Annotated in this window: 162 protein-coding genes and 1 rRNA gene; 73 read left to right on the plus strand and 90 right to left on the minus strand. The window is 57.3% G+C overall.

Annotated features, from left to right (window positions below; all coding sequences use genetic code 11):
* The 9 genes from BMW97_RS19955 to fkpA form a co-directional block, all read right to left on the minus strand.
* Positions 1 to 388: GTP-binding protein (locus BMW97_RS19955; protein ID WP_004167392.1), on the minus strand; the 388-nt coding region annotated here is incomplete at its 3' end.
* A gap of 69 nt (positions 389 to 457) precedes the next feature.
* Positions 458 to 2,572 (minus strand): elongation factor G, encoded by a 2,115-nt coding sequence (gene fusA / locus BMW97_RS19960; protein ID WP_008503004.1) that lies wholly within the window; start codon positions 2,570 to 2,572, stop codon positions 458 to 460.
* A 96-nt stretch (positions 2,573 to 2,668) separates the two neighbouring features.
* Complete coding sequence (rpsG, locus tag BMW97_RS19965) at positions 2,669 to 3,139, minus strand: 30S ribosomal protein S7 (protein ID WP_004106370.1); 471 nt, start codon at positions 3,137 to 3,139, stop codon at positions 2,669 to 2,671.
* A gap of 96 nt (positions 3,140 to 3,235) precedes the next feature.
* A complete protein-coding gene (rpsL, locus tag BMW97_RS19970) occupies positions 3,236 to 3,610 on the minus strand; it encodes a 30S ribosomal protein S12 (protein WP_000246815.1) in 375 nt (124 codons plus the stop codon).
* Positions 3,611 to 3,734: 124 nt separating this feature from the next.
* Positions 3,735 to 4,022, minus strand: a complete 288-nt coding sequence (gene tusB, locus BMW97_RS19975; RefSeq protein WP_045909310.1) for a sulfurtransferase complex subunit TusB — start codon at positions 4,020 to 4,022, stop codon at positions 3,735 to 3,737.
* 7 nt (positions 4,023 to 4,029) lie between these two features.
* The gene (tusC, locus tag BMW97_RS19980; RefSeq protein ID WP_045909311.1) at positions 4,030 to 4,389 is read right to left on the minus strand and encodes a sulfurtransferase complex subunit TusC; all 360 of its coding nucleotides are present in this window, start codon (positions 4,387 to 4,389) and stop codon (positions 4,030 to 4,032) included.
* Positions 4,389 to 4,775 carry a sulfurtransferase complex subunit TusD gene (gene tusD, locus BMW97_RS19985; RefSeq protein ID WP_023294706.1) on the minus strand — a complete coding sequence of 129 codons (387 nt, stop codon included), beginning with the start codon at positions 4,773 to 4,775 and terminating at the stop codon, positions 4,389 to 4,391. The genes tusC and tusD overlap by 1 nt, the downstream gene beginning before the upstream one ends.
* Positions 4,775 to 5,497 (minus strand): helix-turn-helix transcriptional regulator, encoded by a 723-nt coding sequence (locus BMW97_RS19990; protein WP_045330517.1) that lies wholly within the window; start codon positions 5,495 to 5,497, stop codon positions 4,775 to 4,777. Before BMW97_RS19990 ends, tusD begins: the two co-directional genes overlap by 1 nt.
* A 166-nt stretch (positions 5,498 to 5,663) precedes the next feature.
* Positions 5,664 to 6,482, minus strand: a complete 819-nt coding sequence (gene fkpA / locus BMW97_RS19995; protein WP_008503008.1) for an FKBP-type peptidyl-prolyl cis-trans isomerase — start codon at positions 6,480 to 6,482, stop codon at positions 5,664 to 5,666.
* 238 nt (positions 6,483 to 6,720) lie between these two features.
* Here fkpA and BMW97_RS20000 point away from each other — a divergent pair, with 238 nt between their 5' ends.
* Positions 6,721 to 6,939, plus strand: a complete 219-nt coding sequence (locus BMW97_RS20000; protein ID WP_008503009.1) for a protein SlyX — start codon at positions 6,721 to 6,723, stop codon at positions 6,937 to 6,939.
* Positions 6,940 to 6,990: 51 nt separating this feature from the next.
* Here BMW97_RS20000 and slyD read toward each other — a convergent pair whose 3' ends face one another.
* The 4 genes from slyD to kefG form a co-directional block, all read right to left on the minus strand.
* Entirely contained in the window at positions 6,991 to 7,581 is a 591-nt protein-coding gene (slyD, locus tag BMW97_RS20005; protein WP_008503010.1) for a peptidylprolyl isomerase, read from the minus strand.
* 94 nt (positions 7,582 to 7,675) lie between these two features.
* On the minus strand, positions 7,676 to 7,876 hold the full coding sequence (locus BMW97_RS20010) for a YheV family putative zinc ribbon protein (protein WP_010436300.1): 201 nt from the start codon (positions 7,874 to 7,876) through the stop codon (positions 7,676 to 7,678).
* A gap of 13 nt (positions 7,877 to 7,889) precedes the next feature.
* Entirely contained in the window at positions 7,890 to 9,695 is a 1,806-nt protein-coding gene (kefB, locus tag BMW97_RS20015) for a glutathione-regulated potassium-efflux system protein KefB (RefSeq protein ID WP_045909312.1), read from the minus strand.
* On the minus strand, positions 9,695 to 10,249 hold the full coding sequence (gene kefG, locus BMW97_RS20020) for a glutathione-regulated potassium-efflux system ancillary protein KefG (protein WP_021242220.1): 555 nt from the start codon (positions 10,247 to 10,249) through the stop codon (positions 9,695 to 9,697). Before kefG ends, kefB begins: the two co-directional genes overlap by 1 nt.
* A 135-nt stretch (positions 10,250 to 10,384) precedes the next feature.
* Here kefG and BMW97_RS20030 point away from each other — a divergent pair, with 135 nt between their 5' ends.
* Both BMW97_RS20030 and BMW97_RS20035 read left to right on the plus strand, forming a co-directional pair.
* Complete coding sequence (locus BMW97_RS20030; protein WP_045909313.1) at positions 10,385 to 12,289, plus strand: ABC transporter ATP-binding protein; 1,905 nt, start codon at positions 10,385 to 10,387, stop codon at positions 12,287 to 12,289.
* Positions 12,290 to 12,304: 15 nt separating this feature from the next.
* Positions 12,305 to 13,237, plus strand: coding sequence for a LysR family transcriptional regulator (locus BMW97_RS20035; RefSeq protein WP_045909314.1), 933 nt, complete (start codon positions 12,305 to 12,307; stop codon positions 13,235 to 13,237).
* 93 nt (positions 13,238 to 13,330) lie between these two features.
* Here the strand turns inward: BMW97_RS20035 and mdcH are convergent, their stop codons facing one another.
* The 8 genes from mdcH to mdcA all read right to left on the minus strand — a co-directional run bounded on the left by mdcH (position 13,331) and on the right by mdcA (position 20,376).
* On the minus strand, positions 13,331 to 14,227 hold the full coding sequence (mdcH, locus tag BMW97_RS20040) for a malonate decarboxylase subunit epsilon (RefSeq protein ID WP_045909315.1): 897 nt from the start codon (positions 14,225 to 14,227) through the stop codon (positions 13,331 to 13,333).
* Positions 14,227 to 14,844 carry a malonate decarboxylase holo-ACP synthase gene (locus BMW97_RS20045; protein WP_045909316.1) on the minus strand — a complete coding sequence of 206 codons (618 nt, stop codon included), beginning with the start codon at positions 14,842 to 14,844 and terminating at the stop codon, positions 14,227 to 14,229. Before BMW97_RS20045 ends, mdcH begins: the two co-directional genes overlap by 1 nt.
* 2 nt (positions 14,845 to 14,846) lie before the next feature.
* Positions 14,847 to 15,806 carry an AEC family transporter gene (locus BMW97_RS20050; RefSeq protein WP_045909317.1) on the minus strand — a complete coding sequence of 320 codons (960 nt, stop codon included), beginning with the start codon at positions 15,804 to 15,806 and terminating at the stop codon, positions 14,847 to 14,849.
* A 122-nt stretch (positions 15,807 to 15,928) separates the two neighbouring features.
* Positions 15,929 to 16,729, minus strand: coding sequence for a biotin-independent malonate decarboxylase subunit gamma (mdcE, locus tag BMW97_RS20055; RefSeq protein ID WP_045909318.1), 801 nt, complete (start codon positions 16,727 to 16,729; stop codon positions 15,929 to 15,931).
* Complete coding sequence (locus BMW97_RS20060; RefSeq protein ID WP_045909319.1) at positions 16,729 to 17,562, minus strand: biotin-independent malonate decarboxylase subunit beta; 834 nt, start codon at positions 17,560 to 17,562, stop codon at positions 16,729 to 16,731. The genes mdcE and BMW97_RS20060 overlap by 1 nt, the downstream gene beginning before the upstream one ends.
* Positions 17,555 to 17,854, minus strand: a complete 300-nt coding sequence (gene mdcC, locus BMW97_RS20065) for a malonate decarboxylase acyl carrier protein (RefSeq protein ID WP_023294711.1) — start codon at positions 17,852 to 17,854, stop codon at positions 17,555 to 17,557. Before mdcC ends, BMW97_RS20060 begins: the two co-directional genes overlap by 8 nt.
* A gap of 9 nt (positions 17,855 to 17,863) precedes the next feature.
* Positions 17,864 to 18,721, minus strand: a complete 858-nt coding sequence (locus tag BMW97_RS20070) for a triphosphoribosyl-dephospho-CoA synthase (RefSeq protein WP_045909320.1) — start codon at positions 18,719 to 18,721, stop codon at positions 17,864 to 17,866.
* On the minus strand, positions 18,721 to 20,376 hold the full coding sequence (gene mdcA, locus BMW97_RS20075) for a malonate decarboxylase subunit alpha (RefSeq protein ID WP_021242210.1): 1,656 nt from the start codon (positions 20,374 to 20,376) through the stop codon (positions 18,721 to 18,723). Before mdcA ends, BMW97_RS20070 begins: the two co-directional genes overlap by 1 nt.
* Positions 20,377 to 20,604: 228 nt before the next feature.
* Between mdcA and BMW97_RS20080 the strand changes: the two genes are divergently transcribed.
* From BMW97_RS20080 to BMW97_RS20090, 3 genes are read left to right on the plus strand one after another with little or no spacing between them, the layout of a single operon-like run.
* A complete protein-coding gene (locus tag BMW97_RS20080; protein WP_045909321.1) occupies positions 20,605 to 21,627 on the plus strand; it encodes a hydrolase in 1,023 nt (340 codons plus the stop codon).
* Positions 21,624 to 21,842: a YheU family protein gene (locus BMW97_RS20085; protein WP_008503016.1), complete on the plus strand. Its 219-nt coding sequence runs from the start codon at positions 21,624 to 21,626 to the stop codon at positions 21,840 to 21,842. Before BMW97_RS20080 ends, BMW97_RS20085 begins: the two co-directional genes overlap by 4 nt.
* Positions 21,843 to 21,872: 30 nt before the next feature.
* Positions 21,873 to 22,742 (plus strand): phosphoribulokinase, encoded by an 870-nt coding sequence (locus tag BMW97_RS20090; protein ID WP_008503017.1) that lies wholly within the window; start codon positions 21,873 to 21,875, stop codon positions 22,740 to 22,742.
* A gap of 95 nt (positions 22,743 to 22,837) precedes the next feature.
* On the opposite strand, the gene BMW97_RS20095 is transcribed toward BMW97_RS20090, so the two are convergent.
* A complete protein-coding gene (locus BMW97_RS20095) occupies positions 22,838 to 23,242 on the minus strand; it encodes an OsmC family protein (RefSeq protein WP_014885509.1) in 405 nt (134 codons plus the stop codon).
* A 311-nt stretch (positions 23,243 to 23,553) separates the two neighbouring features.
* Between BMW97_RS20095 and crp the strand changes: the two genes are divergently transcribed.
* Both crp and BMW97_RS20105 read left to right on the plus strand, forming a co-directional pair.
* The gene (gene crp, locus BMW97_RS20100) at positions 23,554 to 24,186 is read left to right on the plus strand and encodes a cAMP-activated global transcriptional regulator CRP (protein ID WP_000242758.1); all 633 of its coding nucleotides are present in this window, start codon (positions 23,554 to 23,556) and stop codon (positions 24,184 to 24,186) included.
* A 57-nt stretch (positions 24,187 to 24,243) separates the two neighbouring features.
* Complete coding sequence (locus BMW97_RS20105) at positions 24,244 to 26,331, plus strand: YccS/YhfK family putative transporter (protein WP_045909322.1); 2,088 nt, start codon at positions 24,244 to 24,246, stop codon at positions 26,329 to 26,331.
* Here the strand turns inward: BMW97_RS20105 and BMW97_RS20110 are convergent.
* The 4 genes from BMW97_RS20110 to ppiA all read right to left on the minus strand — a co-directional run bounded on the left by BMW97_RS20110 (position 26,328) and on the right by ppiA (position 29,495).
* Positions 26,328 to 27,551 (minus strand): bifunctional acetylornithine/succinyldiaminopimelate transaminase, encoded by a 1,224-nt coding sequence (locus BMW97_RS20110; RefSeq protein WP_175481450.1) that lies wholly within the window; start codon positions 27,549 to 27,551, stop codon positions 26,328 to 26,330. The genes BMW97_RS20105 and BMW97_RS20110 overlap by 4 nt on opposite strands.
* A gap of 86 nt (positions 27,552 to 27,637) precedes the next feature.
* On the minus strand, positions 27,638 to 28,201 hold the full coding sequence (pabA, locus tag BMW97_RS20115) for an aminodeoxychorismate synthase component 2 (RefSeq protein ID WP_045909324.1): 564 nt from the start codon (positions 28,199 to 28,201) through the stop codon (positions 27,638 to 27,640).
* 30 nt (positions 28,202 to 28,231) lie between these two features.
* Positions 28,232 to 28,816: a putative adenosine monophosphate-protein transferase Fic gene (locus BMW97_RS20120; RefSeq protein WP_045909325.1), complete on the minus strand. Its 585-nt coding sequence runs from the start codon at positions 28,814 to 28,816 to the stop codon at positions 28,232 to 28,234.
* A gap of 106 nt (positions 28,817 to 28,922) precedes the next feature.
* On the minus strand, positions 28,923 to 29,495 hold the full coding sequence (gene ppiA, locus BMW97_RS20125; protein WP_014885514.1) for a peptidylprolyl isomerase A: 573 nt from the start codon (positions 29,493 to 29,495) through the stop codon (positions 28,923 to 28,925).
* Between the two features lie 278 nt (positions 29,496 to 29,773).
* Here ppiA and tsgA point away from each other — a divergent pair, with 278 nt between their 5' ends.
* Positions 29,774 to 30,958, plus strand: coding sequence for an MFS transporter TsgA (tsgA, locus tag BMW97_RS20130; RefSeq protein ID WP_045909326.1), 1,185 nt, complete (start codon positions 29,774 to 29,776; stop codon positions 30,956 to 30,958).
* Positions 30,959 to 30,976: 18 nt separating this feature from the next.
* On the opposite strand, the gene BMW97_RS20135 is transcribed toward tsgA, so the two are convergent.
* Positions 30,977 to 32,278, minus strand: a complete 1,302-nt coding sequence (locus BMW97_RS20135) for a cytosine deaminase (RefSeq protein ID WP_045909348.1) — start codon at positions 32,276 to 32,278, stop codon at positions 30,977 to 30,979.
* Positions 32,279 to 32,517: 239 nt separating this feature from the next.
* On the opposite strand from BMW97_RS20135, the gene nirB reads away from it, so the two are divergent.
* The 4 genes from nirB to BMW97_RS20155 all read left to right on the plus strand — a co-directional run bounded on the left by nirB (position 32,518) and on the right by BMW97_RS20155 (position 37,200).
* Positions 32,518 to 35,061, plus strand: coding sequence for a nitrite reductase large subunit NirB (gene nirB, locus BMW97_RS20140; RefSeq protein ID WP_045909327.1), 2,544 nt, complete (start codon positions 32,518 to 32,520; stop codon positions 35,059 to 35,061).
* The gene (nirD, locus tag BMW97_RS20145) at positions 35,058 to 35,384 is read left to right on the plus strand and encodes a nitrite reductase small subunit NirD (protein WP_045909328.1); all 327 of its coding nucleotides are present in this window, start codon (positions 35,058 to 35,060) and stop codon (positions 35,382 to 35,384) included. The genes nirB and nirD overlap by 4 nt, the downstream gene beginning before the upstream one ends.
* Positions 35,385 to 35,518: 134 nt before the next feature.
* Positions 35,519 to 36,892: a siroheme synthase CysG gene (cysG, locus tag BMW97_RS20150; RefSeq protein WP_008503028.1), complete on the plus strand. Its 1,374-nt coding sequence runs from the start codon at positions 35,519 to 35,521 to the stop codon at positions 36,890 to 36,892.
* 137 nt (positions 36,893 to 37,029) lie between these two features.
* Positions 37,030 to 37,200 carry a YhfL family protein gene (locus BMW97_RS20155; protein WP_008503029.1) on the plus strand — a complete coding sequence of 57 codons (171 nt, stop codon included), beginning with the start codon at positions 37,030 to 37,032 and terminating at the stop codon, positions 37,198 to 37,200.
* Between the two features lie 143 nt (positions 37,201 to 37,343).
* Here the strand turns inward: BMW97_RS20155 and trpS are convergent, their stop codons facing one another.
* The 12 genes from trpS to pilM all read right to left on the minus strand — a co-directional run bounded on the left by trpS (position 37,344) and on the right by pilM (position 47,312).
* Positions 37,344 to 38,348 carry a tryptophan--tRNA ligase gene (gene trpS, locus BMW97_RS20160; RefSeq protein WP_090393104.1) on the minus strand — a complete coding sequence of 335 codons (1,005 nt, stop codon included), beginning with the start codon at positions 38,346 to 38,348 and terminating at the stop codon, positions 37,344 to 37,346.
* Positions 38,341 to 39,102: a phosphoglycolate phosphatase gene (gph, locus tag BMW97_RS20165; protein ID WP_045909330.1), complete on the minus strand. Its 762-nt coding sequence runs from the start codon at positions 39,100 to 39,102 to the stop codon at positions 38,341 to 38,343. The genes trpS and gph overlap by 8 nt, the downstream gene beginning before the upstream one ends.
* On the minus strand, positions 39,095 to 39,772 hold the full coding sequence (gene rpe / locus BMW97_RS20170) for a ribulose-phosphate 3-epimerase (RefSeq protein ID WP_008503032.1): 678 nt from the start codon (positions 39,770 to 39,772) through the stop codon (positions 39,095 to 39,097). The genes gph and rpe overlap by 8 nt, the downstream gene beginning before the upstream one ends.
* A gap of 41 nt (positions 39,773 to 39,813) precedes the next feature.
* Positions 39,814 to 40,626 carry an adenine-specific DNA-methyltransferase gene (gene dam / locus BMW97_RS20175; protein WP_045909331.1) on the minus strand — a complete coding sequence of 271 codons (813 nt, stop codon included), beginning with the start codon at positions 40,624 to 40,626 and terminating at the stop codon, positions 39,814 to 39,816.
* Between the two features lie 67 nt (positions 40,627 to 40,693).
* Positions 40,694 to 41,995, minus strand: coding sequence for a cell division protein DamX (gene damX, locus BMW97_RS20180; protein WP_045909332.1), 1,302 nt, complete (start codon positions 41,993 to 41,995; stop codon positions 40,694 to 40,696).
* Between the two features lie 92 nt (positions 41,996 to 42,087).
* Positions 42,088 to 43,176 carry a 3-dehydroquinate synthase gene (gene aroB / locus BMW97_RS20185; protein ID WP_024907920.1) on the minus strand — a complete coding sequence of 363 codons (1,089 nt, stop codon included), beginning with the start codon at positions 43,174 to 43,176 and terminating at the stop codon, positions 42,088 to 42,090.
* Between the two features lie 57 nt (positions 43,177 to 43,233).
* Positions 43,234 to 43,755 carry a shikimate kinase AroK gene (gene aroK, locus BMW97_RS20190; RefSeq protein ID WP_003861630.1) on the minus strand — a complete coding sequence of 174 codons (522 nt, stop codon included), beginning with the start codon at positions 43,753 to 43,755 and terminating at the stop codon, positions 43,234 to 43,236.
* Between the two features lie 286 nt (positions 43,756 to 44,041).
* Positions 44,042 to 45,280 (minus strand): DNA uptake porin HofQ, encoded by a 1,239-nt coding sequence (hofQ, locus tag BMW97_RS20200; RefSeq protein WP_045909333.1) that lies wholly within the window; start codon positions 45,278 to 45,280, stop codon positions 44,042 to 44,044.
* Complete coding sequence (locus BMW97_RS20205) at positions 45,192 to 45,596, minus strand: HofP DNA utilization family protein (RefSeq protein WP_045909334.1); 405 nt, start codon at positions 45,594 to 45,596, stop codon at positions 45,192 to 45,194. The genes hofQ and BMW97_RS20205 overlap by 89 nt, the downstream gene beginning before the upstream one ends.
* A complete protein-coding gene (locus BMW97_RS20210) occupies positions 45,586 to 46,041 on the minus strand; it encodes a HofO family protein (protein WP_045909335.1) in 456 nt (151 codons plus the stop codon). The genes BMW97_RS20205 and BMW97_RS20210 overlap by 11 nt, the downstream gene beginning before the upstream one ends.
* 3 nt (positions 46,042 to 46,044) lie before the next feature.
* On the minus strand, positions 46,045 to 46,539 hold the full coding sequence (locus BMW97_RS20215; protein WP_045909336.1) for a PilN domain-containing protein: 495 nt from the start codon (positions 46,537 to 46,539) through the stop codon (positions 46,045 to 46,047).
* Positions 46,536 to 47,312 (minus strand): pilus assembly protein PilM, encoded by a 777-nt coding sequence (pilM, locus tag BMW97_RS20220; protein ID WP_045909337.1) that lies wholly within the window; start codon positions 47,310 to 47,312, stop codon positions 46,536 to 46,538. The genes BMW97_RS20215 and pilM overlap by 4 nt, the downstream gene beginning before the upstream one ends.
* A gap of 120 nt (positions 47,313 to 47,432) precedes the next feature.
* On the opposite strand from pilM, the gene mrcA reads away from it, so the two are divergent.
* Positions 47,433 to 49,985 carry a peptidoglycan glycosyltransferase/peptidoglycan DD-transpeptidase MrcA gene (mrcA, locus tag BMW97_RS20225; protein ID WP_045909338.1) on the plus strand — a complete coding sequence of 851 codons (2,553 nt, stop codon included), beginning with the start codon at positions 47,433 to 47,435 and terminating at the stop codon, positions 49,983 to 49,985.
* Between the two features lie 80 nt (positions 49,986 to 50,065).
* On the opposite strand, the gene nudE is transcribed toward mrcA, so the two are convergent.
* Entirely contained in the window at positions 50,066 to 50,626 is a 561-nt protein-coding gene (nudE, locus tag BMW97_RS20230) for an ADP compounds hydrolase NudE (protein ID WP_008503041.1), read from the minus strand.
* Positions 50,627 to 50,950: 324 nt separating this feature from the next.
* Here nudE and BMW97_RS20240 point away from each other — a divergent pair, with 324 nt between their 5' ends.
* From BMW97_RS20240 to pckA, 5 genes are all read left to right on the plus strand, one after another.
* Positions 50,951 to 53,086, plus strand: a complete 2,136-nt coding sequence (locus tag BMW97_RS20240; protein WP_045909339.1) for an intracellular growth attenuator family protein — start codon at positions 50,951 to 50,953, stop codon at positions 53,084 to 53,086.
* Between the two features lie 66 nt (positions 53,087 to 53,152).
* Entirely contained in the window at positions 53,153 to 53,836 is a 684-nt protein-coding gene (gene yrfG / locus BMW97_RS20245; RefSeq protein WP_045909340.1) for a GMP/IMP nucleotidase, read from the plus strand.
* Positions 53,833 to 54,234, plus strand: coding sequence for a ribosome-associated heat shock protein Hsp15 (hslR, locus tag BMW97_RS20250; protein ID WP_090393106.1), 402 nt, complete (start codon positions 53,833 to 53,835; stop codon positions 54,232 to 54,234). The genes yrfG and hslR overlap by 4 nt, the downstream gene beginning before the upstream one ends.
* A gap of 24 nt (positions 54,235 to 54,258) precedes the next feature.
* Positions 54,259 to 55,137: an Hsp33 family molecular chaperone HslO gene (gene hslO, locus BMW97_RS20255; RefSeq protein ID WP_023309492.1), complete on the plus strand. Its 879-nt coding sequence runs from the start codon at positions 54,259 to 54,261 to the stop codon at positions 55,135 to 55,137.
* Between the two features lie 360 nt (positions 55,138 to 55,497).
* Positions 55,498 to 57,117: a phosphoenolpyruvate carboxykinase (ATP) gene (gene pckA, locus BMW97_RS20260; protein WP_045909342.1), complete on the plus strand. Its 1,620-nt coding sequence runs from the start codon at positions 55,498 to 55,500 to the stop codon at positions 57,115 to 57,117.
* A 66-nt stretch (positions 57,118 to 57,183) separates the two neighbouring features.
* Here pckA and envZ read toward each other — a convergent pair whose 3' ends face one another.
* The gene (gene envZ / locus BMW97_RS20265; protein WP_008503047.1) at positions 57,184 to 58,530 is read right to left on the minus strand and encodes a two-component system sensor histidine kinase EnvZ; all 1,347 of its coding nucleotides are present in this window, start codon (positions 58,528 to 58,530) and stop codon (positions 57,184 to 57,186) included.
* Complete coding sequence (ompR, locus tag BMW97_RS20270; RefSeq protein WP_001157751.1) at positions 58,527 to 59,246, minus strand: osmolarity response regulator transcription factor OmpR; 720 nt, start codon at positions 59,244 to 59,246, stop codon at positions 58,527 to 58,529. The genes envZ and ompR overlap by 4 nt, the downstream gene beginning before the upstream one ends.
* Positions 59,247 to 59,474: 228 nt before the next feature.
* Here ompR and greB point away from each other — a divergent pair, with 228 nt between their 5' ends.
* From greB to feoC, 5 genes are all read left to right on the plus strand, one after another.
* Positions 59,475 to 59,948 (plus strand): transcription elongation factor GreB, encoded by a 474-nt coding sequence (gene greB / locus BMW97_RS20275; protein ID WP_008503048.1) that lies wholly within the window; start codon positions 59,475 to 59,477, stop codon positions 59,946 to 59,948.
* An 88-nt stretch (positions 59,949 to 60,036) separates the two neighbouring features.
* Positions 60,037 to 62,367: a Tex family protein gene (locus BMW97_RS20280; protein WP_045909343.1), complete on the plus strand. Its 2,331-nt coding sequence runs from the start codon at positions 60,037 to 60,039 to the stop codon at positions 62,365 to 62,367.
* 319 nt (positions 62,368 to 62,686) lie between these two features.
* Complete coding sequence (gene feoA, locus BMW97_RS20285; protein WP_008503050.1) at positions 62,687 to 62,914, plus strand: ferrous iron transporter A; 228 nt, start codon at positions 62,687 to 62,689, stop codon at positions 62,912 to 62,914.
* A gap of 30 nt (positions 62,915 to 62,944) precedes the next feature.
* Positions 62,945 to 65,263, plus strand: a complete 2,319-nt coding sequence (gene feoB / locus BMW97_RS20290; protein WP_045909344.1) for a Fe(2+) transporter permease subunit FeoB — start codon at positions 62,945 to 62,947, stop codon at positions 65,261 to 65,263.
* 12 nt (positions 65,264 to 65,275) lie between these two features.
* Positions 65,276 to 65,515, plus strand: coding sequence for a [Fe-S]-dependent transcriptional repressor FeoC (feoC, locus tag BMW97_RS20295; protein WP_045909345.1), 240 nt, complete (start codon positions 65,276 to 65,278; stop codon positions 65,513 to 65,515).
* On the opposite strand, the gene bioH is transcribed toward feoC, so the two are convergent.
* Entirely contained in the window at positions 65,487 to 66,269 is a 783-nt protein-coding gene (bioH, locus tag BMW97_RS20300; protein WP_045909346.1) for a pimeloyl-ACP methyl ester esterase BioH, read from the minus strand. The genes feoC and bioH overlap by 29 nt on opposite strands.
* Before the next feature lie 36 nt (positions 66,270 to 66,305).
* On the opposite strand from bioH, the gene gntX reads away from it, so the two are divergent.
* The 3 genes from gntX to gntT all read left to right on the plus strand — a co-directional run bounded on the left by gntX (position 66,306) and on the right by gntT (position 69,260).
* Positions 66,306 to 66,989 (plus strand): DNA utilization protein GntX, encoded by a 684-nt coding sequence (gene gntX / locus BMW97_RS20305; protein WP_045909347.1) that lies wholly within the window; start codon positions 66,306 to 66,308, stop codon positions 66,987 to 66,989.
* Between the two features lie 61 nt (positions 66,990 to 67,050).
* Positions 67,051 to 67,626, plus strand: coding sequence for a Fe-S biogenesis protein NfuA (gene nfuA / locus BMW97_RS20310; protein ID WP_008503055.1), 576 nt, complete (start codon positions 67,051 to 67,053; stop codon positions 67,624 to 67,626).
* Positions 67,627 to 67,943: 317 nt separating this feature from the next.
* Positions 67,944 to 69,260 (plus strand): gluconate transporter, encoded by a 1,317-nt coding sequence (gntT, locus tag BMW97_RS20315; protein WP_024907902.1) that lies wholly within the window; start codon positions 67,944 to 67,946, stop codon positions 69,258 to 69,260.
* Between the two features lie 87 nt (positions 69,261 to 69,347).
* Here gntT and malQ read toward each other — a convergent pair whose 3' ends face one another.
* The gene (malQ, locus tag BMW97_RS20320; protein WP_045909013.1) at positions 69,348 to 71,426 is read right to left on the minus strand and encodes a 4-alpha-glucanotransferase; all 2,079 of its coding nucleotides are present in this window, start codon (positions 71,424 to 71,426) and stop codon (positions 69,348 to 69,350) included.
* A 9-nt stretch (positions 71,427 to 71,435) separates the two neighbouring features.
* Positions 71,436 to 73,829, minus strand: coding sequence for a maltodextrin phosphorylase (malP, locus tag BMW97_RS20325; RefSeq protein ID WP_045909014.1), 2,394 nt, complete (start codon positions 73,827 to 73,829; stop codon positions 71,436 to 71,438).
* A gap of 585 nt (positions 73,830 to 74,414) precedes the next feature.
* On the opposite strand from malP, the gene malT reads away from it, so the two are divergent.
* A complete protein-coding gene (gene malT / locus BMW97_RS20330; protein ID WP_045909015.1) occupies positions 74,415 to 77,120 on the plus strand; it encodes an HTH-type transcriptional regulator MalT in 2,706 nt (901 codons plus the stop codon).
* An 81-nt stretch (positions 77,121 to 77,201) separates the two neighbouring features.
* Here the strand turns inward: malT and BMW97_RS20335 are convergent, their stop codons facing one another.
* Genes BMW97_RS20335 through glpE form a run of 3 tightly spaced genes read right to left on the minus strand, consistent with a single transcriptional unit; the run spans position 77,202 to position 79,187 of the window.
* Positions 77,202 to 77,960 carry a DeoR/GlpR family transcriptional regulator gene (locus BMW97_RS20335; protein WP_008503060.1) on the minus strand — a complete coding sequence of 253 codons (759 nt, stop codon included), beginning with the start codon at positions 77,958 to 77,960 and terminating at the stop codon, positions 77,202 to 77,204.
* 16 nt (positions 77,961 to 77,976) lie between these two features.
* A complete protein-coding gene (gene glpG, locus BMW97_RS20340) occupies positions 77,977 to 78,807 on the minus strand; it encodes a rhomboid family intramembrane serine protease GlpG (protein ID WP_032648308.1) in 831 nt (276 codons plus the stop codon).
* Between the two features lie 47 nt (positions 78,808 to 78,854).
* A complete protein-coding gene (glpE, locus tag BMW97_RS20345; protein WP_008503062.1) occupies positions 78,855 to 79,187 on the minus strand; it encodes a thiosulfate sulfurtransferase GlpE in 333 nt (110 codons plus the stop codon).
* Between the two features lie 188 nt (positions 79,188 to 79,375).
* Between glpE and glpD the strand changes: the two genes are divergently transcribed.
* Positions 79,376 to 80,884, plus strand: coding sequence for a glycerol-3-phosphate dehydrogenase (gene glpD, locus BMW97_RS20355; protein WP_045909016.1), 1,509 nt, complete (start codon positions 79,376 to 79,378; stop codon positions 80,882 to 80,884).
* Between the two features lie 88 nt (positions 80,885 to 80,972).
* Here the strand turns inward: glpD and glgP are convergent, their stop codons facing one another.
* The 6 genes from glgP to asd all read right to left on the minus strand — a co-directional run bounded on the left by glgP (position 80,973) and on the right by asd (position 91,694).
* Complete coding sequence (gene glgP / locus BMW97_RS20360; protein WP_045909017.1) at positions 80,973 to 83,420, minus strand: glycogen phosphorylase; 2,448 nt, start codon at positions 83,418 to 83,420, stop codon at positions 80,973 to 80,975.
* Between the two features lie 18 nt (positions 83,421 to 83,438).
* Positions 83,439 to 84,872, minus strand: a complete 1,434-nt coding sequence (gene glgA, locus BMW97_RS20365; protein WP_008503065.1) for a glycogen synthase GlgA — start codon at positions 84,870 to 84,872, stop codon at positions 83,439 to 83,441.
* Positions 84,872 to 86,167: a glucose-1-phosphate adenylyltransferase gene (glgC, locus tag BMW97_RS20370; protein ID WP_008503066.1), complete on the minus strand. Its 1,296-nt coding sequence runs from the start codon at positions 86,165 to 86,167 to the stop codon at positions 84,872 to 84,874. Before glgC ends, glgA begins: the two co-directional genes overlap by 1 nt.
* Positions 86,168 to 86,184: 17 nt before the next feature.
* Complete coding sequence (glgX, locus tag BMW97_RS20375; RefSeq protein ID WP_045909018.1) at positions 86,185 to 88,158, minus strand: glycogen debranching protein GlgX; 1,974 nt, start codon at positions 88,156 to 88,158, stop codon at positions 86,185 to 86,187.
* Complete coding sequence (gene glgB, locus BMW97_RS20380; RefSeq protein ID WP_045416955.1) at positions 88,155 to 90,341, minus strand: 1,4-alpha-glucan branching enzyme; 2,187 nt, start codon at positions 90,339 to 90,341, stop codon at positions 88,155 to 88,157. The genes glgX and glgB overlap by 4 nt, the downstream gene beginning before the upstream one ends.
* Before the next feature lie 249 nt (positions 90,342 to 90,590).
* Positions 90,591 to 91,694 carry an aspartate-semialdehyde dehydrogenase gene (asd, locus tag BMW97_RS20385; protein WP_045909019.1) on the minus strand — a complete coding sequence of 368 codons (1,104 nt, stop codon included), beginning with the start codon at positions 91,692 to 91,694 and terminating at the stop codon, positions 90,591 to 90,593.
* 177 nt (positions 91,695 to 91,871) lie between these two features.
* Between asd and yhgN the strand changes: the two genes are divergently transcribed.
* Positions 91,872 to 92,465, plus strand: a complete 594-nt coding sequence (gene yhgN, locus BMW97_RS20390) for an NAAT family transporter YhgN (protein WP_003861574.1) — start codon at positions 91,872 to 91,874, stop codon at positions 92,463 to 92,465.
* A 485-nt stretch (positions 92,466 to 92,950) separates the two neighbouring features.
* Here the strand turns inward: yhgN and tusA are convergent, their stop codons facing one another.
* Positions 92,951 to 93,193, minus strand: a complete 243-nt coding sequence (tusA, locus tag BMW97_RS20395; RefSeq protein WP_008503071.1) for a sulfurtransferase TusA — start codon at positions 93,191 to 93,193, stop codon at positions 92,951 to 92,953.
* A 167-nt stretch (positions 93,194 to 93,360) separates the two neighbouring features.
* On the opposite strand from tusA, the gene BMW97_RS20400 reads away from it, so the two are divergent.
* Together BMW97_RS20400 and BMW97_RS20405 are read left to right on the plus strand one after the other, a co-directional pair.
* Positions 93,361 to 94,026 carry a 7-cyano-7-deazaguanine/7-aminomethyl-7-deazaguanine transporter gene (locus BMW97_RS20400; RefSeq protein ID WP_008503072.1) on the plus strand — a complete coding sequence of 222 codons (666 nt, stop codon included), beginning with the start codon at positions 93,361 to 93,363 and terminating at the stop codon, positions 94,024 to 94,026.
* Positions 94,027 to 94,098: 72 nt separating this feature from the next.
* Positions 94,099 to 94,656: a DcrB family lipoprotein gene (locus BMW97_RS20405; RefSeq protein ID WP_008503073.1), complete on the plus strand. Its 558-nt coding sequence runs from the start codon at positions 94,099 to 94,101 to the stop codon at positions 94,654 to 94,656.
* A gap of 4 nt (positions 94,657 to 94,660) precedes the next feature.
* Here BMW97_RS20405 and BMW97_RS20410 read toward each other — a convergent pair whose 3' ends face one another.
* Positions 94,661 to 95,878 carry an MFS transporter gene (locus BMW97_RS20410; RefSeq protein ID WP_045909020.1) on the minus strand — a complete coding sequence of 406 codons (1,218 nt, stop codon included), beginning with the start codon at positions 95,876 to 95,878 and terminating at the stop codon, positions 94,661 to 94,663.
* Between the two features lie 145 nt (positions 95,879 to 96,023).
* Between BMW97_RS20410 and BMW97_RS20415 the strand changes: the two genes are divergently transcribed.
* The 20 genes from BMW97_RS20415 (at position 96,024) to acpT (ending at position 113,118) form a co-directional block, all read left to right on the plus strand.
* Positions 96,024 to 97,073: an AI-2E family transporter gene (locus tag BMW97_RS20415; protein ID WP_045909021.1), complete on the plus strand. Its 1,050-nt coding sequence runs from the start codon at positions 96,024 to 96,026 to the stop codon at positions 97,071 to 97,073.
* Positions 97,074 to 97,409: 336 nt separating this feature from the next.
* Positions 97,410 to 97,799: a lipoprotein gene (locus BMW97_RS20420; RefSeq protein WP_045909022.1), complete on the plus strand. Its 390-nt coding sequence runs from the start codon at positions 97,410 to 97,412 to the stop codon at positions 97,797 to 97,799.
* Between the two features lie 69 nt (positions 97,800 to 97,868).
* Positions 97,869 to 98,933 (plus strand): class I SAM-dependent methyltransferase, encoded by a 1,065-nt coding sequence (locus tag BMW97_RS20425; protein WP_045909023.1) that lies wholly within the window; start codon positions 97,869 to 97,871, stop codon positions 98,931 to 98,933.
* A 67-nt stretch (positions 98,934 to 99,000) separates the two neighbouring features.
* Positions 99,001 to 99,723 (plus strand): beta-ketoacyl synthase chain length factor, encoded by a 723-nt coding sequence (locus tag BMW97_RS20430; RefSeq protein ID WP_045909024.1) that lies wholly within the window; start codon positions 99,001 to 99,003, stop codon positions 99,721 to 99,723.
* Positions 99,720 to 100,535, plus strand: coding sequence for a lysophospholipid acyltransferase family protein (locus tag BMW97_RS20435; RefSeq protein ID WP_045909025.1), 816 nt, complete (start codon positions 99,720 to 99,722; stop codon positions 100,533 to 100,535). Before BMW97_RS20430 ends, BMW97_RS20435 begins: the two co-directional genes overlap by 4 nt.
* Positions 100,516 to 100,773, plus strand: a complete 258-nt coding sequence (locus BMW97_RS20440) for a phosphopantetheine-binding protein (protein WP_008503081.1) — start codon at positions 100,516 to 100,518, stop codon at positions 100,771 to 100,773. Before BMW97_RS20435 ends, BMW97_RS20440 begins: the two co-directional genes overlap by 20 nt.
* A 12-nt stretch (positions 100,774 to 100,785) precedes the next feature.
* Positions 100,786 to 101,037, plus strand: coding sequence for an acyl carrier protein (locus tag BMW97_RS20445; RefSeq protein WP_045909026.1), 252 nt, complete (start codon positions 100,786 to 100,788; stop codon positions 101,035 to 101,037).
* Positions 101,038 to 101,043: 6 nt separating this feature from the next.
* Positions 101,044 to 101,631 (plus strand): COG4648 family protein, encoded by a 588-nt coding sequence (locus BMW97_RS20450; RefSeq protein WP_045909027.1) that lies wholly within the window; start codon positions 101,044 to 101,046, stop codon positions 101,629 to 101,631.
* Positions 101,624 to 102,985: a class I adenylate-forming enzyme family protein gene (locus BMW97_RS20455; RefSeq protein WP_045909028.1), complete on the plus strand. Its 1,362-nt coding sequence runs from the start codon at positions 101,624 to 101,626 to the stop codon at positions 102,983 to 102,985. The genes BMW97_RS20450 and BMW97_RS20455 overlap by 8 nt, the downstream gene beginning before the upstream one ends.
* Positions 102,972 to 103,325, plus strand: a complete 354-nt coding sequence (locus BMW97_RS20460) for an ApeI family dehydratase (protein ID WP_008503085.1) — start codon at positions 102,972 to 102,974, stop codon at positions 103,323 to 103,325. The genes BMW97_RS20455 and BMW97_RS20460 overlap by 14 nt, the downstream gene beginning before the upstream one ends.
* Entirely contained in the window at positions 103,316 to 105,007 is a 1,692-nt protein-coding gene (locus BMW97_RS20465) for a glycosyltransferase family 2 protein (protein ID WP_045909029.1), read from the plus strand. The genes BMW97_RS20460 and BMW97_RS20465 overlap by 10 nt, the downstream gene beginning before the upstream one ends.
* A gap of 3 nt (positions 105,008 to 105,010) precedes the next feature.
* Positions 105,011 to 105,433 carry an acyl-CoA thioesterase gene (locus BMW97_RS20470; RefSeq protein ID WP_045909030.1) on the plus strand — a complete coding sequence of 141 codons (423 nt, stop codon included), beginning with the start codon at positions 105,011 to 105,013 and terminating at the stop codon, positions 105,431 to 105,433.
* Entirely contained in the window at positions 105,430 to 106,035 is a 606-nt protein-coding gene (locus BMW97_RS20475) for a LolA family protein (protein ID WP_008503088.1), read from the plus strand. Before BMW97_RS20470 ends, BMW97_RS20475 begins: the two co-directional genes overlap by 4 nt.
* The gene (locus tag BMW97_RS20480) at positions 106,004 to 108,328 is read left to right on the plus strand and encodes an MMPL family transporter (RefSeq protein ID WP_045909031.1); all 2,325 of its coding nucleotides are present in this window, start codon (positions 106,004 to 106,006) and stop codon (positions 108,326 to 108,328) included. Before BMW97_RS20475 ends, BMW97_RS20480 begins: the two co-directional genes overlap by 32 nt.
* Entirely contained in the window at positions 108,325 to 108,903 is a 579-nt protein-coding gene (locus BMW97_RS20485) for a DUF3261 domain-containing protein (RefSeq protein WP_045909032.1), read from the plus strand. The genes BMW97_RS20480 and BMW97_RS20485 overlap by 4 nt, the downstream gene beginning before the upstream one ends.
* 1 nt (position 108,904) lies before the next feature.
* Entirely contained in the window at positions 108,905 to 110,074 is a 1,170-nt protein-coding gene (locus tag BMW97_RS20490; RefSeq protein ID WP_045909033.1) for a beta-ketoacyl-[acyl-carrier-protein] synthase family protein, read from the plus strand.
* Complete coding sequence (locus tag BMW97_RS20495) at positions 110,071 to 110,544, plus strand: hotdog family protein (RefSeq protein WP_008503092.1); 474 nt, start codon at positions 110,071 to 110,073, stop codon at positions 110,542 to 110,544. Before BMW97_RS20490 ends, BMW97_RS20495 begins: the two co-directional genes overlap by 4 nt.
* Positions 110,541 to 111,272, plus strand: a complete 732-nt coding sequence (locus BMW97_RS20500; protein WP_008503093.1) for a 3-ketoacyl-ACP reductase FabG2 — start codon at positions 110,541 to 110,543, stop codon at positions 111,270 to 111,272. Before BMW97_RS20495 ends, BMW97_RS20500 begins: the two co-directional genes overlap by 4 nt.
* Positions 111,269 to 112,498, plus strand: a complete 1,230-nt coding sequence (locus BMW97_RS20505) for a beta-ketoacyl-ACP synthase (RefSeq protein ID WP_045909034.1) — start codon at positions 111,269 to 111,271, stop codon at positions 112,496 to 112,498. The genes BMW97_RS20500 and BMW97_RS20505 overlap by 4 nt, the downstream gene beginning before the upstream one ends.
* Positions 112,499 to 112,500: 2 nt before the next feature.
* Positions 112,501 to 113,118 carry a 4'-phosphopantetheinyl transferase AcpT gene (gene acpT, locus BMW97_RS20510; protein WP_045909035.1) on the plus strand — a complete coding sequence of 206 codons (618 nt, stop codon included), beginning with the start codon at positions 112,501 to 112,503 and terminating at the stop codon, positions 113,116 to 113,118.
* Here the strand turns inward: acpT and arnF are convergent.
* The 8 genes from arnF to BMW97_RS20550 all read right to left on the minus strand — a co-directional run bounded on the left by arnF (position 113,066) and on the right by BMW97_RS20550 (position 121,271).
* Positions 113,066 to 113,455 (minus strand): 4-amino-4-deoxy-L-arabinose-phosphoundecaprenol flippase subunit ArnF, encoded by a 390-nt coding sequence (gene arnF / locus BMW97_RS20515; protein WP_090393109.1) that lies wholly within the window; start codon positions 113,453 to 113,455, stop codon positions 113,066 to 113,068. The two genes, acpT and arnF, sit on opposite strands and share 53 nt — an antisense overlap.
* Positions 113,452 to 113,787, minus strand: a complete 336-nt coding sequence (gene arnE / locus BMW97_RS20520) for a 4-amino-4-deoxy-L-arabinose-phosphoundecaprenol flippase subunit ArnE (protein WP_045909037.1) — start codon at positions 113,785 to 113,787, stop codon at positions 113,452 to 113,454. The genes arnF and arnE overlap by 4 nt, the downstream gene beginning before the upstream one ends.
* On the minus strand, positions 113,787 to 115,442 hold the full coding sequence (arnT, locus tag BMW97_RS20525; protein WP_045909038.1) for a lipid IV(A) 4-amino-4-deoxy-L-arabinosyltransferase: 1,656 nt from the start codon (positions 115,440 to 115,442) through the stop codon (positions 113,787 to 113,789). The genes arnE and arnT overlap by 1 nt, the downstream gene beginning before the upstream one ends.
* Entirely contained in the window at positions 115,439 to 116,341 is a 903-nt protein-coding gene (gene arnD, locus BMW97_RS20530) for a 4-deoxy-4-formamido-L-arabinose-phosphoundecaprenol deformylase (protein ID WP_045909039.1), read from the minus strand. The genes arnT and arnD overlap by 4 nt, the downstream gene beginning before the upstream one ends.
* The gene (gene arnA / locus BMW97_RS20535) at positions 116,338 to 118,320 is read right to left on the minus strand and encodes a bifunctional UDP-4-amino-4-deoxy-L-arabinose formyltransferase/UDP-glucuronic acid oxidase ArnA (RefSeq protein ID WP_045909040.1); all 1,983 of its coding nucleotides are present in this window, start codon (positions 118,318 to 118,320) and stop codon (positions 116,338 to 116,340) included. The genes arnD and arnA overlap by 4 nt, the downstream gene beginning before the upstream one ends.
* A complete protein-coding gene (gene arnC, locus BMW97_RS20540) occupies positions 118,317 to 119,300 on the minus strand; it encodes an undecaprenyl-phosphate 4-deoxy-4-formamido-L-arabinose transferase (RefSeq protein ID WP_045909041.1) in 984 nt (327 codons plus the stop codon). Before arnC ends, arnA begins: the two co-directional genes overlap by 4 nt.
* Before the next feature lies 1 nt (position 119,301).
* A complete protein-coding gene (arnB, locus tag BMW97_RS20545) occupies positions 119,302 to 120,441 on the minus strand; it encodes a UDP-4-amino-4-deoxy-L-arabinose aminotransferase (RefSeq protein ID WP_045909042.1) in 1,140 nt (379 codons plus the stop codon).
* Positions 120,442 to 120,767: 326 nt separating this feature from the next.
* Complete coding sequence (locus BMW97_RS20550) at positions 120,768 to 121,271, minus strand: phenolic acid decarboxylase (RefSeq protein WP_008503103.1); 504 nt, start codon at positions 121,269 to 121,271, stop codon at positions 120,768 to 120,770.
* 99 nt (positions 121,272 to 121,370) lie between these two features.
* Here BMW97_RS20550 and BMW97_RS20555 point away from each other — a divergent pair, with 99 nt between their 5' ends.
* Both BMW97_RS20555 and BMW97_RS20560 read left to right on the plus strand, forming a co-directional pair.
* Positions 121,371 to 122,252 carry a LysR family transcriptional regulator gene (locus BMW97_RS20555; protein WP_045909043.1) on the plus strand — a complete coding sequence of 294 codons (882 nt, stop codon included), beginning with the start codon at positions 121,371 to 121,373 and terminating at the stop codon, positions 122,250 to 122,252.
* Positions 122,253 to 122,284: 32 nt separating this feature from the next.
* Positions 122,285 to 123,079 carry an SDR family NAD(P)-dependent oxidoreductase gene (locus tag BMW97_RS20560; RefSeq protein ID WP_039267173.1) on the plus strand — a complete coding sequence of 265 codons (795 nt, stop codon included), beginning with the start codon at positions 122,285 to 122,287 and terminating at the stop codon, positions 123,077 to 123,079.
* Between the two features lie 5 nt (positions 123,080 to 123,084).
* On the opposite strand, the gene BMW97_RS20565 is transcribed toward BMW97_RS20560, so the two are convergent.
* Positions 123,085 to 123,531 carry an NlpC/P60 family protein gene (locus BMW97_RS20565; protein ID WP_175481451.1) on the minus strand — a complete coding sequence of 149 codons (447 nt, stop codon included), beginning with the start codon at positions 123,529 to 123,531 and terminating at the stop codon, positions 123,085 to 123,087.
* A gap of 321 nt (positions 123,532 to 123,852) precedes the next feature.
* On the opposite strand from BMW97_RS20565, the gene BMW97_RS20570 reads away from it, so the two are divergent.
* On the plus strand, positions 123,853 to 124,515 hold the full coding sequence (locus BMW97_RS20570; protein WP_074180434.1) for an HAD family hydrolase: 663 nt from the start codon (positions 123,853 to 123,855) through the stop codon (positions 124,513 to 124,515).
* Positions 124,516 to 124,610: 95 nt separating this feature from the next.
* Here BMW97_RS20570 and BMW97_RS20575 read toward each other — a convergent pair whose 3' ends face one another.
* Both BMW97_RS20575 and BMW97_RS20580 read right to left on the minus strand, forming a co-directional pair.
* The gene (locus BMW97_RS20575; RefSeq protein WP_023616134.1) at positions 124,611 to 125,636 is read right to left on the minus strand and encodes a TerC/Alx family metal homeostasis membrane protein; all 1,026 of its coding nucleotides are present in this window, start codon (positions 125,634 to 125,636) and stop codon (positions 124,611 to 124,613) included.
* A gap of 167 nt (positions 125,637 to 125,803) precedes the next feature.
* On the minus strand, positions 125,804 to 126,202 hold the full coding sequence (locus tag BMW97_RS20580; protein ID WP_024908850.1) for a potassium channel family protein: 399 nt from the start codon (positions 126,200 to 126,202) through the stop codon (positions 125,804 to 125,806).
* A 315-nt stretch (positions 126,203 to 126,517) separates the two neighbouring features.
* Between BMW97_RS20580 and BMW97_RS20585 the strand changes: the two genes are divergently transcribed.
* Positions 126,518 to 127,855, plus strand: a complete 1,338-nt coding sequence (locus tag BMW97_RS20585) for an MFS transporter (RefSeq protein WP_045909045.1) — start codon at positions 126,518 to 126,520, stop codon at positions 127,853 to 127,855.
* Positions 127,856 to 127,889: 34 nt separating this feature from the next.
* Here the strand turns inward: BMW97_RS20585 and BMW97_RS20590 are convergent, their stop codons facing one another.
* On the minus strand, positions 127,890 to 128,627 hold the full coding sequence (locus BMW97_RS20590; protein ID WP_025910224.1) for an IclR family transcriptional regulator: 738 nt from the start codon (positions 128,625 to 128,627) through the stop codon (positions 127,890 to 127,892).
* Between the two features lie 169 nt (positions 128,628 to 128,796).
* Between BMW97_RS20590 and BMW97_RS20595 the strand changes: the two genes are divergently transcribed.
* Positions 128,797 to 129,489 carry an RraA family protein gene (locus tag BMW97_RS20595; RefSeq protein WP_090393111.1) on the plus strand — a complete coding sequence of 231 codons (693 nt, stop codon included), beginning with the start codon at positions 128,797 to 128,799 and terminating at the stop codon, positions 129,487 to 129,489.
* Positions 129,489 to 130,427 carry an NAD(P)-dependent oxidoreductase gene (locus tag BMW97_RS20600; protein ID WP_045909047.1) on the plus strand — a complete coding sequence of 313 codons (939 nt, stop codon included), beginning with the start codon at positions 129,489 to 129,491 and terminating at the stop codon, positions 130,425 to 130,427. The genes BMW97_RS20595 and BMW97_RS20600 overlap by 1 nt, the downstream gene beginning before the upstream one ends.
* A 32-nt stretch (positions 130,428 to 130,459) precedes the next feature.
* On the opposite strand, the gene BMW97_RS20605 is transcribed toward BMW97_RS20600, so the two are convergent.
* Entirely contained in the window at positions 130,460 to 131,656 is a 1,197-nt protein-coding gene (locus BMW97_RS20605) for a BaiN/RdsA family NAD(P)/FAD-dependent oxidoreductase (protein WP_045909077.1), read from the minus strand.
* A gap of 228 nt (positions 131,657 to 131,884) precedes the next feature.
* Here BMW97_RS20605 and pitA point away from each other — a divergent pair, with 228 nt between their 5' ends.
* Positions 131,885 to 133,384 (plus strand): inorganic phosphate transporter PitA, encoded by a 1,500-nt coding sequence (gene pitA, locus BMW97_RS20610; RefSeq protein ID WP_008503116.1) that lies wholly within the window; start codon positions 131,885 to 131,887, stop codon positions 133,382 to 133,384.
* Positions 133,385 to 133,438: 54 nt separating this feature from the next.
* Here pitA and uspB read toward each other — a convergent pair whose 3' ends face one another.
* Positions 133,439 to 133,774 carry a universal stress protein UspB gene (uspB, locus tag BMW97_RS20615; RefSeq protein WP_003861224.1) on the minus strand — a complete coding sequence of 112 codons (336 nt, stop codon included), beginning with the start codon at positions 133,772 to 133,774 and terminating at the stop codon, positions 133,439 to 133,441.
* Between the two features lie 283 nt (positions 133,775 to 134,057).
* Here uspB and uspA point away from each other — a divergent pair, with 283 nt between their 5' ends.
* Positions 134,058 to 134,495: a universal stress protein UspA gene (gene uspA / locus BMW97_RS20620; RefSeq protein ID WP_003861223.1), complete on the plus strand. Its 438-nt coding sequence runs from the start codon at positions 134,058 to 134,060 to the stop codon at positions 134,493 to 134,495.
* 92 nt (positions 134,496 to 134,587) lie between these two features.
* On the opposite strand, the gene rsmJ is transcribed toward uspA, so the two are convergent.
* Both rsmJ and prlC read right to left on the minus strand, forming a co-directional pair.
* Positions 134,588 to 135,340, minus strand: coding sequence for a 16S rRNA (guanine(1516)-N(2))-methyltransferase RsmJ (rsmJ, locus tag BMW97_RS20625; RefSeq protein ID WP_045909048.1), 753 nt, complete (start codon positions 135,338 to 135,340; stop codon positions 134,588 to 134,590).
* 7 nt (positions 135,341 to 135,347) lie between these two features.
* Positions 135,348 to 137,390 (minus strand): oligopeptidase A, encoded by a 2,043-nt coding sequence (prlC, locus tag BMW97_RS20630; RefSeq protein ID WP_045909049.1) that lies wholly within the window; start codon positions 137,388 to 137,390, stop codon positions 135,348 to 135,350.
* A 207-nt stretch (positions 137,391 to 137,597) separates the two neighbouring features.
* On the opposite strand from prlC, the gene BMW97_RS20635 reads away from it, so the two are divergent.
* From BMW97_RS20635 to BMW97_RS20650, 4 genes are all read left to right on the plus strand, one after another.
* Positions 137,598 to 138,440 carry a 23S rRNA (adenine(2030)-N(6))-methyltransferase RlmJ gene (locus BMW97_RS20635; protein WP_008503119.1) on the plus strand — a complete coding sequence of 281 codons (843 nt, stop codon included), beginning with the start codon at positions 137,598 to 137,600 and terminating at the stop codon, positions 138,438 to 138,440.
* Positions 138,441 to 138,511: 71 nt separating this feature from the next.
* Positions 138,512 to 139,864, plus strand: a complete 1,353-nt coding sequence (gorA, locus tag BMW97_RS20640; protein ID WP_045909050.1) for a glutathione-disulfide reductase — start codon at positions 138,512 to 138,514, stop codon at positions 139,862 to 139,864.
* 135 nt (positions 139,865 to 139,999) lie between these two features.
* Positions 140,000 to 141,181, plus strand: a complete 1,182-nt coding sequence (locus tag BMW97_RS20645) for a glycoside hydrolase family 5 protein (RefSeq protein ID WP_082087747.1) — start codon at positions 140,000 to 140,002, stop codon at positions 141,179 to 141,181.
* 199 nt (positions 141,182 to 141,380) lie between these two features.
* Positions 141,381 to 143,030 carry an alpha,alpha-trehalase gene (locus tag BMW97_RS20650; protein ID WP_024908843.1) on the plus strand — a complete coding sequence of 550 codons (1,650 nt, stop codon included), beginning with the start codon at positions 141,381 to 141,383 and terminating at the stop codon, positions 143,028 to 143,030.
* A 59-nt stretch (positions 143,031 to 143,089) separates the two neighbouring features.
* Here BMW97_RS20650 and BMW97_RS20655 read toward each other — a convergent pair whose 3' ends face one another.
* A complete protein-coding gene (locus tag BMW97_RS20655) occupies positions 143,090 to 144,679 on the minus strand; it encodes an STY4199 family HEPN domain-containing protein (RefSeq protein ID WP_045909052.1) in 1,590 nt (529 codons plus the stop codon).
* Positions 144,680 to 144,827: 148 nt separating this feature from the next.
* Here BMW97_RS20655 and BMW97_RS20660 point away from each other — a divergent pair, with 148 nt between their 5' ends.
* Both BMW97_RS20660 and BMW97_RS20665 read left to right on the plus strand, forming a co-directional pair.
* On the plus strand, positions 144,828 to 145,292 hold the full coding sequence (locus BMW97_RS20660; RefSeq protein ID WP_090393113.1) for a GNAT family N-acetyltransferase: 465 nt from the start codon (positions 144,828 to 144,830) through the stop codon (positions 145,290 to 145,292).
* A 71-nt stretch (positions 145,293 to 145,363) separates the two neighbouring features.
* On the plus strand, positions 145,364 to 145,702 hold the full coding sequence (locus BMW97_RS20665; RefSeq protein ID WP_045909054.1) for a lysozyme: 339 nt from the start codon (positions 145,364 to 145,366) through the stop codon (positions 145,700 to 145,702).
* On the opposite strand, the gene BMW97_RS20670 is transcribed toward BMW97_RS20665, so the two are convergent.
* Complete coding sequence (locus tag BMW97_RS20670) at positions 145,681 to 146,283, minus strand: response regulator transcription factor (RefSeq protein WP_045909055.1); 603 nt, start codon at positions 146,281 to 146,283, stop codon at positions 145,681 to 145,683. The two genes, BMW97_RS20665 and BMW97_RS20670, sit on opposite strands and share 22 nt — an antisense overlap.
* A 154-nt stretch (positions 146,284 to 146,437) precedes the next feature.
* Positions 146,438 to 147,196, minus strand: coding sequence for an SDR family NAD(P)-dependent oxidoreductase (locus BMW97_RS20675; RefSeq protein WP_045909056.1), 759 nt, complete (start codon positions 147,194 to 147,196; stop codon positions 146,438 to 146,440).
* A gap of 119 nt (positions 147,197 to 147,315) precedes the next feature.
* Between BMW97_RS20675 and BMW97_RS20680 the strand changes: the two genes are divergently transcribed.
* From BMW97_RS20680 to BMW97_RS20690, 3 genes are all read left to right on the plus strand, one after another.
* Positions 147,316 to 148,215: a LysR family transcriptional regulator gene (locus BMW97_RS20680; RefSeq protein ID WP_045909057.1), complete on the plus strand. Its 900-nt coding sequence runs from the start codon at positions 147,316 to 147,318 to the stop codon at positions 148,213 to 148,215.
* A 50-nt stretch (positions 148,216 to 148,265) separates the two neighbouring features.
* Positions 148,266 to 149,291 (plus strand): inner membrane protein YhjD, encoded by a 1,026-nt coding sequence (yhjD, locus tag BMW97_RS20685; RefSeq protein WP_045909058.1) that lies wholly within the window; start codon positions 148,266 to 148,268, stop codon positions 149,289 to 149,291.
* A gap of 260 nt (positions 149,292 to 149,551) precedes the next feature.
* Entirely contained in the window at positions 149,552 to 150,874 is a 1,323-nt protein-coding gene (locus BMW97_RS20690; protein ID WP_023617091.1) for an MFS transporter, read from the plus strand.
* A 92-nt stretch (positions 150,875 to 150,966) separates the two neighbouring features.
* On the opposite strand, the gene BMW97_RS20695 is transcribed toward BMW97_RS20690, so the two are convergent.
* Both BMW97_RS20695 and pdeH read right to left on the minus strand, forming a co-directional pair.
* Positions 150,967 to 153,009, minus strand: coding sequence for an AsmA family protein (locus BMW97_RS20695; protein ID WP_045909059.1), 2,043 nt, complete (start codon positions 153,007 to 153,009; stop codon positions 150,967 to 150,969).
* Positions 153,010 to 153,074: 65 nt separating this feature from the next.
* On the minus strand, positions 153,075 to 153,848 hold the full coding sequence (pdeH, locus tag BMW97_RS20700) for a cyclic-guanylate-specific phosphodiesterase (RefSeq protein ID WP_045909060.1): 774 nt from the start codon (positions 153,846 to 153,848) through the stop codon (positions 153,075 to 153,077).
* Positions 153,849 to 154,077: 229 nt separating this feature from the next.
* On the opposite strand from pdeH, the gene BMW97_RS20705 reads away from it, so the two are divergent.
* On the plus strand, positions 154,078 to 155,007 hold the full coding sequence (locus BMW97_RS20705; RefSeq protein WP_045909061.1) for a 2-dehydro-3-deoxygluconokinase: 930 nt from the start codon (positions 154,078 to 154,080) through the stop codon (positions 155,005 to 155,007).
* A gap of 46 nt (positions 155,008 to 155,053) precedes the next feature.
* Here BMW97_RS20705 and BMW97_RS20710 read toward each other — a convergent pair whose 3' ends face one another.
* The 9 genes from BMW97_RS20710 to bcsR form a co-directional block, all read right to left on the minus strand.
* Entirely contained in the window at positions 155,054 to 156,547 is a 1,494-nt protein-coding gene (locus BMW97_RS20710) for a M16 family metallopeptidase (RefSeq protein WP_045909062.1), read from the minus strand.
* Positions 156,548 to 156,774: 227 nt separating this feature from the next.
* Positions 156,775 to 158,061 (minus strand): dicarboxylate/amino acid:cation symporter, encoded by a 1,287-nt coding sequence (locus tag BMW97_RS20715; protein ID WP_045909063.1) that lies wholly within the window; start codon positions 158,059 to 158,061, stop codon positions 156,775 to 156,777.
* A 159-nt stretch (positions 158,062 to 158,220) separates the two neighbouring features.
* On the minus strand, positions 158,221 to 160,227 hold the full coding sequence (hmsP, locus tag BMW97_RS20720) for a biofilm formation regulator HmsP (protein WP_045909064.1): 2,007 nt from the start codon (positions 160,225 to 160,227) through the stop codon (positions 158,221 to 158,223).
* Positions 160,228 to 160,346: 119 nt separating this feature from the next.
* Complete coding sequence (bcsC, locus tag BMW97_RS20725) at positions 160,347 to 163,829, minus strand: cellulose synthase complex outer membrane protein BcsC (RefSeq protein ID WP_090393115.1); 3,483 nt, start codon at positions 163,827 to 163,829, stop codon at positions 160,347 to 160,349.
* On the minus strand, positions 163,811 to 164,917 hold the full coding sequence (gene bcsZ / locus BMW97_RS20730) for a cellulose synthase complex periplasmic endoglucanase BcsZ (RefSeq protein WP_045909066.1): 1,107 nt from the start codon (positions 164,915 to 164,917) through the stop codon (positions 163,811 to 163,813). Before bcsZ ends, bcsC begins: the two co-directional genes overlap by 19 nt.
* 6 nt (positions 164,918 to 164,923) lie before the next feature.
* Positions 164,924 to 167,344: a cellulose biosynthesis cyclic di-GMP-binding regulatory protein BcsB gene (gene bcsB, locus BMW97_RS20735; RefSeq protein ID WP_045909067.1), complete on the minus strand. Its 2,421-nt coding sequence runs from the start codon at positions 167,342 to 167,344 to the stop codon at positions 164,924 to 164,926.
* Positions 167,345 to 167,354: 10 nt separating this feature from the next.
* Positions 167,355 to 169,970 (minus strand): UDP-forming cellulose synthase catalytic subunit, encoded by a 2,616-nt coding sequence (bcsA, locus tag BMW97_RS20740; RefSeq protein WP_045909068.1) that lies wholly within the window; start codon positions 169,968 to 169,970, stop codon positions 167,355 to 167,357.
* Entirely contained in the window at positions 169,967 to 170,719 is a 753-nt protein-coding gene (gene bcsQ, locus BMW97_RS20745; protein WP_045909069.1) for a cellulose biosynthesis protein BcsQ, read from the minus strand. The genes bcsA and bcsQ overlap by 4 nt, the downstream gene beginning before the upstream one ends.
* 11 nt (positions 170,720 to 170,730) lie before the next feature.
* The gene (gene bcsR / locus BMW97_RS20750) at positions 170,731 to 170,919 is read right to left on the minus strand and encodes a cellulose biosynthesis protein BcsR (protein WP_008503237.1); all 189 of its coding nucleotides are present in this window, start codon (positions 170,917 to 170,919) and stop codon (positions 170,731 to 170,733) included.
* A gap of 175 nt (positions 170,920 to 171,094) precedes the next feature.
* On the opposite strand from bcsR, the gene bcsE reads away from it, so the two are divergent.
* From bcsE to bcsG, 3 genes are read left to right on the plus strand one after another with little or no spacing between them, the layout of a single operon-like run.
* A complete protein-coding gene (gene bcsE / locus BMW97_RS20755) occupies positions 171,095 to 172,657 on the plus strand; it encodes a cellulose biosynthesis c-di-GMP-binding protein BcsE (protein WP_045909070.1) in 1,563 nt (520 codons plus the stop codon).
* A complete protein-coding gene (gene bcsF / locus BMW97_RS20760; RefSeq protein ID WP_045909071.1) occupies positions 172,654 to 172,848 on the plus strand; it encodes a cellulose biosynthesis protein BcsF in 195 nt (64 codons plus the stop codon). Before bcsE ends, bcsF begins: the two co-directional genes overlap by 4 nt.
* Positions 172,841 to 174,520, plus strand: a complete 1,680-nt coding sequence (bcsG, locus tag BMW97_RS20765) for a cellulose biosynthesis protein BcsG (protein WP_045909072.1) — start codon at positions 172,841 to 172,843, stop codon at positions 174,518 to 174,520. Before bcsF ends, bcsG begins: the two co-directional genes overlap by 8 nt.
* A 60-nt stretch (positions 174,521 to 174,580) precedes the next feature.
* Here bcsG and BMW97_RS20770 read toward each other — a convergent pair whose 3' ends face one another.
* The 4 genes from BMW97_RS20770 to rrf all read right to left on the minus strand — a co-directional run bounded on the left by BMW97_RS20770 (position 174,581) and on the right by rrf (position 177,818).
* The gene (locus BMW97_RS20770) at positions 174,581 to 175,573 is read right to left on the minus strand and encodes a family 8 glycosyl hydrolase (RefSeq protein WP_045909073.1); all 993 of its coding nucleotides are present in this window, start codon (positions 175,571 to 175,573) and stop codon (positions 174,581 to 174,583) included.
* Between the two features lie 16 nt (positions 175,574 to 175,589).
* Positions 175,590 to 176,552: a bifunctional biotin--[acetyl-CoA-carboxylase] ligase/biotin operon repressor BirA gene (gene birA / locus BMW97_RS20775; protein ID WP_045909074.1), complete on the minus strand. Its 963-nt coding sequence runs from the start codon at positions 176,550 to 176,552 to the stop codon at positions 175,590 to 175,592.
* Positions 176,549 to 177,577 (minus strand): UDP-N-acetylmuramate dehydrogenase, encoded by a 1,029-nt coding sequence (gene murB / locus BMW97_RS20780; protein ID WP_045909075.1) that lies wholly within the window; start codon positions 177,575 to 177,577, stop codon positions 176,549 to 176,551. The genes birA and murB overlap by 4 nt, the downstream gene beginning before the upstream one ends.
* 125 nt (positions 177,578 to 177,702) lie before the next feature.
* Positions 177,703 to 177,818, minus strand: a 5S ribosomal RNA gene (rrf, locus tag BMW97_RS20785).
* Positions 177,819 to 177,829 lie beyond the last annotated feature (11 nt).

Here is a 177,829-nt window from a genome sequence, read left to right on the forward strand (position 1 = left end):
AAGGAACGCCTACCTGACGACCCAGCAGGATGTGCTCACGAGTCTGAGGCATTGGGCCGTCAGTCGCAGCAACAACCAGGATCGCGCCGTCCATCTGCGCAGCACCGGTGATCATGTTTTTAACATAGTCGGCGTGGCCTGGGCAGTCTACGTGTGCGTAGTGGCGAGTCGGGGTGTCATACTCAACGTGAGAAGTGTTGATGGTGATACCACGAGCTTTTTCTTCTGGTGCGTTATCGATCTGGTCGAATGCACGAGCAGAACCACCGTAGGTTTTAGCCAGAACGGTAGTGATTGCAGCAGTCAGGGTAGTTTTACCATGGTCAACGTGGCCGATAGTACCAACGTTGACGTGCGGTTTTGTACGTTCAAATTTTTCTTTAGACACGGCTATATTCCTTACTATAGTGCTCTCCCCTGTGGAGAGAGCACGGGACTTAGGTTTTAATCCTGTGGATTACTTACCACGGGCTTCAATAACGGCCTGAGCAACGTTGTTAGGCGCATCATCATACTTCAGGAATTCCATGGTGTATGATGCACGACCTTTGGTCAGAGAACGCAGCTGAGTTGCATATCCGAACATTTCAGACAGCGGAACTTCAGCGTGGATCTTAACGCCAGTTACTTCGGATTCCTGACCACGCAGCATACCGCGACGACGGCTCAAGTCACCGATAACGTCACCGGTGTTCTCTTCAGGAGTTTCTACTTCAACCTTCATGATTGGCTCAAGCAGAACTGGTTTTGCTTTCTTAAAGCCTTCTTTAAAGGCAATAGACGCAGCCAGTTTAAACGCCAGTTCAGAGGAGTCAACGTCGTGGTAAGAACCGAAGTGCAGACGAACACCCATGTCAACAACCGGATAGCCAGCCAGAGGGCCCGCTTTCAGCTGTTCCTGAATGCCTTTATCAACGGCTGGGATGTATTCGCCAGGAATTACACCACCTTTGATGTCGTTGATGAACTCGTAACCTTTCGGGTTAGAGCCCGGCTCCAGTGGGTACATGTCGATCACAACGTGACCGTACTGACCGCGACCACCAGACTGCTTAGCGTGTTTACCTTCAATGTCGGTAACTTTCGCGCGAATCGCTTCGCGGTAAGCAACCTGAGGTTTACCCACGTTCGCTTCAACGTTGAATTCACGCTTCATACGGTCAACGATGATGTCCAGGTGCAGTTCACCCATACCAGCGATGATGGTCTGGTTAGATTCTTCATCAGTCCATACGCGGAATGATGGGTCTTCTTTCGCCAGACGGCCCAGAGCCAGACCCATTTTTTCCTGGTCAGCTTTGGTTTTTGGTTCAACTGCGATGGAGATTACCGGCTCTGGGAATTCCATACGCTCCAGAATGATCGGGTGATCCGGGTCACACAGGGTGTCACCAGTGGTCACGTCTTTCAGACCGATAGCTGCAGCGATGTCGCCCGCACGAACTTCTTTGATCTCTTCACGTTTGTTAGCGTGCATCTGTACGATACGGCCAAAACGCTCACGCGCCGCTTTCACGGAGTTCAGGATGGTGTCACCGGAGTTAACCACACCAGAGTAAACGCGGAAGAAGGTCAGGTTACCCACGAATGGGTCGGTAGCAATTTTGAACGCCAGTGCAGAGAATGGCTCTTCGTCGCTTGCGTGACGCTCAGCCGGGGTATCTTTACCGTCGTCCAGGATGCCGTTGATCGCAGGAACGTCAACTGGGGATGGCAGGTAGTCAACTACCGCATCCAGCATCGCCTGAACACCTTTGTTCTTGAACGCAGAACCACAGGTTACCAGGATGATTTCGTTGTTCAGAACGCGCTGACGCAGAGCTTTTTTGATCTCTTCTTCAGTCAGTTCTTCACCACCCAGGTATTTCTCCATCAGCTCTTCAGAAGCTTCAGCAGCGGATTCGATCAGGTTCTGGTGCCATTCGTCAGCCAGGTCCTGCATTGCAGCTGGGATATCTTCGTATTCGAAGGTAACGCCCTGGTCTGCATCGTTCCAGTTGATGGCTTTCATTTTCACTAGGTCGATAACGCCGGTGAAGCCTTCTTCAGCACCAATTGCCAGCTGCAGCGGAACAGGGTTCGCGCCCAGACGGGTTTTGATCTGACCAACAACTTTCAGGAAGTTAGCACCCATACGGTCCATTTTGTTAACGAACGCGATGCGTGGAACTTTATATTTGTTCGCCTGACGCCATACGGTTTCAGACTGTGGCTGAACACCACCAACTGCGCAATAAACCATTACCGCGCCGTCAAGAACACGCATGGAACGTTCTACTTCGATGGTGAAGTCAACGTGCCCTGGGGTGTCGATGATGTTTACGCGATGCGGTTCGTACTGCTTAGCCATACCTGACCAGAATGCAGTAGTCGCTGCGGAGGTGATAGTGATACCACGCTCCTGCTCCTGTTCCATCCAGTCCATGGTGGCTGCGCCGTCATGAACTTCACCGATTTTGTGGTTTACACCGGTGTAGAACAGAATACGTTCGGTAGTAGTGGTTTTACCGGCGTCGATGTGCGCACTGATACCGATGTTACGGTAGCGTGCGATGGGTGTTGTACGAGCCATTTGATTCCTCGTTTATATCTTTAGGCGTTCAGTTAAGTTACCCAGAGCGGGCGGCTTCTCTGAAGCGCCCGCCTGGTGACTAAGACTCCGAAGGGATTACCAACGGTAGTGTGCGAACGCCTTGTTGGCTTCTGCCATACGGTGAACGTCTTCACGTTTCTTAACTGCAGTACCTTTGTTGTCTGCAGCATCAGAAAGTTCGTTCGCCAGACGCAGAGCCATGGATTTATCACCGCGTTTACGAGCAGCTTCAACGATCCAACGCATTGCCAGGGCATTACGACGAACCGGACGAACTTCAACTGGAACCTGATAAGTAGAACCACCAACGCGGCGGGACTTAACTTCTACAGTTGGGCGAACGTTGTCGAGAGCGACTTCGAAAGCTTCCAGTTCATTTTTACCAGAACGCTGAGCCAGGGTCTCAAGCGCGCTGTATACGATTGCTTCTGCAGTAGATTTTTTACCATCTACCATCAGGATATTGACAAATTTTGCCAGCAGTTCTGATCCGAATTTCGGATCTGGAAGAATTTTACGCTGACCAATGACGCGACGACGTGGCATGGGAATACTCCGTTGTTAATTCAGGATTGTCCAAAACTCAAAGAGTTTAGTGTGACATTAAGATAAATCAGTTTGGCCTTACTTAACGGAGAACCATTAAGCCTTAGGACGCTTCACGCCGTACTTGGAGCGAGCCTGCTTACGGTCTTTAACACCTGAGCAGTCCAGCGCACCACGAACGGTGTGGTAACGAACACCCGGAAGGTCTTTAACACGACCGCCACGGATCAGGATCACGGAGTGCTCCTGCAGGTTGTGACCTTCACCACCGATGTAGGAAGTCACTTCGAAACCGTTAGTCAAACGCACACGGCATACTTTACGCAGTGCGGAGTTTGGTTTTTTAGGAGTGGTGGTATATACACGAGTACATACACCACGTTTCTGCGGGCAGGCTTCCAGCGCAGGCACGTTGCTTTTCGCAACTTTGCGTGCACGTGGTTTGCGTACCAGCTGGTTAACTGTTGCCATTAAATAGCTCCTGGTTTTAGCTTTTGCTTCGTAAACACGTAATAAAACGACCTCATACAATATGAGGACGCGAAATTTTAGGGCTACGTCGAAAAGGTGTCAAGAAATATACAGCGATCTCAAATCACCAGTTCATTTGACTGGCGTGCGTCACAGTAAGATTGACGAAATCAGTATAGCCAACCACGTCAATTTTGGCTGAAATTTGACCAGAAAGACCCCGCGCATCCAGATCGTCTTTCAGCGCAGAGACTGTTATGGGGGCATTCGTGAGAATTTCAACGAAACGACTGCCTTCAAGTGCGGCAAGCACGCCGTCCTGAATCAGCAGCAGATCATCACCGTCGCGCAGCATACTCAGTAACGCGTCGATGTCACATTGCCATGGTGAATGGCTCAGAGTATGGAGCATGGCAGCCTCAGAAAGTCAGAACGGTGTCGTAGTGGGAAAGGTGTTCGCGCAATGCCGCAGAAGACACGACGGTCACATCCAGCACGAAAGGCGTCTTATCATCCAAACCGCGAGCGGCCAGCGAATCGGCGCAGACATACAGGGTTTCAATGTCGTACAGCGGCAGCACTTTGAAGGTCGCGATGTAATCCCGCGCCAGAATGGCCTGTGGCTGCTGATCCGCCAGAAGCTGAAACACCCCGTCCCCCAAAAAGAAGACGCCAATATCTTCGGTCAGCGCGGACGTCGCAAGTAACGCATCCAGCCCTTCTCGGCCTGAAGCGCTACCGTGCGGCGCAGACGTAAAAACAAATGCCACGCGCTTCATCAGAATTGCACCACTCTGTCGCAGGTTAACGCCGCCTGTGCCAGCGCGCCCAGGCCACTTAACGAAAAACCGGGCTGCAGGTTAGAACCCGATAGACCAAGACGCGCGGCTTCGGTTGCATCTGTCACGCCGCGGCGCAGTGCCGCCGCGACGCAGATATGCAGTTCTACGCCCTGCTTTTCGTTTAGTGCCTGCCAGCCGCGCACCACGTCAAACTCATCGCTCGCCGGTGACGTAAACTGGTTCGCGTTATACACCCCTTCCCGATAGAAGAAGACGCTCGCCAGCTCATGTCCGGCTGCCAGCAGCGCATGCGCAAACTGCAGCGCGCTGCTGGCCTGCTGAGTCCCGTACGCCGGGCCTGTCACCATTAACGCAAAACGCATTACTTGTCTTGTCCCAGAAAATCACCGCTTTTGAACTGGCGAATATAGAGATAGACCGTGTGCTTGGAGATGTTCAGACGATCGGCCACCTGGTTGATGGCGTCTTTAATATCAAAAATCCCTTTTTCATAGAGATTGAGCACGATCTGACGATTCTTGGCGTTGTTTGAGACGTTGCGGTCGGCATTCACCTCTTCAATGGTGAACTCCAGCGTCTGCGTCACAAGATCTTCGACGGAAGAGGCAAAGTTAACAGAAGAGCCAACATCCGGTGTTTCGGGTGGAACAAAGGTGCTCATGATCTGCGAGAATGGCACATCAAGGTTCATGTTGATGCACAGCAGCCCAATCACGCGATGCTCGCGGTTTCGAATCGCGATGGTTTCAGATTTCATCAGCACGCCGCTTTTGGCGCGGGTGAAATAGCATTTGGAGACGCTGCTGTCCGCGCCGGTCATGTCATGCAACATACGCAATGCAAGGTCGGTAATTGGCGAACCAATTTTACGGCCAGTATGCTCACCATTCGCAATGCGGATGGCGGAACACTTCAGATCTTGCAGGGAGTGCAATACGATTTCGCAGTGGGAGCCAATGAGCATCGCTAACCCGTCCACTACCGCTTCATAGGATTTTAGAATATCGAAGTCGGTCTGATCGAAAGGACGTTGATCCAGTAAATCAAGTTCACTGGTTTCGTTGGTTAAAAGCGACCTGGACATGAAAAAAACACTCCTTTTCAGGAGCCTGTCGTTAGGTTTTCAGGGCAGGCTCATTATCTACACGGACAACTAAATTAATACAGCGTGCCTAACGCTTTCCAGTGTTAATTATATCTGCCCCACAATAAAAAACCGCCGCCTTAAAGGCGGCGGTTTTTTTTCAGCATTACTTCTTAGCGGCAGCGGCTTTATCGTCAGCCGGTGCGTCTGCCTTGGCATCCGCTTTCGGTGCCGGTTTGATGTCTAGCAGCTCTACGTCAAAGACCAGGGTAGAGTTGGCAGGGATACCTGGAACGCCGGTTTTGCCATAGGCCAGATCCGGTGGGATTACCATCTTGATCTTGCCGCCTTTCTTGATGTTTTTCAGGCCTTCAGTCCAGCCCGGGATCACACCATCCAGACGGAAGGAGAGTGGCTCGCCACGGGTGTAAGAGTTATCAAACTCTTTACCGTCGATCAGCGTACCTTTGTAGTTCACGACAACGGTGTCGCTGTCTTTAGGCGCATCGCCGGTGCCTTCTTTCTCAACTTTGTACACCAGGCCAGTCGAAGAGGTTTTCACACCCTTCTCTTTAGCAAAGGCATCGCGGTAGGCTTTGCCTTTCGCTTCGTTGTCTTTAGCGTCCGCGTCCATCTTGGTCTGCGCGGCGCCCTTCACACGCGCTTCGAACGCCTGCAGAGTCTGTTCAATTTCCTGGTCAGACAGCTTGCTCTTATCGGCAAATGCGTCCTGAACGCCCGCGATCAGCTGAGCTTTATCCAGTTTGATGCCCAGTTTCTCTTGTTCTTTCAGAGAGTTTTCCATGTAACGACCCAGAGATGCGCCCAGTGCGTAGGCGGATTTCTGGTCGTCATTTTTGAACGCCGCTTTGCTGTCTGCAGTGGCAGCAGGCTTCGCAGCAGTATCAGCAGCGAATGACAGCGGCGCGTTCAGCGCAACAGCCATCGTCGTCGCCAGCAGCGTTACTTTAAACAGTGATTTCATCCATATCTCCAGGGCCTGGGGACTCTCACCCCAGCGTTAAACGTAAATGAGTGACGTACTATAAAACGTTGCAGAAGAAATCTACAGACAGACACGTCCAATTCTCGCCACTTTTCAGACTATTTTTGTTTAAATAAGTTTCTTGCCAGAGGGATGCGAACTGTACTTAAGGATAAACTCAGTTAAACTGCGCCGCCGCTGGGCCATTATGGCGAATCTGAAATAAACGAGGTGAATGATGAAGGATACAACGATAGAAGCGAGAATGGCTGAGTTGGAAAGCCGCCTGGCTTTTCAGGACATCACCATCGAAGAGCTAAACCAGACCGTGACCGCACATGAGCTCGAAATGGCGAAACTGCGGGATCATATGCGCCTGCTGACGGAAAAGCTGAAGGCTACGCAGCCGTCGAACATTGCCTCTCAGTCGGAAGAGACGCCACCTCCTCATTATTGAGGCGTAAAAAAAGCGGGATTATCCCGCTTTTTTATTTTCCGCATGACGGAATTAGTGGCAGCCGCAGCCGCCGTTACCGCAACCACCTTTACCGTGGCCGTGGTCATGACCATGGTCGTGGCCGTGACCACCGCAGCAGCCATCGTGGCCGTGATCGTGGTCATGGTCGTGACCGTGCGCACCGTGAACGTGGCCATGAGCCAGCTCTTCTTCGGTCGCTTCACGGATCGCAACAACTTCTACGTTGAACTTCAGGTTCTGGCCAGCCAGCATGTGGTTGCCGTCAACCACGACGTGGTCATCTTCCACTTCGGTGATTTCAACTGGAACCGGGCCCTGGTCGGTTTCTGCCAGGAAGCGCATGCCAACCTGCAGTTCGTCAACGCCCATGAACACGTCTTTAGGAACGCGCTGAACCAGGTTGTCGTCATACTGACCGTAAGCGTCGTTCGCGCCTACAGCAACGTCAAATTTGTCGCCAACTTCATGACCTTCCAGCGCGTTTTCCAGGCCGGAAATCAGGGAACCGTGACCATGCAGGTAGTCAAGCGGCGCACTCACCGGAGACTCATCAACCAACACACCGTCTTCTGTACGTACCTGATAGGCCAGGCTGACCACCAGGTCTTTTGCTACTTTCATGATATCTCCTGAGCGTGGGAAAATTGCTGGCGCAGATTGTAGCGGAAATCTGCACCTGTGTACCCTTTAGCTTAAAAAAACTCAGGGCATATCGCTAGTCCGGATGAAAAATCCCGATAACTTGCTCTTCTTTGCGAACGTGATCGCGGGCCTCTTTGTCGGCCTCACGCATCTGGTGACCGCACTTAACACACTCAACAACATCAATATTATTTTCCCGCCACATCGCCAGGGTATCTTGCGCCTGGCAGGTCGGGCATTTTGCACCCGCGATAAAGCGTTTACGTACAGCCATCTTTCGTTACCCTTTATTCAAATTCATCCCAGCCATCGAGCTGGCGTCGTTCCTGCTGCATCTCGCGCTGGAAGATCTCCTCCAGCTCGCGACGCGCTTCCCGCACGCGGGAGATCTGCGCCGTATCGGTATGTACCGGCATCAGCTCGCGCAGCATCCGCATATCCAGCCGGCGGAAGTGCATCTGGGCACGCTGCGCCTGATGCGGATGCATGCCAAGCGAGATCAGCGCCTTGCGCCCTAGCTCCAGCGCACTGGAGAACGTCTCACGGGAGAAGTGTTTCACACCCGCCTGCAATAATTCGTGAGCTTCAACACGTCCCCGCGCACGCGCCAGAATATGCAGATGCGGGAAATGCTGCTGGCAGAGATCCACCAGCTTCATCGTGTCTTCCGGGTCGTTACAGGTAATGACGATGGACTCTGCCGCCTCTGCCCCCGCCGAGCGCAGTAGCTCGAGCTGGGTCGCATCGCCGTAGTAAACCTTGTAGCCGTATTTGCGCATCAGGTTCACCGCGCTGATATCCCGCTCCAGCACCGTAATGCGCATTTTGTTCGCCATCAGCAAACGCCCGATCACCTGTCCAAAGCGGCCAAAGCCCACCACGATCACCTGGGGCTTATCATCCTCCACCCACGGCGCTTCGTCTTCATCGTCTGTCGGGTTCAGGCGGCGCGACAGCAGTTTATCCACTAGCTTCATCAACAGCGGCGTGGTCATCATTGACAGCGTGACCGTCACCAGCAAAAGCGCCATCTGATCGTCTTTAAACAGCTTCTGGGACGAGGCGGTAGAGAACAGCACAAACGCGAACTCGCCTCCCTGGCTTAACACGCTGGCAAACTGCATGCGTTCCGAACTGCGCAAGCCGTAAATGCGCGCCATGACGTACAGCACCAGCGTTTTCACCGCCACCAGGATGGCCACGCTCACCACAACCCACAGCAGATGGGTATAAAGCACGCCAAGGTTGAGCGCCATCCCCACCGAAATAAAGAACAGGCCTAACAGCAGCCCTTTAAAGGGATCGATGGCAATTTCCAGCTCGTGCCGGTATTCACTTTCCGCCAGCAGCACCCCGGCGATAAAGGTCCCGAGCGCCATCGACAGCCCCAGCGCGTCCATAAACAATGCCGACCCCAGCACCAGCAGCAGCGTCGCGGCGGTAAACACCTCGCGCACGCCGGACGCGGCAATAAAGCGGAACACCGGACGTAACAGGAAACGTCCGCCAATCAGCATCCCCGCGAAGGCCAGCACCTTCATCGCGATTTTAGCCCAGTCGAAGTGGTCGTCGCCGGAGCCCGCCAGCAGCGGCACCAGCGCCAGCGCCGGGATGACCGCCAAATCCTGGAACAGCAGCACCGAAAAACCCAGCTGACCGGCTTCGTTGCGGTTCATCCCCTTGTCGCGCATCAGCTGCAGGGCCATCGCTGTCGACGACATCGCAAGGCCTATCCCGCCGATCACCGCCGCCTGCCAGGAGAAATTCGTCAGCATTAACAGGCCACCCAGAATCGCGGCGCTGAACACCACCTGCGCGGCACCCACGCCAAAGATGGAGCGTCGAAGCTGCCACAATTTAGAAGGGTTGAGCTCAAGGCCGATGATGAACATCAGGAACACCACGCCCAGTTCGGAGAAGTGAAGAATTTCATCTACATCGCTGATGAATCCCAGTCCCCAGGGGCCAATCGCGATCCCCGCCAGCAGATACCCCAGTACTGCACCGATACCAATACGCGCAGCAAGCGGCACCGCGACGACGGCCGCAAATAAAAACAGCACCCCGGCGAGGAGCAAATTCGATCCTTCCATTAACGACCTCCTGCCGGAATCGGTGACGCCAGCCATTCACCATAGGCTCTGGCGTGGCTGGCCAGTTCTTTCGGATCCTGACGTCGGGCCCAGTAGACAATGATCGGGCTCATCCAGTGCATACGGCACATTGCCGCCGTCAGCTCGAAAGGCCGCAGAATGTCGCTCATCGGATAGCGGTTCAGCCCGTCGTGGCGGTAAGCGCTTTCGGGTTCACCGGTCGTAATCACGCTACGCCAGTACTTTCCCGCCAGCTGGTTGCCCCCTACCCCGCTGGAGAAGCCCCGGCTCAGCACGCGGTCCAGCCACTCTTTGAGCAGCGCCGGACAGCTGTAGGTATAAAGCGGATGCTGGAACACAATCACGTCATGCTGACGCAGCAGTTCCTGCTCGTAAGGAATATCAATAAAGAAATCAGGATAGTGCGCGTAGAGATCGTGCACCGTCACGTTACTGAGCTGTGTGGCCGGCTTAAGCAGCACCCGGTTTGCCACCGAGTCCTGAGATTCCGGATGGGCATACAGCAGCAGCACTTTTGCTGTCTGAGACATCATTCCCCTCCCGGTCTTGTTTCTGTTTTTGTGTATCGTTGTTGTTTTGGGCTACCATGGCGGCCCGGTGCGGAAAATGGCCCACACCTTACATTATCATAATGACAAATTAACATAGTCGGAACATACGGCGCTTCTATGATTGTTTTCTCCTCGTTACAAATTCGTCGCGGCGTGCGCGTCCTGCTGGATAACGCCACTGCTACCATCAACCCAGGCCAAAAAGTGGGTCTGGTCGGCAAAAACGGCTGTGGTAAATCCACGCTGCTGGCGTTGCTGAAAAACGAGATTAGCGCGGATGGCGGTAACTTCACCTTCCCGGGGAACTGGCAGCTCGCCTGGGTGAACCAGGAGACGCCAGCCCTGAGCGAACCGGCACTCGACTATGTTATCGACGGCGACCGGGAATACCGCAAGCTCGAGTCGGAACTTAACGCCGCTAACGAGCGCAACGACGGCCACGCCATCGCCACCGTTCACGGCAAGCTGGACGCCATTGACGCGTGGACCATTCGCTCCCGCGCCTCCAGCCTGCTTCACGGCCTGGGCTTCAGCAATGAACAGCTGGGACGCCCGGTCAGCGACTTCTCCGGTGGCTGGCGCATGCGCCTCAACCTGGCGCAGGCGCTGATCTGCCGCTCTGACCTGCTGCTGCTCGATGAACCGACTAACCACCTCGATCTCGATGCGGTTATTTGGCTGGAGAAGTGGCTCAAGAGCTATCAGGGCACTCTGATTCTGATCTCCCACGACCGAGACTTCCTCGACCCGGTGGTGGATAAAATCATTCATATCGAACAGCAAACGATGTTCGAGTACACCGGCAACTACAGCTCCTTCGAGCGCCAGCGCGCGACGCGTCTTGCCCAGCAGCAGTCCATGTACGAAAGCCAGCAGCAGCGCGTGGCGCACCTGCAGAGCTTTGTGGATCGCTTCAAGGCCAAAGCGTCAAAAGCAAAGCAGGCCCAGAGCCGCATCAAGATGCTGGAGCGCATGGAGATGATCGCCCCGGCGCACGTCGACAATCCGTTCCACTTCAGCTTCCGCGCCCCGGAAAGCCTGCCAAATCCGCTGCTGAAAATGGAAAAAGTCAGTGCTGGCTATGCCGACCGCATTATTCTCAACTCCATCAAGCTCAACCTGGTGCCGGGTTCACGTATTGGTTTGCTGGGACGCAACGGTGCCGGTAAATCGACGCTGATCAAACTGCTGGCGGGCGAGCTTAACCCGGTCAAGGGTGAAATCGGCCTGGCGAAAGGCATCAAGCTGGGTTACTTCGCCCAGCATCAGCTGGAATTTTTACGCGCGGATGAATCCCCGATTCAGCATCTCGCGCGTCTGGCACCGCAGGAGATGGAGCAGAAGCTGCGCGACTACCTCGGCGGCTTCGGCTTCCAGGGCGATAAGGTCACCGAAAACACCGAGCGTTTCTCGGGCGGCGAAAAAGCCCGTCTGGTGCTGGCGCTGATCGTCTGGCAGCGCCCGAACCTGCTGCTGCTCGATGAACCGACCAACCACCTGGATCTCGATATGCGTCAGGCGCTGACCGAAGCGCTGATTGAGTTCGAAGGCGCACTGGTGGTGGTTTCGCACGACCGTCACCTGATCCGCTCCACCACGGACGATCTCTACTTAGTGCACGATGGCAAAGTTGAACCGTTCGACGGCGATCTGGAAGACTACCAGCAGTGGCTGACGGACGTGCAGAAGCAGGAGAACCAGCCGGAGGAGTCGGCGAAAGACAACGCCAACAGCGCGCAGGCACGTAAAGACCAGAAGCGCCGTGAAGCGGAGCTGCGCACCCAGACTCAGCCGCTGCGTAAAGAGATTGCCCGTCTCGAAAAAGAGATGGAAAAGCTCAACGCCACGCTTGCTACCGTTGAAGAGAAGCTCGGCGACAGCGGTCTGTATGACCAGAGCCGTAAAGCCGAACTGACGGACTGCCTGCAAACCCAGGCGAAGACCAAATCCAGCCTCGAAGAGTGCGAGATGGCGTGGCTGGACGCGCAGGAACAGCTGGAAGCGATGCTGCAGGCTGACTGATCCACCGGGAGGGCTATGAGTTTCGATAACACGAGCGAGATTACATTCCGCAAGCTCAGCATCTTCATGACTTTTATGGAGAAGGGGAATATCGCGCGTACCGCCGAAACTCTGGGCCTGAGCGGCGTCAGCGTTCACCGTGCGCTGCACACGCTGGAAGAGAACGTGCGCTGCCCGCTCTTTACCCACAAGGGGCGTAACCTGATTGCTCTCCCTTCCGCCTGGACCTTGCTGGAATATTGTCAGGAAGTGATGCAGGTGATGGAGCGCGGGCTGGAAGCGTCGCGCAAAATTGCCGGGATCGGCCAGGGGCGGCTGCGCGTGGGCACGCTCTACTCGCTCACCCTGGAAACCGTGCCGCGCCTGATCATGGGCATGAAGCTACGCCGTCCGGATCTGGAAATGGATCTGACGATGGGCTCCAACGAAACCCTGCTGCACATGCTGGATGAAGGCTCGCTGGACGCCATTCTTATCTCCATTTCCGAGAGCGATATCGACCGTAACAGCCTCGAAGTGCTCCCCCTGTTCCACGACGATATTTTCCTTGCCGCACCGGCCTCCGCGACGCTCAATACCCGCGGCCCGGCCGATTTGCGCGACTATAAAGATCGGAAATTTGTCTCTCTTGCGGAAGGGTTCGCCACCTATGCAGGCTTCCAGGAGGCGTTTCATATCGCCGGGTTCGAGCCGGAGATTGTTACCCGTGTGAATGACATTTTCTCCATGCTCAGTCTGGTGCAGGCGGGAGTGGGCTTTACGCTGATGCCGGGCAGGATGAAAAAGGTCTATGAGAATTCCGTGCAGCTCCTGAAGCTTGCCGAGCCATACCAGATGCAACAGCTGATCGCCATCGTCTTTGCCCGCAACCGCGAGCAGGATCCAAGCCTGCGGGCGCTGGCCGCCGAAGGGCGGATGTATGCCCGCAGTTTGCAGGACGGAGCCTGAGGTCGTGCCGGGTGACGACGCGTCGCGTCTTACCCGGCCTACGTTCGTGCAGTTGTAGGCCCGGTAAGGCGCAGCCGCCACCGGGCTAAACCATCACGCACGGAGTCGCTTCGCCAGATGTACCGCCACGTCCACCCCGCTGCGCTCCAGTGAAATCGTCTCTCCTTCCCACGGCGCCTGACGCGTCAGGCAGGTCAGTACGCCGCCGGGGGGCATCTCGATCGCCAGCCGGGCTTCGCGTTCATTCGCTGAAATCATCGCCTCCTGCCAGCGCACCGTACGCGCCATGTTCATCGCCAGATCGTCGGCGATCTTTTCCGGCTGCCACAACACGCGCCCGGTGCTGCCGCTCAGGTAGGCGCAGCGTGGGCGTGAAAGCGTGACCGATTCAAACGCCGTTGCCAGCTTTTGCGCGGGTGCTGTCAGCAGTTCGCAGTGCGACGGCACGCTGACCGCCAGCCGTTTGGCCTTGCTCGCCCCTTTCGCCAGCGCGCGCGACGCCGCCTCCGCCATTCCTTCATCGGCTCCGGCAATCACGATCTGCGTTTCGGCATTCAGGTTGGCAATGTAGGTCCCGGTGCCCTGGATAAGGTCTTCCACCTGTGGCAGGGTGAGCCCCATAATTGCCGTCAGGCCGTAGCCGTGCGGATACGCCTGCTCCATCAGATCGCCACGCAGCGCCACCAGCTTCAGCGCATCCGTGAAGTCCAGCGCGCCTGCGATGACCGCCGCCGGATAAGCGCCGATGGACAGCCCGCTGACGATATCCGGCGTCACGCCGCGCCGTTCCAGCTCGCGCGCCCAGGCCACGCCTGCAATTAGCAGGCAAAGCTGAACCGCGCGGGTGTGGGTTAACGCGTCTGCGCTATCCAGCGTATCCACTTCGGCGCCAAGCACCTCACGCGCCTGAGCCAGTTCCGTTCCCGGCAGGTTTTGCAGCATGCCTTCATGCTGCGTGCCCTGCCCCGGAAAGGTAAACACTATTTTCATCACTCCTCCCTGCGCCACGGATCCGCCACCAGGCGCGGTCCACGGCGGGTTTTAAGCAGCGTTTTGCCGTCGCGCAGCCACTCCGCCAGCGCGAAACCGCCCTCGGGCGTATCTACCTGCGTATCGGCACGACACAGCGCGCGGCTTAGCCGGGACTGCCACGTCGTCAGGGCTTCCGGTGAGATTGGCAGTGGAGCGCGGATAAGCAGATCGAGATCGCTGTCGGCATGGATCACCGGGATACCGGTCGCCAGCGCGTAGCCGGTACTGCCGGTAATGCCCCATGTCCACGGCCACGCCTGCTGAGAAAGCTGAAGCGCCACCTGAACGGGTGGCTGAGTCACAAAGGGCGAGCGCAGCAGTTCGGCCGCAACGCTCAGGTCTTCCGGTGAAACCACGCGTAACACGTTTTCGGGCTTCACCCATCCGGCCGCCCGCTGGTCGCGACGTAAACCGCGTACGCCAACGGGGATCCGGCCTTCGCTATCCACATCACGCCGCACCACCACCGGCAGGCCGGTATGCCAGGCGGCCTCCACCCAGGATTCAGTGATGCCTTCCAGCGCATCGCGGGCAGTAAGCCAGATAAGGTCGTGCGGGCGTAATGGGGTAGTCATGGTTACATTCCTGAAGTCAGCGTGATAAACAGCGGCAGCGACAGGATACACAGGACGGAGCTTAACAGCAGCACGGCTTCTGCATCTGGCGACTGCACGCCAAAGCGGTTACCGAACACGACGCCGAAGAAGCCCGCAGACAGCGCAATCATCAGGATAGCGGTGATCGCCACGGAGCCGTGCAGACCAAAAATCAAGACGATACCCCAGGCAATGGCTGGCTGAATCAGCAGCTTAGCGATCGTGGAGGTGATTACCATGGTATTAATCTGCAGCTTACGGGCAGAAAGGATCACCCCGGTCAGGAACAGCGCCGCAGCGGTCGCGGACAGTCCCAGCGGTTTGATCGCCGCCAGCACCAGCTCCGGCATTTTGATGCCGATGGCAGACAAAATCACGCCCAGCAGCGGGCCCATCACGATCGGTTTTTTAATGGAACGCCACATCAGCACCGGCAGCATCGAGAGCGTTGAGCCGGAGCTATTGCCTTCAGCGCGCGCTTTTTCACGCTCCAGAATGAGCAGGCAGAACGGGGTCATCAGCACCGAACCGCAGGCGATGGAGACCGCGACGGAGAGCGACGTAGAGGAACCTTCACCCAGCACGCTGCCCAGAATCGGCAGACCCAGCGCTGCATAGTTGGGCAACGCGACGGTGAGCGTCAGCACGGCCGCATCCTGTGGCGATTTCTTAAAGACGCCGGTGGCAAGGAAGTAGATGACCGCATAGGTGATCCACATCGCCAGCGTCAGCACCAGGATCAGCGGCGACTGGGCAACGATACCGGTCCACGGGGTTTGCACGGTGGCGCTGAACAGCGCGGCAGGGAGTGCAAAATCCATTACGAAGATATTAAGCAGGGAAACATTTTTGTTATCGACCATCTTTGCCTTGCCGGCCCAGAATCCCAGCAGCATGATGACGAAAATCGGTGCAAGAGCATGAACAATTACGTAAGTCATAAATCACCTGTAGTAAAAAAGTTTTAGCACTGGCGCGATGATTATTATTTTCAGGATGCAGGTTCCCGCGTGGGCGCTGTCACGCGCCCACGGGTTGATGCATCTGGCAGGTCTCTTTTTACTTACCAGCTGGCTCGCATACGTTCGCGTACGAGCGCCGAGCTGCGGCGATTGTCAGCACCCAGACGGTTTTTCAACGTGGTGTCCTGACGAGCGTCACTGATGGCCTGTTGCAGGGTGGATTTCACCAGCGTCAGATCGTTATCGGAGGGGGCATCCGGGTTGCTGATATCCAGCAGGTTAGAGAGCAGCCCCAGCGTGGCGTAGTTGCTGATGTCGTACGCCATGGGCGGAATGGTCGCCGCCAGTTTTTCCAGCGCCTCGACGGTACGCAGCGTGATGCGCGCCGCAGACTCTTTGCCCATCGCGTGGATCAGCACGCCTTTGTCGTTAAAGGCGATCAGGCGGTTGGCCTGGTAGCCGTGCGCCAGAAACGCGCCGGACATCGCCTTGCCGACGATAAGCCCAATCACCGGGTGACCGGCCAGGCGGGCATTCGCATAGGCTGCTGCCGCACCGGCCAGCGCCTGATGAATACCAAACGCCTCTTCGCGTCGGCCATAGGCCTGGCTTGGGACGTCGATCACCGCCACAATCGGGCGCTTCACGGCTTTATCGGCATCAGCCGCTACGGTTTCGCTGACCACTTTCGCCAGGGTCCAGCCTTCCAGCAGCCCCACTTCTCCTTTCGCCGCGCGCGGGAAGTGGTTGTTGGCATCCGGCACCACGGCGACAAAGCGCACCGTTTCACCGTTCAGCTCGCCGTCTGCCGCCTGCACGGACGGGCATAGCCCCTCGATACGTTTGGCGTTCGGGGCGAGGATGTCCAGCCAGCGTTCGCCACGGCTCATTGCGTTACTCATCATTTCACCTCCCGGGCAAAAAGCGCGTTAATCTGTTCGGCATCAGCCTGTTTGCGGGTGTCGAAATTCGTCAGACGGTTCAGGTAATCGTCGTAGTTATCGGTGCGATGTTTCGCGGGAACGCCTTTAGCAATCGCGTCGTTCATCGCCTGTTTCACCGCGTTGATACCGTCGCCGACGAGCGCATCCACCAGACCGCTTTGATAGCGCACTTCACCGCCGGTCATGCTCCAGATAAACGGACGATCGCGGGAGTCGTACTCCTCAATGCCCGCCTCCTGCTCGATAACCTGCGGGCCGTTGAGGCCAAGACGTGCTTCGCGGGTCACGATCAGGTAGCTGCAGAGCGCCGCCGCGATGGACATCCCGCCGAAGCAGCCCACGGTTCCGGCCACAATGCCAATAACCGGCGTGAAGCGACGCAGGTCCACAATCGCCGCGTGAATATCGGCAATCGCCGCCAGGCCGAGGTTCGCCTCCTGCAGACGCACGCCGCCGGTTTCGAGACACAGCACCGCCTGAGTCGGAATGCCGTTGCGGTTATCTTCTGCCGCCAGCTCCAGCGCCGCCGCCATTTTGGCACCGGACACTTCGCCCATGCTGCCGCCCTGGAACGCGCCTTCAATCGCCACGACGACGGCAGGCTTGCCGTTGATGGTGCCCTTCGCCACCACCATGCCGTCGTCCGCCTGCGGCACAATGCCCTGTGGCCCAAGCCACGGAGAGATAATGCCTTCAAACGGATCCAGCAGTTCGCGGTAGCTGCCCTCGTCGAGCAGGGCCTGCGCGCGCTGGCGCGCTTTCAGTTCGATAAAGCTGCTGTCATCACGCATGGCTCACCCCCTCAAAAACCTGTTCGATGCGAATGCGCGCCACGCCCGGCGTCGCGCCGAAGTCGTGGATGGTCAGCTTCCCTGCGGGCAGGCTGCTGACGGTTTGCAGACGGTTGAACAGCGCCTCCCAGCGCCCCCGGCTGTTGTCCACGGAGGTGGTGATATCAATGGTTAACGTCTGGCCCGGTTCGGCGGTGAAAAGCACCTCCATATCCCCGGAACCGACTACCCCTGCCAGCGCCCTGCCGCTTAACGTGCGGCTGGCTGGCACGGTCAATGTGATTTTTTCCATAACATCCTCTTAATGCTTTGAATTTGGCGTTTCGACGCGGTCGAGAAACAGCGTGGCGGCAAGCAGGTCGGCAGCGCCGCCCGGTGAGGCGTTGAGCGCCAGCATCTGACGATCTAACCTCGCCAGCGCCTGCTGGCCCGCAGGCGTTGCGCTGCCGCCGGCATTCAGCACCGCACGGGCGCCGTCCTGCATGGCATCAAGCCCTTCCATTCCGGCACGTGACAGCACGCAGGTGTCGGTGAGTGAGGTCATGATGGCCATCAGCGCGTCGAGCCTGGCGTGCGTTTCACTGCTACCGTTGAGGCGGCTCAGGCGAAGCTGCGGCAGCGCGCGCTGCATAACGTGCGGAAACGCCTGCTGCGCTTCTTCACGCGCGCCCGGCACGCGGTAACGGTGCGTGGCGCGCAGGCCTTTACTGAACACCTTCGGCGCCGCGTCGTCCGGCAGTCTCGCCAGCTGTGCGGCGGTGCGGGCGACGTCTTGCGCCCTGGCATCACCGCCGAGCATCGCCACCGCGCTGACCAGCAGCCCCAGCGCCCAAATCGCGCCGCGATGGGTGTTTACGCCACCGGTTGCGACCATCATCTGCTGCTCGCCTTCGCGACCGAGTCGCCCGACGGTTTGCCGAAGTGCGATATCTGCCGGGCGCTGCCAGCTTTGCAGCGCCAGCGCCTGAAACGTGGAGGTCAGGCTGTGCGCGGAGCGCTCCATCAGCGCAAGGGATAAATCGTGGTGCGCGCCGTTCCCCCGACTGTCCACCAGACCGGGTTTCGGGCTTAAACGTGCTTCGTCAATCAGACACTGCGTGGCGGTTCGCGCCAGCCATTCGGCACCGCCTTCAACCTGAATCTGGGGGAGAAGTTTCATTACCAGCTCCGGAATTTCGCAGGTGGGTTATAGAGACCGCCGGACCATTCCACGAGATCAGACACGCTGCCTGCCGCCAGCAGAGAGCGGGTGGCATCAGTGCGGCGGATCCCCATATCTTCCGGATAGAGCACCTTGCCGCTCTGACGCAGCTCCGCCACGCGTTTGGCATCCACGCCCAGACCGATGTCGGTGATCCCCGCGACGGCGGCGACCATGGCGCGACGCTCTTCCAGATCTTTCGCCCGATAGAGGTAGGCAATCCCCTCTTCCGTCAGCACGTGGGTGACGTCATCGCCGTAGATCATCACCGGCGCCAGCGGCATACCGGAGGCTTTCGCCACGTCAACGGCATCGAGTTTTTCCACGAAGGTCGGCTTCACGCCCGCCTGGAAGGTTTCCACCATCTGCACGACGAGTTTTTTGCCGCGCTGCATTGGGTCAGGTTCGGTGATCATGTTCAGCCAGGCTGGCGTGGCGTGGCGACGACCGTGCGGGTCGTGACCCATGTTTGGCGCACCGCCGAAGCCGGACAGACGACCACGGGTCACGGTTGAGGAGTTGGCGTAGCCGTCCACCTGCAGGGTTGAGCCGATAAACATATCCACCGCGTACTGACCTGCCAGCTGGCAGAACGCGCGGTTGGAGCGCATGGAGCCGTCGGCACCGGTAAAGAAGACGTCCGGACGCGCGCGGATGTACTCTTCCATCCCCAGCTCGCCGCCGAAGCAGTGCACGCTCTCGACCCAGCCGCTTTCAATGGCCGGGATCAGCGTTGGATGCGGGTTCAGCGTCCAGTGTTTACAGATTTTGCCTTTGAGCCCGAGCTGTTCACCGTAGGTAGGCAGCAGCAGCTCGATCGCCGCGGTGTTAAAGCCGATCCCGTGGTTCAGGGACTGCACCTGGTGTTCCGCATAAATACCCTTGATGGCCATCATCGCCATCAGGATGTGTTCCTGTTTAATCAGGCGCGGGTCGCGGGTAAACAGCGGTTCGATAAAGAACGGCTTATCGGCCACCACCACGAAGTCAATCCACGAGCCCGGAATGTCCACGCGCGGCAGGTCACACTCGTCATCCACCAGCTCGTTCACCTGCGCGATGACGATGCCGTCATGGAACGCGGCGGCTTCCACCAGCGCCGGGGTATCTTCGGTGCTCGCCCCGGTATAGAGGTTGCCTTTGCGGTCGGCTTTAAAGCCGGCAATCAGCGCCACGTTGGGCGACAGGTCGACGTAGAGACGGGAGTAGAGTTCGATATAGGTGTGAATCGCGCCGATTTCGAGCTGACCATCCTCCAGCAGCTGGGAGATGCGCAGGCTCTGCGTCCCGGAGAAGGAGAAATCCAGCTTGCGGGCGATGCCTTTCTCAAAGATATCCAGATGTTCGCTGCGGCCAACGCTCGGCATGATCATATGCAGGTCGTGGACGATCTGCGGGTTCACTTCGGCCAGCGAGCGGGAAAGGAAATCGGCCTGCTTCTGGTTGTTACCTTCCAGCACGACCTTGTCGCCTGGCGCGATCAGTTTTTCCAGCATGGCGACGAGATCGCCGGTTGGCAGTACCTTGCCCTGCACCGGTACGGAGGCCAGACGACGCGCTTTTTCGCTGCGTCGCGTGTTCCATTGCCGGGTGGGTGTTTGCCCAGATAACATTATTAACCTCCTGATTCAGCTAATCATTTTGATTTGCTTAACGTTGAGTAAAGTGTGCGCTCTGGTGAGAAAGGCATCAATTAAGCGTAGAGCTGAATCATTAGCCTGAGAGTAATAATCAAGGTAAATATTTGTGATCGGGATCAGTTCATGTTTCGGAAAACCAGGCTAAACGGGGTACAATTCGGAAAGTATCGTTAATTTCTGACAAGAATCAGCATCGCGCTTATGACCCAAATCATTCCATCAGGCTTCGAGATTGCAGCCGAAGACAGCACTGAGTTCGTGCCTATGCGCGGCGTCGCCAATCGCCATTTGCAGACCATGCTGCCGCGACTGATCCGCCGCAAGGTGCAATTCACCCCACACTGGCAGCGGCTAGACCTGCCAGACGGTGACTTTCTGGATCTCGCCTGGAGCGAAGCGCCGGATCAGGCTCGCCATAAGCCGCGGCTGGTGGTTTTTCACGGTCTGGAAGGCAGCCTTCACAGCCCGTATGCGCACGGGTTAATTGAGGCGGCCAAAGCGCGCGGCTGGCTCGGCGTGGTGATGCATTTTCGCGGGTGCAGCGGCGAACCGAATCGTCAGAAACGCATCTATCACTCGGGTGAAACCGAAGACGGCACGTGGTTTTTACACTGGCTGCGGGACAACTTCGGCACCGTGCCCACCGCGGCCGTAGGCTACTCGCTGGGCGGCAATATGCTGGCCTGCCTGCTGGCTAAAGAGGGGGAAAGCGTCCCGCTGGATGCCGCCGTCATCGTCTCCGCCCCGTTCATGCTGGAGCAGTGCAGCTACCACATGGATAAAGGCTTTTCCCGCGTCTATCAGCGCTACCTGCTCAACCTGCTGAAGGCCAACGCGGCGCGTAAGCTGAAGGCCTACCCGGACACCCTCCCGGTCAGCCTGCGCCAGCTGAAAAAGGTACGCCGCATTCGCGAATTCGACGATCTGATCACCGCGAAAATTCACGGCTTCGCCGATGCGATTGACTATTATCGTCAGTGCAGCGCCATGCCGTTGCTCAGCAAGATCACGCAGCCGACGCTGATCATTCATGCCAAAGATGACCCGTTTATGGATCATCACTCGATTCCCGCTCAGGAATTCCTGCCCGACAACGTTCACTATCAGTTGACCGAGCACGGCGGCCACGTCGGGTTTATTGGCGGCACGCTGCGCCGCCCGAAAATGTGGCTTGAGACGCGTATTCCTGACTGGCTAACCCCTTATCTGGACGGTGCAACATGATTATTCCCTGGCAGGATCTGGCTCCCGAAACGCTCGATAATCTGATTGAAAGCTTTGTATTACGCGAAGGCACCGATTATGGTGAACAGGAACGCTCGCTTGAGCAAAAGGTCAACGATGTAAAGCGCCAGCTGAAAAGCGGCGACGTGGTGCTGGTGTGGTCAGAACTGCATGAGACGGTCAATATCATGCCCCGCAACGCGTTTCACGGCTGATCTTCCACCCTTTTCAGTCAGGGAGTTGCTATGTCTGCCAGACATCCGGTTATTGCCGTTACGGGGTCAAGTGGTGCGGGAACCACCACCACCAGCCTCGCATTTCGCAAGATTTTCGCCCAGCTGAATCTCCGTGCGGCGGAGGTCGAAGGCGACAGCTTTCACCGCTACACGCGTCCGGAGATGGACATGGCCATCCGTAAGGCGCGCGATCTGGGAAAACATATCAGCTACTTCGGTCCGGAAGCCAATGACTTCGGCCTGCTGGAACAAACCTTTATTGAGTACGGTCAGAGCGGCAAAGGGCAGTCCCGCAAGTATCTGCATACCTATGATGAAGCCGTTCCCTGGAATCAGGTGCCGGGTACCTTTACCCCCTGGCAGCCCCTGCCGGAACCCACCGACGTGCTGTTTTACGAAGGATTACACGGCGGCGTGGTCACGCCGCAACACGACGTAGCGCGCCACGTGGACCTGCTGGTTGGCGTGGTGCCTATCGTTAACCTGGAGTGGATCCAGAAGCTGACGCGTGACATGAGCGAACGCGGCCATTCGCGAGAGGCGGTGATGGACTCGGTGGTGCGCTCCATGGAAGATTACATCAACTTCCTGACGCCGCAGTTCTCCCGCACCCATATTAACTTCCAGCGCGTGCCGACGGTGGACACCTCCAACCCGTTCGCGGCCAAAAGTATCCCATCCCTGGATGAAAGCTTTGTGGTGATCCATTTCCGCAATCTCGAAGGCATTGATTACCCCTGGCTGCTGGCGATGCTGCAGGGCTCGTTTATTTCTCACATGAATACATTGGTCGTGCCGGGCGGAAAAATGGGGCTGGCGATGGAGCTCATCATGACGCCGCTGGTGGAGCGGTTGATGGAAGGAAAGCAGATTGCGTGACGTCTGTTGCCGGATGACGCTTCGCTTATCCGGCCTACGTTCGTGCAGTTGTAGCTTTTGTAGGGCGGGTTAGCGAAGCGCCACCCGCCAAAAGATTAAGCCTCGATCACTTCATACGAATGGGTGATTTTTACCGCTTTCTCCAGCATTAACGCCACAGAACAGTACTTCTCGGCAGACAGGTCCACCGCACGTGAAACCGCCGCGTCTTTCAGCGCCTTACCGGTAACCACAAAGTGCAGATTAATGTGGGTGAACAGGCGTGGCGCCTCTTCGCGACGTTCTGACGTGAGTTTCACCTCACAATCCGTCACGTCATGACGACCTTTCTGCAGAATCGACACCACGTCAATGGCGCTGCATCCCCCTGCCGCCATCAGCACCATTTCCATTGGGCTGGGCGCTTTATCGCCGGAGTTACCGTCCATCAAAATCTGGTGCCCTGACGCGGATTCGCCCAGGAACGTTAAACCTTCAACCCACTTCACGCGCGCTTGCATATTCTTAAACTCCAACGTTGCATTTTTGGTGACAGATTACGCGTGCGTTACATTTCTCGCAATGGAAGGCGACCTGCATCATGCTGAAGCGAGACACCAGGAGACACGCGGCGAAAGCTATGCTAAAACACTCAGGATGCTACAGTAATACATTGACGTTACACATGTATGCAGAGGACATCAAACTTTACTGGCTGCGAAACGTTACGGTAGCCGACTTCCCAGGGTATGGGTAAGAATTCGATTGCAACCCCAGAGTCCGGATGCATCTGATGACTCTGGTGACAGCTTATAACAGAGGATAACAGCGCATGGTGCTTGGCAAACCGCAAACAGACCCGACTCTCGAATGGTTCTTGTCTCATTGCCACATTCATAAGTACCCATCGAAGAGCACGCTGATTCACCAGGGTGAAAAAGCGGAAACGTTGTATTACATCGTTAAAGGCTCGGTGGCAGTGCTGATCAAAGATGAAGAAGGGAAAGAGATGATCCTTTCTTATCTGAACCAGGGCGATTTCATCGGTGAACTGGGCCTGTTTGAAGAGGGCCAGGAACGTAGCGCCTGGGTTCGTGCAAAGACAGCATGTGAAGTGGCTGAAATTTCTTACAAGAAGTTCCGTCAGCTGATTCAGGTTAACCCTGACATCCTGATGCGTCTTTCTTCCCAGATGGCGCGCCGCCTGCAGGTCACCTCAGAGAAAGTGGGCAACCTCGCCTTCCTGGACGTGACGGGCCGCATCGCACAAACTCTGCTGAACCTGGCGAAACAGCCGGACGCCATGACCCACCCGGACGGCATGCAAATTAAAATTACCCGTCAGGAAATTGGTCAGATCGTTGGTTGCTCCCGTGAAACAGTGGGCCGTATCCTGAAAATGCTGGAAGATCAAAACCTGATTTCCGCCCACGGTAAAACCATCGTGGTCTACGGAACGCGTTAATTCCGCTCAAACGGCGTGCCATCGCAAGGTGTCACGCCGTTTTTGTCTCTACTCCCCATGTGGCGCAGGCTGATCTATCACCCGGAAGTTAACTACGCACTGCGACAAACGCTGGTGTTGTGTCTACCCGTGGCCATAGGCCTGATCCTCGGACATCTTCAGCAAGGCCTGCTGTTTTCCCTCGTGCCCGCCTGCTGCAACATCGCCGGTCTGGACACGCCGCATAAGCGCTTTTTCAAACGCCTGATTATTGGTGGCTGCCTGTTTGCCGGCTGTAGCCTCGCTGTTCAGCTGTTACTGGCTCGTGATATCCCGCTGCCGCTGATCCTAACCGTGCTGGCGATGACGCTCGGCGTCACGGCGGAAATCAGTTCGCTGCACGCCCGCCTGCTTCCAGCGTCGCTGATTGCGGCCATCTTCACGCTAAGCCTCGCCGGGAATATGCCGGTGTGGGAGCCGCTGCTGATCTACGCCCTGGGGACACTGTGGTACGGGCTGTTCAACTGGTTCTGGTTCTGGCTGTGGCGGGAACAGCCGCTGCGCGAATCCCTGAGCCTGCTCTATGTGCAGTTGGCGGAATACTGCGAAGCCAAATACACCCTGCTCACCCAGCATACCGATCCGGAAAAAGCCTTACCGCCGCTGCTGACGCGCCAGCAGAAGGTGGTGGATCTGATAAGCCAGTGCTATCAGCAGCTGCATATGCTCGCCGCCAACAAGAACCACGAGTACAAACGGCTGCTGCGCACCTTCCAGGTCGGGCTGGACCTGCAGGAGCATATCTCCGTGAGCCTGCACCATCCGCAGGAGGTGCAAAAGCTGGTCGAGCGCAGCCACGCCGAAGCGGTGATCCGCTGGAACGCGCAGACCGTCTCGGCACGTCTGCGGGTGCTGGCAGACGATATTCTTTACCACCGCTACCCCACGCGATTTAACATGGAAAAACAGCTCGGCGCGCTGGAGAAAATCGCCCGTCAGCATCCGGATAACCCGGTCGGCCAGTTTGCCGCCTGGCACTTCAGCCGCATCGCCCGCGTGCTGCGCACCCAGCGCCCGCTTTATCCGCGCGATCTGATGGCGGATAAGCAAAAACGGCTGCCGCTATTGCCCGCGCTCAGGAGCTATCTGTCGCTTAAATCGTCCGCCCTGCGCAACGCCGCACGAATTAGCGTGATGCTCAGTACCGCCAGCCTGATGGGCATGGCGCTGCATCTGCCGAAACCCTACTGGATCTTAATGACCGTGCTGTTTGTCACCCAGAACGGCTACGGCGCCACGCGGGTGCGTATTCTGCATCGCGCGGGCGGCACCATGGCCGGGCTGATCATTGCGGGCGTGACGCTGCACTTCCACGTGCCGGAAGGCTACACCCTGGCAGGGATGCTGGCGATCACGCTGGTGAGTTACCTGATTATCCGCAAAAACTACGGCTGGGCGATGGTGGGCTTCACGGTGACGGCGGTATACACCCTGCAGCTACTCACGCTCAATGGCGAACAGTTTATTGTCGCCAGGCTGATCGATACCCTGATCGGCTGCCTGATTGCCTTCGGCGGTATGGTCTGGCTCTGGCCGCAGTGGCAAAGCGGACTGCTCAGGCAGAACGCCCACGACGCGCTGGAAGCCGACCAGCAGGCCATTCGCCTGATCCTCAGCGACGACCCGCAGCCCTCCCCGCTGGCGTATCAGCGCATGAAGGTCAACCAGGCGCACAACGCCCTGTTTAACTCGCTCAATCAGGCGATGCAGGAGCCGGGCTTTAACTCGCACTATCTGGCCGATATGAAGCTCTGGGTGACGCACAGCCAGTTTATCGTCGAGCACATTAACGCCATGACCACGCTGGCGCGCGAGCACACGATGCTCACGCCGGATCTGGCGCAGCGCTATTTGCAGTCGTGTGAAATTGCGTTGCAGCGGTGTCAGCAGCGTCTGGAGTATGACTCGCCGGGTGAGTCGGGGGATTCAAATATTCTGGAAGCGCCGGAAACGCTGACCCACGGCCCAATGAGCACCCTGGAACAGCATTTACAGCGCGTGCTGGGGCATCTGAACACCATGCACACCATTTCGTCGGTGGCATGGCGTCAGCGTCCGCATCATGGGGTTTGGTTAACGCGCGTGCTGAAACGAACGCCGTACTAATTCTGCTGGGCGATCTTCGCAACCGCCGCGGCAAAGCGGGTTAATCCGTCTTCAATATCCTTATCTTCCACCACCAGCGACGGCGCAAAGCGCATGACGTCCGGCCCGGCGTTGAGCACCATCACCCCTTCGCGAGCGGCGGCGTGCAGGAAATCACGCGCGCGGCCCTTGTACTGCGGCTTCAGCTCAGCGCCAATCAGCAGCCCCATCCCACGGATCTCGCTGAACACGTCGTACTGCTCATCAATCTTTTTCAGGTGTTTCACAAACAGCTCGCGCTTCGCGCTAACGCCGTTCAACACCTCTGGCGTGTTGATGATATCGAACGCGGCACCCGCCACGGCGCTCGCCAGCGGGTTACCGCCGTAGGTTGAGCCGTGAGAACCGACGTGGAACGCGGAGGCGATCTCCTGCGTCGTCAAGACCGCACTTACCGGGAATCCACCGCCGAGCGCTTTCGCGCTGGTCAGAATATCCGGCGTCACACCGTAGTGCATATAGGCAAACAGGTCCCCGGTACGTCCCATTCCGCACTGCACTTCATCAAAGACCAGCAGCGCCTGATGTTCGTCGCACAGCGCACGCAGCCCTTTCAGGAATTCCGGGGTTGCCGCGGTCACGCCACCTTCTCCCTGAATAGGTTCCACCACCACCGCGCAGGTGTGGTCGTCCATCACCGCTTTTACCGCGTGCAGATCGTTAAACGGCACGTGGACGATGTCGGCCGGCTTCGGGCCAAACCCGTCGGAATACTTCGGCTGGCCGCCAACGGAGACGGTAAAGAAGGAGCGCCCGTGGAAAGCGTTATGGAAGGCGATGATTTTGGTTTTATACGGGCTGTGGCGCGTAGTCGCGTAGTAGCGCGCCAGCTTAAAGGCGGTTTCGTTAGCTTCTGTGCCGGAGTTCATAAACAGCACGCGCTCGGCAAAGGTCGCCTCAATGATCTTGCGGCCCAGGCGCAGCGCCGGTTCGTTGGTAAAGACGTTGCTGGTGTGCCACAGGGTTTCGCCCTGGGTTTTCAGCGCCTCCACCAGCGCGGTATGGCAATGACCCAGCGCCGTGACCGCAATTCCGCCCGCGAAATCCACATACTCTTTACCCTGCTGATCCCAGACGCGGCTGCCTTTCCCCTTCACCGGGATAAACTCAGCCGGTGCATAAATCGGCAGGATCACTTCATCAAATGTTGCGCGGGTAATTGCTGGTTGTTCAGTTGCCATGTCATGCCCATCCATTTTATGTCACATTGATTGTGAAAATATAATCACAAAATATGCATAAAAAATCACAGCAAGGCAACAGATATTCAGCGATGGAGGAAATTTGCCAGCAGCGCGTGCCCCTGCTCGCTGAGGATACTTTCCGGATGGAACTGCACGCCTTCGAGATCCCATTCGCGGTGGCGAATCCCCATGATCTCCTGCGTATCGCTCCAGGCGGTCACCTCAAAGCCGTCAGGCAGCGTCGGCGGGTCAATCACCAGCGAGTGGTAGCGCGTCACGGTTAACGGATTATTGAGCCCCGTGAACACCCCGGTGCCCGCGTGCGTAACCGGCGAGGTTTTACCGTGCATCACTTTGGCGGCCCGCACGATGGTAGCACCAAACGCCTGGGCAATCGCCTGATGACCCAGGCAGACGCCCAGGATCGGCAGCCTGCCGGCATAGTGCTGGATAACCTCCAGCGAAATACCCGATTCCGACGGCGTGCAGGGGCCGGGTGAAATCACGATTTTCTGCGGAGCCAGCGTCTCGATATCGGCGAGCTCGATCTCGTCGTTGCGACGAACAACCACCTCTGCACCCAGTTCGCAAAAATACTGGTAAAGGTTCCAGGTGAAGGAATCGTAGTTATCAATCAGCAGAATCATGGCGGCTCCCGAAAAAAATGCCGCCCTATTCTACTCAGATTCCCGCGCTTCGCTCACTACTTTGGCAAAGATAGCGTTTAGCGCGGTTAAATCCCCCGTTGCGCCGCTGCGGTTAGCGGTCACCCACTGCTCAGGATCGATATCGCGCCAGTCCAGCGCGTAACCCGCGTGAAGCGCCAGCTGCTCGAAGAACACCCGTTGGGCAATGCCATTGCCGCGCATAAACGGGTGCAGCATGTTGATTTCGCAGTAATAGTGGCTAACCCGGTCAACAAACGCCGCTTTCTCAAGGCCCACAAGATACTTTTCGCTTTCCAGCGCCGCCATCAGTTCATTCCCCATCTTCTCGATGTATTCGAAATGGCAGAAGGGAATATCCCCCTTGAAAATATCGTCGGTACGGAACTCCCCTGCCCGCTTCATCTCTCTGCGGTAGAGATGGCGGTGAATAAGGCACAGATGGGGTAACCCGGGCGCGGAAGGCCCAAGCTCCAGGGTCTCAATGTCGGACTCCGATGGACCATTACCTTTCTCAAGGAGACAACTGGCCTGAAAGTTGACGCTACGCTGCTGCTCCCAGAGACGGGATTTTTGCTTGTCGGTGAGTTTTTTCACTTAACGCCTCCCTGAATAGTCCGTTTGCCACAAGTATAAGCAGCAAAACGCGCTTTCGCAGGGAGGGCGACATCACGCGGGCAGGAGAAGCCCGCGTTCAGAAGAATTACGGCAGAACTTTTGCGGAGAGGATCACGACAGGTTTTGACGGCACATTCTGGTACGGACCGACGTCGTGAGTAGGCACCTGAGAAATCTTGTCGGCGACGTCCATCCCTTTCACAATTTTACCGAAAACGGCATAGCCGAAGTCGCGCTGACCGTGGTCGAGGAAGGCGTTATCCGCCACGTTGAGGAAGAACTGGCTGGTCGCGCTGTCTTTGTCCGCGGTACGCGCCATAGAGATCGTGCCGCGCTTGTTCAGCAGGCCGTTGTCCGCTTCGTTTTTGATTGGCGGGTTCGGCTGTTTCTGCTGCATCTGCTCGTTGAAGCCGCCGCCCTGAATCATGAAGCCCGGGATCACGCGGTGGAAGGTGGTGTTGTTGTAGAAGCCGCTATTCACATAGTCGAGGAAGTTTTTCACAGAAACCGGAGCTTTCTGGCTATTCAGTTCCAGCTCAATATTCCCGGCGGAGGTGGTCAGCAGAACGTGAGGGTCCCCTTTTGCTGCCAGCGCAGCAGGGGAAACGGCAGAAAGAGCAAACACAGCTGCGACAGCCGCCAGTGTTGATTTGAGCATGAGAATTCCTTAACAAAGCGCAGTATAAAAAGCGAATGGCTTGATTCTAAAGAGCAGTATGAACGGAGACCAGCCTTTTACCTAATTTTACGAAATTGAAACAGTTGTAACCACGCAAACGATTGGTTTTATCGCCTTTTTATGTGATCACGATCACATAAAAACTTGCAATGAACTTCTAATTTCTCTTAAAAGATATGAATAGATCACTTTAATGTCTAAAATCTGCCCGCTCTCAGCGCCCGATGGGCGCTTTTCTTTTTCTGAACAGGCAAGACATGACTAACAGCAATCGCATCAAGCTCACATGGATCAGCTTCTTCTCCTACGCCCTGACCGGCGCGTTGGTGATCGTCACCGGGATGGTGATGGGGAATATCGCAGACTACTTCCAGCTGCCCGTTTCCAGCATGAGTAACACCTTCACCTTCCTCAACGCGGGGATCCTGATCTCTATCTTCCTGAATGCCTGGCTGATGGAAATCGTGCCGCTGAAAACCCAGCTTCGCTTCGGCTTTGTGCTGATGGTCGCCGCCGTGGCGGGGCTGATGCTGAGCCACAGCATCGCCCTGTTCTCTGCCGCCATGTTCGTGCTCGGCCTGGTTAGCGGGATCACCATGTCGATCGGTACGTTCCTGATTACCCATATGTATGAAGGCCGCCAGCGCGGCGCGCGCCTGCTGTTTACCGACTCCTTCTTCAGCATGGCCGGCATGATCTTCCCGATGGTCGCGGCCGTTCTACTGGCCCGCAGCATTGAATGGTACTGGGTCTATGCCTGCATTGGTCTCGTCTACGTGGCGATCTTTATTCTGACCTTCGGCTGCGAGTTCCCGGTACTGGGCAAGAAAGCGCAAACCACGGCAGAGCCTGTGGCGAAAGAGAAATGGGGTATCGGCGTGCTGTTCCTCTCCATCGCCGCCCTGTGCTACATCCTGGGCCAGCTGGGCTTTATCTCCTGGGTACCGGAATACGCCAAAGGTCTGGGCATGAGCCTGAACGATGCGGGTAAACTGGTGAGCGATTTCTGGATGTCTTACATGTTCGGCATGTGGGCGTTTAGCTTCATCCTGCGCTTCTTTGACCTGCAGCGCATTCTGACCGTGCTGGCAGGTCTGGCGACCGTGCTGATGTATCTGTTCATCAACGGTTCCCCGGAACATATGCCGTGGTTCATTTTGACCCTGGGCTTCTTCTCCAGCGCGATCTACACCTCGATCATCACCCTGGGCTCTCTGCAGACCAAAGTGGCCTCGCCGAAGCTGGTTAACTTCGTTCTGACCTGCGGCACCATCGGCACCATGCTGACCTTCGTGGTGACGGGCCCGATCGTTGCCCACAGCGGCCCGCTGGCCGCGCTGCACACCGCGAACGGTCTGTACGCCGTGGTGTTCATCATGTGCTTCATCCTGGGCTTTGTGACCCGCCACCGCCAGCACAACGCGGTAGCGGCATCGCACTAAACCCTGCGCCCCTTTGCATTATGCAGAGGGGCTGTTTCTGGCGAAACTGACCTCTTCTCCTCCGGTATCCATTTGGATCCAGGTCTGCGCCAGCTGCGTGGTGGCGATAATCCGCCCCTGACGAATCGACCAGCGCACCGGCACCTGACAGCGCACCGCTTCAAACCCGCTCTCCGCAGGCAAAATAATCAGATTTGCCGGATTTCCCGTTTCAATACCGTAATCGCTCAGGCCGAAGGTACGGGCGCTGTTATGGGTGATCAGGTTCAGGCCATTGTCGATTTGCGGATAGCCCATCATCTGGCAGACGTGTAGCCCCATATGCAGCACCTGCAGCATATTGCCGGTGCCGAGCGGGTACCACGGGTCGAAGACATCGTCGTGACCAAAGCAGACGTTAATGCCCGCCTCCTGCAGTTCTTTCACGCGGGTGATACCGCGACGCTTCGGATAGTCATCAAAGCGCCCCTGCAGGTGGATATTGACCAGCGGGTTCGCGACGAAGTTAATCCCCGACATCTTCAGCAGACGGAAGAGCCGCGACGTGTAAGCGCCGTTGTACGAGTGCATGGCGGTGGTGTGGCTGGCCGTCACGCGCGAGCCGATGCCAGCCTCATACGCCAGCGCGGCCACCGTCTCGACAAACCGCGACTGTTCGTCGTCAATTTCATCGCAGTGGATATCCAGCGGTCGGTCATACTTCTTCGCCAGTTCAAAAGCGATGTGCAGCGACTGGACGCCATATTCCCGGGTAAATTCGAAGTGCGGGATCGCCCCCACCACGTCGGCCCCCAGTTTTAACGCCTCTTCCAGCAGCGCCGCGCCGTTCGGGTAAGAGAGAATACCTTCCTGCGGAAACGCGACGATTTGCAGCGTTACCCACGGCGCCACCTCCTGTTTCACCTCCAGCATCGCCTTCAGGGCGGTGAGCGTCGGGTCAGAGACATCCACATGGGTACGAACAAACTGGATGCCGTTAGCGATTTGCCACTTCAGCGTTTTCCAGGCGCGTGCTTTCACATCCTCATGGCTGAGCAGCGCCTTGCGCTCCGCCCAGCGTTCAATGCCTTCGAACAGCGTGCCGGACTGGTTCCAGTTCGGCTCCCCCGCCGTCTGGGTGGTATCAAGATGAATATGCGGCTCGATGAACGGTGGGAGAGCGAGACCACCGCGCGCGTTCAGTACCTCATAACTTTCGGCGTGGGTATCGTCCATGGGGGTGATATCACCAAATCGCCCGTTCTCGATGGCAAGTTGCCACAGCCCATCCCGACCCAGTAAACGCACATTCTGAACAAGCCATAACGGTGATGTAGACATACCTTTCCCCTCATAAACGCAGCTGATATTCAGGCGTATCGATTTTTGCAAAACCGCCCCTGAGTTGTACACAAATTCAACGAACACGAAAAGCCTGCGATTTCCGCCACTTATAAAAATCCTGACAAATCAGTCATATACCACCTAAGGAGTAGGCGAAGACGTATTTGATTTGCATCAATAAGCGCCCCTGCTGAATCGTTAAGGTAGGCAATAATAGAAAAGAAATCGAGGCAATAATGAGCAAAGTCAGACTCGCTATCATCGGTAACGGTATGGTCGGCCACCGCTTTATTGAGGATCTTCTCGATAAGGCCGATGCTGAGCAGTTCGATATTACCGTGTTCTGTGAAGAACCCCGCAAGGCATACGATCGTGTGCACTTGTCTTCCTACTTCTCCCATCATACCGCCGAAGAGCTCTCTCTGGTGCGCGAAGGTTTCTACGAGAAGCATGGCGTAAAAGTGCTGGTGGGCGAACGCGCTATCACCATCAACCGTCAGGAAAAAGTGATCCACTCCAGTGCTGGCCGTACGGTTTTTTACGACAAGCTGATCATGGCGACAGGCTCGTACCCGTGGATCCCGCCAATTAAAGGCTCGGAAACACAGGATTGCTTCGTTTACCGTACCATTGAAGATCTCAACGCCATTGAATCCTGTGCGCGTCGAAGCAAACGTGGTGCGGTTGTCGGCGGCGGCCTGCTGGGTCTGGAAGCAGCAGGCGCGCTGAAAAACCTCGGCGTGGAAACCCACGTCATTGAATTTGCCCCGATGCTGATGGCCGAACAGCTCGACCACATGGGTGGTGACCAGCTGCGTCGTAAAATCGAAAGCATGGGCGTGAAGGTTCACACCAGCAAGAACACCAAAGAGATCGTTCAGGAAGGGACTGAAGCGCGCAAAACCATGCGCTTTGCCGACGGCAGCGAGCTGGAGGTGGACTTCATCGTCTTCTCCACCGGCATCCGCCCGCGCGACAAGCTGGCAACCCAGTGCGGCCTGGCCGTCGCGCAGCGCGGCGGGATCATGATTAACGACACCTGCCAGACCTCCGATCCGGATATCTACGCCATCGGCGAATGCGCCAGCTGGAACAACCGCGTATACGGCCTGGTGGCGCCGGGCTACAAAATGGCGCAGGTCGCCGTGGATCATATCCTCGGTAACGAAAACGCCTTCACCGGCGCAGACATGAGCGCCAAGCTGAAGCTGCTGGGCGTGGATGTAGGCGGTATTGGCGATGCGCACGGCCGCACCCCGAATTCCCGCAGCTACGTCTATCTGGACGAAAGCAAAGAGGTCTACAAACGACTCATCGTCAGCCAGGACAACAAAACCCTGCTCGGCGCGGTGCTGGTGGGCGACACCAGCGACTTCGGTAACCTGCTCCAGCTGGTGCTCAACGCCATCGAGCTGCCGGAAAACCCGGACGCGCTGATCCTCCCGGCGCACGCCTCCAGCGGCAAGCCGTCCATCGGCGTGGATAAACTGCCGGACAGCGCGCAGATTTGCTCCTGCTTCGACGTGACCAAAGGCATGCTGATCTCCGCGATCAACAAAGGGTGCCACACCGTTGCGGCGCTGAAAGCGGAAACCAAAGCCGGTACTGGCTGCGGCGGCTGTATTCCGCTGGTCACTCAGGTGCTGAACGCCGAACTGGCGAAACAGGGCATCGAAGTGAACAACAACCTGTGCGAGCACTTCGCGTATTCTCGCCAGGAGCTGTACCACCTGATCCGCGTGGAAGGCATCAAATCCTTCGACGAACTGCTGGCGAAGCACGGCCAGGGCTACGGCTGTGAAGTGTGTAAACCGACCGTCGGCTCCCTGCTGGCCTCCTGCTGGAACGAGTACGTGCTCAAGCCCGAGCATACGCCGCTGCAGGACACCAACGACAACTTCCTGGCCAACATCCAGAAAGACGGCACCTACTCCGTGATTCCACGCTCGGCGGGTGGTGAAATTACGCCGGAAGGGCTGGTCGCGGTGGGCCGTATCGCACGTGAATTTAACCTCTACACCAAAATTACCGGCTCCCAGCGTATCGGCCTGTTTGGCGCGCAGAAGGACGACCTGCCGGAAATCTGGCGTCAGCTGATTGAAGCGGGCTTCGAAACCGGCCACGCGTACGCTAAAGCGCTGCGCATGGCGAAAACCTGCGTGGGCAGCACCTGGTGTCGCTACGGCGTCGGCGACAGCGTGGGCTTCGGCGTTGAGCTGGAAAACCGCTACAAAGGCATCCGTACCCCGCACAAAATGAAGTTTGGCGTCTCCGGCTGTACCCGCGAATGTGCGGAAGCGCAGGGTAAAGACGTGGGTATTATTGCCACCGAGAAAGGCTGGAACCTGTATGTATGCGGCAACGGCGGGATGAAACCGCGCCATGCGGACCTGCTGGCGGCGGATCTCGATCGTGACACGCTGATTCAGTATCTCGACCGCTTCATGATGTTCTACATCCGTACCGCCGATAAGCTGACCCGTACCGCCTCCTGGCTCGATAACCTCGAAGGCGGCATCGATTACCTGAAATCGGTCGTTATCGACGACAAGCTGGGCCTGAACGAACATCTGGAAGCGGAAATGGCACGCCTGCGCGAGGCGGTGATCTGCGAGTGGACGGAAACCGTCAACACCCCGGCGGCGCAGACGCGCTTCAAACACTTTATCAACAGCACCCAGCGCGACCCGAACGTACAGGTTGTGCCGGAGCGCGAACAGCATCGTCCGGCGACGCCGTATGAACGTATTCCGGTCACGCTGGTGGAGGAAAACGCATGAGCCAGTGGGTAAACATCTGCAATATTAACGACATTCTCCCCGCCACCGGCGTCTGTGCGCTGCTGGGCAGCGAGCAGGTGGCGATTTTCCGCCCTCGCCACGATGAACAGGTTTTTGCCATCAGCAATATCGACCCGTTCTTTGAGGCCAGCGTGCTCTCCCGCGGCCTGATTGCCGAGCACCAGGGTGAACTGTGGGTCGCCAGCCCGTTGAAAAAGCAGCGTTTCCGCTTAACCGACGGACTCTGCATGGAAGATGAAAGCTTCTCGGTCAAACACTACGACGTCCGCGTGAAGGACGGCGAGGTGCAGCTGAAAGCGTAACCCCTCGCCTTTTCAACAGGAAAGGCTTATGACCCCTTATGGGTAACGGCAGGAAAAACCGTATGTTCTGTACGATTCCTGCTGTTATCCTGACGTCAATTCTTCCCCCGCCATGAATGCTGTGAGGTAACGTCGTGGATCACCTGCCGATTTTTTGTCAATTACGCAACCGCGACTGCCTGCTCGTGGGCGGCGGCGACGTGGCCGAGCGCAAAGCGCGCCTGCTATTAGAGGCTGGCGCCCGCCTGACCGTGAATGCCCTGTCCTTCGCCCCCCAGTTTGAGGTTTGGGCTCAGGAAGGGATGCTCACACTGGAACAGGGCGCGTTTAATGAATCCCTGCTGGATACCTGCTGGCTGACCATTGCCGCGACGGATGACGATGAAGTGAACCAGCGCGTGAGCGACGCCTGCGAAGCGCGCCGTATCTTCTGCAACGTGGTGGATGCGCCGAAAGAGGCCAGCTTTATCATGCCGTCGATTATCGACCGCTCGCCGCTGATGATTGCGGTCTCGTCCGGGGGACGTTCGCCGGTTCTCGCGCGTCTGCTGCGGGAAAAACTGGAAGCCCTGTTGCCCCAGCATCTTGGCCAGATTGCGCATTATGCCGGGCAGCTGCGTTCACGCGTGAAGCAAACCTTCGCGACCGTGGGCGAGCGCCGTCGCTTCTGGGAAAAATTCTTTGTGAACGACAGGCTGGCGCAGTCGCTGGCGAATCAGGACACCAAAGCCGTTGAAGAGACGACCGAACAGCTGCTGAGCGAACCGCTGGACCATCGCGGCGAAGTGGTGCTGGTGGGCGCAGGCCCCGGTGATGCGGGTTTGCTGACGCTGAAAGGGCTACAGCAGATCCAGCAGGCCGATATTGTGGTGTACGACCGTCTGGTGTCCGATGACATCATGAATCTGGTCCGTCGCGATGCCGACCGCGTCTTCGTGGGCAAACGGGCGGGCTACCACTGCGTGCCCCAGGAGGAAATCAACCAGATCCTGTTGCGCGAAGCGCAGAAAGGTAAACGCGTGGTGCGCCTTAAGGGCGGCGATCCGTTTATCTTTGGTCGCGGCGGCGAGGAGCTGGAAACCCTGTGCGACGCGGGCATTCCGTTCTCTGTCGTGCCCGGCATTACGGCGGCATCCGGCTGTTCAGCGTACTCTGGCATTCCGCTGACCCACCGGGATTACGCCCAGAGCGTGCGTCTGGTGACGGGCCACCTGAAGACCGGCAGCGAGCTGGACTGGCATAACCTGGCCGCTGAAAAGCAGACGCTGGTGTTCTACATGGGGCTCAATCAGGCCGCCACGATTCAGGCGAAGCTGCTGGAGCACGGTATGAATGCGGATATGCCCGTCGCGCTGGTCGAAAACGGCACCGCCATTACGCAGCGCGTGGTGGATGGCGTGCTGACGCAGTTAGGCGAGCTGGCGCAGCAGGTTGAAAGCCCGGCGCTGATCGTGGTAGGTCGCGTGGTTGAACTGCGCGACAGGCTGAACTGGTTCTCGAATCACTAACGCATATTCTCCCTTCCTGGAGTAGTCCTTAAGCGGACTACTCCCCTCTTACGCCTACCGATAACATACCGCCCGCATAGTGGAACTTTTCCATTTATTCCCTCGTATTACATCCATTTTTTAGACAAGGAATGCATATGTTCAAACTGGCAAAAGCCGCCGTTCTGGTTGGCCTGTTATCGACGCTGACGGCCTGCACCGGTCACGTACAGAACACCAAAAATAACTGCAGCTACGATTATCTGCTGCACCCGGCGATCTCCATTTCGAAAATCATCGGTGGTTGCGGCCCAGCAGCGCAGCAGTAAGCGTTTTACAGGCGTAAAAAAACCGGGATGTCCCGGTTTTTTAGTTTTGGAGAGTGTGTTTTTTGTCGGGTGGCGGCTTTGCCTTACCCGACCTACACGATCCTGTAGGCCGGGTAAGCGTTAGCGCCACCCGGCAAGCAGACTCAAGGCTTCGCAACAAACCCAATCGCGTTGTACACCGCTTTCAGGGTTTCGGACGCGCGCGCTCTGGCTTTTTCCGCGCCCTCTTTCATCACTTTCTGCAGGAAAGCTTCGTCGTTACGGTAGCGGTGATAACGCTCCTGCAGCTCGGTCAGCATGCCGGAAACGGCATCTGCCACTTCGCCTTTCAGGTGGCCGTACATCTTGCCTTCGAAGTGTTTTTCCAGCTCAGGGATGCTCTGACCGGTGACGCCGGAGAGGATATCCAGCAGGTTGGAGACGCCCGCTTTGTTCTGCACGTCGTAGCGCACAACAGGCGGCTCGTCGGAATCGGTCACCGCACGCTTGAGTTTTTTCACCACCGATTTCGGATCTTCCAGCAGGCCGATAACGTTGTTACGGTTATCGTCAGACTTGGACATCTTCTTGGTCGGCTCCAGCAGCGACATCACGCGCGCGCCGGACTTCGGAATGAAAGGCTCAGGCACTTTAAACACATCGCCGTAGATCGCGTTAAAGCGCTGGGCGATATCGCGGCTCAGCTCCAGGTGCTGCTTCTGGTCTTCACCCACCGGGACCTGGTTAGTCTGGTACAGCAGAATGTCCGCCGCCATCAGCACCGGATAGTCAAACAGACCGGCGTTAATGTTTTCAGAGTAGCGCGCGGATTTATCCTTGAACTGTGTCATGCGGCTCAGCTCGCCGAAATAGGTGTAGCAGTTCAGCGCCCAGCCCAGCTGCGCGTGCTCCGGCACGTGAGACTGAACGAAGATGGTGCTCTTCTCTGGATCAATACCGCAGGCCAGGTACAGCGCCAGGGTGTCCAGCGTGGCTTTGCGCAGCTTCTCAGGATCCTGACGCGCGGTAATCGCATGGAGATCGACGATGCAGTAAATGCAATGGTAGTCATCCTGCATGCTGACCCACTGACGTAACGCACCCATGTAGTTACCAATGGTCAATTCACCTGAAGGCTGTGCGCCACTAAAAACGATGGGCTTAGTCATTATTCAATTCCTGATGTTCACTGTGCGAAAGCCCGAGTGCGGGCAACAAATCTTTGAAGTGGTCGAAAACGACGTCCGGCTCACTCAGCGTGATGGCTTCACCGTAGTTGTAGCCATAGGTTAACCCCACGGAAGGACACCCGGCCGCGCGGGCAGCCAGAATATCATTGCGTGAATCGCCGACAAAGAGCAGCTCCGCAGGCGTTAAGGATAATTTTCCTGCCACCAGCAGCAGCGGTTCCGGATGAGGCTTTTTGTTTTGCACATCGTCGCCGCCCACAATCACGGAGAAAAACTTCGCGATATCGAGCGCGTCGAGCAGCGGTGCGACAAACGGCGTGGGTTTGTTGGTCACCAGACCCAGCGGGATGCCCTTCGCGTGCAGCGCACTCAGCGTTTCCTGAACGTCCGGGAACAGGAAGCTGCCCTCCTCGACGGTCTCTTCATAGAAACGATCGAACAGTTTGCGCAGAATACGCAGCTGCTCTTCCTGCGGGATGTCCGCGTGATCGACGCTCGGTTTCCCCTGGGCGGAACGCTGTGACGCACGCTCCTGACGCGCCCACGTCAACGCGCGCTCCATCAGAACATCGGCGCCGTTGCCAATCCACGTGACGACACGCTCTTCACCCGCAACGGGGAGTTCAAGTGCATACAGCGCCTGGTCAACGGCGCTCGTTAAGCCCGGCGCGCTGTCAACCAGCGTGCCGTCGAGGTCGAATGCCACACCCCGAATAGCCTGTAATTTATCCATGACTTACCTTCGCCAGCTCGCGGCGCATTTCATCGATGACTTTTTTGTAATCCGGTTGGTCGAAAATGGCTGAACCTGCAACGAACATATCCGCGCCTGCCGCCGCAATTTCACCAATGTTATTCACTTTCACGCCGCCGTCCACTTCCAGACGAATATCGTAGCCTGACTCGTCAATACGACGGCGGACTTCACGCAGCTTATCCAGCGTGTGAGGGATGAATGACTGGCCGCCAAAGCCCGGGTTAACAGACATCAGCAGGATCACGTCCAGCTTGTCCATGACATAGTCGAGATAGCTCAGCGGCGTGGCCGGGTTAAACACCAGACCCGCTTTACAGCCATTCTCTTTGATCAGCTGCAGCGTGCGATCCACATGTTCAGAGGCTTCCGGATGGAAGGTGATGATGCTGGCACCCGCCGCGGCGAAGTCAGGCACGATGCGGTCAACCGGTTTCACCATCAGGTGAACGTCGATCGGGGCGGTAATGCCATAGTTACGCAGCGCCTTGAGCACCATTGGACCGATGGTCAGGTTTGGAACGTAGTGGTTATCCATCACGTCGAAATGGACGACATCCGCGCCAGCCGCCAGTGCGTTGGCAGTGTCTTCACCCAGGCGGGCAAAATCGGCCGACAGAATTGAGGGAGCAATCAAAAACTGTTTCATCCGCTTCTCCTTGAAATGTGTTTACCGGCGGGCAAAACGGCTCAGGGGCGATAAAGAGCCAGGAGTTCGTCCACCTTTTTACGTGTGCCGCCGTTGCTGCTAATGCTACGCCGCACCTTAACCTGAAAATGCTTCGCGGCTTTGTACCATTCGCGCGTATCAGGCGTGTCGTGATTCGAAATTAACACCGGAATTCTTTTGCTGACCAGCTTTTCCGCCATCTCCGCCAGGCGCGCCTGCTCGGCAGGGCTGAAGCTGTTAGTGTGATAGGCGGTGAAGTTCGCCGTCGCAGACAGCGGCGCGTATGGCGGGTCGCAGTAAACCACTGAATTTACGCCAGCCAGCTCCATACACTCTTCATAGGAGAGGCAATGGAACTCCGCGTTCTGTGCTTTTTCGGCAAAGTGATACAGCTCATCCTGTGGGAAATACGGGCGCTTATAGCGGCCAAACGGCACGTTAAATTCCCCACGAAGATTATACCGGCACAGGCCGTTGTAACCATGCCGGTTGAGATAGAGGAACAGCAGGGCTCTGCGGAACGGATCCTGGCTCTGGTTAAACTCCGCGCGGAACTGGTAGTAAACGTCCGGGTTGTTGTTCTCGGGCGTAAACAGTTTGCGCGCCTCGGCGACATACTCATCGGTACGCAGCTTAACGATGTTATAGAGGCTGATAAGGTCGCTGTTGATATCCGCCAGGATATAACGAGAAAAATCGGTGTTGAGGAACACCGATCCCGCACCCACGAAAGGTTCGATAAGGCACTCGCCTTTAGGCAGGTGCTTTTTAATATCATCGAGCAGGGGGTATTTCCCCCCTGCCCATTTCAGAAAAGCGCGATTTTTTTTCATGCTGACTAACTGATTACACCTTCTCCGGCTGTGGAGAAAGCTCCGACAGCATCCTGCGCTTTAAACATTACTTCAGATCGGCCTGAACCTGATGAATCGGCTTCGCCCATGGGTTCTTCGCCTGAACGTCAGCTGGCAGCGCCGCTACGGCACGTTTTGCTTCATCTTTGGACGAATAAACACCGCTCACCAGCACATACCACGGCTGACCGTTACGGGTCGTCTGATAAACAACGTAGTTTTTCAGATTTGATTTCTTCGCCCAACTGTTGAGGTTGTCATAGTTGGACGAACTGCTCAGCTGCAGCGTGTAGTTGCTGGATGGCGCAGATTTCAGCGATCCAACGTTGCCTGCCGTTTTACCTGCCGCGCTGCTGGAGGCTGTTGCCGTCGCTGCTGGCGCCGCTGTGGCAGCCGGTGCTGTGGTGGTCGCCGTGGCTTTCGGCGCAGTCTGCGTGACGGGCGCTTTAGCAGGCTCGCTCACCGCAGCCGTTTCAGTGTGTTTCGGCTGCGCCGGAACAGCTTTCACTTCAGGCGCCTTCACCACTGCCTGAGGTTTGGTTTCACGCTTAGGCTCAATCACCGCCTGCTTACGTTCAGGACGTGTCGCAGTCTGAGTCTGGCGCGGCTTGGTTTCCGTCGCAGCCGTTTGCGGCTGAGCGTTACCACCGCGAATCGGGGCAACGGTTGCAGGTTCAGTTGGCAGCGTAGAGTTAACCACGACGTTATCAACCTGCTGCTGGTTCTGCGGCTGCGTCAGCGCATTGTTCAGGTCTCCCTGAACTTCCACACGCTGCTGACCTTCAGGCGCAGCAGGTGCCTGACCCTGAGCAGGGGTTGAAGAAACAGGCGGCAGAGAAACATCCTGCGGCGCTGTGGTGTTCCCTGCGGTCTGCTCAGCAGAAGTGGCACCCGGCGCTGGCTGTGCACCATTCGCCTGGTCGGACGCATCGTTACCGGAAAGGTTGATGCTCTTCTCAGCGGAAGCCGTTTGCTCGGTTGTGTTCGTTGACGGTGCTTTAAGCGCGGAGCCAATGCCGACAATCAGCAGCACAAGCACCAGAACGCCAAGGCCCATCATAATATACTGGCGGGAAGCCGGTTTTGGCGCAGCGGCTTTTTTACGTTTACGCGGGCGACGCTCTACAGGCTGTTCGTCCATTGAATCTTCTTCGGACTCATAATCCTCTTCTGCTCGCTCTTCGTGCGCGTTGCGGCTGCGCGAAGGACGACGATCGTCTGCATCCAGATCAACATCGTCAAAGTTGATCTGCGGCTCGTTATCACGTTCTGAAGATTGACGAGAACGACCAGTACGACGATCGCTGGGATCGGGTTTCAGCTCGTCTTCTGGTTTGAATTCATCCATTTAACACCCCACTCAAAGGCTTATGCCAACGACTTTGCATTTCACCTGAAGCTAAACGACCACCTGCGACAGTGGCCTGACCTTTCTAGTTGTTACGCCTGCTGACAGTCAGCGATAGCGCCAAGAACGACATCGTGCGGCACTCCGCCGCGTACTTCACTCTTCCCTATTGCAAGCGGGAGTACAAGACGCATCTCACCTGCCAATACTTTTTTATCGCGCATCATGTGGGGTAAATACGCTTGCGCCGACATCTCCTGCGGCCCGGTCACCGGCAAACCAGCACGCTCAAGCAGCGCAATGATACGTGCCGTCTCTTCCGGTTTGAACTGTCCGAGACGTTCAGAGGTGCGGGCAGCCATCACCATGCCGGCCGCGACGGCTTCACCGTGCAGCCAGTTGCCGTAGCCCATTTCGGCTTCAATCGCGTGACCAAACGTATGCCCAAGATTCAGTAAAGCACGTAAGCCCGTTTCACGCTCGTCTGCGGCAACAACTTCTGCTTTCAGCTCACAGCAACGACGAATGCAGTATGCCAGTTTAGCCTCATCGAGGCCCAGCAACGCATCCATATTCTCTTCAAGCCAGCTAAAGAACTCACCGTCCAGAATAATGCCGTATTTGATCACTTCCGCCAGACCCGAAGCCAGTTCGCGCTTCGGCAGCGTTTTCAGACAGTCGAGATCCACCACCACCGACGCGGGCTGGTAGAACGCGCCAATCATGTTTTTACCGAGCGGATGGTTCACTGCCGTTTTGCCACCGACAGAGGAGTCGACCTGGGACAGCAACGTGGTTGGAATTTGAATAAAACGGACGCCACGCTGATAGCTTGCGGCCGCAAAGCCGGTCAGATCGCCCACAACACCGCCGCCCAGGGCAAGCAGTGTTGTATCGCGACCATGCGGTTTTTGCAGCAATGCGGTAAAGACGGTATCCAGTACCGTCAGGCTTTTATACTGCTCGCCATCGGGGAGAATCACACTGTCGACTTTTACGCCCGCCTGCTCAAGCAGGTGGCGCACACGGTCGAGATAAAGCGGAGCCAGCGTCTCATTGGTGACCAGCATCGCCTGATCACCCGCTTTCAGTGGTAAAAAGGAAGCTGGGTCGTTAAACAAACCAGCCGCGATGGTGATAGGGTAACTACGTTCCCCGAGAGTAACTGTAATCCTCTCCATGACGCGACATCCACCTTTAATGCTTTTACCCGCAGGCGAGTGTATATAAAGCCAGAATCAGTTGCTTTCCAGCATATGAATAATCTGGTTTGCAACCACTTTAGCGCTCTGGTCGTCAGTACGAATGGTCACATCAGCAATCTCTTCATACAGCGGATTGCGTTCATCGGCCAACGCTTCCAGAACTTCGCGTGGTGGCGTTTCAACCTGCAGCAGCGGGCGCTTTTTATCGCGCTGCGTACGTGCCAGCTGTTTCTCAATGGTCGTCTCAAGATAGACCACTACGCCACGGGCGGAGAGACGGTTGCGGGTTTCGCGAGATTTCACAGAGCCGCCGCCTGTTGCCAGAACGATGCCCTGTTTTTCCGTGAGTTCGTTGATCACTTTTTCTTCTCGGTCACGGAAACCTTCTTCGCCTTCTACGTCGAAAACCCAGCCCACATCAGCTCCGGTTCGTTTCTCAATCTCTTGATCAGAATCGTAAAATTCCATATTGAGTTGTTGAGCTAACTGACGCCCAATAGTGCTTTTGCCGGCACCCATAGGCCCAACCAGAAAGATATTGCGTTTCTCTGCCATTTTATCGGTACTACTAAGACTATTCGTTAATGGTAATCCCCGCTTCGCAGACACCCGGCGTAGCAGGACATGAACTGAAACCTCATATGCAATAGAGCGAGAGTCAGACTAAAAATTATCTCAATACTCCGGCTTGTTTGGCAACTGATTAAATCACCGCGCCGGGCGCATAAGGTAATAAGACGTAAGTCCAACTCAAATCGGTACTCCTTGTATGCTAATTCATGCCCCACGTCAAACATCTGCAACAAACTGAATGCAAAATCATTGCGGGGATCGTTACCCGTCAGCGAATACCGACCAGACGTGGTGTAATAAACACCACTAATTCACGCCGTTCGTTGTCTTTCCCGTCATGACGAAAAAGCGACCCAATCCAGGGGATGCTTCCCAGACCGGGTACGCTGTCACTGCCGGTTTTGTTCTTCTGGGAAAAAATTCCGCCCAACGCCAGCGTTTCTCCACTTTTTACCTCCACCTGGGTTTCTATCTCCTGCTTGTCGATAGCCAGCGTTTCGCCATCGGCCTGCTGCAGAACCTGTCCCGGCATATTTTCGCTGATGTGTAGTTTCAGGCGCACGCGTCCCCCCGGTAAGACCACCGGTGTGACCTCCATTCCGAGTACCGCCTCTTTAAACTCAACGGAGGTGGCGCCGCTTTCCCCGCTTGAGACCTGATACGGAATCTCGCTGCCCTGCTTGATACTGGCCGGTTGCCCGTGCGAGGCCAGCAGCCGCGGGCTGGCGATGATATCGACCTGCTGTTTTTGCTCCAGCGCTGAGAGCTCCAGATCCAGCAGCCGACCATTGATCCTCCCGATATTAAAACCCACGTGGCTGGCGGCGCTGGCGACGGAAAGATCGCTGCCCAGCGTCGTGAGCTGTCCAACCTTGCCCGCGTCGGTCGCGTCGGCGAGATTCCACTTCACCCCCAGCTCACGCAGGCTTTTTTCGTTAATGGTCACAATATGCGCCGCCAGCTCGACCTGCTCGATGGGAATATCCATCTGGGCGGCCCAGCGCTGCAGCGTTTCCACCACCGTCTGGTTATCGCGGATCAGCAGACGGTTGGTACGCGTGTCGACAGACAAACTCCCCTTTGGGCTCAGGAGTTTTTCCGCGGCTTTTTGCAACTCCCCGGCGTCGGCATAGGAAAAGGGAATGCCCTGCGTGACCAGCGGGGCATCAAGCTGTCGACGCGCCTGTTCCTGCTCTGAACGCTCCCGCTGCTCACGCTGCCAGGCCGCGGTATGCACATAAAAAATGCCGCCTTCCTCGCGCAAGACGAGTCCGGCACTGGTGACAACCGTCCGTAACGCCTGCCGCCAGGGGACACGCGTCAGGTTTAGCGAAAGCGTGCCGCTGACATCAGGCGATACCACCAGATTACGGTTCTCCTGTGCGACCAGGGCCTGTAACACCTGAACCACAGGAACGTCATCCACCACCAGCGTGACCGGTTTTGGCTCGGCGGCCCACAGGGGATGGCTGAACGCCAGCAGCCACAGCATTATCCGTAAATTCATTTTTGTCCGTTCCTTCTCGTTGCCACGTCCATTTTCCCGGGTCACAGGTGTCACCCACATCAACTGCCAGCTCCGCTGCATTGATGGCTGTTATCCTCCAGCCTGCCGGGAAGCGCTCATGCGTTTTCAGCCGGTACCAGCGCTTTTGCCCATCCTGTAAAATGCCGATAGTCTCCTGCCCTTCCACCATGCCGCGAAAGTGCCACTGCGCCAGCTCGCCAATGGCGCAAGGATCGTCCGGGGGACGAAACGGATCGCGCATACCGGTTAATAGCAGCACTGAGCAAACCAGCAAAAATCGCGCGCTATTCCGCATGTTCCAGCTCCAGCCGCAGGCGTAACGCCGAACCTTGTGGCGAAATCGTGAAAGCCGCGATCTGCACATCCTGCTGTGCCAGCCGGGAAAAAAGTTCCGGAATGGCCTGCCACTCCGCATCCAGCGCCAGCTCCCCTCCATTTTGCAGCGGCTTCCAGTGAACCAGCGTCGTCTCATCGCCCTGAAAATCGAGGGGGGAGAACGGCGTCAGCGCCCGTGCTTTTACAGCGTCCGGACGAAACGGCACCTTTCTGACGGCAGGCCATAACGCCGCGTTCGTCCTCACATCTTCAATCAGCTGGCGTTGTTGTTCAGCACACTGCTTGTCTACCGGTCTGAGCAACGACCCCCACGCGACCAGTCCTGCAAGGAGACTCCCCAGGCACCAGCAGAGTACCCGATGCCGGGAACGGCTTTCGCACCAGCGTTCTACCAGGGTATTCACGCCTTACTCCTCGCTTTTGAGATGCAGCGTAAACAGCCAGTGCCCCCGGCTATCCTGTCGAAGCTCGCCCGCCGTCCCGGACGTAAAGCCCGCGAGTTGTCCCAGCCCATCGCGCAGGGCAGAGAGGGCCGGCAGGGTGAGGGCATAACCGGTCAATATCAGCGCAGGCGGCTGATAGCGCAGCTCTGTCAGCCAGACCTGTGCCGGAATGGCGCTGGAAAGGGATTCCAGCACCGGTTGCCATGCGCGTCGTTGCAGGGTCTGCACGGGCATTTGCGCCTGTGCGGTCAGTCTTTGTCGGGCGACAAGCGCGTGCTGCACGGACTGCATTCCCGTCAGATCCGTTTGCAGCGCGCGCAGCCTCACGAGCTGGTTCATCCGCAGACAGAAAAAGACCACGAACAGCAACAGCACTGTGCCGACACACATTGCGCCCCAGAAACGCAGGCATCGCGTACGCCGCTGCTGTCGCCAGGGCAGAAAGTTCAGGATGCTCATTCGGGCACCTCGCTCATGGCCAACGCCAGCGCGACGGTATAATCAGCGCCACATTCCGGCAGCGGAGCCTGGCAGCGTGCCAGGATTTCCCACGGATCACGTCGGCGATCAAACAGCGCGATATCATTCGGCCCCAGGGCCAGCAGCGCCGCCAGTTCGGCCACGTTTTCTGCTTCAGTAGTTAAGCGGCGTCCCCACTGGTGGCGCATCGCCCAGAGCCACTGCCGATCGTCCCGCCAGGCGACGCACTGCGCCGGTGCCAGCGCAGGAAGAAGATTCGTCAGCGCGCTGGCATCCGGGGTAATGGTCACCAGCCGCAAACGCAGCGTTTTCGCCAGCGCCAGAAGGGTGTCGACCTCGTTGTTTTGTGCGGCCGTCACGTGAAAGGTATTGCTGAAAGTATCCTGCGCGTAATCGAAACAGAGCGTATCGGCAGACATCTCCAGTTCACGGGCGAGCGCGGCGCCAAGCCATGAGAGCTGATCGCTGTCGCGCAGCGCAACGGTTGGACGGGGAAGTGACCGCTGCAGGGTGCGTGCTGCCGGGAAAGAGAGGAACACCCGATGGGCGTGCGGCAGCGTTTTTCGCCAGTCGCGTAACGCATCAACCAGCTGTTCTGGCTGACAAATTTTGCCGTCACGAATGATGTCTTTGGCCAGCGGGATTGCCCACCAGCGCCGCAGGCGCCAGCAGGACTTCTCCCGGGCCAGCGCCACGATCAGCACCCTATCCTGTTGAATATGAACGCCCGTTTGCCATGTTTTGAAGGCCATGCTTCACGATCTCCTTATCGCCCGTCGCCCTGACGGCTATATCAATGAATCAGGCTTGCCTTTATACTACCGCGCGATTGTTTAGAAACTGCCCAAGTGAAACCAAATGGGAAATCTCCGGTGAAGTTCGTAAAGTATTTATTCATCCTTGCAGTCTGTTGCATTCTGCTGGGAGCAGGCTCGATTTACGGTTTGTACAAATATATTGAGCCACAGCTACCTGATGTCGCCACGCTTCGCGATGTGCGTCTCCAGATCCCGATGCAGGTCTATAGCGCCGATGGCGAGCTCATGGCGCAGTATGGCGAGAAGCGTCGTATTCCGTTGACCTTAAACCAAATCCCCCCGGTGATGGTGAAAGCCTTTATCGCCACGGAGGACAGCCGTTTTTACGAGCACCACGGTGTCGATCCGGTGGGGATTTTCCGTGCCGCGAGCATTGCGCTGTTCTCAGGTCACGCCTCTCAGGGGGCGAGCACCATTACGCAGCAGCTGGCGCGTAACTTCTTCCTCAGCCCTGAAAAGACGCTGACCCGTAAGATCAAAGAGGTGTTCCTTGCGATCCGTATTGAGCAGCTGCTGAGCAAAGACGAGATCCTTGAGCTGTACCTCAACAAAATCTACCTGGGCTACCGTGCCTATGGCGTGGGGGCGGCCGCGCAGGTGTACTTCGGTAAGCCTGTTGAGCAACTCACGTTAAGCGAAATGGCCACCATCGCCGGTTTGCCAAAAGCGCCGTCCACGTTTAACCCGCTCTACTCGCTCGACCGCGCCACTGCCCGTCGTAACGTCGTCCTGTCACGTATGCTGAGCGAAGGCTATATCAGCCAGAGCGAGTATGACCAGGCGCGCAACGACGTCATTGACGCTAACTACCACGCCCCGGAGATCGCCTTCTCAGCGCCTTACCTGACCGAAATGGTTCGCCAGGAGATGGTGAATCGCTATGGCGACAAGGCCTATGAAGATGGCTATCGCGTGTACACCACCGTCACCCGTAAAGTGCAGCAGGCGGCGCAGGAAGCGGTACGCAACAATGTGATGGACTACGATATGCGTCACGGCTATCGCGGCCCGTCAAACGTGCTCTGGAAGGTGGGCGAAAGCGCGTGGGACAGCAAAAAAATCACCAGTACGCTGAGAGCGCTGCCTACCTACGGTCCGCTCCTTCCTGCGGTGGTGACGCAGGCCGATCCTCAGGAAGCCGTTGCAACGCTCGCGGACGGTACGTCCGTCTCCCTGCGCATGGACGGTATCCGTTGGGCGCGTCCGTACCGTTCGGATACCCTGCAGGGCGCCACGCCGCGTAAAGTGACCGATGCGGTACAGACCGGGCAGCAAATCTGGGTGCGCAAGGTCGGCGAATCCTGGTGGCTGGCGCAGGTGCCGGACGTCAACTCGGCCCTGGTTTCTATCAATCCGCAGAACGGCGCTGTACTGGCCCTGGTCGGCGGGTTCGATTTCAACCAGAGCAAATTTAACCGCGCCACCCAGGCGCTGCGTCAGGTCGGTTCCAATATCAAACCGTTCCTCTACACGGCCGCGATGGATAAGGGGCTGACCCTCGCCAGCATCCTCAACGACGTGCCAATCTCCCGCTGGGATGCGGGTGCGGGTTCCGACTGGCAGCCGAAGAACTCCCCTGCGGAGTATGCCGGCCCGATTCGCCTTCGTCAGGGTCTGGGACAGTCGAAAAACGTGGTGATGGTGCGTGCCATGCGCGCGATGGGCGTCGACTATGCCGCAGAGTATCTGCAGCGCTTCGGTTTCCCGGCGCAGAACATCGTTCGCACCGAGTCGCTGGCGTTAGGCTCAGCCTCCTTTACGCCGCTTCAGGTCGCGCGCGGATACTCGGTGATGGCCAACGGCGGCTTCCTGATTGACCCGTACTTCATCAGCAAGATCGAGAACGATCAGGGCGGCGTGCTGTTCGAGGCGAAGCCGAAAATTGCCTGTCCTGACTGCGATATTCCGGTCATTTATGGCAATACGCCGAAATCCGAGGTGCTTGAGAATAAGGACATGGAAGACCCTGCCGTGTCGCAGGAGCAGCAGAACGGCGTGGTGCCGCAGCCGCAGCTCGAGCAGGCGAACCAGGCGCTGGTCGCGCAGACCGGCGCGCAGGAGTACGCCCCGCATGTGATCAACACGCCGCTGTCGTTCCTGATCAAGAGCGCGCTGAACACCAATATCTTCGGTGAGCCAGGCTGGCAGGGTACCGGCTGGCGCGCAGGGCGCGATCTGCAGCGCCATGATATCGGCGGTAAAACGGGGACAACCAACAGCTCGAAAGACGCGTGGTTCTCCGGTTACGGTCCCGGCGTAGTGACCTCGGTCTGGATCGGCTTCGACGATCACCGCCGCGATTTAGGACGTACCACGGCATCCGGCGCGATTAAAGATCAGATTTCCGGCTACGAAGGCGGCGCGAAGAGCGCGCAACCGGCCTGGGACGCCTACATGAAGTCCGTTCTTGAAGGCGTGCCGGAGCAGCCGCTGACGCCACCGCCGGGCGTGGTGACGGTCAATATCGACCGCAGCACGGGCCAGCTCGCCAACGGTGGTAACAGTCGCGAAGAGTATTTCATTGAGGGCACGCAGCCAACCACACAGGCGGTGCATGAGGTGGGTACAGAGATTATCGATAACGGCGAAACGCACGAGCTGTTCTAAAAACAAAAATGCCCGGTAAAAACCGGGCAAAGCATCGTAGGCCGGCTAAGGCGAAGCCGCCACCCGGCTTTTTTTATGGCCTACAGTCGCCCCTGCCCCTTCAACCACTCCCGCACCAGGAACAGTGCGCTCACATTGCGAGCCTCATTAAAGTCAGGGTCTTCCAGCAGATCCATCAGGTGCGCCAGCGGCCAGCGAACCTGCGGCAGCGGCTCCGGCTCATCCCCTTCCAGCGATTCAGGATAGAGATCTTCCGCCACCACAATATTCATTTTGCTGGAAAAATAGGACGGCGCCATGCTCAGTTTTTTCAGGAATGAAAGCTCATTCGCCCCGAAGCCCACCTCTTCTTTCAGCTCGCGGTTGGCCGCTTCAAAGACGGTTTCACCCGGGTCAATAAGCCCTTTCGAGAACCCAAGCTCGTAAGATTCCGTTCCCACCGCGTATTCGCGGATCAAAATCAGATGATCGTCGACAATCGGCACAATCATCACCGCTTCGCGCGACGAGGGGCGCATACGTTCATAAACGCGACGCACACCGTTGCTGAACTCCAGATCCACACTTTCGACATTAAACAGGCGCGATTTGGCGACAGTTTCAACATTCAGAATGGTGGGTTTTTGTAGTGGTTTGCTCATCTTGATGGGTCTTAGCAGTGAGAACTGGGGTTATTGTGCGATACGCCGCACGGTTTCGGCAATGTCAATTGTTCTTTATTTACATTTATGCAACGTATTTGGGATCAATCCTCAATTCAAAACAAATGTCAAGAGGTTGAAATGTTTCCAGGAATTTGCTGATATCGCGCCATAACAGGCTTTGCTATCATCACCGGTCACTGGGATGCGCTTCAGAATGCTCAAGTTCGACTCCATACTTGCCGATAGCCAACCACAGACACTCATTCAATGTAAAGGTGCTACTGACTACACCTGTAAGAAGATAAGTAAGATGGGGAAAGCATGAGCACCATTTTGATTGTTCTCGCTGCTATGCTGGCCGGCGCATTGGTTGCAGGGTGGTTGTACAGGCGTCGCGTACAGCGACGTTATCGTCTGCCCTTTTTAAATGCATTTGCAGGCGCGACCACGCGTAAACTCACGCAAGAAGAGCGCGATGCAGTTGAAAACTATCTGGAAATCCTGAACCGTTCTCAGCTCACGCCTGGGCCAACGGGAGCCACCACTGCGCCCGTCGCGCTAAAGCTTAATGCGCAAAGTGACACCGTGCTCTGCGTGACGCGTTCCATCACGCGCTACGGCATTACCACTGATGACCCCAACAAATGGCGCTATTACCTGGATTCCGTCGAAGTGCATCTGCCTCCGTCATGGGAGCAATACATTAATGACGAAAACAGCGTTGAGCTGATTCACACCGATTCGTTGCCTCTGGTTATCTCGCTTAACGGCCACACGCTGAATGAATATCTTCAGGAAGCCCCACGTTTTGCGCTGGAACGCGCCAGTTCAACGCAGGCCTCCATTCGTGGCGAAGAGACAGAGCAGATCGAACTGCTGAACATTCGCCAGGAAACCCATGAAGAGTACGCCCTGAGCCGACCGGACGGTATTCGTGAAGCTCTGCTGATCGTCGCCGCTTTCCTGCTCTTTTTTATCTGCCTGCTGACGCCGGATGTGTTTGTCCCCTGGCTGGCGGGCGGTGCGGTGCTGCTGCTGGCGGGCGGACTGTGGGGGCTCTTTGCTCCACCGGCCAAAACCTCGTTGCGCGAGATCCACTGCCTGCGTGGTACGCCAAAGCGCTGGGGTCTGTTCGGTGAAAACGATCAGGAACACCTCAACAATATCTCGCTCGGAATTATTGACCTGATCTACCCGCGCCACTGGCAGCCGTGGATTGCGCAGGACCTGGGCCAGAAAACCGATATTGATATCTACCTTGACCGCCACGTTGTGCGTCAGGGGCGCTTCTTATCCCTGCATGATGAAGTGAAAAATTTCCCGCTTCAGCACTGGCTTCGCAGCACAGTCATTGCCGGAGGCGCGGCGCTGGTCTTAGTCATGCTGCTGCTCTTTGTGCCGCTGGATATGCCCATCAAATTTACCCTGTCGTGGATCAAAGGGGCGCAAACCATTGAAGCGACCAGCGTCAACAAGCTGGATGAAGCCGGTGTCCGCGTGGGGGACACGCTGCGCCTGAAGGGAACCGGGATGTGTAATATTCACACGCCGGGGGCGTGGAACACGCGCCAGAACTCACCGTTCATGCCGTTTGATTGCTCGCAAATTATCTGGAACGACGCACCGCCGCTGCCGCTGCCGGAATCCGAAGTGGTGAATAAAGCCACGGCCCTTACCCAGACGGTTAACCGCCAGCTGCATCCGAAACCGGACGATGATTCGCGCGTCAGCCCCGCGCTGCGCTCGGCCATTCAAAAGTCAGGCATGGTTCTGCTGGATGATTTTGGTGACATCGTTCTGAAAACGCAGGATCTCTGTTCTTCGCAGGATGAGTGCATACGTCTTAAAAATGCCCTGGTAAACCTGGGGAACAGTAAAGACTGGGACTCGCTGGTGAAACGCGCCGAAGCGGGACGGCTGGATGGCGTCAACGTGCTGCTGCGTCCGGTGAGCGCTGAATCGCTGGATAACCTGGTCGCCACTTCCACGTCGCCGTTCATGATGCGCGAGACCACCCGAGCGGCTCAGGCGCTGAACAGCCCGGCACCGGGCGGGTTTGTGATTGTTAGCGATGAGGGCAGCGACCTGGTCGATCAGCCTTATCCGCAGGTTGCGCTTTACGACTACCCGGCGCAGGAGCAGTGGAGCCAATTCCAGCGCCTGGCGCAGATGCTGATGCAAACGCCGTTCAGTGCCGAAGGGATCGTCACAAGCCTCTACACCGACGCCAACGGCACTCGCCATATCGGCCTGCACCGTATGCCGGATAGCGCAGGGCTATGGCGTTACATCGGCACCTCTCTGCTGATGACCGCAATGCTGATCGCCATTTTCTGGAACGGCTTTATGGCCCTGCGCCGCTACCAGCGCTCGCGCACCCGGCTTGCCGAGATCCAGCAATATTACGAAAACTGCCTCAATCCTAAGCTGATCCCCTCCTCTGAGAGCCTGATCTGATAACGTCGTTGCGCGGCAAGATGTGCTACCCTGTCGCGCACGTTTCTTCTGGCTGGAGTTCCCCTTATGCATCTTGATATCGCCTGGCAGGAGGTTGATACCGTTCTGCTGGATATGGACGGCACGCTGCTCGATCTCGCCTTTGATAACTATTTCTGGCAAACGCTGGTTCCAGAAACCTATGGCGAGCAGCAGGGGATCTCCCCGGCAGAAGCGCAGGCATTCATTCGTTCGCAATATAGTGCCGTGCAACATACGCTAAACTGGTACTGTCTTGACTACTGGAGCGAGCGCCTCGGTCTGGATATTTGTGCCATGACCACCGCCCAGGGTCCACGCGCCGTGCTGCGCGAGGATACGGTTCCGTTCCTGGACGCGCTGAAAGCAAGCGGCAAGCGCCGCATTTTGCTGACCAACGCGCATCCCCATAACCTGGCCGTGAAGCTGGAGCATACGGGTCTGGGATCACACCTTGATTTATTACTTTCCACCCACACATTTGGTTATCCGAAAGAGGATCAGCGGTTGTGGCATGCGGTGAAGGAAGAGACGGGTTTGCAGCCGGAACGCACGCTGTTCATTGATGACAGCGAACCCATTCTGGATTCCGCGGCTAAGTTTGGCATTCGCTATTGTCTGGGCGTCACCAATCCTGACTCTGGCCTGGCTGAAAAAAGCTATCTGCGCCATCCGGGACTGAACGACTATCGCCAGATGATCCCCTCACTGACCGTGAAGGAGAGGCCATGAAAGAAAAACCCTCTGACGGGGTAAGACTGGATAAATGGCTGTGGGCGGCGCGTTTTTATAAGACGCGCGCCCTTGCCCGCGAGATGATTGACGGCGGAAAAGTGCATTACAACGGCCAGCGCAGCAAACCAAGCAAGCTGGTTGAGCTGAATGCCACCTTAACGCTGCGTCAGGGCAACGATGAACGTACGGTAGTGATTAAAGCCATTACCGAACAACGACGGCCGGCAGCCGAAGCCGTACTGCTTTATGCAGAGACGGCGGAAAGCATAGAAAAGCGCGAGAAGACCGCGCTGGCGCGCAAAATGAATGCGCTGACCATGCCCCACCCGGACCGGCGACCGGACAAAAAAGAGCGCCGCGATCTGATGAAATTTAAACACGGTGAGACCGAGTAACCCTCACCTGCACGAGAGACTATTATGGCCCAACACGACCAATTACACCGCTATCTGTTTGAACAATTCGCCGTGCGCGGCGAGCTGGTCACCGTATCCGAAACCTGGAAACAGATCCTGGAAAACCACAACTACCCGCTGCCGGTGAAGACCCTGTTGGGCGAACTGCTGGTTGCCACCAGCCTGCTGACGGCGACGCTGAAATTTGCCGGTGATATCACCGTGCAGCTGCAGGGTGACGGCCCGATGACGCTGGCGGTCATCAACGGCAATAACCAGCAGCAGATGCGCGGCGTGGCGCGCGTTCAGGGCGACGTGCCTGAGAATGCTGACCTCAAAACGCTGGTGGGTAATGGCTACCTGGTGATCACCATCTCCCCAGAGGAAGGTGAGCGCTATCAGGGCGTGGTGGGTCTGGAGGGCGATACCCTCGCAGCCTGCCTGGAGGATTACTTCATGCGTTCTGAACAGTTGCCGACTCGCCTGTTCATCCGCACCGGTGAAGTAGACGGCCAGCCTGCTGCTGGCGGGATGCTGCTGCAGGTTCTGCCTGCGCAGGACGCGCAGACCAATGATTTTGAGCACCTGGCGACGCTGACCGAAACCATCAAAGCGGAAGAGCTGTTCAATCTGTCGGCGACCGACGTGTTGTGGCGTCTGTACCACGAAGAAGAAGTGACCGTTTACGACCCGCAGTCTGTGGAGTTTAAGTGCACCTGCTCCCGCGAGCGCTGCGCTGGCGCACTGAAAACCCTCCCGGATGAAGAGATCGACAGCATCATGGCGGAAGACGGCGAAATTGATATGCACTGTGACTACTGCGGTACGCACTATGTGTTCAATTCGATGGATATCGCTGAGATCCGCAATAACGCCTCCCCGGCGGATCCGCAGGTTCACTAAACCTCTCTTCCCCTCACCTTAACCTTCTCCCCAAAGGGGAGAGGGCTGGGCTGAGGGGCAAAAAACTCCACCCAAGCTGAATCGTTTTCCCAATGTAACTCTTACGTAATTTTCTTACGTGTATGCGATTACATTCACATTCTCTCCGATAAAATCACCAGCCTTTAACCTTTTCGGAACATTTTCCCCAACCAAAAAGCGATTCCTGCGATAATCCGCCTGCGCTGTGACTGGAGTCGCAGCGTTTTCCGTTAGTAAGGGTTTTGTCCAGATGCGTGAATCTATGAGCCCCGTCGCGGTAAACAACCTCAGAAAAACCCTACAATTTCAGGCAGTACATATTGGCTAAGGAGCAGTGATATGCGTGTTACTGGTTTAACCCCGCAAGATCTCAAGGCTTATGGTATTCACGACGTCCAGGAAGTCGTCTACAACCCCGACTACGATACGCTGTATCAGGAAGAGCTCAATCCAGCACTGGAAGGATACGAGCGCGGTGTGTTGACGAATCTTGGTGCTATCGCCGTCGATACCGGTATCTTTACCGGTCGTTCGCCGAAAGATAAGTATATCGTCCGAGACGAAACCACCCGCGATACGCTGTGGTGGGCTGACAAGGGCAAAGGGAAGAACGACAACAAACCGCTCTCTCCGGAAACCTGGCAGCACCTGAAAGGGCTCGTCACCCATCAACTTTCCGGCAAGCGTTTGTTTATTGTCGACGCTTTCTGCGGCGCTAACGCCGACACCCGTCTCTCCGTACGTTTTATCACCGAAGTGGCCTGGCAGGCGCATTTCGTGAAAAACATGTTTATTCGTCCAACCGACGAAGAGCTGCAGGACTTCACCCCTGATTTCATCGTGATGAACGGCGCGAAATGCACCAACCCACAGTGGAAAGAGCAGGGTCTGAACTCCGAAAACTTTGTTGCCTTCAACCTGACCGAGCGTATCCAGCTGATCGGTGGTACCTGGTACGGCGGCGAAATGAAGAAAGGGATGTTCTCGGTCATGAACTACCTGCTGCCGCTGCGGGGCATCGCCTCCATGCACTGCTCGGCTAACGTCGGTGAAAAAGGCGACGTGGCGGTCTTCTTCGGCCTTTCCGGCACCGGGAAAACCACCCTGTCTACCGATCCAAAACGTCGTCTGATTGGTGATGACGAACACGGCTGGGATGACGACGGCGTATTCAACTTTGAAGGTGGCTGCTACGCGAAGACCATTCGCCTGTCTGAAGAGGCCGAGCCGGATATCTTCCACGCGATCCGTCGCGATGCGCTGCTGGAAAACGTCACCGTGCGTGCCGACGGCTCCATCGACTTCGACGATGCGTCGAAAACGGAAAACACCCGCGTCTCTTATCCGATCTACCACATCGACAATATCGTGAAGCCGGTGTCAAAAGCGGGTCATGCCACGAAGGTTATTTTCCTGACGGCGGATGCTTTCGGCGTGCTGCCTCCGGTGTCTCGCCTGACGGCCGGCCAGACGCAGTATCACTTCCTCTCCGGTTTCACCGCCAAGCTGGCGGGTACCGAGCGCGGCGTGACGGAGCCAACCCCAACCTTCTCCGCCTGCTTCGGCGCAGCCTTCCTGTCGCTGCACCCGACGCAGTATGCTGAAGTGCTGGTGAAACGCATGCAGGCATCCGGCGCGCAGGCATACCTGGTGAACACCGGCTGGAACGGCACCGGCAAACGTATCTCCATCAAAGATACCCGCGCCATTATCGACGCCATTCTGGATGGTTCTCTGGACGACGCCGAAACCTTCACGCTGCCGATGTTTGACCTGGCGATCCCAACGTCGCTGCCGGGTGTGGATACGCATATCCTCGACCCGCGCAATACGTACGGTTCGCCGGAGCAGTGGCGTGAGAAAGCGGAATCGCTGGCGAAGCTGTTTATCGAGAACTTCGAGAAGTATACCGATACCCCGGCGGGTGCTGCGCTGGTGAGTGCGGGTCCAAAACTGTAGTCCATGTCGGGTGGCGGCTTCGCCTTACCCGACCTGCAAAAAAGGGTGGCTCGTGCCACCCTTTTTTCAACTCTCTTTCACCTGCCCTCGCGTCACCGGAACCGGCAACCAGGCGCGAATGCTCAACCCACCCCGCTCGCTGGTACCAATCTCCAGCAACCCGTTATGGTTATCCACAATACGCTGCACAATCGCCAGGCCTAAGCCCGTACCGCTGGTGCTGCGCGCGCTGTCGCCGCGCACAAACGGCTGGAACAGATGCTTACGCTGCTCGGGCTTGATGCCCGGACCGTCGTCTTCCACCTGGAACCAGGCGCGGTTGAGCTCAGACCCGCTGCTGACCTTAATCCAGCCGTTGCCGTAGCGCGCCGCGTTAACCACCATGTTGGCCACCGCGCGCTTAATGGAGAGCGGGTGCATGCGTACCTGGATCTCGCCCGCCTGAAGGTCGGTATCAATTTCACGCTCGTAGCCGCTTTCCGCCGCCACCACTTCGCCCAGCACCGCGTTCAGATCCGCCATCTCCATCGGCATCTCCTGACCGGTGCGCAGGTAGTCGATGAACTGCTCGATGATGGCGTTGCACTCTTCGATATCCTTGTTGATGGACTCGGCGAGATAACCGTCCTCTTCTCCCATCATCTCCGTCGCCAGACGGATACGCGTCAGGGGGGTGCGCAGGTCATGGCTCACGCCCGCCATTAGCAGCGTACGGTCATCCGCCAGCTGCTTCACGCCTGCCGCCATATGGTTAAACGCACGCGTCACCGAGCGGACTTCCGAGGCGCCATACTCGCGCAGCGGAGGAGGAATAATGCCTTTACCGACCTGCAGCGCCGCGTGCTCCAGGTCGACCAGCGGTCGGTTCTGTATACGGATAAACAGCCAGGCCCCGCCTATCGCCAGCAGCATAATCGCCAGGGTATAGCGGAACAGCGGCGAGAAATCGCCCTGATGGATTTCGGTCAGCGGGACGCGCACCCAGATGTTGGGTGACAGCCAGGTTTTCAGCCAGACGACGGGCGAGCTTTTGTTGACCTCAACGCGCACTTCCGTCGGGCCGCCCAGCTGTTGCGCCATCTGCTGGCTGAGGAATTCATAGTGCTGCGCCCAGCGCAGGCCCGCGTCTTCCGCCGCTTCATTCGAGTAGAGCGAGATGCCCAGTTCACGGTAGATTTCACGACGAAACGCCGGGGGAACGACGAGCTGCGTGCCGTCCTCCAGCTGCAGCTTATCGGTCATCAGCATACGCACTTCGTAGGCCAGGACCTTATTGAACTGCTGAAGGCTCGGCAGGATCGCAAAGTTCAACACCACCAGGTAGGTCGTCACCAGGCTGACGAACAGCAGGGTGACGATCAGTAACAGGGTGCGGGCAAACGAGCTTCGCGGCGAGAAGCGCATTCGCCTCATGCTTTAGAGCCGTCCGGGACGAACACGTAGCCCAGACCCCATACGGTCTGAATATAACGAGGATGCGCCGGATCTTCTTCCACCATGCGGCGCAGGCGGGAGATCTGCACGTCGATAGAGCGTTCCATAGCGGAGTATTCGCGACCGCGCGCCAGGTTCATCAGCTTGTCACGAGAAAGCGGTTCACGCGGGTGGCTGACCAGCGCTTTCAGGACCGCAAACTCGCCGCTGGTGAGCGGCATTGGCTCGTCTTCACGGAACATTTCGCGCGTGCCGAGGTTCAGCTTGAACTTGCCGAAGGCAATAACGGCTTCTTCCTGCGACGGCGCGCCCGGCAGTTCGTTCGCCTGACGACGCAGCACGGCGCGAATGCGCGCCAGCAGTTCACGCGGGTTAAACGGTTTTGGAATATAGTCGTCGGCGCCGATTTCGAGGCCCACGATACGGTCAACTTCTTCGCCCTTCGCCGTCACCATGATGATCGGCATCGGGTTGCTCTGGCTGCGCAGACGGCGGCAGATAGAAAGCCCATCTTCGCCAGGCAGCATCAGGTCGAGAACCATCAGATGGAAAGATTCACGGGTCAGCAGACGGTCCATCTGCTCAGCGTTCGCGACGCTACGAACCTGGAAGCCCTGCTCGGTCAGATAACGTTCCAGCAGCGCACGCAGGCGCATGTCGTCATCCACGACCAGAATTTTGTAGTTTTCTTGCATTGTGTGTACTCCCAAAGGTTCGGATAGTCTTTGTAACAGCGTATTCTAAAAAAGTGCACGTATTCGACCAGTTAATTCTGGTATAAATTCTAGTCGAAATTGTTACAAAGCATATTTAACAGCAGCTTATCTGTTCATTTCATCACATAAATCATTATTAATCCTGTCTGTTACACTGTGTGGTACGTATTGTGCGCAAAACAGAGAACCGGCAGCAAAGGCAGCACCATGAAAACGCCCCTGATCACCCGCGAAGGGTACGAGAAACTCAAAAAAGAGATGGATTTCCTCTGGCGCGAAGAGCGTCCTGAGGTAACCAAAAAGGTGACCTGGGCCGCGAGCCTGGGCGATCGCAGCGAAAACGCTGACTACCAATACAACAAGAAGCGGCTGCGCGAAATTGACCGCCGGGTACGCTATCTGACGAAATGCCTCGAAAATCTAAAAATTGTCGATTACTCCCCGCAGCAGGAGGGCAAAGTGTTCTTCGGCGCGTGGGTGGAGATTGAAAACGACGACGGTGACACCCTGCGCTTTCGCATTGTCGGCTACGATGAAATTTTTGGTCGTAAGGATTACATCTCCATCGACTCGCCGATGGCCCGCGCGCTGCTGAAAAAGGAAGTGGGCGATCTGGCCGTCGTGCAGACCCCAGCCGGTGAAGCCAGCTGGTACGTTAATGAGATCGTCTACGTAAAATAGTCCGAGAGCGCCCTCCCCGGCTGGCATTTTGCCGTGTCAGCCCGTATAACTATCCCCTGATTTTTTCGACTCAACAGATGATAAAGCCATGATGAAAGATTCGCTCTGCCGCATTATTGCGGGTGAACTTCAGGCCAGAGCCGAACAGGTAGAAGCTGCCGTTCGCCTGCTTGATGAAGGGAACACCGTGCCGTTTATTGCACGCTATCGTAAGGAAGTCACCGGCGGTCTGGATGACACGCAGCTGCGTAACCTGGAAACCCGTCTCGGTTATCTGCGCGAACTGGAAGAACGTCGTCAGGCGATCCTCAAATCCATCGGCGAACAGGGCAAGCTGACCAGCGAACTGGAAAGCGCCATCAATGGCACCCTGAGCAAAACCGAACTCGAAGACCTCTATCTGCCGTACAAGCCGAAGCGCCGCACGCGCGGACAGATAGCGATTGAAGCGGGTCTTGAGCCGCTGGCCGACCTGCTGTGGAACGAACCGTCCCACGATCCGGATACCGAAGCGGCGAAATTTATCGACGCCGACAAAGGCGTAGCGGACACCAAGGCCGCCCTCGACGGCGCGCGCTATATTCTGATGGAGCGCTTCGCCGAAGACGCTGCCCTGCTCGCCAAAGTGCGTGATTACCTGTGGAAGAACGCCCACATCGTCTCTACCGTCGTCGCGGGTAAAGAGGAAGAAGGCGCGAAATTCCGCGACTACTTCGATCACCACGAACCGATTTCCACCACCCCTTCTCACCGCGCGCTGGCAATGTTCCGCGGCCGCAACGAAGGCATGCTGCAACTCTCCCTGAACGCCGACCCGCAGTTTGACGAGCCGCCGAAAGAGAGCCACTGCGAGCAGATCATCATCGACCATCTCGGCCTGCGCCTGAACAACGCCCCGGCTGACAGCTGGCGTAAAGGCGTGGTGAGCTGGACCTGGCGCATCAAGGTGCTGATGCACCTCGAAACCGAGCTGATGGGCACCGTGCGCGAACGTGCTGAAGATGAAGCGATTAACGTCTTCGCCCGCAACCTGCACGACCTGCTGATGGCCGCCCCTGCTGGCCTGCGCGCGACCATGGGTCTCGATCCGGGTCTGCGTACCGGTGTAAAAGTCGCTGTCGTTGACGGCACCGGCAAGCTGGTCGCCACCGACACCATCTATCCGCACACCGGCCAGGCAGCGAAAGCGGCCGTCGTGGTAGCGGCGTTGTGCGAAAAATACAACGTCGAGCTGGTCGCCATCGGCAACGGTACGGCGTCCCGCGAAACCGAGCGTTTCTATCTCGACGTGCAGAAGCAGTTCCCGAAAGTGACGGCACAGAAAGTGATCGTCAGCGAGGCCGGGGCATCCGTCTACTCCGCGTCCGAGCTGGCGGCACAGGAGTTCCCGGACCTGGATGTTTCCCTGCGCGGCGCGGTCTCGATCGCTCGCCGTCTGCAGGATCCGCTGGCGGAACTGGTGAAGATCGATCCGAAATCGATCGGCGTGGGCCAGTATCAGCACGATGTGAGCCAGACTCAGCTGGCGCGCAAGCTGGATGCGGTCGTGGAAGACTGCGTAAACGCCGTTGGCGTTGACCTGAATACCGCCTCCGTTCCTCTGCTGACCCGCGTGGCGGGCTTAACCCGCATGATGGCGCAGAACATCGTCGCCTGGCGCGACGAGAACGGCCAGTTCCAGAACCGTCAGCAGCTGCTGAAGGTAAGCCGTCTGGGGCCAAAAGCATTTGAGCAGTGCGCGGGCTTCCTGCGCATCAACCACGGCGATAACCCGCTTGATGCCTCCACCGTTCACCCGGAAGCGTATCCGGTGGTGGAACGCATCCTGGCCGCTACTCAGCAGGCGCTGAAAGATCTCATGGGCGACAGCAGCGCCCTGCGCAACCTGAAAGCCGTCGATTTCACCGACGACAAATTTGGTGTGCCAACCGTTACCGACATTATCAAAGAGCTGGAAAAACCGGGCCGCGATCCGCGTCCTGAGTTCAAAACCGCGACCTTTGCTGACGGTATCGAGACCATGAACGACCTGCTGCCAGGCATGGTCCTGGAAGGTGCGGTGACTAACGTCACCAACTTTGGCGCGTTCGTGGATATCGGCGTGCATCAGGATGGCCTGGTCCATATCTCATCCCTTGCCGACAAGTTCGTTGAAGACCCGCACACCGTGGTCAAAGCGGGCGACATCGTGAAGGTCAAAGTGCTGGAAGTGGACCTGCAGCGCAAGCGTATCGCCCTGACCATGCGTCTGGACGAGCAGCCGGGTGACACCAACGCGCGCCGCGGCGGCAACGGTGGGGGCCGCGAGCAGCAGCGTCCGGCCGCGAAAGCGGCAAAACCGCGCGGGCGGGATGCCCAGCCTGCGGGCAACAGCGCGATGATGGATGCGCTGGCGGCCGCGATGGGTAAGAAACGCTAAGGTCATAAATGCCCGGTGGCGCTGCGCTTACCGGGCCTACGGTTTTGTAGGCCGGGCAAACGCAGTGCCGCCCGGCAAGCAGGCCGCAGGGAATTAAAATAAATAGTGTGTAGCCATATTTAAACCGCGAATTATCACCCCGTTAACAAATACTCCGCTTTTCGTTTTCCCGGCATTTCAGCAAATATTGAGCAAGGTCAAAAAGGCCGTAAATTAATATCGCAAACAACATTCCGTCACAGTTTTAATATTGCTGATAAAAACTATTCTCATTATCATCGCATAGTAGATAATTTAACCTTTCGTGGAATCAGGCGTTATGCAATTCACTCCAGACAGTGCATGGAAGATTACCGGTTTTACCCGCGAAATTAGCCCGGCCTATCGGCAGAAGCTGCTGTCGCTGGGCATGCTGCCCGGCTCGTCATTCCAGGTCGTACGCGTGGCGCCGTTAGGCGATCCGGTTCATATCGAAACCCGACGCGTGAATCTGGTCCTGCGTAAAAAAGACCTCGCGTTAATAGAAGTCGAAGCCTTATCCCGATAACAAGCCAGCGGTTTCAGTGAGTCTAAAAAAATGAAAAAGTTAACTATTGGCTTAATTGGCAATCCTAATTCCGGCAAGACCACGCTTTTTAATCAGCTGACCGGGGCTCGCCAGCGCGTGGGCAACTGGGCGGGCGTGACGGTTGAACGTAAAGAGGGCCAGTTCACGACGACAGACAACCAAGTGACGCTGGTTGACCTTCCCGGCACCTACTCCTTAACCACTATTTCGTCGCAAACCTCGCTCGATGAGCAAATCGCCTGTCACTATATTCTTGGCGGCGACGCGGATCTGCTTATCAATGTGGTCGACGCCTCAAACCTCGAGCGTAACCTTTATCTGACGCTGCAGCTGCTGGAGCTGGGTATCCCCTGCATCGTGGCGCTCAACATGCTCGATATCGCAGAGAAACAAAAGCTGCGCATCGACGTCGATGCCCTCTCCGCGCGCCTGGGGTGCCCGGTCGTTCCGCTGGTCTCGACGCGCGCGCGCGGTATTGATGCGCTGAAGCTGGCCATTGACCGTCACGCGGGAAATCGCGACGTTGAGCTGGTGCATTACGCGCAGCCTCTCCTGCGTGAAGCCAACGTGCTGGCGCAGGAGATGGATAACGCTATGCCTGCGAAACAGCGTCTGTGGCTTGGCCTGCAGATGCTGGAAGGGGATATCTACAGCCGCGCTTATGCCGGTCATGCGGCCGATAAGCTGGACGTGACGGTGGCCCGTCTTAGCGACGAGCTGGACGACCCGGCGCTGCACATCGCCGATGCCCGTTACCAGGCCATCGCCTCGATCTGCGACGTGGTCAGTAACGCGCTGACGGCGGAACCCAGCCGCTTTACGGCGGCAGTGGATAAGATTGTGCTTAACCGCTTCCTCGGTTTGCCCATCTTCCTGCTGGTGATGTACGTGATGTTCCTGCTTGCCATTAACATCGGTGGCGCACTGCAGCCGATTTTTGACGCCGGTTCCGTCGCGATCTTCGTCCACGGGATCCAGTGGGTGGGTTACACCCTGCACTTCCCGGAATGGCTCACCATCTTCCTCGCGCAGGGGATCGGCGGCGGTATCAATACCGTTCTGCCGCTGGTGCCGCAGATCGGCATGATGTACCTGTTCCTCTCGTTCCTGGAAGATTCCGGCTACATGGCGCGCGCGGCGTTCGTGATGGATCGTCTGATGCAGGCGCTGGGCCTGCCGGGTAAATCCTTCGTCCCGCTGATCGTCGGCTTCGGCTGTAACGTGCCGTCGGTGATGGGCGCACGCACGCTGGATGCACCGCGTGAACGTCTGATGACCATTATGATGGCGCCGTTTATGTCCTGCGGTGCCCGACTGGCGATATTTGCGGTCTTTGCGGCAGCCTTCTTTGGCCAGCAGGGTGCGCTGGCGGTCTTCTCGCTGTATGTCCTGGGCATCGTGATGGCGATCCTGACCGGTCTAATGCTCAAGCACACCATCATGCGCGGTGAGGCGTCACCGTTCGTGATGGAGCTGCCGGTGTACCACGTCCCCCATCTGAAAAGCCTGGCGATCCAGACCTGGCAGCGTCTGAAAGGCTTCGTCCTGCGCGCCGGTAAGGTGATTGTCATCGTCAGCGTTTTCCTGAGCGCCCTGAACAGCTTCACCCTGAGTGGACAGGCAGCGGATAACATTAACGACTCTGCCCTCGCCTCCGTCAGCCGCGTCATCACGCCGGTCTTCAAACCGATTGGCGTGCATGAGGATAACTGGCAGGCAACCGTCGGGCTGTTTACCGGCGCGATGGCAAAAGAGGTGGTTGTCGGTACCCTGAATACGCTCTACACCGCCGAGAACATTCAGGAGCAGGAATTTAACCCGGCTGAGTTTCATCTCGGTGATGAGCTGCTCGGTGCCGTAGAGGAAACCTGGCAGAGCCTGAAGGACACCTTCAGCCTGAGCGTGCTGGCGAACCCGATTGAGGCCAGCAAAGGCGACGGCGAAATGGCGACGGGTGCCATGGGCGTGATGGGCGAGAAATTTGGCAGCGCGTCCGCGGCCTACAGCTATCTCATCTTCGTTCTGCTCTATATTCCGTGCATCTCCGTGATGGGGGCGATTGCCCGCGAGTCCAGCCGCGGCTGGATGGGTTTCTCCATCCTGTGGGGGTTAAACATTGCCTACTCGCTGGCGACGCTGTTTTATCAAACCGTTAACTTCAGCCAGCATCCGCGCTACAGCCTGGTCTGCATTCTTGCGGTTGTGCTGTTCAACGTGGTCGTTCTCGGTCTGCTGCGGCGGGCACGCAGCCGCGTCGACATCGACCTGCTGGCAAACCGTAAAACCGCCGCAACCTGCTGCAACAGCCCGGCGGGCGACTGTCACTAAGGAGCACACATCATGGCATCGTTGATTCAGGTTCGTGATCTGCTGGCGCTGCAGGGGCGAATGGAGGCGAAACAGCTGAGCCTCAGCCTGCATACGCCGCAGCCGATGATCGATGCCATGCTGGAGAGACTGGAAGCCATGGGGAAAGCTGTGCGGATTCAGGAAGAGCCGGACGGTTGTCTGTCCGGCAGCTGTAAACATTGCCCGGAAGGAAAAGCCTGCCTCACGGAGTGGTGGTCACTTCGCGAATAAAGCCGGTCAGCGCCGAACAAAACTCGTCAGGATGTGAGATAAACGGCGCGTGTGCCGCTTTAGCGACCACCATTGATTGGCTTTTCGGCCACAGGTCATCAAGCAGCGGAGCCACTTTGCGCGGCACCAGGCCGTCAAGGTAGCCGTAGATACGCAGGTGCGGAAGCGCCAGCGACGCCAGCGGTTCACGCAGATCGATCGTCTTGAGTATCTCAAGCCCCCCGTTAAGCACCTCAACGTCAGGCATCGGCAGCGACAGCACGGTCTGCTTCAGCGTACGGGCATCCTTACGGGCGGTTTCAGTTCCCATCGTCTGCAGGGCGAGGAACCGCTCTACGGTCCGCTGGAAATCTTCGCTCAACTGCTGCTGGAAGCCCGCCAGCACCTCGGGTTTTATCCCCGGCCACGCGTCCTGCGCGCTAAAACAGGGCGACGACGCCACCGTCACCAGCGCTTTTACCCGGTCAGGCCGCGACAGCGCAATCTGGCTTGCCACCAGCCCGCCCAGGCTCCAGCCCAGCCAGACAGCGTTTTGCGGCGCAGCGTCCAGAACCTGCTGCGCCATCTCATCAAGCGACATCGCGCCAAAGCCGCGGCTGCGGCCATAACCCGGCAAATCCACCAGATGCAGCGTAAATTGCGAGGCAAGTTCCTCGCTTACGCAACGCCACACTTCAGAATTCAGTCCCCATCCGTGCAGCAGCACAAGATGGCAATTTCCTGTCCCTACGGTCTGCCACCACAGCGTCTTCATCAGTTACTGTTCTCTTTTTTCACATGGAGGTTGCACATGCTAACAGTACCTGGGTTGTGCTGGCTATGCAGAATGCCGCTGGCACTCAGCGGGTGGGGCATCTGCTCCGTCTGCACGCGATCGCTGCAATGGCGTATCGGGACCTGTCCACAATGCGGTTTACCGGCTACCAATCCCTCTTTGCCCTGCGGCCGCTGCCTGAAAAAATCCCCCCCGTGGAGTGCGCTGGTGGCAGTGGATGATTATGTTCCGCCGCTGAGCAGGCTGATACACGCGCTGAAGTTTTCCGGCCAGAGTACGCTGGCTCAGCCCCTTGCCCGACTGCTACTGCTGGCGGTTTTGCAGGCGCGGCGCCACCGCGCATTGCCGAAAATCGACAGGGTGGTAAATGTCCCCCTGTACCGACGTCGGCACTGGCGGCGGGGCTATAACCAGAGTGACCTGATCTGCCGTCCCCTCGCCCGGTGGCTTGGCTGTCTGTATGATGCCCGCGCGCTGACACGTATTCATGCCACCGCCATCCAGCATCAGCTCAGCGCCCGGCTTCGCAAAAGAAACCTCAAAAATGCCTTTCGCCTTGAATTGCCGGTCGACGGTCTCCATATCGCGATTGTGGATGATGTCGTCACCACAGGCAGTACCGTTGCTGAACTTTCCCGACTGCTTTTGCAAAGCGGCGCCGCGTCGGTTCAGGTATGGTGTCTGTGCCGTACCTTGTAGCCCTTCTTCAATGGGCGTATGATTATACCCAGGTAATTTAGTCAACTATTAGGCCAAAGCTATGATCCGTATTTCCGATTCTGCACAAGCGCACTTTGCCAAACTGCTGGCAAATCAGGAAGAAGGGACGCAGATCCGCGTGTTTGTGATTAATCCAGGCACTCCGAATGCAGAATGTGGTGTTTCTTATTGTCCTCCGGACGCTGTGGAAGCCACCGACACTGCCCTTAAATTTGAACAGCTCACCGCCTATGTTGATGAGCTGAGCGCACCGTATCTTGAAGATGCGGAGATTGACTTCGTCACCGATCAGCTGGGTTCTCAGCTGACCCTGAAAGCGCCGAACGCGAAAATGCGTAAAGTGTCTGACGATGCCCCGCTGATGGAGCGCGTTGAGTATCTGCTGCAATCCCAGATCAACCCACAGCTGGCTGGCCACGGCGGCCGTGTTTCCCTGATGGAAATCACCGACGAAGGTTTTGCCATTCTGCAGTTTGGCGGCGGTTGTAACGGCTGTTCAATGGTCGATGTCACCCTGAAAGAAGGGATCGAGAAGCAGCTGCTGAACGAGTTCCCGGAACTGAAAGGCGTGCGTGACCTGACCGAACACCAGCGCGGCGAGCACTCCTACTACTGATTCAGTGCCCGTCTGTATTGCCCGGTGGCGCTGCGCTTACCGGGCCTACAAAACCCTGCTCCCCCCTCTTCGTTCCCCTCTATATGTTGACCTGCGTCTCATAATTCACATTTTGCCTTCCAGGGTGATTCTCAATCACGCCATGTTACCCGTATCATTCTCATGGGCACTAAACACACTCATAACAGCCGACTAAACTTAATCGTTTAAAAGGCATCAGTATTAGTGCCGTTACTTCTCTGTTCCCAGTTGGGACAATCGGAATTTGTCGTTGAAACAATGACGTTACCCATAACAATTCAAAGGCCAGGTAAATCATGCCATTAGTCATCGTTGCTATCGGTGTTGTGTTATTACTGCTCTTGATGATCCGCTTCAAAATGAACGGATTTATCGCTCTGGTTCTGGTGGCACTTGCAGTCGGTCTGATGCAGGGGATGCCGCTGGTGAAAGTTATCAGCTCGATTAAAGCCGGTGTCGGCGGCACGCTCGGCAGCCTGGCGTTGATCATGGGCTTCGGCGCCATGCTCGGTAAAATGCTGGCGGACTGCGGTGGCGCCCAGCGTATTGCCACCACGCTTATCGACAAATTTGGTAAGAAGAACATTCAGTGGGCAGTGGTGTTAACCGGCTTTACCGTCGGTTTCGCGCTGTTCTATGAAGTGGGCTTCGTATTGATGCTGCCGCTGGTGTTCACCATTGCGGCTGCCGCGAGCATCCCGCTGCTGTATGTCGGTGTGCCTATGGCCGCGGCGCTGTCCGTGACCCACGGCTTCCTGCCGCCGCACCCGGGTCCAACCGCTATCGCCACCATCTTCCACGCGGATATGGGTAAAACCCTGCTGTTCGGTACGATTCTGGCGATCCCGACGGTGATTCTGGCAGGTCCGGTTTATGCCCGCTTCCTGAAAGGGATTGATAAGCCTATCCCGGAAGGTCTGTACAGCGCTAAAACCTTCACCGAAGAAGAGATGCCTGGCTTTGGCGTCAGCGTCTGGACCTCTCTGGTACCGGTGATCCTGATGGCGATGCGCGCCGTGGCAGAGATGATCCTGCCGAAAGGTCATGCGTTCCTGTCCGTGGCGGAATTCCTGGGTGATCCGGTGATGGCAACGCTGATTGCCGTGCTGATCGCGATGTTCACCTTCGGTCTGAACCGTGGCCGCTCCATGGATCAGATCAACGACACGCTGACCTCTTCCATCAAAATCATTGCCATGATGCTCCTGATCATCGGCGGTGGCGGTGCGTTCAAACAGGTTCTGGTCGACAGCGGCGTGGACAAATACATCGCCGCGATGATGCATGAAACCAACGTGTCGCCGCTCCTGATGGCCTGGTCTATTGCCGCGGTTCTGCGTATTGCGCTGGGCTCTGCGACCGTTGCGGCGATCACCGCCGGCGGCATCGTTGCGCCGTTGATTGCCACCACGGGCGTGAGCCCTGAGCTGATGGTTATCGCCGTCGGTTCCGGTAGCGTGATTTTCTCTCACGTTAACGACCCGGGCTTCTGGCTGTTCAAGGAGTACTTCAACCTGACGATCGGTGAAACCATCAAGTCCTGGTCCGCGCTGGAAACCATTATTTCGGTGTGCGGTCTGGTCGGGGTGCTGCTGTTGAATATGGTGGTCTGATGCCCTAAGTCGGGTGGCGGCTACGCCTTACCCGACCTACATGAGCACTACCGGATAATAAAAAACCCGCCACTGGCGGGTTTTTTATTACTTCTTCCCGGCAGCTTTTCGCCGCTTATCCAAATCCTTAATCAGCCTGTTCACCCCGTCATCGGCAAACATCGCCTCAAGCGTGGTGGACAGCTTGCGACGCCAGTTCTTGTACTGATAGCTGGTGCCCGGGATGTTCACCGGCTCCGCCATATCAATCCAGTCTTCCGGCTGCAGCCCCAGCAGGGCGCTATTGCTGTCGGCAATGTAACGCTGCAAACCACGGTTGAGCGTGGAGGTCATGGACATCAGCGACGCCTTATGCCCGGCACGTTTTGGCAGACAGCCCTGCTTGTGCAGCGCATCCAGCAGCCCCTGTTTGGAGAGTTCGCGATCCTGATACAGGCCGCGTAACACCTCTTCATCAGGATACAGGCCCAGCGTTTTGCCAAGGGTCAGATCGCCGCTTTCCCAATAGCCACGAAGCGTAGGAAGGTCATGCGTCGTCGCGACTGCCATTGACTGTTCAGGGTACGCTTGCGGCGCGCGGAAGGTTTTCTCATGGTCGTTTTCAAAATAGAGCACTTTATAGGAGTAGACGCCGCTGTCGCGGAGTTTGCTGACAATTTCCACCGGCACGGTACCGAGATCTTCACCGATCACCATGCACTGATGACGCTTGCTTTCCAGAGCCAGGATCGACAGCAGATCGTCAACCGGATACTGCACGTACGCCCCGTGATCCGCCGTTTCACCGTACGGGATCCACCACAGGCGCAGCACGGACATCACGTGGTCGATACGCAACGCGCCGCAGTTCTGCATGTTCGCGCGCAGCAGGTCGATGAACGGCTCGTAGGCGCGCGCCGCCATGACGTGCGGATCCATCGGCGGTAATCCCCAGTTCTGGCCCAGCGGGCCCAGGATATCCGGTGGTGCCCCCACGGAGGCCTTCAGGCAGTACAGCTCACGGTCGCACCAGGTTTCCGCGCCGCCTTCCGCCACGCCCACGGCCAGGTCACGGTAAAGGCCAATCGGCATTTTATAGCCCTGGCTCACCTGCCAGCAGGCGGCAAACTGGCTGTACGCCAGCCACTGCAGCCACAGGTAGAAGTCCACTTCATCGGCATATTTTTTACAGAACGCTTTCACTTCCGGCGTGTCGACGGTTTGATACGCTTCAGGCCAGACCGGCCAGCCCCAGCGCATTTCGTCCTCTTTTACCTGATACGCATGCAGCGCATCGAACGCCGCCTGCCAGTACAGGCTCTCGCCCTCCTGCGTCACGAACTGGCGGAACGCCGCCATCTGCTCGTCATCGCGCTGCGAAAAGCCTTTCCACGCCAGGCGCAGCGCGGCCATTTTCAACGCCGTGACGGTGGAGTAATCCACCCAGTCGGCTTCGCGCGCCTGCTTCAGCGCCTGCTGCGTGGTGCTGAGTTTCCACCAGGCCTGCGCCTCCTGGCTGTTTTTGAAATCATCTAAGGCGTTAACGTCGATATAAATCACGTTCAGCCAGCGACGGGACGACGGGCTGTACGGGCTGGCGCTCTCCGGGTTGGCCGGGTAGAGGGCGTGGATCGGGTTGAGGCCGATAAACGCGCCGCCGCGCTCGCCCACGGATACCAGCATGTTCTTCAGATCGCCAAAATCACCGATACCCCAGTTGCTGTCGGAGCGCAGCGTGTAGAGCTGCACGCAGGCGCCCCACAGCTTTTTGCCTTCAAGCAGCGCCTGCGGCTCGTAGCAGCGTTTTGGCGCGACGATCACCCGGCAGTGGAAACGCCGATCGTCCTGGGTGAGCGTCAGAGTGTGATAGCCCTCCGGCAGCTTCGCCGGAAGGTTGAGCGTTTTGCCGCCGGTGGCGTGGCCTTTGTGCTGATGCCCCTCTTCGGTCGTGAGCAGCCAGCTAAACTCGCCACGTCCCTCCACCGCGAGCGGCATCTTTTTGCCTGCAGTGAATACCTTCACGTTCGGCACCGGCGCAGCCGACGCTTTCGCGTCGGTTTTGTGCATAGCGTCCAGCAAACGTCTTTTGGTGTCGGCGCCAATAGACTGTGGTTTGCCGTGAGCATTAATGTAACTGAGGCTAATTCCCGCCGCCTGCGCGGCACTGTCCAGACGTTTACTCTCCATCGCGCTTCCTTAGCGTTTTGCCTGCCAGATACGGGCCTGATAATCACGGATTGAGCGGTCAGAGCTGAACATACCGCAGCGCGCGGTGTTCAGGATGCACGCGCGGGTCCACGCTTCCTGGTCGCGATACAGCACATCGACCTGTTTTTGCGCGTCGACATAGGCCGTGAAGTCCGCCATCACCAGATACGGGTCACCGCCGTGTTTGTCCATGCTGTGCAGCATCTGGTCAAACGCGTGCTTGTCGCCGTCGCTGTATTTGCCGCTCTCCAGCTCTTTCAGCACCGCATCGAGCACTTTGTCTTTCTTACGCCATTTCACCGGGTCGTAGCCTTTGGCCTTGATGGCTTTCACCTCTTCCACGGTGTGGCCGAAGATAAAGATATTCTCTTCGCCCACCTTCTCGGCGATTTCGACGTTGGCCCCGTCGAGCGTGCCGACGGTCAGCGCGCCGTTCAGCGCCAGCTTCATGTTGCCGGTACCGGAGGCTTCTTTCCCTGCGGTTGAGATCTGCTCGGAGATATCTGCCGCCGGGATCAGCATTTCAGCCGCCGAGACGCAGTAATCCGGCAGGAACACCACCTTCAGCTTGTCGCCCACTTTCGGATCGCTGTTGATCGCCGCCGCCACTTTATTGATGGCGAGGATGATGTTTTTCGCCAGATAGTAGCCCGGGGCCGCTTTCGCACCGAACAGGAACACGCGCGGGACGCGATCGGCCTGCGGGTTCTCGCGGATCTCTTTGTACAGCGCCAGAATGTGCAGCAGGTTCAGGTGCTGGCGTTTGTACTCGTGCAGACGTTTGATCTGAATATCGAAAATCGCATTCGGGTTGATCTCAATCCCGGTACGCACTTTCACGAACTCCGCCAGGCGAACCTTGTTCTCCAGCTTGATCGCCCGGTACTGCTCGCGGAATTTCGCGTCGTCAGCGTATTTTTCCAGGTTGATGAGCTGGTCCAGATCGTTGGCCCACTCTTTCTTCAGGGTCTTGTCCAGCAGGCCCGCCAGCAGCGGGTTGCACTGCTTGATCCAGCGACGCGGCGTGATGCCGTTGGTCACGTTGTGGAATTTGGTTGGCCACAGCTGGTGGTATTCCGGGAAGAGGTCTTTGACCACCAGATCCGAGTGCAGCGCCGCCACGCCGTTCACCGCAAAGCCGCTCACCACGCACATATTCGCCATGCGCACCTGCTTATCGTGAACCACCGCCAGCTTCGCCCAGACCGCCTTGTTGCCCGGCCAGGTTTTATCCACGAGCTTTTTAAACTGGTCGTTAATTTTGTTGATGATCTGCATGTGGCGCGGCAGCAGCGTTTTCACCAGCTTCTCATCCCAGCACTCCAGCGCTTCTGGCATCAGCGTGTGGTTGGTGTAGGCAAAGGTACGGCTGGTAATGGCCCAGGCGTCGTCCCAGCTCAGCTGATGCTCGTCAATCAGCACGCGCAGCAGTTCCGGGATGGCAATGGTCGGGTGCGTGTCGTTAAGCTGAATCACTTCGAAGTCCGGCAGCTGCGCCAGCTTGCGGCCCGCCAGGTGATGGCGACGCAGAATGTCCGCCACGGAGCAGGCGCACTGGAAGTACTGCTGCATCAGGCGCAGCTTTTTACCGGCCAGGTGGTTGTCGTTCGGGTAGAGAACTTTGGTCAGCTTCTCGGCGTCGATGCCCTGCTGCTCGGCCCGCAAGAAATCGCCGTCGTTGAATTTAGTCAGATTAAACGGGTGGGCGTGCTTCGCCTGCCACAGACGCAGCGGCTGCGCCACGCCGTTACGGTAGCCAAGCACCGGCAGATCCCAGGCTTCGCCGGTGATGGTGAACGCTGGTTCCCAGAGACCTTGTTTCGTCACTTTCCCGCCAATGCCAACCTGCACGTCAAGCTGCGCGTTATGGCGGAACCACGGATAGGTATTGCGATGCCAGTCGTCCGGCGCTTCCATCTGGTGGCCGTCAGCAAACGACTGACGGAACAGGCCGTACTGGTAGTTCAGGCCGTAGCCAATCGCCGACTGGCCGACGGTCGCCATGGAGTCAAGGAAGCAGGCCGCCAGGCGTCCCAGGCCGCCGTTGCCCAGCGCCGGGTCAATCTCTTCTTCCAGCAGGTCGGTCAGGTTAATGTCGTGTTCTTTAAGGACGTCACCGACCTCCTGATACCAACCGAGGTTCAACAGGTTGTTGCCCGTCAGACGGCCAATCAGGAATTCCATTGAAATGTAGTTTACATGGCGCTGGCCTTTTACCGGTTTTGCCAGGGGTTGAGCATCCAGCTGCTCTGCGAGCGCACCGCTCACTGCCTGCCACCACTGGTGAGGCGTCATCTCGTTTGCAGCATGAAGGCCAAAACGCTGCCACTGACGCGTCAGGGCAGCCTGGAATTGAGCTTTGTTGAAGGTAGGCTGTGACATAGGGGATCGGCATCCTTTAGAAAGAAAACACAAGTTGGCGCTAGTGTGCCTGGCTCATTTCCCCTCTTCCTCCTCCCGAGGGGGATTAGACAGGGAGGAGTAGCGGGGATGAGCAGAAAAATGTGATCAAGGCCACTCTCAGAGCATAGTTCGAGTGTGTCCGGAAGATAAAAAAGTAACCGAGGAGAATGTCAAAGAAATGAAATGCGGTTTCGGGTGAAATTAAACCCCGCCGAAATAATTACTTACGTAGAATAATATTTCGGCAATCGGGAAATCGCTAAGGAGATTATTAATCTCCCTTAACTTTACCAGAAGTATATTAAATTCGACGTCACTATCCCTTTCTGAAACCAGTTTCAGCGCAGCCGTAGCACAGCCATACAAGCCAGCATTGACGGGGCATCAAAGACCTTTTCAGAAAGTTCCCTCCTCTGCCTGAATGTTTTGTGACAGAGTGCAAATTCACAGCCACCAAATCCAGACATAACTTGCAATAGTTAACTTATTGGCCGACCTTATAACCATTAATTACGAAGCGCAAAAAAAATAAAATCTCTCGTTCCCCACAGTGAAGTGAAACCTATGTTGATTCCGTCTAAATTAAGTCGCCCGGTTCGTCTTGACCACACAGTGGTCCGCGAGCGTCTGTTGGCTAAACTTTCCGGCGCGCATAATTTCCGACTGGCGCTGGTTACGAGCCCTGCAGGTTATGGAAAAACAACGCTCATTTCGCAATGGGCCGCAGGTAAGAGCGATCTTGGCTGGTACTCTCTTGATGAGGGCGATAACCAGCAGGAGCGCTTTGCCAGCTATCTGATTGCCGCGATACAGCAAGCCACCCATGGACACTGCGTTGCCAGTGAGGTGATGGTGCAAAAGCGCCAGTACGCCAGCCTGTCCTCCCTTTTCTCTCAGCTGTTTATCGAACTGGCTGAATGGCATCGCCCGCTTTACGTGGTGATTGATGATTACCATCTCATCACTAACCCGGTGATTCATGAATCAATGCGTTTCTTCCTGCGCCATCAGCCGGAAAACCTGACGTTAGTGGTGCTGTCACGCAACCTGCCGCAGTTGGGTATTGCCAACCTGCGCGTACGCGATCAGCTTCTGGAAGTGGGTAGCCAGCAGTTGGCCTTTACCCACCAGGAAGCAAAACAGTTCTTTGACTGCCGCCTGACCTCACCCATTGAGGCCGCTGAAAGCAGCCGCCTGTGTGATGACGTCGCGGGCTGGGCCACGGCGCTGCAGCTCATCGCCCTCTCTGCCCGGCAAAACAACAGTCCAGCGCATCAGTCAGCGCGGCGTCTGGCCGGCATCAACGCCAGCCACCTCTCTGATTACCTGGTGGACGAGGTGCTGAACAGTGTCGATCCCTCGACGCGTAATTTCCTGCTGAAAAGCTCGCTGCTGCGCTCCATGAACGATGCCCTCATCGTGCGGGTGACGGGCTGTGAAAACGGTCAGCTGCAGCTCGAAGAAATTGAACGTCAGGGCCTTTTCCTGACGCGCATGGACGATCCCGGCGAGTGGTTTAGCTATCATCCGCTGTTTGGTAGCTTCCTGCGCCAGCGCTGTCAGTGGGAACTGGCGGTTGAACTGCCGGAGATCCACCGCGCCGCTGCCGAAAGCTGGATGGCACAGGGCTTCCCGAGCGAGGCCATCCACCACGCGCTCGCTGCCGGGGATGCCAGCATGCTGCGCGATATCCTCCTCAATCATGCGTGGGGCCTGTTTAACCACAGCGAGCTGACGCTGCTGGAAGAGTCCCTCAAAGCCCTGCCGTGGGAAAGCCTGCTGGAGAATCCGCGTCTGGTGCTGCTGCAGGCCTGGCTGATGCAGAGCCAGCATCGCTACAGCGAAGTGAACACCCTGCTGGCGCGTGCCGAGCAGGAGATGGAAAGCGAGATGGATACCACCCTGCACGGCGAGTTCAACGCGCTGCGCGCTCAGGTGGCCATTAACGATGGCGACCCGGACGAAGCGGAACGGCTGGCGATGGTCGCGCTGGATGAACTGCCGCTGGCCAACTTCTACAGCCGCATCGTGGCGACCTCCGTGCACGGCGAAGTGCTGCACTGCAAGGGCGACCTCACGCGTTCGCTTTCACTGATGCAGCAAACCGAACAGATGGCGCGTCGTCATGATGTCTGGCACTACGCGCTGTGGAGCCTGATCCAGCAGAGCGAGATTTTATTCGCGCAGGGGTTCCTGCAGGCTGCCTGGGAAAACCAGGAAAAAGCGTTCCAGCTGATTCGTGAACAACACCTGGAACAGCTGCCGATGCACGAGTTCCTGTTGCGTATTCGCGCTCAGCTGCTGTGGGCATGGTCGCGTCTGGATGAAGCAGAAAGCTGCGCCCGCCAGGGTGTGGATGTTCTTTCCAGTTTCCAGCCTCAGCAGCAGCTGCAGTGTCTGGCGCTGCTGGTGCAGTGCTCGCTGGCGCGCGGCGATCTCGATAACGCCCGCAACCATCTTAACCGCCTGGAAAACCTGCTCGGCAACGGTCAGTATCATAGCGACTGGGTGTCAAACGCCGATAAGGTCCGGGTGATTTACTGGCAGATGACCGGCGATAAAAAATCCGCCGCCAACTGGCTGCGTCAGACGCCAAAACCGGAATTTGCCAACAACCACTTCCTGCAGAGCCAGTGGCGCAACATTGCCCGCGCGCAGATCCTGCTCGGTGAATTAGAGCCCGCTGAGATTGTACTGGAAGAGCTGAACGAGAACGCGCGCAGCCTGCGCCTGATGAGCGATCTGAACCGCAACCTGCTGCTGCAGAACCAGCTCTACTGGCAGGCGGGTCGTAAAAACGATGCCCAGCGCGTGCTGCTGGAGGCGCTGCAGCTGGCAAACCGCACCGGGTTTATCAGCCACTTTGTGATTGAAGGTGAAGTGATGGCCCAGCAGCTGCGTCAGCTTATTCAGCTCAACACGCTGCCGGAGCTGGATCAACATCGCGCCCAGCGCATTCTGCGCGAGATTAACCAGCATCATCGGCACAAGTTCGCGCATTTTGATGAGAACTTCGTTGAACGTCTGCTGAACCACCCGGAAGTGCCGGAGCTTATCCGCACCAGCCCGCTCACCCAGCGCGAATGGCAGGTTCTGGGGCTGATCTATTCAGGTTACAGCAATGAGCAGATTGCCGGTGAGCTGGCGGTGGCGGCGACCACCATCAAAACGCATATCCGCAACCTGTACCAGAAGCTGGGCGTGGCGCATCGTCAGGATGCGGTACAGCATGCACAGCAGCTGTTGAAGATGATGGGGTACGGAGTGTAATTCATTGCCCGGCGGCGCTACGCTTGCACGGGCCTACGGGTGTTGTAGGTCGGGTAAGCACAGCGCCACCCGACACAACCGTTAGCACAATTCCAGCTGCAAATTATTATCTTTAATCACCTGCATCACGCCCGCTGGCGGCATCACGTCGGTATAGACCGCATCCACCATGCTGATGCTGCCCATGTTCACCATCGCGTTACGGCCAAACTTCGAATGATCCACCACCAGCATCACGTGGCGCGAGTTTTCAATGATCGCGCGCTTGGTGCGTACCTCGTGGTAATCAAACTCCAGCAGCGAGCCGTCGCTGTCGATGCCGCTGATCCCCAGAATGCCGAAGTCGAGGCGGAACTGGGAGATAAAATCGAGGGTGGCTTCGCCGATAATTCCGCCGTCGCGGCTGCGCAGCTCCCCGCCCGCGAGGATGATGCGGAAGTCGTCTTTCTGCATCAGGGTGTTAGCCACGTTCAGGTTGTTGGTGACCACGCGCAGGTTCTCATGATCCAGCAGCGCATGGGCGACCGCTTCCGGCGTGGTGCCGATATCAATAAACAGCGTCGCCCCGTTTGGGATCTGGCTGGCGACCTTGCGGGCAATACGCTCTTTCTCCGCCGTCTGCGTGGCTTTACGGTCGTGCCAGGAGGTGTTAACCGAGCTGGACGGCAGCGCCGCGCCACCGTGGTGGCGAAGAATACGGTTCTGATCGGCCAGGTCATTCAGGTCACGACGGATGGTTTGTGGGCTGACGGCAAACTGCTCCACCAGCTCTTCGGTGCTGACGTATCCCTGTTTTTTTACCAGTTCGATAATGGCGTCATGACGTTGTGTTTGTTTCATCAATTATCCCTGAGAATTATGTTCGTTTTCGCGCATGGAGCGTGTCGGCAAAGGCCATCGCCAGCCCCACGGCCAGCCCGGCGACGTGCGCACCGTTGGCGATAGACATACCAAACAGATCAAACCATCCGGCAATTAGCCATATTAACGCAAAGGTTATTAATCCGCGTTGCAGATAGATGCCACTTTCCGGGTCGCGCTCCCCGCGAAGCCAGACGTAGCCCATCAGGGCATACACGACACCCGACAGCCCGCCGAACCACGGCCCGCTGAACTTGTGCTGCACGTAGCCGCTTAACAGGGCGCTGATGAGGGTGATAACGATCAGCTTGCCGCTGCCCAGACGCTTTTCAACGGCACCGCCGAGATACCACCACCAGAGTAGGTTAAAGAGGATATGCATCACCGAGAAGTGCATCAGCGCGTGGCTAAAGTAGCGCCAGACGTCAAACTCAAGAGACGGGTCATAGGGCCACGCCAGGGCAATCATTACGCTCTGGTCGCCGACCACGTTCATGATAATGAAGACAATGATGCAGGCCGCCATCAGCAGCAGCGTAAACGGGCCCGCGCGCTCGCGAATGGTGGCGAGGAAGGGAAAGCGGCTGTAGTGCAATCCGCTGCCGGTCTGGCCGGATTGCCAGCTGGCCGCGAGATAGCGCGGGTCGCCAGGGTTCTCAAGAAAACGCGCCAGCTCCTCGTTTACCCGCCCGGCCTGGCTCTCATCGGCCAGCCAGACGTCGGTCTGCGTATGTTGCTGAATAGTCAGAATAACGCCCTGCGTCGCCATATAGTCGACAAACGCCTGGGCGACGCGCGGGTTGGTAAAAGAGGTGATCATCAACATGGGCAGCGGTCGCTTATTTCCACACAAAAGGGGACAGTATAGCGGGATCAGCGCTCAAAAGCGTATTCCACTTCCGCCGGGAAATGACGATGCCAGGCATCGAAACCGCCGTCGACGCTGTAAACCGCGTCGTAACCCTGCTGAAGCAGGTACTGCGCCGCGCCTTTGCTGCTGTTGCCGTGATAGCACATGACCATCACTGGCGTGTCGAAGTCGTTATCGCGCATAAACGCGCCCAGCGTGTCGTTGGTGAGATGGAACGCGCCCGGCGTATGACCCATCGCAAAACTCTGCGGATCGCGGATGTCCACCAGCACCGCTTTTCCCTGGTGCATCTTCTGGTGGGCTTCTTCTACGTTAATACATTCAAACTGATCCATGGTGTTCTCTTTACAGTGGTCAACGACAAGATTTTACCCCGTAGTGTACGTCCTGGCGGCGGGTAAACGCCATTATGTTATCCATATCACTCTAAATTGTTTTTTTGATGTTACCAAAAGCGCGTTCCTTTGCTATTATGAGCGATATCGAACATTTCTGAGCTTTAACGAAAGTGCATGAGGGTGTTATGGAAACCAAAGATCTGATTGTGATAGGCGGTGGCATCAACGGTGCCGGTATTGCGGTCGATGCCGCAGGACGCGGTTTATCCGTACTGATGCTGGAAGCTAACGATCTCGCCTGCGCGACGTCGTCCGCCAGCTCCAAACTGATTCACGGTGGCCTGCGCTACCTGGAACACTACGAATTCCGCCTGGTCAGTGAAGCGCTGGCCGAACGTGAAGTGCTGCTGAAAATGGCCCCGCATCTGGCGATTCCGATGCGCTTCCGCCTGCCCCATCGCCCGCATCTGCGTCCGGCGTGGATGATCCGAATTGGCCTGTTTATGTACGATCATCTGGGTAAACGCACCAGCCTCCCGGGTTCGAAAGGTTTGCGTTTTGGCTCAGAATCGGTCCTTAAGCCTGAAATCGTGCGCGGATTCGAATATTCCGACTGCTGGGTGGACGATGCCCGCCTGGTGCTGGCGAACGCGCAGATGGTTGAGAAGAAAGGCGGCGAGGTGAAAACCCGCACTCGCGCGACTTCTGCCCGCCGTGAAAACGGACTGTGGATTGTCGAGGCGGAAGATATCGATACCGGCGAGAAATTCAGCTGGAAAGCGCGCGGCCTGGTGAACGCCACCGGCCCGTGGGTGAAACAGTTCTTTGACGAGGGCATGCATCTGCCTTCCCCGTACGGCATCCGCCTGATCAAAGGCAGCCACATTGTGGTGCCGCGCGTGCATACCCAGAAGCAGGCGTACATTCTGCAGAACGAAGACAAGCGCATCGTGTTTGTGATCCCGTGGATGGACGAATTCTCGATCATCGGCACCACCGACGTGGAGTACAAAGGCGATCCGAAGAACGTTGAGATCGACGAGAGCGAAGTGAACTACCTGCTTAAAGTGTATAACGCGCACTTTAAGAAACAGCTGTCGCGCGACGACGTGGTCTGGACTTACTCCGGCGTGCGTCCGCTGTGCGATGACGAATCTGATTCACCGCAGGCCATCACCCGCGACTATACGCTCGATATTCACGACGTTGACGGTCAGGCGCCGCTGCTGTCCGTGTTTGGCGGCAAGCTCACCACCTACCGCAAGCTGGCCGAGCACGCGCTGGAAAAACTGGCGCCGTACTACAAAGGCATTGGCCCGGCATGGACCAAGGGCGCGGTACTGCCCGGCGGTGATATCGGCGATAACCGCGATGATTACGCCGCGAAGCTGCGCCGTCGCTTCCCGTTCATCACCGAAGGGATGGCGCGCCACTATGCCCGCACCTACGGCAGCAATACCGAGCTGTTCCTGGGCGATGCGAAGGACATTACGGATCTGGGCGAACATTTCGGCCACGAGCTGTACGAAGCCGAGCTGCGTTATCTGGTTGAGCACGAGTGGGTGCGTCGTCTGGACGATGCTATCTGGCGCCGTACCAAAGAAGGGATGTGGCTCAACGCCGAACAGCAGTCTCGCGTGGCGCAGTGGTTACTGCAACATGCGGGAAAGCGTGAGCTGTCGCTGGCGTCCTGATGTGAAAAAATGCCCGGTGGCGCTACGCTTACCGGGCCTACGGGATCAACCAGGCCGGGTAAGGCGAAGCCGCCACCCGGCTTTGTTTTTACAACCTCACCGGATCAATATGCCAGATCGTCTCGGCATACTCCTTGATGGTCCTGTCTGACGAGAAATAGCCCATATTGGCGATGTTGTACATCGCGGCGCTGGTCCATTTCTCCGGCTGGCGATACAGCTCGTCCACCTTGTCCTGACAGTCCACGTAGCTGCGGTAATCCGCCAGCACCTGGTAGTGATCGCCAAAGTTAATCAGCGAATCCACCAGATCGCGGTAGCGGCTCGGTTCATCAGGGCTAAACACGCCGGTCGCGATCTGCGTCAGCACCTGACGCAACTCTTCATCCTCTTCGTAATATTGACGGGGCGAGTAGCCTTTCCTGCGCAGCGCCTCTACCTCTTCCGTCGTATTACCGAAGATAAAGATATTCTCTTCGCCCACGTGCTCCTGCATCTCGACGTTCGCCCCGTCCAGCGTGCCGATGGTCAGCGCGCCGTTGAGGGCAAACTTCATGTTACTGGTGCCGGATGCCTCCGTCCCCGCCGTGGAAATCTGTTCAGAGAGATCCGCCGCCGGGATGATCAGCTGCGCCAGGCTGACGCTGTAGTTCGGAATGAACACCACCTTCAGCTTGTCGCCAATATCCGGATCCTGGTTAACCACCTTCGCCACGTCGTTGATGAGATGAATAATGTGCTTCGCCATGTAATAGGCCGACGCCGCCTTACCGGCGAAGATCTTCACGCGCGGCACCCATTCGGCCGTCGGATCGGCCTTGATGCGGTTGTAATGGGTGATCACGTGCAGCACGTTCATCAGCTGACGCTTGTATTCATGGATGCGTTTGATCTGAACGTCGAACAGCGCTTTCGGGTTTGCCACCACGTTGAGGTGCATCGCCAGCCAGACCGCCAGACGTTTTTTGTTCAGCAGCTTGGCTTCGCGCACGGCTTTGTTCACCGTCGGGAAATCAATATGCTGTTCCAGCTCGCTCAACTGGCTCAAATCGGTACGCCAGGTGCGGCCAATATTCTCGTCAAGTACCTCAGAGAGCGGCTGGTTGGCCAGCGCCAGCCAGCGGCGCGGGGTGACGCCGTTGGTCACGTTGCAGAACCGCGTCGGGAAGATCTTCGCGAAGTCCGCAAACAGCGACTGCACCATCAGGTTCGAGTGGAGCTCGGACACGCCGTTGACCTTGTGGCTGATGACAACCGCCAGCCAGGCCATGCGCACGCGGCGACCGTTCGACTCATCAATAATGGACGCGCGGCTCAGCAGGCCGGTATCGTTCGGATACTGCTCCTGCAGCGTCTTGAGGAAGTAGTCGTTAATCTCAAAGATAATCTGCAGATGGCGCGGCAGGATTTTGCCGAGCATGTCCACCGGCCACGTCTCCAGCGCTTCGCTCATCAGCGTGTGGTTGGTGTATGAGAACACCTGGCAGGTCACCTCAAAGGCGTCATCCCAGCTGAACTTATGCTCGTCGATCAGCAGGCGCATCAGTTCCGGAATAGAGAGCACCGGGTGGGTGTCATTAAGGTGGATCGCGGTTTTCTCCGCCAGGTTGGCGTAGGTTTTGTGCAGCTGATGGTGGCGGCTAAGGATGTCCTGAATGGTCGCCGAAACGAGGAAGTACTCCTGACGCAGGCGCAGCTCGCGGCCCGAGTAGGTCGAGTCATCCGGGTACAGCACGCGGGACACGTTCTCGGAGTGGTTTTTATCTTCCACCGCCGCAAAGTAGTCACCCTGGTTAAATTTACCGAGGTTAATTTCGCTACTGGCCTGGGCGCTCCACAGGCGCAGCGTGTTGGTGGCGTCAGTGTCGTAGCCGGGGATAATCTGGTCGTAGGCCACGGCCAGGATCTCTTCCGTTTCTACCCAGCGGGATTTTTTCCCTTCCTGCTGAATACGTCCGCCAAAGCGCACCTTGTAGCGCGTGTTGTGGCGCTTAAACTCCCACGGGTTGCCGTACTCCAGCCAGTAGTCCGGGGACTCTTTCTGACGCCCGTCGACGATGTTCTGCTTGAACATGCCGTAATCGTAGCGAATACCGTAGCCGCGGCCCGGCAGCGCCAGCGTCGCCAGGGAGTCGAGGAAGCAGGCGGCGAGACGTCCCAGACCGCCGTTACCGAGGCCCGGGTCGTTCTCTTCGTCGATCAGTTCTTCTAAATCTAACCCCATCTCTTCCAGTGCGGTTTTGACGTCGTCATAAATACCGAGCGACAACAGCGCATTGGACAGCGTGCGGCCAATCAAAAATTCCATCGACAGGTAGTAAACCTGACGCGTCTCCTGCGAGAGCTGGGCGCGGTTTGAGCGCAGCCAGCGTTCAACTAAGCGGTCACGCACGGCAAACAGGGTGGCGTTCAGCCACTCGTGCTTGTTGGCAATAACCGGATCTTTCCCGATGGTGAACATCAGCTTGTAGGCGATGGAGTGCTTTAACGCCTCAACGCTGAGCGTGGGTGAAGAGTAGCTAAATGGAGCGTTCATATCAGTAACTTCGCCTCGTTACATCAAGCGTTGATAGAGATCGCGGTATGACTGCGCCGCGACATGCCAGCTAAAGTCCATGGACATCGCCTGACGTTGTACGTAACGCCACAGTGATGGACGGGACCACAAGACGAAAGCACGCCGAATCGCCCGAAGCAGCGACCAGGCATTACTGTCCTCAAAGACAAATCCGCTGGCGATACCGTCCGCCAGGTTTTCCAGAGAGCTGTCGGATACGGTATCCGCCAGTCCGCCCGTGCGGCGTACCAGCGGCAGGGTGCCGTATTTCAGGCCGTACAGCTGCGTCAGGCCGCAGGGTTCGAAACGGCTTGGCACCAGAATGACGTCCGCGCCACCCATAATGCGGTGCGAGAACGCTTCGTGGTAGCCAATCTGCACGCCCACCTGCCCCGGGTGTTCCGCGGCGGCGGCAAGGAAACCTTCCTGCAGCACCGGGTCGCCCGCGCCGAGCAGCGCCAGCTGTCCCCCCTGCTCCAGTAAACCGGGCAGCGCCTCCAGCACCAGATCCAACCCTTTCTGGCTGGTCAGGCGGCTCACGACGGCGAACAGCGGCACTTTGTCGTTCACCTTCAGGCCCATCGCAATCTGCAGCTGGCGTTTGTTCTCCGCTTTGTCTTCCACGGAATCACGACCGTAGCGCGCCGCCAGAAGGAGATCGGTTTCCGGGCTCCAGATTTGTTCATCCACGCCGTTCAGGATACCCGACAGGCGGCCTTCGCGATGGCGCTGCTGCAGCAACCCTTCCATGCCGTAGCCAAACGCCGGCTGGGTGATCTCACGCGCGTAGGTTGGGCTCACCGCCGTGATGTGATCGGCGTAGTACAGCCCCGCCTTCAGGAACGAGATCTGCCCGTTAAACTCCAGACCGTGCATGTTAAAGAACGACCATGGCAGATCGATGTCATTCATGTGATGGGCGTAGTACATCCCCTGATACGCCAGGTTATGCACGGTAAAGACCGATTTCGCCGGGTGGCCGCGCGCGGCGAGATACGCCGGGGCAAGCCCGGCGTGCCAGTCGTGTGCATGCACCACATCCGGCCGCCAGAACGGATCCAGCCCCGTCGCCATTTCGGCACCGACCCAGCCGAGCAGCGCAAAGCGCAGCACGTTGTCGGTGTAGGCGAACAGGTTCGTATCGTGATACGGGCTGCCCGGGCGATCGTATAAATGCGGCGCGTCGATCAGATAAATCCCTACGCCATTGTAATGTCCAAACAGCAGGGTAATGCGTCCGGCAAACGTTTCACGGCGGGTCACCACTTTCGCATCGGGTATACCGCGCCGGATATCCGGAAAGGCGGGCAGCAGGACTCGGGTATCCACGCCTCCGGCGATTTGCGCCGCCGGTAATGCGCCAAGCACATCTGCCAGTCCGCCCGTTTTTAATAACGGGAACATCTCAGAACATACGTGTAAAACCTGCATCATCGCTCCTGTTTGATCTGCAGCTTCCGCAACATTTCCCGTGTGACTAACACGATCCCCTCTTCCGAACGGTAGAAACGACGCGCGTCTTCTTCCGCATTCTCCCCAATAACCATCCCTTCAGGGATGACGCAGGCACGGTCGATCACGCAACGACGCAGACGACACGAGCGCCCTACCCAGACATCCGGCAACAAGACTGCCGAATCGATATTACAGAATGAATTTATCCGCACGCGCGGGAACAGCACCGACTGCACCACCACCGAACCGGAGATAATGCACCCGCCGGACACCAGCGAGTTCAGCGTCATCCCGTGGCTGCCGGAGCGGTCCTGGACGAACTTGGCCGGCGGCAGCGACTCCATATGGGTACGAATCGGCCAGTTCTGGTCGTACATATCCAGTTCAGGCGTGACCGATGCCAGATCGAGGTTCGCTTTCCAGTACGCTTCCAGCGTGCCCACATCGCGCCAGTAGGGTTCCGCATTCGGATCGGACTGCACGCAGGACAGCGGGAAAGGATGTGCATACGCCATGCCAGCTTTCGTGATTTTCGGAATGATGTCTTTACCGAAGTCGTGGCTGGAGTTTTCGTCTTTGTCGTCTTCTTCCAGCAGCTCATAAAGATAATCTGCGTCAAAGACATAGATCCCCATGCTGGCGAGTGATTTGGTGTCATCGCCCGGCATGGTTGGCGGGTTCGCCGGTTTTTCAACGAAGTCGATAATTTTGTCGTCGGCATCCACGTGCATGACGCCAAACGCCGTCGCTTCAGCAACGGGCACAGGCAGACACGCCACGGTGCAGCGCGCCCCTTTTTCGACGTGGTCGATCAGCATGTGGGAGTAATCTTGTTTGTAGATGTGGTCCCCGGCGAGGATCACGATGTATTCCGCGTTGTAGCGACGAATGATGTCGAGGTTCTGGGTCACCGCATCCGCTGTCCCGCGATACCAGTTTTCGCCGTGGACGCGTTGCTGCGCAGGAAGGAGATCGACAAACTCGTTCATCTCTTCGCTGAAGAATGACCAGCCGCGCTGGATATGCTGAACCAGCGTGTGCGACTGATACTGCGTAATAACGCCGATGCGGCGAATGCCCGAGTTCAGGCAGTTGGAGAGCGCAAAGTCGATGATACGGAACTTACCACCAAAGTGAACAGCCGGTTTGGCGCGCTTGATGGTCAAATCTTTCAGACGGGTACCACGCCCGCCCGCAAGTATCAGGGCAACCGTTTTTAATGGTAGCTGGCGTGCCAACATTAAGGGATCGTTCTTCTCTAATCTAACCATGACTAACTCCTTTTTTATCATCTTTGGAATACGCACACTCCGTGCGCAGGCCCGTGCCAGACAGCCATTACTACCGGATTATCCGCTCCGGCAAAGGGAGGAACGGCGCGCCATTCCCCTTCAGGTAAAACAATCTCTGCGACGTCATCCGTCGCGTTCAGCGTGACCAGCCATTTATCCGACAGCAGGATTTGCAGGCGTGGTACGCCGTGTTGCCACTCTTGCGCGCTTAACGGTTGCGCGTCTTTATTCAGCCAGCGAACGTTGCCGTCACCCTCTTCCCACCAGCTGTTGGCGGTCAGCGCGGGGATCTGCTGGCGAAGATGGATCAGCGCAGCGGTAAAATGAATCAGCCCGCTGTTGGCTTCCCCCCAGTCGAGCCAGGTTAAGGTGTTGTCCTGGCAATAGGCGTTGTTGTTACCGTGCTGGCTATGACCATGCTCGTCACCTGCCAGCAGCATCGGCGTGCCCTGCGACAGTAAAAGCGTTGTCAGCAGCGCATGAACGCTGGCGCGTCGCCGCTCTATCACATCCAGACTTCCGCCTAACCCTTCTATACCATGATTGAAGCTATGGTTATTGTTAGTGCCATCGCGATTCTCTTCGCCGTTCGCCTCATTGTGTTTCTGATTGAAACAAACGCAGTCCCTGAGCGTAAAACCGTCGTGCGCCGTCAACAGATTGACGGTGGCCGACGGGCGTTTGCCGTCGCGCTTAAAGAGATCGCTCGACGCGGCAAAGCGCCCGGCAAATTCCCCCAGCGACAGGTTCCGCTCCAGCCAGAAGCGGCGCACGGCGTCGCGGTAGTGGTCGTTCCACTCGGCAAACAGCGGCGGGAAATTCCCGACCTGATAACCGCCTTCACCGATGTCCCACGGCTCGGCAATGAGCTTCACCTGCGAGAGCACCGGGCAGTTTTTTATCGCCTCAAACAGCGGCGCCTGCTGGCTGAACGCTGGCGTGCGCCCCATCACCGGCGCCAGGTCGAAACGAAAACCGTCGACGTGGTACGTCTCTACCCAGTATTTCAGGCATTCATACGCAAAATGCGTGACCGCCGGATGGCTGAGATTGAGCGTGTTGCCGCAGCCGGTCCAGTTCTCGTAATCGCCATCCTGCCTGATCCAATAATAGCTACGGTTATCAATTCCGCGCATGGAGAGCGTCGGGCCATCGAGATCGCTTTCGGCGCTGTGGTTCAGTACCACGTCCAGGATGACCTCAATGCCCGCCGCGTGGAGCGCCTTCACCGCATCTCGGAACTCGTCCCGCGCCTTTTCCGGATGGACGGCATAGCGCGGTTCGAGCGCGAACATCGCCAGCGGGTTGTAGCCCCAGTAGTTGCTCAGCCCCAGCCGCTGCAGGCGCGGCTCGCTGGCAAAATGGGCAACGGGGAGCAGTTCCAGAGCGGTGATGCCGAGGTGTTTCAGGTAGGCGATCATAGTGGGATGCCCGAGCGCCTTGTAGGTGCCGCGCATCTCTTTGGGGATCGACGGATGCAGGTACGTCAGCCCTTTGACGTGGGCTTCATAAATGACGGTCTTGCCCCACGGCGTCTGCGGCGGGGCATCGTCTTCCCAGTCATAAAGATCGTTCACCACCACGCTTTTTGGCGCGACGGGCGCGCTGTCGCGGTGGTCGGGCTCGCCGTAGCCCACGTGGAAGAGCGGGTCATCTTTAAATTCGCCGTCCACGCGGTGCGCGCACGGGTCAATCAACAGCTTCGCCGGATTAAACCAGTGCCCCTGCGCGGGATCCCACGGACCGTGAACGCGAAAGCCGTAGTGCATGCCGGGCCGCCCGCCGGACAGGTAGCCGTGCCAGGTATCCCCCGTGCGCGCGGGTAAATCGTAACGGTGCTCGTTACCTTCCCCGTCAAACACGCACAGTTCTACCCGCTCAGCGTGAGCGGAAAAGAGGGTGAAGTTCACCCCTTTTCCGTCAAAACGCGCCCCGAGCGGTTCGGGTTTACCTGCCGTAAGCTGCGTCATTCGCCCTCCCGCATCAGCCAGATGGTGCCAAGCGGCGGCAGCGTCAGGCTCAGGGAGTTGGGTCGCCCGTGGCTTTCAATGGCGTCGCTCTGTACCAGCCCACCGTTACCGGCGTTGCTGCCGTGGTAGTGCATTGAGTCGGTATTCAGAATTTCACGCCATTTGCCCGGCTGGTTAATGCCGAAGCGGTAGTGTTCGCGCGGCACCGGGGTGAAGTTGCTGGCGACGATGATCTCGTTACCCGCCTTGTCTCGACGCACAAAGACAAACACCGAGCGCTCATGGTCGTCCACTACCAGCCATTCAAAGCCGTACGGATCGAAGTCGAGCTCGTGCAGCGCTTTGTGGTGACGATAGGTCAGGTTCAGATCGCGTACCAGACGCTGCACCCCGTGGTGCCAGTTGTCGCCGCCTTCCAGCAGATGCCAGTCGAGGCTGGCGTCGTGGTTCCACTCGCGCCCCTGGGCGAACTCATTGCCCATAAACAGCAGTTTCTTGCCCGGGAAGGCAAACATCCAGCCGTAATAGGCGCGCAGGTTGGCAAACTTCTGCCACGCGTCGCCCGGCATGCGGTCGAGAATTGATTTTTTACCGTGTACCACCTCATCGTGCGACAGCGGCAGCATGAAGTTTTCGGTGTAATTGTAGAGCATCCCGAACGTCAGCTTATCGTGATGATACTTACGGTGAACCGGATCCAGCTTCATGTAATCGAGCGTGTCGTGCATCCAGCCCAGGTTCCACTTATACCAGAACCCCAGGCCGCCCAATGACGGCGGACGGGAGACACCCGCAAAGTCGGTGGACTCTTCCGCCATGGTCACGGCACCGTCCACCTGCTCGCCGATAATGCGGTTGGTATTACGCAGGAATTCAATCGCTTCCAGGTTTTCGCGGCCGCCAAACTCGTTCGGGATCCACTCCCCCTCTTTGCGGCTGTAGTCGCGGTAGATCATCGACGCCACCGCATCCACGCGCAGGGCATCGATGCCAAACCGCTCGATCCAGTACAGGGCATTCCCGACCAGGTAGTTTGAGACCTCTCGGCGACCGTAGTTGTAGATCAGCGTGTTCCAGTCCTGGTGATAGCCTTCGCGCGGATCGCTGTGCTCGTACAGCTTCGTACCGTCAAACTCTGCCAGCGCGAAATCATCCGCCGGGAAATGACCCGGCACCCAGTCGAGGATGACGTTCAGCCCGGCGGCGTGCGCGGCATCAATGAAATAGCGGAAGTCGTCGCGGGTGCCGAATCGGCGGGTCGGCGCATACAGCCCGGTGGGCTGATAGCCCCAGCTGCCGTCGAACGGGTGCTCGTTGACCGGCAGCAGCTCCAGGTGGGTAAAGCCCATCCATTTGGCGTACGGGACCAGCTGGTCGGCAAGCTCCCGGTAGCTGAGCCAGAAGTTGTTATCAGTGTGGCGACGCCATGAGCCGAGATGGACTTCATAAACGGAGATCGGCGCATCAAAGCGGTTAGCCTGCTTACGCTCCTCCGTCTGAACGACCTTCTCCGGCAGGCCGCAAATCAGCGACGCGGTATCCGGACGCATCTGCGCTTCGAAGGCATACGGGTCGGCTTTAATGCGCAGCTTGCCGTGAGCGTCAATCATCTCGAATTTATAAAGCTGCCCGTGGTGCGCCCCGGGGATAAACAGCTCCCAGATGCCGGTTTCCCGACGCAGGCGCATCGGGTGGCGGCGGCCATCCCAGTAGTTGAACTGTCCGACAACGGAGACACGCTGGGCATTGGGCGCCCACACGGAGAACCGCGTGCCGGTAATGCCGTCCATGGTATCGGCATGGGCACCCAGCGTTTCATAAGGGCGAAGATGCGTCCCTTCGGAGAGGAGCCAGGCATCCATCTCTTTAAGCAGAGGGCCAAAGCTGTAGGGATCGTCAATCAGGTTTTGCTGACCGTGCCAGAGAACGGCGAGCTGATAGCGAAAAGGATTTTTACGACGGGGCATCACGCCCGAGAAGAAGCCACGGGAATCGAGGCATTCCAGGTTACCGACCTTGCGGCCGGTTTTGGGTTCAATCACCCAGACTTCTGTGGCATCCGGTAACAGTGCCCGAACTTCCAGACCGGCCTCAGTACGGTGCATCCCAAGCACAGAAAAGGGGTCAGCGAAATGACCCGCAATAAGCGCATTAATCACGTCTCTATCCACACGATCGGACATGGTATTCATCCTGTTTTTTATGTCGTCCTTTTTAAGCGCTCCGGGACGACTTTTAATGTGACCTGAACGGGACAGCACAAAAATGTGCATCCATTCTGCTCCGCTCGAACCTCAGGTAAGAAATGACTCTTCCTTAAAGCATAGCCAACGCTCTAGATGACTCCTGATAAAAAATAAGACATACGCGTGTTACTCCATGTAGTACGCAAAAAAAAGGGGTGAAAATCACCCCTGGTATTTAACAAATTATTACGCCAGCTGGCGCAGCATGCGGCGCAGCGGCTCGGCGGCGCCCCACAGGAGCTGGTCACCGACGGTGAACGCGGAGAGATACTCCGGTCCCATATTCAGCTTACGCAGACGGCCAACCGGCGTGGTCAGCGTGCCGGTTACCGCTGCCGGGGTCAGCTCGTGCATAGTGATATCGCGATCGTTTGGTACCACTTTCGCCCACGGGTTGTGCGCGGCCAGCAGCTCTTCCACGGTCGGAATAGACACATCTTTTTTCAGTTTAATGGTGAAGGCCTGGCTGTGGCAGCGCAGTGCGCCGATACGTACGCAAAGACCGTCAACCGGAATGGTGTTCGCGGTATTGAGGATTTTGTTGGTCTCAGCCTGGCCTTTCCACTCTTCGCGGGTCTGGCCGTTATCCAGCTGCTTGTCGATCCACGGGATCAGGCCACCGGCCAGCGGTACGCCAAAGTTATCCACCGGCAGTTCGCCGCTGCGGGTCAGTTGGGTCACTTTACGCTCGATATCCAGAATAGCGGATGCCGGGTTTGCCAGCTCGGTCGCAACGCTCTGATGCAGTTGGCCCATCTGGGTCAGCAGCTCGCGCATGTGACGCGCACCGCCGCCGGACGCCGCCTGGTAGGTCGCCACGGAGACCCACTCCACCAGATCCTGCGCGAACAGGCCGCCGAGGGACATCAGCATCAGGCTGACGGTGCAGTTACCGCCAACAAAAGTTTTCACGCCGTTGTTCAGGCCATCGGTGATCACGCCCTGGTTAACCGGGTCGAGAATGATGATTGCATCGTCTTTCATGCGCAGCGACGAGGCCGCGTCAATCCAGTAGCCCTGCCAGCCGCTTTCACGCAGCTTTGGATAGATTTCGTTGGTATAATCGCCGCCCTGGCAGGTCACAATAATGTCGAGCGCCTTCAGCGCTTCCAGATCGTAAGCATCCTGCAACGTGCCTGTGGTACCACCAAAGGACGGAGCAGCCTGGCCGAGCTGAGAAGTGGAGAAGAAGACCGGGCGGATAGCGTCGAAATCGCGCTCTTCAACCATGCGTTGCATGAGTACAGAGCCGACCATACCGCGCCAGCCGATAAAACCAACGTTTTTCATAGCATTTTTTTCCTGCTGAGGGTGTGTGCTGATTGTGCAAGCCAGTATTGAACTGGGATATGCTTCACATTACAAAATGCTGCCAAAGTCGCAAGCGAAATTAATCGATGATTGCCCGGCAATCAGAAATACAGCTAATTATCATAATAACCTTAGAGAGTTTCAGGGATAATTTACATGAGTGAAATCATTTCCGCCGCGGTTTTATTGATCCTGATTATGGATCCCCTGGGCAACCTGCCCATCTTCATGTCGGTGCTAAAACACACTGAGCCGAAGCGTCGCCGGGCGATCATGATCCGCGAGCTGCTCATCGCCCTGCTGGTGATGTTTATCTTCCTGTTTGCGGGTGAAAAAATTCTCGCATTCCTGAACCTGCGTGCCGAAACCGTGTCGATTTCCGGCGGGATTATTCTGTTCCTGATTGCCATTAAGATGATTTTCCCGAGCGCGGAAGGCAGCAGCAGCGGCCTGCCTGCGGGTGAAGAGCCATTTATTGTGCCGCTGGCGATCCCCCTCGTCGCGGGCCCGACCATTCTGGCCACGCTGATGCTGCTGTCGCATCAGTATCCGAATCAGATGAGCCATCTGGTGATTGCCCTGCTGATTGCCTGGGGCGGGACGTTCATTATCCTGCTGCAGTCGTCCCTATTCCTGCGCCTGCTGGGCGAAAAAGGGGTAAACGCGCTGGAACGCCTGATGGGGCTGATTCTGGTCATGATGGCAACGCAGATGTTCCTGGACGGGATCCGGGCGTGGATGAAGGGATGACGTTCTCCCTCTCTCTGTGGGCTGAAGGATCCCCAGTCATTTTTTGACCTGAAGCGATGAACGTTTCTTCGGCAAAATTAATGACTTACAGCGACACCCTGGTCCGGCTGTAAATCGCCGAAGCGTTTCCGTAAGGCCGGGGCGAGGCGCAAGGATGCGCCGAGAGGGCGTGGCCTGCAGGGATGCAGGCTCATGCCCGACCCGATAGCCTGAAGGAATAAGCTGAGGGGACCGCGAAGCGGCGATTTACCGCCGGGAGCCCGGGTCGCCAGGGTGGTGGCGATTGAGCCACCCTGGCACGTTCACCGGTCATGTCGTTACAGAGTAGCAAGGAACATAAAGTGAACGGAATGACCTCCACAGCCGTATGTTCCCCCTCACCCCTGCCCTCTCCCTCTAGGGAGAGGGGGTCGTCCGTGCAGGCATTATTTGTGGGGAACCCTCGGCACACAGGGTGAGGGCATCAGGCCGCAGAGGCCGCCTACCTATCCCTTACGAATCAAATACCGATACGGCAGCGCCTCAGTCTGCTGTGCTACCAGCTCATGCTCCATAAAGGTACAAAAACCGGGAATGTCGCGGGTCGTGGCCGGGTCGTCGGCGATGATCAGCAGCGTTTCACCGGTCTGCATGTTGCGCACGGTTTTACGTACCATCATTACCGGTTCCGGGCAGCGAAGGCCCTGGGCATCAAGGGTGTGGTCTGGGCTGGAAAACAGGTCGGTCATGATCTTCTCGGTCAGGTAAAAACGGCTGTAGTTTACGCCCGGTTGCGATCAATGCAAACCAGGTTAACGATTGCGTAAAAACTAACCATTGCAATGTCCTGCCAAAGCAGTATCATGCTGCGGTTTTTATTGGGTTCCCTCACCCCAACGTATAAAAAGGTCACAATATGACGCAGTTTTCTGAATCTCAGCGCGTAAAAGCGTTGTTCTGGCTTTCGCTTTTCCATTTGCTGGTGATCACCTCCAGCAACTATCTGGTGCAGCTCCCGATCTCCATCTTTGGTTTTCATACCACCTGGGGCGCGTTCAGTTTCCCGTTTATTTTCCTCGCCACCGATCTGACCGTGCGTATCTTTGGCGCACCGCTGGCTCGCCGCATTATTTTTGCGGTCATGCTCCCGGCGCTGTTCATCTCGTACGGGGTTTCGTCTCTGTTTTATATGGGAAGCTGGCAGGGTTTTGAGGCGTTAACCCACTTCAACCTGTTTGTCGCCCGTATCGCCGCAGCAAGCTTTATGGCCTACGCGCTGGGGCAGATTCTGGACGTGCACGTGTTTAACCGCCTGCGTCAGAATCATCGCTGGTGGATGGCGCCCACCGCCTCCACGCTGTTCGGTAACGTGAGCGATACGCTGGCCTTCTTCTTCATCGCCTTCTGGCGTAGCCCTGATGCGTTTATGGCCGAACACTGGATGGAAATCGCGCTGGTGGACTACTGCTTTAAGGTGCTCATCAGCATTGTCTTCTTCCTGCCCATGTACGGCGTGCTGCTGAATATGCTGCTGAAAAGGCTGGCAGATAAATCTGAAATCACGGCATTGCAGGCAGGTTAAGGGTTCGCTTTATCAGTTGTGATAAGATGAACGAATGAGCCGTTATGGCCGTTTATCGAAAGGAAGAAGTCAATGCGCAATCTGGTTAAATATGTCGGGATTGGCCTGCTGGTTGTGGGTCTTGCAGCCTGTGATAACAGCGACACGAAAACGCCTGCTCAGGGCGCATCCGCAGAAAGCAATGCGACCGGCCAGCCGGTGAATCTGATGGATGGCAAACTCAGCTTCTCTCTGCCAGCCGATATGACTGACCAGAGCGGCAAGCTGGGCACTCAGGCGAACAACATGCACGTTTACTCCGACGCAACCGGGCAGAAAGCGGTCATTGTGATTGTGGGCGACGACACCAGCGAAGATCTGGCCGTCCTGTCCAAACGTCTGGAAGATCAGCAGCGCGGCCGCGACCCGCAGCTGCAGGTCGTGACCAATAAATCCATCGAGTTGAAAGGCCATAAGCTGCAGCAGCTGGACAGCATCATCTCTGCGAAAGGCCAGACCGCGTACTCCTCTGTCGTGCTGGGCAAGGTCGATAACAAACTCCTGACCCTGCAGATCACCCTGCCAGCGGAAGATCAGCAGAAAGCGCAGACGGCTGCTGAAAACATTATTAACACCATCGTGATCCAGTAACGTTTCACGATGATGACGTGGCCTCCGGTGCCTGCACCGGGGGCCATTTTTTTAGCCGCCACGTCAGAAGCAAGGCCACGATCACCAGACCCGCTGCGGCAAGATAGATCACCGGCACGCCTGCCCAGGCCATCACCAGCCCCGCCAGCGGGCCGGTGATGCCTAACGACATATCCATAAACACCGTATAGGTCGCCAGCGCGGCGCCCTGATTCTGCGGCGGCACGGCTTTAACCGCCACCACGCCCAGCGCCGGGAAGACCAGTGAAAAACCGGCTCCCGCGAGGAAGACGCCCACTTTCGCGACCCAGGGCACCATCGCTATTCCGGTCAGCAGCAGCCCGACAATTTCTATCGCAAAGCAGATCATCGCCACGTTCAGCCCACCCAGACGGTTGATGCCGTTAGGGAAAAGCAGGCGCGCGCCAACAAACGCACAGCTGAACAGGGTTAACGCAAAGGCCGCGCCGTCCCAGCCTTTGGCGTCATAGAACAGGGTAATGAAGGTCGCGATCACACCGAAGCCGGTGGTCGCCAGCGCCAGCGCCATGCCGTACGGCCAGACGCGCCCCAGCACCGCCCGAAACGGCAGCGGCTTGCCCTTGCTGGCCTTCACTTTCGGGCGCGGCAGCGCAAACAGAATCGCCAGCAGCGCGACCGCCATGATGGTGACGGCCAGCCCATACAGCCCGCCAAACGCATAGCAGGCCACGCCGAGCGGCGCACCGAGCGCCATCGCACCGTAGGTGACAATCCCGTTCCAGGAGATCACCCGGCCAATGTGCGGCGCACCGACAACCCCCACGCCCCACAGCGTCGAGCCGGTTCCCGCCAGGCTTTGCCCGATGCCTAGGATGACGCGGCCCAGGCAGAGGAGCGCCAGGCTGACCAACGGCCAGTGGCTGGTCGTGGCAGCCAGCAGGTAGCTCAGGCCACTGAGGAAGCAGCCGCACAATCCCACCACCACAATGCTTTTTGGACCGAACGTGTCCGCGTAGCGACCGGCATGCGGTCGGCTCAGGAGTGTCGCGAAATACTGCAGGCTAATCACCAGCCCCGCCCAGAAGGCACTGAAGCCCATCACGTCATTGACATAGCCCGGCAGGACCGCCAGCGGCAGGCCGATGGTGAGATAGCTGGCAAAGTTGAAAATAACAACGGAAACGATGCGCAGATTGAGGCGCAGTCCGCTCAGTGCCGTTTCAGCGGCAGGTTCGGGCATGGGGTTCTACCTGGATTTTTTACAACAGTGTTTCACTATTACCACGCCCCAATAAGAAAATCAGCACCGACTTTCAGATTAACGGTGCCAGACGAAGCGAAGCCCGGGCACTACACTTATCGGGTCATCATATTAAGGAACACGCATGATCGCTAACCCGTCCGACAAAGCAGGACTCCACATCTTATTAAAGCTCGCCTGTCTGGTGGTTATCCTTGCGGGTATCCATGCTGCCGCTGACATTATTGTCCAGCTCCTGCTGGCGCTCTTTTTTGCCATTGTGCTTAATCCTCTGGTCACCTGGTTTCTTCGCCGGGGCGTCAGCCGTCCGGTCGCCATCACCATTGTCGTCATCGTGATGCTGATTGCCCTGACGGCGCTCTTCGGCGTGCTGGCGGCATCGCTGAGCGAATTCTCCACCATGCTGCCGCAGTACAACAAAGAGCTGACGCGTAAGATTGTGGCGCTGCAGGAGATGGTGCCCTTCCTAAATTTGCATATCTCACCTGAACGGATGCTGCGCAGGATGGATTCCGAGAAGGTCATGACCTACGCCACCACGCTGATGACGGGGCTTTCCGGCGCGATGGCCAGCATTCTGCTGCTGGTCATGACGGTGGTGTTTATGCTGTTTGAAGTCCGCCACGTCCCCTATAAACTGCGCTTTGCGTTGAATAATCCCCAAATTCACATTGCCGGATTACACCGGGCGCTGAAGGGGGTCTCAAAATATCTGGCGCTGAAAACGCTGCTGAGCGTCTGGACCGGGGTGATTGTCTGGCTGGGGCTGATGCTGATGGACGTGCAGTTCGCGCTGATGTGGGGCGTACTGGCGTTTCTGCTCAACTACGTGCCCAATATTGGCGCGGTGCTTTCCGCCGTGCCGCCGATGATTCAGGCGTTTCTGTTTAACGGTTTTTACGAATGCATGCTGGTTGGCGCGCTGTTCCTCGTGGTGCATATGGTGCTGGGCAATATTCTCGAGCCGCGCATGATGGGGCACCGGCTGGGCATGTCGACGCTGGTCGTCTTTTTATCCTTACTGATTTGGGGATGGCTGCTGGGCCCAGTCGGTATGCTGCTCTCGGTCCCCCTGACCAGCGTGTGTAAGATCTGGATGGAAACCACTAAAGGCGGCAGCAAGCTGGCGATCCTGCTCGGGCCGGGAAGGCCAAAAAGCCGGTTGCCTGGGTAGCTGACCTACCTTTATAGGTAGGTTTAAACCGCCAATAATCCGCCTTAAATTACCGCGTTCATAACCTGTCGCGGTATTTTTATTTGCGTTAAGGAAATATTAATTCTGTTTTTGTTTACGTCGGTCGCATTACGTTGAAACGCATATCATGATTTAACGCAAATTAAAAAAAATGAAATTGTTAATTATTTTCCATGTTATTATGCCCGCCTTCGCGTCAACGTAATGCAAACCTTAATATTGATTAAAAAAACATCTGGCACATAAGAAACGCCGGATGAATATTATTTGTAAAAACCACTACCTTTAATTGTTATTATTGATATGGAGTTGTTGATGAAAAAGATCGTTAAATGGTGTGCTGCCGCCGTATTCGTTGGCGCACTGGCAGGCTGTGCGCGTACTGCCCCAATCGCTCAGGTTCACTCTACTGTGAGCGCGGGTCATACCGCCGACCAGGTAAAAACAGCGATTTTGAAAGCAGGACAAAAACGTGACTGGATCATGACGGAAGCCGGTCCGGGCGTTATCAAAGGTCGTCTGCAGGCGCGCGACCACTCGGTCGACGTTCGTATTCCTTATTCCGCAACAAGCTATTCCATTAACTACGAAAGCAGTATGAACCTGAAAGCGGCTGACGGTAAAATTCACAAAAATTATAACCGTTGGGTGAATAACCTCGACCACGATATTCAGCTGAACCTCTCCGCGGGCGCCCCACTGTAATATTTTTCTAAAGTCGGGCCGCATTTGGCCCGATAACCCTTATTTCTTGCCCTGAAAGGTTACGCAGCAATGTACGAAAAGGATACGCTCAGCGCACTGGATGCCATTACCGAAGCGCAACGCATCGCTTTTGCTCCGATGTTATTTCAGACCGCGCTTTGTCTGCGTAACTCAGGCATTCTCGCCTGGCTCGATAAACAAGGTAAAGAGGGTGCCAGCCTCGAGGAAATAACCGAACACAGCACGCTCGGCAGCTATGGCGTCAGCGTACTGCTGGATATGGGATTAAGCGGGCGGATCGTTACCCAACAGCATGGACGTTATTTTCTGGCGAAAGTGGGCCACTTTTTACTGCACGATGAAATGACCCGCGTAAATATGGATTTCACTCAGGACGTTTGTTACAAAGGGCTATTTCACCTGGCGGACGCCCTGAAGGAAGAAAAACCTGCGGGATTAGCGGTGTTTGGCAACTGGCCAACCATCTATCCGGCATTATCCCAATTACCGGCTCAGGCGAAAGAGAGCTGGTTCGCCTTTGATCATTACTATTCCGACGCCGCGTTTGACGCCGCTTTGCCATATATATTCGCAAGCTCGCCGACAAAATTGTACGATGTGGGCGGAAATACGGGTAAATGGGCGTTACGCTGCTGCCGCTATGACGAAAATGTTGCCGTGACGATCCTCGACCTGCCGCAGCAGATAGCGCTGGCGCAGGAAAACATCGCAAAAGCAGGTTTTTCTCATCGTATTGGATTCCATGCTGTCGATATGCTTAGCCCAGCAGCCTTGCCGGGTGAGGCCGACGTCTGGTGGATGAGCCAGTTTCTGGATTGTTTCTCTCCGGATCAGATTATCGTCATGCTGACGCGCGTCGCACAGGTCATGAAGCCAGGCGCACGTTTGTGCATCATGGAGCTTTTCTGGGATGCCCAGAAGTTTGAAGCGGCCTCTTTCAGCCTGAATGCCACCTCGCTCTATTTCACCTGTATGGCGAATGGCAATAGCCGGTTTTACAGCGTAGAGGCGTTTTATCGTTACCTGGAGAGCGCAGGTTTCAGCGTTGAACAGCGTCTGGATAACCTTGGGGTCGGTCATACCCTGCTGATATGCACCAAACGTGAACAATAGAGCAGCTTAGCTGCCCGGGTGGCCAAGTCTGCCCTTTGAATACGGTTTTTTTCGCGGACGCGCGTAGATGAAATTTTCACTGAACATTATCGACTGGCAGGCGAGAGCCCCAGGACTCAACGATGCCACAGAGTGGCAGGCGTGGTCACGCCTGCAGCTGCCCGTCGATCCAGCGGCCCCGCTTCCCCGGCTGACCGCTTTACCCATGATGACCGCGCGCCGCCTCAATTCAGGCAGTAAGCTGGCGGTGGACATTGGTCTCGCTATGCTACAACACCACGCCATTGATGCCGTCGTCTATTCCAGCCGCCACGGCGAGCTGGAGCGCAACTACCGTATTCTGCATGCTCTGGCGACGGGGCAATCCGTATCGCCTACCGACTTCGCCATGTCCGTGCACAACTCGGCGGTGGGCAATCTCACGATTACCGCACGCCAGGCTATCGTCTCGTCATCCATTTCTGCCGGGCTGGACACCTTCCAGCAGGCATTATGTGAAGTCCTGAGCCTGCTGCAGGCGGGCTACTCCCGCGTCTTGCTGGTCGATTTTGACGGCGCACTGCCGGAATTTTACCACCCGGCGTTACCGCACCAGATGCCCACCTGGCCCTACGCGCTGGCGCTGGTGATTGAATCCGGCAAGGAATTGCAGTGTGAAACCCGCAGCGGCAGCACGGGGGATGAACCCGCCCTTCCGCAAAGCCTGATGTTCCTGCAACGCTATCTCAGCGAGGCACGCCAGTTTGTGGTACCCGGCGAACGTTTGCTGTGGCAATGGACGCGCGCATGAACCGCCTGACTGCCCGAATTAACTGGTTATGGCGTCTGATGATGACCGGATTCTGCTTCGTGCTGTTTGGCGTGGGCGGGCTGCTGCTGTCACTGGTATGGTTCAACCTGCTGCTGATCGTCCAGCGCGACCGCACCAACCGCCGTCGCCTTGCGCGGCGCAGCATTGCGGCCAACTTCCGCTTCTTCCTGACCGTTGCCCGTGGCCTCGGGGTACTGGACTATCGCATTCACAATCTTGACGCCCTGCGCAACGATCGGGGTTGTCTGGTGGTGGCTAACCACCCCACGTTAATTGACTACGTGATTCTGGCATCGGTGATGCCAGAAACCGACTGTCTGGTGAAAAGCGCGCTGCTGCGCAATCCGTTTGTCAGCGGCGTCATCCGCGCGGCGGATTACCTGATTAACAGCGAAGCCGAGCCTCTGCTGGCTGCAAGCCAGCAGCGTCTGGCTCAGGGCGACACGCTTTTAATCTTCCCGGAAGGCACACGTACCCGGTCTGGTGAAGCTATTTCCCTCCAGCGCGGCGCAGCAAATATCGCCGTGCGCTGTAACAGCGATCTGCGGGTGGTGCTGATCCACTGTAGCGAACATCTGCTGGATAAAAAAAGTCGCTGGTATGATGTGCCGCCAGAAAAACCTGTCTTCACCGTGGATGTCCGCGACCGCGTGAACATCGACGAATTTTACGATGCAAATGAACAAGAACCGGCGCTGGCGGCAAGGCAGTTAAACCGGCATCTACAGCATCGATTAACATCAGGCCTTCAATCTTTGTCAGGAATTAATGATGCAAGCGCTTTATCTTGAAATTAAGAATCTCATTATCACCACGCTGAATCTGGACGAGCTTACCGCAGAGGATATTGATACCGATGCCGCGCTGTTTGGCGATGGGCTGGGTCTCGACTCTATCGACGCGCTGGAACTGGGTCTGGCCGTGAAAAACCAGTATGGCGTGGTGCTTTCTGCTGAAAGCGAAGAGATGCGCCAGCACTTCTTTTCCGTCGCCACGCTGGCGTCCTTTATCAACGCTCAACGCGCCTGAGATGTGATCACGATGACCGAACAAGAAACCATTTATCAGGAAGTCTGTGGCCTTCTGACCCGACTGTTTGAAATCGACCCGCAGGATATTACCCCTAAAGCCCGTCTTTACGAAGACCTGGAGCTGGACAGCATTGATGCGGTGGACATGATTGTTCATCTGCAGAAGAAAACGGGCAAGAAAATCAAGCCGGAAACCTTCAAATCGGTTCGTACCGTTCAGGATGTGGTAGACGCCGTCGAACAGCTTCTGCGCGAAGAGTAAGACGTCGTGCGCGGCGGACGGACATTCCCGATCATCCCACTTCTGACGGGGTTGATGCTGCTGGCGTGGCCCTTCCTGGTTGGATTTGGGCTGGCGCATAACAGCCTGCAGTGGCTATTACCCGTGATGGCTCTGGTGTTACTGCTGCGGCTGCGTCAGGCGCAGCGGAACACAAGCCCGATGCGGTATGTGGTGCAGTGCGTGGCGCTGGTGGGGATCGCCCTCTGCACGGCAAGCTACCTGCTGAAAGCCCACCAGTGGCTGCTGCTCTACCCGGTGGTCGTCAACCTTGTCATGCTGGCCGTGTTTGGCGGTTCGCTGTGGACAGCGATGCCGCTTGTAGAACGACTGGCGCGCTTGCGCGAGCCAAACTTGCCCCGGGAGGGCGTGCGCTATACCCGTAAGGTGACCCTCGTCTGGTGCGGTTTTTTCGTCGGCAACGGCACGATGGCGCTGTTTACCGTCCTCCACGGCGACATGCATCTGTGGACGCTATGGAACGGTATGGTGGCTTACATCCTGATGGGGATGCTGATGGCAGCAGAGTGGCTGGTGCGCCAGCGGGTGATAAAAAAAGAGATGCACAATGACTAACCCCCTTCCGCTGGGCCAGTGGTTAAATGCGCCGCGCCCAGACGACACGCCTGTTGCCTGGCTCGACGATCGTACCTGGACGCTGGGCCAGTTGCGCCACGATGTAACCTTACTGGTCGAGACCCTGCGTCAGCAGGAAGGCGAGCGCTGGGCGCTGTGCTTTGAAAACAGCTACCTGTTTATTGTTGCGCTGCTGGCCTCGCTGCACGCCGGTAAAACACCGGTCATTCCCGGCCATAGCCGCGTCTCACAGCTTGAAGAACAGCAATCTTTGTTTAGCGGCGTTCTGAGCGATCGAACTCTTGGTTTTCATGGGAAACAGATTGTGGTGGCCTCCAGCCAACAGACAGCCAGCCACTGGGTGCCTCTGCCGGCCATTGACGAAAACCGCTTCGTTGAACTGTTCACCTCAGGCTCCACGGGCACGCCGCGCCGGGTGGTTAAGCACATCGTCAGTCTGGATCGCGAAGCCCGCCTGCTGGCTAACCGCTTTGGTGAGCGTCTGGCCGGATGCAGCATTGTGGCCTCGGTCGTACCGCAACACCTGTATGGCCTGACATTCCGTATCGTCTTGCCGATGGCGCTGGGCCTGCCGCTGCATGCCGCGATGCTCTATTACGCAGAACAACTGGCCGCCCTGCCTCCTGACAGGCAATACCTGTTCATCAGCAGCCCGGCGTTCCTGAAGCGCCTGGATACCGAGCTTGCCGCGCCGCCCGTCAGGATGCTGATTTCAGCAGGTGGAATGCTGCCCTGGCGTGATGTCTCGACCACCTCCGGCTGGCTTAACCTTTGGCCGGATGAAATTTATGGCAGTACCGAAACCGGGATCCTCGCCTGGCGCCATCGTCAGGAGGATAACGTGCCCTGGCTACCGTTCCCCGGCGTCATCTTCCATCAGGAAGATGACGCCTGTCGCGTTACGTCGCCACTGATCCATGAGCCAGAAGGGCTCCAGCTCGACGATATCCTGCACTTCGACAGCGAGGGGCTTTTCAGCATCGCCGGTCGCCGCGGGCGAGTGGTCAAAATTGAAGAAAAACGCATCTCGCTTAACGAGATCGAACGCCGCCTGCTGGAGCTCGACGGTATTTGCGAAGCGGCCGCACTGCCGGTCACGCGCGGGGGTCGTCAGGGGATTGGCGCCCTGCTGGTTCTGGATGAAACGGCCCGTCAGCGCGGGTATGTGCAGGATAAAAAAGCGCAGGAGTTCGCCTGGCGTCGCGCCCTGCTGCCGTGGCTTGAACCTGTCGCGGTGCCGCGCTACTGGCGCATAGTTGATGAAATGCCGGTAAACAGTATGAACAAGCGTGTCTATGCGCAGTTAGAGGAGTTATTTCATGAAAATTCATGAAATTGAGCGCCACCAGACACAGCCGGAGAAGCTGGAGATCGTTTTGCATCTCGACGCAACGCTGTTCTGGTTTCAGGGCCATTTCGCCGTACAACCGCTGCTGCCCGGCGTTGCGCAGCTTGACTGGGTGATGCACTACGCCACGACGTTACTGGCACCGGGCTATCGCTTTCACAGCATTCAAAACGTGAAGTTTCAGGCACCACTGCTGCCGGAAACCACGGTGACGCTGATGCTTGAGTGGCATGCCGAACGTCAGATGCTGACCTTCAGCTATCAACGCCATGCCGGGGCTGAGCGCCACACCGCCAGCAGCGGGAAAATTCGTTTATGTCAGTAATCTTTCGTCCCTGCGTGCTGATCCCGTGCTACAACCACGGCGCGATGATTGCCCGCGTGCTGTCACGTCTCGCGCCGTTCGGCCTGCCGTGCATGGTAGTGGATGACGGCAGCGACGCAGTCACCCGTCGGGAGCTTGAGCGCCTGGCGGCGGAGCAGCCGCAGATGACGCTGGTTCGTCTGGCGCAAAACGCAGGAAAAGGTGCCGCGGTCATCAGAGGGCTGGAGGAGTGTGCGCGGACGGGCTACACCCACGCCGTGCAGGTGGATGCGGACGGCCAACACGCCATTGAGGATATCCCCAAACTGCTGGCGCTGGCGGAGCGCCACCCGGACGCGCTGATTTCCGGCCAGCCCATTTACGATGACTCTATTCCGCGCTCCCGACTTTACGGGCGCTGGATCACCCACGTTTGGGTGTGGATTGAAACCTTATCGCTGCAGCTTAAAGACAGCATGTGCGGCTTTCGGGTCTATCCGGTTTCACCCACGCTGCGGCTGGCAGCGCGCGAACCGCTCGGCAAGCGGATGGACTTTGACACCGAAGTGATGGTTCGTCTCTACTGGCAGGGCAACACCAGCGTCTTTCTGCCCACGCGCGTGACCTATCCGCAGGACGGTTTGTCCCACTTCGACGCGCTAAAAGATAACGTGCGGATCTCCCTGATGCATACCCGGCTCTTCTTCGGCATGCTGCCCCGCATGCCCGGCCTGCTTTTCCGTCGACGCCGCCAGCACTGGGCGCAGCAGGACGAGGTCAAGGGTCTGTGGGGGATGCGCCTGATGCTGCGCGTCTGGGAACGGCTGGGTCGGCGGGCCTTTACCGTGCTGTTGTGGCCGGTTATCGGCGTGTACTGGCTTATCGCGCGTCCGGCGCGGCAGGCCTCGCGGCAGTGGATGGCGAGAGTGAAGCAAGAACTGCGTCAGCGGAGCATGCCTGTTCCCTCACGGCTTAACAGCTTTTTCCATTTCATGCGCTTCGGCAACGCGATGCTGGATAAAGTCGCCAGCTGGCGCGGCGAGCTGAAGCTTCATCGCGATATTGTCTTTGCCCCCGGCGCGAGCGAAGCGTTAAACATCGCGGCTCCACAGGGCAAACTGCTGCTGGCCTCGCACCTTGGCGACGTAGAGGCCTGCCGGGCCCTGGCTCAGCTGGAAGGCAGTAAAATCATCAACGCCCTGGTTTTCAGCGAGAACGCCCAGCGCTTTAAGCAAATCATGAGCGAAATGGCGCCCGAAGCTGGCGTGAATTTGATGTCGGTCACCGACATCGGCCCGGATACCGCCATTGCCATCAAAGAGAAGCTTGAGCGCGGTGAATGGGTCGCGATTGTGGGGGATCGCATCGCGGTGAATCCGCAGCGCGGCGGCGAATGGCGCGTGATCTGGAGCCGATTCATGGGCCAGCCTGCACCGTTCCCACAGGGGCCGTTTATCCTGGCCTCCATCCTCCGCTGCCCGGTGGTGCTGATTTTCGCCCTGCGCCAGCAGGGTAAGCTCGTCCTGCACTGCGAGCCGTTTGCCGACCCGCTGCGCCTGCCGCGCGGTGAACGCCAGCAGGCACTGCAAGATACCGTCGATCACTATGCGCAGCGGCTGGAACATTACGCCCTCATGTCGCCGCTCGACTGGTTTAATTTTTTCGATTTCTGGCATCTGCCAGAGTCCAGTGAGAAGGAGTAAAGGGTGCTGACCGATCCCCGCTTTACGACTGAAGTCGAGATCACCGTTCCGTTCCACGACGTCGATATGATGGGCGTGGTCTGGCACGGTAACTATTTCCGCTACTTTGAGATCGCCCGCGAGGCGCTGCTCAATCAGTTTGATTATGGCTATCGCCAGATGAAGGCCTCCGGCTACGTCTGGCCCGTCGTCGACACCCGGGTGAAATACCGCGATGCGGTGACCTTTGAGCAGCGTATTCGCGTCCGCGCGCATATTGAAGAGTATGAAAACCGCCTGCGCATTGCCTATCAAATTTTCGATGCGCAGACCGGCAAACGCACGACCACCGGTTACACCATTCAGGTGGCGGTGGAAGAAGCGACCCGCGAAATGTGCTTTGTGAGCCCGGCAATACTGTTTGAATGTATGGGAGTAACACCATGAAATGGTTGCCTTTACTGGCGCTGATCGTCAGCCCGCTGGTCAGTGCCGTGACGCTGGATGAGCTGCAGCAGCGCTTCACCGAGCAGCCTGTGGTGCGCGCGCATTTCGAACAGGTTCGCACGATAAAAGATATGCCGCAGCCGCTGCGCTCGCAGGGCGAAATGCTGATCGCCCGCGACAGCGGCCTGCTGTGGGATCAAAAAGCGCCGTTTCCGATGACGCTCCTGCTGGACGACAAGCGGATGGTGCAGGCGATTAACGGCCAGCCGCCGCAAACCATCACTGCCGACAATAATCCGCAAATGTTCCAGTTCAACCATCTTCTGCGCGCCCTGTTCCAGGCCGACCGTAAGGTGCTGGAAGAGAACTTCCGCATCGATTTTAAGGACCTGGGAGCGGGCCGCTGGTCGCTGGTGCTTACGCCAAAAACGACGCCGCTGGACAAGATTTTCGCCACCCTCGATCTGGGCGGCGCGACCTATCTGGAAACGATTCGCCTCAACGACAAACAGGGCGACCGTACCGATATCGCCCTTTCTCGCCACCAACTGACGCCCGCCAGCCTGACCGATGACGAACGCCAACGCTTTGCCGCACCGTAAATCCCTGCGCCCGGCGCTGCTGTGGGCCACGCTATGCCTGATTCTGCTGGGCGTGTTGCTGTCGCTGCTGCCCGGCGCGCGACTGAACAGCAGCGTGCTGGCCATGCTGCCGAAGCAGACGCTGGGGGCGATCCCGCCGGCGCTCAACGACGGGTTTATGCAGCGTCTCGACCGCCAGCTGGTCTGGCTGGTCAGCCCCGGCAAAGAGCCGGATCCGCGCGTGGCACAGCAGTGGCTGGCGCTGCTGCAAAGCACTGATTCGCTCAGCGAGGTCAAAGGCCCGATGGACGCCGCCGGGCAAAAGGCCTGGGGAGAGTTCTTCTGGCAGCACCGAAATGGCCTGATTGACCCCGCCACCCGCGGCCGCCTGCAAAACGGCGGAGAAGCGCAGGCGCAGTGGATTTTATCTCAGCTCTATTCGGCCTTTTCCGGCGTCAGCGGTAAAGAGCTGCAAAACGATCCCCTGATGCTGATGCGCGGCTCGCAGCTCGCTCTGGCGCAAAACGGCCAGAAGCTGCGGCTGATGGACGGCTGGCTGGTCGCAAAAGATGAGGCGGGAAACTACTGGTATCTGCTCCACGGCGAGCTGGCGGGCTCATCATTTGATATGCAGCAGACCCACCGGCTCGTGACGACGCTTAACGCGCTGCAGGAGACGCTGAAAGCCCGCTACCCTCAGGCACAGCTGCTTTCCCGCGGGACCATGTTCTACAGCGATTACGCCAGCCAGCAGGCCAAACGTGATGTTTCGACGCTGGGTATCGCCACCCTGCTTGGCGTGTTCCTGCTCATCGTGGCGGTGTTCCGCTCTCTGCGCCCGCTGCTGCTGAGCGTGCTCTCCATTGCCATCGGCGCGCTGGCGGGGACGGTGGTGACGCTGCTGCTCTTTGGCGAGCTGCACCTGATGACGCTGGTGATGAGCATGAGCATCATCGGAATTTCGGCAGACTACACGCTTTACTACCTGACTGAACGGATGGTACACGGCGCGGAGCATACTCCCTGGCAAAGCCTGGCCAAAGTTCGCAATGCGCTGCTGCTGGCGCTGCTGACGACCGTCGCCGCCTACCTGATTATGATGCTGGCCCCCTTCCCCGGGATCCGCCAGATGGCGGTGTTCGCTGCCGTGGGACTCAGCGCCTCCTGCCTGACGGTGATTTTCTGGCATCCGTGGTTGTGCCGCGGGTTACCGGTGCGCCCGGTTCCCTTTATGGTCCTGATGCTGCGCTGGCTGGCCGCCTGGCGACGCAGTAAAAAACTGTCAATTGGTCTTCCCGTCGCGCTGGCGCTGCTCTCCGCCGTGGGAATAAGCACGCTGAAGGTGGATGACGACATCGCCCAGCTGCAGGCGCTGCCGAAAGATATTCTGGCGCAGGAGAAGGCCATTACCGCCCTGACCGGACAGAGCGTGGATCAGAAATGGTTTGTGGTTCATGGCGCTTCGCCTCAGCAAACGCTGGAGCGGCTGGAAGCCTTTACCCCGGCGCTGGCAAAGGCGCAGAAAGCGGGAGAAATTACCCGCTGGCGCACCCTGCCGCTGAACTCGCTGGCCCGTCAGAAAAGCGATCTTACGCTGCTGCAAAACGCCGCGCCTGCGGTAACGAACGTGCTGAAAAGCGCAGGGCTCAACGCCGTCTCCCCGAATCTGGACGCCATGCCGGTCAGCGTGGACGCGTGGCTTAAAAGCCCGGCCAGCGAAGGCTGGCGTCTGCTCTGGCTGACCCTGCCCGACGGTCAAAGCGGCGTGCTCGTACCGGTGGACGGCGCAAAAAACAGCGCGGCCCTCGGCGAGCTGGCCGCGCGCCATGACGGTGTCGTCTGGGTCGATCGCAAAGCCAGTTTTGACACCCTGTTTGCCCTCTACCGCACGCTGCTGACGGGGCTTCTGTTTGCCGCGCTGGCGGTGATTGCCTGCGGGGCGATGCTGCGCCTCGGCTGGCGTAAGGGGCTGATAAGCCTGGTGCCGTCCGTGCTGTCGCTGAGCTGCGGGCTGGCGGTACTGGCCGCAACGGGCCACCCGGTAAACCTGTTTTCACTGCTGGCGCTGGTGCTGGTGCTCGGCATTGGCATTAACTACACGCTGTTTTTCAGCAACCCGCGCGGCACGCCGCTGACCTCGATGCTGGCGATTACGCTGGCGATGATGACCACGCTGATGACGCTGGGCATGCTCGTCTTCAGCGCCACGCAGGCCATTAGCAGCTTTGGTATCGTGCTGGTGAGCGGTATTTTTACCGCCTTCCTGCTGGCGCCGCTGGCGATGCCGGATAAGAAAGAGAGAAAACGTAAATGAACGCTTTTTACCGCGCCGCCGCGCTGGCTGCGGCGCTGCTGCTGGCAGGCTGCAGCCATTCGACCGATACCCAAGAGACGCGTCCCCAGGCCTGGCTCCAGCCGGGAACCCGCGTTACGCTCCCGCCGCCCGGCATTAGCCCGGCGGTAAGCTCTCAGCAGCTGCTGACCGGCAGCTTTAACGGGCAAACGCAGTCCCTGCTGGTGATGCTCAACGCGGATGCGCATAAAGTGACGCTGGCCGGGCTCTCTTCCGTGGGCATTCGTCTGTTCCTGGCGACGTACGATGAGACCGGTATTCATACCGAGCAGTCGATCGTTGTGCCGCAGTTGCCGCCCGCCAGCCAGGTGCTGGCCGACGTGATGCTCAGCCACTGGCCGATTAGCGCCTGGCAGCCGCAGTTGCCGAAGGGCTGGACGCTGACTGACACGGGCGATCGGCGCGAACTGCATAACGCCAGCGGCAAGCTGGTGACGGAGATTGTCTATCTGCAGCGTAAAGGCAAGCGCGAGCCGATCAGCATCGAGCAACACGTTTTTAAATACCACATCACCATTCAATATCTGGGTGACTGAGATGATTTATATTTCCGCTGTTGGCATGGTCAACGCGCTGGGCAACTCGCATAATGAAATCGCTGCTAACCTGATGACGGGCGTAGCGCCGGGTATGCATGCCCGAACCGGCTGGTTACAGGATTCACCCGATGCCGTGCTGGGCGGTGTGGAAGGCGAACTGCCGCCCATCCCGGAAACGCTGTCCGCACACCGCACCCGCAACAACCAGCTTCTACTGGCCGCGCTGGCGCAGATTCAGTCGACCGTCGACGAGGCTATCGCCCGCGTCGGCCGCGATCGGGTGGCCGTGGTGCTGGGGACCAGCACCTCTGGGCTGGATGAAGGCGATGAGCACGTGCAGCGCATGACCCATGGCGAAGCGAGCACGCACTGGCAGTACCCGCAGCAGGAGCTCGGCGATCCGTCCCGCTTCCTCGCCAACTGGCTTCAGCTCGAAGGCCCGGCCTATACGATCTCGACAGCCTGCTCTTCCAGCGCGCGGGCGATGATCGGCGGCAAACGTCTGATTGAAGCCGGGCTGGTGGACATCGCCATTGTTGGCGGAGCAGATACCCTGAGCCGGATGCCCGTCAACGGGTTTAACAGCCTTGAATCCTTCTCCCCTACGCTCTGCGAGCCTTTTGGTCGCGACCGTCGGGGGATCACCATCGGTGAAGCCGCCGCGCTGATGGTGCTTAGCCGTGAGCCCGCGGACGTGGCGCTGCTCGGTACGGGGGAATCCAGCGATGCGTACCATATCTCCGCTCCGCATCCGCAGGGCGAAGGGGCGATCAGGGCCATCACGCAGGCGCTCAACGAAGCGGGTATGCAGCCGGAGGATATCGGCTACATCAACCTGCACGGCACGGCCACGCCGCTTAACGATCAGATTGAATCGCAGGTGGTACACGATCTCTTTGGGGAAAGCGTGCCCTGTAGTTCTACCAAAGACCTTACCGGCCATACGCTGGGCGCTGCCGGTATCACCGAAGCGGCCTTGAGCTGGCTGATTCTGACGCGCGATCTGCCCTTACCGCCGCAGGACTTCACCCGCTACGCACCGGACGACACGCTGGCACCGTGCGGTCTGCTGCACCAGCGCACCGCGCTGACAAAACCGGTCATTCTGTCTAACTCGTTCGCGTTTGGCGGCAACAACGCCAGCATTCTGCTGGGGAGAGCGTCATGAGCTACTTATCACCCGAAGCCTATTTGCCGCACGATGCGCCCATGATGTTGCTGGAGTCCGTTGAGAATGTGACGGACGACATGGCGGTATGCCGCGTCGCGATAGACAGACAAAGCGTGCTGGCACCATTTCTGAATGCCGATGGCGACCTGCCGGGCTGGTACGCGCTTGAGCTGATGGCGCAGACCGTCGGCGTCTGGTCCGGCTGGCATCGCCAGCAGCAGGGGCAGGAGCATATTGCGCTGGGCATGGTGCTCGGCGCGCGTGAACTGATCTGCGCCAGCGGGCGTTTCGCCGCAGGCTTGACGCTGGACATCACCGTTAAGCTGCTGATGCAGGACGAACGCTTCGGCAGTTTTGAATGCGCAATTTCCGCTAATGAAGAGACGCTGGCCACGGGCCGGGTCAACACCTTCCAGCCAAGCGCAGAAGAATTAACCTCGCTTTTTAATCAGGGATCTAACGCATGAGTCGTTCCGTACTGGTCACCGGGGCCAGCAAAGGCATAGGGCGCGCCATCGCCCGCCAGCTTGCCGCCGACGGGTTTACCGTAGGCGTGCATTACCATCGTGATGCCGCAGGCGCGCAGGAGACGCTGGACGCCATCACGCAGGCGGGTGGCAACGGCCGTTTACTCTCGTTTGATGTGGGCAACCGCGAACAGTGCCGCGAGGTGCTGGAACAGGACATTGAAGCCCATGGCGCATGGTATGGCGTGGTCAGCAACGCGGGTATCACCCGCGATGGCGCCTTTCCGGCATTGAGTGAAGACGACTGGGACAGCGTGATCCACACCAATCTCGACAGTTTTTATAACGTCATTCACCCCTGCATTATGCCGATGATTGGCACCCGTAAAGGGGGACGCATTATCACCCTATCGTCCGTTTCCGGCGTGATGGGTAACCGCGGGCAGGTGAACTACAGCGCGGCAAAAGCGGGCATTATCGGTGCCACCAAAGCGCTGGCGATTGAGCTGGCAAAACGCAAAATCACCGTGAACTGCATTGCGCCGGGGCTGATTGATACCGGAATGATTGAAATGGAAGAGGCCGCGCTGAAAGAAGCGATGTCCATCATTCCAATGAAACGCATGGGCCAGGCTGAGGAGGTCGCCGGGCTGGCAAGCTATCTGATGTCAGATATTGCGGGTTACGTCACCCGCCAGGTCATTTCCATTAACGGAGGAATGCTATGACGCGTCGCGTGGTGATTACGGGCATGGGCGGCGTGACCGCCTTTGGCGAAAACTGGCAATCCGTGTCCAGCAGGCTGCTGGCGTATGAAAACGCGGTGCGTAAAATGCCGGAGTGGCAGGTCTATGATGGCCTGCACACCCTGCTGGGCGCGCCGATTGATGACTTCACGCTGCCGGAACATTATACCCGCAAACGGATCCGCGCCATGGGCCGCGTGTCGCTGATGTCGACCCGCGCCACCGAGCTGGCGCTGGAGCAGGCGGGATTGATTGGCGAAGCGGTACTCACCAACGGGCAAACCGGTATCGCCTACGGTTCTTCTACAGGCAGTACCGGGCCCGTCAGCGAATTCGCCACTATGCTCACCGAAAAGCACACCAATAACATCACCGGCACAACCTACGTGCAGATGATGCCGCACACCACCGCGGTGAATACCGGACTGTTCTTTGGATTACGTGGCCGCGTCATCCCGACCTCAAGCGCCTGTACGTCCGGCAGCCAGGCAATTGGCTACGCCTGGGAGGCGATTCGCCACGGCTATCAGACCGTTATGGTTGCGGGGGGCGCTGAGGAGCTGTGTCCGTCTGAAGCGGCGGTGTTTGACACGCTGTTTGCCACCAGCCAGCGTAACGATGAACCTAAAACCACCCCTTCGCCATTTGATACGCAGCGCGATGGTCTGGTGATTGGGGAAGGCGCGGGTACCCTGATACTCGAAGAGCTGGAGCATGCCAAAGCGCGCGGAGCCACTATCTACGGCGAAATCGTGGGCTTTGCCACTAACTGTGATGCGGCCCATATCACCCAGCCTCAGCGTGAAACCATGCAGATTTGTATGGAGCAGTCGCTGGCCATGGCGGGATTAAGCGCCCTGGATATGGGGTATATATCCGCACACGGTACTGCCACCGATCGCGGTGATATTGCTGAAAGCCAGGCCACTGCCGCTATCTATGGTGACAACGTGCCGGTTTCATCGCTGAAGAGCTATTTTGGCCACACGCTCGGAGCCTGCGGCGCGCTGGAAGCATGGATGAGTTTACAGATGATGCGTGAAGGCTGGTTTGCCCCGACGCTCAATTTAACGCACCCGGATGAGCAATGCGGTGCTTTAGATTATATTATGGGGGAAGCCCGCCAGATCGATTGCGAGTATCTGCAGAGCAATAACTTCGCGTTTGGCGGCATCAACACCTCGATTATCATTAAACGCTGGGCGTAACTATGTACCAGTTTGTACTGGGAAAGATCTCCACCCTTAGCGCGGACCCGCTGGCGTCAACGCTCGCAGACAGGGCACCTCAGGGTGCCCGACATGCCTCCTGGCTGGCCGGGAGGACGCTGCTCGCCAGAGCGTTATCCCCTCACCCGCTCCCCGACATCATTTACGGTGAGCAGGGGAAACCAGCCTTTGCGAAGGGGCATCCACTGTGGTTTAACCTGAGCCACAGCGGTGACGATATCGCCTTACTGATGAGCGATGAAGGCGAAGTCGGCTGTGATATCGAAGTGATTCGTCCAAGGAAGAACTGGCAGGCGCTGGCTAATGCGGTATTCAGCGTGACAGAGCATGATGAGCTGGAGCGTGAAGCGCCCGAGGAACGGCTTTCTGCGTTCTGGCGTATCTGGACACGGAAAGAAGCGATTGTGAAACAGCGTGGCGGCAGTGCCTGGCAGATTGTCAGCATCGACAGCACTGCGCAGACACACGCGGTCAGTCAGCTACAGGTCGGCTCGCTGAGCCTTGCCGTCTGCACATCGACCCCTTATACCCTGACCAACGAGTCGATTATTCACGTTGGGACGTTCGGGGCAGAAAAATCACTAACACACCCAGAATAATAAACCCGACCCCCACCAGCCCGTGCCAGGAGAAACGTTCTTCCCAGCCGGGCAGCAGGATCGCAGCGCCCCACACCAGGATATAGCTAAGACTCAGCAAGGCATACGCTTTGCTGAGCGCCATGCGATGCAGCGCCAGGTACCAGCAGCCCATCGAGGCCACATAGCCCATCAACCCCAGCAGCAGCGCCCCCGTGCCGGATGAGAAGTGCCACAGCGCGGAAATAAGCGCCAGAACATCGCTGACCGGCGGCAGTGCCTGCATCGCATTGCGCAGCAACAGCTGCGCGGCGCTGACTAACAGCACGCTGCATAAGGCCCAGAACGCCCCTTTCACAGGCTTCCTCCCAGGATAACAATCCCAATGATGATCAACCCTACCCCCAGCCAGTGATGCGATGCGACGGTTTCACGCCAGAATACCTTCGCCGCCAGCGTCACCCAGACAAAATTGAGGCTCAGCATAGGGTAGGCAATGCCGACAGGCAGGCGCTGCAGCACCACCAGCCAGACCAGCATCCCGCTGCCCAGCGCCAGCAGGGCCAGGCCAAGCCACAGCGCGATATGCACGCCACGCCGCCCGGCTTTCGCCGGACGGGTAGCCTGTTTCTGGCACAGCTGTCCCGCACAGCTGAGCAGGCTTGCCAGTATCAGCCAGATCCAGGTCATCACTTCGGCAGATACTGCAGGTAGGCCAGACGGCCCTGGATATACAGGCTGTCCGGTTCTGGCAGATTCGCCCGCGAAAGGTCATCGCGTTTTGACAGCAGAATAACCAGCGATACGCGTCCCTGCTGACGGTGCTCTGCCAGCCACTGCGCGAAGTCATCTTTACCGACAAAACGATCTTTCACATCAGGATAATCCAGCCCGTAGCGCAGTTCGCCACTCTGACCATACAGCGCGATGTCATTGCGCTTCAGCTCCCACGCCAGGCCAGCGGCCACGCCCACGTTATTGGCCAGCACGTAACGGCTGTCCTGAAGCGGCTCGCGCACGGTGTCGACCAGCGACTGCGGCTGTTTGGAATCCACCACCAGGTTAGGAATGGCGAAACCAATCAGCAGCGCCAGGCCCGCAGGGCAGAATGCCGCCAGCCACCAGCGCTGCTGACTCTGCCTGAACGTAAACCAGCCTACCGCGGCCCAGATGAGGAACGCGACCACCGCACAGAACACTTTATACAGTTCGACCGAGGTCCAGACCGGATGCTTAGACAGTCCCCACGGGGAGACCACTAGCGCCGCCACCACGCCGATAACGCCAAACGCCAGGTTAATCCCGCCGTTAATGCGCAACGCTCTGGCGCCTTTCTCCGCCGCGAGGCAGGCATAGCGCGCCATCAGGATCGCCAGCGGGGCAAAGCACGGCAGGATATAGGTCGGCAGCTTGCCTTTGGCGATGCTGAAGAACAGCAGCGGCATCACCACCCATCCCAGCAGATAGAACCCGCCACCCGCGTTTTGTCGGTCATTCCAGCCGAGACGAAACGCGCCGGGCAGCAGAGCCAGCCACGGCAGGCTACCCGCAATCAGGAACGGTATGTAGTACCAGAACGGGGCTTTGTGCTGCGCGTCGCTCTGGGCGAAACGCTGAATATGCTCCACCCAGAAGAAGTAACGCCAGAAGTCAGGCTCACGCTGCGCAATGGCCAGCCCCCATGGCAGAACAATCAGCACGCAGCTCAGGATCGCGAGCCAGCCAAAAATCAGCACCTCTTTCCAGCGCTTCTGGGCGATCACCCACGGCAGCACGCCAATCACCGGTACCGCCAGTGCCAGGAAGCCTTTGGTCATCACCCCCATCCCGCAGGCCAGCCCAAGCAGCACATAGCCGCCCGCTTTTCCGGCAACGGTTTGGGCCTGTGACGCCAGCCAGAAGCTGCACATCGCCGCCACCAGCCACAGGGTGATGATAGGATCCAGCACCGCATACGTGCCGATGCCATACACCAGGAACAGGGTCAGGAAGATCAGGCCGGAGAAAATGGCTGTCCGCTTATCCCGCCAGAGACGCCAGGCCATCCAGATAACCAGCAGCGCGGCTAAACCGGTGGAGAAGATGGACCCGGCGCGCACGGCGAGGTTCGTGTGCCCGAACAGCATCTGCCCGATGCTGTTGATCCAGTAGCCAGCAATTGGCTTTTCAAAGTAACGCAGCCCCAGAAAATGCGGGACAACCCAATCTCCGGAGGCCAGCATTTCGCGGCTGATTTCCGCATAGCGCGTTTCATCAGGCTGCCAAAGCAGGCGGATATCGACCGGAATGAGGTAGTAAACGATAAACAGTGCGAGAAGCGCTAAGCCATAACGGGCTGTTTTCATGGGACCGGACTCACGGTTTGTTGATAACCAAGCCAGCCTTCCCGGCCAGCCAGTTCATTACGGACAACTTTGCCCACGGGCAGGGTGCTGAGGTCGTCTGGCAGCAGCTCGCTCAACGGGCAGAATTCGATGCCCTCCTGAGCGGCCATCGTCAGCAGTTCGTCGAAATCATGCTGATACGCAATCCCTTCCACTTCGGCATGGATGGTATACACCGGCGTACCGGCGTCACGATGAATGCGGTCCAGAATGTAGCGATTGAACTCATCCGCCTTAACCTCGCGTCCGACCACTTCATCCCAGGTGGGAAGCGTGACCGGAATTTGCACCGTACCGTAGCGATTTTCGCCTAACAGCGGCAAAAAGGGCCCGGTTCCGCGGCAATCGCTGTTGTAGCGAAACGCGAAGGCCTCTTTGGCCTTCACGACACGCTGATCCGCACGCCATCCCGCCACGGCGGAGCAGCGCACGGGCTGACCGATAATGGCCTCCAGCTCCAGCATCCCACGCTCGACCTCACGAGACAGGCGCGGGATATCCCAGACGCCCGCCCAGGCTTGCCAGGCATGGTGATCCCAGGCGTGCAGACCCACCTCATGATGCTGCGCCGCCTCGCGGATAACCGCTTCATTACCCGCGCCGATGCGTCTGCCGGGCCAGGCGGTGCCGGCCAGCAAAATATCCCAACCGTAGAGGGATGCTGCGCGCGAGCGCAGCATTTTGTACAGAAATGCCGGTTTAACCAGACGCCATAAATGGCGTCCCATGTTGTCAGGCCCCACGCTGAAGAAAATGCTGGCGCGCACACCGTGCTTGCTCAGCAGTTCCAGCAGTTTGGGTACGCCGTCACGCGTTCCCCTGAAGGTGTCGACATCAATGCGTAAACCGACTTTTTTCATGAGACCTGTTCCGACAGCTCCACGGTGCGCAGGAAGAAATCAAGCGTCTCATCAATGGTCTGTTCCATCTTCACGGTCGGCGTCCAGTTCAGGCAGCGCTTCGCATTGCGAATGCTTGGCTTACGGTGCTCAACGTCCTGATACCCTTTACCGTAGTAGCTGCTGCTTTCCACTTCGCGGAAGCCGGCAAACGGCGGGAATTTATCGCGCAGCGGATGACGCTCAAAGCTGGCCAGCAGCATCTCGGCCAGCTCGCGAATGCTCGCTTCGTTGTCCGGGTTGCCGATGTTGATGATTTCACCGTTGCAGCGGTTATCTTTGTTTTCGATGATGCGGAACAGCGCTTCGATACCGTCGCTGATATCCGTAAAGCAGCGTTTCTGTTTCCCGCCTTCGATAAGCTTAATTGGGGAGCCTTCCACCAGGTTCAGGATCAGTTGGGTGATCGCACGGGAGCTGCCGATACGCGCCGCGTTCAGGTTGTCCAGACGTGGCCCCATCCAGTTGAACGGACGGAACAGGGTAAAGCGCAGGCCCTCTTTCTCACCGTAGGCCCAAATCACGCGGTCCAGCAGCTGTTTGGAGACGGAGTAAATCCAGCGCTGTTTGTTGATCGGCCCGACCACCAGGTTGGAGGTGTCTTCATCGAAGTTCTTATCGGTACACATGCCGTACACTTCAGAGGTGGACGGGAAGATGATGCGCTTGTCGTATTTCACGCAGTCGCGGATGATCTTCAGGTTCTCTTCGAAGTCCAGCTCGAACACGCGCAGCGGGTTACGGGTGTACTCGATTGGCGTGGCAATAGCGACCAGCGGCAGCACCACGTCGCATTTCTTAATGTGGTATTCAATCCACTCGGAATGGATGCTGATGTCCCCTTCCACGAAGTGGAAGCGCGGGTTGTCGAGGAAGCGGCTGATCGCGTCCGCGCCAATATCCAGGCCGTAAATTTCGTAGTTATCGTCTTTGAGCAGACGTTCGGTCAGGTGGTTACCGATAAAACCGTTCACGCCGAGGATCAGCACGCGGGTGCGGCGTTTGATGGCAACAACCGGTGCGCTGGTGATCAGCGCCCCGGCCACCAGGCCCAGAGACTGCGCCAGCTGTGTGCCCTGAACGTACAGGCCGTTGTCGGTTTGTCCGGTAACGATCTCCAGCGCCTGCTCGCCGCAGCTCACAATCAGCGGGGAGACGGAGACGACGGTGCCCGGTTTTGCCGCCGGAATGTCGTCACGCACGCGGGATTTCCAGACGATGAATTTGCTTACGCCCGCAAAGCTGTAGGCGCCCGGCCACGGATCGGTTACGGCGCGCACCAGGTTGTGCAGCTGGCGGGCCGGTTTGTTCCAGTCCAGACGACCATCTTCCGGCGCGCGGCGACCAAAGCTGCTTGCCTTGCTCTCGTCCTGCGCGGTCTCGCTGAAGGTGCCGTTGAGGATGCCAGGAAGGGCATCACGCAGCAGCGTCTGTGCCGTCGCGTTCAGCTTCTGATGCAGCTGAAGCGCGGTGTCGTCCGCATCAATAGCGACCTTCTGCTGTGCCACGATAGCGCCCGCATCCGCACGGCGCACCATGCGGTGCAGCGTCACGCCCGTTTCCGTTTCACCGTTCACCAGCACCCAGTTCAGCGGGGCGCGGCCACGGTAGGCAGGCAGCAGTGAACCGTGAAGATTAAAGGCGCCTTTCGCGGCCAGGCCTAAGATCTCGTCAGAGAGCAGATTGCGATAGTAGAACGAGAAGATCACGTCAGGCGCGAGCGCGCGGATGCGATCCACCCACAGCGGGTGGTTAACGTCGTCCGGCGCATAAACCGGGATACCGCGCTCGGCGGCGATACGCGCTACGGAGCCGAAAAAGTTGTTTTCTCCAGCCGTGTCCGGATGGGTAAAGATTGCCGCAATGTCATAGCCCGCTTCCAGCAGGGCCAGCGTGCCCGTGCACCCCATATCGTGATAGGCAAATACAACAGCTTTCATGGGTGAATTTCCTCTTGAGATGCTTTGTGTTCCTGACGGACAACACGTTGAATAAAGTAGCGCGGACGCGCGCGAACGTCGTTATAGATACGGCCAATGTATTCACCGAGGAGACCCATCCCGACAAACTGGGCGCCGATGAACATAAACAGCACGGCAAAGAGCATAAAGACCCCTTCCGCCGCCCACTGCGGGCCAAAGACCAGGCGCAGTACCACCAGCAGGACAGAAATCGCAAAGCCCGCCAGCGCAATAATGCTGCCGAACACGCTCAGCAGACGCAGCGGCGTGGTGGTCAGGCAGGTGATGAGGTCATACATCAGGTTGATGAGACGCATAAAGCTGTACTTCGATTCCCCGTGCTCGCGCTCGGCGTGCAGAACCGGGATTTCCGTTGCCTTACGGGCAAAGGTATTCGCCAGAATCGGAATGAAGGTGCTGCGCTCATGGCAATGCAGCATGGCGTCGACGATATGGCGGCGGTAGGCGCGCAGCATGCAGCCGTAATCGCCCATCGCTTTACCGGTCGTGCGCTGGATAAGACGGTTGATGGTGCGCGAGGCCAGCTTACGGAACAGGCTGTCCTGACGGTTCTGACGGACCGTGCCGACCACGTCATAGCCTTCGTCGGCTTTGGCCACCAGGCGCGGGATCTCTTCCGGCGGGTTTTGCAGGTCCGCGTCCAGGGTGATGATCAGATCGCCCGTGACGTGGCTAAACCCCGCCATAATCGCCGAGTGCTGGCCGTAGTTACGGTTGAGCAGCACGGCTACGATGTGGCTGCCTTCAACCTGCGCGGCTTCGGTCAGCATCAGCGCGGAATTATCGCTACTGCCATCATCCACCAGCAGAATTTCGTAGGACTTGCCCATCGTGTCACAGGCGGCCGTTGTACGGCGGATCAGTTCGGGCAGGCTCTCCTGCTCGTTATAAACCGGGATTACCACGGATACTTTTTGTACAGGCGGTGCACTGAACATATCAATGTCCTGCAAGCTGATGGAGTGCGGTAATGACGCGGGTTGTGTCGTCATGAGTCATGTCCGGGAAAAGAGGGAGAGAACAAATACGCGCGCTATTCCATTCAGAATTCGGGAGCGATACATCAGGAAAACGCTCGCGGTAGTATTTTTGCGTGTGGGCCGCGCGGAAATGGAGGCCGGTACCGATGCCTTTCTCTTTCAGCGCCGCCATCAGGTTGTCGCGTGAGATCCCGCAGCGCGCTTCATCAACGCGAATAATAAACAGGTGCCAGGCGTGCACGTGCGGCCATGACGGAATAGTGAGCGGCTGGAACGGCGTATCGGCAAGCTCCAGCAGGTAGCGTTCAGCGATTTCCTGGCGGCGTTTGTTGGCCTCTTTCAGTTTGCCTAACTGCACCAGCGCCAGCGCGGCGTTGATGTCCGCCAGGTTGTATTTATAGCCCGGCGCGATCACTTCCGCCTGCGGCGCGCGGCCGTGCGTCTGGCGATCATAGGCGTCTACGCCCAGGCCATGGAATTTCAGACTGCGGATCCGCTGTGCCAGCTGCGCGTTATCGGTGACCACCAGGCCGCCTTCCGCACAGGTCATGTTTTTAATGGCGTGGAAGGAGAAAATTGCCGTTCCTTTCCAGCCCACGTGACGGTTTTTGTAATACGTTCCGGCGGCATGGGCCGCATCTTCAATCACCGGAATACCGTGACGTTCACCGATGGCATGGATAGCGTCGATTTCACACGGCGCGCCGGCATAGTGAACGGGAATAATGGCTTTAGTGCGCGGGGTAATGGCGGCTTCAACGGCTTCTGGCGTCACCATTAATGTGTCTTTATCCACATCAATCATGACTGGCGTGGCGCCCAGCAATACGATCATATTCAGCGTGGAGACCCAGGTCTGGGAAGGGGTAATGACTTCATCGCCCGGGCCAATATCCAGCGCCATCAGCGTAACGTGCATGCCCGCGGTGGCGGAACAGACGGCAATCGCATGCTGATTCCCGGTAAGTTGACAGAATGCCTCTTCAAGTTCCTGATTCTTAGGCCCTGTGGTGATCCAGCCCGACATCAAAACGTCCTGAAGCGCCGCAATTTCCTCAGCGCCCATCGACGGTCGCGAAAAAGGCAGAAAATCACTCATTATTAATTTCCTTGCAATCAAAATGGCACGTTTTTGATATTAACCAAATGCTGGCCCGTTTATTTCAACGAACCATAAACTTATATCAAAGTATCTCTCTTTCCTTAGGGAAAAATTAAGACAGCGTTTACAACGCTATAAGACAACTAGCAGCCAATTGAAAAACAACAAGTTAATTTAATATTAAATATTTTTGATGTGATCTTCCGCAACATTTTGAAATGGGATCATTTAAACCATACATCAACAAACAAAAAAAATCCCGGCCATTTCAAAATAATATGAAATAGCCGGGAACTTTTCTTTTTAGTTAATTGTCGCGCTTATTACAGGTTATCTGGAAAGTTTTTCGGTAATTCACTGGCCGCGCAGGCGATCACGCTTTCGTTATTGGCGCCGCAGTCACGTACAAAGGTGATAGTGGCAAATTCATCAATCACTTCCGTTGGATACGCCGGGCCCGCATCACGGTAGCTGTTCATCAGTGGAATATGATCGTTCTGGAAGCAGACGGTTTTTTCCGGGTTGTTCATGACCCAGCGCGGGAAGAAGATGGTGCCGTGGAACAGTTTGTCGCCCAGGTTCACAATCAGGCTGACGTCGGTACCGGTTGGCTCGGTCCAGGAAATTTTATAGATGCTCTCCCCTACCCGCACGATGTAAGCCTGCTGATCTTTCACCCAACGGTTTGCCACCAGACCGCTGTGAATACGGTAATCCAGGGTCGTCTCATTTTTGACGTAAATCTCGTAGTTCCAGCCGTTGTCGTAGGTATAAACAAGGTGTTTGCCAACGAAGCCGCTTAAGTCGTGTTTGTCGAAGGTGTTCATAAGATGTCTCCTTTGTTTTGATGAGACGATCGTACCCCTTCAAAAAATGAATGAATAACGCTATGTTTTAATCAAGTTCATCCAAATTTTAGATAAATTATGCATAAGACGACGCTTGAACAATGGTCTTTACTGGCGAAAGTGGTCGAGGCGGGCAGCTTTGCCCGAGCGGCGGAAGAAACGCACCGCAGCCAGTCTTCGGTGAGCTATAACCTGTCGCTGCTGCAGGAGCGGCTGGGCGTGGCCCTCCTGGTGCCGGAAGGACGACGGGCGGTGTTAACGCCGGCAGGAGAACTGCTGCTCAACCAGGTTAAACCGCTGCTGAAAGCCTTTTCGTACGTTGAGACGCGCGCAGCGACCCTTCGCAACGGAATGCGCACGCGGCTGGATCTGGTGGTGGATTCCATTTTCCCCCGCCGCCGCCTGTTTGCCATTCTGCGCCAGTTCCAGCAGCAGTATCCGCAAACTCAGGTACGACTCACCGAGGTGCTGGAAAACACCCGGGACGATGCCATTAACGACGAAGCCGATGTGATGGTCCTCACCCGCCGCCAGGACATGACCGGGCTCGGCGAATGGCTGATGAATATCGACTTTGTTGCCGTGGCCCACCATCAGCACCCCCTCTTTGACCTCGACGCGCCGCTTAACGATGACATGCTACGCCCGTGGCCGCTCATTCAGATTGCGGACAGCCAGCCCGCCGCGCGCGCGGCCGGTGAGTCATGGACCTTCTCCACCATCGATGCCGCCATTGAGGCCGTCCTCTCTCAGGTCGGCTACGGCTGGCTGCCGGAAGAACGCATCCAGACTCAGCTGGATCAAGGCATCCTGAAACGCCTGCCGCTGAGCCACGGTGCACGCCGAGCGACGCCGCTTCATCTGATTGTTAAGCGCTCCCTCGCTCCGCTTGACGAGCAGGTGGAGACGCTGCTGCGCCTTTTTAGCCAGGAGCCGTCATCCTCACCTGCTACGCTTTAAGGTCCGAACGTTAAAACGATAAGGAGCGGATGATGAAAATCGACTTTACGGGGAAAGTGGCGCTGGTGACCGCCTCAACCGGCGGGATCGGGTTCGCCATCGCCAGAGGGCTGGCAGAAAGCGGTGCCGAGGTGATCGTCAATGGCCGCAGCACGGAATCGGTGAATAAAGGCATTCAGCAGCTGCAGCAGGTGGTGCCGGGTGTCCAGGTGCGCGCCGCGATTGCCGATCTCAGCACGGCGGAAGGGGTCGAGTCGCTGCTGAAGGTGGCGAATAACGTCGACATTCTGGTTAACAACGCCGGGATTTACGGCCCGCAGGATTTCTATTCCACCGACGATGAAACCTGGGAGCGTTACTGGCAGACCAACGTGATGTCCGGCGTGCGTCTGTCCCGCGCCTTGCTGCCAGGCATGGTGCAAAAAGGCTGGGGGCGGGTGGTGTTTATCTCCTCCGAGTCGGCCTGCAATATCCCGGCGGATATGATCCACTACGGGGTGACCAAAACGGCGCAGCTCTCCCTGGCGCGCGGGCTGGCGAAGTTCGTGGCGGGAAGCGGCGTGACGGTCAACAGCGTACTGCCGGGGCCAACGATGTCGGACGGTTTCGCAGAGATGATGAAGGATGAAATCGAAAAAACCGGTAAATCGCTGGAGCAGCTGGCGAAAGAGTTTGTGATGGCCAACCGCCCCAGCTCGGTGATACAGCGCGCGGCCACGGTTGAAGAGGTAGCCAATATGGTGATTTATGTCTGTTCGCCCCAGGCTTCCGCCACCTCGGGCGCGGCGCTGCGCGTTGATGGCGGCGTCGTGGATGACATCATCTGAGGCTGTCAGGCTGCACTGCCTGCAACCCGACGGGCAGTAATGTAGTGCGCCTGCCAGTAAGCATCCGTCAGGGTTGAGACCGTGACGCCCTGGCTGCTTGAGGCATGAATGAACTGGCTATTGCCAATATAAACGCCGACATGCCTGCGGTTCGGACCCGTCTGGAAGAACACCAGATCTCCGGGCCTCAGGCGGTATTGCGTCACCTGCACCCCGCGGTGGATCTGCTCGCCGGTCGTGCGCGGTAAGTTAAGATGCGCCGCATCGCTGAACAGGTGCTGCATGAGCGCGGAGCAATCCACCCCGCGGCGCGTGGTTCCGCCCCACTGATACTGGGTTCCCTTCCACTTTTGGTATTGATCGAGCATGCGCGAGCGCAGCGGCCCCGTATCCTGTTGCATCAGCGCAGATTTCGCTGGCGAGACTGCCAGTTCATGGTTCATCGATAACATCGACGCGGGAAGTTGAAAACTGAATGCAGAAAACGACGCAAAACTTAACGTAAGGATTGAAATAAACGATCTAAGAGTCATATCAAGAAAGAGGTAGTGAGTGAGTTTTTCCTTACCTGTGGGGGCCAAAGGGTTCCCCTAAATATCGTGCAATGTGGCGATAATATAGACAGATCGTTTTTTCACCAATTCTTATCGAGGCCAAAATTGGACTCACTTTGAGATCGCAAGATCGAGAAAAAAATGGTGGTGATGTAAGGACTGTCCTGGTAAAGCAGGTAAACTGATCCACAGAATGTGTATTTCAGCTAAGACGTATTTATGACCAATATGATTGCCGACGAGACGGTGGCGAAATCCAGCGTGCTCTCTGTCTTTGACTTTGATGGGACGTTAACGCACCACGACAGCTTTATCCCTTTCCTGCGCTTTGCCTTCGGGAAACGTTACTTCGCGGGCCGCCTGGTGCGCATGGCGCTGCCCACGCTCCACTGCGTGCGTCGCAAGCTTACGCGCGACGAGCTAAAGGAAGTGCTGATTAAAACGTTCCTGACGGGCGTGGATGAACACTGGTTGCGCCAGCAGGCGGAAGCGTTTTGCGAAAAATACTGGAACAAGCTGATGCGCCCCGAAGGGGTTCTGGCCGTGGCGGCCGAGGTGAATTCCGGTGCGGAGGTGACCATCTGTTCCGCGTCTCCGGCACTGGTGCTTCAGCCGTGGGCTGACAAACTGGGCATTAAGCTGATTGGCACCCAGCTGGAAGTGAAAAACGGCAAGCTGACGGGGCGCATCACGGGCCACAACTGCCGCTGCGCCCAGAAGGTGGCCAGGCTGGAAAAAGTGTATGGCGATCTGAACGCCTATCACCTGCGCGCCTGGGGAGACACCCGCGGCGACCACGAGCTGCTGGCGGCGGCGCAGGATCCGCACTGGCGGCACTTCCACCCGCCGCGCAAGCGCCGGAATTCACCGATTAAGGGTTAGGTGCGGTCTGGTGCCCTCACCCCAGCCCTCTCCCACAGGGAGAGGGAGAAAACCAAACTGTAGGCCCGGTAAGCGAAGCGCCACCGGGCGGGACATCAGGCCTCACGTTTCCCCGGGAACATCACGCTCGCAATAATTCCCAGCGCCAGCACGCCCAATACCACAAACAGGCTGGCCGTCGCGCCAATGCTGTAACCGTGATGCCAGAAGTGATCGGTGGCATTTAACCCCAGCTTGAACGCCACGAAAAACAGCAGCAGCACCACGGCTTTTTCGAGGTGCACCAGATACTGCTTCAGCGCTTCCAGCACGAAGTAAAGCGTACGCAGACCGAGAATAGCGAACATCATGGCGCTGTAGATAATCAGCGGCTCGCGGCTCACGGCAATAATGGCCGGCACGGAGTCAAACGCGAACATCACGTCAGAGAGTTCGACCACGGCCACGCACAGCAATAGCGGCGTCGCATAGCGCTTCGCCTTCTTCACGCGTCCGACCATCACGTCCTGGTTTTCCGGCTTTTCAAGCTCCGCATCCACCTCTTTCTGCGTCAGAATAAAGGCATTGCTGCTGATTTTCGGCCAGACCGGATAGAAGCGTTTTACCAGGCGATAGGCGAGATGACCCGAGTAATCTTCCACTTCGTCACTCTCTTCATTACGTCTGAGCATCATCACCGCCGTCCAGCCGACGACCAGCGCGAAAATCACTTCGACGTAGGGCCCCAGGCTTAACAGGCTGGTGCCGATAGCCACGAAAATACCGCGGAAGACAATCGCCCCCAGCACGCCCCAGTAGAGCACGCGGTGACGGTACTTATCCGGTACGCCAAACCAGGCGAAGATCGCCATCATCACGAACAGGTTATCGACGGAGAGCACCTCTTCCAGCGCATAGCCGGTAAGGAACAGGCTCGCCATCTCGGCGCCGTGGTGAACGTACAGGAACCCGGCGAAGGCCATCGCCATCATGACCCAGAAGATGGACCACATTGCGGCGCTTTTCAGCGAGATCGGTTTGTCGTGACGGTGCATAAAGAGGTCGATAAACATCGCCCCAACGGCCATCACCACAAAGACAACAACGGTTTCCGTCGGGAAACCGAGATGAGCAGCAGACATACAAAACCCTTTTGGCAGACAAAACACAGAACCATGCAAACTGGCGTAAACCAGGAACGAAACAGGGCGGGCCGTTAATCAGCCTCTTCACCCTTAAAGCCGCAGCCCAATCGGCTACGCAAGGAGGGGTACTTTACCTTACCAGGCGGGGATTGCGCATCTGCCGTTTAGGCGCTCATGCCACGTAAACGCTGCAGCACCGCGACCAGAACAGCCACAGACCAGCCTACCATCAACGCGCCCACCAGCCCTTCCACCCCGCCGATGAGCCGCCAGTGCTGGGGTAACGTGACGTCGCCGTACCCTACCGTCGCATAGCTCACCAGCGAAAAGTAGAAGCTGGTGTTCCAGTCATTAAACGCGTCGATGACAAAATAAAACGCCGCAAACAGCCCGGCTTCCAGGAGATGGGCGAAAATCATAGAGATCACGATGCCGACATTGCGTAAAACAATGCGTACCGCAGAATCGACCTCTAACGTAATGAATTTTAAAACGCCAAACATCCACAGCGAATGAATCACCACGGTTAGGGTAAGCAAAATAATAATGCTGAGTAGCTGCATGGTACGTGCTCTGACCAAAAGGAGTATGGCCACGCGAACGCGGCGGGGCATCTGGTCGAAGCTTAGTCGAAGGGAGAGGAAAAGTTGGTGCAATAATTGCGTTGCGTGATTATTTCTCTGCCAGCACGTCCGGCTTGCGGCTGGTCAGAAGCCTTGAGCGATATCCGCAGCGCACTATCTGTGAGTCACCTCTTATTTACATCATTTAAACCTTCCATTAACTGGATAAAAAGAACGCGCCGTCGCTATAGTGGTTTTGTTTAATAAAACTAAGTTGTACCTAATAAAACAAAGAACACACCCTGCGAGGATACAATGACAGAACATTTACGTAACGGCGCGACCGCCACCGAGGACATAGAAAGAGAGACGATGCGGAAGGTGATCTGGCGTATTCTCCCGTTTCTGATTGTCAGTTACCTGGTCTCGATTATCGATCGCGGGAATATCGGCATGGCTTCGCTGCAGATGAATGAAGACCTTGGCCTCAGCAAAGCGGCGTTTGGCTTCGCCAGCAGCCTTTACTTCGTGGCCTATTTTTTGTTTGAGGTTCCCAGTAACCTGGCCATGCAGAAAGTCGGTGCCCGGCTGTGGATACCGCGCATTATGATCAGCTGGGGCATCGTCTCCATGGGCATGGCGCTGGTTCAAAATACCACCTCGCTCTATATCGTTCGCTTTCTCCTCGGGGCAGCGGAAGCAGGCTTCTTCCCGGGCGTCGTGCTCTATCTGACCTGGTGGATCCCTGCCCGCTACCGCGCGCGCATTATTGCGTCCTTTATGGTCGCCATCCCGCTCGCTAACTTCATCGGCTCCCCGCTTTCCGGGTTGATACTGTCGCTGGATGGCTGGCTGGGTCTTCGCGGCTGGCATCTGCTGTTCATTATTGAAGGCTTACCTGCGGTACTGCTGGGTATTGCGGCCTGGTTTATTCTCCGGGATCGCCCTCATCAGGCGAAATGGCTCGGTGATGAACAGAAAAAGTGGCTGGAAACCACGCTTGAGACCGAGCGGAACCAGCAAAAGAACATTGGACATCAGACGACGTGGCAGTTGCTGAAGCATCGTCAGATCTGGCTGATGGCGCTGATTTACGCGGGCGCATCGTCCGCGGGCACCACGATCAGCGTCTGGTCTCCTCAACTGCTGAAATCTTTCCATCTCGATAACCTTGAGACAGGTCTGTTTAACGCTATCCCTTACGGTCTGGCATCGGTTCTGATGATTGTCTGGGGACGACACTCCGATCGCACCAACGAACGCCGCTGGCATACCGCGCTGACGCTGTTCATGATTGCCGCCGGCGTGTTCGCTGCCTTTGTAAACGTCTCGCTCTTTGCCACTATCGTGATCCTGAGCATTATCCTGACAGGCGCGTATTCTGCGAAAGGGCCTTTCTGGGCGCTGGCATCCGGCTGGATGAGCAGCTCCTCGGCGGCAGCAGGTCTGGCCGCGATTGGCGCCATCGCGAACCTGATTGGCGGGGTGGTCATGGTAAATGCCTACGGCATAATCAGCGAGCAGACGGGCAGCTACACGCTGGCTATGCTTCCGCTGGCCGCGCTGTGCCTGGCTGGAGGTATCGCGGTACTCATTATGGGGCGGCAGGCCCGCAACGCTCAGCTACACGAAAAACAGGTCACGCATTCGTAATGACAGAAGCGGGACACATGTCCCGCTTCTGCGTTTAAAGATTTTCTTCCGCCGCGTCGCTCGTTTCACCAAAGAACTGCTGACAGAAGGGCTTACTGGCTCCCATTTTCTGCGACAGACGGCTGGCCGCCACCTTCATCAAAGGCCCTATCTCCTTCTCACGACGATCTTCCGTCAGCCGTGAGATGGGGCCGGTCAGGGCTAACGCAGCAACCAGCTTGTCGTGAACGCCGAAGACAGGCATTGCAAACGCCGCGGTGTGGGGATCGCGTGCGCCTGACGTGTAGAAAGGGAGTTCAGCGTCTCCCTCTGGCAGGCTCTCATTGAGCCCCCAATGGCGCAAGACCTTACTGATGGCCGAATTATCGAGCGGGAACTGGCTGCCGGGAAGATTGCTGTGTCGCAGGCCGTGCGACGCTTCCGCGCGAAACAGGCAAAGGCGCTGCCCACCCTCCAGCACATACCAGCTGGCACTTTCCTGAGACGCCAGGGAGAGCGCCTGAAGCTCTGGCTGAACCACCCGCGAAAGATGGAAAGATTGTTCATACAGCTTGCCGAGGTAAAGCAGACGTGGGCCAAGCGCATAATTGCCGTCTTCATGCCTGACGACGTAATTCATCCGTTCAAGAGAATTCATCAAGCGGTAAACCGTGGTTTTGTGATAACCCGACAGCTGTGCCAGCGCGGTCAGCGTCAGGCTCTCATCCCCAGGACGGAAGCAATCCAGTAAAGCCAGCGCTTTTTCAACCGCTACAACGCCTTCATTCCCCATCATTATCTCCTTGTTAGCCCGGCAGTGAGTGTACCTCAAATTTTGTGAGTCACTTCGTGTTTACATCACAAACGCCACCTCGGGTCTGGCTAAAAGGAAAGCAACACCGCTATAGTTGTTTTGTTCTGTACACCTGCGTTGTACTTAGTAAAACAATATGGAGGCATTCATGTCCGTTTCTGAAAAAAAACCGATTAATCGCCAGTTCGAACGCGTTTCTGCCGAGGACGTTCGTCGGGCTGCCGAGTATCAGGCAGCCATTCTGGCCGACGTGGCCGGTCGCCGCGGTACGCTTCACGGCCGCATCAAACCGCTGGCTCCTCACATGTCCGTTGCGGGTCCGGCCATCACCGTGGAAGTCCGTCCGGGTGATAATCTGGCGATTCATGCCGCGATGGCGGTTGCGCAACCCGGCGATGTCCTGGTCGTCGATGGCAAAGGCGACCTGAGCTGCGCGCTGCTGGGCGAAATCATGGCCACTCAGGCTCAGGCGAGCGGCATTGCGGGCATCATTATTGACGGCGCTGTACGTGACGCCGATTCCCTGAGCAAAGGTCACTACCCTGTCTTTTCTGCCGGTCTGAACCCCTGCGGCCCGACAAAGTTAATTTCTGGCCGGGTTAATCATCCCATTTCAGTCGCCGGGGCGACGGTTCAGGCCGGGGATCTGGTTGTGGCGGATATCGACGGCGTGGTCGTCATCCCGCGCGGTGAGGTTCAGCAGGTTATCGCGCTGGCAAAAGAAAAGCTGGAGATGGAGACCCGGCGTCTTGCCGCCATCCGTGAAGGCGATTTGCGTCCACACTGGCTTGATGACGCGCTTCGTAAGGCAGGTATGTTAGCTGACGGGGAGACGCTGTGATGGGGGGCAAAGACGTAATTCTGGTTACCGGAAGCGACCTGGCGGAGCAGGCCATGGTGATGCTGCAGGGCTTTGAGGTGGTGTTTGCGGGCCGCCAGCCGACAGAAGATGACCTTATCGCGCTGTGTGAACGACACAATCCCGTGGCGATTCTGGTTCGTTACGGCCGGATCACCGCGAAAGTCATGGATGCCGCCCCGGCTCTGCAGGTTATTTCCAAGCACGGAAGCGGGATCGATGTGATAGACCAGACGGCAGCGGCCGAGCGCAATATCGCCGTCCGCGCGGCCCCAGGCGCAAACGCGGCGGCAGTGGCTGAACATACCTGGGCGCTGATCCTCGCCTGCGCAAAGTCCGTGGTGCCTCTGGACAAGCGGTTACGAGACGGGCACTGGGATAAGGCAACGCATAAATCCATTGAGCTGGAGGGATTAACCCTGGGGCTAATCGGATTGGGCGCTATCGGCTCGCGCGTGGCGACTATTGGTCATGCCTTCGGTATGAAGGTGCTGGCTTACGATCCTTATGCGAAGTCCATGCCCGCCCTGTGCGAACGCGCAGAGACGCTGACCGGACTTCTTTCCCGTTCCGATGTCATCTCTTTGCACTGTCCGCTAACCGATGAGAATCGGGGAATGATCAATAGCGAGACGCTCGCACACTGCAAGCGGAACGCCATTCTGGTCAATACGGCACGCGGTGGACTGATCCACAGTGAATCGTTACTGGCGGCGCTCCGGGATGGCACGCTGCACAGCGCAGCGCTGGACAGCTTTACCCACGAGCCGCTGACGGCGCCGCACCTCTGGCAGTCTGTAGAAAACGTGGTTATTTCACCGCATATCGGCGGCGTTACCGCCGCGTCATACATCAAGATGGGGACCGTGGCCGCGAGCAATATTCTGGCCGTGACGGACGCCACCACCGTCAGCCCGTAAAGCCAAGCGTGACGAGTGGCAGCGCGCTGATATCACTTGTCTTCTGCCAGCGCCTGAGCACATGCCCAGGCACTTGCCCATGCCCACTGGAAGTTGTATCCGCCGAGCCAGCCGGTGACGTCCATCACTTCACCAATAAAATAGAGCCCGGGTACGTTGCGCGCTTCCATGGTGCGGGAAGAGAGTTCATTCGTGTCGACCCCGCCCAGCGTCACTTCCGCGGTGCGGTAGCCTTCCGTGCCGTTTGGCTGCACGCGCCAGTTTGTCAGGGTCTCCACCAGCGTCTCCTGCTCGCGGCTGTTAAGCTGCTTAAGCGACACGTCGGGGATCTGCCCCAGCATCTGCAAACACTCCACCAGACGCTTCGGCAACTGCATTGCCAGGGTGTTTTTCAGGCTTTGATTCGGGTGCGCGGTACGCTGCTCGTTGAGGAACGCATCGAGATCGCAGTCCGGGAGCAGGTTAACCGTGACAAACTCCCCCGGCTGCCAGTAGCTGGAGATTTGCAGAACCGCCGGGCCGGAGAGGCCGCGATGGGTAAAAAGCAGGTTTTCGCGAAACACCGTGCCGTCTTCGGCGGTGATAACAGAGGGAACAGACACGCCAGACAGCGTCTGAAGCTGTTCCAGAAGCGGTTTATGCAGCGTGAACGGCACCAGCCCGGCGCGCGTAGGCAAAACGTTCAGGCCAAACTGTTCGGCAATCTTATAGCCGAACGGGGAAGCGCCCAGCCCCGGCATAGAGAGGCCGCCGCTGGCGATCACCAGATTATCGGCACTGACGGTTTCGCCGTTGAGCTGCAGCGTGTAGCCCTGGTCGTCGCGGGAAACCTCCAGCACCTCGGTGCGCAGGCGCATGACCACGCCGCCCTTCTCGCACTCGGCCACCAGCATATCGACAATCTGCTGCGCGGAGTCGTCGCAGAACAGCTGACCCAGCGTCTTCTCATGCCATGCGATACCGTGCTTACCCACCAGGTCGATAAAGTCCCACTGGGTATAACGCGCCAGCGCAGATTTACAAAAATGACGGTTTTGGCTCAAATAGGCCGCGGGTTCAACATACAGGTTAGTAAAGTTGCAGCGCCCGCCGCCGGACATCAGGATCTTACGGCCTGGCTTTTTACCGTTATCCAGCAGCAGCACGCGACGACCCGCCTGTCCGGCCATTGCCGCACAAAACATACCCGCCGCACCGGCGCCAATTACCACGGCATCAAACCTTTCCACGTCAAAACCCTCTTTGTTAACTGCCGCGGATTGTAAAGTTTCCTCTGTGGTCACACCAGCGTAAAAAGATATTACAAAGCCATTCCATTGAAATTTAAAGAATATCCTTTCAGGCACTTTTCTCAATTCAGGTGGTATGTCAAAAAAAGTCTATATTTCACTTTGCCCGTTGCGCATTTGTCCTGGATAATGCGCCGCGTTCATGTCCTCAAAATGGCGTAACGTCCTATGCTACATTTGTTTGCCGGCCTGGATTTACATACCGGGCTTTTACTCTTGCTTGCTCTGGTTTTTGTACTGTTTTACGAAGCGATCAACGGCTTCCACGACACTGCAAACGCAGTAGCGACGGTTATTTACACTCGCGCAATGCGATCGCAGCTTGCGGTTGTTATGGCGGCGGTATTTAACTTTTTTGGTGTCCTCCTGGGCGGACTGAGCGTTGCGTATGCCATTGTGCATATGCTGCCAACAGATCTGCTGCTTAACGTAAGTTCTGGCCATGGCCTCGCTATGGTGTTCTCAATGCTGCTTGCTGCAATTATCTGGAACCTCGGTACCTGGTATTTCGGCCTGCCTGCATCCAGTTCTCACACCCTCATCGGCGCGATTATCGGTATCGGGTTAACCAACGCCCTCATGACCGGTACATCGGTTGTTGATGCGTTAAATATCCCGAAAGTACTGGGGATCTTTGCCTCTCTCATCGTCTCCCCTATCGTGGGTCTGGTGGTGGCAGGCGGGCTGATCTTCATCCTGCGTCGTTACTGGAGCAATACCAAAAAACGCTCCCGTATTCACCTGACGCCAGCAGAGCGTGAAAAGAAAGACGGCAAGAAAAAGCCGCCATTCTGGACGCGTATCGCCCTGATCATTTCCGCAATCGGTGTCGCTTTCTCACACGGCGCGAACGATGGTCAGAAAGGCATTGGTCTGGTGATGCTGGTACTGATCGGCGTTGCTCCGGCAGGCTTCGTGGTTAACATGAACGCCTCCGGCTACGAAATCACCCGGACCCGTGATGCGGTCAACAACGTTGAAACCTACTTCCAGCAGCACCCTGAGCTGCTGAAAAAAGCGACCGGCGTTGACCAGCTGATTCCGTCTCCGGAAGCCGGTGCTACCACCGCGCCTGGCGAATTCCACTGCCATCCGGCAAACGCGATTAACGCGCTGGAACGTGCCAAAGGCATGCTGGGCAATATCGAAAGTTATGACAAACTGACCGTTGAGCAGCGTGGTCAGCTGCGTCGCATTATGCTGTGCATCTCTGATGTAACGGATAAAGTGGCGAAGCTGCCTGACGTGAATGCTGACGACCAGCGTCTCCTGAAGAAACTGAAAGGCGATATGCTCAACACCATTGAGTACGCGCCAATCTGGATCATCATGGCGGTCGCACTGGCACTCGGTATCGGTACGATGATTGGCTGGCGCCGTGTGGCGACCACCATCGGCGAGAAGATCGGTAAGAAAGGCATGACCTATGCGCAGGGTATGTCCGCGCAGATGACGGCGGCAGTGTCTATCGGTCTGGCGAGCTACACCGGTATGCCGGTATCCACCACCCACGTACTCTCCTCGTCCGTGGCAGGTACCATGATTGTTGACGGTGGCGGCCTGCAGCGCAAAACCGTGACCAACATTCTGATGGCCTGGGTGTTCACCCTTCCGGCATCCATCCTGCTGTCTGGCGGGCTGTACTGGATTTCGCTGAAGCTGATTTAATCGGTTGAAGGCGACAAAAAAGCGGGTCAGGAAACTGACCCGCTTTTTTTATGCTCAGTGCCAAATCATCAATGCAATCATGCTGACCACGACCAGGCCACACAGGGCGCTGGTTAAAATGAACTGACGACGCAGGCGCTCGCAGCGACGGATAAACTCTTCATCGTGATGATCGCGGTAGCGCTGGTAGTAAATATATCCCACCAGACGCATCTGTTTGCTGGGCTGTCCATGCGAGGTGAAGAACCCTCCACCGTCCACATACTGATAAAGCAACGGATCGCAACCACGAAGTACCACTAACAGCGCACGTAACGATGAGAAGTAGCGCGCCATATTCACTATGCAAACCACGCATAACGCCCAAAACAATGCGACGGTGCTAATCATACATCCTCCCCGGCGTCCGCCCACGAAGCAAGGCTTCTGAGCTACCGCACCCCAATGCCCTGACAGACAGTTCAGTGAAAGAATGACCAAAAGTCGATCCGGTTCGCGTTTTAATATCCGAACGGCTCATTTAATAGTGTAGGAGATCCGTTAATTTTTTTGCCACAAGGTTAATCGTTATCAACACCAAAGCTTGAAAAATATGTTTAACTGGGCCGTAATGAAAGCATCAGACGACGGCTTTCCCATTTAGTCATCGATAACTTAAGGAAGGAGTAACACTATGGCTTACAAACACATTCTCATCGCGGTAGACCTCTCCCCGGAGAGCAAAGTGCTGGTTGATAAAGCGGTATCCATGGCACGTCCCTACAACGCGAAAGTTTCGCTGATTCACGTTGATGTGAATTACTCCGACCTCTACACCGGTCTGATCGACGTCAATCTGGGCGATATGCAGAAGCGTATCTCCGAAGAGACGCACCACGCCCTGAGCGAACTGTCCACTAACGCAGGCTACCCGATTACCGAAACCCTGAGCGGCAGCGGCGACCTGGGCCAGGTACTGGTTGACGCGATCAAGAAATATGACATGGACCTGGTGGTGTGCGGTCACCATCAGGACTTCTGGAGCAAGCTGATGTCTTCCGCGCGCCAGCTGATTAATACCGTCCACGTGGATATGCTGATTGTTCCACTGCGTGACGAAGAAGACGAGTAAGTGCAAAAAAGCCCGGTGGCGCTAACGCTTACCGGGCCTACAAGCGGCACTAACTGTAGGCCGGGTAAGGCGAAGCCGCCACCCGGCTTTTTTTATTCCGGCGTGCCTGAGTAGATATCAAACCGGTGCCCTTTGGTGGTCACCGCATTGGTCGTGGCAACGTCCGCCAGCGGCGGCGCATAGTCAGGGCGCTTCACCACCACCCGCTTCGTCGCCAGCTGGCGAGCCGGCGCCAGCAGGCCATCCGCATCCAGATCAGGCCCCACCAGAGACTGAAACACCCGCATCTCTTTCTTCACCAGCGCGCTTTTCTGCTTGTGCGGAAACATCGGGTCGAGATAGACCACCTGCGGGCGCGGGGTGATATCGGTCAGCGCCGTCAGGCTCGAGGCGTGGATCAGCTGCAATCGTTCCTGCAACCACGGGCCGATTTCCGGGTCCGCGTAGCCACGGCTCAGACCGTCGTCGAGCAGGGCCGCCACCACCGGATTACGTTCCACCATCCGCACCCGACAGCCGACAGATGCCAGCACAAACGCATCGCGCCCCAGCCCCGCCGTGGCATCCACCACGTCCGGCAGATAGCTTCCTTTAATCCCAACCGCTTTAGCCACCGCTTCGCCGCGACCGCCGCCGAACTTGCGCCGATGCGCCATGGCACCACCGACAAAATCGACAAAAATCCCGCCGAGCTTCGGTTCGTCGCGCTTGCGTAACTCCAGATGCGCTGTGGTCATCACCAGCGCCATCGGGTTTTCATCATCGTGCTCTAGCCCCCAGCGGGCGGCCAGAACAGATAAGGCACCGTCTCCGGCGCCCGTTTCATCCACTAAGCAGATCTTCACGTAACAATCAGCCTTTGATCCCGTAATGCTCAAGCATCGCATCCAGCTGCGGCTCGCGTCCGCGGAAGCGTTTGAACAGCACCATTGGCTCTTCGGAACCGCCGCGGGTCAGGATATTGTCGAGGAACGACTGGCCGGTTTCGCGATTGAAGATCCCCTCTTCTTCGAAACGAGAGAAGGCATCCGCAGCCAGCACGTCGGCCCACAGGTAGCTGTAGTAACCTGCCGCGTAACCGCCTGCAAAGATATGGCTGAACGCGTGCGGGAAGCGGCCCCAGGTTGGCCCAGGAATAACGGCAACCTGCTTTTTAATCTCGGCCAGGGTTTCAAGAATTTTCGCGCCCTGCTCCGGGCTGAACTCGGCGTGCAGGCGGAAATCGAACAGGCCGAACTCCAGCTGACGCAGGATAAACATCGCCGCCTGGTAGTTCTTCGCTGCCAGCATTTTATCCAGCAATTCTTTCGGCAGCGGTTCGCCGGTCTCATAGTGACCGGAGATAAACGCCAGCGCGTCCGGCTCCCAGCACCAGTTTTCCATAAACTGACTCGGCAGTTCGACCGCATCCCACGGCACACCGCTGATACCGGCCACGCCTGCGGTTTCGATGCGGGTCAGCATATGGTGCAGACCGTGTCCGAACTCGTGGAACAGGGTGATCACTTCGTCGTGAGTAAAGAGCGCAGGTTTGCCGTTCACCGGACGGTTGAAGTTACAGGTCAGGTAGGCGACCGGCTTCTGCAGCGAACCGTCTGCTTTACGCATCTGGCCCACGCAGTCGTCCATCCACGCCCCGCCGCGCTTGTTCTCACGCGCGTAGAGATCGAGGTAGAAGCTGCCGCGCAGTTCGTTTTTCTCGTCATACAGTTCGAAGAAGCGCACGTCCGGGTGCCAGACGTCGATATCGGTACGCTCTTTGGCGGTGATGCCATAGATGCGCTTCACCACTTCAAACAGGCCGTTAACGGCTTTGTTTTCCGGGAAATACGGGCGCAGCTGCTCGTCGCTGATGCTGTAGAGGTGCTGCTTCTGTTTTTCGCTGTAGTAAGCAATGTCCCACGGCTGCAGTTCGTCCACGCCGAACTCCGCTTTCGCGAAGGCGCGCAGCTGGGCCAGCTCTTTTTCACCCTGTGGACGGGCGCGTTTCGCCAGATCGGTCAGGAAGTCGAGCACCTGCTGCGGATTTTCCGCCATTTTGGTGGCGAGGGATTTATCGGCGTAGTTTTCGAAGCCCAGCAGTTGGGCCAGCTCGTGGCGCAGGGCGAGGATTTCCGCCATGACCGGGCTGTTGTCCCACTTACCGGCATTCGGCCCCTGATCGGAGGCGCGGGTGCTGTAGGCGCGGTACATCTCTTCGCGAAGCGCCTGGTTGTCGCAGTAGGTCATCACCGGCAGATAGCTCGGGATATCCAGAGTTAGCAGGAAGCCGTCCCGCTCTTTCGCCTCGGCCTGCGCTTTTGCCGCCGCCAGAGCGCTTTCCGGCATGCCGGAAAGCTCCGCTTCGTCGGTGATCAGCTTCGTCCAGCCCATGGTGGCGTCGAGCACGTTGTTGCTGTACTGGTTGCCCAGCTCGGACAGGCGCGCGGCGATTTCACCGTAGCGGGTCTGCTTCTCTTTTGGCAGGCCAATCCCGGATAGCTCAAAATCACGCAGGGCGTTATCGACTGATTTTTTCTGCGCCGTGTTCAGTTCGGCATAATGGTCGCCGTCGCGCAGGTCGCGGTAGGCTTTGTAGAGCCCTTCGTGCTGGCCGACCCAGGTGCTGTACTCAGAGAGCAGCGGCAGGGTTTGCTCGTAGGCTTCGCGCAGCTCCGGGCTGTTTTTTACCGAGTTCAGGTGGCTCACCGGGGAGAAGATGCGCCCCAGCACGTCGTCCACTTCGGCCAGCGGCTGACACAGATTTTCCCAGGTGTACGGCGCGCCCTGCGCTACCACGCTTTCTACCGCCGCGCGGCAGTTGTCCAGCGATTGCGTAACGGCTGGAACCACATGCTCGGGGAGGATTTTAGAAAACGGCGGCAACGAAAAAGGCGTCAGTAATGGATTGGTCATAAACGCTGTCCTGTTGAATAAGATGAATGAAGCGCGCATCCGGCGCTGTGCATATGCGATCTAGAATGGGGTTAAGTGTAGAGGATTTCAATGCCGGACGTTGTCGAAAAGAGCCCGGTGGCGCTGCGCTTACCGGGCCTACGGGTAATCTGCGCCGTTCTGCTGTAAACTGTGGCAAATCGTCAATTCAGCGGAATATCATTACCCATGCTCAGTTATCGCCACAGCTTCCACGCAGGCAACCACGCCGACGTCCTTAAACACACCGTTCAGAGCCTGATCATCGAATCGCTCAAAGAGAAAGAGAAGCCGTTTCTCTATCTGGACACCCACGCGGGCGCGGGCCGTTATCAGCTGAGCGGTGAGCATGCCGAGCGTACCGGTGAATATCTGGAAGGGATCGCCCGCATCTGGCAGCAGGACGACCTGCCTGCCGAGCTGGAGCCGTACATCGGCGTGGTGAATCACTTCAACCGCAACGGCCAGCTGCGCTACTACCCTGGATCCCCGCTGATTGCCCGCCAGCTGCTGCGCGAGCAGGACAGCATCCAGCTGACCGAGCTGCACCCGAGCGACTTCCCGCTGCTGCGCTCTGAATTTCAGAAAGACAGCCGCGCCCGCGTGGAAAAAGCCGACGGCTACCAGCAGCTGAAAGCCAAGCTGCCGCCGGTCTCCCGTCGTGGCCTGGTGCTGATCGACCCGCCGTACGAAATCAAAACCGACTATCAGGCGGTGGTGACCGGTATCCACGAAGGCTACAAACGCTTCGCCACCGGGACATACGCCCTGTGGTATCCGGTGGTGCTGCGTGCGCAAATCAAACGCATGATCAAAGACCTGGAAGCCACCGGCATCCGCAAAATTCTGCAGATCGAGCTGGCGGTACGTCCGGACAGCGACCAGCGCGGCATGACCGCCTCGGGCATGATCGTCATTAACCCGCCGTGGAAGCTCGAAGCGCAGATGAACAACGTGCTGCCGTGGCTGCACAAAACGCTGGTGCCAGCCGGTACGGGCCATACCTCCGTCAGTTGGATCGTGCCGGAGTAATCGCAGCCATCGGTGGAAACTATTGATTTCAGGTATACAATCGCGGCAATTCACGATTAAGGACAAAAGCTATGACTAAGCATTATGACTACATCGCCATCGGCGGCGGCAGCGGCGGCATCGCCTCCATCAACCGCGCGGCCATGTACGGCCAGAAGTGCGCGCTGATTGAAGCCAAAGCGCTGGGCGGCACCTGTGTGAACGTGGGTTGTGTACCGAAGAAGGTCATGTGGCATGCGGCGCAAATCCGTGAAGCTATCCACATGTATGGCCCGGACTACGGCTTTGACACCACCATCAACCACTTCGACTGGGACAAGCTGATCGCCAGCCGTACCGCCTACATCGACCGTATTCATACCTCCTACGACAACGTGCTGGGCAAAAATAACGTCGACGTTATCCACGGTTTCGCTCGCTTCGTTGATGCGAAAACGATCGAAGTGAACGGTGAGACGATCACCGCCGATCACATCCTGATCGCTACCGGCGGTCGTCCAAGCCACCCGAACATCCCGGGCGTGGAATACGGCATCGACTCCGACGGTTTCTTCGAACTGCCTGCCCTGCCAAAACGCGTTGCCGTGGTGGGCGCGGGTTACATCGCGGTGGAGCTGGCTGGCGTGATTAACGGTCTGGGGGCTGAAGCGCACCTGTTCGTGCGTAAACACGCGCCGCTGCGCAGCTTCGATCCGCTGATTGTTGATACACTGGTTGAAGTGATGAACACCGAAGGTCCAACACTGCATACCAACGCCGTGCCAAAAGCGGTCGTAAAAAATGCAGACGGCAGCCTGACGCTGGAGCTGGAAGATGGCCGCAGCCAGACCGTCGATTGCCTGATCTGGGCGATTGGCCGTGAACCGGCGAACGATAACTTCAACCTGGGCGTGACCGGCGTGAAAACCGACGAAAAAGGCTATATCGTCGTCGATAAATTCCAGAACACCAGCGTACCGGGCATTTACGCGGTCGGCGACAATACCGGTGCGGTTGAGCTGACCCCGGTGGCCGTTGCGGCGGGTCGTCGTCTTTCCGAGCGCCTGTTTAACAACAAGCCGGACGAGCATCTGGACTACAGCAACATCCCGACCGTGGTCTTCAGCCACCCGCCAATCGGCACCGTCGGCTTAACCGAGCCGCAGGCGCGCGAGCAGTATGGCGACGAGCAGGTGAAAGTGTATAAATCGGCCTTCACCGCGATGTATACCGCCGTCACCTCGCACCGTCAGCCGTGCCGCATGAAGCTGGTCTGCGTCGGTCCGGACGAGAAGATTGTCGGTATCCACGGCATCGGCTTCGGCATGGACGAGATCCTGCAGGGCTTCGCCGTGGCGCTGAAGATGGGCGCAACGAAAAAAGATTTCGATAACACCGTGGCAATCCACCCAACGGCGGCGGAAGAGTTTGTGACCATGCGTTAAGGGCTTTTCGCAGGAAAGCACGTCATCAAAACTGGCCTTTGCGGGCCAGTTTTTTTATATGGCTCGATAATTTAAAGACAAAGCCTCATCATCCCGGCGAATATAAAATCATCATCACGCTAAAAAGGAATTGAGATGAAAGCGCTTATCGGGTTGACCCTACTTCTTTTTTGCTTTGCTGCCTCCTCATCCGATCAAATCACCTTCTGGGATACCCCTCAGCACGGCGGAAACAGCTTTAACCGCCTGCCACCCACGCAGGAATACTATGACGCGCTGCGAGGCTATGGCGCGACGTGGGTTCGCCTCTCTTATGATAAATGGAAACCTGCCGGGAGAGATTTTCTTCTCGGCAACGCCGACGGCTACCGTGGGCTCGAGGCCGCAGACCTCGCGACGCTCAAAGCCTCCATCAGGAAAGCCCACGCGGCCGGGCTACAGGTCGTTATTGCCCCACTCTCTTTACCCGGCATGCGCTGGGCGCAAAATAACAATAACCAGTTTGATGACCGCATCTGGCAGGATAAAAAATACTGGCAGGAAGCCGCTCAGTTCTGGCGTGATTTGGCCCAGGCCCTGAAGGACGAACCGGGCATTGCGGCCTGGAACCTGGTCAATGAACCCGCGCCTGAAAAAAGAGGCAACATTAGCGAGCAGGCGTCGCCAGAGGCGTTAAAAACCTGGTATCAGCAGCAGCAAAGCACGGCGCGTAACCTTCCCGCTCTCTACAATCAGATTATTGCCGCCATCCGCGAGGTCGATGCCACCACACCGATTATGGTCGATGGAGGCTGGTACGCCTCCGCGCGTGGTTTTTCTGGCTGGCCGTCCGCGCTTGAGGATAAGCGGGTGCTCTACAGCTTCCACATGTACGAGCCCTATGATTTCACCAGCGCGCCAAATGCACGCCGCAAAGTGCCGTTCGACTATCCCGGCATGGTCACGTTCGGCGGTAAAAAGGTGAAATGGGACGCTACGGCCATAGAGAAATGGATGAACGCGCCCTTTGACTGGGCGAAACAGCACGGTGTTCCGGCCAACCGGGTTGTCGCGGGAGAGTTTGGCTGCGTTCGTACGCTGCAGGGCTGCAGGCAGTGGCTTAAAGATGTCCTGACCGTCCTCGACAAACATCATGCACACTGGGCATTTTATGCGTTTCGTGAAGATGCCTGGGACGCCATGGACTATGAGCTGGGAAAAAAACCGGTGCCGTGGGCCTACTGGAAAGCCATTGAGGATAACGCACCTGATACGCTCAAGCGCCATTCTACCGAGGAATTTGAACCGATTGCTACGCGGCTAAAACAAGGCCTTTGATCCGGCAGGCTCGCCTCTTGTTCTGTAGCCTCTCCTGGAGAGGCTACTGTTAACATACATAAATCGTTGCAAAACGAATGCTCCGAAAATAGTGATCTACCGCACATATTCCTCCCCCTCTACCGAAGCGAATGTCTACGCTTATAAGACGCCCGGATAAACCTGTCTTTTGAACACACAACCGGAGGTCCCTATCACCATGTTCAACCAGAAACTACAGGCTACCGAGAACATCGAATTCGAGATTGCAGAAGAGCTGCGCTACGAGACCGATCCCTGCGAGTTGAAACTGGATGAAATGATTGAGGCGGAGCCGGAACCCGAAATGATCGAGGGGCTACCCGCCTCCGATGCGTTGACGCCCGCAGACCGCTATCTTGAACTGTTCGAGCATGTGCAGTCGACGCGGCTGTTTGCGGACAGCAAAACCTTCCCCGACTGCGCGCCGAAAATGGATCCGCTGGATATCCTGATCCGCTACCGCAAGGTCAGACGCCACCGGGACTTCGACCTGCGCCAGTTTGTGGAGAACCACTTCTGGATGCCGGAAACGTTCGGCACCGAGTATGTCTCCGACCCGGGCCTCTCCCTGAAGGAGCACATTGATAACCTGTGGCCGGTGCTGACGCGCGAGCCGCAGGATCATATTCCCTGGTCTTCTCTGCTGGCGCTGCCGCAGGCCTATATCGTTCCCGGCGGACGATTCAGCGAGACCTACTACTGGGATTCCTATTTCTCCATGCTGGGGCTGGCGGAGAGCGGTCGTAACGACCTGCTGAAGTGCATGGCGGACAACTTCGCCTGGCTGATTGAACGCTACGGGCATATCCCCAACGGCAACCGTACCTATTATCTCAGCCGCTCCCAGCCGCCAGTCTTTGCGCTGATGGTGGAACTGTTTGAGGAGGACGGCGTGCGCGGTGCGAAACGCTATCTGGATCACCTCAAAATGGAGTACGCCTTCTGGATGGACGGCGCGGAGTCGCTGCTGCTTAACCAGGCCTACCGCAGCGCCGTGCGCATGCCGGACGGTTCATTGCTCAACCGCTACTGGGATGACCGTGATACCCCGCGCGACGAATCGTGGATTGAGGACGTGGAAACCGCGCGCCACTCGGGGCGACCGCCAAACGAGGTCTATCGCGACCTGCGGGCGGGGGCGGCGTCCGGCTGGGACTATTCGTCCCGCTGGCTGCGCGATCCGTCGCGGCTCGCCAGCATCCGCACGACGCAGTTTATCCCCATCGACCTCAACGCCTTCCTGTTCAAGCTGGAAAGCGCCATTGCCAACATCTCGGCGTCGAAAGGGGACAAAGAGACGGCCGACCTGTTCCGCCAGAAAGCCAGCGATCGTCGCGAGGCGGTGAACCGCTATCTGTGGGACGAGGAGAGCGGCTGTTACCGCGACTACGACTGGCGACGTGAAGAGCTGGCACTGTTTTCTGCCGCCAGCATCGTGCCGCTGTATGTCGGTATGGCGACCCATGAGCAGGCTGAGCGCCTGTCGGATGCGGTCAAGGCACGACTGCTCACGCCGGGCGGGATTCTGGCGACCGAGTATGAAACCGGCGAGCAGTGGGATAAACCCAACGGCTGGGCGCCGCTGCAGTGGATGGCGATTCAGGGGTTCAAGCAGTATGGCAACGACTCGCTGGGGGATGAGATCGCCTGGAGCTGGCTGCATACGGTGAACCATTTTTATCAGACGCACCATAAGCTGATTGAGAAGTACCACATCGCCAGCAGCACCCCGCGCGAAGGTGGCGGGGGTGAGTATCCGCTGCAGGACGGTTTTGGCTGGACAAACGGCGTGGTGCGGCGGCTGATTGGGTTGTATGGGGAGCCTTAAGCAGGGTGCGGTCTGGTGCCCTCACCCCGGCCCTCTCCCACTGGGAGAGGGAGAACAACTTAGCGGATCACCTCATAAATGGCGCTCTGAATGGACTGCCATTTTTTGGTGGTGGCATCCGGCTGTGACTTCGCACGCCGTGTGGCCATGTCGAGATCGTGCTGCTGGCGTTTCACCACCGCAGGCACGGTGCAGAAAGCTTTGAGGTACTCTTTACGTACCGAGGTCAGAGACTCGCCGTTCGACATTGCGTGGCTGAGCGTATTGATGAAGCGCCGACACGGCTTTTCCTCCACCATGTTTTGCCGGTAGCGTAACATCAGCTCCAGCACGTCGTCATAGCCTGCCGACATCGCCTCTTCGGTCCAGGACAGCTTCCAGTCCATACCGCCCTGCAAAAAGAGCTGGGTCACGCGGGTGTCATTGCGGTTAATGGCCGAGCGGAAATTATTCTCGTCCCAGGTCACTCCCATCCGCGTGAGCGTTTCGCGCGAGGAAGGCGTTTCACGCATTTCCTGTGGTGGTGCCGCTTCAGCCGCGCTGACGGCCGCAGGCTGCGGTTTACTGCTGGTCACCAGCCAGAATCCCCCGGCCACGATGGCAATCACCATAACGCCAACAGCCCCCCATAACGCACCGGAAATGAGCTGCTCGCGTTGTTCGGGGGTGCGCGGCGCGCGCTGGGTCGGCTTTTCAATGGTGTCGCGGACTTCAAACAGATCCCCGCCGGTGACCCGATCCATTTTCTGCGCCTTTTCCCAGAAGGTATGCAGTTCGCTGGCATCTACCGCCATGAATCCCGCCGGATTGACGCGCGTTCTCCCCTCTTCAAACGCGCGTTGAACGGGCCGCGCGATCTGTGCGTAGTAGTTATCCAGCAGCTGAATTTGCGCCGAGCTCAACGTTTTCTGAACGGTGATGTTGTTGCGAATTTGCCGAATGTCATCGAGGAAGGTTTGCAGTGTTTTACGCGGTTCAACCAGCAGCGTCAGCATGGACGGATCGCTGAACAGCGAAGCGTAATAGCGGCTGAACTCCTTTTTATCCACCAGCATCTGTGCCAGCTCGCTGAACATCATGCCGCTCAGCACATCGTTGATCTCGCCCAGCTTCAGCCAGCGCCGTACGCGATCGGCGTTAAACAAAGTCTTGAGATGGTTGTTCAGCTTGACCTGATCGGGCCAGGCCTGCTGGATGAGCCCTTTTATCATCAGCTCTATCGCCCGCACCTGCTTGTGCGCCTGCTGCTGCTGGAGTTCGCTGCCCGGAGACAGCTCCGTGCTGTAGGTCAACAGCGGCTGCTGCAGGCGAAGGTGCTCCAGCGCGGTGACAAAGCGCATCGCCGCAATCAGCTGGTTTTCACTCACATCCTGTCCGCTTTCATACTGCGGCACGCGCTGCTGCAGCAGGCGCAGCTGGAGCGTAAATTCCGACATCTCGGCATCATTCAGGTTGAGTTTTTTCGCCACGGCTCCCCAGCCGCCCAGGGCTAATCGCGCGCTGTCCAGTTGTTCCAGAAACCAGCGTGGATCTTTGCCCTCAGATGCATGTACATTCAGAAGAAGCAAAATTTCCACCGACGCATGGCGAATGACCGCCAGACAGTGTTCGAACTGTTCGCGAATATGATGTGATGTGCTGAGAGTCATTGTTTTCCTTAAGCGACAACGAAGACATCCGGAATGGGCACGAGACGGCCTTTTTTCTTTTTATTTATACGCGGTTAACCATACCTGACTTTCTGTTGAAATAAAGTGACAACCCTAAAATCATTTAAAAAGTGTCAGGAGAATCTGAATGCCCGTTTTAATTACCCCTCGCCTGAACTGCTCACCTTTGCAGGAAGAAGACTGGCCCTTTTTTCTGGCATTACAGCAACATCCCGACGTCATGCGCTTTGTGGCGGAAGACCGCCTCGTCGTGCGTGACGCCGCCTCCCGGGCCCCGCTGGGTGTCACCGGGTATATTCATCGGGAGGTGGATTGTGCCGAAGTGGGTTTCCTTTTCGCCCCCGAGGCGCAGGGAAAAGGCTACGGCTTCGAATCCCTGCAGGCGCTTTGCCGCTATGCCTTTGAAGAAGGCGATATACGCCGACTTACCGCCACCGTCACGGCGGGCAATATCGCCTCACGACGTGTGCTGGAAAAAGTCCGCTTTCGTCTGGAGGGCGAATTACGCGAAAGCTATTTCCTTGCGGGGCATTGGCATAATGACTGGTTATTTGGTTTATTGCGGCATGAATATCTGAATAACAAGGCGTGATCAACAGCCATTTGGCGGATATTTCTCGTAAGCCGTTTCCTCTACAGTGTCGCCATTAAGAGGAAACGAATATGAAAGAGCATGGGCTGAAAATATCATCTGCCGCCATCGCGTTAATAAAAAAACATCAGGGTCTTTCTCTGGAAAAATATCGTGACGAACACGGATTATGGGTTATCGGCTATGGCCACGTTATCCGTGACCAGGAACATTTTCACGGTCCTGTTACACCGCTGGAGGCAGACCATTTGCTGCATGAAGATATACGGCTGTGTGAGACGCTGCTGCGGGAAAATCTGACACGTCCATTAACCCAACAGCAGCATGATGCGCTGGTCATGATGATATTCAGTTTCGGAGAGATAACGTCGCTCCCCGACGCGCTTATTCAGGCCGTCGCCCGGGTATAGTACATGGCTGCCTGCGTTCTGTTTTTCACGTCCAGCCGCCGGAAAAGCGCCTCAAGGTGCGCTTTTACCGTGGCTGCACTGATGTTGAGATTGCGGCCAATCTCTTTATTTGACTCCCCCGCCGCCAGTAGTTTCAGCACTTCTCGCTGGCGCTCGCTTAAGGATAATAACGCCTGAGGCGACGTCGGCTCTCGGACCCACTCTCCGGGAAAACAGATCATCCCTCGAGATACCGAATCCAGCACGGCGGAAAACCGTTCGGGACTGGCATTGCGGGGAATAATGGCCATGACGTTTCGCTGTCGCAGTTGCTCCACCCATCTGGCCTCTTTTTTCGCCAAAACCAGAATCACGCGTATCGCCGGAAAGCGATGCACGATCGCTTCCAGCAAAGCGCTCCCTTCGTCCTGAATTAAATTCCCATCAATCATGACGATAGCTGACGGCGAAGCAGAAGCCTGAGCCCATAAATCTTGTGCCTGACAGGTCCCCGTTATAGTTATTTCCGGGATTAGCGCCTGAAGACTGTGTATCGCTCCGTGAATAAAGAGTGACTGCCTGTCAAACATGATTACTCGCATCGTTTTTTCCCCTCTGAGAATAGCGAAGGGGGATTCTACAGAGGCGTTATTTAAGAAAAAACTCAACGAATGGAGCCGTTACAAATCCCCAGTGTTCTTTATATCTGTCAGTATCTGGACACATTCGTCTTAAGGATTTCCTTAAGCGCATACATCACAGGAACATGCCGCCTGAGACTTCAATACGTTGCGCAGTCATCCAGCCCAGTTTGTCGCTGAGCAGTGCCGCAATGGCATCGCCAATATCGTCCGGCAGCCCCACCCGTCCCAGCGCCGTCTGGGATGCCAGCATCTGGTTCAGCTCCGCGTTGTCGCGCACGCGTCCGCCGCCAAAGTCGGTTTCGATCGCACCGGGCGCAATGATATTGACGGAAATACCGCGCGCCCCCAGCTCTTTCGCCTGATAACGCGTCAGCACTTCCATCGCCCCCTTCATCGCCGCGTAGGTTCCCGAGCCCGGCTGGGTAAAACGGGCCAGTCCGCTGGAGACGTTAAGGATCCGTCCGCCGTCGTTAAGCAACGGCAGCAGGCGCTGGGTGAGGAAGAAAGGTCCTTTGAAATGAATGTTCAGCGCCTCATCAAACTGGGCTTCTGTCGTGTCGGTGTAGGGCGCATATAAACCCGTTCCGGCATTGTTCAATAAATAGTCAAAGGTTTCACGCTGCCAGACGGTTCGGAGGGTTTCCTGAAGCTGTTGGGCAAAATGATCAAAACTTGTGACTTCTCCGACGTTAAGCTGTATTGCCGCCGCGTTAACGCCTTTTTGCTGAATTTCATGCACAACCGCCAGCGCTTCCTGCTGGCTACGGTTGTAGGTCAGCACAATTCCCGTGCCGTCTGCCGCCAGCTTTAAGGCCGCGTTTTTACCCAAACCACGGCTACCACCCGTCACTAATGCGATACGTTCAGTCATCATAAACCTCGTTTTGGCTGTTATGGAGATTGAGTAAGAGCTTATTAGGTGATAGAAGATCAATAAAGGTGGGTTAAAACGCTTCACTGTTTCATCGGAAACAACAATGAGCTTCATCTATGGATAAAATTCACGCAATGCAGCTGTTTGTCCGCGTCGCGGAACTGGAGAGTTTTTCCCGCGCGGCAGAAACTTTAACGCTGCCAAAAGGCAGCGTTTCGCGGCAGATTCAGGCCCTGGAAAACCGGCTTGGCACCCAGCTATTGCACCGCACCACGCGTCGCGTCAGCCTGACGCAGGACGGCATGGTCTATTACGAACGGGCAAAAGATCTGCTGGCAAACCTTGATGAACTCGACGGGATGTTTCAGCACGATCCCTCCAGCATCAGCGGACGGCTTCGCGTGGATATGCCCGTCGCCGTTGCTCGAAATTTAGTCATCCCCAAACTCCCTGCGTTTCTGCAGCATTATCCGGGCATTGAGCTGGAACTTAGCAGCAGCGATCGTCTGGTGGATGTAATCCGCGAAGGGTTTGATTGCGTGGTACGCGTCGGCACGCTGAAGGATTCAGGGCTTATCGCCCGACCGTTGGGCAAGCTGTCGGTGATTAACTGCGCCAGTCCGGACTATCTGGCGCGGTTTGGCTACCCGGACACGCTGGACGATTTAGGCTCGCACGCCGTCATTCACTACACCGCTATGCTGGGAACTCGCCCGCAGGGCTTTGAGTTTTATAACGGCAGTGCGACGCAGTGGATAAAAACAGGCGGGGTATTGACCGTTAACAGCACCGAAACCTACCAGGCTGCCTGCCTCGCCGGGCTGGGCATCATTCAGGTTCCGCGGGTTGGGGTGCGAGATTTGCTGCGCGCGAAGAAGCTGGTTGAGATCCTCCCGCAATACCGGGCCGAACCGATGCCTGTTTCCCTGATTTATCCCCACCGGCGCAACCTCTCCCGCCGGGTACATCTGTTCATGGAGTGGCTGACCGAACTCACAAAAGCTTACGTGGACTAGTCGCAAGCTATAATTCAATAACATCCAGCCAAACGAAAAGGAAAAGACGCGTGACGCCGGAAAACAACCCGCAACGACCCACCCAACATTTAGAGTATGAGCCCGTCAAAAAGATGGAAACCGGGCCTGAAGAGGCCAGGTCCCCTGGTACCGCCAGTAAAGCACTGGGGACCGTCACCGGCATTGTCGCCAGAATTCAGCAGTTTCCCATGATTGCGCATCTGATACGCGCGACCGAACGCTTTAATGACCGCATGGGAAACCAGTTTGGTGCCGCCATCACCTATTTTTCCTTCCTGTCGATGATCCCGATCCTGATGGTGTCGTTTGCGGCGGCCGGTTTTGTGCTCGCCTCGCACCCGACGCTGCTGCAGGATATCTTTAATAAGATCCTGAATAACGTCAGTGACCCAACCCTTGCCAGCACGCTCAAAAGCACCATCAATACCGCCGTGCAGCAGCGTACCACCGTCGGTATCGTCGGCTTGCTGATTGCCCTTTACTCCGGCGTTAACTGGATGGGCAACCTGCGCGAGGCCATTCGCGCCCAGTCGCGCGACGTCTGGGAGCGCAAGCCGCAGGATCAGGAGAAAATCTGGGTTAAGTATCTCCGTGATTTTGTTTCGCTGATTGGCCTGCTCGTCGCGCTCATCGTGACGCTTTCCATTACCTCCGTGGCGGGCTCCGCGCAGCAGATGATCATCTCCGCGCTCTATCTTGATTACATCGAATGGCTGAAGCCCGCCTGGCGCAGCATTGGGCTGGCGATTTCTGTCTTCGCCAACTATCTGCTGTTCTTCTGGATCTTCTGGCGCTTGCCCCGTCATCGTCCGCGCAAGAAGGCGCTGATCCGCGGCACGTTGATCGCGGCGATCGGCTTTGAGGTGATCAAAATCGTGATGACCTACACCCTGCCGTCACTGGTGAAATCCCCTTCCGGCGCGGCGTTCGGCTCGGTGCTGGGGTTAATGGCGTTCTTCTATTTCTTCGCACGTTTAACCCTGTTCTGCGCAGCATGGATTGCCACTGCCGAGTACAAAGACGACCCGAGAATGCCGGGTAAAACGCACCGGTAACGCTACTCCCGGGCTGAAATTTCAGCCCGATTCATCATTTCAGCATATAAATCCAGTCCGTAACTTTTATTTAACCGAAAACCAGTTTTAATGACTGATATTTAAAATCTGTGAAGCATTTCATAGACGTGTTTTGGCTGGCCTGAAAATTATCCGCTTTTTGTTGCTTTTATCACCAGGTCGCGGCTTTGTTACAGATTGAAATGTCGCTTTTGCTGTGCGTAATATGGCCTTTCGTTCGACAAAAATAAGAAAATATTATGCAAGCAACCGCCACCACACTCGACTCAGAAACGGAAAACGTTCCGGTAAATTCGCGCAATAAAGTTGTCGTCGCCTCGCTGATTGGCACCGCCATCGAGTTCTTCGACTTTTATATTTACGCCACCGCGGCGGTCATCGTCTTCCCGCACATTTTCTTCCCGCAGGGCGATCCGACGGCGGCCACGCTGCAGTCCCTGGCGACCTTTGCTATCGCGTTTGTTGCGCGTCCGATTGGCTCCGCGCTGTTTGGACACTTTGGCGATCGCATTGGGCGTAAAGTGACGCTGGTGGCCTCGCTGCTGACGATGGGGATCTCCACCGTGGCCATCGGCCTGCTGCCGACGTATGAGACCATCGGCATTCTGGCGCCGGTCCTGCTGGCGCTGGCGCGTTTTGGCCAGGGTCTGGGCCTGGGTGGTGAATGGGGTGGCGCGGCGCTGCTGGCCACCGAGAACGCCCCGGCGCGCAAGCGCGCGCTGTATGGTTCTTTCCCCCAGCTTGGCGCACCGATTGGCTTCTTCTTTGCCAACGGGACGTTCCTGCTGCTCTCCTGGCTGCTGACGGATGAACAGTTCATGAGCTGGGGCTGGCGTATCCCGTTTGTCTTCTCAGCCGTGCTGGTGCTGATTGGCCTGTACGTGCGTGTTTCTCTGCATGAGACCCCGGTTTTCGCGAAAGTGGCCGCGGCGAACAAGCAGGTGAAAGTACCGCTGGGCACGCTGCTGACCAAACACGTGCGCGTGACCGTGCTGGGCACGTTTATCATGCTCGCCACCTACACGCTGTTCTACATCATGACCGTTTACTCCATGACCTTCAGTACCGCCGCCGCGCCGGTTGGGCTGGGTCTGCCGCGTAACGAAGTGCTGTGGATGCTGATGATGGCAGTGATCGGGTTTGGCGTGATGGTTCCGATTGCGGGGCTGCTGGCGGATAAGTTTGGTCGTCGCGCGAGCATGATTACCATCACCACGCTGATCATTCTGTTTGCTCTGTTCGTCTTCCCGCCGCTGCTGGGTTCAGGCAGCCCGGCGCTGGTGATGGCCTATCTGCTGATTGGCCTGAGCCTGATGGGGCTGACCTTCGGCCCGATGGGTGCGCTGCTGCCAGAGCTGTTCCCAACGGAAGTGCGTTATACCGGCGCGTCGTTCTCCTATAACGTCTCGTCTATTCTGGGCGCCTCCGTAGCGCCGTATATTGCCACCTGGCTGCAGGCAAACTATGGTCTGTTCTATGTGGGCGTCTATCTGGCGGCCATGGCGGCGCTGACGCTGATTGCGCTGCTGCTGACGCACGAGACGAAGCACCAGGCTCTGTAAGCTAATGCCGGGTGGCGGCTACGCCTTACCCGGCCTACGATTCAAATGTAGGCGGGTAAGCGCAGCGCCACCCGGCAAAAACAGGCCGCACCTTACTTCTTCATCTGTGACAAAATGGTCCGGCACTGATTCGCCTCGCCCTCTGACGGCGATATCAACGCCAGCAGCGCTGCGGCTGGGGTAACCAGCGTCGCAAGCGCCGCAGCCACCGCACCACGCGCAATCAGCGGTCCGGGCTTCACGCCCGCCTGCGGATTTTTGAAGGTCCCGCGCACGTACAGCGGCGAGCGCAGCGTGATAATACGGATCCCCTTACTCTCCGGGTCAATCGTCAGATCAAGCTGCTCGGAGGCCATGCTGGCGGTTCCGGTCACGTTAATCACCGCGTTTTCCGTGTCGAAGGCAAAAATCTGCGGACGCGCCACGCCGTTCACCAGATCCAGATTGGCCGCCGCACAGTTCACCCGTACCTCATCATCCCCGAAGATTTGCCCGATGATGTAGTTCCCGACGTTCAGCCCCAGGATCTCCATCAGGTTGCGGCTCACCAGCCCGTCGTTCATCAGCAGCTTCAGGTTGCCATTACCGCTGCCCAGCAGCGCCGCCACGGAGTTACCCACGCCGCGAATGTCGGCATCGCCGTTCATCTCGCCGAGGGTTTTCTGCATCAGCTCGACGTTCGGCATCAGCGCTTTCAGCTTAAGCCTGCGCGCCTGAATCTCCGCCCGGCCCTGCATCGGCTTTTTATCGCCTTCCAGGTGAATGTTTGAGGAAATCGTCCCGCCTGCCATGCCAAACTTCAGCGGCTGCAGGCGCAGGTCGGCGTTTTTGAGGATGATATGCGTCGAGAGATCGCTCAACGGCAACGTGCTGCCATGCTCAATTTTACGCCCTTTGAAGCGGACGTCCGCATCCATCACGTTCCACTTATCGGTTTCAAAGCGATCGTAAGGCAGCACTTTTCCCGCAGGCTGAATGTCCTTTTTCACCTCTTTTGATTTTGTGCCTTTGCCGGAATCCACGCCGATCAGCGGGCCGAGATCGGCCAGACGCAGCTGACGGGACTCAACGTCCCCTTCCAGCTTCGGCCTCGGTTTTCCGGTGGTGTAGGTCAGCGAGCCGTGGATATCGCTGTCGCCGATGCGGCCGTTAAAATCACGGTAGTCAAAAACAGACGCTTTTTCGGTATCGATTTTGGCGACCAGATGCCCGTCCGTTTCGAACGGCGGCGTATCCGGCAGCAGCACGCCGGTCAGCTCATACAGCTCGCCCAGCGAATCACCGGCAAATTTAAGCTGAAGATCGACGCCGCCCATGTTCATCGGGTCGTTGACCGTCCCCACAAACGCCACGCGGGTGTTACCGGAGCGGAAGTCCGCCTGCACCGGGAACGGCGTGCCTTCGCTCCGGAGCGCCAGCATGCCGCCTATTTTCCCTTTACCGCTGAGCGGCTGATCGTTGTAGCGTCCTTTTGCCGTCAGGCCGAAGACATAGTCGCCCACGCTTGCCGTGTCACCTTTGGCTTTCGTCCCCGTGACCTCGCTAAACGGCAGCGGCTTGCCCAGCGGATCGACCAGGATCTCCACGTCGGCCTTGCTGACTTTGTCGTCGATGGCGATCCGCCCGCGATCGAAGAGAATATTGTCGAGACGGAATGACCAGGAAGAAGGCTGGGCGTTCGGATCCTTTTCGCCGTCGCTGGCAAGGTTAAAGGTCCAGTTGTTATTTTTTTCTGAGAGGCGGATCAGGCGCGCGTCGGGCTGTTGAAGTTTGATCCACGGCAGATAGACGGTTTTGGTGAACAGCGCGAGCGGGGCCAGCGTGGCCTCAACGCGCGGCAGGTGGATCATGGTGACCGCCGGGATATCCGGCGGGTTACCGAGAATGATGTCGTCGGCGTGGACGTGTGGCCACGGGATCCAGCTTCGCCAGCCGGGCTCCTCTTTTTGACGCTCCCACACGACCCCTAAATCACCGCGTATGGCGAAGGGGCGGTTCAGTTCGGTTGAGACTTTCTGGTTGATGGTCGGCTTAAGACGGTTCCAGTCAAACGTCGCGATAATGATGGCGACGACCACGATCAACAACAAGAAAATCCCTGCTGTCCAGGAGATTACCCTGGTTGTTCTTGTCATTTTTATCCCCTTTCCTGATGACCTGTCCTGTAAAACTATAGTCCAGACAAAGGGAAGCGGGCTTATCAGAGGGTAGTTATCACGCTATCGAGGCGATCCATGGGTACCGGACGGGAGAGGAAATAGCCTTGCGCCGCCGCGGCAGGCGAGCTTTGCACATCACGCCACTCTTCCAGCGTTTCCACACCTTCAACAATCACGCCCTGGCAATAGCGGTTCATCAGCTGCAATAGCAGCGTAAACAGGTTCCGCCCTTCCGGGGTCTGACGCAGCATAATGAACAGATCGCGGGCCACTTTGATGTAGTCATAACGCACTTCACTCAGGGCCGAAAAGTTCGCCATGCCGGTGCCAAAGTCATCCAGCCACAGCGGGCCGTATTCGCATATGGAGGCAAACGAGGAGTCCTGCGGCAGGCGGACATGCTCCACCAGCTCAAAACGCACCCACGGCAGGGTGGCAATCAGCTCCTGCAATTTCGCGTTCTGACGCAGCGCCAGCAGAGTGGGACCATCAACATTCACGGAGGCGAGGATATCGTGCTGTTCGAAAAAGGGCTGCTTCGTTGCCAGCATATGGAGCTGCTCTTCCAGCACGTCCAGACGCTGGCGAACGGCAACTTCGGCAAAATAGCGATCCGGTGCGATGCGCTGGGTAGGGTTTGAGGGGTGCGTTACGACGGTCAAAATTTCAATGGCCATCAGTCGACCGTCTGTTCGGTATATCGGCTGATAAGTGTACGCACGCTCACATTGCAGCCAGTAGCGATGCTCCTGCAAGTTCTCAATACTTGCCTCAGGCGTGGTGCTCAGCCGCTGGATAACCTGCTCTGACTTCATTTCAGATGTCCTGTTGTTGGGATGGCCTTTCTGGACTCGTCACAGGATTATCGGCGCGACAATTGAGAACTTTATGTTCAATTCACCGGGAAAATGAAATTAAGATGACAGAAATGCGCAGGAACACGCGTTGGCTCAAATAAAATAATGGAACGTTGTTTTAATATAGTTGACCGGTTAATTCACTCAGCGCACACTGCTGTTAATTCTTCTGTTCAGGTTCACGATTATGTCTAAAAAAATTGCCGTGATTGGCGAATGCATGATTGAGCTGTCACAAAAAGGCGCGGAAGTGAGCCGCGGATTTGGTGGCGATACGTTAAACACGTCGGTTTATATTGCCCGTCAGGTTGCGCCTGAGGCGCTCACCGTGAACTATGTTACCGCTCTGGGCACGGACAGCTTCAGCCAGCAAATGCTGGAGGCCTGGCAGAGTGAACAGGTTGAAACATCGCTGATTCAGCGTATGGAAAACCGCCTCCCGGGGCTTTATTACATCGAAACCGACAGCACCGGCGAACGCACGTTTTATTACTGGCGTAACGAAGCTGCGGCCAAATTCTGGCTGGAGAGCGAGGCTGCCGCGGCCATCTGCCAGGCGCTGGCGACCTTCGACTATCTCTATCTGAGCGGGATCAGCCTGGCTATCCTCAGCCCGGCCAGCCGTGAAAAGCTGCTCTCGCTGCTGCGCGCGTGTCGTGCCAACGGCGGTAAGGTTATTTTCGATAACAACTACCGCCCGCGCCTGTGGTCCAGCCGTGAAGAGACGCAGCAGGTCTATCAGCAGATGCTGCAATGCACCGACATCGCCTTCCTGACGCTCGACGATGAAGACGCCCTGTGGGGTGAGAAACCGGTAGAAGACGTGATTGCACGTACGCAGGCGGCTGGCGTGCGTGAAGTGGTGATTAAGCGCGGTGCGGATTCATGCCTGGTCGCGATTGCGGGTGAAGCAGTGGTTGAGGTCCCGGCGGTGAAGCTTGCCAAAGAGAAAGTGATTGATACCACGGCGGCGGGTGATTCATTCAGCGCGGGCTATCTGGCGGTACGCCTGACGGGTGGAACACCGGAAGCCGCGGCACAGCGTGGGCACCTGACGGCCAGCACCGTCATTCAGTATCGCGGGGCGATTATTCCGCGCGAAGCGATGCCTGTTTAAGCCCTCACCTTTACCCTCTCCCACAGGGAGAGGGAATGTCTACCCATTACTGCCCTTGCGGGATATCCGTCGCGTCCTGATGTAAATCATCAGCCGTCGCGGACTGCGTCGGCTGCGGCGCGGTAGCCATGATGGAATCCCAGGTCGTCTGAAGTTCCTTCATGTCATACTCCGGCTCGCCCTTCGGTTGCAGGAGAATCAACGCCATCTCCTGCGACAGTTGCTGACGGAGCTCCTGGTTAAGCATATCGACGGTCAGACCGCTCAGGAAGTCCTGACGAAGCTTCTGGTACTGTTCCGGCGCAATGTCCACCACCTGGTTCTGCAGGGAGCGAATACGCTGGCTGATCAGAATGTCGGTATCGGCGCGCGCGTAGGTCGCGAACAGCTTCTGCAGCTCGAGTTTTTTCTGGGCCACAAGCGCGTTGAACTCCTCTTCAGAGAGCCCCTCTTTACGCACTTTTGCCAGCTCTTTCGCCACGACGCCCAGATTGGCATTCAGCTTATCGCCCGGCGATTCAACGTTAATGGCGCATTGCGCACGCTGGAACAGCACGCGGCAGTCAAAGCCAAGGCCGATATTCTTCACGTTGTTCTTACTGAGCGTCTGCTGAACGTGCCAGAACAGCGCTTCACGCGCCAGGTCGGCACGCCAGTAGCGCAACATCGCCGCGGACTCACGGATGGGCTGCCAGGCGTTATCCCACATCACGGAGAGTCGGTCCTGACGCACGGTGTCCGTCATAATGCTGACAGGCTCTGCCCGCAGCGGGGAGAGTGTTGGAACAGGAGCTGGCGATTCACGCTTGCCTTTCAGATCGCCAAACGCTTTGTTGATCTGCTCTACCACCGCGCGGCTGTCCACGTTACCCACCACGATCAGCGTCATCGCGTCCGGGGTGTACCATTTCTGATAGAACGTTTTCACCTGCTCAGCATCCACCGGCTGTTTCAGCGGTTCGGCCGGGTCATGCCCCAGTAACGTCGAGCCTTTCAGGCGGTAACGCCACCAGCCCTCTTTGGTATCTCCAGGCCAGGTCGCCACCATGTCGCTGTTGCTCAACGCATAGTTGACGGTATCCGGCGTAATCGCCAGATTGCCAGAGGCATCGGAGAGATACGTCAGGGCTTCTTTAAGCAGATCGTTGCGGTTATTAGGCAGGCTCAGGTTAAACATGGTGTAGTCATACGAGACCACCGCCGGCGGGAGTGGGCGTTTTGGATCGATGGCTTGTTGCCAGAGCGAACGCACCTGAACCGCTTGCAGGCTGCCGCTCTGAGTGAGCGCCAGCCGGGGAATAAAGTGGCTGAAACCGGTTTGCTGGGTGCTTTCCGTGAGGGAACCGGTATTAACAGACAGACGGATTTCAATACGGTCACTGGGACGTTGCGGCGTGGCTAACACCTGCCACTGAAAACCGTTCGCTAATGTCCCTTGTTGCCAGGCCGGGTCTGGCTGGAGCGCATCTGCCTGCACATAACTGGCTGCTGCCATCATCAGCAAACCGCCGGTTAAGAGTCGAATTTTTGTGCCCTGCATGTGAACCCCTGATCAACATTCCTGGTTAAAAAAGAGTGCCTCGCGACGCGCTTCACTCTTAAAGATGACGATGAAAACACGTCGATTAGACCGCGCGTTCGGCAAAACGTCACGGTCCGAAGTGAAATATACCCAAAAAAAATCTTGTCGAATTATGACAGGTATGAACAGTTATTATGCGCAGGAGCCCGCATCCCCACAAGGGAATACGGGCATTTGTGACAAGATTAAGAGGATAAGCCAGGATTTTTGCTGTCAGTTGAACGATTATTCAGAGTATCGTCGAGCTTTTTGTGATCCAGCTCTTTCACCCATTTCGCCACCACCACCGTTGCCACGCCGTTACCCACCAGGTTGGTTAGCGCACGGGCCTCAGACATGAAGCGGTCAATACCCAGAATCAACGCCAGACCCGCCACCGGCAGGTGACCCACAGCAGAAATGGTGGCGGCCAGCACGATAAAGCCGCTGCCCGTCACGCCTGCCGCGCCTTTAGAGGAGAGCAGGAGCACCACCAGCAGGGTAATCTGATGGAAAATATCCATATGGCTGTTGGTCGCCTGCGCGATAAACACCGCCGCCATCGTCAGGTATATCGAGGTGCCATCCAGGTTGAAGGAGTAGCCCGTCGGGATCACCAGCCCGACCACCGATTTACGACACCCGAGTTTCTCCATCTTATCGAGCATGCGCGGCAGCGCCGATTCTGACGAGGAGGTTCCCAGAACAATCAGCAGCTCTTCGCGGATGTAACGGATAAATTTGAAGATGCTGAAACCGGTCGCACGGGCGATGGAGCCCAGCACCACCACCACGAAAAGAATACAGGTGATATAGAAGCAGATAATCAGCTGACCCAACTGGACCAGCGTACCAACGCCATACTTACCGATGGTGAAGGCCATCGCACCGAAGGCACCGATGGGCGCCAGGCGCATGATCATATTGATGATGCCGAAGATGACCTGCGAGAAGCTTTCAATCACGTTAAAGATAAGCTGACCTTTGCTGCCCAGACGGTGCAGGGCAAAGCCAAACATCACGGCGAACAGCAGCACCTGGAGGATGTTTCCGCTGGCGAACGCGCCTATGACGCTGCCAGGAATGACGTCCAGCAGGAAGGCGACCACGCCCTGATCCTTCGCCTGCTCGGCATAGACCGCAACCGCTTTAGCATCCAGCGTCGCCGGATCGACGTTCATCCCCGCGCCTGGCTGCACCACGTTGACGATGATCAGACCGATAATCAGCGCAAGGGTACTGACCACTTCAAAATAGAGAAGCGCCACTGCACCGGTACGACCGACCGCCTTCATGCTTTCCATGCCAGCGATGCCCGTGACGACCGTACAGAAGATCACCGGCGCGATGACCATTTTAATGAGCTTAACGAACGCGTCGCCAAGCGGTTTCATTTGCGCGCCCAGTTCAGGGTAATAGTGACCCAGCAGAATACCGATGGCGATGGCTGTCAGGACCTGGAAATAAAGACTTTTGAAGAGTGAGGTTTTCATAAGGTGTCCTTGGGAAGAAAAACCACAGGTTTTGTAAGGTTATGGTTAACCTGCGGCTTTAAAATAACACCCACATAACAGGACAGAAATAAACTCAGTTCAAATTTGAAACACAAATGTTAAGAACTTTGAGCTGGCTCGCACAAGCCAGCTACAAAATTACGCTTTTGCGTGGTGATCGGCGCCAGAAAGGTATCGTTCTTCAAAGACATCCGAAGGGACTGCAGGGGCAAACAGGAAGCCTTGCCCGCTCTCCACGCCCGCCTCTGCCAGCCAGGCGCGTTGCGCGTCGGTTTCAATCCCCTCGGCAATAAGGTGCAGGTTGAGGCTGCGCGCCATCTGGATAATCGCCTGCACCATGCTGCTGTCGCCCGGCAGTCCGTCGACAAACACTTTGTCAATTTTGAGCACATCTACCGGAAGGGTCTTCATGTGCTGAAGCTGACGCAGCCCGGCGTACCCCATGCCAAAATCGTCCAGGGCAATGCGAATACCGGCATTACGCAGCGGCTTGAGAATCGCGACCGCCTCATTGGGATCGTCGATGCGTCGGCTCTCCGTCACTTCCAGGGTTAACGTATCAGGCTTGATGCGGTAGCGATGGATCAGCTCCAGCATCTCTGAAACCATGGTCGGGTGCATAAGCTGCAGGGCAGACAGGTTGACCGACAGCGGCAGCGTCACGCCACGCTCCTGCCAGGCGGCAAGCTGACGGCAGCACTCCTCCAGCACCCAGTAGCCGACGGTAACCATCAGGCCACAGGACTCGATGCGCTCAATCAGCCCTCCCGGCAGCTCCCATGAGCCATCCGGCTGCTGCAGACGCAGCAGGGCCTCGGCGCTTTTCACCTCTCCCGTCTGCAGGTCCACCTGCGGCTGCAGCCAGAGGGCAAACTGGCGGTTATCCAGCGCGGTCAGGATGTCGCTCTCTTCCGTCAGGCGCTGCTGCGCCTTTTCCATCTGCGCCGGGTCGAAGAACTGGATCTGGTTTTTGCCTTTGCGCCGGGCGGTAAAGGCCGCCGAGAAGGCGCGGCGATAAAGCTGTTCCGCGGTCAGATCGCCATAGAACATGGCAATCCCGATACTGGCGCTCGGGCGAAGCTGGATACCCTGAATCGGCAGCCGCTCATTAATGACAGTGAGTACTTGCTGACCTAACGTGATCGCATGCCAGGGTTCTTTTACGCCGTTGGCAATCACCACCAGGTCGTAACCGCTGACCTGAGTCAGCACCATGCGCGGGGCAAGGACAGATTTGATCTTTTCCACCAGGGTGAGTAGCAGCATTTCGCGCTGGCTCTCCTGAAGCACGCCAGCCGTGTCCTGCAGGGTTTCGCAGGCAATGACCATCAGCGCGGTGGTTTGCTGGCGCTCAACGGTTTGCTCCAGCATCGCCATCAGGAAGGCTTTATTGGGGAGCTCCGATACCGGAAAACGGGTGGCGCTACTGTTCAGTTCATCCTGCTGACGCTGGATGCGCTGCTGGTTGAGGTTATAGCTGCGCACCAGCATGCCGATCTCATCGTCATGATGCAGACGCGGCAGCTCAAGCTGGTGTCCCATCTGATCCTGCGGGGCGAGCGTGTTCAGCTCGCGGGCGATACGGCGCAGGGGATGGACAATCAGCCGGTTGATGCACCAGGTGAGCGCCACGCTGAGAATAAGCGTCATAAGTAAGCAAGTGGTCACTAACGTAACCACCCAACTCATGACGAATTTATACATGCGGTAGGAGTCTGCCTGTAACACCAGGTAGGCCAGCGGCTGCGGATTCGCAGGGCGTTCAAGCGAATAGACGGGAAGCGAAATTTGCACCGGCAGTTCAAACAGGCGCATCACCATCATCGGGACGGGACGTTCCGGGATAAAGCTCATCCGCAGCGCCTGAAACTGGTTGGGGAGCACGACGTCCGCCCGGCTCACAACACCAGCCGGCTGAATGCGTTTCAATATGGTTTCCGCCTCGGGGATATCCCCTTTCAGGATAGAGGCTGACAGCGGGCCGCGTACCGAGCGGGCGATACTTTCTAATTGCGAAGCCGTGTTATAGCGATTCTGCTGTACGGAATGAAACAGCAAAATAACGCAGAAGAGCAGGACAAACAGCATGGTGACGGCAGAGACCATCGCCATCTGTTTGATTGTTAAGGAACGGCTGACACGCAAAATGACTCTCCACAAAACTCGAAGCGCAGGGCGCGCCAGGGTGTAAACCTGGCGCGCCTGAGTATACCCGATTGCCGCGCTATTAAGAGAGACTTACAAATGGATTAAGGAAAATCCGATTACCAGTCCGCGTAAGGGATAAGCGGCTGCGGCGGTAAGTCCATATCGCCCTGCCAGCCTGCAGCAGAGTAGCGCACATAGATCAGCGCGTGGCTTGGGGTATAGTCTTTCGCTTGCTGGATATCCACGCCCATGCCCACAAACCAGTTGGACGTGACCCGCCGCTCGATTATGGCCCGTGCGGTATAACCCGTACCGGAAGAACTGCTGCCGGTTTCCATCGCGCCCCGGTCGGTATAGCGGTCCGGCTCATCGGTCGGGATCAGATTCTGAATCGGGTAGCGCAGCTCGTCTTTGGTTTTAGAGTGGGACCAGGAGACCGAGCCCCCCAGCTCCCAGGACCAGTTTTCCGTGCGCTTACGCCAGGTCACCGGCAAGGCGAAGGAGACATACTCCTGCGGGCTGTAATAGCCGCCCTGACCCAGGGTATAACCGCTCAGGTCTTTGTCGTAGTGCCAGAGCATGTTGGAGACGCCGACCGTCAGGCGCTCGTTGTTTTTATTAATGAGCTTGTAGTAGTAACCCGTCATCCAGCGGACGCGCCAGTTATCCTCCACATTTTTACCCGTCAGCGTTTCCGCGTTCAGGCTTGACCAGACGCCGTTCGCTTCCCCTTTGTCATAGCTCATACTTACGCCGCCACCGGTGGCGCGTACGCCGCCCCAGGTGGTGCCGGTATTGGTATCTTTTTGCCCGCCGAAGGCCAGCAGAGAGCTGGAGATTGGCCGACGATGGGCGTTAACGGTATAGCCGATGGGCCCCAGATCGCTGCTATAGCTGATGCCGCCCACCACGTCGACGACGTCAAACCCCATTGGCGTGGTGCCAATATCCATCGCCCAGGTTTTATTCTGCCAGCCGACGGCAACGCTCGCGCCATTGTCTGACTGATGGGTGTTGCCGCTACATGGTGTTTCGTAGCAGGTTCCCCATTTAGGATCGTAAGTCCCGTTCCTGGTATCAAATGACCCGGCATCCATATTGACCAGATCGCTTCTGAAGAACATGCGCCCATCAGAGAGCGGCGCATCCACCTGCAGCATGGTGGTATGCGCTTTCAGATCGGAATAACCGCCCGTGCCGCTGGAGCCCCAGTAATCGTGCTGCAGCGTGACGTTAACATCCTGCTGACGGTACAACTCACCGGCATCACTGCGCACGCCGCGCTTCAGCCAGTCGTCTTTTTCATCGTTACGCGTCAGACGGGTGAAACTGTCGTTGTCAGCCGGACGCGTCGTGGTGATACCCGTCGATACCATCGCATCTTTATAGGTTTCCAGCGCCTGCTGAGGCTGGCCGTTCTGCGCCTGGAAACGTGCGGCATCACGCAGCACCAGCGCGTTTTCCATGGAGCCAGGCTGCGATTTTGCCTGCGGAATAATTTTATTAAAGGTCTGCTCTGCGGCAGCGGCATCGCCCATACCCGCCTGCGCCATCGCGATGCGGCGCTGCATATTGAGCGACAGCGGCTGGCCGTTTTGCGCGGCGGGCAGCTTCGCCAGCTCCGCGCGCGCGGCATCTTTGTTACCCTGCGCGCTGTAAATCTCGGTCAGACCGAGGAGCGCGTCTTCATTCTGCGGCTCACGCTGCAGGACGGCGTTGTACGTCGTTTTCGCCGAGTCAAGATCGCCACGCTGCTGTGCCCAGTCCGCCAGCGTGAGGTCGATACGGGTGGAGGTCGGCTGCTGGCGAAGAAGATTCTCTGCGTCCTGCTCTTTGCCGCTGTCGCGCAGGCGGTTGGCGGTTTCCAGCACCTGGTTGCTTTGCAGGCGGTCGGCAAGCTCCTGAATATTGCCGTTCCACTGGCTGCGCGGCAGCGTCTCCAGATGCGCCAGCGCGGCCCGGTCCTGATCGTTTCCGGAAAGGTAGAGCCCGTTGGCATAAACCTGATCCGGATCGGACGGTTTCTGGTGGGCAAGCTGACGCATCAGGGTGTCCGCCTGGCTGCGCTGACCCGCGCTGTAGAGATCGCGCGAAAGACGATAGGTTATCCACACGTCGCCGGGAGAGAGCGCCAGACGACGACGCTGAATGTCTGCTGCCTGCGCGTATTTCCCCTGGTTCTCAAGCTGTTCGGCCTGGGCGGAGAGCTGTTCGTTGGTCAGGCTACGTTCAATGTCGTCTATGCTACGGCGCTGGCTGGCGGAGAGAGACTGGATAAACTGCGAAGCCTTCTCCGGCGACTGCGCGCGGTAAATATTGGCCAGGCCGCGAACCGCATTGCTGTTGCCGCTGTCCATCCGCAGCGCCTGGCGATAGTAACGCTCCGCCGCGTCGTTATCTTTACGCGCCGCGGCGGCGTCGCCCAGCCCCAGCACGGCATAGCTGTCGGTATTGTCGATATTGCGTGCCTGCTGATAGTAACGCTCTGCCTGCGCCGGGTTATTCGCCTTCAGCGCCGCATCGCCCTGCTGGATCAGCAGCCAGTAGCGATTAACCTTCAGAAGACTGTCCCATTTACCCCGGTTATCGCTCTGGGGATCGAGGGCAATCGCCTTTTCAAACTGTGCCACCGCGCGGGCGCGGTCGCCCTTCTGGGAATACGCCTGTCCAAGGGCGCCCACCGCTTCGCTGTCAGCATGGTTGGCGCTGACGGCTTTTTGCAGCTCCGCCACTGCCTTACTTCCCTGCCCGGCATCCACCGCCGCCAGCCCTTCTGCTTTCGCGCGGAACGCCGGATCGGCGAGCTGTTTTTGCTGCGCTTCAAGCTGGGCACGCGCCGCCGCGACGCTATCCCCGTCGCTGAATACGCTCAGGTATTTTTGCAGCGCGCTGACGCTGGCGCTGCTGGCAGGCTGGTCTTTGATTTGGTCATACCACATATCAGACGCCTGGCTACGGCCATTGGTGGATTTGGCCATCTCCTGCAATACCGCAAAGGCTTCATCACGACGTCCGCTCTGGAACAGAAGCTGGGACAGCGTCGCCTGCAGCTGCGTATTTCCGGGACTGCTGCTGTTTATTTTCTTGAGCTGGTTAATGGCCGCGCCGCGGCGAGCAGGATCTTTTGCCACGACGTTCCAGTATTCCGTCGCCACGTCGCCTCCCGGCGGGTTGCCGTCAAACAGCTTGTCATAGGCGGCAATCGCCTCCTGCGTGTGCCCCGTAGTGGCGAGCAGTCGCGCCTGCTGGAGCTGCTGGCGGCCATCCGGAGTAGAAAGCAGCATCGTGTTGCGTGATGACTGGTACGCACTCGAATCCGGCGCAATCCCTTTCAGACGATCCAGCTCTTTTTGCGCGCCGGCGTTATCGCCCTGACGCAGCAGGTAGCGAAAGCGTGCGGCAATCACGTCAGGGTTGTTCGGGTCAATCAGCTCAAGGCGATAGAGCGACTGACGAACCAAATCCTCACGCTGTGTCGATTCGCCCAGCCTCACCTGCTCCAGCAGCTGTTTTTGCTGCGGAGAGTTAGCGGCCTGGGCCCACGGCATAAGCGCCAGGCCAAGCGATAAACTGAGTAGATTTACTGTGAACTTGCGCATTCCTGGCCCCAATCCGGTATTAATTCACCTTTTGCGGTGAAGCGAAAACGATGCTGATCCCATCCTTGCCCAAAAAGAGTCAGCACGTAGCTGTAATAGGCATTGTTATCGGGAAAATGGTCCGCAACGCGCTGGCGCTGAATCGCCTGGGCATCACGTTGTTGTAAAAACGGCAGCATAGCGGCAGAGAACCCGACCGGGCCGTCGCCGGTGCGTTTCCCCGTCGCCACATCCACTTTCTCCGGCGGCACACCCCGTTTCATGGTCTTTGCCGCCATCGGCTGGAAGCGCGTCAGCAACCGGGCTTTCTGAGGATCGTTATCACTCATCATGCCCACCCAGAGATACACGCGGATGGCGTCGTAGCCGCCCACCAATGCTTTCTCCTGCTGTAACCGCCAGCCTCTGTTTTTCTGATACTGCACCCAGTCCGGCGAAAAGCCTTTCGGCGCACTCTCCAGCAGCAGGCGCAGATTGGTTTCACGAAGCTGGGGCCACGGGGAGCCAAAGCGCGTGAAATAAGCCGCTAGCTGCGGTGGAAGATAGCTGGGGTTAAAGCGCCAGGCGTGTTCATCGGCAAAGCCGACTTTGCCGGGAAGCAGCATTGCGCCAAGCCCCGGGACTTTCACCACCTCCTCGCTGACAATGCGTTTCAGCAGCGCTTTACCCGTGCGGGTATAGTCCGGATGCTTCCACAGCCGACCCGCTTCGAGCAGTGACCAGGCGATCCAGACATCGGCGTCAGAGGCGGAGTTGGTATCAATCACCGCCCACGTCTCTTTATCTTTCTGCCCCCATAACCAGGCTGGCAGATGGCCGTTGAGATCGCCGCTGGCAAGATTATCGCGCGTCCAGGTCAGTAGCTGGTCAAAGGCCTGGCGATCGTTCGCCGCCAGGGCAAAGAACAGGGCGTAGCTTTGCCCTTCCGAGGTCGTAATTTTGCGCGTGTCACTGGGGTCAATGACACGCCCGCCCTCGCTGATGTAGTCCTTTTTAAACTGCTCCCAGGCAGGCCAGGTACAGGCGGCGCGAAGAGGAAGCGCCGCCAGCATCACCGCTGCTAATACACACCAGCGAAAGGCTTTCATCACATCTTACTCATCCGGGTTCAGACGACGACGGCTGATGATTCGCAGCAGACGCCACAGCACCCATGCCAGCAGGACCACGCTAACCGCAGCCAGGATAGCGAGCAGAACCGGATGGTTAGCCAGCGCATACCACAGGCGTTCAAACCACGGCAGATGGCCTACGTAGTACACATCGCCCACGCGCAGGCTGTTGACGCCGGACTCACGGATCACCGACACGGAACCAAACATCGCGGCACGTTTACCGCTGTCGTTCATGGCCGTATTGAGCAGTTCATACCCGCGCGGGCTGTCCGCGAGGAGAGCCACCACGCTACGCTGTTCGTTGTAAGGTGACTGGAAGCCCACCACCGCAGCCATTGCCCCCTGAGACGTTATCGTCGTCTGCGCGCTGGCCTGACGGTCATTCACATCCGGCATAATGCTCGGGAATTCGGTCTGGCGCAGCGGCGTGTTAACCCAGGACTGGGCCGCTTTCACCAGCAGATCGATACGTTTGTCATCCTTCAGCTTATCCGGAATGGTTCCGATCACCATGATGTCAGCGTCTTTGTTCTGAATCTGGCTGCCATCGTCCGTCAACGTGACGTTAATTGCCGGTAATCCTGTTTGTCCGCCAACGGTCGCCATGGCGTCCAGCAGGGTCGTGACCTGACTTTCGTTTGGCGCTTTCGGCATCACCACAATGGACTCAGAGAGATCGGCCATGCGGCTGAACGGGAAGCCCGCGTTAGCAAACGCGCGCAGGTCCGGCATCGCCAGGAAGTGATAGTACTTCGAGAAGTCGATGGTCGACTCATCGCCAATCACCACGTGGTTCTGCACCGGCTGGAAGGTGATGCAGTTTTCCGCCGAGCCGCCAGGCATTGGGTTCATGTACTGGAAATCAAAGCGCAGCTGGTTTATCGCGCCCAGCTTCAGTGCCGGGATGGAAACATCCGTTTTACCGTCCAGCAGCCCCTGCAGCACCGGCAGGCGAAGCATCAGGCGGTTCGTATCCTGCGTGCTTTGCAGGCTGAAGGATTGCAGGAACTGGTTGTTGAGGCTGATATCCATGCGCGAGCTGTCTTTGGTGGCTGGCGCGGTATACCGGTAGTTCAGATTGATATCAATGCCGTTGGTGCGCAGCAGGTACAGATCCGGCGGCAGATTCAGCGACAGGCTAATCGGCGCTGGCTCAAGCCCCGTCGCCTGCAGCTGTTCTTCATAGGTTTTCAGCTCGCCAAAGGTGACCGCACGGTCGGTACGCACCCAGTTTGGCGCATCGTAAGGTTTACGCGCCAGCAGCGGCTTGACCTCATCAATCACCACGCTGTTGCCACGGAACAGGACGTTGCCCTGGGCAATCGCTTTTGCTGCCTGCACCAGATCTTTATCATCACGACCAAAGACCACCAGCAGCTTCACGTACGGGTTTTCCGGGTGGCTTATCATCTCAACGGTCGGCGCGTTGACGTCCGGATGATCGCGCAGGAAGGCCGGGCGTTTCGCGTTGGTGGCAAACACAATGGCATTTCTGTCCGGCAGCTTGTCATACATCGCCGGGAAGCTCTGGCCGCGCCAGCCCGCGCGTGAACCAAACCAGGACGCCACAATGGTGGCCGCCAGCTGCTCGGTCACGTCCGGGGAAGAGGCAAACACCATCGGCAGCGTGAGCGGACGGTTATCACGCGGATCGAAGAACGGAACCGGGAAGGCTGAGAGATCGTTTTTCAGCGCCAGCGACTGGTAGGTCATCTGCAGCGAGGAGTTACGCCCGACGTCCATCCACAGCGTGTTGCTGGCCGGGTTTTCGCAGACATCGCGGTAGTGACCGACAAATTCCAGGCGAATACGGTTAAAGTCGGTGATGAACAGCGGGTTGATCGGCACCTGAGCCTGCGTTTTCTTGCCGAGCTGCTCTTTGGTGACCGGCAGAACGTCCATCAGCTCGTCATTCAGATAGACCTTCAGCTGAGACTGGGTCGGCAGCAGCGACGGTGACGGCGTGTATTCAAGATTCAGCACCGCATTAGAGACAACCTCATCGCTGCGCATGCCAAATTCAATGCCGCCGTTAGGGTTGATGCCGCGCAGCACCATGCTGCCCGGAGGCGGCGCAATTTGCGCGAAGGTCAGCTTCACGTCACGCGACGGCGCATTGTCCGCAACGACGGGCGCATTCGCCCCGCGGACGCCCGGCATGACCTGCCCGATGACCTGGCCGTCTGCCGGCTGGGTATTCCCCTCCGTTGGCTGGTTCGGCAGGATGTTTTCCGTTTGACCGGGTGCCGCGGTAACAACCGGATCGGTTGCTTGCGCGACGACAGGTACGGTTGGCGCAGGCGTTGCCGCTGCGTTACCCGGGGCCGCGTTAGCCATTGTTGCGGGGAGCGCATTCATCCCCATTGCCACTGCACATAACCAGGAAAGTTTTGTTTTCATCGCGTTATCATCATTGTTGAGCCATAACCGGGTCCGCCTGCTTCGCCTCATCCCGCTCAGGACGACGAGGAATGAACGACACGACCCAGGAAACCAGCGAAGTAAGTGACCGGAAAATTAATTTCACCGACGACGGGGCAAATTCTGCAAGGTGACGATAGCCACGGAACCCCAGCTTCAGAATATCCAGCAGGCTTTCCAGAGGTTTATCTTCCGGGAAGCTGTCCTGCCAGAGAGCCCACGTATCCGCGCGGGCAAACGTACACTGCACAAAATCGATATGTTGCTTTTTGGTCAACGGCATCAGCTGCAGGCCGACTTCATTGCCCACCACGCGAACGACCTGCGTGGGGAAGACATACTCCTGCTGACCGCGCTTAAGCAGCAGGTTAACTTTCTGCCCTTCGAGCACCTTCGCCTGGCCGTTGATTTTGATCCCCAGACCGCCGTCAGAGAAGTCGTGCACGGTACAGGAGAAGAGATGGCCATCTTCACGGGCAATCGCCGCAGGCATGCAGATTTCCACGCGATGTGCGCGACGAACCTGTTTGCTCTCCACCGACACCGCCACCGCGCCGCCGAGGATAATCAGGTTGTAGAAGACCCAGGCCATACTGACGAAGACGGTCAGGATTTCGTTTTCCGGACCGTAGAAGTAGCGCCAGATACCCGCAATGACGCCCACGATATTCAGCAGCACCAGGAAGATATACGGCCGGGAGATCACCCAGTCGACGTACTCCTCCTCCACCAGCCCGCCCTTCGCGGTGACGTTGAATTTACCTTTGTGCGGGTTAATCAGCGCCACCATCGTCGGCGGCGCGATGTACCAGGCCAGCACCGTTTCGTAGATTTCACTCCAGAAGGAGTGGCGGTATTTACCCTGTATCTTCGAGTTCGTCAGGCTCGCGTGGATCATGTGCGGCAGAACAAACAGCGCAATCATCAGCGCGGGAGCGTAGATGATATAAGCGTGAAGGAGCAGGAACGCCAGCGGCGCGGTCAGGAAGATCAGTCGCGGGATACCGGACAAGAAGTGGAACATGGCGTTGACGTAGCAGAGACGCTGCGCCAGCTTGAGTCCTTTCCCGATCAGGGGGTTATCGAGACGGAAAATCTGCACCATGCCGCGCGCCCAGCGAATACGCTGGCCAATGTGCGCCGACAGTGACTCCGTTGCGAGGCCAGCAGCCTGCGGAATGCGCATATAGGCTGAGGTATAGCCACGACGGTGCAGGCGCAGCGAGGTGTGCGCATCTTCGGTGACCGTCTCGACGGCGATACCACCAATTTCATCCAGCGGTTTACGGCGGATAACCGCGCATGAGCCGCAGAAGAAGGTGGCGTCCCACATGTCGTTTCCGTCCTGAACCAGGCCATAGAACAGCGTGCCTTCGTTCGGGGTCTTACGGAAACGGCCAAGGTTACGTTCAAACGGGTCCGGCGAGAAGAAGTGGTGCGGCGTCTGCATCATCGCCAGCTCTTTTTCCTTCAGGAACCAGCCCATGGTCATCTGCAGGAACGAGCGCGTCGGCACGTGGTCGCAGTCAAAGATCGAAACAAACTCCCCGGTGGCATACTTCAACGCGTTGTTGATGTTCCCCGCCTTAGCGTGTTCATGCGTCGGACGGGCGATGTATTCGACGCCGACCTCCTCCGCGAACTGGCGGAACGCCGGACGGTTGCCGTCATCCAGGATCCAGACCTTAAGCTTATCTTTCGGCCAGTCGATGCCCAGCGCGGCATAGATGGTGTTCTTCACCACGCTCAGGTCTTCGTTGTAGGTCGGCACGAAGAGATCGACGGTTGGCCACTGGGTCGTGTCCTTTGGCAGCGGAACCGGCTGGCGGTTGAGCGGCCAAATCACCTGGAAATAGCCCAGCACCAGCACAATCCAGGCATAGGTTTCAGCAAACAGCAGCACCAGGCCGCACACCAGACTCACCGGGTCGTCCCAGTTCAGCGTCGAGGTATAACGCCACCAGATGTAGCGGCAGGAGACGGTCAGCGACAACACGATCAGCATCAGCGCCGAGAAGCGGCCCGGAATTCGGCGCACCAGTAGCGCCACGCCCCACAGCAGGATCAGGAAAGTGAACTGCGCCAGAGGGTTGAAAGGCTGCGTAATACAGACCAGCGCCAGAATGAGCGAGAACACAACGATCACGCCGAGGATAAAACGCCGCAAGCCCGGGTGGAGATGCCCGAGCTCTTTGTGGTTATCCAGATGGCTGGTCTTATCGCTGACGCTGTTGGGGAGCCTGTCCAGCCACTGATGGTAGCGTTCACGTAACTGCTGCACGCGGGAGAAGCTCCGCCAGTGCGGCGTTTTTATCTCCGCGCGGGATGAGGTCGCCACCAGCCAGATGGCCTGAATGAGATAACGCGCCGGATCCAGTGGACGCGGCCGGTCAGGATTAATGTGCGGATACAGTTCACTGTGCCGGGCACGTATGCGCTGCCAGCGCGGGTGTTCGAGTGGAATAAACATCCAGGCCAGAATCATCCAGAAACAGCCGAGCGCGGCGCTGAATGCCGACGCGCCGTGACGGCGAAAATGCCGGTAATGTTCGCTCAAACGCGAACTGACCGGTGGGATGAGTAACCAGCTGGCGAGACGACTCATACATCACTCCCTGCATGCTCCGCCCGGTTGGCGAAGTTCAGCAGACACCAGTTAGCCAGCGTCAGGATCTCTTCTGCCGCCAGTGAATCGCTGCGGTATTCGCCGAGCGGCTGCTTCGACGCAAGGCATTCCGCCATGCCCTCATCACGATGAATGACAATGGGAAGCAGGCGGCGCTGGCTCTGCAGCCAGACCTGATACAGATCGTCCTGGATCTGGCTGCCTATGCGCAAATCGTTAATCAGGATATGGCCATTCTGAGGTAGCCCCTGCTGATGCAGGCGGATATGGCAGTTCGCATCGACGTTAACGATCGAGAGGACATGATCGCACTGCGCGATAAGCTGTCGGGTCAGCGTGCCCGCACCGTGCGGCAGATCCAGCAGGATCCACTTGTAGTGTCCCTTTTCCTTCAGGCTCTGCAGCGCCAGCGTAAATTGCGAAAACAGGCGCTGGTATGCGGCTTCATTTTCGCGTTCCGTGGTGGTCAGTTGACCAAACGGCAGCAGGTCAAGAAGAGAGGTATAGCGCAAACCTGCATCCTGCCAGTCTTTATCGTCAAGCAGCGCGCGGGCCCAGCCCTCTTCGCGAGTAAAGTCGACGTTAAACGACATACGCAGTAAATTATCGGCGCAGGCGTCAATAACCAGCACCGATTCACCTAAAAGCTGTAATGACCACGCCAGCGCCGCGGTAACAGATGTGGTACCCACACCCCCACGGACACCCTGTAATCCGAGTATGGCCATCAATGGCTCCCTTATTGTTGATGGGCGAATTCAGCTAATAACGGCCAGCGTTTAATAGCCGCGGCCAACTGTTCCCGCTGGGAAATATCGGTGTAATCTATTTCAGGTAAAGAAAAGGCCTGCGTCAGCGCCAGAAAATCGTTTTGGAATGTGTAACCCAGGGTCGAGTCGACTGGGGTACCGGGTTCATTATTATCCATTCTTTTTCCATCCCTTTAAGGAAAATCGCACGCTAAAGAAGTTGCGGGGCTTCCTGCCCTGACAAATTTCATTTACATGCTAAATCTGATGTTCTTTAATTTCAATGTTAGGTTTATTTCTACGCTTTCGCTAGTAAACTGAGATACAGATAAATTAGACGAAAAGAGGGACACCGTGGACTCCATATTTTCTATTGGCATCCAGTCATTATGGGACGAATTGAGCCACATGCCAGTCGGAGGAGTCTGGTGGATTAATACGGACCGGAATGAAGATGCTATCAGTCTGGTAAACCAGACAATTGCTGCCCAGGATAAGGATTCCCGCGTGGCCGTCATTAGCATGGGCGAAGATCCGAAGAAAATTATCACGCTGGAAAACGATCGCGGGCCTCAGACGGTGCGATTATTTTCCATGACATCGGATGCCGATAGTCTATACTTTTTGTCCCGTGACGTTCAGTGCACTATTGATCCGGATCACTATTTGGTGATCCTTAAATGTGCAAATAACGTCCTGCAAAATATCCCTGCTGAAAAACTGCTGCCGTGGCTGGAAAAAATCAATAAATGGGCAAAATTTCAAAATTGCACGCTATTGATAGTCAATCCCGGCAGTAATAATGACAAGCTGTTCTCACTTTTAATGGGTGAATATCGTTCCCTGTTCGGTCTGGCAAGCGTTCGTGACCAGGTGGGCAGCTATCTCTACGATATTGCCTTCTGGTGTAATGAAAAAGGCGTGAGCGCCAGGCAACAACTTACGCTGAAACACATCGAGGGTAAGTGGCACCTGGCACAGCAGGAAGAAACCGTGGTGCAGCCGCGCAGTGATGAAAAACGCATCCTGAGCCATATCGCGGTTTTAGAGGGGGCGCCCGCCCTGTCGGAAAACTGGTCGCTGTTTGAATCTAACGAAGACCTTTTCCACGAAGCCCGCACAACCCAGGCGGCAACCCTTATCTTCTCATTGATGCAGAATAACCAGATTGAGACGCTGGCAAGGCAGATCCACACCTTGCGCCGCCAGCGCGGAAGCGCGTTAAAAATCATCGTGCGCGAAAACAATACCAGCCTGCGCGCCACCGATGAGCGTCTGCTTCTGGGCTGTGGTGCAAATATGGTCATTCCCTGGAACGCGCCGCTGTCACGCTGCCTGACGCTGATCGAAAGCGTTCAGGGCCAGCAGTTTAGCCGCCATGTACCGGAAGACATTTCTACGCTGCTCTCCATGACGCAGCCGATGAAGCTGCGTGGATACCAAAAATGGGATACCTTCTGCGACGCCGTCGGCAACATGATGAGCAATACGCTTCTTCCTGCTGACGGAAAAGGGGTTATGGTTGCCCTGCGTCCTGTACCCGGTATCCGCGTTGAACAGGCTCTTACCTTGTGTCGCCCCAATCGTACGGGTGACATCATGACCATTGGCGACAATCGCCTGGTGCTGTTTTTGTCCTTCTGCCGGGTAAACGACCTCGATACGGCGCTTAACCATATCTTCCCGCTGCCTACCGGGGATATTTTCTCGAACCGTATGATTTGGTTCGAAGATAATACGATCAGCGCAGAGCTGGTGCAGATGCGTGCGCTCCAGCCTGAACAATGGGCTAAACCGCTCGCTATTAAGAGCGATGCGAAACCGATCCTTAATGCCAGACATGATGGACATGTCTGGCGCCGGGTTCCGGAGCCCCTTCGCTTATTAACAGACAACGCGGAGAACGCACCATCATGAATATCAGCGATATCATTCAACTGGTTATAGTCTGTGCGCTGATCTTTTTCCCGCTTGGCTACTATGCACGCCATTCCATACGTCGTATCCGTGATACGGCCAGAGTGCTGTTTATAAAACCTCGCTATGTAAAACCAGCCGGAACACTGACACGGGCATCACACGTCAAGGCAGACCGAAAACATGACTAATTCTACCTATACCGCTTCGTCACCCTCGCCGCTCTGGCAATACTGGCGCGGCCTTTCCGGCTGGAACTTCTACTTTCTGGTGAAGTTTGGTCTGCTGTGGGCAGGCTATCTGAATTTCCATCCCCTTCTTAACCTGGTATTTATGGCCTTCCTGCTGATGCCCCTGCCGAATATCAGGCTGCATCGCTTACGTCACTGGATAGCCATCCCTCTCGGCTTTGCGCTGTTCTGGCATGATACCTGGTTACCGGGGCCGGACAGCATTATGAGCCAGGGCTCACAGGTGGCAGGCTTTAGCGCCAGCTATATCCTCGATCTGACCGAGCGGTTTATTAACTGGCAGATGATAGGCGCGGTATTTGTGCTGCTGGTTGCCTGGCTGTTCCTGTCACAGTGGATCCGCGTCACGGTGTTTGTCGTCGCGATTATGATCTGGCTTAACGTGCTGACGCTGGCTGGGCCAAACTTTTCGCTGTGGCCTGCCGGTCAACCGACCACCACGGTGACCACCACCGGGGGAAGCGCGGCGGCCACCGTCACCACGGCAGGCGATACGCCTGTGGTGGGCGATATCCCAACCCAGACCGCACCGCCGACCTCCACAAACCTGAACGCCTGGCTCTCCAGTTTCTATACCGCGGAAGACAAGCGACAGACGAAATTCCCGGATGCGCTGCCGGCGGATGCTCAGCCGTTTGAACTGCTGGTGATCAACATCTGCTCGCTCTCCTGGGCAGACGTGGACGCTGCAGGTTTGATGTCTCATCCGCTGTGGTCTCATTTCGACATTCAGTTTAAAGATTTCAACTCTGCCACCTCGTACAGCGGCCCGGCGGCCATCCGCCTGCTGCGTGCAAGCTGCGGTCAGGCATCGCATAAGAATCTGTATCAACCCGCCGGCAACCAGTGTTATCTGTTCGATAACCTCGCCAAACTGGGCTTTACGCAGCATCTGATGCTGGGGCATAACGGCCAGTTCGGCAACTTCCTGAAAGAGGTGCGCGAACAGGGGGGTATGCAGGCACCGCTGATGGATCAAACCGGTCTTCCTGTCTCTCTGCTGGGCTTCGACGGCTCGCCCGTCTATGACGATTCCGCTGTCCTGCAACGCTGGCTGCAGACCATCGAAAAAGACAGTAATCCACGCAGCGCGACGTTCTTTAACACCCTGCCGCTCCACGACGGTAACCACTTCCCGGGCGTGAGCAAAACGGCGGATTATAAAGTGCGTGCGCAGAAACTCTTCGACGAGCTGGACGCGTTCTTTACGGAGCTGGAAAAATCAGGCCGTAAAGTGATGGTGGTTGTGGTACCTGAGCACGGTGGCGCGCTGAAAGGCGACAGAATGCAGGTGTCAGGCCTGCGTGATATCCCAAGCCCGTCGATTACCAACGTGCCTGCTGGCATCAAGTTCTTTGGGATGAAGGCACCCCATCAGGGCGCACCGATTGAAATCACCCAGCCGACCAGCTATCTGGCAATCTCAGAACTGGTTGCCCGTGCCGTTGACGGGAAGCTGTTTGTGGAAGATAGCGTGAACTGGGATCAGCTCACCAGCAAACTGCCGCAAACGGCAGAAGTCTCCGAGAACGCCAACGCGGTGGTGATTCAGTATCAGAACAAACCGTACGTTCGCCTGAACGGCGGGGATTGGGTACCGTATCCGCAGTAACTGATTTCCCCCTCACCCTAACCCTCTCCCCATCGGGGAGAGGGGATAGCCAGTGCGTTATTATTGCGCTGAAATCCACACCAGCATTTTCAGACTTGCCGAATAGTAGTCGTCTTTAGAGGTGATTTCGGGTTCTCCGGAAGGCTGCCCCATCGTTAAATCGCGTACAGCCAACAGGCCGCCTTCCATCATGTAAGGCGCATATTCGTTAGTGGTGACGTTAACCCAGGCGGGCGTTTGCTCCCGGGGGAATTGCCCAAACCACGCTTTCCACGGCGTCAGGAGTGGGCTTTGCTTATCAGACCAGGCAAGATACAGCGGAATACGAATCGCGTCATAGCTCATCCGCGGCGGCCAGCCTTTGGCCGGTTCCAGCTTGCCATCTGATGCCAGCGAGACCCAGTCAGCGGGCAGATTCGCTTTACCCGAGCCCATTTTTCCCAACAGGCGCTTCCCGTCCTTAATCAAATCGCGCCAGACCGGCAAATGACTGCGTCCGGCGAAGGCCTGCCAGGCCGGAAACACAAAATAGGAAGGATTAAGGACCACTTCACCGTCAAGCTTAAATCCCTGGACGCCGGGCAGCATCACGCGGTAACCCGCATAGCGGATGACGCTATGAGCAACCAGCGCTTTTGTAATGGCATCCGATGCGGCGCTGTAGCGTTTGTCATGCCAGCGGGCATCGGCTTTAAGCAGCGCCCAGGCAATCAGCACATCGCCATCGGCGGCGTTGTTTTTGTCAGCGACCGGGTTGGACTCTGCGGGGTTATAGCGCCAGTAAAACAGACCGTTCTCTTTGTTCTTCAGCTCACGGTTTGTCCATTGCCAGAGCTTATCGAACGTGGCCTTATCGTCGTTGGCGACTGCCATCAGCATGGCAAAGCCCTGTCCTTCCGTATGCGACACGCCGCCATTGCCGGTATCGACAATGCGGCCTTCCGGTTTGAAAAAGCGTGCTTTGTAACTCTCCCAGGCCTGTCCCGCCTGAGAGAGAGGTGAGAACAACAAGCTCATCATGACGGCCAGCGTCGCGCAGACGGGTTTTCGCATCATTCACTCCATCCGGTTATTCGGCACTCCGCAGGGAAATCTCACCGCCCACCCAGGGTTTGATCACGCCATCCTGCTCCAGGAGCAGCGCGCCCTGAGCGTCAATACCGCGGGACGTGCCGTAGATCTCTTTATCACCAATCAGCAATTTCACCGGGCGGTTGATAAAGTTATCCAGCTTTTCCCAACGCGACAGGAACGGTGCCAGCCCTTCCTGCTCAAAAAGCGTGAGCGAGCTGCGCAACTCTTTAATCATACGTACGGCAAGGGTGTTACGATCGATGGCGATCCCCGCCTCCTGGAGGTTAGTCCAGGCCTGATTAACCACGTCATTCTGGACATTGCGCATCACCATATTGAGGCCCGCGCCAATGACGATTTGCGCCGCATCGCCCGTTTTGCCCGTCAGTTCGACCAGAATGCCGGCAAGTTTACGATCGTTGAGGTACAGATCGTTAGGCCATTTAACACGCACTTGATCCGCACCCAGATCGTGCAGCACCTCTGCCATGACGATACCGATGACCAGACTCAGGCCAATGGCAGCGGCCGGGCCCTGATCGAGTCGCCAGTACATGGACAGATAGAGGTTGGCGCCAAAGGGTGAAAACCACTTGCGGCCACGACGGCCGCGACCGGCCTGTTGATATTCAGCAACACAGGCATCGCCGGATTTCAGCTCAGGCAGACGATCCAGCAGATACTGGTTCGTCGAGTCAATCACCGGCAGCACCGCCACGTTGCCGTGTCCAATCTGGCTGCGGATCGCGTCTTCATTCAGCAACTGAATCGGCTCCGGCAGGCTGTAGCCTTTTCCGGGAACCGTAAATACATCAACACCCCAGTCACGTAGCGTCTGGATGTGCTTGTTAATGGCGGCGCGGCTCATGCCCAACTGCTCACCCAGCTGCTCGCCGGAATGAAATTCACCATCCGCCAGGATACTAATCAGGGTTAACGGGACCGTATTGTCCTTCATGCGATAGTCTCCACAGCGTTGACTTCACCTGTGCGACCAATGAAGCGGACTTCTGGCTCCAGCCAGACGTTAAATTTTTCGCCGACACGCTGGCGGACATAATGAGCCAGCTGTACCACATCGTCGCTGGTTGCATCGTGTTGGTTAATCAGCACCAGAGCCTGCTGTCGGTGAACGGCTGCCCCGCCGACTGAAGTGCCTTTTAGCTGGCATTGATCGATAAGCCATCCTGCTGCCAGCTTCACGCTGCCATCCGCCTGAGGGTAATGTGGCGCGGTTGGCCACTCCTCCAGAAAACGTCGGGCATTTTCGCCGCTAATCACCGGGTTTTTGAAGAAGCTTCCTGCATTTCCGTTAACTTTGGGATCGGGAAGCTTGGTCATCCGCATATGGCAAACAGAGTCAAAAACGTCGCGTGCGGTAACGGTAGCCGGATCGAGACGCGTTAAATCCCCGTAGGTCAATACGGGCTGCCAGTTCTTCGACAGACGCAAACCCACGGCGACAATCACGTAGCGATCCTGATATTCATGTTTGAAGATACTGTCACGATAGCCAAAACGGCACTGTTCTGCGGTTAAACGCGTCGCCGTTCCGGTCGCCAGCTCGATGCAGTCGACATATTCACAGACATGTTTCAGCTCGATGCCGTAGGCGCCGATGTTCTGAATGGGTGACGATCCGGCGCAGCCTGGAATAAGCGCAAGGTTTTCCAGACCTGCCATCCCTTTTTCTAGGGTAAACTGCACCAGGTGGTGCCAGTTTTCACCGGCACCCACGTGCACGTGCCAGCTGTCGGCACGCTCTTCCACATCAATTCCCATGATGCGGTTAACGATCACCGTTCCCGCAAAATCATCGAGAAACAGGACATTACTTCCTTCGCCCAGAATCAGTACGGGTTCGTTTTTTTCTGTTGCGCTTTGCCATGCATCCAGCAGCTGCTGTGCAGTATCGGCACGTACAATTTGATTAGCATTGCGTTGAATGCCAAAGGTATTCCAGGGCTTAAGGGAGTGGTTCATAGACGCTATCCTGATGCAAAAACGCAGGTAGTTTACCGTATAAGCAGGGTGATGGGGGATCAGTTTGTGCAGCGTATAAACGCAAAAAGGCCATCCTTTCGGATGGCCTCTTCACTTAATTTGATGCCTGGCAGTTCCCTACTCTCACATGGGGAGACCCCACACTACCATCGGCGCTACGGCGTTTCACTTCTGAGTTCGGCATGGGGTCAGGTGGGACCACCGCGCTAAAGCCGCCAGGCAAATTCTGTT

Source organism: Enterobacter sp. NFIX58 (assembly GCF_900110475.1).
GTDB lineage: Bacteria > Pseudomonadota > Gammaproteobacteria > Enterobacterales > Enterobacteriaceae > Enterobacter > Enterobacter quasiroggenkampii.

Coding starts and splice junctions, on each gene's coding strand:
- pdeH (WP_045909060.1), bottom strand. CDS start 153,848: ATGAAGTCAGAGCAGGTTATCCAGCGGCTGAGCACCACGCCTGAGGCA.
- BMW97_RS20650 (WP_024908843.1), top strand. CDS start 141,381: ATGTTCAACCAGAAACTACAGGCTACCGAGAACATCGAATTCGAGATT.
- bioH (WP_045909346.1), bottom strand. CDS start 66,269: ATGAAGACGCTGTGGTGGCAGACCGTAGGGACAGGAAATTGCCATCTT.
- BMW97_RS20660 (WP_090393113.1), top strand. CDS start 144,828: ATGCCCGTTTTAATTACCCCTCGCCTGAACTGCTCACCTTTGCAGGAA.
- BMW97_RS20445 (WP_045909026.1), top strand. CDS start 100,786: ATGACCGAACAAGAAACCATTTATCAGGAAGTCTGTGGCCTTCTGACC.
- pitA (WP_008503116.1), top strand. CDS start 131,885: ATGCTACATTTGTTTGCCGGCCTGGATTTACATACCGGGCTTTTACTC.
- BMW97_RS20435 (WP_045909025.1), top strand. CDS start 99,720: ATGAACCGCCTGACTGCCCGAATTAACTGGTTATGGCGTCTGATGATG.
- BMW97_RS20405 (WP_008503073.1), top strand. CDS start 94,099: ATGCGCAATCTGGTTAAATATGTCGGGATTGGCCTGCTGGTTGTGGGT.
- fusA (WP_008503004.1), bottom strand. CDS start 2,572: ATGGCTCGTACAACACCCATCGCACGCTACCGTAACATCGGTATCAGT.
- BMW97_RS20710 (WP_045909062.1), bottom strand. CDS start 156,547: ATGCAGGGCACAAAAATTCGACTCTTAACCGGCGGTTTGCTGATGATG.
- BMW97_RS19990 (WP_045330517.1), bottom strand. CDS start 5,497: ATGTCCAGGTCGCTTTTAACCAACGAAACCAGTGAACTTGATTTACTG.
- BMW97_RS20105 (WP_045909322.1), top strand. CDS start 24,244: ATGTGGCGCAGGCTGATCTATCACCCGGAAGTTAACTACGCACTGCGA.
- BMW97_RS20045 (WP_045909316.1), bottom strand. CDS start 14,844: ATGACTACCCCATTACGCCCGCACGACCTTATCTGGCTTACTGCCCGC.
- dam (WP_045909331.1), bottom strand. CDS start 40,626: ATGAAAAAAAATCGCGCTTTTCTGAAATGGGCAGGGGGGAAATACCCC.
- tusC (WP_045909311.1), bottom strand. CDS start 4,389: ATGAAGCGCGTGGCATTTGTTTTTACGTCTGCGCCGCACGGTAGCGCT.
- BMW97_RS20095 (WP_014885509.1), bottom strand. CDS start 23,242: ATGCAAGCGCGCGTGAAGTGGGTTGAAGGTTTAACGTTCCTGGGCGAA.
- bcsR (WP_008503237.1), bottom strand. CDS start 170,919: ATGGATAATAATGAACCCGGTACCCCAGTCGACTCGACCCTGGGTTAC.
- BMW97_RS20440 (WP_008503081.1), top strand. CDS start 100,516: ATGCAAGCGCTTTATCTTGAAATTAAGAATCTCATTATCACCACGCTG.
- BMW97_RS20400 (WP_008503072.1), top strand. CDS start 93,361: ATGACGCAGTTTTCTGAATCTCAGCGCGTAAAAGCGTTGTTCTGGCTT.
- BMW97_RS20155 (WP_008503029.1), top strand. CDS start 37,030: ATGTTCAAACTGGCAAAAGCCGCCGTTCTGGTTGGCCTGTTATCGACG.
- glgB (WP_045416955.1), bottom strand. CDS start 90,341: ATGTCCGATCGTGTGGATAGAGACGTGATTAATGCGCTTATTGCGGGT.
- tusB (WP_045909310.1), bottom strand. CDS start 4,022: ATGCTCCATACTCTGAGCCATTCACCATGGCAATGTGACATCGACGCG.
- arnE (WP_045909037.1), bottom strand. CDS start 113,787: ATGACCTGGATCTGGCTGATACTGGCAAGCCTGCTCAGCTGTGCGGGA.
- glgP (WP_045909017.1), bottom strand. CDS start 83,420: ATGAACGCTCCATTTAGCTACTCTTCACCCACGCTCAGCGTTGAGGCG.
- arnB (WP_045909042.1), bottom strand. CDS start 120,441: ATGAGTGATTTTCTGCCTTTTTCGCGACCGTCGATGGGCGCTGAGGAA.
- BMW97_RS20110 (WP_175481450.1), bottom strand. CDS start 27,551: ATGGCAACTGAACAACCAGCAATTACCCGCGCAACATTTGATGAAGTG.
- BMW97_RS20465 (WP_045909029.1), top strand. CDS start 103,316: ATGTCAGTAATCTTTCGTCCCTGCGTGCTGATCCCGTGCTACAACCAC.
- BMW97_RS20565 (WP_175481451.1), bottom strand. CDS start 123,531: ATGTTATCGATGAACCATGAACTGGCAGTCTCGCCAGCGAAATCTGCG.
- birA (WP_045909074.1), bottom strand. CDS start 176,552: ATGAAGGACAATACGGTCCCGTTAACCCTGATTAGTATCCTGGCGGAT.
- kefG (WP_021242220.1), bottom strand. CDS start 10,249: ATGATGTCTCAGACAGCAAAAGTGCTGCTGCTGTATGCCCATCCGGAA.
- BMW97_RS20675 (WP_045909056.1), bottom strand. CDS start 147,196: ATGACTGAACGTATCGCATTAGTGACGGGTGGTAGCCGTGGTTTGGGT.
- BMW97_RS20030 (WP_045909313.1), top strand. CDS start 10,385: ATGATTGTTTTCTCCTCGTTACAAATTCGTCGCGGCGTGCGCGTCCTG.
- BMW97_RS20595 (WP_090393111.1), top strand. CDS start 128,797: ATGTCCGTTTCTGAAAAAAAACCGATTAATCGCCAGTTCGAACGCGTT.
- mdcE (WP_045909318.1), bottom strand. CDS start 16,729: ATGAGTAACGCAATGAGCCGTGGCGAACGCTGGCTGGACATCCTCGCC.
- malT (WP_045909015.1), top strand. CDS start 74,415: ATGTTGATTCCGTCTAAATTAAGTCGCCCGGTTCGTCTTGACCACACA.
- malQ (WP_045909013.1), bottom strand. CDS start 71,426: ATGGAGAGTAAACGTCTGGACAGTGCCGCGCAGGCGGCGGGAATTAGC.
- arnC (WP_045909041.1), bottom strand. CDS start 119,300: ATGTTCAGTGCACCGCCTGTACAAAAAGTATCCGTGGTAATCCCGGTT.
- tusD (WP_023294706.1), bottom strand. CDS start 4,775: ATGCGTTTTGCGTTAATGGTGACAGGCCCGGCGTACGGGACTCAGCAG.
- bcsA (WP_045909068.1), bottom strand. CDS start 169,970: ATGAGTCGTCTCGCCAGCTGGTTACTCATCCCACCGGTCAGTTCGCGT.
- BMW97_RS20010 (WP_010436300.1), bottom strand. CDS start 7,876: ATGGCTGTACGTAAACGCTTTATCGCGGGTGCAAAATGCCCGACCTGC.
- BMW97_RS20050 (WP_045909317.1), bottom strand. CDS start 15,806: ATGACTTACGTAATTGTTCATGCTCTTGCACCGATTTTCGTCATCATG.
- bcsB (WP_045909067.1), bottom strand. CDS start 167,344: ATGAAAACAAAACTTTCCTGGTTATGTGCAGTGGCAATGGGGATGAAT.
- murB (WP_045909075.1), bottom strand. CDS start 177,577: ATGAACCACTCCCTTAAGCCCTGGAATACCTTTGGCATTCAACGCAAT.
- bcsC (WP_090393115.1), bottom strand. CDS start 163,829: ATGCGCAAGTTCACAGTAAATCTACTCAGTTTATCGCTTGGCCTGGCG.
- BMW97_RS20455 (WP_045909028.1), top strand. CDS start 101,624: ATGACTAACCCCCTTCCGCTGGGCCAGTGGTTAAATGCGCCGCGCCCA.
- BMW97_RS20705 (WP_045909061.1), top strand. CDS start 154,078: ATGTCTAAAAAAATTGCCGTGATTGGCGAATGCATGATTGAGCTGTCA.
- BMW97_RS20560 (WP_039267173.1), top strand. CDS start 122,285: ATGAAAATCGACTTTACGGGGAAAGTGGCGCTGGTGACCGCCTCAACC.
- pckA (WP_045909342.1), top strand. CDS start 55,498: ATGCGTGTTACTGGTTTAACCCCGCAAGATCTCAAGGCTTATGGTATT.
- kefB (WP_045909312.1), bottom strand. CDS start 9,695: ATGGAAGGATCGAATTTGCTCCTCGCCGGGGTGCTGTTTTTATTTGCG.
- BMW97_RS20585 (WP_045909045.1), top strand. CDS start 126,518: ATGACAGAACATTTACGTAACGGCGCGACCGCCACCGAGGACATAGAA.
- gorA (WP_045909050.1), top strand. CDS start 138,512: ATGACTAAGCATTATGACTACATCGCCATCGGCGGCGGCAGCGGCGGC.
- rpsL (WP_000246815.1), bottom strand. CDS start 3,610: ATGGCAACAGTTAACCAGCTGGTACGCAAACCACGTGCACGCAAAGTT.
- slyD (WP_008503010.1), bottom strand. CDS start 7,581: ATGAAAGTAGCAAAAGACCTGGTGGTCAGCCTGGCCTATCAGGTACGT.
- BMW97_RS20590 (WP_025910224.1), bottom strand. CDS start 128,627: ATGGGGAATGAAGGCGTTGTAGCGGTTGAAAAAGCGCTGGCTTTACTG.
- pilM (WP_045909337.1), bottom strand. CDS start 47,312: ATGGCCTTCAAAACATGGCAAACGGGCGTTCATATTCAACAGGATAGG.
- BMW97_RS20665 (WP_045909054.1), top strand. CDS start 145,364: ATGAAAGAGCATGGGCTGAAAATATCATCTGCCGCCATCGCGTTAATA.
- BMW97_RS20415 (WP_045909021.1), top strand. CDS start 96,024: ATGATCGCTAACCCGTCCGACAAAGCAGGACTCCACATCTTATTAAAG.
- tusA (WP_008503071.1), bottom strand. CDS start 93,193: ATGACCGACCTGTTTTCCAGCCCAGACCACACCCTTGATGCCCAGGGC.
- BMW97_RS20205 (WP_045909334.1), bottom strand. CDS start 45,596: ATGCGGAATAGCGCGCGATTTTTGCTGGTTTGCTCAGTGCTGCTATTA.
- BMW97_RS20070 (WP_045909320.1), bottom strand. CDS start 18,721: ATGAAACTTCTCCCCCAGATTCAGGTTGAAGGCGGTGCCGAATGGCTG.
- BMW97_RS20430 (WP_045909024.1), top strand. CDS start 99,001: ATGAAATTTTCACTGAACATTATCGACTGGCAGGCGAGAGCCCCAGGA.
- glpD (WP_045909016.1), top strand. CDS start 79,376: ATGGAAACCAAAGATCTGATTGTGATAGGCGGTGGCATCAACGGTGCC.
- glpE (WP_008503062.1), bottom strand. CDS start 79,187: ATGGATCAGTTTGAATGTATTAACGTAGAAGAAGCCCACCAGAAGATG.
- BMW97_RS20240 (WP_045909339.1), top strand. CDS start 50,951: ATGAGCACCATTTTGATTGTTCTCGCTGCTATGCTGGCCGGCGCATTG.
- aroB (WP_024907920.1), bottom strand. CDS start 43,176: ATGGAGAGGATTACAGTTACTCTCGGGGAACGTAGTTACCCTATCACC.
- arnD (WP_045909039.1), bottom strand. CDS start 116,341: ATGAAAAAAGTCGGTTTACGCATTGATGTCGACACCTTCAGGGGAACG.
- malP (WP_045909014.1), bottom strand. CDS start 73,829: ATGTCACAGCCTACCTTCAACAAAGCTCAATTCCAGGCTGCCCTGACG.
- prlC (WP_045909049.1), bottom strand. CDS start 137,390: ATGACCAATCCATTACTGACGCCTTTTTCGTTGCCGCCGTTTTCTAAA.
- acpT (WP_045909035.1), top strand. CDS start 112,501: ATGTACCAGTTTGTACTGGGAAAGATCTCCACCCTTAGCGCGGACCCG.
- feoC (WP_045909345.1), top strand. CDS start 65,276: ATGGCATCGTTGATTCAGGTTCGTGATCTGCTGGCGCTGCAGGGGCGA.
- BMW97_RS20480 (WP_045909031.1), top strand. CDS start 106,004: ATGACGAACGCCAACGCTTTGCCGCACCGTAAATCCCTGCGCCCGGCG.
- uspB (WP_003861224.1), bottom strand. CDS start 133,774: ATGATTAGCACCGTCGCATTGTTTTGGGCGTTATGCGTGGTTTGCATA.
- glgX (WP_045909018.1), bottom strand. CDS start 88,158: ATGACGCAGCTTACGGCAGGTAAACCCGAACCGCTCGGGGCGCGTTTT.
- BMW97_RS20555 (WP_045909043.1), top strand. CDS start 121,371: ATGCATAAGACGACGCTTGAACAATGGTCTTTACTGGCGAAAGTGGTC.
- trpS (WP_090393104.1), bottom strand. CDS start 38,348: ATGACTAAGCCCATCGTTTTTAGTGGCGCACAGCCTTCAGGTGAATTG.
- BMW97_RS20485 (WP_045909032.1), top strand. CDS start 108,325: ATGAACGCTTTTTACCGCGCCGCCGCGCTGGCTGCGGCGCTGCTGCTG.
- BMW97_RS20460 (WP_008503085.1), top strand. CDS start 102,972: ATGAAAATTCATGAAATTGAGCGCCACCAGACACAGCCGGAGAAGCTG.
- gntX (WP_045909347.1), top strand. CDS start 66,306: ATGCTAACAGTACCTGGGTTGTGCTGGCTATGCAGAATGCCGCTGGCA.
- gntT (WP_024907902.1), top strand. CDS start 67,944: ATGCCATTAGTCATCGTTGCTATCGGTGTTGTGTTATTACTGCTCTTG.
- aroK (WP_003861630.1), bottom strand. CDS start 43,755: ATGGCAGAGAAACGCAATATCTTTCTGGTTGGGCCTATGGGTGCCGGC.
- asd (WP_045909019.1), bottom strand. CDS start 91,694: ATGAAAAACGTTGGTTTTATCGGCTGGCGCGGTATGGTCGGCTCTGTA.
- BMW97_RS20580 (WP_024908850.1), bottom strand. CDS start 126,202: ATGCAGCTACTCAGCATTATTATTTTGCTTACCCTAACCGTGGTGATT.
- BMW97_RS20135 (WP_045909348.1), bottom strand. CDS start 32,278: ATGTCTACATCACCGTTATGGCTTGTTCAGAATGTGCGTTTACTGGGT.
- yhgN (WP_003861574.1), top strand. CDS start 91,872: ATGAGTGAAATCATTTCCGCCGCGGTTTTATTGATCCTGATTATGGAT.
- BMW97_RS20500 (WP_008503093.1), top strand. CDS start 110,541: ATGAGTCGTTCCGTACTGGTCACCGGGGCCAGCAAAGGCATAGGGCGC.
- BMW97_RS20670 (WP_045909055.1), bottom strand. CDS start 146,283: ATGCGAGTAATCATGTTTGACAGGCAGTCACTCTTTATTCACGGAGCG.
- BMW97_RS20410 (WP_045909020.1), bottom strand. CDS start 95,878: ATGCCCGAACCTGCCGCTGAAACGGCACTGAGCGGACTGCGCCTCAAT.
- BMW97_RS20475 (WP_008503088.1), top strand. CDS start 105,430: ATGAAATGGTTGCCTTTACTGGCGCTGATCGTCAGCCCGCTGGTCAGT.
- BMW97_RS20570 (WP_074180434.1), top strand. CDS start 123,853: ATGACCAATATGATTGCCGACGAGACGGTGGCGAAATCCAGCGTGCTC.
- BMW97_RS20695 (WP_045909059.1), bottom strand. CDS start 153,009: ATGACAAGAACAACCAGGGTAATCTCCTGGACAGCAGGGATTTTCTTG.
- bcsG (WP_045909072.1), top strand. CDS start 172,841: ATGACTAATTCTACCTATACCGCTTCGTCACCCTCGCCGCTCTGGCAA.
- BMW97_RS20335 (WP_008503060.1), bottom strand. CDS start 77,960: ATGAAACAAACACAACGTCATGACGCCATTATCGAACTGGTAAAAAAA.
- bcsZ (WP_045909066.1), bottom strand. CDS start 164,917: ATGAAAGCCTTTCGCTGGTGTGTATTAGCAGCGGTGATGCTGGCGGCG.
- glgC (WP_008503066.1), bottom strand. CDS start 86,167: ATGGTTAGATTAGAGAAGAACGATCCCTTAATGTTGGCACGCCAGCTA.
- glgA (WP_008503065.1), bottom strand. CDS start 84,872: ATGCAGGTTTTACACGTATGTTCTGAGATGTTCCCGTTATTAAAAACG.
- nfuA (WP_008503055.1), top strand. CDS start 67,051: ATGATCCGTATTTCCGATTCTGCACAAGCGCACTTTGCCAAACTGCTG.
- glpG (WP_032648308.1), bottom strand. CDS start 78,807: ATGTTGATGATCACCTCTTTTACCAACCCGCGCGTCGCCCAGGCGTTT.
- uspA (WP_003861223.1), top strand. CDS start 134,058: ATGGCTTACAAACACATTCTCATCGCGGTAGACCTCTCCCCGGAGAGC.
- BMW97_RS20490 (WP_045909033.1), top strand. CDS start 108,905: ATGATTTATATTTCCGCTGTTGGCATGGTCAACGCGCTGGGCAACTCG.
- BMW97_RS20600 (WP_045909047.1), top strand. CDS start 129,489: ATGGGGGGCAAAGACGTAATTCTGGTTACCGGAAGCGACCTGGCGGAG.
- BMW97_RS20505 (WP_045909034.1), top strand. CDS start 111,269: ATGACGCGTCGCGTGGTGATTACGGGCATGGGCGGCGTGACCGCCTTT.
- yrfG (WP_045909340.1), top strand. CDS start 53,153: ATGCATCTTGATATCGCCTGGCAGGAGGTTGATACCGTTCTGCTGGAT.
- rpsG (WP_004106370.1), bottom strand. CDS start 3,139: ATGCCACGTCGTCGCGTCATTGGTCAGCGTAAAATTCTTCCAGATCCG.
- gph (WP_045909330.1), bottom strand. CDS start 39,102: ATGGATAAATTACAGGCTATTCGGGGTGTGGCATTCGACCTCGACGGC.
- hslR (WP_090393106.1), top strand. CDS start 53,833: ATGAAAGAAAAACCCTCTGACGGGGTAAGACTGGATAAATGGCTGTGG.
- BMW97_RS20215 (WP_045909336.1), bottom strand. CDS start 46,539: ATGAGCATCCTGAACTTTCTGCCCTGGCGACAGCAGCGGCGTACGCGA.
- fkpA (WP_008503008.1), bottom strand. CDS start 6,482: ATGAAATCACTGTTTAAAGTAACGCTGCTGGCGACGACGATGGCTGTT.
- hslO (WP_023309492.1), top strand. CDS start 54,259: ATGGCCCAACACGACCAATTACACCGCTATCTGTTTGAACAATTCGCC.
- BMW97_RS20495 (WP_008503092.1), top strand. CDS start 110,071: ATGAGCTACTTATCACCCGAAGCCTATTTGCCGCACGATGCGCCCATG.
- envZ (WP_008503047.1), bottom strand. CDS start 58,530: ATGAGGCGAATGCGCTTCTCGCCGCGAAGCTCGTTTGCCCGCACCCTG.
- BMW97_RS20000 (WP_008503009.1), top strand. CDS start 6,721: ATGAAGGATACAACGATAGAAGCGAGAATGGCTGAGTTGGAAAGCCGC.
- bcsF (WP_045909071.1), top strand. CDS start 172,654: ATGAATATCAGCGATATCATTCAACTGGTTATAGTCTGTGCGCTGATC.
- ompR (WP_001157751.1), bottom strand. CDS start 59,246: ATGCAAGAAAACTACAAAATTCTGGTCGTGGATGACGACATGCGCCTG.
- nirD (WP_045909328.1), top strand. CDS start 35,058: ATGAGCCAGTGGGTAAACATCTGCAATATTAACGACATTCTCCCCGCC.
- bcsQ (WP_045909069.1), bottom strand. CDS start 170,719: ATGGCCATACTCGGATTACAGGGTGTCCGTGGGGGTGTGGGTACCACA.
- BMW97_RS20575 (WP_023616134.1), bottom strand. CDS start 125,636: ATGTCTGCTGCTCATCTCGGTTTCCCGACGGAAACCGTTGTTGTCTTT.
- nudE (WP_008503041.1), bottom strand. CDS start 50,626: ATGAGCAAACCACTACAAAAACCCACCATTCTGAATGTTGAAACTGTC.
- damX (WP_045909332.1), bottom strand. CDS start 41,995: ATGGATGAATTCAAACCAGAAGACGAGCTGAAACCCGATCCCAGCGAT.
- greB (WP_008503048.1), top strand. CDS start 59,475: ATGAAAACGCCCCTGATCACCCGCGAAGGGTACGAGAAACTCAAAAAA.
- pabA (WP_045909324.1), bottom strand. CDS start 28,201: ATGATTCTGCTGATTGATAACTACGATTCCTTCACCTGGAACCTTTAC.
- BMW97_RS20420 (WP_045909022.1), top strand. CDS start 97,410: ATGAAAAAGATCGTTAAATGGTGTGCTGCCGCCGTATTCGTTGGCGCA.
- hofQ (WP_045909333.1), bottom strand. CDS start 45,280: ATGAATTTACGGATAATGCTGTGGCTGCTGGCGTTCAGCCATCCCCTG.
- BMW97_RS20635 (WP_008503119.1), top strand. CDS start 137,598: ATGCTCAGTTATCGCCACAGCTTCCACGCAGGCAACCACGCCGACGTC.
- mdcH (WP_045909315.1), bottom strand. CDS start 14,227: ATGAAAATAGTGTTTACCTTTCCGGGGCAGGGCACGCAGCATGAAGGC.
- feoB (WP_045909344.1), top strand. CDS start 62,945: ATGAAAAAGTTAACTATTGGCTTAATTGGCAATCCTAATTCCGGCAAG.
- tsgA (WP_045909326.1), top strand. CDS start 29,774: ATGACTAACAGCAATCGCATCAAGCTCACATGGATCAGCTTCTTCTCC.
- BMW97_RS20280 (WP_045909343.1), top strand. CDS start 60,037: ATGATGAAAGATTCGCTCTGCCGCATTATTGCGGGTGAACTTCAGGCC.
- BMW97_RS20060 (WP_045909319.1), bottom strand. CDS start 17,562: ATGCGTGATGACAGCAGCTTTATCGAACTGAAAGCGCGCCAGCGCGCG.
- arnT (WP_045909038.1), bottom strand. CDS start 115,442: ATGAAAACAGCCCGTTATGGCTTAGCGCTTCTCGCACTGTTTATCGTT.
- BMW97_RS20715 (WP_045909063.1), bottom strand. CDS start 158,061: ATGAAAACCTCACTCTTCAAAAGTCTTTATTTCCAGGTCCTGACAGCC.
- BMW97_RS20080 (WP_045909321.1), top strand. CDS start 20,605: ATGACCCAAATCATTCCATCAGGCTTCGAGATTGCAGCCGAAGACAGC.
- BMW97_RS20680 (WP_045909057.1), top strand. CDS start 147,316: ATGGATAAAATTCACGCAATGCAGCTGTTTGTCCGCGTCGCGGAACTG.
- BMW97_RS20655 (WP_045909052.1), bottom strand. CDS start 144,679: ATGACTCTCAGCACATCACATCATATTCGCGAACAGTTCGAACACTGT.
- BMW97_RS20770 (WP_045909073.1), bottom strand. CDS start 175,573: ATGCGAAAACCCGTCTGCGCGACGCTGGCCGTCATGATGAGCTTGTTG.
- BMW97_RS20425 (WP_045909023.1), top strand. CDS start 97,869: ATGTACGAAAAGGATACGCTCAGCGCACTGGATGCCATTACCGAAGCG.
- BMW97_RS20550 (WP_008503103.1), bottom strand. CDS start 121,271: ATGAACACCTTCGACAAACACGACTTAAGCGGCTTCGTTGGCAAACAC.
- BMW97_RS20035 (WP_045909314.1), top strand. CDS start 12,305: ATGAGTTTCGATAACACGAGCGAGATTACATTCCGCAAGCTCAGCATC.
- mdcC (WP_023294711.1), bottom strand. CDS start 17,854: ATGGAAAAAATCACATTGACCGTGCCAGCCAGCCGCACGTTAAGCGGC.
- rpe (WP_008503032.1), bottom strand. CDS start 39,772: ATGAAACAGTTTTTGATTGCTCCCTCAATTCTGTCGGCCGATTTTGCC.
- ppiA (WP_014885514.1), bottom strand. CDS start 29,495: ATGCTCAAATCAACACTGGCGGCTGTCGCAGCTGTGTTTGCTCTTTCT.
- nirB (WP_045909327.1), top strand. CDS start 32,518: ATGAGCAAAGTCAGACTCGCTATCATCGGTAACGGTATGGTCGGCCAC.
- BMW97_RS20085 (WP_008503016.1), top strand. CDS start 21,624: ATGATTATTCCCTGGCAGGATCTGGCTCCCGAAACGCTCGATAATCTG.
- BMW97_RS20645 (WP_082087747.1), top strand. CDS start 140,000: ATGAAAGCGCTTATCGGGTTGACCCTACTTCTTTTTTGCTTTGCTGCC.
- crp (WP_000242758.1), top strand. CDS start 23,554: ATGGTGCTTGGCAAACCGCAAACAGACCCGACTCTCGAATGGTTCTTG.
- BMW97_RS20090 (WP_008503017.1), top strand. CDS start 21,873: ATGTCTGCCAGACATCCGGTTATTGCCGTTACGGGGTCAAGTGGTGCG.
- BMW97_RS20690 (WP_023617091.1), top strand. CDS start 149,552: ATGCAAGCAACCGCCACCACACTCGACTCAGAAACGGAAAACGTTCCG.
- feoA (WP_008503050.1), top strand. CDS start 62,687: ATGCAATTCACTCCAGACAGTGCATGGAAGATTACCGGTTTTACCCGC.
- arnA (WP_045909040.1), bottom strand. CDS start 118,320: ATGAAAGCTGTTGTATTTGCCTATCACGATATGGGGTGCACGGGCACG.
- mdcA (WP_021242210.1), bottom strand. CDS start 20,376: ATGTTATCTGGGCAAACACCCACCCGGCAATGGAACACGCGACGCAGC.